Annotated in this window: 206 protein-coding genes, 4 tRNA genes and 3 pseudogenes (2 of these 213 only partly in view); 117 read left to right on the top strand and 96 right to left on the bottom strand. The window is 41.1% G+C overall.

Annotated elements, in window-relative coordinates:
• Positions 1 to 127, bottom strand: the 5' portion of a protein-coding gene (locus tag BuS5_RS17175) for a hypothetical protein (protein ID WP_027352973.1). It extends 62 nt beyond the left edge of the window; only the first 127 of its 189 coding nucleotides appear in the window; it begins with the start codon at positions 125 to 127; its stop codon lies off the left edge, out of view.
• Between the two features lie 313 nt (positions 128 to 440).
• On the opposite strand from BuS5_RS17175, the gene selA reads away from it, so the two are divergent.
• The 12 genes from selA (at position 441) to BuS5_RS17115 (ending at position 9,956) form a co-directional block, all read left to right on the top strand.
• Positions 441 to 1,883 carry an L-seryl-tRNA(Sec) selenium transferase gene (gene selA, locus BuS5_RS17170; RefSeq protein ID WP_232223004.1) on the top strand — a complete coding sequence of 481 codons (1,443 nt, stop codon included), beginning with the start codon at positions 441 to 443 and terminating at the stop codon, positions 1,881 to 1,883.
• Positions 1,884 to 1,887: 4 nt separating this feature from the next.
• A complete protein-coding gene (locus BuS5_RS17165) occupies positions 1,888 to 2,460 on the top strand; it encodes a D-sedoheptulose-7-phosphate isomerase (protein WP_035264376.1) in 573 nt (190 codons plus the stop codon).
• Between the two features lie 12 nt (positions 2,461 to 2,472).
• Positions 2,473 to 3,420, top strand: a complete 948-nt coding sequence (locus BuS5_RS17160) for a hypothetical protein (protein ID WP_027352976.1) — start codon at positions 2,473 to 2,475, stop codon at positions 3,418 to 3,420.
• A 132-nt stretch (positions 3,421 to 3,552) separates the two neighbouring features.
• Positions 3,553 to 3,628, top strand: a tRNA-Arg gene (locus BuS5_RS17155).
• Between the two features lie 254 nt (positions 3,629 to 3,882).
• Positions 3,883 to 4,017 (top strand): 50S ribosomal protein L34, encoded by a 135-nt coding sequence (rpmH, locus tag BuS5_RS17150; protein ID WP_084445598.1) that lies wholly within the window; start codon positions 3,883 to 3,885, stop codon positions 4,015 to 4,017.
• Between the two features lie 28 nt (positions 4,018 to 4,045).
• Complete coding sequence (rnpA, locus tag BuS5_RS17145; protein WP_027352977.1) at positions 4,046 to 4,390, top strand: ribonuclease P protein component; 345 nt, start codon at positions 4,046 to 4,048, stop codon at positions 4,388 to 4,390.
• A gap of 2 nt (positions 4,391 to 4,392) precedes the next feature.
• The gene (gene yidD / locus BuS5_RS17140) at positions 4,393 to 4,641 is read left to right on the top strand and encodes a membrane protein insertion efficiency factor YidD (RefSeq protein ID WP_232223005.1); all 249 of its coding nucleotides are present in this window, start codon (positions 4,393 to 4,395) and stop codon (positions 4,639 to 4,641) included.
• A 198-nt stretch (positions 4,642 to 4,839) separates the two neighbouring features.
• Entirely contained in the window at positions 4,840 to 6,522 is a 1,683-nt protein-coding gene (yidC, locus tag BuS5_RS17135; RefSeq protein ID WP_027352978.1) for a membrane protein insertase YidC, read from the top strand.
• 16 nt (positions 6,523 to 6,538) lie between these two features.
• A complete protein-coding gene (gene jag, locus BuS5_RS17130; protein WP_027352979.1) occupies positions 6,539 to 7,333 on the top strand; it encodes an RNA-binding cell elongation regulator Jag/EloR in 795 nt (264 codons plus the stop codon).
• Positions 7,334 to 7,407: 74 nt separating this feature from the next.
• Complete coding sequence (gene mnmE, locus BuS5_RS17125; protein WP_027352980.1) at positions 7,408 to 8,832, top strand: tRNA uridine-5-carboxymethylaminomethyl(34) synthesis GTPase MnmE; 1,425 nt, start codon at positions 7,408 to 7,410, stop codon at positions 8,830 to 8,832.
• 88 nt (positions 8,833 to 8,920) lie between these two features.
• On the top strand, positions 8,921 to 9,601 hold the full coding sequence (locus BuS5_RS17120) for a YkgJ family cysteine cluster protein (RefSeq protein ID WP_027352981.1): 681 nt from the start codon (positions 8,921 to 8,923) through the stop codon (positions 9,599 to 9,601).
• Positions 9,602 to 9,611: 10 nt separating this feature from the next.
• Entirely contained in the window at positions 9,612 to 9,956 is a 345-nt protein-coding gene (locus BuS5_RS17115; RefSeq protein ID WP_027352982.1) for a hypothetical protein, read from the top strand.
• 233 nt (positions 9,957 to 10,189) lie between these two features.
• Here the strand turns inward: BuS5_RS17115 and BuS5_RS17110 are convergent, their stop codons facing one another.
• Positions 10,190 to 10,879, bottom strand: coding sequence for an AAA family ATPase (locus BuS5_RS17110; RefSeq protein ID WP_027352984.1), 690 nt, complete (start codon positions 10,877 to 10,879; stop codon positions 10,190 to 10,192).
• A gap of 216 nt (positions 10,880 to 11,095) precedes the next feature.
• On the bottom strand, positions 11,096 to 13,168 hold the full coding sequence (fusA, locus tag BuS5_RS17105) for an elongation factor G (protein WP_027352986.1): 2,073 nt from the start codon (positions 13,166 to 13,168) through the stop codon (positions 11,096 to 11,098).
• A 175-nt stretch (positions 13,169 to 13,343) separates the two neighbouring features.
• On the opposite strand from fusA, the gene carA reads away from it, so the two are divergent.
• From carA to BuS5_RS17080, 5 genes are read left to right on the top strand one after another with little or no spacing between them, the layout of a single operon-like run.
• Entirely contained in the window at positions 13,344 to 14,495 is a 1,152-nt protein-coding gene (gene carA / locus BuS5_RS17100; RefSeq protein ID WP_027352987.1) for a glutamine-hydrolyzing carbamoyl-phosphate synthase small subunit, read from the top strand.
• A gap of 12 nt (positions 14,496 to 14,507) precedes the next feature.
• Complete coding sequence (carB, locus tag BuS5_RS17095) at positions 14,508 to 17,741, top strand: carbamoyl-phosphate synthase large subunit (RefSeq protein ID WP_027352988.1); 3,234 nt, start codon at positions 14,508 to 14,510, stop codon at positions 17,739 to 17,741.
• 3 nt (positions 17,742 to 17,744) lie between these two features.
• On the top strand, positions 17,745 to 19,166 hold the full coding sequence (purF, locus tag BuS5_RS17090) for an amidophosphoribosyltransferase (protein WP_027352989.1): 1,422 nt from the start codon (positions 17,745 to 17,747) through the stop codon (positions 19,164 to 19,166).
• A 38-nt stretch (positions 19,167 to 19,204) separates the two neighbouring features.
• Entirely contained in the window at positions 19,205 to 19,717 is a 513-nt protein-coding gene (locus tag BuS5_RS17085; RefSeq protein ID WP_027352990.1) for a cyclic nucleotide-binding domain-containing protein, read from the top strand.
• Complete coding sequence (locus tag BuS5_RS17080) at positions 19,714 to 20,742, top strand: radical SAM protein (protein ID WP_027352991.1); 1,029 nt, start codon at positions 19,714 to 19,716, stop codon at positions 20,740 to 20,742. Before BuS5_RS17085 ends, BuS5_RS17080 begins: the two co-directional genes overlap by 4 nt.
• Here the strand turns inward: BuS5_RS17080 and miaA are convergent.
• On the bottom strand, positions 20,729 to 21,592 hold the full coding sequence (gene miaA / locus BuS5_RS17075) for a tRNA (adenosine(37)-N6)-dimethylallyltransferase MiaA (protein WP_338000276.1): 864 nt from the start codon (positions 21,590 to 21,592) through the stop codon (positions 20,729 to 20,731). The genes BuS5_RS17080 and miaA overlap by 14 nt on opposite strands.
• Between miaA and BuS5_RS17070 the strand changes: the two genes are divergently transcribed.
• The 9 genes from BuS5_RS17070 (at position 21,513) to BuS5_RS17030 (ending at position 33,565) form a co-directional block, all read left to right on the top strand.
• The gene (locus tag BuS5_RS17070) at positions 21,513 to 22,211 is read left to right on the top strand and encodes an iron-sulfur cluster assembly scaffold protein (RefSeq protein ID WP_274427825.1); all 699 of its coding nucleotides are present in this window, start codon (positions 21,513 to 21,515) and stop codon (positions 22,209 to 22,211) included. The genes miaA and BuS5_RS17070 overlap by 80 nt on opposite strands.
• A 304-nt stretch (positions 22,212 to 22,515) precedes the next feature.
• Positions 22,516 to 23,799, top strand: coding sequence for an ATP-binding protein (locus BuS5_RS17065; protein WP_027352993.1), 1,284 nt, complete (start codon positions 22,516 to 22,518; stop codon positions 23,797 to 23,799).
• 421 nt (positions 23,800 to 24,220) lie between these two features.
• The gene (locus tag BuS5_RS17060) at positions 24,221 to 25,207 is read left to right on the top strand and encodes a PstS family phosphate ABC transporter substrate-binding protein (RefSeq protein ID WP_027352994.1); all 987 of its coding nucleotides are present in this window, start codon (positions 24,221 to 24,223) and stop codon (positions 25,205 to 25,207) included.
• 4 nt (positions 25,208 to 25,211) lie between these two features.
• Positions 25,212 to 27,821, top strand: a complete 2,610-nt coding sequence (locus tag BuS5_RS17055; protein ID WP_051374579.1) for an ABC transporter permease subunit — start codon at positions 25,212 to 25,214, stop codon at positions 27,819 to 27,821.
• Positions 27,822 to 27,847: 26 nt separating this feature from the next.
• Complete coding sequence (gene pstA / locus BuS5_RS17050; RefSeq protein WP_051374580.1) at positions 27,848 to 29,509, top strand: phosphate ABC transporter permease PstA; 1,662 nt, start codon at positions 27,848 to 27,850, stop codon at positions 29,507 to 29,509.
• A 59-nt stretch (positions 29,510 to 29,568) separates the two neighbouring features.
• Positions 29,569 to 30,375 carry a phosphate ABC transporter ATP-binding protein PstB gene (gene pstB, locus BuS5_RS17045; RefSeq protein ID WP_035264382.1) on the top strand — a complete coding sequence of 269 codons (807 nt, stop codon included), beginning with the start codon at positions 29,569 to 29,571 and terminating at the stop codon, positions 30,373 to 30,375.
• 14 nt (positions 30,376 to 30,389) lie between these two features.
• Positions 30,390 to 31,067 (top strand): phosphate signaling complex protein PhoU, encoded by a 678-nt coding sequence (gene phoU / locus BuS5_RS17040; protein ID WP_027352997.1) that lies wholly within the window; start codon positions 30,390 to 30,392, stop codon positions 31,065 to 31,067.
• Between the two features lie 24 nt (positions 31,068 to 31,091).
• Positions 31,092 to 31,784 (top strand): response regulator, encoded by a 693-nt coding sequence (locus tag BuS5_RS17035; protein WP_027352998.1) that lies wholly within the window; start codon positions 31,092 to 31,094, stop codon positions 31,782 to 31,784.
• The gene (locus BuS5_RS17030; protein ID WP_027352999.1) at positions 31,781 to 33,565 is read left to right on the top strand and encodes an ATP-binding protein; all 1,785 of its coding nucleotides are present in this window, start codon (positions 31,781 to 31,783) and stop codon (positions 33,563 to 33,565) included. The genes BuS5_RS17035 and BuS5_RS17030 overlap by 4 nt, the downstream gene beginning before the upstream one ends.
• A 146-nt stretch (positions 33,566 to 33,711) precedes the next feature.
• On the opposite strand, the gene BuS5_RS17025 is transcribed toward BuS5_RS17030, so the two are convergent.
• The 7 genes from BuS5_RS17025 to BuS5_RS16995 all read right to left on the bottom strand — a co-directional run bounded on the left by BuS5_RS17025 (position 33,712) and on the right by BuS5_RS16995 (position 40,064).
• Positions 33,712 to 33,888 (bottom strand): alpha-isopropylmalate synthase regulatory domain-containing protein, encoded by a 177-nt coding sequence (locus BuS5_RS17025; RefSeq protein WP_084445601.1) that lies wholly within the window; start codon positions 33,886 to 33,888, stop codon positions 33,712 to 33,714.
• Between the two features lie 213 nt (positions 33,889 to 34,101).
• Entirely contained in the window at positions 34,102 to 34,383 is a 282-nt protein-coding gene (locus tag BuS5_RS17020; RefSeq protein ID WP_027353000.1) for a type II toxin-antitoxin system RelE/ParE family toxin, read from the bottom strand.
• Positions 34,380 to 34,661 carry a type II toxin-antitoxin system Phd/YefM family antitoxin gene (locus tag BuS5_RS17015; protein WP_027353001.1) on the bottom strand — a complete coding sequence of 94 codons (282 nt, stop codon included), beginning with the start codon at positions 34,659 to 34,661 and terminating at the stop codon, positions 34,380 to 34,382. Before BuS5_RS17015 ends, BuS5_RS17020 begins: the two co-directional genes overlap by 4 nt.
• 431 nt (positions 34,662 to 35,092) lie before the next feature.
• The gene (locus BuS5_RS17010; protein WP_027353002.1) at positions 35,093 to 35,734 is read right to left on the bottom strand and encodes a PEP-CTERM sorting domain-containing protein; all 642 of its coding nucleotides are present in this window, start codon (positions 35,732 to 35,734) and stop codon (positions 35,093 to 35,095) included.
• Positions 35,735 to 36,414: 680 nt separating this feature from the next.
• Positions 36,415 to 37,140 (bottom strand): hypothetical protein, encoded by a 726-nt coding sequence (locus BuS5_RS17005; RefSeq protein ID WP_027353003.1) that lies wholly within the window; start codon positions 37,138 to 37,140, stop codon positions 36,415 to 36,417.
• A gap of 128 nt (positions 37,141 to 37,268) precedes the next feature.
• Positions 37,269 to 37,931, bottom strand: a complete 663-nt coding sequence (locus BuS5_RS17000) for a metal-dependent transcriptional regulator (protein ID WP_051374581.1) — start codon at positions 37,929 to 37,931, stop codon at positions 37,269 to 37,271.
• A gap of 144 nt (positions 37,932 to 38,075) precedes the next feature.
• A complete protein-coding gene (locus tag BuS5_RS16995; RefSeq protein ID WP_027353004.1) occupies positions 38,076 to 40,064 on the bottom strand; it encodes a ferrous iron transporter B in 1,989 nt (662 codons plus the stop codon).
• Between the two features lie 319 nt (positions 40,065 to 40,383).
• Here BuS5_RS16995 and BuS5_RS16990 point away from each other — a divergent pair, with 319 nt between their 5' ends.
• Together BuS5_RS16990 and BuS5_RS16985 are read left to right on the top strand one after the other, a co-directional pair.
• Positions 40,384 to 44,004 carry a bifunctional proline dehydrogenase/L-glutamate gamma-semialdehyde dehydrogenase gene (locus BuS5_RS16990; protein ID WP_027353005.1) on the top strand — a complete coding sequence of 1,207 codons (3,621 nt, stop codon included), beginning with the start codon at positions 40,384 to 40,386 and terminating at the stop codon, positions 44,002 to 44,004.
• Positions 43,991 to 45,181 carry a trans-sulfuration enzyme family protein gene (locus BuS5_RS16985; protein WP_027353006.1) on the top strand — a complete coding sequence of 397 codons (1,191 nt, stop codon included), beginning with the start codon at positions 43,991 to 43,993 and terminating at the stop codon, positions 45,179 to 45,181. Before BuS5_RS16990 ends, BuS5_RS16985 begins: the two co-directional genes overlap by 14 nt.
• Positions 45,182 to 45,304: 123 nt before the next feature.
• Here BuS5_RS16985 and BuS5_RS16980 read toward each other — a convergent pair whose 3' ends face one another.
• Both BuS5_RS16980 and BuS5_RS16975 read right to left on the bottom strand, forming a co-directional pair.
• Positions 45,305 to 45,883: a DNA-3-methyladenine glycosylase I gene (locus BuS5_RS16980; protein WP_027353007.1), complete on the bottom strand. Its 579-nt coding sequence runs from the start codon at positions 45,881 to 45,883 to the stop codon at positions 45,305 to 45,307.
• 12 nt (positions 45,884 to 45,895) lie between these two features.
• Entirely contained in the window at positions 45,896 to 46,399 is a 504-nt protein-coding gene (locus BuS5_RS16975; protein ID WP_027353008.1) for a PilZ domain-containing protein, read from the bottom strand.
• Positions 46,400 to 46,550: 151 nt separating this feature from the next.
• On the opposite strand from BuS5_RS16975, the gene BuS5_RS16970 reads away from it, so the two are divergent.
• Positions 46,551 to 47,639 carry a KamA family radical SAM protein gene (locus BuS5_RS16970; protein WP_084445602.1) on the top strand — a complete coding sequence of 363 codons (1,089 nt, stop codon included), beginning with the start codon at positions 46,551 to 46,553 and terminating at the stop codon, positions 47,637 to 47,639.
• Positions 47,640 to 47,643: 4 nt separating this feature from the next.
• On the opposite strand, the gene BuS5_RS16965 is transcribed toward BuS5_RS16970, so the two are convergent.
• Together BuS5_RS16965 and BuS5_RS16960 are read right to left on the bottom strand one after the other, a co-directional pair.
• Entirely contained in the window at positions 47,644 to 48,087 is a 444-nt protein-coding gene (locus BuS5_RS16965) for a SoxR reducing system RseC family protein (protein ID WP_027353010.1), read from the bottom strand.
• Positions 48,088 to 48,422: 335 nt separating this feature from the next.
• The gene (locus BuS5_RS16960) at positions 48,423 to 49,010 is read right to left on the bottom strand and encodes a 5-formyltetrahydrofolate cyclo-ligase (protein WP_027353011.1); all 588 of its coding nucleotides are present in this window, start codon (positions 49,008 to 49,010) and stop codon (positions 48,423 to 48,425) included.
• A gap of 364 nt (positions 49,011 to 49,374) precedes the next feature.
• On the opposite strand from BuS5_RS16960, the gene serS reads away from it, so the two are divergent.
• The 4 genes from serS to BuS5_RS16940 all read left to right on the top strand — a co-directional run bounded on the left by serS (position 49,375) and on the right by BuS5_RS16940 (position 54,734).
• Positions 49,375 to 50,655 carry a serine--tRNA ligase gene (serS, locus tag BuS5_RS16955; RefSeq protein ID WP_027353012.1) on the top strand — a complete coding sequence of 427 codons (1,281 nt, stop codon included), beginning with the start codon at positions 49,375 to 49,377 and terminating at the stop codon, positions 50,653 to 50,655.
• Positions 50,646 to 52,169 (top strand): threonine synthase, encoded by a 1,524-nt coding sequence (thrC, locus tag BuS5_RS16950; protein WP_027353013.1) that lies wholly within the window; start codon positions 50,646 to 50,648, stop codon positions 52,167 to 52,169. The genes serS and thrC overlap by 10 nt, the downstream gene beginning before the upstream one ends.
• Positions 52,151 to 53,938, top strand: a complete 1,788-nt coding sequence (locus BuS5_RS16945; RefSeq protein WP_027353014.1) for a LysM peptidoglycan-binding domain-containing protein — start codon at positions 52,151 to 52,153, stop codon at positions 53,936 to 53,938. The genes thrC and BuS5_RS16945 overlap by 19 nt, the downstream gene beginning before the upstream one ends.
• Before the next feature lie 109 nt (positions 53,939 to 54,047).
• Positions 54,048 to 54,734 (top strand): tetratricopeptide repeat protein, encoded by a 687-nt coding sequence (locus tag BuS5_RS16940; protein ID WP_198012176.1) that lies wholly within the window; start codon positions 54,048 to 54,050, stop codon positions 54,732 to 54,734.
• A gap of 362 nt (positions 54,735 to 55,096) precedes the next feature.
• Here the strand turns inward: BuS5_RS16940 and BuS5_RS16935 are convergent, their stop codons facing one another.
• Positions 55,097 to 56,140 carry a LysM peptidoglycan-binding domain-containing protein gene (locus BuS5_RS16935; RefSeq protein WP_027353015.1) on the bottom strand — a complete coding sequence of 348 codons (1,044 nt, stop codon included), beginning with the start codon at positions 56,138 to 56,140 and terminating at the stop codon, positions 55,097 to 55,099.
• Positions 56,141 to 56,539: 399 nt separating this feature from the next.
• On the bottom strand, positions 56,540 to 56,728 hold the full coding sequence (locus BuS5_RS16930) for an indolepyruvate ferredoxin oxidoreductase subunit alpha (RefSeq protein WP_027353016.1): 189 nt from the start codon (positions 56,726 to 56,728) through the stop codon (positions 56,540 to 56,542).
• Positions 56,729 to 57,126: 398 nt separating this feature from the next.
• Between BuS5_RS16930 and BuS5_RS16925 the strand changes: the two genes are divergently transcribed.
• Both BuS5_RS16925 and BuS5_RS16920 read left to right on the top strand, forming a co-directional pair.
• Entirely contained in the window at positions 57,127 to 58,299 is a 1,173-nt protein-coding gene (locus BuS5_RS16925) for an inorganic phosphate transporter (protein ID WP_232223007.1), read from the top strand.
• Positions 58,300 to 58,309: 10 nt separating this feature from the next.
• On the top strand, positions 58,310 to 58,978 hold the full coding sequence (locus BuS5_RS16920; RefSeq protein WP_027353018.1) for a TIGR00153 family protein: 669 nt from the start codon (positions 58,310 to 58,312) through the stop codon (positions 58,976 to 58,978).
• An 83-nt stretch (positions 58,979 to 59,061) separates the two neighbouring features.
• Here the strand turns inward: BuS5_RS16920 and BuS5_RS16915 are convergent, their stop codons facing one another.
• Positions 59,062 to 59,277, bottom strand: coding sequence for a zinc ribbon domain-containing protein (locus BuS5_RS16915; RefSeq protein ID WP_027353019.1), 216 nt, complete (start codon positions 59,275 to 59,277; stop codon positions 59,062 to 59,064).
• A 9-nt stretch (positions 59,278 to 59,286) separates the two neighbouring features.
• Entirely contained in the window at positions 59,287 to 61,176 is a 1,890-nt protein-coding gene (locus BuS5_RS16910; RefSeq protein ID WP_027353020.1) for a peptidylprolyl isomerase, read from the bottom strand.
• A 275-nt stretch (positions 61,177 to 61,451) separates the two neighbouring features.
• Between BuS5_RS16910 and BuS5_RS16905 the strand changes: the two genes are divergently transcribed.
• Positions 61,452 to 63,479: a tetratricopeptide repeat protein gene (locus tag BuS5_RS16905; protein ID WP_027353021.1), complete on the top strand. Its 2,028-nt coding sequence runs from the start codon at positions 61,452 to 61,454 to the stop codon at positions 63,477 to 63,479.
• On the opposite strand, the gene BuS5_RS16900 is transcribed toward BuS5_RS16905, so the two are convergent.
• The 3 genes from BuS5_RS16900 to BuS5_RS16890 form a co-directional block, all read right to left on the bottom strand.
• Complete coding sequence (locus BuS5_RS16900; protein WP_027353022.1) at positions 63,476 to 64,390, bottom strand: hypothetical protein; 915 nt, start codon at positions 64,388 to 64,390, stop codon at positions 63,476 to 63,478. The genes BuS5_RS16905 and BuS5_RS16900 overlap by 4 nt on opposite strands.
• A gap of 15 nt (positions 64,391 to 64,405) precedes the next feature.
• A complete protein-coding gene (locus BuS5_RS16895) occupies positions 64,406 to 64,882 on the bottom strand; it encodes a flavodoxin family protein (protein WP_027353023.1) in 477 nt (158 codons plus the stop codon).
• A gap of 47 nt (positions 64,883 to 64,929) precedes the next feature.
• Positions 64,930 to 65,016 (bottom strand) — tRNA-Leu (locus BuS5_RS16890).
• A 105-nt stretch (positions 65,017 to 65,121) separates the two neighbouring features.
• On the opposite strand from BuS5_RS16890, the gene BuS5_RS16885 reads away from it, so the two are divergent.
• A complete protein-coding gene (locus BuS5_RS16885) occupies positions 65,122 to 66,060 on the top strand; it encodes a bifunctional riboflavin kinase/FAD synthetase (protein WP_027353024.1) in 939 nt (312 codons plus the stop codon).
• A 216-nt stretch (positions 66,061 to 66,276) separates the two neighbouring features.
• Here the strand turns inward: BuS5_RS16885 and BuS5_RS16880 are convergent, their stop codons facing one another.
• Both BuS5_RS16880 and BuS5_RS16875 read right to left on the bottom strand, forming a co-directional pair.
• Complete coding sequence (locus BuS5_RS16880) at positions 66,277 to 66,435, bottom strand: hypothetical protein (RefSeq protein WP_232223008.1); 159 nt, start codon at positions 66,433 to 66,435, stop codon at positions 66,277 to 66,279.
• On the bottom strand, positions 66,419 to 66,577 hold the full coding sequence (locus BuS5_RS16875; RefSeq protein ID WP_232223010.1) for a C-terminal helicase domain-containing protein: 159 nt from the start codon (positions 66,575 to 66,577) through the stop codon (positions 66,419 to 66,421). Before BuS5_RS16875 ends, BuS5_RS16880 begins: the two co-directional genes overlap by 17 nt.
• Positions 66,578 to 66,977: 400 nt before the next feature.
• Between BuS5_RS16875 and BuS5_RS16870 the strand changes: the two genes are divergently transcribed.
• From BuS5_RS16870 to BuS5_RS16850, 5 genes and pseudogenes are all read left to right on the top strand, one after another.
• Complete coding sequence (locus tag BuS5_RS16870; RefSeq protein WP_036019371.1) at positions 66,978 to 68,132, top strand: IS4 family transposase; 1,155 nt, start codon at positions 66,978 to 66,980, stop codon at positions 68,130 to 68,132.
• Between the two features lie 207 nt (positions 68,133 to 68,339).
• A pseudogene (locus tag BuS5_RS16865) lies at positions 68,340 to 68,564 on the top strand (P-II family nitrogen regulator); the annotation flags it as partial.
• Positions 68,536 to 69,000, top strand: a pseudogene (locus tag BuS5_RS16860) (ammonium transporter); the annotation flags it as partial. The pseudogenes BuS5_RS16865 and BuS5_RS16860, both read left to right, overlap by 29 nt.
• A 191-nt stretch (positions 69,001 to 69,191) precedes the next feature.
• Positions 69,192 to 70,028, top strand: a complete 837-nt coding sequence (locus BuS5_RS16855; RefSeq protein WP_232223111.1) for an ammonium transporter — start codon at positions 69,192 to 69,194, stop codon at positions 70,026 to 70,028.
• A 52-nt stretch (positions 70,029 to 70,080) separates the two neighbouring features.
• On the top strand, positions 70,081 to 70,356 hold the full coding sequence (locus BuS5_RS16850; RefSeq protein ID WP_027354767.1) for a hypothetical protein: 276 nt from the start codon (positions 70,081 to 70,083) through the stop codon (positions 70,354 to 70,356).
• On the opposite strand, the gene BuS5_RS16845 is transcribed toward BuS5_RS16850, so the two are convergent.
• On the bottom strand, positions 70,336 to 70,968 hold the full coding sequence (locus BuS5_RS16845; protein ID WP_027354766.1) for a hypothetical protein: 633 nt from the start codon (positions 70,966 to 70,968) through the stop codon (positions 70,336 to 70,338). The genes BuS5_RS16850 and BuS5_RS16845 overlap by 21 nt on opposite strands.
• Positions 70,952 to 72,745: a hypothetical protein gene (locus BuS5_RS16840; RefSeq protein WP_027354765.1), complete on the bottom strand. Its 1,794-nt coding sequence runs from the start codon at positions 72,743 to 72,745 to the stop codon at positions 70,952 to 70,954. Before BuS5_RS16840 ends, BuS5_RS16845 begins: the two co-directional genes overlap by 17 nt.
• Before the next feature lie 316 nt (positions 72,746 to 73,061).
• Here BuS5_RS16840 and BuS5_RS16835 point away from each other — a divergent pair, with 316 nt between their 5' ends.
• From BuS5_RS16835 to BuS5_RS16820, 4 genes are all read left to right on the top strand, one after another.
• Positions 73,062 to 73,712, top strand: coding sequence for a class I SAM-dependent methyltransferase (locus BuS5_RS16835; protein WP_198012309.1), 651 nt, complete (start codon positions 73,062 to 73,064; stop codon positions 73,710 to 73,712).
• 6 nt (positions 73,713 to 73,718) lie between these two features.
• Positions 73,719 to 74,861 carry a methionine aminotransferase gene (locus tag BuS5_RS16830; RefSeq protein ID WP_027354763.1) on the top strand — a complete coding sequence of 381 codons (1,143 nt, stop codon included), beginning with the start codon at positions 73,719 to 73,721 and terminating at the stop codon, positions 74,859 to 74,861.
• Between the two features lie 21 nt (positions 74,862 to 74,882).
• A complete protein-coding gene (gene pyrR / locus BuS5_RS16825; protein ID WP_027354762.1) occupies positions 74,883 to 75,413 on the top strand; it encodes a bifunctional pyr operon transcriptional regulator/uracil phosphoribosyltransferase PyrR in 531 nt (176 codons plus the stop codon).
• Between the two features lie 171 nt (positions 75,414 to 75,584).
• Positions 75,585 to 76,088, top strand: a complete 504-nt coding sequence (locus tag BuS5_RS16820; protein ID WP_027354761.1) for a MogA/MoaB family molybdenum cofactor biosynthesis protein — start codon at positions 75,585 to 75,587, stop codon at positions 76,086 to 76,088.
• A gap of 3 nt (positions 76,089 to 76,091) precedes the next feature.
• On the opposite strand, the gene BuS5_RS16815 is transcribed toward BuS5_RS16820, so the two are convergent.
• The 9 genes from BuS5_RS16815 to BuS5_RS16775 all read right to left on the bottom strand — a co-directional run bounded on the left by BuS5_RS16815 (position 76,092) and on the right by BuS5_RS16775 (position 84,425).
• The gene (locus BuS5_RS16815; protein WP_051375079.1) at positions 76,092 to 76,496 is read right to left on the bottom strand and encodes an acyl-CoA thioesterase; all 405 of its coding nucleotides are present in this window, start codon (positions 76,494 to 76,496) and stop codon (positions 76,092 to 76,094) included.
• 1 nt (position 76,497) lies between these two features.
• Positions 76,498 to 77,313, bottom strand: coding sequence for an ABC transporter ATP-binding protein (locus BuS5_RS16810; RefSeq protein WP_035266159.1), 816 nt, complete (start codon positions 77,311 to 77,313; stop codon positions 76,498 to 76,500).
• Positions 77,314 to 77,333: 20 nt separating this feature from the next.
• Positions 77,334 to 78,344: a FecCD family ABC transporter permease gene (locus BuS5_RS16805; RefSeq protein ID WP_035266157.1), complete on the bottom strand. Its 1,011-nt coding sequence runs from the start codon at positions 78,342 to 78,344 to the stop codon at positions 77,334 to 77,336.
• Positions 78,335 to 79,246, bottom strand: coding sequence for an ABC transporter substrate-binding protein (locus tag BuS5_RS16800; RefSeq protein ID WP_035266155.1), 912 nt, complete (start codon positions 79,244 to 79,246; stop codon positions 78,335 to 78,337). Before BuS5_RS16800 ends, BuS5_RS16805 begins: the two co-directional genes overlap by 10 nt.
• 155 nt (positions 79,247 to 79,401) lie before the next feature.
• Complete coding sequence (locus BuS5_RS16795; protein ID WP_035266152.1) at positions 79,402 to 79,683, bottom strand: helix-turn-helix domain-containing protein; 282 nt, start codon at positions 79,681 to 79,683, stop codon at positions 79,402 to 79,404.
• A 236-nt stretch (positions 79,684 to 79,919) separates the two neighbouring features.
• Positions 79,920 to 81,236 (bottom strand): transposase, encoded by a 1,317-nt coding sequence (locus tag BuS5_RS16790; protein WP_274427662.1) that lies wholly within the window; start codon positions 81,234 to 81,236, stop codon positions 79,920 to 79,922.
• Between the two features lie 110 nt (positions 81,237 to 81,346).
• On the bottom strand, positions 81,347 to 82,468 hold the full coding sequence (locus tag BuS5_RS16785) for a sigma-54-dependent transcriptional regulator (RefSeq protein ID WP_051374633.1): 1,122 nt from the start codon (positions 82,466 to 82,468) through the stop codon (positions 81,347 to 81,349).
• 9 nt (positions 82,469 to 82,477) lie between these two features.
• Positions 82,478 to 84,118, bottom strand: a complete 1,641-nt coding sequence (locus BuS5_RS16780) for a sensor histidine kinase (protein WP_027353334.1) — start codon at positions 84,116 to 84,118, stop codon at positions 82,478 to 82,480.
• Positions 84,102 to 84,425 carry an Hpt domain-containing protein gene (locus tag BuS5_RS16775; protein ID WP_051374634.1) on the bottom strand — a complete coding sequence of 108 codons (324 nt, stop codon included), beginning with the start codon at positions 84,423 to 84,425 and terminating at the stop codon, positions 84,102 to 84,104. Before BuS5_RS16775 ends, BuS5_RS16780 begins: the two co-directional genes overlap by 17 nt.
• A 174-nt stretch (positions 84,426 to 84,599) precedes the next feature.
• On the opposite strand from BuS5_RS16775, the gene BuS5_RS16770 reads away from it, so the two are divergent.
• From BuS5_RS16770 to dusB, 3 genes are read left to right on the top strand one after another with little or no spacing between them, the layout of a single operon-like run.
• The gene (locus BuS5_RS16770) at positions 84,600 to 84,962 is read left to right on the top strand and encodes a hypothetical protein (RefSeq protein WP_027353335.1); all 363 of its coding nucleotides are present in this window, start codon (positions 84,600 to 84,602) and stop codon (positions 84,960 to 84,962) included.
• A 15-nt stretch (positions 84,963 to 84,977) separates the two neighbouring features.
• A complete protein-coding gene (locus BuS5_RS16765) occupies positions 84,978 to 85,880 on the top strand; it encodes a DUF1848 family protein (protein ID WP_035264686.1) in 903 nt (300 codons plus the stop codon).
• Positions 85,877 to 86,851: a tRNA dihydrouridine synthase DusB gene (gene dusB / locus BuS5_RS16760; protein WP_027353336.1), complete on the top strand. Its 975-nt coding sequence runs from the start codon at positions 85,877 to 85,879 to the stop codon at positions 86,849 to 86,851. The genes BuS5_RS16765 and dusB overlap by 4 nt, the downstream gene beginning before the upstream one ends.
• Before the next feature lie 187 nt (positions 86,852 to 87,038).
• On the opposite strand, the gene queF is transcribed toward dusB, so the two are convergent.
• From queF to BuS5_RS16745, 3 genes are read right to left on the bottom strand one after another with little or no spacing between them, the layout of a single operon-like run.
• Positions 87,039 to 87,455, bottom strand: coding sequence for a preQ(1) synthase (queF, locus tag BuS5_RS16755; RefSeq protein ID WP_027353337.1), 417 nt, complete (start codon positions 87,453 to 87,455; stop codon positions 87,039 to 87,041).
• A complete protein-coding gene (locus BuS5_RS16750; protein WP_051374635.1) occupies positions 87,436 to 89,427 on the bottom strand; it encodes an ATP-binding protein in 1,992 nt (663 codons plus the stop codon). The genes queF and BuS5_RS16750 overlap by 20 nt, the downstream gene beginning before the upstream one ends.
• A complete protein-coding gene (locus BuS5_RS16745; protein WP_198012199.1) occupies positions 89,408 to 90,295 on the bottom strand; it encodes an ABC transporter substrate-binding protein in 888 nt (295 codons plus the stop codon). Before BuS5_RS16745 ends, BuS5_RS16750 begins: the two co-directional genes overlap by 20 nt.
• 336 nt (positions 90,296 to 90,631) lie before the next feature.
• Here BuS5_RS16745 and BuS5_RS16740 point away from each other — a divergent pair, with 336 nt between their 5' ends.
• From BuS5_RS16740 to gptM, 3 genes are all read left to right on the top strand, one after another.
• Positions 90,632 to 92,500, top strand: a complete 1,869-nt coding sequence (locus tag BuS5_RS16740; protein WP_027353338.1) for a TonB-dependent receptor plug domain-containing protein — start codon at positions 90,632 to 90,634, stop codon at positions 92,498 to 92,500.
• A 120-nt stretch (positions 92,501 to 92,620) separates the two neighbouring features.
• Positions 92,621 to 92,752 carry a hypothetical protein gene (locus tag BuS5_RS16735; RefSeq protein WP_255342801.1) on the top strand — a complete coding sequence of 44 codons (132 nt, stop codon included), beginning with the start codon at positions 92,621 to 92,623 and terminating at the stop codon, positions 92,750 to 92,752.
• Positions 92,753 to 92,967: 215 nt separating this feature from the next.
• A complete protein-coding gene (gene gptM / locus BuS5_RS16730; protein ID WP_027353339.1) occupies positions 92,968 to 94,257 on the top strand; it encodes a geopeptide radical SAM maturase in 1,290 nt (429 codons plus the stop codon).
• 72 nt (positions 94,258 to 94,329) lie between these two features.
• On the opposite strand, the gene BuS5_RS16725 is transcribed toward gptM, so the two are convergent.
• Genes BuS5_RS16725 through BuS5_RS16700 form a run of 6 tightly spaced genes read right to left on the bottom strand, consistent with a single transcriptional unit; the run spans position 94,330 to position 100,181 of the window.
• Positions 94,330 to 95,178: a sensor histidine kinase gene (locus tag BuS5_RS16725; protein WP_051374637.1), complete on the bottom strand. Its 849-nt coding sequence runs from the start codon at positions 95,176 to 95,178 to the stop codon at positions 94,330 to 94,332.
• Positions 95,178 to 96,944 (bottom strand): menaquinone biosynthesis decarboxylase, encoded by a 1,767-nt coding sequence (locus tag BuS5_RS16720; RefSeq protein ID WP_084445721.1) that lies wholly within the window; start codon positions 96,942 to 96,944, stop codon positions 95,178 to 95,180. Before BuS5_RS16720 ends, BuS5_RS16725 begins: the two co-directional genes overlap by 1 nt.
• Positions 96,937 to 97,557, bottom strand: a complete 621-nt coding sequence (locus tag BuS5_RS16715; protein WP_027353340.1) for a UbiX family flavin prenyltransferase — start codon at positions 97,555 to 97,557, stop codon at positions 96,937 to 96,939. The genes BuS5_RS16720 and BuS5_RS16715 overlap by 8 nt, the downstream gene beginning before the upstream one ends.
• Positions 97,554 to 98,429 carry a UbiA-like polyprenyltransferase gene (locus BuS5_RS16710; RefSeq protein WP_027353341.1) on the bottom strand — a complete coding sequence of 292 codons (876 nt, stop codon included), beginning with the start codon at positions 98,427 to 98,429 and terminating at the stop codon, positions 97,554 to 97,556. The genes BuS5_RS16715 and BuS5_RS16710 overlap by 4 nt, the downstream gene beginning before the upstream one ends.
• Complete coding sequence (gene amrS, locus BuS5_RS16705) at positions 98,410 to 99,426, bottom strand: AmmeMemoRadiSam system radical SAM enzyme (protein ID WP_198012200.1); 1,017 nt, start codon at positions 99,424 to 99,426, stop codon at positions 98,410 to 98,412. The genes BuS5_RS16710 and amrS overlap by 20 nt, the downstream gene beginning before the upstream one ends.
• A gap of 8 nt (positions 99,427 to 99,434) precedes the next feature.
• Positions 99,435 to 100,181 carry a class I SAM-dependent methyltransferase gene (locus BuS5_RS16700; RefSeq protein ID WP_027353343.1) on the bottom strand — a complete coding sequence of 249 codons (747 nt, stop codon included), beginning with the start codon at positions 100,179 to 100,181 and terminating at the stop codon, positions 99,435 to 99,437.
• Positions 100,182 to 100,425: 244 nt separating this feature from the next.
• Here BuS5_RS16700 and BuS5_RS16695 point away from each other — a divergent pair, with 244 nt between their 5' ends.
• From BuS5_RS16695 to nifJ, 15 genes are all read left to right on the top strand, one after another.
• On the top strand, positions 100,426 to 100,704 hold the full coding sequence (locus BuS5_RS16695) for an integration host factor subunit alpha (RefSeq protein ID WP_027353344.1): 279 nt from the start codon (positions 100,426 to 100,428) through the stop codon (positions 100,702 to 100,704).
• 480 nt (positions 100,705 to 101,184) lie between these two features.
• Positions 101,185 to 102,174, top strand: a complete 990-nt coding sequence (locus BuS5_RS16690) for a beta-ketoacyl-ACP synthase III (protein ID WP_027353345.1) — start codon at positions 101,185 to 101,187, stop codon at positions 102,172 to 102,174.
• Positions 102,175 to 102,234: 60 nt separating this feature from the next.
• Positions 102,235 to 104,691, top strand: coding sequence for a replication restart helicase PriA (gene priA, locus BuS5_RS16685; protein WP_027353346.1), 2,457 nt, complete (start codon positions 102,235 to 102,237; stop codon positions 104,689 to 104,691).
• A 15-nt stretch (positions 104,692 to 104,706) separates the two neighbouring features.
• Positions 104,707 to 105,438 carry a DUF1573 domain-containing protein gene (locus BuS5_RS16680; RefSeq protein ID WP_268815373.1) on the top strand — a complete coding sequence of 244 codons (732 nt, stop codon included), beginning with the start codon at positions 104,707 to 104,709 and terminating at the stop codon, positions 105,436 to 105,438.
• Entirely contained in the window at positions 105,435 to 106,061 is a 627-nt protein-coding gene (locus BuS5_RS16675) for an HAD family hydrolase (RefSeq protein ID WP_051374638.1), read from the top strand. The genes BuS5_RS16680 and BuS5_RS16675 overlap by 4 nt, the downstream gene beginning before the upstream one ends.
• Before the next feature lie 100 nt (positions 106,062 to 106,161).
• Entirely contained in the window at positions 106,162 to 107,616 is a 1,455-nt protein-coding gene (locus BuS5_RS16670; RefSeq protein ID WP_027353350.1) for a sensor histidine kinase, read from the top strand.
• Positions 107,556 to 108,170 (top strand): hypothetical protein, encoded by a 615-nt coding sequence (locus BuS5_RS16665; RefSeq protein ID WP_027353351.1) that lies wholly within the window; start codon positions 107,556 to 107,558, stop codon positions 108,168 to 108,170. The genes BuS5_RS16670 and BuS5_RS16665 overlap by 61 nt, the downstream gene beginning before the upstream one ends.
• A 12-nt stretch (positions 108,171 to 108,182) precedes the next feature.
• Positions 108,183 to 109,532 (top strand): sigma-54-dependent transcriptional regulator, encoded by a 1,350-nt coding sequence (locus BuS5_RS16660; RefSeq protein ID WP_027353352.1) that lies wholly within the window; start codon positions 108,183 to 108,185, stop codon positions 109,530 to 109,532.
• A gap of 52 nt (positions 109,533 to 109,584) precedes the next feature.
• Complete coding sequence (gene murA, locus BuS5_RS16655) at positions 109,585 to 110,838, top strand: UDP-N-acetylglucosamine 1-carboxyvinyltransferase (protein WP_027353353.1); 1,254 nt, start codon at positions 109,585 to 109,587, stop codon at positions 110,836 to 110,838.
• A 1-nt stretch (position 110,839) separates the two neighbouring features.
• Complete coding sequence (locus tag BuS5_RS16650) at positions 110,840 to 113,335, top strand: DNA internalization-related competence protein ComEC/Rec2 (RefSeq protein WP_027353354.1); 2,496 nt, start codon at positions 110,840 to 110,842, stop codon at positions 113,333 to 113,335.
• Positions 113,336 to 113,438: 103 nt separating this feature from the next.
• Positions 113,439 to 114,749 carry a (Fe-S)-binding protein gene (locus tag BuS5_RS16645; protein WP_051374639.1) on the top strand — a complete coding sequence of 437 codons (1,311 nt, stop codon included), beginning with the start codon at positions 113,439 to 113,441 and terminating at the stop codon, positions 114,747 to 114,749.
• 1 nt (position 114,750) lies between these two features.
• Positions 114,751 to 116,031, top strand: coding sequence for a phosphomethylpyrimidine synthase ThiC (thiC, locus tag BuS5_RS16640; protein ID WP_027353355.1), 1,281 nt, complete (start codon positions 114,751 to 114,753; stop codon positions 116,029 to 116,031).
• A gap of 120 nt (positions 116,032 to 116,151) precedes the next feature.
• Positions 116,152 to 117,753, top strand: coding sequence for a fumarate hydratase (locus tag BuS5_RS16635; RefSeq protein ID WP_027353356.1), 1,602 nt, complete (start codon positions 116,152 to 116,154; stop codon positions 117,751 to 117,753).
• 217 nt (positions 117,754 to 117,970) lie between these two features.
• Complete coding sequence (locus tag BuS5_RS16630) at positions 117,971 to 118,462, top strand: response regulator (protein ID WP_027353357.1); 492 nt, start codon at positions 117,971 to 117,973, stop codon at positions 118,460 to 118,462.
• 34 nt (positions 118,463 to 118,496) lie between these two features.
• The gene (gene nifJ, locus BuS5_RS16625; RefSeq protein WP_035264699.1) at positions 118,497 to 122,039 is read left to right on the top strand and encodes a pyruvate:ferredoxin (flavodoxin) oxidoreductase; all 3,543 of its coding nucleotides are present in this window, start codon (positions 118,497 to 118,499) and stop codon (positions 122,037 to 122,039) included.
• A gap of 161 nt (positions 122,040 to 122,200) precedes the next feature.
• Here nifJ and ahbA read toward each other — a convergent pair whose 3' ends face one another.
• From ahbA to BuS5_RS16590, 7 genes are all read right to left on the bottom strand, one after another.
• On the bottom strand, positions 122,201 to 122,656 hold the full coding sequence (ahbA, locus tag BuS5_RS16620; protein ID WP_027353358.1) for a siroheme decarboxylase subunit alpha: 456 nt from the start codon (positions 122,654 to 122,656) through the stop codon (positions 122,201 to 122,203).
• A gap of 193 nt (positions 122,657 to 122,849) precedes the next feature.
• Positions 122,850 to 123,170 (bottom strand): TusE/DsrC/DsvC family sulfur relay protein, encoded by a 321-nt coding sequence (locus BuS5_RS16615; RefSeq protein WP_027353359.1) that lies wholly within the window; start codon positions 123,168 to 123,170, stop codon positions 122,850 to 122,852.
• Positions 123,171 to 123,319: 149 nt separating this feature from the next.
• Complete coding sequence (locus tag BuS5_RS16610) at positions 123,320 to 124,165, bottom strand: FAD/NAD(P)-binding protein (protein ID WP_027353360.1); 846 nt, start codon at positions 124,163 to 124,165, stop codon at positions 123,320 to 123,322.
• A 22-nt stretch (positions 124,166 to 124,187) separates the two neighbouring features.
• Positions 124,188 to 125,231 carry a 4Fe-4S dicluster domain-containing protein gene (locus BuS5_RS16605; RefSeq protein WP_027353361.1) on the bottom strand — a complete coding sequence of 348 codons (1,044 nt, stop codon included), beginning with the start codon at positions 125,229 to 125,231 and terminating at the stop codon, positions 124,188 to 124,190.
• Positions 125,232 to 125,242: 11 nt separating this feature from the next.
• Positions 125,243 to 126,190 carry a 4Fe-4S dicluster domain-containing protein gene (locus BuS5_RS16600; RefSeq protein WP_027353362.1) on the bottom strand — a complete coding sequence of 316 codons (948 nt, stop codon included), beginning with the start codon at positions 126,188 to 126,190 and terminating at the stop codon, positions 125,243 to 125,245.
• A 1-nt stretch (position 126,191) separates the two neighbouring features.
• Positions 126,192 to 126,623, bottom strand: a complete 432-nt coding sequence (locus tag BuS5_RS16595) for a hydrogenase iron-sulfur subunit (RefSeq protein WP_157487336.1) — start codon at positions 126,621 to 126,623, stop codon at positions 126,192 to 126,194.
• Positions 126,624 to 126,653: 30 nt separating this feature from the next.
• Entirely contained in the window at positions 126,654 to 131,111 is a 4,458-nt protein-coding gene (locus BuS5_RS16590) for an NAD(P)-binding protein (protein WP_157487338.1), read from the bottom strand.
• An 836-nt stretch (positions 131,112 to 131,947) separates the two neighbouring features.
• Here BuS5_RS16590 and BuS5_RS16585 point away from each other — a divergent pair.
• The 4 genes from BuS5_RS16585 (at position 131,948) to ald (ending at position 136,145) form a co-directional block, all read left to right on the top strand.
• Entirely contained in the window at positions 131,948 to 133,258 is a 1,311-nt protein-coding gene (locus tag BuS5_RS16585; protein WP_198012201.1) for a 3-deoxy-D-manno-octulosonic acid transferase, read from the top strand.
• Entirely contained in the window at positions 133,255 to 133,992 is a 738-nt protein-coding gene (gene kdsB / locus BuS5_RS16580) for a 3-deoxy-manno-octulosonate cytidylyltransferase (RefSeq protein ID WP_027353367.1), read from the top strand. The genes BuS5_RS16585 and kdsB overlap by 4 nt, the downstream gene beginning before the upstream one ends.
• 486 nt (positions 133,993 to 134,478) lie before the next feature.
• The gene (locus BuS5_RS16575; protein ID WP_027353368.1) at positions 134,479 to 134,844 is read left to right on the top strand and encodes a CGGC domain-containing protein; all 366 of its coding nucleotides are present in this window, start codon (positions 134,479 to 134,481) and stop codon (positions 134,842 to 134,844) included.
• Positions 134,845 to 135,020: 176 nt separating this feature from the next.
• Positions 135,021 to 136,145 carry an alanine dehydrogenase gene (gene ald / locus BuS5_RS16570; RefSeq protein ID WP_027353369.1) on the top strand — a complete coding sequence of 375 codons (1,125 nt, stop codon included), beginning with the start codon at positions 135,021 to 135,023 and terminating at the stop codon, positions 136,143 to 136,145.
• Here the strand turns inward: ald and BuS5_RS16565 are convergent, their stop codons facing one another.
• The 16 genes and pseudogenes from BuS5_RS16565 to BuS5_RS16500 all read right to left on the bottom strand — a co-directional run bounded on the left by BuS5_RS16565 (position 136,146) and on the right by BuS5_RS16500 (position 150,413).
• A complete protein-coding gene (locus BuS5_RS16565) occupies positions 136,146 to 137,090 on the bottom strand; it encodes an ABC-F family ATP-binding cassette domain-containing protein (RefSeq protein ID WP_035264720.1) in 945 nt (314 codons plus the stop codon).
• Between the two features lie 307 nt (positions 137,091 to 137,397).
• Entirely contained in the window at positions 137,398 to 138,552 is a 1,155-nt protein-coding gene (locus BuS5_RS16560) for an IS4 family transposase (protein WP_036019371.1), read from the bottom strand.
• Between the two features lie 384 nt (positions 138,553 to 138,936).
• Positions 138,937 to 139,857 carry a glutamate-cysteine ligase family protein gene (locus BuS5_RS16555; RefSeq protein WP_027354670.1) on the bottom strand — a complete coding sequence of 307 codons (921 nt, stop codon included), beginning with the start codon at positions 139,855 to 139,857 and terminating at the stop codon, positions 138,937 to 138,939.
• A gap of 23 nt (positions 139,858 to 139,880) precedes the next feature.
• Entirely contained in the window at positions 139,881 to 141,767 is a 1,887-nt protein-coding gene (asnB, locus tag BuS5_RS16550; protein WP_035266039.1) for an asparagine synthase (glutamine-hydrolyzing), read from the bottom strand.
• Between the two features lie 60 nt (positions 141,768 to 141,827).
• Positions 141,828 to 142,535, bottom strand: a complete 708-nt coding sequence (locus tag BuS5_RS16545) for a hydroxyacylglutathione hydrolase family protein (RefSeq protein ID WP_027354672.1) — start codon at positions 142,533 to 142,535, stop codon at positions 141,828 to 141,830.
• Positions 142,536 to 142,763: 228 nt separating this feature from the next.
• Positions 142,764 to 145,361, bottom strand: coding sequence for an ATP-dependent chaperone ClpB (gene clpB, locus BuS5_RS16540; protein WP_027354673.1), 2,598 nt, complete (start codon positions 145,359 to 145,361; stop codon positions 142,764 to 142,766).
• 342 nt (positions 145,362 to 145,703) lie between these two features.
• Positions 145,704 to 145,943 (bottom strand): hypothetical protein, encoded by a 240-nt coding sequence (locus BuS5_RS16535; protein ID WP_027354674.1) that lies wholly within the window; start codon positions 145,941 to 145,943, stop codon positions 145,704 to 145,706.
• Between the two features lie 69 nt (positions 145,944 to 146,012).
• A pseudogene (locus tag BuS5_RS20590) lies at positions 146,013 to 146,171 on the bottom strand (cytochrome c3 family protein); the annotation flags it as partial.
• A 15-nt stretch (positions 146,172 to 146,186) separates the two neighbouring features.
• Positions 146,187 to 146,351 carry a hypothetical protein gene (locus tag BuS5_RS16530; protein WP_157487445.1) on the bottom strand — a complete coding sequence of 55 codons (165 nt, stop codon included), beginning with the start codon at positions 146,349 to 146,351 and terminating at the stop codon, positions 146,187 to 146,189.
• Positions 146,352 to 146,397: 46 nt separating this feature from the next.
• Positions 146,398 to 147,120, bottom strand: coding sequence for a thioredoxin-dependent peroxiredoxin (prxU, locus tag BuS5_RS16525; protein WP_084446202.1), 723 nt, complete (start codon positions 147,118 to 147,120; stop codon positions 146,398 to 146,400).
• 22 nt (positions 147,121 to 147,142) lie between these two features.
• Entirely contained in the window at positions 147,143 to 147,355 is a 213-nt protein-coding gene (locus tag BuS5_RS16520; RefSeq protein WP_051375054.1) for a hypothetical protein, read from the bottom strand.
• A 16-nt stretch (positions 147,356 to 147,371) separates the two neighbouring features.
• Positions 147,372 to 147,530 (bottom strand): rubredoxin, encoded by a 159-nt coding sequence (gene rd, locus BuS5_RS16515; protein WP_084446204.1) that lies wholly within the window; start codon positions 147,528 to 147,530, stop codon positions 147,372 to 147,374.
• 67 nt (positions 147,531 to 147,597) lie between these two features.
• On the bottom strand, positions 147,598 to 148,656 hold the full coding sequence (cydB, locus tag BuS5_RS16510; protein WP_027354677.1) for a cytochrome d ubiquinol oxidase subunit II: 1,059 nt from the start codon (positions 148,654 to 148,656) through the stop codon (positions 147,598 to 147,600).
• 15 nt (positions 148,657 to 148,671) lie between these two features.
• Positions 148,672 to 149,256 carry a cytochrome ubiquinol oxidase subunit I gene (locus tag BuS5_RS20265; RefSeq protein ID WP_338000275.1) on the bottom strand — a complete coding sequence of 195 codons (585 nt, stop codon included), beginning with the start codon at positions 149,254 to 149,256 and terminating at the stop codon, positions 148,672 to 148,674.
• Positions 149,195 to 149,848 (bottom strand): cytochrome ubiquinol oxidase subunit I, encoded by a 654-nt coding sequence (locus BuS5_RS20260; protein WP_338000274.1) that lies wholly within the window; start codon positions 149,846 to 149,848, stop codon positions 149,195 to 149,197. The genes BuS5_RS20265 and BuS5_RS20260 overlap by 62 nt, the downstream gene beginning before the upstream one ends.
• 403 nt (positions 149,849 to 150,251) lie before the next feature.
• Positions 150,252 to 150,413, bottom strand: coding sequence for a hypothetical protein (locus BuS5_RS16500; protein WP_198012297.1), 162 nt, complete (start codon positions 150,411 to 150,413; stop codon positions 150,252 to 150,254).
• Positions 150,414 to 150,897: 484 nt separating this feature from the next.
• Here BuS5_RS16500 and BuS5_RS16495 point away from each other — a divergent pair, with 484 nt between their 5' ends.
• The 3 genes from BuS5_RS16495 (at position 150,898) to BuS5_RS16485 (ending at position 152,851) form a co-directional block, all read left to right on the top strand.
• Positions 150,898 to 151,245 (top strand): YajD family HNH nuclease, encoded by a 348-nt coding sequence (locus BuS5_RS16495; RefSeq protein WP_443112713.1) that lies wholly within the window; start codon positions 150,898 to 150,900, stop codon positions 151,243 to 151,245.
• A 212-nt stretch (positions 151,246 to 151,457) separates the two neighbouring features.
• Entirely contained in the window at positions 151,458 to 152,552 is a 1,095-nt protein-coding gene (locus tag BuS5_RS16490) for a radical SAM/SPASM domain-containing protein (RefSeq protein WP_027354680.1), read from the top strand.
• A 167-nt stretch (positions 152,553 to 152,719) separates the two neighbouring features.
• Positions 152,720 to 152,851, top strand: coding sequence for a DUF29 family protein (locus BuS5_RS16485; RefSeq protein ID WP_084446207.1), 132 nt, complete (start codon positions 152,720 to 152,722; stop codon positions 152,849 to 152,851).
• A gap of 33 nt (positions 152,852 to 152,884) precedes the next feature.
• On the opposite strand, the gene BuS5_RS16480 is transcribed toward BuS5_RS16485, so the two are convergent.
• Entirely contained in the window at positions 152,885 to 153,919 is a 1,035-nt protein-coding gene (locus tag BuS5_RS16480; protein WP_274427822.1) for an IS1 family transposase, read from the bottom strand.
• A gap of 168 nt (positions 153,920 to 154,087) precedes the next feature.
• Positions 154,088 to 154,258, bottom strand: a complete 171-nt coding sequence (locus tag BuS5_RS16475; protein WP_157487429.1) for a hypothetical protein — start codon at positions 154,256 to 154,258, stop codon at positions 154,088 to 154,090.
• A gap of 769 nt (positions 154,259 to 155,027) precedes the next feature.
• Between BuS5_RS16475 and BuS5_RS16470 the strand changes: the two genes are divergently transcribed.
• From BuS5_RS16470 to BuS5_RS16435, 8 genes are all read left to right on the top strand, one after another.
• Positions 155,028 to 155,510 carry a Spy/CpxP family protein refolding chaperone gene (locus BuS5_RS16470; protein ID WP_051374952.1) on the top strand — a complete coding sequence of 161 codons (483 nt, stop codon included), beginning with the start codon at positions 155,028 to 155,030 and terminating at the stop codon, positions 155,508 to 155,510.
• Between the two features lie 74 nt (positions 155,511 to 155,584).
• Positions 155,585 to 156,196: an RNA polymerase sigma factor gene (locus BuS5_RS16465; protein ID WP_027354445.1), complete on the top strand. Its 612-nt coding sequence runs from the start codon at positions 155,585 to 155,587 to the stop codon at positions 156,194 to 156,196.
• Positions 156,183 to 156,617, top strand: a complete 435-nt coding sequence (locus BuS5_RS16460; RefSeq protein WP_027354444.1) for a hypothetical protein — start codon at positions 156,183 to 156,185, stop codon at positions 156,615 to 156,617. Before BuS5_RS16465 ends, BuS5_RS16460 begins: the two co-directional genes overlap by 14 nt.
• Positions 156,618 to 156,859: 242 nt before the next feature.
• Positions 156,860 to 157,069: a type II toxin-antitoxin system HicB family antitoxin gene (locus tag BuS5_RS16455; protein ID WP_027354443.1), complete on the top strand. Its 210-nt coding sequence runs from the start codon at positions 156,860 to 156,862 to the stop codon at positions 157,067 to 157,069.
• Positions 157,062 to 157,283, top strand: coding sequence for a type II toxin-antitoxin system HicA family toxin (locus tag BuS5_RS16450; protein WP_027354442.1), 222 nt, complete (start codon positions 157,062 to 157,064; stop codon positions 157,281 to 157,283). Before BuS5_RS16455 ends, BuS5_RS16450 begins: the two co-directional genes overlap by 8 nt.
• Positions 157,284 to 157,448: 165 nt before the next feature.
• Entirely contained in the window at positions 157,449 to 158,243 is a 795-nt protein-coding gene (locus tag BuS5_RS16445) for a rhomboid family intramembrane serine protease (RefSeq protein WP_198012280.1), read from the top strand.
• Positions 158,244 to 158,367: 124 nt separating this feature from the next.
• A complete protein-coding gene (locus BuS5_RS16440) occupies positions 158,368 to 159,840 on the top strand; it encodes an ATP-binding protein (protein WP_027354441.1) in 1,473 nt (490 codons plus the stop codon).
• Positions 159,837 to 161,270, top strand: a complete 1,434-nt coding sequence (locus BuS5_RS16435; protein WP_027354440.1) for a sigma-54-dependent transcriptional regulator — start codon at positions 159,837 to 159,839, stop codon at positions 161,268 to 161,270. Before BuS5_RS16440 ends, BuS5_RS16435 begins: the two co-directional genes overlap by 4 nt.
• A 272-nt stretch (positions 161,271 to 161,542) precedes the next feature.
• On the opposite strand, the gene BuS5_RS16430 is transcribed toward BuS5_RS16435, so the two are convergent.
• The gene (locus BuS5_RS16430; protein ID WP_027354439.1) at positions 161,543 to 162,796 is read right to left on the bottom strand and encodes an ATP-binding protein; all 1,254 of its coding nucleotides are present in this window, start codon (positions 162,794 to 162,796) and stop codon (positions 161,543 to 161,545) included.
• 392 nt (positions 162,797 to 163,188) lie between these two features.
• On the opposite strand from BuS5_RS16430, the gene BuS5_RS16425 reads away from it, so the two are divergent.
• The 9 genes from BuS5_RS16425 (at position 163,189) to BuS5_RS16385 (ending at position 173,972) form a co-directional block, all read left to right on the top strand.
• Positions 163,189 to 164,874 carry a sensor histidine kinase gene (locus BuS5_RS16425; protein ID WP_027354437.1) on the top strand — a complete coding sequence of 562 codons (1,686 nt, stop codon included), beginning with the start codon at positions 163,189 to 163,191 and terminating at the stop codon, positions 164,872 to 164,874.
• A gap of 432 nt (positions 164,875 to 165,306) precedes the next feature.
• Positions 165,307 to 165,759, top strand: a complete 453-nt coding sequence (locus BuS5_RS16420) for a response regulator (protein WP_027354436.1) — start codon at positions 165,307 to 165,309, stop codon at positions 165,757 to 165,759.
• A 14-nt stretch (positions 165,760 to 165,773) separates the two neighbouring features.
• The gene (locus tag BuS5_RS16415; RefSeq protein ID WP_027354435.1) at positions 165,774 to 167,627 is read left to right on the top strand and encodes an SLC13 family permease; all 1,854 of its coding nucleotides are present in this window, start codon (positions 165,774 to 165,776) and stop codon (positions 167,625 to 167,627) included.
• A gap of 268 nt (positions 167,628 to 167,895) precedes the next feature.
• Positions 167,896 to 168,450, top strand: coding sequence for a YIP1 family protein (locus BuS5_RS16410; RefSeq protein ID WP_027354434.1), 555 nt, complete (start codon positions 167,896 to 167,898; stop codon positions 168,448 to 168,450).
• A gap of 77 nt (positions 168,451 to 168,527) precedes the next feature.
• On the top strand, positions 168,528 to 169,430 hold the full coding sequence (locus BuS5_RS16405) for a response regulator (protein WP_027354433.1): 903 nt from the start codon (positions 168,528 to 168,530) through the stop codon (positions 169,428 to 169,430).
• 49 nt (positions 169,431 to 169,479) lie between these two features.
• A complete protein-coding gene (locus tag BuS5_RS16400; protein ID WP_051374948.1) occupies positions 169,480 to 171,141 on the top strand; it encodes an SLC13 family permease in 1,662 nt (553 codons plus the stop codon).
• A gap of 140 nt (positions 171,142 to 171,281) precedes the next feature.
• Complete coding sequence (locus BuS5_RS16395) at positions 171,282 to 172,961, top strand: sensor histidine kinase (protein WP_027354432.1); 1,680 nt, start codon at positions 171,282 to 171,284, stop codon at positions 172,959 to 172,961.
• 21 nt (positions 172,962 to 172,982) lie between these two features.
• The gene (locus BuS5_RS16390; RefSeq protein ID WP_027354431.1) at positions 172,983 to 173,432 is read left to right on the top strand and encodes a response regulator; all 450 of its coding nucleotides are present in this window, start codon (positions 172,983 to 172,985) and stop codon (positions 173,430 to 173,432) included.
• 147 nt (positions 173,433 to 173,579) lie between these two features.
• Entirely contained in the window at positions 173,580 to 173,972 is a 393-nt protein-coding gene (locus tag BuS5_RS16385; RefSeq protein ID WP_051374943.1) for a response regulator, read from the top strand.
• A 635-nt stretch (positions 173,973 to 174,607) separates the two neighbouring features.
• On the opposite strand, the gene BuS5_RS16380 is transcribed toward BuS5_RS16385, so the two are convergent.
• Positions 174,608 to 174,913, bottom strand: a complete 306-nt coding sequence (locus BuS5_RS16380) for a hypothetical protein (RefSeq protein ID WP_274427819.1) — start codon at positions 174,911 to 174,913, stop codon at positions 174,608 to 174,610.
• A 359-nt stretch (positions 174,914 to 175,272) separates the two neighbouring features.
• Here BuS5_RS16380 and BuS5_RS16375 point away from each other — a divergent pair, with 359 nt between their 5' ends.
• On the top strand, positions 175,273 to 175,452 hold the full coding sequence (locus BuS5_RS16375; protein ID WP_274427818.1) for a hypothetical protein: 180 nt from the start codon (positions 175,273 to 175,275) through the stop codon (positions 175,450 to 175,452).
• Between the two features lie 34 nt (positions 175,453 to 175,486).
• On the opposite strand, the gene BuS5_RS16370 is transcribed toward BuS5_RS16375, so the two are convergent.
• Positions 175,487 to 176,848, bottom strand: a complete 1,362-nt coding sequence (locus BuS5_RS16370) for a transposase (RefSeq protein WP_274427817.1) — start codon at positions 176,846 to 176,848, stop codon at positions 175,487 to 175,489.
• Positions 176,849 to 177,052: 204 nt separating this feature from the next.
• Between BuS5_RS16370 and BuS5_RS16365 the strand changes: the two genes are divergently transcribed.
• Both BuS5_RS16365 and BuS5_RS16360 read left to right on the top strand, forming a co-directional pair.
• On the top strand, positions 177,053 to 177,298 hold the full coding sequence (locus BuS5_RS16365; RefSeq protein ID WP_274427816.1) for a peptidylprolyl isomerase: 246 nt from the start codon (positions 177,053 to 177,055) through the stop codon (positions 177,296 to 177,298).
• 422 nt (positions 177,299 to 177,720) lie between these two features.
• Complete coding sequence (locus BuS5_RS16360; protein WP_274427815.1) at positions 177,721 to 177,864, top strand: hypothetical protein; 144 nt, start codon at positions 177,721 to 177,723, stop codon at positions 177,862 to 177,864.
• Positions 177,865 to 178,051: 187 nt separating this feature from the next.
• On the opposite strand, the gene BuS5_RS16355 is transcribed toward BuS5_RS16360, so the two are convergent.
• A complete protein-coding gene (locus tag BuS5_RS16355; RefSeq protein ID WP_274427813.1) occupies positions 178,052 to 179,407 on the bottom strand; it encodes a transposase in 1,356 nt (451 codons plus the stop codon).
• A gap of 427 nt (positions 179,408 to 179,834) precedes the next feature.
• Between BuS5_RS16355 and gspE the strand changes: the two genes are divergently transcribed.
• The 13 genes from gspE (at position 179,835) to gspD (ending at position 191,178) form a co-directional block, all read left to right on the top strand.
• A complete protein-coding gene (gene gspE / locus BuS5_RS16350; protein WP_232223064.1) occupies positions 179,835 to 181,370 on the top strand; it encodes a type II secretion system ATPase GspE in 1,536 nt (511 codons plus the stop codon).
• 14 nt (positions 181,371 to 181,384) lie between these two features.
• On the top strand, positions 181,385 to 182,599 hold the full coding sequence (locus tag BuS5_RS16345; RefSeq protein ID WP_027354089.1) for a type II secretion system F family protein: 1,215 nt from the start codon (positions 181,385 to 181,387) through the stop codon (positions 182,597 to 182,599).
• Positions 182,600 to 182,727: 128 nt separating this feature from the next.
• Complete coding sequence (locus BuS5_RS16340) at positions 182,728 to 182,988, top strand: type II toxin-antitoxin system RelB/DinJ family antitoxin (protein WP_027354090.1); 261 nt, start codon at positions 182,728 to 182,730, stop codon at positions 182,986 to 182,988.
• Complete coding sequence (locus BuS5_RS16335) at positions 182,988 to 183,260, top strand: type II toxin-antitoxin system YafQ family toxin (protein WP_027354091.1); 273 nt, start codon at positions 182,988 to 182,990, stop codon at positions 183,258 to 183,260. The genes BuS5_RS16340 and BuS5_RS16335 overlap by 1 nt, the downstream gene beginning before the upstream one ends.
• Positions 183,261 to 183,417: 157 nt before the next feature.
• Positions 183,418 to 183,852, top strand: a complete 435-nt coding sequence (gene gspG / locus BuS5_RS16330) for a type II secretion system major pseudopilin GspG (protein WP_027354092.1) — start codon at positions 183,418 to 183,420, stop codon at positions 183,850 to 183,852.
• Complete coding sequence (locus BuS5_RS16325; RefSeq protein ID WP_027354093.1) at positions 183,845 to 184,345, top strand: prepilin-type N-terminal cleavage/methylation domain-containing protein; 501 nt, start codon at positions 183,845 to 183,847, stop codon at positions 184,343 to 184,345. Before gspG ends, BuS5_RS16325 begins: the two co-directional genes overlap by 8 nt.
• A 4-nt stretch (positions 184,346 to 184,349) precedes the next feature.
• Positions 184,350 to 184,763 carry a type II secretion system protein gene (locus BuS5_RS16320; protein WP_027354094.1) on the top strand — a complete coding sequence of 138 codons (414 nt, stop codon included), beginning with the start codon at positions 184,350 to 184,352 and terminating at the stop codon, positions 184,761 to 184,763.
• The gene (locus BuS5_RS20255; protein WP_338000292.1) at positions 184,760 to 185,401 is read left to right on the top strand and encodes a type II secretion system protein GspJ; all 642 of its coding nucleotides are present in this window, start codon (positions 184,760 to 184,762) and stop codon (positions 185,399 to 185,401) included. Before BuS5_RS16320 ends, BuS5_RS20255 begins: the two co-directional genes overlap by 4 nt.
• On the top strand, positions 185,398 to 186,381 hold the full coding sequence (locus BuS5_RS16310) for a general secretion pathway protein GspK (protein ID WP_027354096.1): 984 nt from the start codon (positions 185,398 to 185,400) through the stop codon (positions 186,379 to 186,381). Before BuS5_RS20255 ends, BuS5_RS16310 begins: the two co-directional genes overlap by 4 nt.
• Positions 186,371 to 187,786 carry a pilus assembly protein PilM gene (pilM, locus tag BuS5_RS16305; protein WP_027354097.1) on the top strand — a complete coding sequence of 472 codons (1,416 nt, stop codon included), beginning with the start codon at positions 186,371 to 186,373 and terminating at the stop codon, positions 187,784 to 187,786. The genes BuS5_RS16310 and pilM overlap by 11 nt, the downstream gene beginning before the upstream one ends.
• 104 nt (positions 187,787 to 187,890) lie before the next feature.
• Entirely contained in the window at positions 187,891 to 188,469 is a 579-nt protein-coding gene (gspM, locus tag BuS5_RS16300) for a type II secretion system protein GspM (protein ID WP_027354098.1), read from the top strand.
• A gap of 1 nt (position 188,470) precedes the next feature.
• Complete coding sequence (locus BuS5_RS16295; RefSeq protein WP_027354099.1) at positions 188,471 to 189,103, top strand: hypothetical protein; 633 nt, start codon at positions 188,471 to 188,473, stop codon at positions 189,101 to 189,103.
• A 5-nt stretch (positions 189,104 to 189,108) separates the two neighbouring features.
• Entirely contained in the window at positions 189,109 to 191,178 is a 2,070-nt protein-coding gene (gspD, locus tag BuS5_RS16290) for a type II secretion system secretin GspD (protein WP_027354100.1), read from the top strand.
• 79 nt (positions 191,179 to 191,257) lie between these two features.
• Here gspD and recD read toward each other — a convergent pair whose 3' ends face one another.
• From recD to BuS5_RS16260, 6 genes are all read right to left on the bottom strand, one after another.
• Positions 191,258 to 193,087 (bottom strand): exodeoxyribonuclease V subunit alpha, encoded by a 1,830-nt coding sequence (recD, locus tag BuS5_RS16285; RefSeq protein ID WP_027354101.1) that lies wholly within the window; start codon positions 193,085 to 193,087, stop codon positions 191,258 to 191,260.
• Between the two features lie 5 nt (positions 193,088 to 193,092).
• The gene (locus BuS5_RS16280; RefSeq protein WP_084446012.1) at positions 193,093 to 194,016 is read right to left on the bottom strand and encodes a thiamine pyrophosphate-dependent enzyme; all 924 of its coding nucleotides are present in this window, start codon (positions 194,014 to 194,016) and stop codon (positions 193,093 to 193,095) included.
• A gap of 4 nt (positions 194,017 to 194,020) precedes the next feature.
• Entirely contained in the window at positions 194,021 to 195,265 is a 1,245-nt protein-coding gene (locus BuS5_RS16275) for a hypothetical protein (RefSeq protein WP_051374818.1), read from the bottom strand.
• Between the two features lie 212 nt (positions 195,266 to 195,477).
• The gene (locus BuS5_RS16270) at positions 195,478 to 195,789 is read right to left on the bottom strand and encodes a 4Fe-4S binding protein (RefSeq protein WP_198012260.1); all 312 of its coding nucleotides are present in this window, start codon (positions 195,787 to 195,789) and stop codon (positions 195,478 to 195,480) included.
• 159 nt (positions 195,790 to 195,948) lie between these two features.
• Positions 195,949 to 196,536: a 2-oxoacid:acceptor oxidoreductase family protein gene (locus BuS5_RS16265; protein ID WP_035265547.1), complete on the bottom strand. Its 588-nt coding sequence runs from the start codon at positions 196,534 to 196,536 to the stop codon at positions 195,949 to 195,951.
• A 1,139-nt stretch (positions 196,537 to 197,675) separates the two neighbouring features.
• Positions 197,676 to 198,044, bottom strand: coding sequence for a hypothetical protein (locus BuS5_RS16260; RefSeq protein WP_274427812.1), 369 nt, complete (start codon positions 198,042 to 198,044; stop codon positions 197,676 to 197,678).
• A 363-nt stretch (positions 198,045 to 198,407) separates the two neighbouring features.
• Here BuS5_RS16260 and purB point away from each other — a divergent pair, with 363 nt between their 5' ends.
• Entirely contained in the window at positions 198,408 to 199,760 is a 1,353-nt protein-coding gene (gene purB, locus BuS5_RS16255) for an adenylosuccinate lyase (protein ID WP_027354107.1), read from the top strand.
• 91 nt (positions 199,761 to 199,851) lie between these two features.
• Here the strand turns inward: purB and BuS5_RS16250 are convergent, their stop codons facing one another.
• The 4 genes from BuS5_RS16250 to BuS5_RS16235 form a co-directional block, all read right to left on the bottom strand.
• Complete coding sequence (locus tag BuS5_RS16250; RefSeq protein WP_027354108.1) at positions 199,852 to 201,615, bottom strand: formate--tetrahydrofolate ligase; 1,764 nt, start codon at positions 201,613 to 201,615, stop codon at positions 199,852 to 199,854.
• Positions 201,616 to 201,810: 195 nt separating this feature from the next.
• Positions 201,811 to 203,001, bottom strand: a complete 1,191-nt coding sequence (locus BuS5_RS16245; RefSeq protein ID WP_027354109.1) for a vWA domain-containing protein — start codon at positions 202,999 to 203,001, stop codon at positions 201,811 to 201,813.
• 8 nt (positions 203,002 to 203,009) lie between these two features.
• Entirely contained in the window at positions 203,010 to 203,861 is an 852-nt protein-coding gene (locus BuS5_RS16240) for an AAA family ATPase (protein WP_027354110.1), read from the bottom strand.
• Between the two features lie 9 nt (positions 203,862 to 203,870).
• Positions 203,871 to 204,944 (bottom strand): hypothetical protein, encoded by a 1,074-nt coding sequence (locus tag BuS5_RS16235; protein WP_027354111.1) that lies wholly within the window; start codon positions 204,942 to 204,944, stop codon positions 203,871 to 203,873.
• Positions 204,945 to 205,106: 162 nt separating this feature from the next.
• Here BuS5_RS16235 and BuS5_RS16230 point away from each other — a divergent pair, with 162 nt between their 5' ends.
• Positions 205,107 to 206,624 carry a B12-binding domain-containing radical SAM protein gene (locus BuS5_RS16230; protein ID WP_027354112.1) on the top strand — a complete coding sequence of 506 codons (1,518 nt, stop codon included), beginning with the start codon at positions 205,107 to 205,109 and terminating at the stop codon, positions 206,622 to 206,624.
• A 521-nt stretch (positions 206,625 to 207,145) separates the two neighbouring features.
• Here BuS5_RS16230 and BuS5_RS16225 read toward each other — a convergent pair.
• The 13 genes from BuS5_RS16225 to ilvD form a co-directional block, all read right to left on the bottom strand.
• A tRNA-Val gene (locus tag BuS5_RS16225) sits at positions 207,146 to 207,220 on the bottom strand.
• Between the two features lie 66 nt (positions 207,221 to 207,286).
• Positions 207,287 to 207,943: an SMC-Scp complex subunit ScpB gene (gene scpB / locus BuS5_RS16220; RefSeq protein ID WP_198012261.1), complete on the bottom strand. Its 657-nt coding sequence runs from the start codon at positions 207,941 to 207,943 to the stop codon at positions 207,287 to 207,289.
• A gap of 252 nt (positions 207,944 to 208,195) precedes the next feature.
• On the bottom strand, positions 208,196 to 209,512 hold the full coding sequence (locus tag BuS5_RS16215) for a transposase (protein WP_274427662.1): 1,317 nt from the start codon (positions 209,510 to 209,512) through the stop codon (positions 208,196 to 208,198).
• Between the two features lie 110 nt (positions 209,513 to 209,622).
• Positions 209,623 to 210,096, bottom strand: coding sequence for a segregation and condensation protein A (locus BuS5_RS16210; protein ID WP_051374739.1), 474 nt, complete (start codon positions 210,094 to 210,096; stop codon positions 209,623 to 209,625).
• A 19-nt stretch (positions 210,097 to 210,115) separates the two neighbouring features.
• The gene (trpS, locus tag BuS5_RS16205; protein ID WP_027353771.1) at positions 210,116 to 211,108 is read right to left on the bottom strand and encodes a tryptophan--tRNA ligase; all 993 of its coding nucleotides are present in this window, start codon (positions 211,106 to 211,108) and stop codon (positions 210,116 to 210,118) included.
• A 105-nt stretch (positions 211,109 to 211,213) separates the two neighbouring features.
• Positions 211,214 to 211,726, bottom strand: a complete 513-nt coding sequence (gene mobB / locus BuS5_RS16200; protein ID WP_027353770.1) for a molybdopterin-guanine dinucleotide biosynthesis protein B — start codon at positions 211,724 to 211,726, stop codon at positions 211,214 to 211,216.
• An 80-nt stretch (positions 211,727 to 211,806) separates the two neighbouring features.
• Positions 211,807 to 211,894: transfer RNA gene (locus BuS5_RS16195), tRNA-Leu, on the bottom strand.
• Positions 211,895 to 213,134: 1,240 nt separating this feature from the next.
• Positions 213,135 to 214,667 (bottom strand): 2-isopropylmalate synthase, encoded by a 1,533-nt coding sequence (locus tag BuS5_RS16190; RefSeq protein ID WP_027353769.1) that lies wholly within the window; start codon positions 214,665 to 214,667, stop codon positions 213,135 to 213,137.
• A 1-nt stretch (position 214,668) separates the two neighbouring features.
• Positions 214,669 to 216,270, bottom strand: a complete 1,602-nt coding sequence (cimA, locus tag BuS5_RS16185) for a citramalate synthase (RefSeq protein WP_027353768.1) — start codon at positions 216,268 to 216,270, stop codon at positions 214,669 to 214,671.
• Positions 216,271 to 216,283: 13 nt separating this feature from the next.
• Positions 216,284 to 217,351, bottom strand: coding sequence for a ketol-acid reductoisomerase (gene ilvC, locus BuS5_RS16180; protein WP_027353767.1), 1,068 nt, complete (start codon positions 217,349 to 217,351; stop codon positions 216,284 to 216,286).
• Positions 217,352 to 217,370: 19 nt separating this feature from the next.
• Entirely contained in the window at positions 217,371 to 217,868 is a 498-nt protein-coding gene (gene ilvN, locus BuS5_RS16175; protein ID WP_027353766.1) for an acetolactate synthase small subunit, read from the bottom strand.
• Positions 217,869 to 217,929: 61 nt separating this feature from the next.
• Complete coding sequence (gene ilvB, locus BuS5_RS16170; protein WP_027353765.1) at positions 217,930 to 219,615, bottom strand: biosynthetic-type acetolactate synthase large subunit; 1,686 nt, start codon at positions 219,613 to 219,615, stop codon at positions 217,930 to 217,932.
• 191 nt (positions 219,616 to 219,806) lie between these two features.
• The gene (ilvD, locus tag BuS5_RS16165; protein ID WP_027353764.1) at positions 219,807 to 221,471 is read right to left on the bottom strand and encodes a dihydroxy-acid dehydratase; all 1,665 of its coding nucleotides are present in this window, start codon (positions 221,469 to 221,471) and stop codon (positions 219,807 to 219,809) included.
• A gap of 535 nt (positions 221,472 to 222,006) precedes the next feature.
• Between ilvD and BuS5_RS16160 the strand changes: the two genes are divergently transcribed.
• The 8 genes from BuS5_RS16160 to BuS5_RS16125 all read left to right on the top strand — a co-directional run.
• Positions 222,007 to 222,387 (top strand): cytochrome c3 family protein, encoded by a 381-nt coding sequence (locus BuS5_RS16160; RefSeq protein WP_027353763.1) that lies wholly within the window; start codon positions 222,007 to 222,009, stop codon positions 222,385 to 222,387.
• A gap of 58 nt (positions 222,388 to 222,445) precedes the next feature.
• The gene (locus BuS5_RS16155) at positions 222,446 to 223,753 is read left to right on the top strand and encodes a 4Fe-4S dicluster domain-containing protein (RefSeq protein ID WP_027353762.1); all 1,308 of its coding nucleotides are present in this window, start codon (positions 222,446 to 222,448) and stop codon (positions 223,751 to 223,753) included.
• The gene (locus tag BuS5_RS16150) at positions 223,743 to 224,705 is read left to right on the top strand and encodes an RnfABCDGE type electron transport complex subunit D (RefSeq protein ID WP_232223037.1); all 963 of its coding nucleotides are present in this window, start codon (positions 223,743 to 223,745) and stop codon (positions 224,703 to 224,705) included. Before BuS5_RS16155 ends, BuS5_RS16150 begins: the two co-directional genes overlap by 11 nt.
• Position 224,706: 1 nt before the next feature.
• Positions 224,707 to 225,300 carry an RnfABCDGE type electron transport complex subunit G gene (gene rnfG / locus BuS5_RS16145; RefSeq protein ID WP_027353760.1) on the top strand — a complete coding sequence of 198 codons (594 nt, stop codon included), beginning with the start codon at positions 224,707 to 224,709 and terminating at the stop codon, positions 225,298 to 225,300.
• An 11-nt stretch (positions 225,301 to 225,311) separates the two neighbouring features.
• On the top strand, positions 225,312 to 225,905 hold the full coding sequence (gene rsxE, locus BuS5_RS16140; RefSeq protein WP_027353759.1) for an electron transport complex subunit RsxE: 594 nt from the start codon (positions 225,312 to 225,314) through the stop codon (positions 225,903 to 225,905).
• A gap of 12 nt (positions 225,906 to 225,917) precedes the next feature.
• Entirely contained in the window at positions 225,918 to 226,493 is a 576-nt protein-coding gene (gene rsxA / locus BuS5_RS16135; protein WP_027353758.1) for an electron transport complex subunit RsxA, read from the top strand.
• 3 nt (positions 226,494 to 226,496) lie between these two features.
• Positions 226,497 to 228,560, top strand: coding sequence for an FAD-dependent oxidoreductase (locus BuS5_RS16130; RefSeq protein ID WP_027353757.1), 2,064 nt, complete (start codon positions 226,497 to 226,499; stop codon positions 228,558 to 228,560).
• A gap of 581 nt (positions 228,561 to 229,141) precedes the next feature.
• Positions 229,142 to 230,686, top strand: partial view of a beta-phosphoglucomutase family hydrolase gene (locus BuS5_RS16125; protein WP_027353756.1) — the 5' portion only. The gene runs 1,623 nt beyond the window's last position; the window shows 1,545 of its 3,168 coding nt (coding positions 1–1,545); it begins with the start codon at positions 229,142 to 229,144; its stop codon lies beyond the right edge, outside the window.

Raw genomic sequence — 230,686 nt, 5'->3', positions numbered from 1 at the left:
CCGGAATTGTTTTCCAGGCATTATACCATGGTTCACCTTTTGCCAATATGTTGTTACGTTCGTTGTCAAACCATTTCCCGAGCAATAAGGCAGCTATAAGGATAGCCGCGCATTTTATTAGAAACATAAAACCAACCTTACTTTATACTAAAAGACCTCTTAACTGTTCGTCCGAACAATAAATAACCCCCTACCCTTTTGTCAATATTAATATATGTCGAATAATACAGGCAGTGCAAATAAATCTGTTGAAACATCTTTCATTTACATATAGAATCCTGTAAAAGGTGTTTTTTATCTGGAAACTTTTTTCTATTAAATGTCCGTATGGAAGAAGGCGTATTGTAATACTCCGACGACCGATAACGCAGTGAAATTATTTATGTGAACATCTATAGGTTTCGATTGAGCAAAGCACTGAGCCTGGAGCATAATACACTTTGGTAAATAATGAAATAAATGAAAAACAGCGCAAGCATTTAAAGCTGTTGCCTGGTGTTGACCATATACTCGAAAAGGCAAAGACCAACAGCCTTTTTAATGATATCCCAAAGCCTGTTGTTATAAAATCCGTACGTTCTGTTATCGCAAAACGTAGAGAATCGATACTTGGTAATAACAAAATTTTCAGCGATTCAGATTTGACGGATGCTTCAATTTTATTTGATGTTGAAAAACTGGTTCAAGAGGATATGCAGTCGAACCTTAAACGGGTAATTAACGCCACCGGTGTAGTAGTGCATACAAACCTGGGCAGATCTCTATTAGCAAAAGCGGCTCTGGAAAATATGGCTAAGATTGCAGGTGGATATTCCAACCTGGAGTTTGATTTGCTGAATGGAAGGCGCGGTTCAAGGTACAGCCTGGTGGAAGATATTTTATGCGAAATAAGCGGGGCTGAATCTGCCATGGTTGTCAATAATAATGCCGGAGCAGTTTTTTTAAGTCTCGATACTGTTGCGCCACAAAAAGAGGTTATTGTTTCCAGGGGTGAACTCGTGGAAATAGGCGGCTCCTTCCGCATTCCGGATGTTATGGAAAAGAGCGGCGCGATTTTAAAAGAAGTTGGAACAACCAACAGGACTCATTTAAAAGATTATAAAAATGCCCTCTCGGAAAATACCGGCCTGCTTTTAAAAGTACACACCAGCAACTACAGCGTGGTCGGTTTTACAGCCGCCGTCTCCCTGGAGCAAATGGTAGAGCTTGGAAATAAGCACAGGCTGCCGGTAATGGAAGATCTGGGAAGCGGGACTTTTGTCGATTTTTCAAAATATAACATGACCAAAGAACCTACTATCCAGGAATCCGTTGCGTCGGGCGCTGATATAATAACATTTAGCGGAGACAAGCTTCTGGGCGGCCCCCAGGCAGGTATAATAATCGGCAATAAAATTATTATAGATCGAATTAAACAAAACCCTCTTGCCAGGGCATTGAGAATTGATAAACTTACCCTGGCCGCACTTGAAATTACATTGAGACTTTACAGGGAACCGGAAAAAGCTGTTAAAGCAATTCCAACCTTACGGATGCTAACCATTCCACTGAGCGATATAAAAAATAGGGCCGAGAAACTTGCAAAATTGCTGTCAGATATTGAGGAACCTGATTTCAATAAATCAGGCCTTTCCGTAAATGTTGCAAATATGTCCTCCCGCGCAGGTGGAGGCGCGCTGCCTTTGCTCGATCTGCCAAGTAAAGCCGTAAGGATCTCTATTGCCGGTATGTCCGTAAATTCAATCGAAAAAGCAATGCGCCGGAATGATCCTCCGATTATCGGCAGAATTGAAGAGGATCTGTTTGTTCTGGATTTAAGAACAATACACAACGAGGAACTTGCTTTTATAGTCTCTGCAATAAAACAAATTATTAAAAATTAATATTATGGATAAAAAAAACATTATACTGGAGATTCTGAATAAAAGCCTGGAAGCAAAAGAGATCTCAATAAAAAACAATATGGACCGGATAATTCAAGCGGCCGATCTCATTTCCGAAGCAATCAAGAGCGGACATAAAATCCTGTTTTTTGGAAATGGAGGCAGCGCTGCGGACGCCCAGCACCTTGCTGCGGAATTTGTCAACCGCTTTAAAATAGAACGTACTCCTCTGGCGGCGCTTGCATTGACAACCGATTCATCAATTATTACGAGTATAGGCAATGATTATCATTTTGATGAAATTTTTTCCAAACAGATTATGGCACTCGGACAAAAGGGTGACATCGCAATCGGAATAAGCACCAGTGGCAACTCCGGAAATGTACTCAAAGCGGTTAATGCCGCAAAAATCAATGGGATTTTTACAATAGGATTTACAGGAAGAGGCGGTAAACTGGCCGAAATATCCGATCTCACCTTAACGGTCACATCCGATACAACAGCGCGGATTCAGGAAGTCCATATAACCATTGGGCATATAATATGCGACCTCGTAGACAGGATATTATTTTCCTGATAAAATATTATAATGACTGATTTATTTAAACCGATAGACCTGGGTAAAATCACAACATACCCACTTGGCGATAGAAATAGCAAGGTGTCTGATATTGATTTTGCAAAAAAATGGGTCAAAGGATCCTCTTTTGAGGCTTTTTTGGAAGGATTGCCCAACATTTTGGCCGGAAGTCATGTCATGGAGGTCGTATCATCAATTGTTACCGCATATAAAAACCGGAAAACCGTTATGTTCGCAATGGGGGCCCATGTTATTAAAGTGGGGCTTAACCCCGTTGTTATTGATCTTATGGAACGGGGTGTTATTACGTCGATTGCAATGAACGGCGCCGGTATTATCCACGATTTTGAACTCGCCCTGACCGGCAGGACTTCTGAAGATGTGACTGCATCTTTAGGAGACGGAACCTTTGGGATGGCTCATGAAACCTGCTCTTTTCTTGGTGATGCCATTGTAAAAGCAGACCGTGATACAAGCGGACTGGGTGCCGCGGTAGGTGCGTCAATTATTGAGCAAAACCTCCCGTTCTCCGATAACAGCATTCTTGCTGCGGGAGCTCGCCTTGGTATTCCCGTAACAATTCATATAGCGATCGGTACTGACATAATCCACATGCATCCGGAGTTCGACCCTGCCAAAGCGGGTGCGGCAAGCCATCGTGACTTTCGCCTATTTGCATCGGTTGCAGCTTCGCTTGAAGAAGGTGTTTATTTAAATGTAGGTTCAGCCGTAATTCTGCCGGAGGTTTTTTTAAAAGCTATAACAATAGTTCGTAATCTTGGTCATAATTTGAAAAATATTACCACCGTTAACATAGATTTTATTCGGCACTATCGCCCCACAACAAATGTTGTCAACAGACCTACTGCAGCAGGAGGACGGGGATATAACCTTACAGGTCACCACGAAATCCTGTTGCCGCTTATTGCGGCTGGAATTATTGAAAAACTTGATTAATCCTGTTATAGTTTTTTGGATATTAGCTTTTAGCAGTTAATACCTGACAGCTAAGTGCTAATAGCTCTTCATCATGGATTACCGCACTAATCCGTGTTTTAAGTGAACCATTACGGAAAACGATATTTTTATGCGCCCGTAGCCCAGGGGATAGGGCGTCAGCCTCCGGAGCTGAAGATCGCAGGTTCGAATCCTGCCGGGCGTACCAAATAATTACCGAAAGAACCTCAGGGCTCGCTCAAAAATCCCATGGCGCGTTAATAGAGCTTGACATAATAATTTTTTATGATAATTTTAAATATTAACTTTTCAATAGCCATTTGAGCTCTATGGTGATAAAATATAAATTTTCAGATTAGTGAACCTTAAGAAAAAACAGCATCTATAGATTTTCAGATAATTAATTCCATCATATAAAAATCTATAAAAAAAATTTTTTCTATAAATAAAGAGGAAAAAATTATGAAAAGGACATATCAACCTAGCAGAATAAAACGGGCAAGAACACATGGGTTTTTAAAAAGGATGTCAACCAAGCAAGGGCGAAGAATTATTAACAGGCGTAGAGCTAGAGGTAGGGCTCGTTTAACTGTTTAAAATATTTAAAAAAACGAAAATATAAAACTTGCGTAAATTTTCATTTACTGGAGCTGACAAACTATTAAAACGCAAAGACTTTCTTCGGTTATCAAAAACAGGAAGCAAATATTATAATAGTAATTTTTTAGCTATTTTTTCTCCAGGCCGGACAGATAAAACACGAATTGGTATTACTGTAACAAAAAAAATCGGAAAAGCGGTTACGCGCAACAGAATTAAAAGATATGTTCGAGAGTATTATCGGATAAACAGGCAACGAATTGAAAATCATTGGGATATTAATGTTATAGCAAAAAAGGACGCTGCTAGCCTGACTTTCACGCAGGCTTGTTCATCATTACAGAAAATTTTTAACTATATTAATAAATAGCCGTGCCCACTAATTTATTGCAAAAAATTACTTTAGCATTCATTAAAATTTATCAATCCTTATTGTCCCCTTTTTTACCTCCTGTTTGTCGTTTTTATCCTACTTGTTCCGAATATGCTTACCAGGCAATATGCAGGCATGGATTCTTGATTGGATTTTGTCTTTCATGTAAAAGAATTCTGCGATGCCATCCATTTAATCCGGGTGGTTTTGATCCTGTTCCTGACAATATATCTTTAAAAAAAAAATGAATTTTTCAAACATACCCAATTTTTTATTCTGTAATGCCTCCGTTTAATCTCAATGTTTTATCATTTTGGTACCCCTTATTTTTTAGGATTCCTGCGTCATAGGAATGCCTGGTGTGGTTTTGGGTTTAACAAAGTGGTAATGCTCCCATTATTTACATTTTTTATCCGGTTTATAAATTTGCATATCAGGAGTAAACAATGCAACAATCTCGTCTTTTTATTGCAATAGCTCTATCATTTTTAGTTTTTTTAGTATGGGAAGTTTTTTTTGTGGACAGGGACTCCATGGTGCAAAATAATAACACTATTCAATCCAATCGCCTTGATAAAACAGTTGAGAGACCAGCTATAACACCGAGTACAGCAGCAAGCGCTGATAATAAAGAAAAACCTGTGGATTATAATACTCATGGTGCAAAGTATCCCGATCTCCTTCAAAACAAGCCAAGAATTATCACAGTCAATACCCCTTTATATTCTGTTCAGATTTCAGAAAAAGGGGCTGTATTTAAAAGTTTCATTTTAAAAAAATTCAGGGAAAACGGGAATCCGGATTCGCCATATTTGCAATTATGCTCTTCCGCATCAGGGCTTGGAACGGTTCTGACTCAATTGAGAGATGATAATTTTTCATCTCCTGGGGATTCTTTTTTCAAGGTTAATATTCCCGGCGATACAGTTGACATTACTGATGCTTCTTTTGAAATCCCATTTACATGGATATCCCCGGAGGGTCTTATTATTGAAAAAAGATTTCTTTTTTCCCCTGAAACGTACCTGATTGGCCTTGATATATCTATAAAAAACAATTCAACCAGGACCATTAATGGTAATTTAGCACTCTCTTTAGAGGGTGACGCGCCGAAGAAAAATAGTGGATATGCCTTTGAGGGGCCAACCGCTTTCATAAACAACAAATTAGAACAGGTTAAGATAAAGAAGCTAAAGGATAAAAATATTTTTGATGGCACGATTTCATGGATAGCATTGGAGAATCGTTATTTTGCATCTTCCATAATTTCTGATAATTCAGAATCCGCAAGAATGCATATAAATGTTGAGCAGGATGATATTCTGAAATCGACATATGTCCAGACTCTGGGCTCTATCAATTCAGGCGAAAAGCATGTTTCCAATTTTTATCTTTACTTTGGCCCTAAAAAGATCAGCATCCTTTCCGGATTGGGTTACCATCTTGATAAGATTGTAAATTTCGGGATGTTCGATTTTCTTGCCAGACCCTGCCTTTATGTAATGAATTTTTTGCATAAATTTATTCCTAATTACGGTTTTGCAATTATTATTTTAACCATTTTAATAAAGCTGATACTTTGGCCGCTTGGTTCCAAGAGTTATAAATCCATGTCTGAGATGAAAAAGCTCCAGCCTTTAATGACTCAAATCAGGGAGAAATATAAAAATGATAAGCAGAGGATGAATCAGGAAATTATGGGGTTGTATAAAACATATAAGGTAAACCCCCTTGGTGGATGCCTGCCTATGATAGTCCAGATCCCGATCTTTTTTGCCTTTTATCGTATGCTTTATCAGGCCATTGAATTACGGCACGCACCTTTTCTCGGATGGATTAATGATTTGTCAGCTCCGGATCGTCTTTTTCATTTTAATTTTACCATACCATTTATGGAACCGCCTTATGGGGTTCCTGTTCTTACTATTATTATGGGAGGTACTATGTTTTTACAGCAAAAAATGTCACCCCCTATGGGGGATCCGGCGCAAGCAAAAATTATGATGTTGATGCCCATTTTTTTTACTGCGATATTTATAAATTTTTCATCCGGCCTTGTTTTATACTGGCTTGTAAACAATGTTTTATCTATTGCTCAACAGTATTATATTCAAGAGAAACATAGTTAATTGACGGAGGGTATATATGGCGCCTTTTTTGGAATTCGAGGGCAAGAATATTGAGGCAGCAGTAAAAAAAGCTTGCGAAGAGCTTAATCTTTCCGAGTCTCAGCTTAAGCATGATGTGATTTCTTTTGGGGCATCAGGTATCTTTGGGTTGGTAGGTGCAAAAAAAGCACGCATTCGCGTCATGTTACCTGAAATAGCACCTGAACCGGAGCCTGTTATTCAAATCAATGACGATAATGCAAAATCAAAGGATGAGGTTGAGGATGAGGTTGAGGATCAAATAATAGAGACAGAAATGAAATCCTCTAACGATGCTCTCTTACAGGAATCGATTTCAGATGATCTCGTTGCTTTTGGCCAAAACGCTCTTCAAAAAATTGTAGATTTAATTACAACAGATGCTACAATTACAAAGAGCAAGCTATCTGACAGAATTGTATTTACTATTAAAGGCGGAAATTCCGCACTTCTTATAGGAAAGCGCGGTCAAACACTTGAAGCGATTCAGTATATAATTTCCAAGATTGTAAACAAAAACTACGAAAATAGAATACGCATACACATCGATGTTGAAGGATATCTTGAATCAAAACGAGCAAGTCTCACTGATCGTGCTGTTCGGCTTGCGGAGAAGGTTAAACGAACCGGCAAACCAGTGACAATTGGTATTATGAACGGTTATGATCGAAGAGTCGTGCATTTGGCCTTGAAGGAGGATAGAGCTGTAACAACAAAAAGTATTGGCGATGATTTTTACAGAAAGCTTGTTATCTTCCCAAGGCGTTGGAATTCTAACAAAAAAAAGCCGTAACCGTTTGCAGCCTTTACTAAGGAACGGTTGCAAAAAAACATAATAATTTTCAAGATTTTTATCTTTGATTGTTTATGAACTTCGATACAATTGCCGCAATTGCCACTCCTGCCGGGAATGGCGGTATTGGTATAATAAGAATATCAGGAGATAGCTCTGTTTCCATTGTTTCATCAATTTTCCGCCGCTATTCGCCTGAAAAAAATATTCAAAATAGTCATTCCGCAAAAAAATATGGTCATACTGATATTTTTAAATCACATAAAATAAATTACGGTCACATTACTGATCCTGTTGACCAAAGTATTATTGATGAAGTGCTGATTTTAACCATGCTTGCTCCCCGTTCATATACAAAAGAGGATGTTGTGGAAATCCACTCTCACGCCGGCTACATTGTTCTTAATCTTATACTAAATTTATTAATAAAAAAAGGGGCGCGGCTTGCTGAACCTGGTGAGTTTACGAAAAGGGCTTTCCTAAACGGACGGATAGATTTAACCCAAGCAGAATCTGTTATTGACATTGTAAATGCCCGTACAGAACAGGAACTTAAAATTGCGACATCCCATATAAGCGGCGGCATGAAGGACGTCATAAACGACGTAAGGGGCTTTCTTGTTAATTTTCTTTCGTTGATCGATGCCTCCATTGATTTTTCTGATGATGTTGAAGAAATTATTAATATCGATAATATAACATCAGATTTTCAGTGTTATGTTTTTGATAAAATCAACATGCTTGTCAAGCATTATAATGACGGGCATTTTTTCAGAGACGGACTGAAAGCAATCATTCTTGGCCGACCCAACGTTGGTAAATCAAGTCTTATGAATTGCCTTATCGGGAATGATCGTGTTATTGTATCCTCATTACCTGGAACTACAAGAGATTTGGTCTCTGAAACAGTAAATATTAACGATGTTTCTGTGAATCTTTGTGACACAGCCGGATTACATGATTCTTGCGACCCTGTTGAGACTATTGGAATTAAAAAGGTTTATGATCATTTAATTAGTGCGGATTTAGTAATTTTTGTTGTGGATGCAACCTGTCCCTTTACTGATGAAGACTATATGATATTTCGAAAAATCCAAGACAAAAAGGTTATCCTTGTAATCAACAAATCGGATTTAATACAGGGCAATCAATTTGTTTCAATTCCCGACAACTTTAAGGTTGATGGATGTGTAACAACCTCAGCTTTTTTGAATGCAGGGATTGATTCTTTGCGTAAACTTATAGTTAAAATTTTTCTCAATGGTACAAATGTTGGGTTGCCCTCGTATTTAATTCCTAATATGAGACATAAAACGGCTCTTGTGAACGCAAAAGAAAATCTTTTGCTGGCTGTTAATAATATTAAAAACTCTTGTCCTCCGGAGATTATAGCCCTTGATGTAACTTCAGCCATTTATGCCCTGGATTCAATAACCGGACAAAATGTCGGGGATGACATCTTAGACCAAATTTTCAATAGCTTCTGTATCGGAAAATAATCATTTATACAAATTATTTATGTAGAGACGCAAAATTTTGCGTCTCTGCTTGATGTTTCACGTGAAACAATGAATAGGAAACAATTTTATGGATATTGATTTAAAGCCATTTTTTAAAAAATATGAAGACCTGTCCTCTATGGCCGACAAGGTATTTGAAAAGGTAAAAAAAGAATTTCCGGAGTGCGTAAAATGCAAGGCGGAATGTTCAGATTGTTGCCATGCTTTATTCGATCTTACATTGATTGAAGCTCTTTGTATTAGTTTTCATTTTTATAAAAATTATAAAGGGGAAAAAAGAACAAAGCTTATAGATAAGGCTAGCAGGGCAGATCGAAAAATTTACAAGCTAAAGAAAAAGGCGTACAAAGACCTTGAATCCGGTAAAAATGAAACCGAGATTTTAATGGAAATGGCCAAGGAAAAGGTGAGATGCCCGCTTTTGAACAGTAACGATATGTGTGACCTTTATCACAACAGACCCATAACATGCAGGCTTTATGGGATACCTACATCGATAAGAGGAATTGGGCACACTTGCGGGATATCCGGATTTAAAGAAGGTCAATCGTATCCGACTGTAAATCTTGATAAAATCCAGACAAAACTTTATGAAATATCCGATGAACTGGCGCAAGCTCTGAAAACAAAATATTCAAAACTCGGAGAAATGCTTGTACCGTTATCTATGGCAATCCTTACAGAATATAGTGAGGAATATTTAGGCGTCAATACCCAGGAAGATGAAACGGTTGGAGAGAAAAAATAAGGAGATAGGTATGAGTAAAGTTGACGCATGTGAAGCAGAAGCAAGAAAAAAAGCTATTTTTAACAGCATGGCCCCGAGGCGCCAGAAGCATATCCTTAAAAAGGGGTATGATAAATGGGATCCGTTTGAAGAACCTAAAGACCCCATAGATATAAGAAAAGACAAGACCAACCGGACATCTCAAATGCTGGTGAGAGAGTTTCTTCAATCAATAACTTCTGAAAAATATAGCAATGCTTACGGAAGGGGCGTGCTTGATATGTGCATCGGCATCATTAACGATGACGAGAGGTACATAGGGATGTTTGAATTCGCCAATTGGTATAGGGAGTTATTAAAAAGAGAGGGGTTTTGATAACAGGCGCAGCGGAATTTCTTGTATGTTCTATAACGCCTGTTCATTTTAACAGGGCATTTTTTTGTGCTCGCTTTTCTATAGATTTTCATATAATGAATTTCACAAGGTCAGAGGGAAAACCGGCCAGAGGGGAAAACCGGAAAGAGGCGTCCTGTCAGCACGTCGGCAGAAGGTTTTCACCGATAACGCAGTGAAATTATTTATGTGACAATCTATATTTATGTGGAAATCTATAACTCCATAATCAGCAAAGATGAAGGGTCAACGTGTATCATGGGGCTATCGGAATCATTGGTAATGCCCTTGATAAAATCAACACATATTCTTTCTCCTGTGGGTTGTAACTTAATAACAACGTCAAAATTATCTGCAACATGAAAAAAAGGAGCTGGTGTGCCATCCGCACTCGGCTCTTCATCTCTATGTATATGCCCTGCAAACCAGACTGACAATGAATTTTGAACTGCAAAAGCTTTGATCTCTTTAAGCAATTTATCAGTAGTTTCATTTAAAGGCAACCCGTCAATAATTAAAACATCCGGCACAAATATTCCCTGTTTTGTAATATCGGAGAAACGTTCCACAAAACCGGGCAAACTAAACCCATCAACTTTAAAGGTCATAATAAATCTGCATGGTAATAATGAATCCAGGGAACCTACAGGTAAGTCAATAACGTGCTGATCCACCAAATTTGTAAAGATTTCTTTATACCATAATGAAATCTTTTTAACAGAATCGTGCAGGCTCACATGCAGAACTTTTTTTTGCTTCAGCATACAGCTCAAGGCAACCTGAACTAAAAAGGAGGTTTTGCCGACTCCTGCGCGTGCTATAACAGCAGCAAAATCTCCTTTTTTTATAATATTATCAGTTCCAATACTTAAAGGGTTATAATCAATAGACTCATGCTCTGTCATATTAACTCCTTGCCGTGATATTTGTCATTTCAAAAGGGTATACAAAATATGCAAAATCATCGAGATCAACCAAAAATCCCTATAGAATCAATTTTTATCAAAAACGCATATCAAAGTATTTGCAAGATACCAATTTCAAGAATAGAAGTGCTCCAGAGAGTCAGTTTCTTTGGCGTGGGAAAGCTTTTGAAACGTTTAATGAAGCATCATTTAATTTCAACTATTTTTTAATTTTTTTTGTATCTCCTCGGCTACAGATTTAGGCACCTGTTTGTAGGAAAAAAATTCCATTGTAAATTGAGCCTTGCCTTGAGTTGCCGACCTCAAGACAGTTGAAAAACCGAACATTTCAGCCAAAGGAGCTTGAGTCTCAATGGTGCTCATGACGCCGTCTTCCTGGGAGCCTACTATCATACCTCTGCGCTGATTAAGTAATGCCATAACTGCTCCATTAAATTCATTAGGTGTTTCAACCACAACTTTCATTATTGGTTCATGAATAACAGGAGCAGCCCTGCTGTAGCCCTCACGAAAAGCGCCTCTGGCAGCACTTTGAAATGCCATCTCTGAAGAATCTACCGAATGAGAGGCGCCGTCATTAATAACTATCCTGATACCTGAAACCGGAAATTCGAGATAAGGGCCTTTTTTCAAACAACTCAGAAAACCTTTTTCGCATGATGAAATAAACTGGGTTGGGATAGAACCACCTGTAATTTTATTCTCGAAAATGAATTCTTCATCAGTAACAGGCTCCATAAATCCGGCAACCCGCCCGAACTGACCCGCACCGCCAGTCTGCTTTTTATGGGTATAGTTAAATTCAGAGCGTCTGGTTATGGTTTCACGATATGCGACTCCAGGCTGCCCTGTTGTAACATTTACAGCGTACTCCCTTCGCATACGTTCGACATAAACATCCAGGTGCAGTTCTCCCATACCTTGAATAATTGTCTCATTGGTCTCCTCATCGACAAATGTCCTGAAAGTGGGATCCTCCTTGGTAAACCGGTTCAGCGCTTTGGACATATTAACAAGGGATTTGTTATCATCCGCAAGAAGCGCCAGCGAAATAACCGGCTCAGGCACAAACATTGAAGTCATGGATAAATCAAGATGCTTTGAAACAAAGGTATCCCCGGAAGCACAGTCAATACCGAAAAGAGCGCCGATAACACCGGCCTTGATTGAAGAAATCTCTTCCATCTGGTTTGCATGCATACGGACCAGCCGGCCAACCTTGATAGTTTTTCCGGTACGTATATTTTTAACCGTATCACCTTTTGAAACCGTGCCTTGATAAACCCGGATATACGTGAGCTGTCCATACATGCCGTCTTCTAATTTAAAAGCCAGGGCTACGATAGGGTCGGAAAGATTATGACTTAGCGTGACAGGAGCTTCTTCCGCATCCATATCAAGCGCTTCGTTCTCAATATCCTTGGGGGATGGAAGAAAATCCACAACCGCATCCAGAAGCGGTTGAAGGGCTTTATTTTTGTATGCAGACCCCAAAAAGACAGGAGTGATTTTACGCTCAAGGGTTCCGGCCCTTACGGCCCCAATAAGAATTTCAGTTGTAATTTCAGAATCTTCCAGAACAGCTTCGGTAAGCTCATCAGAAAATAGAGATGCCTCATCAATTAATTCTTCCCGCATAGATTCAGCTTTATCAAGCAGGTCTGCAGGGATTTCTTCATATCTGAGAATCTCTCCATTTTCACCATCAAAATATATCGCTTGCATGGAAACAAGATCAACAACACCTTTAAAATCTGCTTCCATCCCAATCGGGATTTGCAAGGCAACAGCATTGTGGCCAAGTTTTTCTTTCAGTTGTTGGATTACCCTGTCAGGATTCGCGCCGCTTCTATCGCATTTGTTGATAAAGGCGATACATGGAATTTTATATCTTCGCATCTGACGGTCAACAGTCATCGATTGGGATTGAACACCACCAACAGAGCATAAAATAAGGATAGCGCCATCCAAAACTCGTAAAGAACGCTCGACCTCAATTGTAAAATCAACATGACCGGGGGTATCGATAAGATTGATCTGATAATCATTCCATTCACAAAAAGTCGCGGCAGAAGCTATTGTGATGCCGCGCTCCTTTTCAAGTTCCATAGAATCCATTGTGGCGCCGACACCATCTTTCCCTTTTACCTCGTGAATTGCATGGATTCGATTAGTATAAAAAAGGAATCTTTCGGTTAATGTCGTTTTCCCTGAATCAATATGAGCGCTGATACCAATATTTCTAATTTTTTCTATATTATATTCCATAGCCGATCCAAACCCTTTTTATGCTGACAGATAGAACAAAATCTCTATCTGTTATGAAATGAAATTTTTGTCAAGAATTTTATTGCACAGGCAGTATTAATTTAATAGAATAGCTAGTTTTCAACATACATGCACAATAAAAAAATAATTTTACAATAACAACGCGAGCTAAATAATGAAAGCTATATTAGCACTTGAGGATGGTCGTACTTTTAAAGGCAAATCCTTTACCGGGGCCGGCGAAGCATCAGGCGAAGTTGTTTTTAATACCGGGATGACGGGATACCAGGAGATATTAACAGATCCCTCCTATAAAAAGCAGATGGTTACCATGACCTATCCTCTAATAGGAAATTATGGTACGAATAATGAAGATGTGGAGTCGGACCGGATTCAGGTATCAGCCTTTTTAACCAGAGAATATCAAAATTATCCGAGTAATTTCAGATCAACAGCATCTTTGTCGGAATATTTAAAAAATTCGGGGAATAATCAACACAGTGTGCTAGGCATAGAAGATCTGGACACACGAGCTCTTACCAGGCATATAAGGAATGCAGGAGCTATGCGGGCTTTTATTTCTACTGAAGACCTTGACCCTGCATCATGCGTTCAAAAAGCAAAAGAGATCCCTGACATGGCAGGACAGGATCTGGTAAAGGAAGTTACAACCGATTCAGCATACCGCTGGGTTGAGGGGGAAAAAGTAGCCGTGCCTGAACAGGATTTAGAGATTAACGGCAAATTGTGGGAAAAAAGTCACGAAAAAAAGAGGATCGTTGTCTTTGATTACGGTGTGAAATTTAATATTTTAAGATGCCTTGAAATTGCAGGATGCGATTTGATAGTGGTGCCGGCTGCAACGACAGCAGATGTTGTGAAAACCATAGGACCTGATGGAATATTTTTATCAAACGGCCCTGGTGATCCTGAACCTGTAAGATATGCAATCAATACCATCAAAGAACTTATAGGGTACAGACCAATATTTGGAATCTGCCTTGGTTTGCAAATACTGGGGCTGGCCCTGGGAGGCAAAACATTTAAATTAAAGTTCGGGCATCGCGGCGCAAACCAGCCTGTTAAGAATCTTATAACAAGAAAAATAGAAATCACGTCCCAAAACCACGGATTTGCACTTAGTCCTGGGAGTCTCAACAATCTGAATATTGAAATTACTCATCTGAATTTAAATGACAATACTGTTGAAGGTTTCAAACATAAAGAGCTTCCCCTGCAGGCGGTGCAATATCACCCCGAAGCCTCTCCAGGGCCCCATGATGCCAGATACTTTTTTAATAATTTTGTAAGAAGAATAAAGGCTTGACTAATATAAACTATGCCGAAACGAACAGATATAAACAAAATTTTGATCATAGGAGCAGGACCGATTATCATCAGCCAGGCTTGCGAATTTGATTATTCAGGCACACAGGCATGTAAAGCCCTGCGTGAAGAAGGATATGAAATTGTCCTGGTTAACAGTAATCCTGCTACTATTATGACTGATCCTGAAATGGCTGATAGAACATATATAGAGCCTGTAACGCCTCGCGCAGTCGTCAAGATTATAGAGCGCGAGAGACCGGACGCGCTTTTGCCTACTCTGGGTGGGCAAACCGGATTGAATACTGCTGTAGAAGTATATAAAATGGGTGTCCTGGAAAAATATGGGGTTGAGATGATAGGGGCATCTTTTGAGGCAATTAATAAAGCTGAAGACAGGGACCTTTTTCGGGAAGCAATGCGGAGAATCGGCCTTAGAATTCCAAAAAGCGGTATAGCTGTGAACATGGAAAATGTCAGCTCGATAGCGGGTCAACTCGGCTTTCCTATTATTGTCCGTCCCAGCTTCACCCTTGGAGGTACAGGCGGAGGGGTGGCATATAATGCAGAAGAACTGGAGGTTCTCAGTAAAGCAGGTCTGGAGGCAAGCCTTATAGGGCAAGTCATGCTGGAAGAGTCTGTCCTTGGATGGAAAGAATATGAACTCGAAGTTATGCGGGATAATAACGATAATGTTGTAATTATATGTTCCATAGAGAATATGGACCCTATGGGCGTTCATACCGGAGACAGCATAACCGTGGCTCCTGCTCAGACCTTAACGGATAAGGAATTTCAGGAAATGCGGAATGCCTCCATTGCGATTATGCGTGAAATGGGGGTCGACACGGGCGGTTCCAATGTACAGTTTGCCGTTAACCCTAAAACAGGCGAAATGATTGTGGTTGAAATGAATCCCAGAGTCTCAAGAAGTTCCGCTTTGGCATCCAAGGCTACAGGATATCCGATTGCCAAGATTGCAGCCAAACTTGCTGTGGGATACACACTTGATGAGATTCCGAATGATATAACCGGCGAGACCTTTGCATCCTTTGAGCCGGTACTTGACTATTGTGTAATCAAAATACCGCGCTGGACATTTGAAAAATTTCCGGAAACTGAAGATTATCTTACGACAGCCATGAAATCAGTAGGGGAAACCATGGCAATCGGCAGAACTTTTAAAGAGGCTTTACAAAAAGGGATCAGGTCGTTGGAGATCGGCAGGTATGGCTTCGGCGCTGATGGGAAAGATAACTCTGAAATGCTGCAAGCGGAAAAAGATAAACATCCGAGCGCTGAAATTAAAAAAAAATTGGCAACACCTAATTCCGAGAGACTTTTTTATCTCCGATATGCTATTCTCAGCGGCATGGATATTGATTTTATTTATAAATTAACCGGTATTGACCCATGGTTTCTGTATCAATTGAAACAGATAACAGAACTCGAAGAAGATTTAAAAAAAACCGGCCCGGAACTGTCAACTGCAAAACTGGAACAGGCCAAGGCTTTTGGCTTTTCCGATGTGCAGATCGCTTGTTTGACTGGAACTGATGAAGAGCAAATTAAAAGGGAACGCACTGAAAAGGGAATTATACCGGTATATAAACTTGTTGATACCTGTTCGGCCGAATTCAAGGCTGCCACTCCTTATTATTATTCCACTTATGAAGAAGAAAATGAGGCCAGGATTTCAGAAAAAAAGAAGGTAATGATTCTCGGCGGCGGTCCTAATAGAATCGGACAGGGCATAGAATTTGATTATTGCTGCGTTCATGCTTCTTTTGCGCTTAAAGAAGAAGCCGTAGAGAGCATAATGGTTAACAGTAACCCTGAAACAGTCAGCACGGATTATGACACCTCGGATAAGCTCTATTTTGAACCGCTAACCAAAGAAGATGTGCTCCATATTGTTGAAATTGAAAAGCCGATGGGCGTGATTGTTCAATTTGGAGGGCAAACCCCGCTTAATCTTTCCTCCGGATTATTTAAAGCCGGGATCAAGATTCTTGGAACCCAGCCGGATAGTATAGACAGGGCGGAAGACAGGGAGCTGTTTCAGTGCATGTTAAACAAATTAGGCCTTGTGCAACCGCCGAACGGCACGGCTATGAGCGTGGAGGGTGCGGAGAAAGCGGCGGAGAAAATAGGATTCCCGGTTATTGTAAGGCCTTCGTATGTGCTTGGCGGAAGAGCCATGAAAATAGTATATGACAGCGCTGAATTGAAAAACTTTACGCTGCTCGCGCTTGACGCTTCTCCTGAACACCCGGTTCTGATTGACAAGTTCCTGGAAGATGCTGTGGAAATTGATGTTGATGCAATTTCAGACGGAAAAAGAACAATTATCGCAGGCATTATGGAGCATATTGAAGAGGCCGGCGTGCACTCTGGTGATTCGGCCTGCGTTCTGCCGCCTTACAGTATTAAAAAAAATATGCTTGCGGAAATATCGCAAGCCACGAGGGCAATGGCTCAGGAATTAAATGTGATCGGCCTTATGAATGTACAGTATGCTATAAAAAACGACAAACTGTTTGTGATTGAGGTGAATCCAAGAGCATCCAGAACCATTCCCTTTGTCAGCAAGGCTACCGGCATTCCATTTGCCAAATTAGCAACTAAAATTATGCTGGGACTTACGCTTGAAGAATTAGGATTAACCCATGAGATAGTCCCGGAGCATATCTCTGTAAAAGAGGCTGTTCTGCCGTTTGACAAGTTCCCTGACGTAGATACCCTGCTTGGTCCGGAAATGAAATCAACCGGTGAAGTTATGGGGATTGATTACGAATTTGGCGCTGCATACGCAAAAGCCCAGGCAGGGGCAGGGATCCATCTTCCTGTAACCGGAACTATATTTATCAGTGTTCAGAAACGTGACAAAAAGGCTATGCTTCCTGCCGCGCATAATTTTGTAAAGCTCGGATTTAAAATCATGGCAACAAGGGGGACATGGTCTTTTTTCAAAGATAACGGCATAGAAAGCAAAGCGATCAACAAGGTTTCGCTTGGAAGACCGCATGTTGTTGATGCCGTTAAAAACGGAGAGATTCAGCTTATAATCAACACCGGGTCGGGAGGCGCCAAAAAGCGCGATGGGTTTGATATACGGCAGGCTGCAATAAAATATAAAATACCCTATGCAACTACTATTGCAGGAGGTATAGCCATGTGTAAAGGTATTGCCGCCCTGAAAAATCAAAAGCTCACAGTAAAAACAATTCAGGAGTATAATAAATAAGGTATGAATTTTTCAGAAAAGCCGCGAGAGGCTTGCGGCCTCTTTGGAATCCATGGGCACCCGGATGCGGCAAAATTAACCTATTTCGGTTTGTACGCCTTGCAACACAGGGGGCAGGAAAGCGCAGGTATTTCAGTAGCGCACAATGATAATATCATCACCCACAAGGGTATGGGGCTCGTGCCTGATATTTTTAAAACGGAATATCTGGAGAAACTTACAGGCAACAGCGCCATCGGGCATGTTCGATATTCAACCACAGGAAATTCGGTAATTTCAAATGCACAACCTTTTTTCATACGTTACAGAAAAAGATCGTATGCAATAGCTCATAACGGCAACCTGGTTAATGCTCATATATTAAAAAATGAGCTTGAGGAAGCAGGTTCCATTTTTCAAACCACAATGGATAGTGAAGTTCTTTTGCACCTTTTTGTTAAAAATTTGGGGTATGGATTTGAAAAAGCGCTTATTGAAACAATTTCCAGGCTAAAAGGAGCATTCTCTTTTGTATGGCTTACAAGCCGGGGAGAACTTATAGGAATCAAAGGCCCCAATGGGTTCAGGCCTTTATGCCTTGGCAAACTAAACGGCCATTATATCCTGGCATCGGAAACATGTGCCCTTGATCTGGTCCAGGCCGATTTTATAAGGGAGCTGGACTCTGGTGAAATAGTAATCATTGGCCAGGACGGGATAAAATCTATAAAACCTTTTAACAGCGTAAAACGGTCATTCTGTATATTCGAGCTTATTTATTTTGCAAGGCCGGATAGTATAATGTTCGGAAAAAGTCTTTATCAAATCAGAAAAGCACACGGAAAACGCCTGGCGCAGGAATCCCATGTGGATGCGGATCTTGTGATGCCGTTTCCGGACTCCGGAACCTATGCTGCTATAGGTTATGCCGAAGAGACAGGTATACCATTTGAAATGGCAATGATACGCAACCATTATGTGGGCAGAACATTCATACAGCCGACACAGAGCATGCGCGATTTTGCAGTAAGGGTAAAGTTGAATCCCGTAAAAGATCTTTTAAAAGGAAAAGATATTATTATAATTGAAGATTCAATAATAAGAGGGACAACCGTGCGAACCAGGGTCAAGGCACTGCGGGAACTTGGAGTAAAAAAAATACATCTCAGAGTCAGCGGACCGCCGCACAGGTTCCCGTGTCATTATGGAATCGATTTTTCCACAAGGGGAGAATTGATTGCTGCAAGCAAGTCAGAGAAAGAGCTGCAAGATTTTCTTGGTTTAGATTCGCTGCATTATCTCAGCCTTGAAGGTCTGCTTGCATCAACCGGAGTCGATCATCCGGAAGATAATTTCTGTAAAGCCTGCTTTGACGGCTGTTATCCGGTAGATTTTGATAATAAGCTGTCCAAAAATTGTCTTGAGGATTATCTTGAAAAAGATTAGGTTGCTTCGTCCTCGTTTCTAACCAAAGGAGACAACATATGCTTGAATCCAAATACCTTAAAGATAATATTCAGAATATTCAAAAACTTTTGACTATTCCGGCTTTAAGACATTTTGAAACTTCCAATCTTGGCAAACTCCTCAGGCTCAGCAAAATCAGGGAATATAAGGATGGTGAGCTTCTTATCGAAGAGGGTGATTTAGACCCGTGGCTATATTTTCTTCTTTCCGGTAAAATAAGGATAGTTAAAGAGGGAAAAAGCATTGCCACAATATCCCAAAAGGGAGAAATCTTCGGGGAAATGAGAATCGTTGACAGTTTAAGCAGGTCAGCGTCAGTTTATGCGGCCGGCAAGACTATTTGCCTGGCAGTGGATACCTCCACCAAAAAAAGACTCTCCACTGAAGGAACGCGGGACGAAAAACTGGATTTTCTGCTGCTTTTATATAGAATTTTTGCTGAATATATGTCGATCCGTTTACGCTTAACCAATGAAGAGCTTGTTAATGCCATGAAGGTAATAGAAACAAATAAGCTGAAAATGTCATGAAAAGGACTGTTTCATTTTCTAAAGAATCTTCAAATATTTTCTTTCACATACTTACAGATTGTAATCTCAGGTGTATTCACTGCTATATAAACAGGGAGCAGCACGGATCAAACAGCCTTTCTTTACCTGAAATAGAAGAATGGCTTGACCTGTTTGCCGAAAAAGACAAAAAAACAAATCTGATTCTTTTAGGCGGCGAACCGACTCTTCATCCAGATCTTCCTTTGGCAATCAAAAAAGCACGCTCGCTGGCCTACAGCTCTATAACCGTTGATACAAACGGATACCTGTTTAATAATATTCTAACTAAAATCGGGCCTGATGAAATAGACTTTTTCAGTTTCAGTATTGATGGCGCAACAAGAACAACAAATGACATGATCAGGGGAAAGGGCTCTTATGACAGATGCATGGCAGGCATCCAGGATGCTGTAAAAAAAGGCTTTAACACCAGCGTTATCTATACGGTAAGCAGTCTTAATATTGATGAACTCAAAATGATGCCGCCTCTTTTAGAAAGACTCGGTGTTGATAGATTTTTCATCCAGGTTATCGGTGTAAGAGGAAATCCGGTTAAAAAGGATTTCCCGGCAACAGACCGGACCAAAATTAATAAGACCGGGATTCAGGTCCCGCGCGCGTTATGGACTGAAATTATACCTGAAGCAGCTGAAAAAACAGCAGACCTCGGAATAACCGTAACCTACCCGAAAGTTTTTTTAAGTCCGGAAGATACTTTTGAATGCGCAGGCCTGGTTGCAGATAATTATTTCATTTTCCCCAACGGCAGGGTCTATAGATGCCCATTGTGCGAAGATTTCCCCATGCACAGCATGATGATCAAGGAGAACAGGCTGATAAAGACCGGCAACATCAACGAAAGCCATTTGTTTAAATTGAATATCCCTGAAGGCTGCGTGATGAACAGGATTATTCAATCCGACAATCTGGAATATAAGACAAACGGCACACCCGAATTCAGGATCGCCTGCTGCATGCTTAAAGAGGAGGTTATACCACAATAAATTTTTTTATTAATTTTGTCGCTTGATCTATTTCAGCAGGATCCAGCCATATAATTTCCGGATCAGCATTAAACCATGTTAACTGACGTTTCGCATATCTCCTGGTATCCCGCTTAAAGAGTCTTACAGTCTTTTCCCACGAACTTTGTCCTTTAATAAATTCAACGAGATGACGATAACCAATCGATTGCATGGCCTTCAGATTTTTATTATACCCTTTCTCAAGCAGGTTTTTGACCTCATCAGCAAAGCCGGATTCCAGCATAAGATCGACTCTTTTGTTGATTCGTTCATAAAGCCGATTTCTATCTACTGCAAGGCCGATTTTCAAAACATCAAACAGGTTATCTCCAAAATTATGTTCTTTTTGATATTCGGATATTTTTTTACCTGTGGACTCAAAGGTCTCAAGCGCCCGTACAATTCTGAAGGTGTCGTTGCAATGAATTTTATGCGCCGCATCCGAATCTATTTCCTCTAACCTTGAATGTAAGGCAGACGAACCAAATTTGATGGCCTCCTCTTTTAACCTTATTAAAATTTTTTGATCCGCAGGCCTGGCCCGGAATAGTCCATGCTGGAGCGCCTTAATATAAAATCCGGTTCCACCCACCACAAAGGGTAAAATATCTTTTTCACACAATTCAGCTATTACATTACGGGCTTTTGCTGCAAAATCAGCCGCATCAAACTGTTCATCAGGATCAATAATATCAATCATATGATGAAAAACAGCGGTTTGTTCAGCAAGGGTCGGTTTAGCAGTACCGATGTTCATATATCTGTATATCTGCATTGAGTCCGCACTGATAATTTCACCGGAGAACAATTTTGCCGTTTTAATTGCCAATGATGTTTTACCGATGCCGGTTGGACCGCAGATTACAACAATTTTTGATTTTTTAATAAAACTCACAGAATATTTATCAGCTCTTTATGTTTTTAAAATAAATTGGTATAAAAAAAATACGCATTTTTTTTATAATTACTATTTAGTCGAGACAAAGCAACTATTTTTAAAAATTTTAATTACATTTATAAATATGAACAACGAGAGTGGAAAAATGAATTTCTGGCAGGATCATTCCTCACATTATTTGGCGATGGCCTTTAAAACGGATAACCGGGAAATATTGGCAAAACCCGATGGATATGGAAAAAAAACCGGGGATTGCGGTGATACCGTAGAATTTTATCTTAGTATCCAAAACGATTTGATCGAATACGTATCTTTCCAGGTTCAAGGGTGCATGAATACAACTGCCTGTGCCAATACCGTGGCTCTCCTGGCAAAAGGTAAAAGCATTGAAGATGCATGGAATATAACACCAGAGGACGTTATAGATTATCTGGAAACATTACCTGAAGATCATATGCATTGCGCTGAACTGACAATAGGTGCTTTTTATCTATCCCTTTCCAGTTGCCAGGAACTAAACAAAAAACACCGTAAAGAAATACATCATTAGTATATAACTGCTTTATTTTTGATGATTTCTTGTCGTTTCGAAGACCAGGTCTTTAATGGCTCGCTCAAAATAATGGGAAATCAAGGGCTGTTTGCTAAAATAATCATTCCCGCTTCGACATTTTTTCCAGAGCCGGCTTCATCCGCCAAAAAATTAGGGCGCAAATTCTGCCAATTTATTTAATCTTCGATCCTAAGCGATCACAGGCCTTCATCTATTGAAGAATTTTGCTGTATATTCTAAAAAGTTTCGACTTAAATCGAAACTAATTGACATAAATTTCGATTTTGTTTAAAAAAATTGGATGGAAGCTACTTATTATGCACTTAATCCCTGGTGGGAAGAAAGAGATTATGATACTGGAATCAATAGACCGGAATACCTAAAGCGCTTTGATATCTTTCTTGGCAGAAAACAGATTGAAGTACTCATAGGGAGCCGTCGTGTCGGTAAAACAACGTTATTCAAACAGTTTGTCAGGAATCTTATAAACAGAGGTGTTTTTCCGGGCGATATATTTTATCTGGCTCTTGACCACCCCTCCTTTGCAGGGATTACCATTTCAGAACACCTTCGGAACTTTAGAAAAATATTCATGCGGGAAAGGGGAAAAAAAGTATTTTTCTTCCTTGATGAAGTCCATGAAAGCAGAAACTGGGAGTTAGAACTCAAATCCATATATGACATGGAAAATATCAAAATATTCTGTACCGGGTCCACCTCTGCCTTGCTTACCCAGCAGGGGAACCGTCTCACAGGGCGACAGATCATAACAACCGTCTATACTCTCAGCTTCAAAGAATTTATGCTGTTTCGAGCGGATAAACCCAGTTTGAGCGAGGATTACAGGTATGAAAAGCGAGTCGAGGAATATCTTCAGACTGGAGGTTATCCGGAAAACGTACTCAACCCGTCAATAGAGTATATGAGCAATCTCCTTGAGGATATCCTTTCAAGGGATCTTATCAGGCTTTATCCGATAAAGAAGGGGTTTGTTCTAAAAGATCTTTTAAAGCTTATCGCGGCTTCGTCCGGGTCGCGTACCAGTTTTAACAAGCTTTGCAAGGTACTCTCAATCTCTGTTGATACCGTAAAAGAATACATACTTCACCTTGAATCAGCTTTCCTCGTATGGCCAATGGCTAAATGGACCACTTCCCATAATGAAAGGGTATACGCTCAAAAAAAAATATATCTTTGGGATACCGGTTTAAAGACATTATTGACAGGTCCGGCTGATGAAGGTGTAAAGGCGGAGAATGCCGTCTTTATGGAATTGAAAAGAAATCAAATTGACTGTGGCTATTTCGCCGAAAGCCAAAAGGAGGTTGATTTTATCACTGGGAATGTTAAAAAACCCATGCCGATTGAAGTAAAATACCTTTCTTCGTTTGACTGGAAAGACAAACGGTTTTCCGGATTTAAGTTATTTTTAAGGCGATTCCCTCAAACCAGTAAAGGGCTTTTAATAACAAGAGGGATAGATACAGTTATAAAATCAAATGATACCGAGATAATAGCTGTCCCCCTGTGGCGTTTTCTACTCTCATCCAACAATTATCTTGATAAACAAAACTTCACATTTTAAATCAAAATAGGGTGTTTGATTTCTCTCCCGCAGTGGGGGAATAGTATTGAGCTTTCTGACTTGAGCAGACTGCTTCCGGAATCTATTTTTATTTTAACACTTGTTTAACATTCTCCTAATATTCCCCTAACATTTACCGAATATATTCTTTAATCAATAAGTACTTGAGTACTTATTCACAAATTGGCTACCCGCTTAAAGCGGGACACTTCCTGTCGTTTTTGCTCTATGGCTGATTGAATTTACAGTTTTCGGTGGATTCGCTTCGCTTAATCCACCCTACAGACTTACGTTGATAGCCGAAAATCGTAGGGTGGATTAAGGAGCGTGCGACGAATCCACCAAAGCAGCTGTCCCGCCTTACGTTGGTAGCCAACAAATTGAAGTAACGGGGACGAAACAACTTATAGGAGGTACAATTATGAAGAAATGGATTGCAAAGCTAATCAACCCAGGTATTGTCATAATGGTAGTCATATTTCCGGTAGTACCATCGCATGCTCTTGAAGTGGATAAAAATCTTCCTACTTACATTAAGGTCAGCGGGGTCTCGGGCAACATAAAGTCTATTGGTTCCGATACGTTGAATAACCTGATGACTCTCTGGTCAGAGGGATTTCACTCCATATACCCGGGTGTAAAAATTGAGATCGAAGGCAAGGGTTCCTCAACTGCGCCGCCTGCCCTGATAGAGGGGGCTTCCCAATTTGGTCCCATGTCCAGGGAAATGAAGCCGAAAGAAAAGGATGCCTTTGAAAAAAAATTCGGGTATAAGCCTTCACATATCAGGGTTGCGGTGGATGCGCTGGCAGTATTTGTTAACAAGGATAACCCGATTAAATCCCTGACACTTAAGCAGTTGGATGCAATTTTTTCAAAGAACCGTAAAGGAGGTTTGTCAGGGGATATCAGGACCTGGGGAGATCTCGGGTTAAAAGGGGATTGGGCTGATAAACCAATATCATTATATGGACGCAACTCGGCCTCCGGCACTTACGGATACTTTAAAAAAGTAGCGCTTTTTAAAGGAGATTATAAGGACTGTGTCAAGGAACAGCCCGGATCTTCGGCAGTTGTGCAGGGTGTTTCATCCGATAAATACGGAGTAGGATACTCCGGCGTTGGATACAAAACAGCCGATGTAAGGACTGTGCCGCTGGCTGTGGAAGATGGTGAAGAGGCTTTTGATGCAAATGCCGAAAATGCATATAGCGGGGATTATCCTCTGGCAAGATTTCTATATGTATATGTTAACAAAAAGCCTAATCATAACCTGGAGCCTTTGCGGGGTGAGTTTATTAAATATATTTTTTCAAAACAGGGTCAGACTGTTGTAATAAAAGATGGATTCTATCCTGTGTCAAATTTTATCGCAGAAAATGATCTCAAAACCATAGGACTGCGTTGATACAATGAATAACAACAGGGTACCTGCCGGAGTTCCGGATAAACGGAATAAAAAAACAAGAAAGATAGTCCTGATTGCCGACCGGATTGCTGACCGGGTTATTACAACCGGAGGTATCCTGGTAATAGCCGTAGTGTTGTGCATTCTTATATTTCTGGTAGTAAAGGTTGTGCCCCTTTTTAAAAGTGGAACAATTGACAAAACCCATAGCTATACAATCGAAAAACAATCCGATGATCTTCTCTTTATGGGTATTGATGAATATAAAACGATATCTGTTTTTATGAAGAAAAACGGAGAAATCAGCATCTTCCATGCTAAATCCGGTTTCAGGCTTAAGTCTTCGGAAGTAACTTTTGATGAAAAGGAGATTACTGCATTTTCAAAAACAACCGATGGGGAATATCTTGCATTCGGTTTTTCAGACGGAAGTGTCAGTCTCGCCAGAACTTTTTTTGATATTAATATTATTACTGAAAAAAATATCCCGAAAAACCTGGAAACCCTGGATGACCGTGACAGTACTGATGGAGCTTTTGTTTATTCAAGGATTCCCGGGGGGCAGTACAGAAAAATCGGCTTCAAAATCGAGCTTGAATCGTCCATAAAGGTGAGCCCTGAAAACAGACCTGTAATTGCCGTGGATTATCATATTACAGGAGAGGCGGAACGTCGGGTCAAGGCCCTTGTCACTGTCGATGCCGGCGGTTCAGCTCTGTTGAGCAAGGTCAAATCAAAAATAAATCTTCTAACCGGCGAGCGGCGCACAAAAATAAGAAAAACCATCCTGCCGCCTTTACCACAAAAGCTTGCTATCCATTCCGTACTTCTCACAGAACAGGCGGACATGGTATTGATCAGCGCTGCCGGCGGAAGAATATATCGATACAATACTAAAGACTTCAATGCTCCGCTCCTGGCTGAAATTTTCCATCTGCTTCCGGACAAGGTGGAATTGACGGTTTTTAATTTTCTGCCTGGAGGCCAGTCGCTTGTGGCCGGAGGCAGCGACGGGTCGCTTGGTATATATTTTATCATCAACAGACCGGAAAGGGGCACTGCTGATGGTAAAGCCATAATCAAGGCCCGGGCTTTAAAAGAAAAAGGTGAACCGGTCGTAATGCTGGCTGCATCAGGCCGTGGAAAAAGCTTTGCAGCAGCCTGCAAATCCGGCGCAACCGAAATACTCCACGCAACAAGTCAAAAAATCATTTGGCGCTTTCCCGGCTACAAAAATGGACAGCTCGCCGGTATTCTGCTTGCTCCAAAACTTGACGGCCTACTGAGTATATCAAAAAACGGCCGGGTTAGGCTTACAGAATTCACAATTGCTCATCCGGAAACAACCTTTTCGACACTTTTTGGAAAAATATGGTACGAAGGTTACACGGAACCGACTTATACATGGCAGTCATCCGCCGGAACAGACGATTTTGAACAAAAATTTTCTCTCATACCCCTTATTTTCGGTTCGGTTAAAGCTGCCTTTTATTCGCTTCTTTTTGCAATTCCCATAGCGATTCTGGGGGCTATATATACTTCCGAGTTTCTCGGTAAACGTACAAGAGATATAATAAAACCTGGCATGGAAATGATGACATCGCTACCTTCCGTAATCCTGGGATTTGTTGCTGCGCTTGTACTTGCTCCGGTAGTGGAAAAAAATTTGTTGGCAATTATACTTTCCGTCCTGATAATCCCCGCGTTTTTGATGCTGTCGGCTCTTTTGTGGCAGCTCATCCCTTTACACATGGCCACCCGCTGGCAGGGCGGCCTTAAATTTACGCTGCTTATTATTGCAATAACAGTCGGTTTTACAGTTTCGGCAGGACTGGGGCCTGTTGCTGAAAAAATTATGTTTCATGGTGATTTTAAAGCATGGTTAAATTTTGATGTATCCGGCGCTGAACCCTTTCTGTTTCTTTTGGCTCTCCCCGTATCCTTTTTGGTAGCGGCAGTATTGCTTTCAAAATTGGCGGGACGCTATATTGCCGAATTTTATGGAAGGATTTCCGTTGTTAATGCGGCAATTTTTGATCTTGCGAGGTGGTTTTGCATATCAATAATTGCCATTATACTTTCTTTTGCGATTGCTAAAATTGCAACATTACTTGGGCTGGATGCCAGGAATTCCATCATAGGCGCTTATGCACAGCGAAATACGCTTATTATCGGTTTTGCTATGGGATTCGCAGTTATTCCAATTATATATACACTGGCAGATGATGCTTTGACTTCCGTCCCGTCTCATCTCCGCGCCGCCAGTCTGGGATGTGGAGCCACACCCTGGCAAACAGCCCTGTATGTTGTTTTGCCGACCGCGCTTAGTGGAGTTTTTTCGGCAATAATGATCGGTATGGGGCGGGCGGTTGGTGAAACCATGATTGTAGTCATGGCCGCCGGCAACACTCCCATAATCGACATGAATATTTTCAACGGACTAAGGGCACTCTCGGCAACCATTGCTGTTGAGCTGCCCGAAGCCGTTAAAGACGGCACATTATACAGAGTCCTGTTCCTGGCCGCACTGGTTCTGTTTGCAATGACCTTTGTAATCAATACCATAGCGGAAATTGTGAGGATCAGGTTTCGCAAAAAAACGCTGCAACTGTAAAATTTTTCAACATAATATGGTGAATTGTGAAAAAAAATAACAAAATAACCGGGCAAAACCTGACTGCCCGGGGTGAGCCTTTTCTATGGACCATGGGCGGTGCCCTGGCGGTGGGAATATTAATGGTGGTCGGTTTTTTATGCCTTGTCATAGTAAACGGACTTACCACATTTTATCCCGGGCCTGTATATAAGTTAAATCTCAATAATTCAAAAATTATTGCAGGGGAACCTGGCCGGAAAGAAACTTTTAAAACGGACTTTGCTCAAGCCGATAATAGTCTTGCTGAACGAACACTTTATAAAACAGGCAATTTCGATCTTTATAATGAAGATTATGTATGGGTTGCAGAGTATGAGATAAACAAGCTGTCAGCGCCACAAGATATATTTTTTATTGAACGTATGGAATGGGGACCTTTTATCGGGTTCATCAAAGCTTTGCAGCTTGACAAAAACAGGGTTGAATTCAACTTCCTGGAAAAAGACATCCGGCTGCTTGAAAAAGAACACCAAAAAGCCCTGCAACGAAGAAAAAAAATTCTGAAAATAGAAAAAAATGGTCTTGGACGGATAAATCATCTTATGGAAGAAAAACGTTTGGATTTGCGAAGGGTTGAGATAAAGCATGGTGATCAAAGCAAGCTATATAAATTAGCGTTGCAGGATTATCGAAAAAGCTTATCAGAGCTCGAAATACGGTATAAAAAGGTTCAAACAAAAGTTGAGGCTGAAAAAAATATCAATGATAAATTTTTGCTTATCCTGGAAGATGTTAACGGAAAAGAAAAAATTATAAAGTTGTCTGAAATAGTCCGGTTTTATCCTGCCAACAGCATTACTCTTTTTGGAAAAATAAAAATATATTTTTCAAGGTGGTATGAATTTCTTGCAACCCGGCCCAGGGAGGCCAATACTGAAGGCGGAGTGATGCCTGCAATTTTCGGCACTGTTGCAATGACACTGTTAATGGTTGTTTTTGTAGCCCCTTTCGGAATTATGGCATCTCTCTACCTGCGTGAATATGCAAAACAGGGACGCATGGTATCCCTGGTTAAAATATGCGTAAACAATCTTGCCGGAGTGCCTTCGATTGTATATGGTGTTTTCGGCCTCGGTTTTTTTGCATATATAATAGGCGGTAGCATAGACAATTTTTTTTTCCAGGAAAGACTTCCAAATCCTGTTTTCGGAACCGGGGGAATTTTATGGGCATCCCTGACCCTGGCGCTGCTTACAGTTCCGGTAGTTATCGTTGCAACCGAAGAAGCGCTCGCCTCGGTTCCCACGTCACTGCGGGAAGGTTCCCTTGCCTGCGGGGCTTCCAAATGGCAGACTATAAAAAATATTGTGCTTCCCAGGGCAATGCCCGGTATTCTTACCGGCATCATACTCGCCATGGCAAGGGGCGCCGGAGAGGTAGCTCCCCTGATGCTTGTCGGAGTAGTAAAACTGGCTCCCGAACTTCCGGTGGACGGCTATTTCCCATTTGTGCATCTTGAAAGAAGCTTCATGCACCTCGGGTTTCATATCTTTGATGTTGGATTCCAGTCCCGTAACGCAGAGGCCGGAAAACCGATGGTCTTTGTAACAACCCTGCTGCTTATTTTTCTTATTGGCGTTATGAATGCTGCAGCAATCTATATTCGCGGCAGGTTAAAGCGCAAGTATCTGACAGGACATTTTTAAACTACTCAGGCTAAAGGTGAAAGAGTCTCGTTCTTAAGCAATTATAACAGAATTATATTATGACCAAAAATTATAACGAAGAAACCGTTTATCATCTTCAAAAGGGACCCGAAGGTTCAATAATCAATATTGACTATTTCTCATTATGGTATGGAGAAAAGCAGGCCCTTTTCAAGAATAAGATTGAAATTGAAAAAGGACTTGTTACTTCGCTGATCGGTCCGTCAGGATGCGGCAAATCGACTCTACTGAGATCCCTGAACCGGATGAATGATCTGATAGAGAATATTAGTTTTACTGGAGAGATTCGTTTTTACGGAAAAAATATTTTTCATCGTGATATTGATGTGATAGGACTTAGAAAAAGAATGGGGATGGTATTCCAGAAACCTAACCCTTTTCCAATGTCGATTGCCGATAATGTGACCTATCCCCTCAAAATCGACGGAATCAGGAATCGCAATATACTGACCAGTACAGTGGAAAAAGCTTTAAAAGGGGCGGCGCTCTGGGATGAGGTAAAGGACCGGCTGGATGACAATGCCCTGAGCCTTTCAGGAGGACAGCAGCAGCGCTTATGCATTGCCCGCGCTATTGCAGCCGAACCTGAGGTCCTGCTGATGGATGAACCCTGCTCAGCCCTCGACCCTCTGGCTACAATTAAAATAGAAGATCTTATCAATGAGCTCAAGGGCAGCTATACTATCGTAATAGTAACGCACAACATGCAGCAGGCTGCAAGAGTGTCAGACAATACCGCGTTTATGTATCTCGGATATATAGTAGAATACGGAGAAACAGGAGTGGTTTTCACAAAACCGAAAAGTGCCAGAACGGAAGATTATGTAACCGGACGTTTCGGTTAAATAAGGAAGGAAAAATGACCAGTCATTTTCACAGAGAACTCGAGAAACTCAAACTCATGATCCTGTCCTTGGGAGCATTGGTTGAAGATCGTGTCCGCAAAGCTAACAGGGCGGTGGAGACAATAGATACTGATTTAGCGCACGAGATCATAGAAACCGATGTTGAAATTGATTGCATGGAAGTCGAGGTTGAGGAGGAATGTTTGAAAGCTCTGGCCCTGTATCAACCGGTTGCGGTTGACCTCAGATTTCTGATTGCGATAATCAAGATTAATAATGAACTCGAAAGAATCGGCGATCAGGCCGTAAATATTGCGGAAAGAATTATGATTATGGCAAAACAGTCCAAGCATAATTTTATGTTCGACTATTCCTCCATGTCACAAAAAGCTGAAAAGATGCTCAAGATGAGTCTCGACGCCCTTGTCAATCTTGATATTAAACTGGCCTTGAAAGTATGCGCCATGGATGATGAGGTGGATAAAATTAAAAAAAAGGCATACGACAAAATTAAACAAGGAATGCATGAATATCCGAAACATCTCGGATACATGATCAATCTGCTGTTGATATCCCGCCACCTTGAGCGTCTTGCGGATCATACCACCAATATTGCGGAAGAAGTAATCTACATGATTGAAGGAGATATTATAAGGCACGGCCGCGTTAAGAACTCGCTCAAAATGCCTTAAAATTAGGAGGCACGGTAAATCATAATGCAGAAAAAAAGAATATTGGTCGTAGATGATGAAGAAGATATCAGGGAACTCGTAAGCTACAACCTGTCAAGAGACGGATATATGGTCGATTCCGCATTTTCCGGAGAAGAGGCTCTGAGGGTTGCAAAAAAAAATATGCCGGATCTCATCCTCCTTGATTTAATGCTTCCCGGAATTGACGGCCTGGAAACTGCCAGGAGATTTAAAAACGATTCTTTAACCAGTTCTGTCCCCATCATAATACTGACGGCCAAAGGAGACGAAGCCGATATTGTAACCGGCCTAGAACTAGGTGCTGATGACTATGTCACAAAACCGTTTTCACCGAGAATACTCAATGCCAGGGTAAAGGCGGTTCTGCGCAGAAAAAAAAAGGTCGGTACGCAACAAGATGATTTTATAAAAATTTTTGATCTGGAACTTGATCCGAGGCGTCGTGAAATCAAGGTTTGCGGCCACATAGTGGATCTTACTTTTTCCCAGTTTCAACTGCTCCATTTTTTGATTAAACGCCCGGGATGGGTTTTTACCCGTACCCAGATCATCGATGCCATCCAGGGAGATGACTACCCGGTTACTGACAGAAGTGTGGATGTGCAGGTTGTATCATTAAGAAAAAAACTTAAAACCTGTGGTAAATACATCGAAACCGTCAGAGGCGTAGGATACAGATTCAGAGAAAAACCATGAAAAAAAATATTAAATTAATTTGGCGCATTTATCCCTCTTATCTGATTTTGACCCTTCTTGTACTTGCAGCCGTTATATGGTTTACGGCTTTTTCGTGGCGCATTTTTTTTCTTGAGCGAACCGAAGCAAACCTTAATGCCCGCGCCCAACTTCTTGAAAGCATGTTTATTAATTCAATTCAATCCCCTGATATAAAAAAAGTAGACCGCCTGTGCAAAGAAATAGCAGGCTCATCCGGAACCAGGATAACAATAACACTGAAAAACGGCAGAGTTATTGGTGACTCAATCAAAGATCCAGCTATTATGGATAATCATATAGGCAGATCTGAGATACAAACGGCTCTCCAGGGGGGAATCGGCTCGTCCATCAGATACAGCGGCACTTTACGCAGAAAAATGATGTATATTGCCAGGCCGCTTATAATAAACCGGGAGATTAAAGCAGTATTAAGAATATCGATTCCCATCGCGTTCATAGATACAGAACTCCGCTCCATGCATTACAGGATAATTATGGGAGGGATTCTTATTGCTGTAATTGTATCCTTTATATCATTCTTTATAGCCCACAGCATAAGCCGACCCATAGAAGAGATGCGAAAAGGTGCGGAGAGATTTGCCTGCGGAGATCTTGATCACAGGCTCTATCTTCCGGAAACACTGGAACTGGCTGGCCTGGCAGACGCTATGAACAGAATGGCGAAACAAATAAAAGAGCGCATGGCAAGCGTAATAAATCAGAGAAATGAATTTAAAGCCGTTTTAGCCAGTATGACAGAAGGGATTATCGCCCTGGATATGGGAGATGTGATCATTGGCATAAATAATGCAGCCGAAAAAATATTTGATCTAAAACAATCAGCCGCAAAAGGAAAAAATCTGCATGAAATAATCAGGAACCGGGAGATGCATTTGCTTATCAGTAAGTCAGCTTTGTTTGACCGTCCCTGTGAAAACGATATATTAGTATCCGATATTCCTGAAAAAATAGTCAATACTAACTGCGCGCCCCTGTTTGATTCGGATCACAAAAGGATAGGAAGTCTGATTGTTTTGCAGGACGTGACCCATGTGAGACATCTTGAAAATATTCGCAAGGATTTTGTGGCCAACGTATCCCATGAAATCAAGACCCCTCTTACGGCAATCAAGGGATTTGTTGAGACCATTCTTTATAACCATGACCATGACAGGGCGGAAACGGAAAAATTTCTGGGCATAATCTCTAAACATGTGAATCGTCTTGAGGCGATAACGGAAGATCTCCTCTCCTTGGCAAGAATAGAAAAAAAAGGTGCCGGGAATGAACCCGGTAATAAACTAAGGCTCGAAAACAGCAAAATAAAAGATATTATTGAAACCGCACTTCAGGTGGTAAAAGATAGGGCCAAAAAGAAGAATATTGATTTTGATATCAGTTGCAGTGATGATATTGTTGCAGAAATAGACATTTCCCTGCTTGAACAGGCTCTTGTCAATCTTATAGACAATGCCGTAAAATACAGCCCAGAGGGAAAAAAAATTCTCATTTGGGCTGATTGCAAGGAAAAGGGAATCCTGATTCACGTTAAAGATAACGGGCCCGGTATTCCTAAAAAGCACCTGTCCAGACTTTTTGAAAGGTTTTACAGGGTAGATAAAGCCAGGAGCAGGAGTTTGGGCGGCACAGGCCTCGGGCTTGCCATAGTAAAACATATTATCCAGGCCCATGGAGGCCATGTAACGGCCGACAGCGCTCCCGGCAAAGGAAGCACTTTTACAATTCATCTCCCATCTTGATTAAATCGGGCATCATAAAATTTATATCTGCCGTATTTTTTGAAATATAGCGGCTTGCAATTCCGTGAGATTTTATCAAATTACATACGCTCGTATTATTGTTATACTATGAGCGTGACAAATCAAATTAACTGCGAGAGAGAACCCTAAACAGATTCCTGATATTTCGAGGATTTAAGGTATTCAATCTTGTTCAGTCCGTTAACATAGGCTTTGGCGCCAGCCACTATAATATCCGGATCAGCTCCCCGGCCGAGGGCTATCAGGCCGTTTTCCTTTAAGCGGACTGTTACCTCCCCCGAGTGTGATCCATAGGCTGACAACTATAAAATAGTATCTTCCCAACAGCTTTGCGCGTACGTTCGAGGACGAAGTCAGCACCGCGATTTTTGGCGGCGCAGCCGCCGAGAACGAAAAGCTAACCAGCGGCGGTTTAATTAGCCGATGCCTCGCGATTAGCCCCAAATTATGCTTAACTGCGATATAGGTCAAAACGTACCGGTTTTAGCCGTCTGAGTTAAGCGCCTAGTTGGCGTTTAATGCCTTGGCTGCTTTGGAAGCTGTGCACCATGCCACACAACAACTATCCAAACGACATCATTTTTGATTTTATAAAAAAATCGGTATGGTGATATGATTACCTCACGGTATGGAAATTTTGGTATGATTCTTCCAGACTCAGGAAAGTCCTCAAGCCTTCGCAAAACTGTTTCGGAATGCTCTCGAAAACTGGTTGCTGCAGAAGGTTTATCCCGCCAAATATATGCGAGAGCAGATAGAAACTGGGATTTGGCAGAAGGCGTAAAGCGGACTTTCACGATGGCTCCTGGGATAGGATTAAATCGGCTTCAGCAAGAACAGTATCAAGATCATAACCCTCTCCTATTTCTATTTCCTTATCTCCCTTAGCCAAAAGCCGAAGGAGCTCTTTATCGTGTTCAGATTTTTCATACGCCTCGATATCGATTATGACGGCAGCTGCCCGACCTCTTTGTGTAATGATAATGGGTTCCTTGTTGTCTCGTAATTTTTTCAGGACCTTGGCAGCGTTCTGCCTCAAATCGCTTATCGGAAGGATATTCATAAGTTTTCCCATTGTGTACCTCCTATTGTATTTTTACATGTATCACCAATTGAGGTATAAGGCAAGAGGGAGTTTAGGGACGCCCTTTACATTTCCATGTTTACAGTTTTAGACTTAAGAATCGATGAGATTATAGCTTTTTTTGTACTATTGTTTCTCCTCGCCTTACTGATTGACTCACCCAGGCCAATGAGAACCGTAAATGTGAACATTTTACCAGCGCCCACCAGTTTCCCCCAATAACCATCATTTCAAAACTGTAAATATAAAGGGCGTCCCCAACCTTCTCCTGGGGCTATTTATGGAGGCTGGGCCGAGAAACGGGGAACCCAAAAGCACAAAAGGGAGAGATTATCTCCCCCCCCCTTCATGACTTTACGCAACATGTTTTTTCTTAACTTCAGGACTTAACAAGGATTTAAAGATTCAATTAAAAAGTATTTTTATGATTTAAAAATCTTTTTCCGGCTTGCGCCTGCCAAACCGATCAGACCAACTCCGAGAAGCAGCATGGTTGTCGGTTCGGGTACGGGGTTTACGCCGTTGTCAAAAGAACCGGTAGCGTTATTTAATGTTATTGTGCTTATCATGGTAAGGGAAAATAGATTACTGGCCAGGATCCCATTATATAATTGAGATGTGTTTATTGCATCAATGTCCGCAATTTGGGTACCCATGCCAAACAGAGTATTGTTTGTATCGTAATAAACATCTAAGGATTGCGTACCACCAAAACCATTCAGGCTTGAGATAAATCCGGTGATTGAGCTATTAAGCGGACCAAAATCAGTTTCACTAAATTTGGCAGTAAAGGTTCCGCTGCCATTTGTGGTCGCATATCCACCTACGTGCATCATTGGGAAAGCAGCGCTGCCATCCTGCGGTTTAGTAGTGCCGGCAGACATATAAAAATTAAAGATACCAATATCTCCAAACGAACCTACAATCCCATCTCCATTTATATCTTGAAATGTTAAAGTATTTGTTCCATCAGTGATCTCAAGTGTCGGGATCGCCCAAGAACTCCAGGCCACCAGAAACATACCAAGAACTGCTCCGATTAAAATTTTTGAAAATTTTTTCATTTTTTTTTCCTTTGTTCAGCAATTCCCGGACGGGTCTTAACTATCTGATATTATTATGTTATCAGACAAGAGTTTTCGCAAACTCTAAAATTGAAAGTTCAATGATTCCAATAAGTTAAGCTATTTATGACCGGGAATTGCTGCCCTTTGTTTTAAAATTTATGACTTCGTTATCGTGTAATGTTGCGGTAAAAATTTTAGTATTGCATTCCTGTTAAAAAAATCATTGGTTTTAAACTCTTTTTTTGAATCATCCCTCCTTTTGATTTTTATCGTTTATAACTTGCAACAGAAATTGAAAACTGTATCTTGCAGTTTGCTCTTGCAAGCCTGGTGCCAAGGAGGATAAAAAAATGAAAAAAATCTAATAACCTTTTATATCAAATGGTTATGCCGATATGAATTTTGTTTGGAATAGTTTGGGGTTGGCTTGTTGTGAAAAGAATACTACATGCTTATGAAATAAATACCATATATTTATAGGATAAATCTTAAAAGTTTTACTGCAATGTCATTAACTTAAGAATTCTTTTTATGTCATTCCCGTGAATACGGGAAGTGACAGTATTAATTGATTCCCGCCTGCGCGGGAATGAGGGTGAAAAAACAGAGTTAAACAAAAATTTCTTAAGTTAACAACATTGAGTGTTGCAGGCTTGAATAGTTTTTTACAGAACGCCTTAATTAGAAGGGATAAAAGCTGTGACAAGGCCGATTAAACCTCCAAAAACTCCGCCCCAGACCACAAGCCATCCGAGATGCCTGCGTATCATATCCTGTATTATCTCTTTGACCATTCGGGGGGTAAGCTCATCAAGCCGTTTCTGCACAATGATTTCTATTTTGCTGATAATTTCATTAATATCAGCCGTTTTTTTTATAATTGTTTGAATACCGTCCTGCATGGAATCATCTTTCGCGATTCCCAGAAAAATTTCCTTTATTTTTACTACAAAGGGCTCCTTCAAAGGCATCAATGCCTCAACGCCTCCCATCATGCCGAGGATGGGCGCAAAAGATGATTCCATAATCACGGTCAGAACTGTATCGAATGAGGGGTCAAAATCGATCCGATCTATAACCGGGGAGAGGTCAATGTTTTCAGATGCGGATTGCTCGAAAAAACGTTCCATATTCTCATGGTTAAAAAATTGGCCCATAACAAGGGCATGAATGCCTTTTTTAAAATCCTCGAACCTGGCCGGTATTACTCCTGAGCCATATAATCCCGGCACTTTTTCAAAAAGCATATGAATCGCCAGCCAGTTTGTTATTGCGCCTGAGAGCGCAAATAAACCGGTATTAAAAATTATATGATTTGATAAGATTGCGCCTGTAATGACACACAAAGATGATAACAGGTTTGTGGTTAAACTCATGTTGGGTTTAAAAATTTTGTTTTCCATATTCTATTTCTCCAGATACAGGTTTCAGGTTTCAGGTTTCGTGGTGCAGGCACGGCCCTGTGTTGGAAATTTTGTAACGCGGACAGCATGTTGCCTTCAGCCTCTCCACCTGAGCATTTACAACTTTTTTATGAAATAGCCGAATCAATTTTCCATATAAATATGTTTTTGGCGATTTCTTTGTCCAGGGCCAATTCGGTGTTATCAAATTTTATGCAAACGGCGGGGGCCGTGCGATGAACCGAAACCACAATTCCGGGATGCAGACCCAGGGAGATCAATTGATGCAAATTGGAATGACTGCCGGGCTCGATATAGGAAATTTTTCCTTTTTCTCTAGGCTTGAGCTTATCCAGCCCCATAACTACACTATTGACCACTTTTAATCTTTTTTTGCAGCAGCGTCCCCTTGGAATAAGTTTGCCGTCGGGACAGACTTCCGGATGCCCTAGCAGGGTGCAGATTGACTCTTCCAGCTCTGGCTCCAGACAGTGTTCCACTTTACACGCCACTTCTTCCATTGCTGAATTTTTCAGTTTTAGAACAGTAGAGATCAATACTTCGGCCAGGCGGTGACATCGCATAATCCTTTCAGCCAGTTGTTTGCCCGTACTTGAAAACAGGATTTTATCAGCATTGGTAACAATTAAGCCCATCTCTTCAAGGACTGCCAGTTCTGATGCAGTAAAATCGATAACACAGTTTTTCCGGACAGCCTCGACGGAGTAATTTCGGTGCTCCCCTGCGCACCAGATTGCCTCCATGATCTCTTCTTGTTTTTCAGTTAGCATAACTTTTCCCTCTATAGATTTTCACATAATTAATTTCACAAGGCTAGAGCGAGGAGATAATACTAATCGTATATCTCCGACCGATAACGCAGTGAAATTATTTATGTGACGGTCTATATTTGTTTGGCCTTTTTGCAAGACCCTTTACGTAAAACTTATTCCAAGCAAGCGACAGAAGTGGCTGACCAGGCTCCCGATCAAAACCGCATAAACCATTACGGTTACCATCATCATCACCGCCGCTTTCCCCCCCCGTTCTTTAAATAGTACAATAATAGCATTCATGCAGGGGGAAAGAAAGGTCATAACCAGCAAATTGACCACCAGCTGTAGATTATCATAAACGGCGCTTAAATGTTCTATTTCGGTGGCGCCGCTTTCGCGTCGAATAATGGTTTTAATAAACACCTGAACGCTTTTTTCGGGCAGCCCCATAAACCCGCCTATAATCGGCTCTGATATACGTTCCAGAACAGCAAGCCCACCCATTCTATCAAATAGAAAAACCACAAAAGAAGCTAAAATAAAGACAGGGATCGCTTCTTTTATAAAAAAATAGGTTTTTAGGGCAGCCATTTTCAGCACCTGGGCCATTTTGGGCAAGCGCATTGTTGGTATCTCCATCAGGAGAGGCGTACGCCGGCCAGGTAATATCTTATTGGCCAAAAAGCCTGCCAGCAGAATCTGGATAAAAATTATACCAAAAACAGTGATAGACGCTGAAACCGGCATTTTTCCCAGCACAACAAACATCACGGCCAGCAGCGGGGCGCAGGGCATACCGAGCAGCAGGAGAAAGGATGCAATATTTTTTTCCTTTTCCGTATCAAGCATGCGGGTGGTTAAAATTGCCATGGTAACACAGGAAAACCCCATAATCAAAGGGATGACGCCTTTACCGTTAAGCCCCATCTTCTGCAGCAGCTTATCCAGCAAAATTGAAATACGCGGCAGATAGCCGGAATCTTCAAGGATTCCAAAGGCGATATAAAAACAGAACAGCACCGGCAATACTAAACCTAGGGCCAGAAAAACACCGGTGGGCAAAATGCCGAAATCCGGGTCCACCAGCATATCCCGGATAAAAGCGCTTGGAATCGGCGCAACTATTTTGGTTGTCCAGGGAATCAAAAGCCCTTCAAAAAGAGTCCCGTTAATGGTGTCCACCATGAAGGTCGCCCCAAAGGTCCCTACAAACAGATACATCAAATATAACATAATTATGGCTATCGGAATACCGGTCGAGGGCCGGATGCACCAGTCACCCACTCTTTCAAAAAAAGGATGGCCATGAGGCGGATTTATTTTCTGAATTTGCTTTACGATTTTTTCCGCCCTTGAGTTATACAGGTTGGAAAAATAGATGCCCAAAGAAAGATTCTCTTCGCGGCGGTACTCTTCGGCCAGATTCTTCACTTGTTCCAGCATACCAGAGCCGTACCGGTCGGACAAAAACTTTTCAACTGCAGGATCTTCGGTCAGGAGCAAAATACCAATTATTCGTGGAGAAATCTCAACCAGCCCCAGCAACTTGGTGAGGATCTTTAAAAACTCCTCTGTCCGATCCGGATAAGTAATCAGGCGCTTTGGGACGCGCATTTTTTTTAGCCGGGAGAGTACTTTTTGAATCCCGATTCCGTCCCGGGCAACTGTCGTACACACAGATATCCCCAGTGCCTCGGTCAGCAGGTCATAATCGATCTCGATGCCCCTTGAAGCTGACTCATCAATCATATTGACTACCAGCAGCATCGGCAACCCGTATTCAGCATATTGCAAAGTCAGAGCAATGGAACGTTTCATGTTTTTGGCATCTGCAACCAGCACGATCCCGGTAATACAATTTTCAGAATATCCCGGCAAAAGAATATCCCGGCAAGCACGTTCATCATCACTGCCGGAAAATATTGAATAAATTCCCGGTGTGTCATAGGCAATTTTTTCAGTTCCCCTGATTTGACCGCTGTGAACGGGAATCAGACTCTCTTCTATATTCAGGTTGGCAGTTTCCCTATCGCAAATTTGGGAAAATAAAGCGCTTTTTCCTACTTTCATACTGCCGATCAAGGCGATGCAGGGTTGGGCGTACTTTGTCCGGAATTGGTTATTCAGGTCTGTTTCTGCAAGATTCACTTTCCCGCTTTCTTTCCTTTTATTTAATGATCTGATAGATGTTTGTATAAACAATCAATATAAGAATATTATACCAGACTTCAACCAGTAATACAATTATTCGACTGAAAAACCTGAACAAACAGGAAACGTATTTTGGCATAATCTGATAATATGTAATCCGGGGGCACCATACTTATTCCTTGACTTAATGAAAATACAAATATAATTTTTTTATAGAAAAATGGCACTATTAAGTGCTCCGGTGATTGCTGTGGAAATCTATAGACCGGGATCAAAGAATGCTCTGCAACCGTGGAAAGTATAAGGCTTAACAAAAATGGAAAATCTGGAAAATATAATAGCGGAATCAACGGAATTGGCAGCAAAATGGCAGCAACGCGCTGATCAAATTTTAAGCTCGAAAGAAAAGACTTATCAAAAAAGATTTCAGCGTCTTCTTAAGCATTCAATCGATAAGGTTGTTCTGACCAAAATAATTGATCAGTGTTTTAGATCCGTAAATACCGGCCGGGTTGCCGGCCGGATCAGAAGCCTGTTTCAAAGATACGGAATTCCGCATTTTTTTTTATGGCGTGAACGACTCTTAATAAGATTTTTTCTATTATTCGGCCGATTTTTTCACAGGATATCGATTCCGGTAATGATAAAGACGATCATAAAGGAATGCGGAAGATTTATTCTCCCTGGAGAAAAAGAAGCGCTGCTCGTTATTCTCCAGGAAAGAAGAACAAGCTCTGTAAAAATGAATATTAATCATATCGGAGAAGCGGTTCTGGGAGAGGACGAGGCCCTGCGCCAACTGAACCGGTATATTGAGGATTTGAAAAAACCGGAGATCGAGCATATTTCCGTAAAAATCTCATCTCTCTATTCCCAAATCCAACCGTTTGCATTTGAAGATAGTGTTGCCGTTATTAAGGATCGTTTGTCCATCCTTTACCGTACAGCCCAGGAGAATCCCTTTGTAGAAAGCAACGGCACCGGCCGGCCTAAATTTGTAAACCTGGATATGGAAGGATCTTCCGACCTGGAAATTACTGTCACGGCTTTTATGCAGGCCCTGGATGAAGCCGGGTTTGAGAGCTGCCAGGCCGGGATCGCCCTGCAGTCATATTTGCCCCAAGGCTTTGAGATTCAACAAAGGCTGACAAAATGGGCCAGGCAGAGGACGGCCAATGGCGGCGGCCCCATAAAGATCCGAATTGTCAAAGGCGCTAACCTGGAAATGGAAAAAATTGAATCGGATATCAGCAACTGGTCTCTGGCGCCTTATGATAAAAAACTCGATGTGGATGCCAATTTTAAAAGAATGCTGGAATTCGGAATGCGGCCTGAAAACATTACTTCGGTTCATTTAGGCATCGCATCTCACAATCTGTTTGAATTGGCTTTTGCATACATTCTTTCCAGCCAAAGGCTGATAGGCGAATATGTTGTCTTTGAAATGCTGGAAGGGATGGCCCCGCATGTGATGAGCGCAATCCAGGAGACCATCGGGAAGATCCTGATGTATGCTCCTGTGGCGTCTAAAGCGAGATTTATAAATGCGGTCGCCTACCTTATTCGCCGCCTTGATGAGAATACGGCGGAAGAGAATTTTTTGCGTTATACCTGCAACCTTAAAACCGATTCGCCGGAATGGTCATTTTTAAAGCAGCAGTTCATCGATTCATGCCACTGGATACATAATCCGGAAATGGTATCCCACAGGTGCCAGGACCGCAGAGATGAGACATCCAACGAAAAAAAAGGGACTTTTTTTGAAAATGAATTTGTAAATGAACCGGACACGGACTGGTCATTGCCCGGCAATCACGAGTGGGCCGGGTCCATAAAAAATAAATGGAGAAAATTTTCGGGTGATGAGCCCCTTGAAATTCCCATCACAGTCGGGGGCATAGATATTTTTGAAAACCGACAAAAGGTTGAATCCATTGATCCGTCCAGCATACGGGCGGATCTGAATGAAAAGGTTTGCGTGGCTGTCTGTGCACTGGCCGGAAAAGAGGATATAGACTCGGCCGCAGCAATTGCCAGGGCAGATCCTGACCAGTGGCGGAATATGAGTCCGGATGAACGGCATGCGATCCTTTCCCGGGTCGCCGTCAACCTGAGACGCTCCAGGGGTGATCTGATAGGCGCTGCAGCTGCAAATACAGGCAAGATTTTCAGTGAAGCCGATGTGGAGGTTTCCGAAGCCATAGATTTTGCTGAATATTATCCATATTCCCTGAAAGCCCTGGCAGGTTTAAATAATATAGAGTGTAGAGGAAAAGGCGTCGGCCTGGTCATCTCCCCCTGGAATTTTCCGATTGCGATTCCCTGCGGAGGCATAACAGCCGCCCTTGCCGCCGGTAATACCGTTATATTTAAACCGGCTTCTGCCGCCATAGTTCCGGCCTGGGAATTGTGCCGATGCTTCTGGGCGGCGGGAGTGTCCAAAAATGTGCTCCAATTTCTCCCATGCCTGGGATCGGCCGCAGGAGCAAAACTTGTTGCGCATCCGGAAATTGATTTTATAATTTTTACCGGTGGAACCGATACGGCTCTGCAAATACTGCGAGACCGGCCGGAAATATATTTTGCCGGTGAAACAGGCGGAAAAAATGCCACGATTGTTACAGCGCTGTCGGACAGGGATCAGGCTATAAAGAATGTGATTCATTCCGCCTTCAGCAACTGCGGACAGAAATGTTCCGCCACATCTCTGCTGATCCTTGAAAAAGAGGTTTATGCTGACAAAAATTTTAAAAAACAGCTTGTGGATGCCGCCCAAAGTTATGCAACCGGGTCGGCCTGGAATTTTAAAAACAGAATGGGGCCTTTGATTCAACCTCCCGCGGGTAAGCTGAAAAAGGGGCTTACCCATTTAAGTAAAGGTGAAGAGTGGGCACTGCAGCCTGAAAACATACATGGTAATCCTAATTTATGGACTCCCGGCATTAAATGGGGTGTTCAGCCGGGTAGCTACGTCCATTTTACTGAATTTTTCGGTCCCTTGCTGGGTGTTATGCGCGCGAAAAATCTGGATAATGCTGTTGATATTACGAATCAGACAGGTTATGGGTTAACCTCAGGGCTTGAAAGCCTGGATTATGAAGAACAGGAATACTGGAAAAAAAGAATAAAAGCAGGCAATCTCTATATCAACCGCGGCACAACCGGAGCAGTTGTGCTCCGGCAGCCCTTCGGCGGGATGGGCAAATCCGCCCTGGGCGCCGGAATCAAGGCCGGCGGCCCAAATTATGTTATGCAGTTTATGGAGATCAGAGATATCAGCCCACCATTAACCGGGGCAGTCGCTGATGATCATCCCTTATTGCAGTTGACAAGAGTCTGGCGCCAAAAGCTTAATCGGGGCGGGCTAAAAGAATATAAGACTGATCTTTATAAAGCATTAAGTGCTGTAAAGAGTTATCGCTATGCCAAAGAAGCTGAATTTTCTGTAGAAAAGGATTACTTTCACCTGAGAGGACAGGATAATCTGCTCCGCTACCTCCCCCTGGGAAAGATGACCGTGCGTTTGCATGGTAAGGACAGCCTTTTTGAAATATTGGCCCGTATTGCTGCTGTGAAGATTTCAGGATGCAGTCTCATTATCAGCATCCCGGAAGGATTAAAGAATGGTTCGGTTGAATTCCTTTCCGGCAAAGATGGAAAGGAGTTCATCGGCAGCCCTGAAATCCTCTATCAGAGCGATAAGGATCTGATCGACATGCTGCCCGAGGTGGATGGTATTCGTTACGCCGCGCCGGAACGGGTACCGCTTCCTCTCCTCAAGGCTGCCGCGGGCCTGGGGTTTTATGTTTCCGGAACAAGAGTAGTTATGGAAGGCCGGATCGAGCTTTTACAGTATCATAAGGAACAGAGCATTTGCTGTAATTATCATAGATACGGTAATCTTGGTGAACGAGGAGTAAATTATGACAAAAAATAAAATGAGCATCGAAACAGAAATTGTCCACGGGCAAGGCTGTGAATATTCGACTCATATGGATCTCGTGCCGCCCATCCATCCCACATCAACATTCATATTTAAAGACGCAGATCATGGTGCCGCTCTATTCAAAGGTACAGAGGAAGGGTATATATATACCAGGATTTCCAATCCCACCATCAATCTGCTGGAGAAAAAGATGGCTTTACTGGAAGGCGGCGAATCCGCCGCTGCTACCTCTTCCGGCATGTCTGCCATTGCTGCGGTTGCGCTCACTTTGGCAAAACCGGGGGATAATTTTATTACATGTAACTCAATTTACGGAGGCACCTTTGCGCTTTTTAACAAACATTTGAGAGATCTTGATATTGAGCCGCTTTTTATATCACCCCCTGATGCCTGCTCAAAAGAGCTCATCAACGATATGATCAATAAAAAAACAAAATTTTTATTCATGGAAACCCCTGCAAATCCGACCTTGGATATTATCGATATTAAGATGTGGAAATCGGTTGCGCGTAAACGGAAACTACCTTTGATTGTAGACAATACTTTTGCAACACCTTATCTTCAGAACCCGTTAAGTTTAGGCGCGGACATCGTTATTCATTCCGCCACAAAATATCTTAGCGGGCACAGTGATGCTCTCGGAGGTATAATTATCGGATCCGGAAATATGATTAATAGAATCAGGGAAGAATATATTTTCCACTATGGCCCCGTTATAAGTCCGTTTAATGCGTGGCTGATCTTAAGGGGTATTAAAACCCTTGCGTTGAGGGTAAAAAGACAGAGTGACAACGCCATGAGTATTGCGCAATGGCTGCAAAAGCATCCTGCCGTAATAAATGTTTATTATCCTGGCATTGAATCAGGGCCCGGGCTCAGGCTGGCTAAAAAGCAGATGAGAGGATTCGGCGGTATGTTGTCATTTGAAGTAAAGGGCGGGGTAGAAGCAGGCCGGAAAATTATGGGCCGAGTTAAACTGGCCCTGCTTGCCGTCTCGCTTGGAAGTTGTGAAACCCTGATCCAGCATCCCGCCTCTATGACCCATTCAACCTATACTAAACAAGAAAGGGCCAAGGCCGGTATTACAGATGGATTAATAAGACTCTCAATCGGCATTGAAGCCGCGGCGGATATTATTTCAGATCTCGAAAACGTTATGCAGGTTTGATCCATGGGATAACGCAGTAAAATTACTTATGTGACAATCTATAGACCGTCAGATAATTCATTTCACAAGGCCAGAGGGAGGAAGGCGTATTGTAATACTTCAACGACCGATAACGCAGTGAAATTATTTATGTGACGGTCTATAGATCTCGTTATATCTGAAGCAATCTACTATATGATCATTTACCATGCCGGTAGCCTGCATAAAGGCATAGCAAATTGTGGGACCGACAAATTTAAACCCTCTTTTTTTTAAATTTCTGCTCATATCCGAGGATTCTTCTGTTGCTCCGGGAATCTCATCCTCATGCCGCCATGCATTCTTTTTCGGTTTTCCACCTGTAAACATCCAGATATAATCGTTGAAGCTGGTGAATTCTTTTTGAATATCAAGAAATAATCTTGCATTACGCACAACAGATTTTATTTTTAAACGGTTTCTGATAATAGATTTGTTTTGCATAAGCTCTTCGATTTTATTCTGATTATATTCCGCTATTATTTCCGGGTTGAATCCTGCGAAGGCCTTGGCAAAATTATCTCTTTTTTTCAGAATGGTTATCCAGCTCAGTCCGGCCTGTGCGCCTTCAAGCACAAGAAATTCAAACAGGGTTCGGTCATCATGCACCGGGACGCCCCATTCCGTGTCATGATATTTTACATAAACCGGATCATAGCCCGGCCATTTACATCGCTGCTTCATTTTACAAGCTGTTTATTTTAAAAGGTAAAACCCTATGGCTTTGTCAGATGGGTCCGATGGGTCAATTGAGAAGAATTCGGCACCTATTTTCAACCCATTGATATTTTTTATTATAACCTCTTTTTTTATCAATGTTTTTTGTTTATCGTCCAGCCGGAATTCCACAAGAATTTTATCATGAAGGCTAAAGTCATGCTGAATATTCAGAGTGAATTGTATTCCTGTGCGGGATATATCGGTTACCTTTAGTGTGCCGCGGCCCACTTCCTCTAAAAAATTGGCACCTATACTGGAAATAATATTAACATATATTCCGGGAAAATTCGTTTTTTTTCTGTAATGTTTTCTTTTTTCCAGGATAGCGTTATATGAATGCCCGCAGGGGCAACTGCATTTAATTTTGGAAGCTTTGTCAAGATTTTTGTATTTTGAAACATCAACATTTCTTGATTTTTTACATTCAGGGCAGATAAAAACAGCTATATTATTTTCGTTTACAAATATTTTTTCCAACATTATGATGCCTCAAAAATTAAATATTATAGAAAATATTATAGAAAATATTATAGAAAAAATTAGATTAATTATAATAAATAATCCTGCAAATAATATTTTGCAAGTTATTTTATTTCAAGGTTGATCGGATATTGATCAAAAAGGATATCTTATGACACACAATAGCCAAACCATCTCGTTAGCAGGAGCAATATGTTGCAAAAAGTATTCCGACTGGCATGATATTTTATCTTCCAGCATAACGACTGCTGATGTGCTGGCAAAATATTTGCCGGTAAAAAAACAAAATATTCGAAAAATAACCGAAAAATTCCCGATGCGTATAAACCCTTACTATTTATCTCTTATTAAGTCTGTGGGTGATCCTGTCTGGAAGCAGTCCATACCGGATATGAAGGAGATAAATCTCCAATTAGGAATGGAAGATCCCCTTGCTGAAGAAGCTCAATCTCCAGTTCCGAATCTGATTCACCGCTATCCTGACAGGGTCCTTTTTATGGTTTCGGACCAGTGTGCCATGTACTGCCGGCACTGCATGCGTAAAAGAAGAGTGGGGACCCGTTTTTCAGTAAATGATGATACCATAAAAGACGGTCTGGCCTATATCCGTTGGAACAGAGCGATACGCGATGTTTTAATTTCAGGCGGCGATCCTTTGCTGCTTGAAAATGAGGTGCTTGACAATATTTTGTTGCGACTACGCGCAATAGATCATGTTGAGATAATTAGAATTCATTCGAGGGTGCCATGTACTCTTCCCCAGAGAATAACCCGGGAGCTTGCCGGGATTTTAAAAAAATATATCCCTCTGTATATTAATATACAATTTAATCTTTATGATGAAATTACCCCTGAGGCAACAAAAGCCTGCTCAATTCTTGCGGATGCCGGCCTGCCCCTTGGATGCCAGTCAGTGCTGCTAAGGGGAGTAAATGACACACCGGCGGCGATAAAAAAGCTTGTGCATGGTCTGCTCAAGATCAGGGTAAAACCATATTATATTCATAATGCCGATTTTGTTGAGGGAACCTGTCATTTTCGTACATCCGTCAAGAAGGGTCTTAAAATTATGCAGGAACTTTATGGTCATACGTCCGGCCTTGCAGTGCCGCATTATATGATCGATTTGCCGGAGGGAGGGGGCAAAGTACCGCTTGTCCCAAAATATATCGTGGGAGCAAATAATGGTAATTTACTTGTAAAAAATTATGAGGGTAAAACCTATAAGTATCCTGTATAAAATTTTACTTACTTTTGGACAGAATTCTGATGATTTTTGGTTTGTAAGCATCCTTTTCGGCCAGTTTGTCAGACGTTAATCTTATTACAATAATCGCGAGGAAAAAAAATAGAAACCCTGAAATTGCAGACATTACCGAATCATTGTAATTGTAGATAATGGCAAATTTATGGCCCACAACGGCGCCTGCAATCATGCAGATAATCGGAAAAACATACAGCAAAAATAAGGCCTTTAATAATGAGGATGTTTCAAAACTGAGCACAACCCGATCTCCTACTTTAGCGCCTGCCGGATTGCGGGCCTCAACAATCATTTCTTTTCCGCCTTCCTCCATGACATTACAGGAATCCCTTGAGGAACAGGACGCGCATGAACTGCTTCTTGTTGTTTTTGCCCAGGCAGTGGCGGCATCAATTTTTGTTATTATGCCTTCTTCAGTAGCCAAATTAAACACCTGACCCGGAAAAGACCGGAAGTATTATCGCGTGTCCCGTAAATCTTGATACTCGTAGAAAGCAACTTGTGACGCATGTTTACTGCTAAAAATTTGCATAAACAGTATCAAGACTTCCGAAATGTGCTATAGGTTTTAACTAAAATAATTAAATGTTTTGTTAAACAATACCTTCGCCAAATTAAAAAAACAGAGAAAATCAGCTTTTTCTGTTTTTGTAACGTGTTGATTTTGTTAATGTTTAAAAAATAATTTTTTGTAAAAACAGATCAAAATACAAATTGGCGAAGGTATTGTTAAAGGCTTAAAACTTAAAACCTAAAATCTTAAATTTTATATATGATTCTTTTTTCAGTAATAATGATATCCACATGCCGGTCATGTGATTCGGTCGGCACCTGTTTTATAATTTGATCCTCAAAAGCAATGCCGACCTTTCTGGCAGTAAGAGGCAGTTTTGGGATAAGCCGGTCGTAGTATCCATCGCCGAACCCTATTCTGCTGCCTTTTTCATCCAGTGCAATTCCGGGGACAATTGCAATATCTATACATTCCACGGGGACAAGTTTACATTTTTCAGCATCAGGCTCTAAAATACCTCGTGAGCCGATTTTTAAATCTGTTTCGACATTATCAATTTTCAGCAATTTTATTTCATGATTTTTTGTGCCAATTGCTGGAAGAATGACGATTTTATTAAGTTTTAAGGACTTTTTAATTATCTGTTCCGTATTTACTTCGTTTACGTTATTTATATATAATAATACAATTTTTGATTCAAAAAAATTGGCAAAATCAAACAACCTGTTTTCTACTGCTTTGGTTTTATCAGCTAACTCACTATCAGAAAATGCGGAAAGTGTTATAGAAATTTTTTCGCGGATGACACGTTTTTTTTCTTTCACTGCCTCCATTTATGTTCTCCTGAACCATTTTTTATATTTATGTTTCATGGTAACATGATTAACTTTTCATATTATTTCAATGAAACCCGACCAGCATTGACAAATCATCCATTTCTAAATTGACTTTGCATATATAAAATTTTGAATAAAGTCAACCTATAATAATCATTGACTAAATAACCTGCAAATTGTATTTTTCCATATTATCCTATAGGATTTCAGATAATAACCCGATTTTAAAATTTGACACAAGGCCAGAGGTGATAGGGGTTCAAAATCTTGAACCCCTACTTCGACGACCGATAACGCAGTGAAATTATTTATGTGAGAATCTATATATGTCTCAGACTTTTTAATGAATACGGGAATTGTTATGCTGGACATAAAATATGTAACCCAAAATTTGCAGAAAGTTCAAAAAGCGCTTTCCACACGCGGGAAAACAGCCGATCTTGAAGACTTGAATTCTTTCAATGAGCAGCGAAAAAAAATTTTACTGGAACTTGAAAATCTCAGGCATCGCCGCAACGTGGTCTCGCAAGAGATTGCGGCAATGAAAAAAAAGGGGGAGGATGCAGAGGGCATTGTCAATGAAATGCGTACAGTTTCATCCAGTGTCAAAAATCTGGCGAACTCCTTATCCGAAGCAGAAGAAAAAATTAACATTATTGTCATGTCATTGCCCAACCTACCCCATGCGTCTGTGCCCCTGGGAGAGGATCCTTCCGACAATCCGGTTCGATATATTAAAGGAAGATTGCCTGATTTCGATTTTAAACCTCTGCCCCACTGGACCTTGGGTGAGCAACTGGGTATCCTTGATTTTAACAGAGCCGCCAGGATTACAGGAGCCCGCTTCCCGCTTTATTTCGGCCCTGGCGCAAGGATGGAAAGAGCCTTGATAAATTTTATGCTTGACCTGCATACTGAACGTCACGGCTATAAGGAGGTTCTCCCTCCCTTTATAGTGAACCGCGGCAGCATGACCAACACCGGGCAGCTTCCCAAGTTTGAGGAGGATCTTTTCAAACTTCAGGGATTGGATTATTATTTAATTCCCACAGCAGAAGTCCCGGTAACCAACATACATCAGGGTGAAATCCTTGAAGAAGAGAACCTTCCCGTTTTTTATGCCGCTTATACTCCCTGTTTCCGTTCAGAGGCGGGATCTTATGGTAAAGATACAAAAGGATTGATACGACAGCACCAGTTTAACAAGGTGGAACTTGTTAAATTTACTACACCTGAAACATCTTATGATGAACTGGAGAATCTGCTTAACAATGCGGAGACTATATTAAAACGACTTGAAATTCCCTATCAGGTTATAGAGCTTTGCACTGGTGATCTTGGTTTTTCAGCAGCAAAAACCTATGATATTGAAGTATGGATGCCCGCTCAGAATGTTTACAGAGAGATTTCTTCCTGCAGTAATTTTGAAGCATTTCAGGCAAGGCGGGGCAATATCAGATTCAGACGAAAGGGTAAAAAAGGGACCGAGCTTGTTCATACTTTAAACGGTTCCGGGCTGGCCGTGGGCCGGACAGTTGCGGCGGTAATTGAAAATTTTCAAAAAGCCGACGGCTCGGTGGCAATACCGGAAGCATTACAGCCCTATATGGAGGGGATGAAAAGGATAGAGCCATGCGGGTAGAAGATTTTCCGGAAGATATCAGACCTTTTATAATACCCGGGCACAAGGGTAAGCTTATATATCGCTGCCTCGATTGTAATCGAAAATTCGGGATCGAGACACTTCTTTATACCTGCCCGGAATGCGGGCAGATCCTGCTGATTTATGATGAAGATTTTGAACATTTGAAACAGATCCCCGGGAAAACATGGCGGCGTATTTTCGATTATCGAAGGATGCTTAACAAACCGGCCTTAAAAGGTATTTACCGTTATCATGAATTTATCGGCCCGGTGTTGCCCCTGGAAACGATTCTCTATCTTGGCGAGGGACATACTCCTGTGATAGAGGCCAATTCTTTTTTGCAGGATAAAGTTGGAGTCAGGTTTTTTTTTAAAAACGACGGCCAGAATCCAAGCGCTTCATTTAAGGACCGGGGCATGGCCAGCGCTTTTAGCTATATAAATTTTTTAATTCAGGGAAAGCATGTTGAAAATGTGCTGGCAGTCTGTGCTTCCACCGGGGATACTTCCGCGGCGGCGGCTCTGTATGCCTCATTTTTGCAGCCCTTGGTAAAATCTGCGGTTCTTCTGCCCCATAAAAAAGTGACTCCCCAGCAGCTTTCACAGCCTTTGGGAAGCGGTGCGGCCGTATTTGAAATACCTGGTGTTTTTGACGACTGCATGAAGGTTGTGGAGAGCTTGTCGGAAAGATACAATGTGGCGCTTTTAAACTCTAAAAATGCGTGGAGAATTTTAGGCCAGGAGTCCTATTCGTACGAGATCGCGCAGGAATTTGAGTATGATATGGATCAAAAAACAGTAATATTGCCTGTGGGTAATGCCGGTAATATTTCTGCAGTTATCAGCGGATTCCTCAAATTTTATGATGCCGGCATTATCGATAAACTTCCAAGAATTATCGGAGTTCAGTCGAAACATGCAGATCCTGTGTATCGATATTATCTTGAACCTGATGCAAAAAAACGTAAATTCGTGCCTGTAAGAGTAAAATCGAGCGTTGCCCAGGCAGCTATGATCGGCAATCCTGTTTCCATGCCCCGGGTCATACATCTTGTTGATCTTTATAACAAAATTTCCGAAAAGGAGAATCTTTTTTTTGTGGAAGTCTCCGAGCAGTCTATTATGGACTGGGAGCTTATTGCAAACCGTAACGGCCATATAGCCTGCACCCAGGGAGGTGAATCACTGGCCGGTCTTGTTGAAGCATCCAAACGCGGATTAATCGGCAAAGATGATGTGGCCATACTCGATTCCACCGCTCATGCCATAAAATTTTCCGGTTTTGCGGATACCTATTTCAACGGCAGCTTTCCAGCTGAATTTAATATTATACCGGATCTCGAGCTTATCAATACTCCCGTACTTATCAAACCTGGAGATTTACAAAAATTTCCAGCCCCGGGAAAACCCCTGGAGGGAGATGATTTTAATATCTTTGTAAAACGCGTATCCGATAACATTGCTGAATATCTGGATCTCAGGCAGGAGACCGCATGCAAAAAAAAAGGCTAAGGAGACTCTGTTTTTTAACGGCCGGGATTATATCAGGATGTCTGCTAATCTCATTTTATGCTTACGGCGCATTACTTTATAAAACCTATATGGTGCGACAAGTCAGCGGCATAGATATTTTGTGCGATCCGTATGTTGTGCAGAAAAATGACTGGATTCTTAAAGTTTTCAAACAAAAAGGCGAGATATCACACAGGGATTTCCCTGAATTCTTAAGCATATTCAAGAGTATAAATCCTCACATAAACAACTTGGACATAATACGCCCCGGCCAGCATATACTCATACCCTTAAGGAAGTTGTTGCCTGGAGCAATGCCGGGGCAGGCTTCAGGAATTATTACCATTCCCTTTGTAACCATAATGAGCGTTTCCGAACTGCTTGCCAGGCATACTACCGGATATAAGGTGAAAAAGGGTGATTGCGTATCAAAACTTATTACTCAAAGATTCGGGGTATACGGCTCGCAATCGTATAAAGACGGCCTTAAACTTTTTAAGCAGGTTAATCCAGAACTATCTGATATTAATCGAATTATAGCCGGCCAAACAATTAAAATTCCGAAAGCATCCGTGCAGAATGAGTCATGGTATGCTTCCATTTTTGACAATTCAAAAGAGTTTATTGCTGGTTATGATAAAAAACCCAAATCAGATATTTCTGATACTTCTAATACTATTGCACTCAGTACTTTTGAATCTAAAGAAAGCAACGATGAACTAAAATCACCTTTGGCAGAGGCTGCGTCTATTCTTGAGGCCAAACTTATTAATAAAGGTATTTACCATTTTCCCAGAAAAAATAAAAAGGATATTGAACTTAATCTGTCACATTTCCCGGTGCTTGAATTTAATGACGGGCAAAGGGTCATCTATACCGGAGAGAAGGGGTTTTCAGAATCTCAAAAAGAGATTATTAAATCACATTGGAAAAACTTGAAGTTTGCAGCGGTTTCTGGAGAAGCCACTTCCGAGCAAGTATTCGATGCGGTATTGGAAGTAATTAAAAAAAACAATTCAAAAACCGTTTTCTCATTTTCAGATAAGGGAGTGAAAGTAATAATACGGGCTAAATGGATAATCGACAAACCGGCCGGACCAAATCAAATACCGGGCCAGGGAATGAATCATGTATGTATCTTCTGGATTGATAGTATTGATCAAAAAATTCCTGATTCAATCCTGCAGTATTTGTTTCAGCATAATATAATAGTTAAAGAGTTGTTTCGCGGCAATAAAGAGATTGAACATCCACCTGAAGACAAGTTGTCCGAGTATGGTGAAAATATTATCACCTTAAGTGTTGCAGATCATAAATCATTTGTGAGTGATTTACTTGCAGCTTTGGATTATAAATATATTCCGAATGTTCATATTACTTTTCCATATGCCGGTGTTCAAGTAAAAACCATATCGAATTTTATATCGACTAATAGTGGGCATCCTCTGCTTGTGGATTACGGAAATTTTTACGGAGATTCAGTTGATGCAATAAAAAAATCGGGTTTTGATATAGTGCAGATATTTAAAAATGATTCTATTGATGCTGTATCGAAAAAAATTTTGAAGGCTGTCGGCATTGTATATAAAAAAAATCCAATATTTCATGCCGCACAAAAACCGGGACAGCACAATATAGATTTAATCATATCCGGTTTTCTTATTAACACCGAAACTGATGAAAAAGTATTGCTTGCCGGCCATTTCCTTGACAATCAAATTGTTCAGTTTTTAAAAGACAAAAAAATCAAACTTATTATTTGGGAATAATATGATTAGAAAATTTTCTTTTATAATATTCACTATTTTTATTTTATTTTTTGTTTCATGTACCTCCTACATAGCAAAGCAAAAAAAACAGGGGGAAGCCATCCGGAATTTGGGCGAAGTATACATGGCAGAGGGGAAATATACTTTAGCCTTAAAAGAATTTTTTCGGGCGGAAGAGATATATCATAACGACCCTTTCCTTCATAATGACTTGGGCGAGGTTTATATGGCAAAAGGGAGGAATGATCTTGCAATAGCCCATTTTAAGGAAGCTGTTAAATTAAAGCACGATTATGCCCCGGCTATGAACAACCTGGGCACGGCATATATGGTAAAAGGTGATTGGGATACGGCTATAGATTATTTTCAAAAAGTTACAAAAGATCTACTCTATGTCACTCCGTATAACCCGCTTTCGAATATGGGATGGGCTTATTACAAGAAAAAAGAATATAAACTTGCAGAAAAATACTATCTTGATGCTCTGGAACTTCAGCCGGAATTTTTAAAAGCCCTGTTGGGCCTTGGCCAAACGTATATTATGCTGAACAGACTGCCGGATGCAGTTTCAACGCTCGAAACGGCTGTTGCAGTTTATGAAAGGGATGTCGAAAAATCAAAAAAAGATGATAAACTTTCTCCTCGGTCCGCTGTGTTATATTTTGAGCTGGCCAGAGCATATCGGCGTTCCCAATCATACACAAAGGCTGTTGATGCATATAACAGGATTATTGAACTTTTCCCGGGCAGCAAGCAGGCAAAAGAGGCTAAAAAAAAGGCTGAAGAAATATATTGAAACTTGGCATCCCTCATTTATCGTTGACACTTTTGAAACAACAGTGGGATACAAATAAACACAGATATAGACCGTCACATAAATAATTTCACTGCGTTATCGGTCGCCGGAGTATTATAATACGCCTTCCTCCCTCTGGCCTTGTGAAATTAATCATCTGACGGTCTATAGGTTTGTTTGGGCTTGGTTTTATCTTGGGCCACTTAGGGTTGAGTTGTGAGTATTGAGAAAAAACTTTACTGTATCTTTATTCTCAATACTCATCCCTCATATCTCAAAATGGCTGAGATTAAAACAAACCTCGTTTATTTTTTAAAAAAAAGTGTAAAGTACTTTTGAAGTGATATGTCAGACTTTTCCCTCTATCCTTCATCCAAAGGATAGCATATCCCTGCGCCGTCGTGAGCGCTTTTTTCCGAATATGTAATCAAAATAGTTGAGGTATCTTTTTCAGTACGCAGAACAAGGAGCATTCCGTATTGAACAGGGGGCAGCAACACGGCTTGGTTTGAATTGGCGCTGATTTTTTCTTTTTCCTGATAAAATATGCTGTACCGCTGGCCTGGTTGTATTCCGTCCTTTGTTCCCTTATCTATAAATGCAATATCATTCTCCCCTATCATAGCTTTATGCTCTTCTGAAAGAATAATTCTTCCCTTGAGTCCTTTTATACTTTCGGTAATGGCAATTTCAGATTTAATAGGTTCATACGGCATAAGCAGATCATAAAGATTGGTGGCCCGGTAAGACTTTATAACCTTGCCGACAGCAAATCCCGCCTCTTTGTTTACGATTTCCGCGATACCTGTAAAATAGTGCTGCACCCCCGGGTAGGGTGTAAGGTTTTGAGCCCGCACCGGTTTCATAGTTCTGTAAATATAATATTTTTTACCTTCTGGGAGGGGAATCCCCCCCTCTTCTCTGATATAAATAATATCCCCTTCATTTATCATTGCCTTTTTATCTTTTACTTTCAAAATGGTGCCGGACGGCTTGGCGGCATCACTTTTTATAAAACCCGCCTGATCGATTTTAGAGTAATAATAATATACCTGCTTTTTTGTTGATTCTATTTGATGTATTTTTTGTTTGATGATTTTATTTTCGGGTATGCTGCCTGTGTCCTCTTTAAGGTATAAGCGTATCCGTTCGCCCGGATAAATCCAGTGCGGATTAGGCAGCTGTTTGTTTTCCCGCCACAAATCAGGCCATTGCCATGGAGAGTCGGAAAATTTTTGGGAAAGATCCCAGAGAGTGTCCCCTTTTTGAATCGTGTAGTAAAAGCCGTTTTCATATTCAATTTCTCCAACCCTTTCTTCAGCGCAAAGGTTTAAAGAAAAATTAAACAATAAAGCGCACATAATCATTGCGCTGACAAATGTCTGAAATTTTAATTTGCAATTCATTCCGGTCTCCCAATTTTGTCTCTTAATTCTGATTACAATTTTTTTTTGCGGGGCTGATTAATCCCAAAGCAAGCATAGTTCCACTAAAATTGAAAGCAAGATTTATTCCATTCAATTAAAAATTAAAAATTAAAAATTAAAAAATTATAGAATTGAGGTACAATTTTGTCGGTGAGGCTATATAGATTTTCAGGTAATTACCCTATCTTGAAATTTAGCATAAGGCCAGAGGGAGGGTTCAAAATCTTGAACCCCTACACCAACGACCGATAACGCAGCCAAATTATTTATGTGACAATCTGTAGTAGGTCGGACCGAAGTGAGTGAACTTGGGGGGGAGTGAGCCCCCCCCCTTATGTGCGCAAGAGGGGCTCATTTGCAAGGGTCTTAGTATATTTCTTAGACCTCTTCAACGGTTATGGCATCTGCTGGACAAACCTCTATACAACTCTCACAACCCAGGCATTCGTCAGCATTAACCGGTGAGGATTTTTCATCTACCATCTCGAATACATCTACTGGACAGACGTCAACACATTCTTCACAACCTTCGCATTTGTCTGCATCTACTGTTGGAATAAAAGCCATTTATCAAATCTCCTTTTGTAAAAAAAAAAAATCAAGGCGGATAGCCTCCATAATTTATCCATAATTGTAAAAAGCCTTATACAAATTATAATCAATAGTCAAGTAAAATTAGGTAAGAACAGCAATTCTAATTTTGGAAGATTGTGGCACATCATATTGTAGCAACGCTATGCTTCATAATCTATATATAGATAAAAATATGCCATAATTAGAATTGCTGAGGTAAGAACTTTGATGGAAAAGCTTAAAAAATATTAGCATTGATTTGCATATTCACACGTGTTACGTACCCGATAAAAAAAGTGAAATCTTTATCAGGGAAAATCTAAAATTGGTATTAATTTAGTATGATTTTAGAATATTATATACTTATCATTGGTTATATTTTCGGTTTTTATATGGCGTGGAATATTGGGGCCAATGACGTTGCAAATTCCATGGCATCCGCTGTCGGTGCCAAAGCGATAACGATCCGGCAGGCAATTTTTATTGCTGGGATTCTGAATATTGTCGGGGCCGCATTTCTTGGCTCACATGTTACTAATACCATCAGAAAAGGTATTGTTTCCACCGAAGTTTTATCTGACCCTCACCTTGCTCTGATAGGCGCCCTCTCCGCCCTTCTTGCCTCTGCCCTGTGGGTTAGTTTTGCCACCTGGAAATCGTTGCCGGTCTCAACAACCCACTCCATAGTCGGCGCAATGATTGGATTCGGAATAATGGCCGGCGGTTTTTCCGTGATCAACTGGGGCAAGCTCGCAGCTGTTATCTTGAGTTGGATTATTTCACCGGTATTCAGTCTTGTGATTGCGTTCATTATGTTTAAAATCATAGTTAAATTTATTCTTTCAAAAAAGGACGCTATGGCCTGGGCCTTCAAGCTGGCGCCTTTTTTTATCGGCCTTGCTTTTTTCGTGATTATTTTATCATTTCTTTTTAAAACGCCTCTTGGTAAAAGATTTGATATAGATACATACTCGGCACTGCTTATAGCATTTATTCTTGCCGTAATAACCGGATATGCAGGTTTAAGGCTTTTACGGCGCTTTCTCGGGGAAAAGTCTAATTGCGTTGAAGAAATTTTCAGGCGGATTCAGATAGGGACCTCCTGCTATGTAGCGCTTGCGCAGGGCGCCAATGATGTAGCCAATGCAATCGGTCCGCTGGCGGTGATCTACTTTCTCGTAAAAACAGGATCAGTCGGCGCAACGGTGCCTGTTCCGCTTTTTTTGCTTTTATTCGGCGGCATTGGCATTGCTTTGGGAATTGCTATGGCGGGCCACAGGGTTATGGGCACTATCGGCACCAAAATCACCACCTTGACCAATACACGCGGTTTTTCGGTCGATTTTGCCGCAGCAACGACAGTGCTGATAGCCTCAAAATTAGGCCTGCCTGTTTCCACTACTCATGCTGCTGTGGGCGGAGTCTTCGGCGTGGGAATTGCGCGGGGGTTTGAGGCAGTCAATTTCAGTATTGTGCTTCAGATAATGCTTTACTGGATATTAACAGTGCCGGCTGCCGCGATTACCAGTATGATAATTTTTAAAATTCTTCAACTTATATTATAAAGGAGGGGCTATGCGTTTACCATTTATATCCATGTTTATGACTTCGCCTTTTGAAGGAATTCAGGAACATGCTGAAAAGGTAAAGGAATGCACATGGGCTTTTCAGCAAGCCCTTGAATGCCACATTACGGATAAATGTCTGACTTTTGAAAAATTCAGGCAGGAGGTCGATCAACTCGAAAGTGAAGCAGATGCCATTAAACGAAGAATTCGTGGTCATCTGCCGAAATGGAGCATGCTGCCGGTGGATAAATTTCAGTTGTTTCGATATTTGAGAGAACAGGACAGCGTACTCGATTCGGTTGAAGATGCACTTGACTGGATCTCATACAGGAATGACCCTGGCATACCGGAAGAGCTTGAAAAGGATTTTTTCCTTTTGGTGGATACAATAATCACCCCTATTGAAGAATTAAGCAAAATGGTATCCGAAGCCAGGAAGTATTTCAGAAATTATTCAGATAAACAAAGAAATGTAGTAAAAAATATTATTGCAACAATACGTCAGCAGGAACATGATGCCGATACAGTCGAAGATGCTGTAAAAAGCAAGGTTTTTAATCTGATCCAGGATCCTGTTACAGTATTTCATATGGTCAGGCTGGCCGAAACAATAGGATCGATAGCCGATCACGCAGAAAATGCCGGAGATATGATGAGAGCTATGATAGCGAGGTAGTCTCCGGCATAGAGTGGGAAAAATCTGAGTTAACAGTAAGGGCGTGATACATCGAGCTCTTACTGTGGAAACCTATATAAACGCTAAAAAAATGCCCACCAAATATATAGGCACAGCGCTACCCATGCAAGCACGCTGATAATATAAGATAGCCAGTTGACAGGCCTTTTTGCAAATCCGGTCTTATCTACCTCACCAATTTTTTTTCCACAGTCAGGGCATTTTTCGGCGTTAAGTGGCAAGTTGGTTAAACATTCCGGACATTTTTTTGTTGTAAAACAATGATTCTTTTCATCCATAAAGATATCCTATTCCAGAAAATGATTTTCTATGGAAATCTCACTTTCGTTTCTCAACTGCGACAGCCACGCTTCAAAAGTTTTAATTTTTTTTTCCTGTAATAATTTATTGATTACAGACTTTTTTTCATCTTCAAATTCATCCGGATCGGGCTTTTTGCTTTCATTGAAACTGATTAAATAAAATCCATTCATTCCTGGAATTACCTGTTCATACAATTTATGTTTTTCCGACAGATTAAACGAAGCTTTAATAATGGTTTTTTCCAGACCGGTATTGCCTGGCGAAGCATCTCTCTTAAAAAAATCGGAAGTTGAGGCTTTCAGGTTGTACTTTTCAGCTCCCAAGCTCATGGAAACACCATTTTTTAAATCACCAAGGAGCGCCTTGGCATCGTGCTCTGCTTTTTCTCTCTGTTTAAACTTTATTAAATCAGTCCTGACCTTTTCCCGGACAGCGGTGAATTCCGGTATTTCAGGGGGGAGTTTATCTATAAGCTGCAAAATATAATAACCATCTTTAAAATCAAGTATATCGCTAAGTTCCATATCCCCAAGGGAAAAACCTGCGGATGCAAATTTTAAGCGATCCAATATACCGTTTTCAGGGCCCTGTTTTGTAAAAAATTCGGTTGTCTCAACTTTCAGATTGTGTTCCCGGGCGGCGGTTACAAGGTCGTCTCCTGCAAATGAAGCGTCATACACCTTTTCAGCTTCATCATAAGCCAGGTTCACCGCGCGCTCTTTAGTAATTTTTTCTCGTATTTTTACTGCAGCCTCCTTAAACGGAATTGTCGATTCTTCGTTAATTTTTTCAAGCTTGATGATGTGCCAGCCGAACCTTGTCCTCACAGGATCGCTTATCTCATCTATTTTCATGGAGAATGCCTTGTCCGCAAAGGGTTTAACCATATCCTTTTGTGTAAATGCTCCCAGGAAACCACCGTTATCCCTGCTGGGGCCTTCTGAATATTTCCGGGCAAGTTCGGCAAAATCATCTTTTTCTGCCATTTTTTGAATCTCAAGGGCCCTTGTTCTCTTTTCTTCAATTTTTTCAGGGCTGTCATTTTGATCTGTTTTTATCAGTATGTGCCTTGCCTCTACTGTTTTTGGCTTTATAAATTCTTCAGGGTTCATTTCATAATAATTTCGCAGTTCATCCTCAGAAATAGTTACCACTGGTTTGTAATTTTCAGGATCAAAATGTATATATCTTACCTTGACCATAGGTTCCGTCTTATACTCTTCCTTATGGATTTCAAAATATTCGGCAGCTTCTTTATCTGAAGGGTCTATGTCTTTGTATGATTCAGGATCAAATATAACGTAATCGATCTTTACTGATGAATTATTCCAAACAAACCATTCTCTCGCCTCTTGCTCGGAAACCTTGACGCAATCCGTTATAAATAATCTTAACTTGTTCAAAAGTAAGACCACACCCTGTTCCGCTTCAAACTCATCAGGAGTTGTTCTTATACGATTTAAAATATTTGCGTAAAGACGTTTATCAAATGTTCCGGCTGTCTGAAAAGCCTCAAAATTTTTAATTGCAGACACAACCTCATCCTGGGAAACACGTAGTTTTAATTTTTTGGCCGCATTAATCATCAGCTTCCTGTCTATGAGCATATTTAAAGCCTGATGTTTAATCCGGAACATTTTTATCATTTCATCATTCAGGTTATTTCCAAATCTTTTACGAAACTGTTCCAGGAGATTCTCGTATGCATCTCTGTATTCGTCTATTGTAATGTTTTCTCCGTTTACAACAGCAACCATGTTGCCTTGTTTCTCGCCGTAGTTGCCCACACCCCAGAAAATAAATACAATGATAATTGCGCCCAGGATGGCCTTAACCATCCACGAGCCAGCCTTTTTTCTAAAAACATTCAGCATTTCAGTTCACCTTATATTTAAATTGGTTGAAAAAAAAGAAAATCTCAGATCCAGGTACAGTTGTCAATTTAAAATTATTTCGTCCTTGTTCTTAAGGGTTCGCGCAAAAATAAGTTCGCAATTTATAACCTTCCAGAGTATAGATTCTCAAATTTTAAAAAAAGAAAAAAATTTTAAGTTTTTCCAAGTTACTGCCGATAATATACAAAGATTTACATCCTGTATATTATATAATTAAATTGAATTATTCAAAGATTTGATACAAGGAGAATGAAATGTTCTTAAAGCCCTCTAAGATGGAATTGTCTCCCATAATTTTTATTATAACACTGCTAATAATCACAAATTGTTCTGTTAACGCCAAAAATACCATCCCTGATTCATTGGATATTATAATTAAAATAAGCAGAATAGACGAAACGTTAAACATAATTGAAGAGCTTATAAAAGCAGACCCACATACGAATACTCCATCACCTGCCCATATGCTTAGAGGTATGCTCCAGGGAACCGACTGGATAGATCATAACCGTCCTATTGTATTAGGCGTTGTATTAAAAAATACCACCAAACCTGAAATATCGGCGCTTATCCCTTTTAAAGAGCCGAACAACAATTTTCAGGCTGCTTTCAATGCAAGTTCCGGTTCTGATTACTATATCATATCGGTGCCGCCCATTACTAACGGAAATATTTCAGAGTCGCTAAAAAATGCGCTGGTCAATGTATCAGGGGCTAAATCCGACGATTCATTTTCAATAACAATGAATGTAAGCAAAATAATGTCAATATATCATGATAAAATAAAGGAATCCATGGTTCAACTTGAAAATATGCCTGCTAACCAAGAGCTTAACCAACTTAATATATCGCCGGCTGAAATCAAGGAAATGCTCCAAAAAAGTCTAGACACTTTATCAGAAATTGAAACAGTCTCCACAGGTCTTAATCTAAACAAATCGATTTTCCAGGCTTTTTTTGAAGCGGATACTGTTCGGGGCAGTAGACTGGAAAAACTTTTCACTTCAACCGGAGATACTGTGATGCTTGACAATTATTCACCTCAGTATCAAATCAATTTCAGATCTCACAGCTATGACATCATGGGGATGCTCGATATAATAAATAATTGTTTCGGAGAGTTTTACAAAAAAATAGGAATCGACCTTTCCAGTATAGAATCGGTTTGCACTAACTTTACCGGAGAAATGGCCGGAGGTGTAAATTTTCAAAACGGCAGAATGGTTTTCGAAAGCATCAGTGTTTTGAAAAAAGGGAGAAATTATGCTGATTTCATAGAGAAAACCTATCTCCCATGGCTGGAAAAATATAGCACCGATATCAATAAAATGTTGAGCAAGCAGATGCTTTCTGCCAAACAGCAAAATTTTACACGCACTCAGGACAGCATTGTAAAAGGGCATAAAGTATATGGACTGAAAGTGGGCGTTCCTTTTTTTCCTGTACCGGGACCGGATGCTATGAACTGTATAGCAAAAAATAAACAGATGCTTGAATATGACATGCGAATGACTGCTTTGGATAATTTATTCATCACGGCTCCAAATGATAAGAGGATTGATGAATTAATTAAAATATCGGGTAATTTTAAAGAAAAAAAATCTGCTGCACCTTTAATGACGATGAATATTGATATGGCCGGTTACATAAAAATGATTATGGGAATGGCGCCTGCGCAGGGTTTGAGGATGGGGAAGCTACCTGAAATGGAGAAAATTACCTTGGAATGTAACGCCAGTAAGGGTACAATATATACAAGATCATCAATCATGATGGATGATCTTAAAAAGATGATAGCATGGGTTAAGGAGCTTGACTTTTCCAATGTCCGTTCCGCACCATGCCAAACAGGGTCAAGTTATATGGAAACAGATACGGGCCCGCTTAATCAAGCCGGTAATCATGAAAAAGCAAGTGGTATTAATGAGAATGATGCACAATACTGGTGGAAAAAAGGGGCCATCTGTTCCACATACGGGAACGACAGGGCTGCTATAAGATATTATAAAAAAGCAATCGAAATCGATCCCAATAGAATCGACGCATACTTCCAACTCGGCATATCCTACGGAGAAACCGGTGATTACCAGAAGGCAATATCATTAATAACCAAATCCCTGGAAATAGACCCTCAAAACGGTCTGTACTTTTATGGCAGGGGAAGAGTCTATCTTCTATCCGGTGATGAAGAAAAAGGTATTGATGATTTAAAGCTTGCAGCAGCCCTTGGCAGCCGGGATGCACAGGATTATCTCCAAAGCAGGGAGATGCTTCAAAATTAATTTATCCTGATCCGCAGCAGATCAATCAGGTCGTTCAAATCATTGAGCCACAGGAAATTGGCCAAAGGAACAGGCTTTTCAGGATAGGCGGTTATTTTTATTTTGTCGGGATTATTAATAAATTCTATCAATGCTTGCAATTGTATGCGTGTAAACTCGTTGCTATCGCCTATCTTTTTTTGTAACTCCTCGGAAATATCGTGGATAAGGTATTCGACCGGTCGGTTACCCTGCCTGGCCAGACGCTCCAAAAACCTTAATACAAAGGAATCATCCGCATAATTAAGTGATGCTTCAGAAATTGAAACAAACGGCAGAGTCCTGGAAAGGTTCCCTGCGCTGTCTGATGGGTTTAATAGCCTGGTAAGGTTAAATCTATTTAATTTCAGATAAAATTCAGCTCGTCCCACATTTTCAGCGTCTATTACCATCTTGTTGATAACAAGGGAATCATCTTTGTTTTCAACACGATACTCCAGGTCAAAATCAACTTTCAGTTCGCTGTAGCGCAATTCATCAAAATATGGCCTCAATTTCAACAGGGTGCTATTATCTTGACAGATCTCAAAATCTTTGATTGCAAAATGTAATGTATGGGGGATTTTATTTTTTACATCGCATTGATAAAGTATTAATTCACCAATGTTTAAACTTTCCAGACTATTTTTGGGAGTGATTGTTATATGTTTGATATAAACTTTGCGGCTGATGGGATCAACGAAAATATCATTGTAATGAATATCAGCGTATGATTTGATTCCGGCTATGGTATGATTAAAATTTTTTTCAGCCTTTATATTAATATGTTTTTGCAGGGCAACATAACCAAGACAGAGAACGACCATCCCTATCAGGATTATCATTCTTCTGTCATTAATTATTTGTTTGAAATCTGTTTTACGCCATTGCATTATATAGCAAAAATCTTATTGCAACTTTTTGCAAAGCTCTGCAACACGGGCTCCCAGCTTAAAAGCATCGGATGCAGCCGTTTCATCCGGGGCCTGCAGACAGGCAACGCCATAATGACCTGAAGCATCCATCGGATCACCAACAATAATCATACCATATATCAGCATGCACTGAAGGATTGAGAGCATAGTTGTCTCTTTGCCTCCTGTATGATGCGCGCCTGTGGCAAATGCAGCGCCTATCTTATTCTCCATTTTCTTGCGCACACCCACAAACTCATCGAATACGCGCTTAAGATCAGCAGCCATGCCGCCAAAATAGACAGGCGAACCTGCGATAATGCCGGAACTTTCCTGGAAATCCTCTTTGGTAACCTCATTGGTACTCTTGATTACCGCCTTTATGTTCGTAGACTCAACCCCTTTCGCAATCTCCTCGCCAAGTTGCCTGGTATTACCTCCCTTGGAATAATAAAGAACAAGAACCTGCATAATATCCTCCTTTTTTTGATTGAAAATTCTGGGACCACTAAAAAGAATGGTGCCGAAGGGGAGACTCGAACTCCCATGGAAATTCATCCACTAGACCCTGAACCTAGCGCGTCTACCAGTTCCGCCACTTCGGCATATTGAAATTTGTAAAAAAGGATTTATTAATGTATAAAAATATATTAATTATTTTTTTTTCTTTTTTTTGTCAAGCCTATTATTTATTCGGCCCGGGGAGTATTATGCAACTTATTAATAATATAGATAACTTTAAAATCAAATATAAAAACCCAGTAATTACCATAGGCAATTTTGACGGCGTCCATTTAGGCCATCAGGCACTTCTGCATGAAGTGATTGAAAAGGCGGAGGAACTTAACGGGACTTCCATGGTCATGACTTTTGAACCTCATCCCACGCGAGTATTAAAACCTGACTATTATCTACCCCTTATAACTCTGTATGAACAAAAAGTTGAGCTGATTGAAAAATCGGGAATAGATGTGCTTGTTTGCTTGCCTTTTAACAGGAAGTTTGCCTCCATCACTGCAGATGACTTTATTGATAACCTTCTGCTTGAAACTATAGCCATAAAAGCCATTGTCGTTGGCAAGGACTATTCTTTCGGCAAGAACCGTGAGGGCAACATAAGTTTATTAAAAAAACATGCTTCGCAAAAAGGTTTTGAAGTAATTGTCAGTAACTGGATACCGGTATCGGGCAATTGCCCTGTAAGAATAAGCAGTACAAAAATCAGAGAGCTTGTTCTTGACGGTAAGGTCGAAGAAGTGCCGCAATTATTGGGACGTTTTTATCAAATCAGAGGAATGGTAGTACCGGGGCGCAACAGAGGTGGAAGGCTACTCGGTTGTCCGACTGCAAATATCAACTTAAAAGATGAGCTTTGCCCCAAAAGGGGAGTTTATGCCGTTATTGTAGAATGTCTGAATTGTAAATACAAAGGAGTCGCTAATATTGGTTACAGCCCGACTTTTACTGATCAACAGTTTACTGTTGAAGTCCACATTCTTAACTTTAATAAGGATATATACGAACATCAGATTCGGGTAAATTTTATCACACGTATCAGGGATGAAAAAAAATTTTCCAACATCAACGAATTAGCAGAACAGATTAAAAAAGATATTAAAAAAGCAGACGCAATATTGCCTGATCCATGATGATATATAACTTCTCAATGGCCCCGAACATCACAATAGCTGCGTTACTCAGGCTCGCTTTTGATGCTCATTGCTCATCGAAAAAAACGCAATTTATAACATTCCGAGGTATACAGATTAGTATATTAATGCATTATTCAAAACGAGCCAACCATTAAATACGGGTTTTTGGTGGGACGGCAAATCAGGATCGTCTATGGATCAAGGCTTGAACTGCTAGAAACCGGGCAGTTTAAATTTTAATGTAACTTCACCCGTTGTCTTGTCAAGACTCACAATTTTACCGTCTCCCTCAACCGGTTTTATCTTGCTGCCGGTTGCCATTTCCAGAAGGCCGCCAATAAACTCCATTCCGGAATTAAGAACATGCTCCATTTATGCATTTATTTTTTTGAGCGTTTTTGATCCCCCTCCCTATGCGCTGGTTTATACGGGCCGGGTTCCAGGGGAGCTCAAAATTGACAACACAATCAGCGGTCTGGAGGTTGAGGTCTGTTCCACCTGCATCCGTTGACAGGATGCTTTACAGCCCCCATTTTTTGTAAATTCCTCTATCAGCGCCTGACGTTTATTCACAGAGATTTTTCTTGAAAGTTCTACAAATGATATCCCTGCTTCGGAACAATGAGTGTATTTTTTACCATCAATTACACAAAATTGTTTTTTTTAAATATTTTTTTTAAAAAAAGGGAAAAATAAGCTTATTTTTTACAGAAGTGTAATTTTTTTCAGTAGTGTCCGGTTAGGTTTTTGCATGTTATATGGGATAAAAAAATTCAGTAGTGTCCGGTTAGGTTTTTGCATGTTATATGGGATAAAAAAATTAGAAAAATGTTCATTTTTTACTTGACAAACCAAATAAAAATTTTTTATCGTTTTGTTATAAAATATAATTATAACAAGGAGTTAAGACAAAAATGGACATATTCAATATCCCAAAAAAGAATTTTAATCCCCAATCTCATGCTCGATTTCTCAAACCTTTGCAAAAGATTTTTCCTGACACGCCACAGCTTAAATCCCGAGGTCACAGGCCATTGAAAATGACTTTTGAAGATCAGCTTCACGCACTGATATTTTTCCATCTACAAGAACATGAATCAGCTCGTGATCTTATTCAACACCTTAAAGAAGACGATTTTGCCAAAGAATGTGTCGCTCCAGATGGAGGGATCAGTCGTAGCAGTTTTTCCGAAATTATCAATTCTCGAGGGCTTGAACAGCTTGAATATGTTTTTCAAGCTCTTTGCAGCCAGGCACAAAATGCTTTACCATCAAATTATTCAGATCTCGGTGAACTCGTTTCCATTGATGGATCTTTAATTGATGCAGTTCTGTCCATGTACTGGGCTGATTACAGAAAAGGCGCTAAAAAAGCAAAAGGCCATTTCGGCTTTGATGTCAATCGCAAGATTCCTATAAAAATTCATCTGACAAATGGAAATGGCGCTGAACGCCCCTTTGTCAGGTCTATCCTTACAAAAGGCCAAACAGGAATCATGGATCGGGGGTATCAATCACATAAGGATTTTGATCTTCTTCAGGATGAAAAAAAACATTTTGTTTGCCGCATCAAAGCGAAAACAACAAGAACTATTATCAAAGAGCAGCCTGTTGATCCCGACAGCTATATTTTTTATGATGCTGTGGTTCTTCTTGGCACTCCTGGGGTAAACCAGACCAGAAAGCCGGTTCGACTGGTTGGTTATAAAATTGCCGGTGTCAAATATTTTGTGGCAACTGATCGTTATGATCTTACAGCCGAGCAGGTTGCAACCGTTTATAAGCTTAGATGGGATATCGAAACTTTTTTCAAATGGTGGAAGAAACATTTAAAAGTGTACCACTTGATTGCTCACAGTAGATATGGCCTGATGGTTCAAATCCTTGCGGGGTTAATAACCTACCTGCTTATGGCCATATACTGCCATGAACAGTTTAATGAACCTGTATCAATAAAGAGGATTCGTCAGCTTAGAAATACCATCCAGAACGAATTACGTACTGACGAAAAAAACGTATGGTCTAATAATCTGATTATCAAAGAGCAAATGCTATATGCAAAAACTTAACCGGACACTACTGAATTTTTTTTAAAAAAATATACAAATTTGTATCCATGCTGAATCGTGCCAGGAAGGTCATTAGTTTTATATCAAGTTATTTCCAATGGTTATGCTAAAAAAAAATCGTTGATATATGGCACAGTGATTGCTCTGTTATGATGATAAATATTCCATGGAAGAAAAATTGAGACTGATTTTAAAGGAGAGGGAAAAGTGAAAAAAATTGAAGCTATTATCAAGCCTTTAAAACTGGATGAGGTAAAAGATGCCCTAAATGAGATTGGCGTCACTGGAATGACAATCACCGAGGTAAAAGGCTTCGGTCGCCAGCGCGGTCATACCGAGATTTATCGTGGAGCTGAATATCAGGTCGATTTCATACCAAAGGTTAAAATGGAAATCGTACTTGATGCTGAACTTGTCGATAAGGTTGTCGACTTTTGGGGTGGCGTTTGCTGAAGAGAAGGCGCCAACAATAATGAGCAACAAAGAGGCGATAGATCTGGTTCAGACCCATGCAAATTATGTCTGGACATTGGTTGCAGCGGTATTGGTCTTTTTTATGCAGGCAGGTTTTGCTCTTGTTGAGACCGGTTTTACGCGGGCAAAAAATGCCGTCAACATATTAATGAAAAATCTGATGGATTTTTCAATAGGTTCCATTGCTTACTGGGCGCTCGGCTTCGGCCTTATGTTTGGAGTAAGCAAGTCGGGCTGGTTCGGAACATCCGGTTTCTTTTTAAGTGATTTCAAGGTCGGCGGCGATCCATGGGTTCTGGCCTTCTGGATGTTCCAGGTGGTTTTTGCGGCAACTGCGGCGACTATAGTATCCGGCGCCATGGCGGAATTTACCGGGTACCTGGTATACAGTATATTTACTCAACTTTCGGGGTTGAAATGTGCTTCAATAATTTCAATATGTTAGATAGCTAAAATCGCAAATTTTATAGCATTAAAAAGAGTTTTTATAAACTATATTTTGGAAATATTTCTACATAACGTCTTGAAATTATATAAATTTATATATCTACATCAAGTCCGAAAGTTGAGATATTTATAAGCGGATTGATCTACCCTATTTTCAGAAGCTGGGCGTGGGGCAGTCTTTTTAACGGCAGTGGATGGCTGGAAGGGCTTGGTTTTATAGATTTTGCCGGTTCAACAGTGGTACATTCCGTAGGTGGCTGGGCAGCATTGGCGGGAGCCATAGTTCTAGGTCCCAGGATTGGGAAATTCACCAAAGAAGGTAAAGTAAAGCCGATCCTGGGTCATAATATACCCCTGGCGGCACTCGGCGTATTTATTCTCTGGGTCGGGGGGTGGTTCGGATTTAATCCCGGTTCAACCACAACCGCGGATACGAGTATCGCCATGATTTTTGTCAATACCAATCTTTCCGCAGCCGCCGGGGCGGTTTTGGCAATGATTACATCCTGGATAAAATTCGGCAAGCCCGAGGCAAGTATGAGCCTTAACGGAGCTTTGGCAGGCCTGGTTGCAATAACAGCCGGATGTGCAAACGTAACCCCGGGTTCTTCTATTATAATCGGAGCGATAGCAGGAGTTGTAGTGGTTTTTGCGGTGCTCTTTTTTGATAAAATCAAGGTCGACGATCCTGTGGGCGCTATATCGGTGCATGGTGTCAACGGCGCCTGGGGAACACTGGCAGCCGGACTTTTCAATATAGAAGGCGTGACTGCCGGGATAATCGGGGTTCAGGTATTGGGAATTGTTTCATGCTTTGTATGGACTTTTGTCACGGCCTTTATTCTTTTTAAAATAATTGACGTTACCATGGGGCTAAGAGTTTCTCCGGAAAAAGAAGCGGAAGGTCTTGACTCATCAGAACACGGCGGCAATGCATATCCTGACTTTGCGACTTCGGCATATGCACAGAAATAAGGGCAAGTAAGATATATTGTTAATTTATAATAATAAAAGGAATGTTAAGCAAATGGGGATTCGAGTGTGGAAACTGGTGGCAATTATAATATCAATGGCACTATTTACAGGTAATACTTATCTGTGGGCAGAGGAAGAGGAACCAAAGGGGCTGATCAGTGCCATGTCGAACATGGAGAAAAGACCGACTGCATCAGCAGATGTCAGCGTATTGAGTAAATATGTATGGAGAGGTTATGAATTAAGTGATGACAGCATAGTTCTTGCGCTTTGCCAGCCAGGCGCCTCAACACTTAAAATTGCAAATTTATTTTTGCAAGAATCTTAAGGACAATATCTCTTTTTCAATTAAGTTTTGATTTGTTTCGAGGGTTTTATCTATTTTTAGTATCAATTCATTTATTTGAAGGTTTTTAATCGTTTTGTTTATCATTAAACTATCTTCAGCCTGGTTATATAAAAAATCAAGCTGGGTATTACAGTTTTTTAAAAGAATGATTTTTTGGGAAAGTTCCGCAATATAAGTACGAAGTAGTTGAATTAATGTTAGATCGAATTGCATTAACGGCAATTGATCAGCAGTTTGACAATTATTAATATTTAAAGATTTTTTTTTGTCTGTTATTTTCTGAATAATTTTTGTTTCATTATTAATTAGGTTATCTTTTATTTTTACAGATAACTTGATTTTTTTTGCAATGATTTCCTGAGTATATGTAATATCCGATAATTTTTGCCGTAGAATATTATTAATATCATTATTAGCAAATACAAAATCATAAGCTATAAATAAATATAGAGGGAGGATATAAAAGATTTTAAATTTTATAAAAAATTTAATCACTTGTTGTCCGTTCGTGAGGATCGGTTTCTCCTCGCAAGGAGAATTAAAATGGGCAAAATATTCTTTTTTCAGTCGGGTTTTATCGATATTTATCATTAATATAAATTTTTCCTCCCGCTTCGAGCCATTTCGTTAAATATTGGGCAGTCGTGGGAGAAAAACTGTTAAGATTAATCATTTCAAGATGATTACCCTGCCAACCGGATATATATTCTGCTTCCTTAGGTGAAAGTTGTTTTATTGCATTAAGAGAAATCCGTTTGCCGTCCCATTTAAAAAGATATTTTGCTGTTTCAGGAGAAAGGGTAGAGAGACCGTTAAGACATAGCCATTCTCCTTTCCATTCAATAAGTTTTTTTGTTATTTGTGGTGTAAGAGTTGTAATATTGTTTAAATAAAGATCTTTTCCTTTCCATTTTGACAGACATTCTGCGGAAGCGATTGATAATTTAGTAAGTTTATTTACGTTATCGAAATTTCCATTAGATAATTCTTCCCATATTTCTATGTTGGTTAAATTATTTTTTTTTTTTATACTATCTTTTGTTTTTTCATAAAAGGGCAATGCGGCCCATATAGATTCAAAAGATTCTAATTTATTTGTAGAATTATTATCAACAAACAGTTTATCGGTAACTGAAATATGTTTTATAAGAGCAGTTTCTATATCTTTTTGAAAATTCGCAATTTCTGTTTCATTTATAAGAGGCATAATTTGTATAGCTATTTTAATTTTGCGTTTTAAAAATATTAGCTCTTCAATATCATAATTAAGTTGATTGAATGGTTTTTCAAGTTTATTAAAATAGAATAATCTCCTTTGAATAGTTTCTATACCGAGTTTTATTCTCATATTTTTTATTGCATCTTTAAATGTATGTATATTTTTTTTTTTTATTTCTTTGGTAATAGCTAATTCCACATTTTTTATTCCATCTTTGTAATAGCGTATAATATTATCAAGCTCATTTTTGGTTGATTGCAATTCATCTATAATAATATCTATTTTTTTCAGAAGATCCTCTAATTGAGATTGAGTAATTTTTTTTTCTTCAAATTCAGGTTCTTTTATTTTAGTGGTCGTTAAAGGTTTATTGTTTTTATACTGGTTATTTGAGGATTGATGTTCAGATATTAAAGAATGATTTTTTCCAGTTTTATATTTATATATAAGAAACACTGAAGAAAATAAAATCAATAATAAAAACAAAGAGATAAGCAGTTTTATATATTTTTTTATTCTAATTTGTTTTTTCAATTTATTAATTGTTGGTTTTTTTGCAGTATTTTCCTTTTCAGTCGAAATATTTAAATCAACATTTTCAGTTTTTTTTGTTATTTTTTTATCCGATATTTTAGTTGAGATAGCAGCATCAAAATGTTCTATTTCATCATCATCGAGAGAATTAAAATCATCAGGTTCATTTTTATTACTAAAATTTTCCTGTTCGGAAAGGTTTTTTATATTCGAGTCGGCGCTATCAGCGTTTTGTGAGGTCTCCTCAAATTTATTATTTTTGATATTCTCGATTGGTTCTGATTTGTTTTCATCATCATTGTTATTATTATTTTTAAGATCGTTTTTAGCCGGATCATTTGACTCACCAGCAAGTTCGGCAACAAGTGCATCCATTTTTTCCTGTTCGGAAAGATTATTTATATCCGGGTCGGCGCTATCAGCGTTTTGAGCGGTCTCCTCAAATTCATTATTTTTGATATTTTCGACAGTTTCTGAGTTGTTTTCATCATCATTGTTATTATTATTTTTAAGATCGTTTTTAGCCGGATCATTTGATTCACCAGCAAGTTCGGCAACAAGTGCATCCATTTTTTCCTGTTCGGAAAGATTATTATTTTGAGATTCATTTTCCATTATTTAATAATTTTATATATTACGGGATTAAATATCATCTTTGAGTTTTTAAAGAAGTTATAAAAATGTTTTTCTCTATAAAATATATCGTATTTATTAAAATAAACTTAAATTTAAATTGTATTATTTTGTAAGAGATTGATACAAATCAATTCCAACCAATGAAAAGTTAAGATAAGGGATATGCCTTCACTCTTGATAAGTTTTTGTCAAGAATGAAGGCATGACCCTGTCAATACTATTTTTGACAAATTTATATGCGCCATATATATATACAGATATGATAAACATAATAAAAAAACCTGCAGAATTTGATTTGGATCAGTTTTATAGCGATTATGAAACCGAACAAATACCTATGGTTGTAAATGGAAAAAAATTCAGCTTTCTTATACCAAAAACTATTGATCGTTTTATAAATAAAGATAATCTGTTTGATGAATTTCCGCTTTGGGCCAAGATATGGGAAGCAGCGACTGTTCTATCGGCTTATATGGCGGATCTACCGGTGAACCCTGCAAAGAGATTTCTTGAAATAGGTGCGGGTATTGGTGTTGTTGAAATTGTGGCTGCGAGTTTCGGGCACAGGGTATTGATGTCGGAACATAATCCTGATGCCTTGAAATTTGCCAGGGCCAATACGGCGATAAACAACTGTGATAATTTGGAAATTAAAGATCTTGATTGGAATAAACCGGTATGTGATGGACGTTTTGATCAAATAATAGGCTCAGAGGTAGTCTATAAAAAAAGTGATATTAAAAGTTTGTTAATGCTTTTTAATAAATGTTTAAAACCAGGCGGTAACATAACTCTGGCAGAAGGAATGCGTAAGACAGGTTTAATTTTTCTGGAAGAAATGGGGCAGTACTTTCATATCAAAGCAGGAAAAAGAATACTCCGCACAGATGACAGCGCTAAAGAGTTTGTTCTTTTCCAGATGAAAAGCAAGATAAATCCGACTTAAAAAAATATGAAAATAAAGTCAAAACTACCTGATGTCGGCATTACTATTTTTACTATCATGTCGAAACTGGCGGCTGAACATAATGCCATTAATCTTTCACAGGGTTTTCCTGATTTTGATGCTCCCGACAGGCTGATAGAACTTGTCGTTAAGTATATGCGCTCTGGTTTTAATCAGTATGCCCCCATGGAGGGAATTCCCGAGTTGAGATCACAGATAGCAGCCAAAGTCAAAAAAATATATGGAGCTGATGTAGATCCTGATAAAGAAATTACAGTTACTTCCGGCGCCACAGAAGCTTTGTATGCATCCATTAGCGCTGTTGTAAATCCAGGTGATGAAGTTGTTATTTTTGAACCTGCTTATGACTCGTATAAGCCGGCTGTTAAGCTGAACGGCGGTATACCTGTTTTTATACAGCTTAAGTTTCCGGAATATAGAATAGACTGGAATGAGGTGACGGAGGCTGTATCATCAAGAACAAAGCTTATAATATTAAATTCGCCGCACAACCCTACAGGAACAGTCCTGTCCGGGAAGGATATTAACAGTTTGCGGGAGTTAACCCATAATACTGATATTTTAATTATCAGCGATGAAGTTTATGAACATATTATATTTGATGGTCTCACCCATGCGAGTATGCTGCGCTTTCCCGAACTGGCTGAAAAAAGTTTTGTTATCAGTTCTTTTGGTAAAACATATCATACAACCGGCTGGAAAATTGGTTATTGTATTGCGCCTGAAATTTTATCAACTGAGTTTCGCAAGATCCATCAGTTTCTTACTTTTGCTTCCAACACGCCGGTGCAGTATGCTTATGCAGACATGATGAAAGAAAAAAGTTATTATAATAATCTGGCTATTTTTTATCAAAAGAAGCGGGACAAATTTATTTCATGTTTGGAGGCATCCGGATTAAGGGTCTTGCCTTGTTCCGGAACCTATTTTCTGATGGTGGATTATTCGGCTGTTTCAGATGAATCTGATTATACATTTGCAGAACGTATCACAACAGAATACGGAGTTGCCGCCATTCCTCCATCCGCTTTTTATAACAAAAAGCAGGATGATAAAGTATTGAGATTCTGTTTTGCAAAAAAAGATGAAACATTGGAAAAAGCAGCTGAAATACTTTGCCGTCTTTAAAGATTAAATCAGGAAAGAATTATGGATTTAAAAAATATAATTCTCGACAAAGGTGATATAAAAAGAATACTTACAAGGATTACCTGTGAGATAATTGAAAGACACAAAGGTGTCGGCAATCTGGTTTTAATCGGCATTCATACCAGGGGCGTTTATTTAGCGCAAAGAATAGGGAAAGGAATTGTTGATATTGAGGGGATTGTTGTCGAGTCCGGCACAATAGATATTACCATGTATCGTGATGACTGGACAAAGATAAGCAACCATCCGGTAGTAAAGACTACTAAAATACCATTTTCCGTTGACGGAAAACATATTATTCTTGTTGATGATGTCCTTTTTACAGGCCGCACTGTCAGGGCGGCCATGGATGCTGTTATCGATTTTGGCAGGCCTGATCGTATTGAACTTGCCGTTCTGGTGGACAGGGGATACAGGGAATTACCGATACAGGCTGATTATGTGGGTAAGTTTATAGAAACAAGGCAGCACGAAACAGTTAATGTGCTCTTTCAGGAGCATGATGACATAGATGCTGTTCTGATTGAGTAAGGGCTCGCGCAAAAATAACTTTACATTTTAAACGTCGATACATCCTGCCTGGCTGCGTTACGAAAGCGTAGAAATATCTTGATATTCCTACGCTTTCGCGCCTTGCCAGCCAGGCGCCTCAACACTTAAAATTGCTAACTTATTTTTGTGCGAACCCTAAGGATTATTTTTTTGAGTACACAGAAACATAAAAAAACAGCTCCGAAAAAAACCAGGATCGGGATAATAACTGTTTCTACTACAAGAACCATTGCCAATGACAAAAGCGGAGTCTGGATCAGTAAACAAGCCAAAAAAGAGGGGCATACTGTAGTTTTTCATCAGGTAATTCCTGATGAATCAGCCACCATTACAAAAACCGTCCTGGATCTGATCCAGGATCTGAAACCTGACGTTATAATAGTAACCGGGGGGACGGGAATAAGCAGCACGGATGTTACCATCGAGGCTGTCCGGCCCTTGTTTATAAAAGAACTTACCGGGTTTGGTGCTGTTTTTGCGCAACTGAGTTTTGAAGAGATAGATTCCGCGGCAATTTTATCCCGCGCCACAGCCGGAATTACAGGTAAGTCTGTTCTTTTTGCAATTCCCGGCAGCCTGAAAGCCTGTAAATTAGCCTGTAAGGCTCTTATTTTTCTTGAAATTGGGCATATTGTAAAACATATAGCAGAGTAAATGCTATTTTGAATTAAGTGCTTGTTTAAAAGCCTCAGGTAGAGTTGTCGCCCGGCCTTTATTATTTATGCATACCAGACTTAAACCAATGGTAGTTGCCGGTTTGTCGATATCAAGATTCCATATTTCCTGGTTGATTTTGAGACTTCTGCTTGAAATTTTGGTAAATTTGCTGCGAATTTCTATAGGATCATTATATCGCAGCGGAATGCGATATATGCATTTTGCTTCTGCCACAGCAAGGTGATTCCCAAGTTCCATCATTTTTGTGTATGGAAACCCTATTTCTTCGAGCATAGCTTCTCTTGCTGATTCAAAAAAATGATAATAATTGCCGTGATAAACCCCACCGCCCAAGTCTACTTCATATAGCGGTACCTTTGTTTGATATAAAAAAATTTTTTCCATTTTATTTCCTAATAATATTGTTTTGATCAAAAAGCCTTTGGGGCACAAGATTAACCCGTGGGTACTTGCCTACAGGATTTTTGTCAATCAATAATTTGCATCCATAAGCTTCCTCAAGATTTTTAAAGGTAATCACATCAGCAGGGCTTCCCAGGCCGGCTATTTTTCCGTTGTTAAGGAGCAGCAACCTGTTTCCATACATGGCGGCAAGATTAAGGTCGTGTGATATCATGATTATTGTTACATTTCTTTCGTGCTGAAGCTGTTCCATTAAATCCATTATTCGGATCTGATGAGCGATATCCAGGGCCGCCGTAGGTTCATCCAAAAGAATTATTTCAGTTTCCTGGCAGATTGCCTTGGCAATAAATATGCGCTGCCGTTCACCTCCGCTCAGATGCTCTATTCTGCGATCAATTAATTCCTCAACACCGGTAAAATCTAAAGCCTGTTTTGCTATTTCAAGATCTTCTTGCTTATCAAGTCCCAGCAGGCCAAGATATGGTGAGCGACCCATTAGAACCAGTTCCATTACCGTAAAAGGGAAATCCGCTGTAACCATTTGCGGAACAAGGGCGATTTTTTGGGCCAGTTTCTTACGTGAATATTTTTCCAGCTTTTTATCAAAAACAATTATTTCTCCTTGTTGCTGTTTAAAAATACCGGCTATGATCTTGATCAAGGTTGTTTTACCTGATCCATTCGGGCCTATGATAATAAAAAAATCTCCCTTTTGAACAGTAAAATCTATATTCTTCAATACTTGATAATCGTCATAATAATAATTCAGATTTTTTATTTCTATTGCCGCAGTCATAGCCCTGTTTATAATTTAGATTATATTTTAGTTTTTTTTAAAAGAAATATAAAGATCGGAGCGCCGATCATGGCTGTAATAACCCCTGCCGGCATCTCACCTTGATCAGGAAGTGTTCTTGCCATTAGATCGCAGACAACCATATATGTCCCACCCCCCAGGATGCAGGCGGGAACAAGCACCCTGTGATCTGATCCGAGGATGAGGCGTAAAATATGTGGAATCACAAGCCCCACAAAACCAATCAGTCCGCAATTACTTACTGTTGCGCTGACCATTAATGATGTTGTAATCAAAAGTGTCAGGGTAATCGCCTTTACACTTATTCCCATTGTAATCGCCATCTCTTTTCCAAGCAGGAGAATATTCATTGAATTTGAAAGCAGAAATATTAGAATAAAACAGGGGCAGAGTATTGCTGCAAGTATGCCGGCCTTATTGAGATCCGCAAGTGAAAGATCACCCATAAGCCAGAACATTATGTTATGCAGCCTGGAATCCTGGGTCATGGAGATTAGAAACATAATAACAGCGGAACAAAAAGAATTAACCATAACGCCGGCCAGCAAAAGGGAATCTTTTTTTAAAATTGAATGGCCGGATGAAATTATGATAATCAAAAACAGGATGATGATACTCCCGGTAAAGGATAGAAGGCTTACTCCGGGGAAACGCGACAGTCCCATTAATATTCCAAGAATGGCTCCTATGGCGGAACCTCCTGAAATGCCTAAAATATACGGTTCGGCCAGAGGATTTCTTAAAATAGCCTGAAAAACAAGGCCGCCCAAAGAAAGGGCTGCACCTACAAGCGCAGCCAGCACGGCTCTGGGTAAACGAAGGTGCAATATTATAGCTCTTGTCATGGAATCAGCATCTTCATGACCAAAGAATGCCTGGTAAACAGCCTTAATCCCTGTGCTTGTCGATCCGATTGCAAGCGCCGCCAGGATCACTATAAGAAGGATTATAAATAAAATTAAAGAAATAAGCGTAATCCGTTTTATAATGGAAGATCTGTTTACAGGCACTTGTTTGCCTCATTAATAAGTTCCGGGTGAATCAGCTTGAGTAGAAGTTCAAGGCCGTCCACAAGGCGGGGCGTTGGGCGGTCAAACAGGTTGGAATCTTCGAGAAAAATCCTTCCGGTTTTTACAGCCGGCATATTCGGCCATTTGTTCCATTCCGCTTTAACCTGTTCAAAAACAACTGATCGGGCCATTGATGTAATAATTATGATGTCGGGAGCCAGAGCCAAAACCTGTTCCCTGCTGAAACGCGGATAAGAAACCGGACCTTCCGCAAGATTCCTGCCTCCTGCCTTAATAATAAGTTCATGAATAAAGGTATCGGTTCCAACAGATACTATGGGAGCTATTCCTATTTGAAAAAAAATACCCGGTCGAAGATCTGTTTTTGCTATTAGAGCTTCAACCCTTTTTATTCTATGCCGCATATTTTTTGCCAGGGCATCCGCTTTTTTGGAGGCATTGAGTAACCCGCCTATTTCAACAACTGTATTTATTACTGTTTCAATGTTTTTCGGATTTACAGCATACACAGGTATGCCAATAGATTCAAGCTTGTCAACAGCTTCTTTCGGGTTGCCGTCCTTGATGGCGATGCAGAGATCCGGTTTCAGAGAGACTATCCTTTCCAGATCAAGGTATACATAAGAACCAACTTTTGGAAGTTTAAGGGCTTTTTTGGGAAAATCGCTGTAGGCTGTTACGCCCTTTAAGCGATTTTCCTGCTCAAGTGCAAAAATAATTTCCGTGATGCTTGGTGCAAGGGCAATCACCCGTTGCGGGGCGGCAGGCACAACAACCTGACGGCTAACCTGGTCGATTACGGTTTTCAGTTCAAACCCAGCGCCTGACAAAGGAAATATAGCTAAAAAAAAGATAAACCCGCAAAAAACAAGAATTTTCATATTCAATCCCCAAGCGTAATCAATCACCAACATTCTATAGCTTTTCAGACAATTAATCTCACAAGGATAAAGGGAAACCCTGAGTAGTGGCACGATGTATCGTGCCACTACTCAGGGTTTGACCGATAACTCAGTGAAATTATTTATTTGAAAAGCTATATTTTGTATGTTTTTATTTTACTTAACAGAGAAGGGTGGCTGATTTCAAGAAGTTTGGCTGATTTTGTACGGTTGCCGCCGGTAGATTCCAGAGCTCTTAGTATAAGCCTTTTTTCCATAATTTTTTGAGCTTTTTTTATCGAGAAACCCTTAAAAAAATCATCAATTCTGGCGGCGCCTGCTTTGATACCAAATTCCCGGGGAAGATTTTCCGGAAGAATAATTTTTTTTTCTGAAAAAATTACAGCCCGTTCAATGATATTTTCAAGTTCTCTCACATTTCCAGGCCACGAGTGCTTTATAAGTAGTATCCGCTGAATTTCGATAATAACATAGTATATCAGCATTGTTCATATATTAATCATAGAGAATTTTAATCTAAAATTTTAAGCTCATTTGTGGTATTTTAATTGAATTTTGGTAAAAAACGGCAAATTGTTAACACCTATAGACGCACCTCTCCTATCCGCATATTTTTTAAAATCAACTATTTTTGATAAAATCCTTGTTCGGCTTATGCCAGCCCGAGTTTCATCAGTTTTTTTTCTTCAATCTTTTCTCCCATTAGAAGCTGAATAAACTTTTTAAGATTATAAGCGGTTTGACAAAGCAATGACCATATACGGTCTCCTTCAAATCCTCTATAAAGACTGCATCCAAAACCTCTAATATTTTTTGCAATAGCTATGAAACCTTCTGTTGCTGAACGGGCTTTACAGCAAAAACTCTGTTTTTCTTCGGATACATCTTTTTTACGCCCCAAAAAAACGTTACTGATATTGTCTGCAATTTTAAAATTACCATTGCTTCTGTAACCAAGGTCGGTAATAATATTTTCCGGTTCGCCTTTCATCCGTTTTTTGAACTGTTCGAGTGTTCCAGCAAAAAGCGTTTTATCATTTGGATTACCGATAAAATTTTCAATGGTAATCATGAATCCTTCCCTATTGAAAGTCATTTCCATTGTTGTGCCGAATTCACACTTCGGATGCTCTTTTCCTTTTACAATCGGGCGGGCATCCGGTTCATCAATGGATACAATCCGGTTTTTTATCTGTTTTTTACCTTCGAGTTTTTCTAAGGTTTGTGCTTCAAGAATAGTAAGAATAGCAAACATATTGTCAGCTTTTATTTGTTTTTTCTTTGTGGTCTTTAATGATTCAACTTTTTTATCAAATATTTTTAGAGCAGGAATAAATAATATATTAAATTTGAGTAACCATTCCAAACGGTTTTGTTTTTTGTTCAAAAAAAATTCTCGCCATAATTTTTTTACTTCATTATTGTCCCACCACAAGGAGATTTGATGCAAAACGGCAAATTGTTTCATTTTGTCAAAAGCTTTAAAAATTAAATGTACATCATTTGGATAGATAACGTTATTTTTCAATACGCTTGAATCTATCATAGCATTATCACCCTGTATTATCCCAGCTTTGCGTAGAACCTCAAAAACTTCTTTTTCTATAATTTCAACACCTTCTTCACCTATACGTTTTCGAAATACACATATAGAACTCGGATCCAGGCATGTTTGCAATTCCTCATTTGTGATGTTACAAAAATATTGAATATAGTGGTTTTCTTTTATATGCTTAACCATTTGCCTATCACTTAATTGATAGTATTTTATACAAATCAAAATCGCTGTCATCATCCTGAGAGATTTTCCAAAAGCACCCTGACTGGTGTTATAAAATTTACACAACTTTGTAATCATTTTTTGCCATGGAATTATCCCACGGATAATAACCAATTCCTGAACTGGATTGGTTATATTTGCTTTCACCCATTCATCAGAAAGAACTTCTTCAAAAGTATTTTTTATCATCAGAATACCTCCTATCCTTTTTAGAGTGCTTAAAATACCATTTAGCTGCAATTTAAAAAATGGCATATACTGCTATGGATAGCAAAGCATTTCTTTCATAAAAAAGAAATTCAGCAGATACTAAGTATAGATAATGCTCCGGGCGATATTTCCGATATGTTTTTGTTGAATTTTTTATTGAACTTTTCAAGGAAATGGTTGCTTAAAATCGGTATATCTTCAATACGATCCCTCAATGGAGGAATATTTATCGGTAAAACATTAAGCCTGTAAAATAGATCCTCACGGAAGGCTCCTTTTTTTACTTCATATTCGAGTTTTTTTGATGTGGCGGCAATAACACGGACATCTATTTTCCTTGTTTGCGAATCACCTAAAGGTCTAATTTCGTTTTCCTGTAAAGTACGGAGAAGCTTTACCTGCAAATTTAAGGAAAGCTCTCCGATTTCATCAAGAAAAATAGAGCCCATGCCCGCTTCTTCAAAAAACCCTTTTTTGTCTCTATCCGCGCCGGTAAAAGCGCCTTTTTTATAACCAAAAAATTCACTCTCAAGCAGATTATCCGGGATTCCTCCACAATTAACAGGAACAAAAGCTTTCTTTGTTCTAATACCGTTGAAATGCAGAGCTTTTGCAATCAGCTCTTTGCCTGTTCCGCTTTCTCCCTGGATTAAAACGGTTGAATCGTATTCGGAAGCTTTTTTGGCAAGCCTGAAAACAGATTCCATTTTGGCGCTTCCGGCAATCATGCTGCCGAAGCTATAACTATCTTCAATCTTCCGGAGCCGTTCTTTAAGTTTAAAGTTTTCATGTTTAAGGTTTTCCCGTTCCTCGGCTTTTTTCAGAGCCAGCAGAACCTCATCAATATTAAACGGTTTTGATATATAGTCGTATGCGCCCTGCTGCATGGCTTTGATGGCGGTATCGATTGTGCCATAGGCGGACATCATTATAACGGTTGTCTCCTTGATTTTGTCCCGGACCGAATCAAGGAATTCCATTCCGCTCATATTGGGCATTTTAAGATCACAAAGAATAAAGGCGTATGGTTTTAATTTTTGGATGGAGTTATTTACTTTCTGCAAGCCTGCTTGACCGTCGGGAGCGGTATCAACCATATACCCTGACCGTGCAAGCATAGCAGAGAGCATGTGACGCATATTTTTTTCGTCATCAATTACCAATAGTTTCTTCTTAAAAGGTTTGGTCTTTACGGTTTTTTTTTCATTCATGGCGTCGCCTCAGAAGTGATGATTTAATAAAGGCAGGGTAATCGATATTGTTGTATTATATTCGCTGCTTTTAACTTCTATCTTTCCACTCATTTTATCGATTATCATAAAACAAACATAAAGACCCAAACCGGTTCCTTTGCCAGGCTCTTTAGTTGTATAAAAGGGATCGAAAATATTTTCAATATCAGCTTCGGAAATTCCCGGGCCATTATCCGTAAACATGATTTTCAGCATTTGAACCGGCTCGGCTGCTCCAAAGAATATTTTTTCAATATTTTCAGTGGTTATATATATTTTTCCTTTTATCTTTTCAGGAGAAGAGGCTATGGAATCAGAGGCATTGATAATCAGATTCATAAAGACCTGTCTTAATTGATTTGAATCTGCATTAATAGTATCTTTTGCGGCAGCTAAACGGAGTTCTATTGTTATACCCGACAACCATGGTTGTATCTTAGAGATTTGTGATATGTCATTTATAATTTCATGCACGGAAATGTTTTTGATATTTTCCTCTGAAGTTCTTGAAAAATCAAGAAGCTGCCGGATTATTGTATTAATCCTGTTTATTTCATCTTTTGCTCGATGTAGAAAATCGTTTTTTTCATTATTGCTGATGTTCTGCTGCTTGAGCAGTTCCAGATAACCGATAATTATGCTGATCGGATTCCCGATTTCATGGGCAATACCGGCTGACAAGCGGCCTACGGAAGCCAGCTTTTCCGCCTTAACGAGTTCCTTTTGAGCCTCCTTGAGTTTTAGATTTGTTTTTTCAAGAGACCTTACAGTAACCCTGAGCTTCTCCTTGTCATTGGCAATCCGTTGTAACATGCGGTTTAAGGAAGAAGAAAGCCGGCTGAACTCATCACTCTCTTTTGCATGTATTAAAAACATGTCCCCATCTTCCCTGAATTCTTCAGCATTGTTCAGCAGTCTTTTGAGTGGCGTTACTGTTGCCCGGGAGATTCGTTTGACACTGATAAATGTTAATATGGCTGTGTTTATTAACAGGTAGATAAAAATGATCTTTTGGGTCTGCCCGGTCTGATTATATATTTTAACAAGATCGAGGACTATACTGACGCTTGCCGATGAATCTTTATTTATGGATAGAGGAGAGAAAATAATTAGATATCGCTGTTCTTTCCATAAAACACCCCAAATCGAACCGGATCGGATTGAATCAGAAAATGAAATTATTCTTTTTTCAGTCAATCCGGCTTTTTTGCTTAGAACCACAAGCTTGTTCCGATTGATTTCACACTTTCCGAAAAAATATTTTCTTTTTTGCATATCTATAAACAATGCAAAGTTAAAGCCTGATTCTTTTAAAAAAGTACGGAATAAACATTTGGTTTTAATACTAAAAAAACTATTTTCTTCTTCTGCAGACTGCTGCAGACTGCTCTCAAAGGCGGAAAGAAGGAAAAACCCTTTTAAAATTTCTGATTTTAAAAGAACTTTTTGATCCAATTTTACAATAACCAGATCTATCAGGAGCATTCCGATAAATAAAAAAAAAGCCGTATTGATTGTAAAGTATGTTTTTAATCGTCCGGCAAACAATTTGACATCCTTTTGCTTCTTGCCGGAGAGCCGCCCCCCATATTCTTTGGGTGTAATGAGATAATCAACAACTGTTTTCAATCTCCTGAACCAGTTGCTGAAACTTGCCGGCAAACTCATTGCATATTGTTTCCAGGCCATTCAGCTTGTTTGTACGCGCCTGATCATCAATCTCTTTAGCCAATTCATAGAAATCAGTAAGCCCAAGATTGCCGGACGCGCCTTTTATGGAATGAGCTCTTTCATGAATTATATCCGCATCATTATTATCGATGGCTTCCTGCATAGCCTTAAGATCAGATGAGGTTGCGCCTACATATAATTCCAGCAACTCTTTTACATCTTCAAGATCCAAACCGAGGTTAGCGACCAAATCTTCAGTTTTCATAAGTCCTCCTGAAAAAATTATACATTAATTTGTCATTTCCAACTTATTATCTGCTAATAAAAAAATAACTTTAATTTTTTATTCTCTTAAATACTATATTTTGAATCTTAAAAATGTTATAAATTAAAAGTATATAAAGTATGAAAATCCTTCCTAAGGGAGCTATTAATATAAATGTCACAAGAAAATGATATTGTTTTGATATATTGCGAAGATAAGCCTTTGACCTTCGCCAGAATAGAAGAAATTTTACCTGATCATAAAAAAGACTGGTATCATGTTAAGATGCTGATACTGCAAATACCGGTTCAAACCGTAACATGGATTTTGCGAAGCGCTTATATTGACGGCGCAGAATTTACAATGAACGGCAAAAGTATGCGTCTGAAACCTGTGATCTCTCCTGAAGAGGACCAAAAAAAAGAGGACAAAAAAACAAAAACCCAGGTAAAAATGAAAAAAAATGCAACAAAAGCAGGTAGTTCCAGGGTAATTTCCCTGCCAAATAGAAGAAAACCAAACAGAAAAAAGCATTAATACCTAAATATTCAGATGCAGCCTGCAAAAAAGATAGTAATATCCGCCTCAAGAAGAACAGATATCCCCGCCTTTTATTTGAAATGGTTTGCTGAACAGATCAAAAAAGGTTTTTTCAAAACAACCAATCCCTACAACGGGCATATTTCTATAGTTCGGGCCACTCCCGACAAAGTACATACGATAGTTTTCTGGTCAAAGAATTTCAGACCGTTTATTAAAAGCGGTTTCGGCGCAATGCTGCAAAAAAAAGGATATAACCTTTTTTTTAACTTTACTATAAATTCCTGCGTTCCCTTACTTGAACCTCACGTGCCTCCATTAAATGATCGTCTTGATCAACTATCATATCTTAGCTCTCATTTTAATCCTGAATCGATAAACTGGCGGTTTGACCCTATATGCTTTTATAAAACAGGCAGCTGTGAAACAGAAAACAATATGCATGATTTTAACCGCATCGCAAAATACGCCTCAGAGTGCGGCGTAAAAAGATGTATCACCAGCTTCATGGATCATTATACAAAAATCAAAAAAAGAGCGGCATCCATAAAGGGCTTTTCATTTGTTGAGCCGCATTTTGACAAGAAGGTAAAGATCCTTCTGAATATGGAACAGGAACTTAAAGCACTTGATATAAGACTGTTCATCTGCTGTGAAAAAGAACTTCTTGACGGACTGCCCAAGGATTCAAACATCAATGCAAGTTCATGCATACCTAATGATCTGCTTATGAGATTATACGGAGGGGGGCTTTCCCTGAGAAAAGATACAGGACAAAGAATAAAACAAGGCTGCGGGTGCAAAATTTCAGTCGATGTAGGATCATACAGCATGCATCCGTGCTATCACAACTGCCTTTTTTGTTATGCAAATCCCTCTTCCAGGAAAAACTGTAAATCGGAGGCGCTGGAATGAAAATCGGTTCCGTTAAACTTGATAATATAACAATTATGGCTCCTCTGGCAGGAATTACCAATCTCCCTTTTCGGCTGCTTGCCAAAGAAGCCGGAGCGGCTCTTGTCTGCTCAGAGATGGTCAGCGCTAATGGTCTGGTCTATAAATCCCAAAAAACGGAACAACTCCTTGACAGCCTTCCCGCCGAAAAGCCTCTTTCGGTTCAGATCTTCGGCTCTGATCCGGCCATTATGGCTGAAGCAGCCCGCATGGTCGAGTCCGTGGGAGCCGACATGATTGACATAAATTTTGGATGTTCAGTTAAAAAGGTACTTAAAACAGGATCAGGCGCAGCCTTGATGAAAGACCCTGATAAAGCGGCTGCGGTTATAACGGCTCTACGCCAGGCCGTAAAGATCCCTGTTACCATAAAAATCAGATCAGGGTGGAACAAATCAGGAAAAGATGCTATGAAGATTGCCGAAATAGCTCAGGAAAGGGGTGCGGATGCCATTACCGTACATCCTCGAATGGCGACACAGGGTTTCAGAGGTAATGCAGACTGGCAGGTTATTGCAGACGTTAAAAAGAATATTTCAATTCCGGTAATCGGAAATGGGGATATTGCTCATCCTGACGATGCTTTGCAAATGCTTAAAGAGACTGGCTGTGACGCGGTTATGATAGGCAGGGCAGCAATCGGGCACCCATTAATTTTTAAACAAATCCTGGCGCTGCTAAGGGGAGACCGGTGTGATATAAATCTTGTCCACCGCTTTGCAGTTATGGTAAAATATCTTAAAAATTCAGTGGAATATTTTGGAGAAAAGCATGCCTGCCGCATGATGCGCAGCCGGCTTTGCTGGTTTGTCAAAGGTTTGCCCGGCAGCGGCAGATTTCGCAAATCAATTAACAGGATATCGTCCGAGGGTGAAGCTTTAGGCTTGATTAAATCCTATATGAAGGTATTACAAGATGATCGATCTATATAGATTGTCACATAAATAATTTCACTGCGTTATCGGTCGTTGGAGTATTACAATACGCCTTCCTCCCTCTGGCCTTGTGAAATTTATTATCTGACAATCTATAGATTGTCAGATAATAAATTTCAATGCGTTATCGGTCAAAATCTTCGATCAACGTACTACAGGTACGAATATTTAAGATTTTTCCTTATTAGTCAATTTCATCTTCCCGGTTGTATGCTGCTCTAACTCTGGTTGTGATTCCGCCCCGGGCTGTAAAATCACCTTCAATCTGCATATCAAACGGTGCAAGGACCTTAACCAGATCATCCAGAATACGATTCACCAGATGTTCGTAAAAAACTCCTGCATTCCTGTACTGCAGCAGATAAAATTTTAGTGATTTCAATTCTACGATTTTAGCATAAGGTTTATAATTGATTGTTATGCATCCGAAATCCGGGAGTCCGGTCATGGGACAAACAGATGTAAATTCCGGTTGCTTAATGGTAATGTCGATATTTCTTTTGCCGTGATATTTATATTCTATAACCTCAAGGATATCGGTTTTGATGTTCTCCATGGCGCCAATATTTTTTTTTGAATTATTATGCATCATATTTTTCATTATTATCCAGAACATCCCTGATAGCACAGGCTATTTCATTTATAGCGAATGGTTTCATTATAATCTCTCTTATGCCTGCCTCACGAGCCTTTTCCTTGGTGATATTTGCATTATAGCCTGAACAAAGAATAATCGGGATCCCCGGTCTTATAATGCTTATCTGCACTGCAAGCTCTATACCCGTCATCTTGGGCATTGTCATATCCGTAATAACTATATCGAAGCTGTCAGGATCCGCCCTGAATATTTCAAGGGCATCCGTTGGTGTGGTTTTTGCGACAACTTTGTAACCTAATCCTTCCAGGATTTCCTGGCCAAAATCTATTATCTGTTTTTCATCATCTATGTAAAGGATTTTTTCATTACCATTGGGAATATTTTTATGAATTTCGAGTTTTTCATGTATGTTGGAATCAACTGTGGGAAAAAAAATCTGAAATATTGTTCCTTTGCCAGGTTCACTATCAAAGATTATGGCTCCCTTACATCTTTTTACTATCCCGTGGATAACCGCCAGGCCCATGCCCGTACCTTTCCCCGGGCCCTTTGTTGTAAAAAACGGATCAAAAATTCGATCCATGATTTCAGGCTTGATCCCTTCGCCATTATCACGAACAGTAAGTTTTTGATAACGGCCGGCCTGCAGGTCGGTATGTCCCGCCGCTCTATCCTGATCAATATCCACTTCAGCCAGGCTGACCTCCAACAACCCTTTATTATCAGGCAGGGCATGGGCCGCATTTGTACAAAGGTTCATCAGGATTTGATGTATTTGAGAAGGATCTGATAAAATTGAAGAATTGATCTTTTTTATGTCCGTACGAATTTCAATGGTTGTCGGCAGAGATGATCGCAGCATCTTGAGGGCTTCTTTAACTATTGGGTATATTCTGGTCAGGGTAAGCTTCTGTTTATCCTTGCGGCTAAAAGCGAGAATCTGTTTTACAAGATCGGTCGCCCGTCCGCTGGCCTTAAGCACCTGATCAAGTTTGCCGCGCAGCGGATCTGTCTCTGGCATATCCAGCAACGATAGCTCCGTATAGCCCACAATAACACCCAGGATATTATTAAAGTCATGTGCTATACCGCCTGCCAAAGTGCCTATTGCCTCCATTTTCTGGGAATGCAGAAGTTGTTCTTCCAACTGTTTTTTTTCAGAATCTCTTTTCCTTAATGATTCGTACATATTATTAAAAGCATCGGCCAGTTTGCCTATTTCATCCTTTGTATGAATCGGAATTTTGTCTATTACCCCATGTTCACCAAAGGCATTAACTCCCCTGGTTAACTGGTTTAAAGGTTTAATAATCGACTTAAGGATAAAAAAACCAACAATGGAACCTGCCATCCAAAAGAAAAGTGCTATATAGATACTTCGTATGCAAAGAGATAGAAGCCGGCCATGCAGAATTCGCTTGCTAAGCAGAACCCTTACAAAACCGATGGTTCTGACATTATTCAAAGGCATGTCCTGATCAAAAAACAAGGATTCATCATTTGTGGAAGTCTCCACCGAAACCACTTTGGACCAGAATCCTACACTATCCTTATGATCTGAAAAAAATGCAGTATTATACGCCTCTATATTTTTAAAAATTTTATCAGATATATTCTCATAGATATTGATAGTTTTGTTATACTTGTCATAATTGGATTTTTTATTGTTTATTAAGATTTCTCCTGCCTTATTATAAACAGTCACCATGAATACTTCCTCTTGCTGAAAAATACCGTCAACAGGATTTTTTAAAAGGTCGATATTTTCCGAAAAAACCCCTATTTTAGCATTATACGCAAGAATATTTGCCAGTATTTTACCGTTGTTTTTCAAAGCCTGCTCCATGGCTTTGCTCTGGAAATGCATAAAAAATCCGGTAAACCCGATAGAAACAAGGAATGTAAAAACGGTAAAGAGGATAAAAATTCTTATACCGAAGCCTTCCTTAAATGTTTTAATTAAATTCAGGTTCATCTATGTCCCAAAAAGCATTAAAATTATGCTTGTTAACCTTTATTTCCAACTTATCAGCTATTTTTTTATTCAACGATATAACCGGCTTCCTGACGTCAATATGTTTATTCAATGATTTTTTATGACTCTTTAAAATTTTCTTTGCCAATTCACCGGCCTGACGTCCGATATCGTAAGAATCAATTCCGATTGACAGCAAGGCTCCCATTCCCAGATAATTTTTAGAAAATGCAATTACAGGTATTTTATTATTCATGGAAAAAAGGAATAAAAATTTAATTGTCTCAGGCATTAGCACAGAGGTATCAGGAAACAGCCAGAACAGATCGATTTTTCCCTGCATCTCCATTATTCGTGAAGCTGCGTCTTTAGGGTCGTTAATAGTTTTTTTAATCAGATTTATGCCCGCATCCCAGGCTGCCGCTTCGGCTCTTTTAATCATAAAACCTGTTTTTTCAGGGTTATATATAACTCCAATATCTTTAGCGTCAGGAAAAATTTTGACAATTATAGAAAGTTGATCTTTCTGCGGGATATTCATGCTTATACCGGAAATATTCTTTGCATCGGAAGAAATTACAGATTTTGGATCAAGTACCATGAAATATACGACAGGGATGTCCCTGGTCTGCTTTACTTTAGAAAGTGCAGTTGCTCCTATTGCAAGGATCATATCCGGGCGTAGCGATTTTATTTTATGCGTAATATCAACGCCTTTGTAATCAGAAAGGACAAAGCGTCGAATATTTAATTTGCATATCGATTCAAACCCCTTTAAAGCTTGCTCATAAGGGGCGATCCTGATGCTTTGGACTGCCAGGATTTTTTCGGCTGAAGCAGCAGGCACAGAAAAAAAAAGTATTGACATTGTTACAATGAACACGTAATTTTTCATTTAAATGTATATTTTGCAGTACCCTGTAGGTTTTTTAAATAAAAATTCAAAATATAAATTTGCAAATAATAATATTGCAACTAATTTAAAAGATTGTTATTAATAACTTAACAAGTCGCAAAATATATTCCTATTCTATATAATAAACAAATAATTTAGTACTTACATATATCTAATATCTCTTTTCCATTCCTTTTAAAAGAGTTTTTAGGAATTTTCTCAAAAAACAGAAGACGCAATATTTTTTTTTACCACTCTATCAATCAGCGAAAAAAAACATTTCTCTATTTAGTAAATACGAGATTAAAATTGTTTAATATTAAAGTTTATACTTTAAGCCTATTTTTTTTAATCACCACAGCTTTTATCTGTGATGCCAATCTCTCCACCATCGAAGATGAAATGCAGATTCTCCGGATGTTTTACCAGGAAAAAGAGCTGGTAATTTCAGCCACGAGACATCCCAAGTCTGTTTCACAAGTCGCTGAAAATATAACCGTAATAACAGCAAAAGAGATTGAAAGGATGAATGCCCATACAATCTCGGAAGTTTTAGACAGGGTGCCCGGCATATTTTTACGTGGTTTTAATCATGATTTCGGCAGCCCTGCTTTAATGACAATACAGGGTTCCAATGAAAGAAATATTCGGGTTCTGCTGGATGGAATAACCTGGAACCAGCTTGCAAACAACTCCCCTGAAACAATTTCAATTCCGGTAGGAATTGTCAGGCGGATAGAAATCATAAAAGGACCTGCCTCGTCAGCCTGGGGATCATCCCTCGGGGGGGTGGTTAATATCATAACCAAGTCCGCCGGAGATACAAAAATACCGTCAGGTACTGTTCAGGCTTCATTCGGAGAGCGTGATACCCGGGATTACAGGGCCGAGGTTTCAGGGCTGGCAGGGCCGGTGGGGTGTTATTTGTTTGGCGCGCGCCAAAAATCTGACGGTTTAAGAAACTCGAGGCATTTCGACAATAACAGTTTTTTTTCCAAGTTCAGGATTCCGGTATCGAAAAAAATTAATGCAATTATCAGTATGGGATACACTGAGCCTGAAACAGATTTCGGAGAAAATTTTTCAGGTAAGATGAATACCAGAACATTCCATTCTAAAGCATTAATAGAAGCCAGGCTTAACGACAATCTTGACTTCAGCATTGCAGCGTACCATTTTAAGCAGAAATCCGTTCTCTCGTTCCACAATACAGAGTCGCGTTATAAATATGATGATCAAACTATAGGAGGCAATGCAACAATAGTATGGTCAAACCAGTACCATACTGCTGTATTAGGTTTTGATATTGACCATGGCGAACTTGGCCAGACCGAAAAATATAGTGTGCCAAATTTTTCCCAAACCAGCAAAACGGATCCTGATATCAAAAAATGGGCGCTTTACGCCAATGATACCATAATTATAAAAGATTTGTCGATCACACCCGGCTTTAGATATGATTATAACAGCCTCACAGGATCGTTTATAAGTCCGAGCATAGGAGCAACATATCAAATCGGAAAAGAATCGATTTTAAGAGGATCTGTGGCAAGAGGCTTTACTATTCCGCCCTTGCCGTATGTATCGGGTGGCAGCTTAACTTATGAACAGAACAGATCGCTTGATTCCGAAGAGATCTGGTCATACCAGGGAGGTTTTGAAACTGCGGCTGCCAAATATTTATGGATAAAAACGACATACTTTTTTCATAATCTTCATAAAGAGTTAAGGCCACCCACTATAGGTCAACCAAGATTTACTAATCATGGTAAAACCAGGCGACAGGGGATTGAAATTGAGGTACAGACCATACCTTTTTATAATTTTACCTGTTTTGCAGGCTTTTCATATGCTCATATCAATTCATCTGAAGAATCCGGTTCACCCAATATGTATACTTATGATCTAAGCATAAAATACGATGATAAAAAAACATTTCATGCGGAGCTTTTTGGACAATATACCTGGTGGAATATTGAGGATAGAGCGTCTTTAGATTCACACTATAATACATTTATTTGGGATCTTAATATTACTAAAAAATTAGATTTTAAAACAAAAGTATCTTCCGAAATATTTTTCACAGCCCACAATATCTTCAATGGATCACAATATGTTCAGATGGATAGGGAAAATCCGCAAAGATGGGTGGAAGCCGGATTGAGAATTCATTTTTGATTTTTTCAATCTTTTTTTCTCCATAAGTTATTTTTAATTTATGCTGGCACAATAAGTGCTTATTATAGTAGCATAAAGTTACAGTAACATAAATTATAAAATTTATTTAAGGAGATCATCATGAAGGAAAACAAAAGAAACCGTAAAGAAAAAAATGGAATCGTTGTTTTTGATAAAGGTATAAAAAATGGAGATGGATGGCTTTCATTTTGCTGCTTTGGGCCATACATGCCGTCAAGCGGCGGATGGTAGTAATAAACGAAATCTGATGCTGCATTTTTGTTATAAATTGCCCGTTTTGCTTGATTGATTAAGGCAGTTTTAAACTATTTAATTTTTACACTGCCTCAACCCCATCTCTCCTGAATTGCAACTTGCAACTTGCAAATAGCAATTAGTTCTTGCGGTGATTTCATAGATATGATTTAAATCCATGAAACATCGCAAGAAATGAGGATCAAATAAATATGCAGCTTTCCCATTACCTGAAAAGTTATCCTTTCAAAGATCAACCCGGCAGCCTCCTGTTATTTTCCACCAAACATGCCTCAAAAATTCTTATATCCGAAGAAACATTCCAGGCCATTGAAAAAGGAACAATTTCCGATTCTGATGCATCCCTGCTAAAAGAATTAGGCATGATAGTACCTGATGCCGCAGATGAAAAGCAGTCCATGCTCCATTATATGGATGATATTAACAAAAACAACTCTTTGCTCAAGCTTACGGTTGTCTTGAATCTGGACTGCAACTTTGCCTGCCCGTACTGTTTTGAAGAAGGGATGAAAGGTAAGTTATACCTGTTAGACAGTACCGAAAAGCTTCTCATAGAATTCATTAAAAAAAGACTTGCCAATAATAAAGAAAGGCTTCTCATAGATTTTTACGGTGGAGAGCCGATGCTGAGTTTTGACAGGATGAAATCAATTTCAGAAGCTCTGGTATCTTATTCTGAACAACAGGGTGTATCCTTTTGTTCAGGAATGGTAACCAATGGTTCTCTTTTTACCCGTAAAAAGGCTGAAGAACTTGTCAAACTCGGGCTCCAAAATATAAAAATTACAATAGACGGACCCCCGGAAATCCACAATAAATCACGGCCATTTAAATCCGGCGCAAAGAGCTTTGATATAATAATAGATAATATTAAAAAAACCTGTGATATAGTAAAAATCAGCATAGGTGGTAATTACCGCCAGGATAATTATAAAAAATTCGTCATGCTCCTAGACTATCTTCTTGAAGAGGGGCTTGGGCCTGACAAAATACATTCCGTCAAGTTTGATCCGATAATGGATCTTCCGTCTGATTCCGGCCGGAGGATAGGGTTAAAGAATGAATGCGGATCGTGTAATGAACCATGGGTGATTAATGCCGACAGTTTTTTAAGGGAGGAGATATTAAAAAGAGGCTGGTTTACCCCCAAGCCTGCTCCCATGGCCTGCATGATCGAATCAAAGGATTCTTATGTGGTTAACTTTGACGGTAAAATTTATAAATGCCCCACCTTGAATGGTAAAAAGGAGTTTGAGGTCGGAGACCTTGAAAACGGCATCAAGGATTATACAGATTCTTATAACCTTGGCTTATGGAAAGACAGCGAATGCCTGGAATGCAGGTATCTTCCATTATGCTTCGGAGGATGCCGGTACATGACATTTTTAAAAGATGGGAATGTAAAAAATAAAGATTGCAAAAAAAAGTTTTTTGATGCTGCCCTGGAGACTATGTTGTTACAGGACATAAAGTACAGTTAGCGATCGTCACATAAATAAATTCAATGCGTTATCAATTGTTTCTATGTAGGGGTTCAAAATCTTGAACCCCTACTATTTCAACGCTGGCAGGCAAAATACAACTGTAGTCCCCTTGGCCTTCTCACTCTCCACCTCAATCATACCGCCATGCCCTTTTATTATACCGAAAGCAGCGGCCAGGCCCAGTCCGGTGCCTCTGCCCCTCTCTTTTGTTGTGAAATATGGTTCAAATACTCTCTGCCTTGTGGCGTTATCCATACCGGCTCCGTTATCTTTTACTGTGATCTGGGCGTATCTTCCTGCAGGAACACCGAGCGGTCTGATGTTATTGTTATTAAGAACAATATCCCTGGTCTTAATGTAAATATTACCTCCATCAGGCATAGCCTCCCAGGCGTTTGTAAAAAGACTGAAGAGAACCTGTTCTATCTGTATCTGATCAGCCCTGACTCTATATAAATTTTCCTGGTATTCGTCTTTTATCCTGATTTCGCGCCTTGAACCTCCAAACATGATAACGGTTTTTTTTACAATTTCATTAAGGTTGACAGGTTTGAAATGGTATTTACCACCTCTTGCAAAACCTAAAATTTGCCTGGTAATCTCGGCCCCGCTTTCGATATTCTCCTCAATGCTCTGCAATTTCTTATAGTTGGGATGATCCGGCTTTGTATTTAAATACATCAATGAAACATTACCCTGTATCCCCATAAGCAAATTATTAAAATCATGCGCAATACCTCCAGCAAGGGTACTGACCACATCCAGCCTCATAGCTTGATGGCGTCGGTCATCTATTATTTTACTGTTACAATCTGTCTGTTCGCCCCTGGGTTTACAGGATTCCAGCTCTGCCATCCGCGTGCGGAGTTTTTTCAGTTCAGCTATTAACTGTTCTTTGTTTTTTTCGATATCTTTCATTATAATATCAACTCTTCAGGCCATTCCCTGGCATGCCCGTCAACAGGCAATTTTTTGCAGGCATCTATTACCACCCGTTTGCCTTTAAAAATTAAATCCCGACCTGGGTCAACATTATTGAAGAGCTTCCAGAGCAGCGTGGAATTATCTGATAAATCGATACTATTATCAAACAAAATTAAAATATTGAAACTCTCCAAATTAGTTGCAGATAGCAGGATATCCGCAAAATGTTTTCCTCCTCTATATTCATCTTTTTCAACTGAAAAAGCAATAATCCGATTTGCAATAGTATTATTTTTGAATGAGTCCTGAAACAACTGCCTGGAATTATTAATTTCTACCGGTTCGTTTGGAATTCCGGGTTCTTTGGTATACAAGGCATCGCCGGATCTTGGCGGCTCCCCACTGAATCTTTCTGTAAGATCTATACCAATTTTGTTGCCGAAATTTGTAAAAGGAGAAGAGTGGTCGAGAACATCAAGTACGCCTTTTGTTATTGTTATATCAGAGGTAATATCAAATTTTGTCAATAGCTCTTTCAATACCATTTCAGGATCAGCGGGATTAATGTTTTTATCAACTATAATAATAGCCTTGCAGAAACTCATCTGGCCCTGCCCCCAAAGGCCGCTCATGATTTTCTGGGCGTGGCCGGGAAATTCTTTGTCAATTGCAACTATTACTATGTTGTGAAATACTCCCTCCCAGGGAAACCAGTAATCGCATATTTCAGGCATTACCGTTTGAAGCATAGGCAAAAAAAGACGTTCAGTCGCTTTTGCCAGGTAACAATCCTCCATGGGAGGTCGCCCCACAAGAGTTGCATTGTATACAGGATTTTTTCGGTGAGTAACTGCAGTTACATGAAAAACGGGATAATCGTCCGCCAATGAATAGTATCCGGTATGATCCCCAAAAGGGCCTTCCCTCCTGAATTCTCCGGGATCCACATATCCTTCTAAAATAAATTCAGCTTCAGCCGGCACTTCCATGTCAATGGTTAAACACCTGACCATTCTGACAGGTTTTTTTTTTATAAAACCTGCCAGGATCATCTCATCAATACCCCTGGGCATGGGTGCGGTGGCAGCATATGTTACGGCAGGGTCCGCGCCGATGGCAACTGCCACAGGCATTCTTTTTGCGGCCTTGCAATATTCATTATAGTAATGAGATCCATCTTTGTGGATATGCCAGTGCATACCCGTTGTATTTTTATCGAATATCTGCAAGCGGTACATCCCTGCGTTACGCCTGCCCGTGACAAGACTTTTGGTAAAAACAAGAGGAAGGGTCACAAAAGGTCCGGCATCTCCCGGCCAGCACCATAAAACAGGCAGTTTTGAAAGATCAACCTCGGCGCCTCTTAAAACGATCTCCTGGCATGGAGCACTTTTGCCTTTAAAAGCACGTGGAAAAAAATTTGAAGCATTAATTGCCAAAGGTATAATATTTAGTGCTTCCTTAAAATTTTTGGGCGGGTTCAGCTCTGTGAATTCCCGTATTCTTGCACCCAGGCTGTCGAGGTTGTCCACACCCAGCGCCATGCATATTCGGCGGGTACTGCCAAAAATGTTAGTCACAACAGGGAATGGAGATTCTTTAACATTCTTAAAAAAAAGTGCCTTACCACCTTCCGGTCTTTTGGATTCCCGGTCTGTAAATCTGCTTATTTCAAGACGAACGGATACAGGTTCGGAAATATAATTAATCTCGCCTGCCCTATCGAGAGCTTCAAGAAATCCTTTTAAGTTTTTATACAAAATCGTTTATCCCCCACTCTTTAACAAGAGTCTGTTTGATATTCAAATGATCCAGGACGCGGGCGATAACAGAATCTATCAATTCTTCCACACTGCCCGGTTTGAAATAGAATCCCGGGCAGGGGGGCATTATTATGGCGCCTGATTCAGCGGCCTTGTACATATTTTTTATATGGATCAGGCTTAAGGGTGTTTCTCTTGTTAAAAGGATCAGTGGCCTTTTTTCTTTCAGACAAACATCCGCTGCTCTCTTTATAAGATTATCCGAAATCCCTGATGCTATTGAACCCAGGGTGCCCATGGAACAGGGAGCTATAACCATTCCGTCATGAACAAATGATCCGCTGGCCGGAGGTGTGAAAAAATCCTCCTGCTCATAAACATTAAGCACGGCATCTTTATGAAAACAGATCCCTTCTTTTTTAAGAAAACTGATAAAAGAGGCAAGGTTGCAGCCGGCATTATAACCGGCCTCATGTTCCAGAACCCTGTAGCCTGATGCTGAAATGACAAGATATATGTTTAAAGGGATTTTCAGAAGAGCCTTTAAAAGTCTTATTCCGTAGATGGAACCGGAAGCGCCGCAAATTGCGACAATAATACGTTTTTTCATATCCACCGCCGGGCCAGTTCATCAAGAAGGATTCCTGCAAAGAGTGTTACGGAAATAATACTGTTTACATGAAAAAATGCTATATTAATTTTTCTAAGATCATCAGATTTTATAAGCCGGTGCTCAATGATAAGCAAAATTCCGATAATACAAAGCGCTATCAGATAAATCGAATGCATATCAAAAGCATGATAGATTAAGTAAAAGAAAAAAAAAGAAAAAAAATGAATAATTTTAGAGAACATAAGAGCTTTTTTTATACCAACCCCGGCAGGAATAGAATGAAGGCCTTCTTTTTTATCAAAATCAATATCCTGGCATGCATATATAATATCAAAACCTGCAATATAAAACATAAGAGCAAGGGAGAGTAGGAGAATAGCAGGTGAAAAAGTATCGGTCAGGGCGATCCAGGCGCCGATAGGAGCAATGGAGATTGCAAATCCGAGATATATATGTGAAAGGAGAGTGATTCTTTTGGTGTATGAATAGGCAAAAAGTATAATTAGAACAGGAATGGATAGATAAAAACAGATTCGGCCCAGCATTGCAGACGCAAAGACAAAAATAAGGGCAAAAACAAACACAAACAGAGCTGCTGCTGCGAGTGAAATAGTTTTGGCAGGAATTGCGCGATTTGCAGTACGAAGATTTTTTGCATCAAATTCAGCATCTGCGATCCTGTTAAAACCCATGGCCGCAGAACGAGCGCCGGTCATGGCAAGCAATATCCAGAATATATCAATCAATTCAACATGATACTGTTTGCAGGCGAGTATTGCTGCTGCAAGAGCAAACGGAAGCGCAAAAATGGTATGGGAAAACTTGATCATTCTGAAATATGGTAGAATATTATTCAGTCCAAACACCATCTATCTCAGCTCCACAGGCATGGCACAGCCCTTGTACAATCAGATTTTGTTTCATATTCAACCCCCACCGCTTCACAAGAATTTTTCCACAATTATAGCAGAACGTATTCTCTCCATTTTCGCCGGGAACATTGCCGGTATAAACATATCTGAGCCCCGCCTCCATACCGGTTTTTCGAGCTTTTACAAGCGTTGCCAGGGGAGTGGATGGTCGGTCTGTCAACCTGTATGTGGGATGGAACCTGCTTACGTGCCATGGGGTTTCCGTTCCAAGGGATTCGGTTATGAAAGAAGCAAGATTGGAGATTTCATCCATATCATCATTAAGCCCTGGTATGAGAAGAGTTGTTACCTCAACAAAAATACCTGCTGATTTCATCAATTTCAAAGTATCTTTTACATGTTCCAGTTTGGCGCCGCAGTATCTTTTGTAAAATTCCGGATTAAAGGCTTTTAAATCGATATTAGCTGCATCTATATACTGCCCGATGATTTCCAGCGCCTGGGCTGTCATATAGCCGTTTGTCACTAAAATATTACTAATCCCTTCAGCATGGGCAAGCTTTGCTGTTTCCAGGATAAATTCAAAATTTACTGTCGGCTCAGTATATGTATATGAAATACTTTTACAACCTGTTTTTTTTGCTCTTTCCACAACAGATACAGGACTGCAATATTCACCTGCTATCATCCCATCTCTGTCGGACGGCATCTGCGCTATATCCGCGTTCTGGCAGAAAAGACATTTGAAATTGCAGCCAACAGTAGCAATGGAAAAAGATAAAGAGCCGGGCATGAAATGAAAAAGTGGCTTTTTTTCTATAGGATCAACATGCTGTGCAATAAGCCGCCCGTAAATCAGGGATATCAAGATTCCGTCTCTATTTTCTCTAACATTGCATATTCCGCGTTCGCTGTTTTTAATAATACAGCGATGATTGCAAAGATTGCAAAGGACCTTTTTGTCTTTAAGGGAATCATATAGAATCGCTTTCATTATTCACACTATCCTCTTGCTACGCCTGTTGAATGATTGACGCAGCACTTAACTGAAAGTAACGTTGTTTTATAAAATGGGACAGGAACCACCATCATTCCGACAAAAGTACCAAATGGACATTTCTGTATTATACGGTTCCTTTCGAGCATGGATACGAAACGGTATGATGAAAACGGAAATTGACATACCGTACCCCATGATAGGGGGATATCCCCCAAAATTGTTTTTATTATCTGCTTAAGCTCCCATATGCTGAAGAATTGGGCATGGTTAAAAATAGTACTTGTGAATATACCTTTTATCCGCCTATGGAAACTTTTAAGGGCATATCGGTTTAAAACCCCTATAAAAACCCTGTCTTTTGTTACCCTGAAAGCCTCTTCCAGAGCTTTTTCCGGATCTTCGACGAATTCCAGGGTTGTGATCAAAGATGCATAATGGAAAGAATTGTCATCAAAGGGAAGCCGCTCAGCAAAGCCTCGATGTAAATCTGCACGGTTTTTTACTTTGCTTGCTGCAATATCAAGCATATATGGAGATGGATCAATTCCTGTAACCTGTAAGCCCATTTCGAGATATTTGAGCAGGCCTGCGCCGGTGCCGCAGCCAATGTCGAGCACCATTCTGCCTTGCTCTGGCTTGAGCATATTTATCATTAGATTAGTTTCCAGGGAAAAGGCAAATTTGTTCGCAGGCTTTTGAAGCCATTTATCGTAAGACGCAGCATCATGAAAATCAAATACGTAACCCATAAATTATTCTTTAAAATAAACGGTATTTTTTATCAACATTTTCCGCTAAATATTTATTGACAGATATCAATTTTTTGAATTAAAATAATATTATATAAAGTCAGAAAGTTATTGTAGTCATAAAAAATGTTGACTTCATTCTGAACTTAATCGATAAGCATAAAATTCTATTATAGCTTTTCAATTTGGTTGTCTGGATTTGGCTGTCCGGTTTTTTGGGGAGCAGGTTTTTTCAGGAGGTAATATGGCATTGACAAAAAATGATATTGTTACAAAAGTTCATCAACTTGGTTTTACCAAGAATAAATCTGTTGAAATTGTCGAAATTCTGCTGGAACTTATAAAGAGTACCCTGGAAAAAGGTGATGATGTGTTGATTTCGGGGTTTGGAAAGTTTTGTGTTAAAAAAAAGAACAAAAGGAGGGGGCGTAACCCTGCAACAGGCGCTGATTTGATGCTTAGGGAAAGACAAGTAGTTACTTTCAAGTGTTCAGGGAAATTAAGAGAAAGGCTCAACTCCTGAACCATCCCGGTTTCTTGGTTCTTGTCCATTTCTATCATATGCTTTTAAGGTACGTTATCTTTAGAAGTTTTTTACTTCACCTTGGAGGCGCTTGCCCCTATCTTATTATAACCTACAACAACAGTCAGTTAACTGTCATTCCTTTGAAATAACTATCTTATTTAAACCTGCCTAAGTGTGTATAAGGGAACTTACAGAAAATAATCTACGCATCCTGCTTGCCCTTTTGTCCGTCTTCTACGTTGCGGTAACAGTTGTATAGTTCACTATGCAACTGTTACCACGCCTTGAAGATGAACAAAAATTCTGCCCAGTTCCCTAAGGACTCATAGAGTCTCACCTTATTCAAACGAGGCGGAGTTCCTGGTCGTGTATACCTTTAATGTTTTCTTCCGAACATGAAAAATGTTGCAACATAGGGGTGCCTTATGGTAGTTGGTCATTTTTTCTAAACAGATGTATTATCAAGGAGGTTCTTTAATGCGCGCAAGAATAACCGGTATAGATCATTTTGTACCTGAGGATAAACTTACAAATTACGACCTGGAGCAGATGGTTGATACAGACGATGAATGGATCTATACACGTACCGGCATTAGAGAGAGAAGAGTTCTGGACAAGGATAAAGGTGTGTCGTACATGGCTGTCAAAGCAGCAAAAAAAGTCCTTGAACAGACAGATACTCACCCCGATGAACTTGATCTTATCATAATGGCCACAACAACATTCGATATGATGTTTCCTTCCACGGCTACAATAGTACAGAATGAACTCAATGCCAAAAATTGCTGGGGATATGATCTGGTGGCAGGTTGTTCCGGATTTCTGTTTGCTATATCCACTGCCTCTCAGTTTATTGAAACCGGAAAACATAAAAAGGTTATGGTTATAGGCGCTGATAAAATGAGCTCAATAATGAATTATAAAGACCGCAATACGTGTATTATTTTTGGCGATGGTGCGGGAGCCGTGCTCCTTGAGCCATCCGGTGAAGACGGTTACGGAATTGAAGACTATCTCAACCACATAGATGGTTCCGGCGGTCAGTATCTATATATGCCGGGAGGAGGCAGTCTGCATCCCCCTACGCACGAAACAATCGATAAGGGGATGCATTTTGTCCACCAGGATGGAAGGACATTATTTAAAAATGCAGTAATAGAAATGACAAAAACCTTTAGAGATATAATTGAAAAAAATAATCTCAAAACAGATGATATAAAATTTTTTATACCTCACCAGGCTAATGCCAGAATAATAACCGCTGTAGCGGAAAAGCTTGGGCTGACAGAAGACCAGGCAATTATAAATATTGAAAAATATGGGAATACCACAGCTGGCACAATTCCTATTGCAATGTCGGAAGTTTATCAGGATGGGAAACTGCAAAAAGGCGACCGGATAATTCTATCTGCATTCGGCACCGGCTTTGCGTGGGGAAGTCTGCTGCTTAGATGGTCTATGGACTGATTTTTCCCAATGAACATTCAAATTTGAGCCTGGCGCAAAAACCGGACGAAGGGGAACGTTTTGCAAAGGTCTCATATTGAAGTAGCTATAGCCCTGCCTGTATTTAATACATATACATATGGAGTGCCTGAGCACTTTTATCATCAAGTCTCCCCTGGTAAACGGGTACTTGTTCCATTTGGTCGGCGCAAAGTAACCGGATACATACTCGGACGTCCTAAAGATACTTATCATGATTCAATAAAATTCATCATAGATATTCTCGATGAATCCCCAATTTTCCCATCTTCCATGATACCCTTTTTCAAATGGACAGCAGATTATTATATGCACCCATTGGGTGAAGTCATCAAATCCGCTCTGCCGAAAGGTTTAAACATATATGACACGGTTTGCCTTGCTATAACAGAAAAAGGGAAAAAAGCTATTATTGAAAAATCAGTTACATCTGTGGAGACAACTGTTCTGCATTTTTTGAGGCATGGATCCTGCAGTCAGAAAAAAATCATAAACAAATTAACTATAACTGTTACAGATTCTTTAATAAACAGGATGGCAAGGCAAGGGCTGCTCACCAAACAAAGGGCATTTAATAGTGGTGGCCGTACAAAGCCTAAATTAGAGCGTTATGTATCATTTATTGATTCGGGAACAGGTCGGCATAATAATGATTATTCAGAAAAAAAACTATCAGAGCCAAGAAAAAAAATAATTAATCTTTTAAAATCTAAAGGCGACCTCTCTGTAAAAGAATTAAAAAAAATTATACCGCCGTCTATTAATCTTGTCAGGTCCATGCAGAAGGCCGGTCAGGTTACAATTTATAAAAAAAAAATATACAGGAATCCTTTCGGAGAATCGATAATACCGGATATCCCACCGCAGTTGACAAAAGAACAAATGGATGTGGTTGCCTTTATACAAAATCTGTTCGGAAAAGGATATTCCACATGTCTTCTTAAAGGAGTAACGGGCAGCGGAAAGACGGAAGTCTATCTTCACCTTACGGAAATAGTAATAAAAAAAGGATGTTCTGTAGTTATTCTTGTACCTGAAATAGCCCTGATAACCCAGATAGAGCAAAGGTTCCGTTCCCGCTTCGGAGATACGGTTGCCCTGTTGCACAGCGGGCTTTCTGCTGGTGAACTATATGATCAGTGGACCCGCATATTAGCCGGTGAGGCTTCAATAGCTATAGGCGCCCGGTCTGCAATTTTTGCTCCTTTTAAAGATATTGGCCTGATTGTAGTTGATGAAGAACACGATGCTTCATACAAACAGGATGGCACATTCTGTTATAATGCAAGGGATCTCGCAGTTGTAAGGGCAAAACATTCAAACGGAATTGCTTTGTTAGGTTCGGCAACTCCGTCCGTGAATTCATACCATAATACTTTTACAGGAAAATATTTTAAGGCCTCCCTTACCAGGCGTGTCGGAAAAAGCTCCCTTCCTGATATTACCATCGTTGATTTACGTAAAAACAGGGATGCAAGGGGTGCAAAGAGATTCCTTTCACCTGAACTGCGCTTTGCAATGAAAGAGACCCTTGAGCGAGGCGAACAGATTTTGCTTTTTCTTAATCAGCGGGGTTTTGCCACTCATCCTGTATGCGCTGCCTGCGGAGAGTCTTTAAGGTGTAAAAACTGTTCAATTACCTTGACTCTGCACAAAAAAACAAATGCGTATAGGTGTCATTATTGTGGATATTCGCGGCCATCTGTGTCCCATTGCGATATATGCGGTTCCCATGACATAAAGTTGCTTGGGTTCGGCACTGAAAAGGTTGAAGAAGGTGTGAAAACATTTTTTCCGGATGCCAGGGTATCGAGAATGGATCGCGACACAACTCTCCGAAAAGGATCATTGTTAAGAATATTGCAAGGTTTAAAAAAACAGAGTATAGATATCCTGATAGGAACCCAGATGATTGCTAAAGGCCATGATTTTCCTAAAATTACTCTTGTGGGAATAATTTGTGCAGATTTGTCGTTGAACTTTCCGGATTTTAGAGCTTGTGAAAACACATATCAACTTATATCCCAGGTATCAGGCAGGGCAGGGAGGGGTGATGCGCCGGGAAAAGTTATTTTGCAAACTTATAATCCGAATCATTTCAGCATAGTGGCAGCTCAAAATCATGATTTTAACAGTTTTTATGATCAGGAAATTCAATTTCGCAGCAAACTTGATTATCCGCCTTTTACCAGGATGATCAGGCTGCAAATTTTCGGCCGGAGCAAGGCGAAAACCGGTGAGCATGCGTTTAAAGTTACGAATATCTGTAAAAAACTAAAAACAGGCAGTCCTTTTTTTAAACAGGTTCAGGTGCTGGGACCGATTGAAGCTCCTGTCCCGAAGATCGCAAATAAATACAGGTGGCATCTTTTGTTAAAAAGTCCGCAAATAAAGCCTCTTCATAGAATGGTCCAGAGACTTTTTTTTGATAATAAGTCTGATGTCAGAGGCAGAGATGTTAAAGTAATATCGGACATTGATCCTTTTTTTATGATGTAAACAGGAGGTTGAATTATGATGAAAAAATTGTATGTTTTTCCCCTATTAATCTTTTCTGTTTTTTTTGTTTTTTCTTTATCCTCGGGTGAAGTAAAAGAGGATTTAAAGACGCCGGACAGTTTTTTTCCGGAAGAGAGTTTTGATTTTGGCAAAGTTGTTGATGGAACGCAAATAACACATGATTTCAAAGTGTTAAATAGGGGCAACGCTCCCCTGGTAGTTAAAAGGGTAAAAACCGGGTGAGGGTGCACGGCTGTCTCTTTTTCGAGACAAATCTCTCCGGGCGGAGAGGGTAAAATTACAATCAGGATCAAGACAAAAGGATATGGCGGCAGAAGACTGAAAAAAAACATTGTAGTGCAAACAAATGATGAAAAGAGTAAAAAAGTTACTCTTGTTGTTTCGGGAGAAGTTGAAAGATTTGTCTCCATTTTCCCCAGGCGGGTTAACCTGCGCGGTAAAATAGGCACAGAGATCAAGAGAAGCGTAAAAATTACCCCGGAAAAGAAATATCCATTTAAGATAACCGGGTTAAGAGCGGAAAAAGGCGATTTTATTGAGTATCGGCTGGAAGAGTCCAGGAAATCTGATGTGACTTTTTATATATTGAAAATCAAGAACAAGAAAACGACCAAAGGCGGTTATCACGATTCCATATATTTAAAAACAGATAGTGAAATACAGCCGGAGATTAGAATCGGCGTTTACGGCAATATTCTCAGTAAATCCCCGGAAGGCGGTGCATGAAAAAAATGAGAAACATTAAAGTGGTAGCTTTCGACTGTGACGGAGTCATGTTCGATACAATAAATACAAATCGGGCCTATTATAATCATATTCTTGAAAATTTCGGCAGGCCCGAAATGACTCTGGAAGAGTTGGAATACGTACATATTCATACTGCAGATAAGTCTATAGCCCGTCTTTTTGACGATACTGAAAGTTTCAAAGCGGCCATTAACTATTGCAAGCAATTAAGTTACATACCATTTCTGAAATACATGGATATCGAGCCGCATCTCAAGATACTTCTTGAAAAGCTTAGAAAAAATTACAAAACTGCTATAGCTACAAACAGAACAACAACCATGGATGCCGTCTTGTCGGAAAATAATTTGGAAGACCTGTTCGATCTTGTTGTTACAGCGCTTGACGTGGAACATCCCAAACCATATCCCGATTCTCTTATAAGCATACTCAATTATTTTAATTTAAAACCTGAAAATTTGATATATATTGGTGATTCAACCCTGGATGAACAGGCGGCAAAAGCTGCGGGTGTATTTTTTGTTGCATACGACAATACTTCAATACCCGCTGATTTTCATATTAAAAGTTTAAAGGATATGGAAAGCATAATCGAAATTTAAGTAGGGGCACGATGCATCGTGCCCCTACAATCGGCAATATTATTAATCCGTGTTAATTTAAAATCGTTTCACCGCTTTCAATATAGATACGCATGCTTTAATGAAAATCACAATATTTAAACGACTTGCATTCGGCTATGCAGCGATAATGCTGATGATTATTTTTATAGGTATATATCTGCCGTTTAAGCTTAAGCAGATCAATGATCTTACTCGTTCTATAGCTGAAATAGATGGGGCCGGCATAAGGATTGCCAAGCATCTGCAGGAGACTATTTATGCCCAGGTGGGCTTTGGCAATAAATTTCTGGTTTCAAAGGACAGGGATTTTTTAAATGAGTTTAAAAAGATCCATGATTATGCCAGGGAAGAGATGACCAAACTTGAGTCTCTTATAGATAACAGTGAAAAGAAAGGGGCTTTTGAAAAGGCAAGAAACTTATATCTCGTTTATCTTTCTAAATTCGAGGTTGATATAAAGAGACTGGGAAAAAATTCCGACTATCCAGTCCAAAAATATATTGAGGAGAATATTCGATTAGGAGACAAAATTAACAAAAAGCTGGAGCAGCTCATAAAGATCGCCGGATCTGATGGAGAAAAAAAAATAGAATTGTCCAACAGGATCAGTTCACATGTTTTCAGAGTTGCTTCTTTTATAGCAGTTTTGTCGGTTTTTATGGGCGTTCTGATATCATTCTTTAACACAAAGAGTATAACCCGTCCCATACTGCTTTTACAGAAACAAACAGAGGAAATAGCAAGAGGAAAATTTTATAAAATTTCAAACATCAATTCTCCACCTGAAATAAAAGAGCTCTCAGATCATTTTAACCGTATGTGTGAGCGGCTGAAAGAACTGGATAATATGAAAACAGATTTCATCAGCTATGTATCACATGAATTGAGAACACCTTTAACAGCCATTAAAACAGCCACAAGTATGCTTCGTGATGGATCTTATGCAGGCAGAAAGGGCAAGCAGGATGAACTGTTAGATATTGTCAATGAAGAGTGCGCGCGATTAATAAAATCCGTTAACCGAATCCTGGATCTGTCCCGTATGGAGGTCGATATGATGGATTATCGTTTTAGTAAATGCTCCATTATACCGGTAATTCAGAAAAGTATCTTAAAAGTAGCTCCTGTTGCCGAACTGAATAGAATAAATCTTGAATTAAAACCCTATCCTGATTTGCCCCTTGTTATTATAGATGAAGAGATGATAGCCCAGGTTATGGATAATCTTATAGGCAATGCGTTAAAATTTACATCTGAACGGGATTCTGTAATCGTTAATTTAAATATTTCACAAGTTAAAAAGGGATTTGTCGAGGTATCGGTCTCCGACACCGGGATAGGTATTGATAAAAAACATCTTAATTTAATTTTCGAAAAATTTAAACGTATTGATGAAAAAATTGAGACAGCTAGGGGAAGCGGGCTGGGGTTATCAATAACCAAGTATATTATTACCGCTCATGGAGGAAAAATATGGGTTCAAAGCGAACCTGGAAAGGGCAGCACGTTTTTTTTCACATTGCCTGTTGCCTGATATTAATATTTGTTTTTACCGGATGCGCCCTTTTTTCCAGCTTTTATCCAAATAAGGCGGGCCAGCGTGAAAAATATCTTGCCAATGCAGCGAAACTAATGGAAAAAGGAGACTATAAAGCATCTATAGATGAAACTGAAAAAGCATTATCGCTTTTTCCCAAAAGTCTGCCCAAAAGTCTTGAAAACAAGGCATTGTTCCAGTTGGGGTTACTCTATATACACCCGGAAAACCAGCAGCGGAATTATAAAAAAGCATTAGAGTATTTCATAGCAATTGAAGATGATAAGAAATTTGTAAAAAGGCGTTTAAAAACCGAAGCATTATTTTATAGTAATTTACTTAAGGAAATTATATATAGAAACAAAGAAATCAAAAAGCTTGAGTCTGGATTGAATGCAGAACGTATTGCACGAAAAAAAGATACGGACGAATTGCGGACCAGGCTTATAAAATTTAAAGACCGTATAGATGGCCTTCAAAATCAGATTAAAAATTTTAAAGAGATAGATCTGGGCATTGAAGAAAAAAAAAGGGAGTCCCTGGATAAGTAAACAGGTAAAATCATGAAAAAGATTTTAGTAGTAGATGATGACAAGAATATACTTAAAGTAATCAAAATGAAGCTTGAATCTGAAGCTTTCCAAGTCTCTTCAGCTCTTACAGCACAAGCTGCTCTGAAACTGGCAAAAGACGAGATTTTTGATTTAGCCCTGGTCGACCTTAAGCTTAATGGCAAGAACGGTATTGAGCTCATGGGAGATTTTCATCATATCAATCCGGAACTGCCTGTTATTATTCTGACAGCATATGGCGCAATCGATACTGCTGTTGAGGCTATGAGAAAAGGAGCTTACAGTTATTTAACCAAACCATTTGACGACAACGAACTCTTGCTGCAGATTGATCAGTGTCTAGAAAAAGCCAGAACTTCATATGAAGTAAAGAATCTGAAGGATGTGTTAAAGAAGAAGTATGGATTCGATAATATTATAGGCCAGAATGGCAAGATGAAAAAAGTAATGGAAAAAGTAGCTCAGGCTGCCGTCACAGATTCGATCGTTCATATTGAAGGAGGAAGCGGAACCGGCAAGGAGCTTATTGCCAAAACACTGCATGCAGCCAGTTTCAGAAAGGACGGTCCGTTTGTGGCCATCAATTGTGCCGCCATACCCGACAATCTGATGGAGAGTGAACTATTCGGGTATGAAAAAGGAGCTTTTACGGGCGCAACAAAACGTAAAAAAGGTTTTTTTACTCAAGCCGCCGGAGGCTCGATCTTTTTAGATGAAATATCAGAAATGCCTTTTCCCATGCAGGCAAAGCTTCTTCGGGTTATAGAAGAGAGAGAATATTATCCTTTAGGAAGCGAAAAAACTGTGCAAGTCGATGCAAGGATAATAATAGCATCCAACAAAGATCTGGCCAAAGAGGTGGAAAATAAAACTTTTCGAGAAGATCTTTACTACCGTATTCACGTTATTCCGATAAAGCTCCCACCGCTTAAAGACAGGAAAGAGAGCATACCCCTGCTTGCAAAACATTTCCTGAAAAAATATGCAACCAAGATAAACAAGGAGATGAACGGTTTTTCAAAATCCGCCATGCAGAAACTCCTGCTTCACACCTGGCCGGGCAATGTCAGGGAACTTGAGAATACTATTGAGTGTGCTGTAGCCCTTTCCACAAAGAATGTTATTCATGAAGACTTGATCCTGCCGGCTAGAAATATAAAGACAAACAGCCCACAACCCTTAAAAACCGCTAAAGAGGATTTTGAAAAACATTATATTATCCAGCTTTTTGAATTCACCCAAGGCAATGTAAGCAAGGCTGCAAAACTGGCAGGAAGATACAGAGCAGATCTGTACGATCTTTTGAAAAAATATGATATGAAACCTGCGGATTTCAGATAGTTCAATTTACGAATGGCCAAAATATTACGACTTTTGATGGGTTGATTTTAATATGGATAGAATAGTAACAGAAGGTGGCATACAGCTTAAGGGTGAAGTAAAAATCAGCGGCGCTAAAAATGCCGCCTTACCGATACTTGTATCCTCCCTGCTGACAGATGGCCGGAGTACTTACTCTAATGTTCCTGATTTAAAAGATATTGACAGCATTAAACTTTTGTTGTCAACATTGGGCGCTGAAATCGATACTGGGGGAGACGTTGTAAGGATAGATGCAGGCGGCCTCAATAACTATAAGGCTCCATATGATCTGGTGAGAAAAATGAGAGCCTCAATACTGGTGCTTGGACCTCTTTTGGCAAGATTAAAAAAGGCAAGGGTCTCCCTGCCCGGAGGCTGCGCTATCGGCGCGCGGCCCATCAATCTGCATTTAAAAGGTTTGGCAGACCTTGGCGCTTCAATAGAGCTGAAACATGGTTATGTTGAAGCCAGGGCAGATAAACTCAAAGGCGCTGAAATATATTTGGATCTACCTACTGTTACCGGTACTGAAAACCTTATGATGGCCGCGGCCCTGGCTGAAGGAACTACCCATATCAAAAATGCTGCCTGTGAACCGGAAATTGAAGCCCTGGCCCATGCCATGAATGGAATGGGAGCCGATATACAAGGGGCCGGTACCTCTTGTATCAAAATCAACGGTGTTTCCTCCATGAATCCTGCATCTGTTTCCATAATACCCGACCGAATCGAGGCCGGCACGTTTATGACTGCCGCCGCACTGACGGGTGGTGACGTCAGGGTTAGCGATTGTGAACCTGATCATCTTGGTTCTGTAATAAACAAATTAAGGCTTGCCGGCGCAAAAATCAAGATCAATAAAAAAAGCATACATGTCACGGGACCTGACGAAATTATAAGTGTCGATATAAAGACCAGAACATATCCAGGATTCCCGACAGACATGCAGGCTCAATTCATGGTGTTGATGTCGGTGGCCAAAGGAGTCAGCACCATATCTGAAACAATCTTTGAAAATCGTTTTATACATATCAGCGAAATAAAGCGTATGGGCGCCGACATAACAGTATCCGGTAATTCCGCTATTGTGAAAGGCGTTCCCATGCTTTTCGGCGCTCCTGTTATGGCAAGTGATTTAAGGGCAAGCGCCTCTCTTATTTTGGCCGGTCTTGCGGCAAAAGGCAAAACAGAAGTCAACCGCATATACCATCTTGACAGGGGGTATGAATCAATTGAGAAAAAATTTAAATTGTTAGGAGCGGCAATCAAGAGAGTATCATCATGATATGTTGAACAAAATTTTTGTCCGTCCCATGATTCCCCTGCTGATATCCATGATATCGGGCATACTCTCTTGCTCACAATTCTCCGGCTATATTGAAATTGCATATATTCTTTTTTTTATAAGTGTTATCTTCATATTCTTCGGCATTTTAAAAAATAGACCTCCTTTTTTACCACTTTTATTTATTTTTTTTCTTATCGGATATATCTTAATCCATTCTTTTGTCGCTCCGGCATTCCCTTCAAACCATATTACCCGGTTTACAGCTAATAACAAATGGCACATTCAAGGCACCATAGATACAAAACCGGTTTTTTACGGAAAAAGATTAAAATTTAACCTGAGAACCGAGCATCTTGAGAATAAACACAAATCTTTTCCCGTAAAAGGGAAAATTCGTATTTCAGTATCAGGGCCTTCTCCTGAACTCAGTATCGGAGACAAAATATTTTTTACCGGTAAAATCAGAGCTTTCAGAAATTTCATGAATCCGGGCGGATTCGACTATAAAAGATACATGTCGTCTAAAGGTATATGGGGCAGCGCCTATACCCGGGGGGACAGAATCAGGATTATAAAAAAGCTGAATTCCCGAGGTTTCACAGGGGAGCTTGCAAAGACCCGGCATAAAATTTCAGCTCTGATAGAACAGATAGGCGACAATGAACAAGAGGCTGTATTGAAAGCCCTTATAATAGGAGATCGGCATGAGATATCGCCCGCCCTCAGGGAAGCTTTCAGCCGGGCTGGGGTCAGCCATTTACTTGCAATCTCAGGACTTCATATAGGCATTGTAGCTGGAGTTTCATTTTTCTTTTTTTCGCGGTTTTTATCCTTTTTTAAAATTTTTCTATGGCATGCATGGACAAAAAAAGGCGCTGCTATCCTGTCAATAATTCCTGTTGTTATATATGGTATTATTGCGGGTATGTCGCCATCCACCCAGCGGGCTGTTATTATGGTTTCTGTTTTTCTTATGACATTTATTTTTGAAAAACAGCATGAACCGTTCAATACCCTGGCAATCGCGGCTATGCTTATTCTTATTATCCACCCACCCTCTATTTATTCGGTTTCATTTCAACTATCCTTTGCCTCTGCCTTTTCGATAATATACGGTCTATCGTCGATTCATAAAAAAGCAGATAATCAACTTGTGGTCAACAAAACAAGCTTTGCCATTATCAAGAGAAAATTGTACCCGTTTTTTTTTGTTTCTGTTTTTGCCATTATCGGTACTATTCCTCTGGTAATGTACTATTTTAATCAGGTATCTTTTATCGGAATAATAACAAATTTATTTGCTGTCCCTGTAACAGGCTTTATAGTTGTCCCTTTAGGCCTTTTTTCTTTGCCGGCTTATCCTTTCAGCGTAAACCTGGCATCACTATGCATCAATATATCAGGCTATATATTAGGATACGTTCTTGAAGCGGTTAAGTTTATTTCTCACCTGCCATGTGCCGCATATAAAACTTTAACGCCTTCCTGTTTTGAAATATGCTTATATTATTTAATGTTTCTGACGGCTTTGCGAATTATAAACAACATCATTAATAATAACAGTACGACCTCGGCAAAAACAAATATTAATTACAGAATTTCCATATTGGCTATATCTGTTCTTATTGTAGCAGGCGCCTGCGATGTGTTATATTGGTTGCATCACAGGCTGTTGCATGATGATTTGAGAATAACCATTCTTGATGTGGGGCAGGGCAGCGCTGCGCTGGTTGAACTGCCAAAAGGTTCATGCATGCTTATTGATGGCGGCGGATTCTCGGATAATACAATTTTTGATGTCGGAGCAAAAATTGTCGCACCTTTTTTATGGCAAAATAAAATCCTGACAATAAATACAATTATTCTTTCACACCCGAACAGCGATCATCTTAATGGATTAATATATATCGCCAAACATTTTAATGTCAAAACCGTGTTATCCAACGGCGAAGGAGCTGACACCCTTGGATATAAAGAGTTTATTACGGCAATTAATAAAAACAAAATAGAGCTGACTCAATTCAGTACATTAAAGCGCAGACAGAATATCAGCAATGCAATCCTTGAAATACTCTATCCACCGACTGATTATTTAAAAAAAAAGTATAAAGAGAAGTGGAGGGATTTGAACAATAACTCGGTAGTCGCAAAAATCAGTTATGGCGCTGTATCTTTTCTTTTTCCCGGAGACATTGAAGCCCGCGCGGAAGAGGAGCTTGTTACGATCAAGGGCGGCAGGTTGCACAGCACAGTGTTGGTTGCCCCTCATCACGGCAGCAAATCCTCCAGCACGCCCGCATTCCTTAAAATCGTACAGCCTGAATTGATTATAATATCATCCGGTTTCAACAATCGCTTCGGATTCCCGGCCCCCGAAGTTCTTAAAAGGTACAAATTGCTGGGAAGCCGCATCCTTGGAACCTCGCAAAATGGAGCTGTAACCCTGGTAACCGATGGGCAATCTTTATCGGTTACTCCGTTTCACCCTTTATGAAACAACAATGGGACACAGATGTACGCAGATAAACACAGATGGGTTTGTTTTTTAAAAAAGTGTAAAGTGCTTTTGAAGTGATATGAAGGATGCCGATTTTTGAATGCATAGATTAGCCATACATATCAGGGAACTGGGTGATCAGCTTGCGCTCTGCAAACGATGTGGAATGTGCCATGCGGTTTGTCCTGTTTTCGCTGAAACCGGTCGTGAAGCGGACGTTGCACGGGGAAAACTTGCTTTGCTCGATGGACTGGTTGATGAGATGTTTACAAATCCTGGGGGTGTTTTTGAAAGGCTTAATCGCTGCCTTTTGTGCGGATCATGTGCCGCTATTTGCCCCAGGGGTGTGAATGTTCTTGAAATTTTTATTAAAGCCCGCATTATTCTTGTCGATTTTATGGGACTCTCCTGGAGGAAAAAAATTATTTTACGAGGAATGCTTGCCAGGCCCGGCTCATTTGACCGCAAAATCAGGTGGATGGCGGCAGCCCAGAAAATTTTTAACAAACCGGCCGAAGAGCATTCAGGGACATCGTGTGCGAGATATTTTTCTCCTTTACTAAGGAGCAGGCATTTTGTCCCTTTAGCCAGTGCCCCCTTCCACAGTATTCAGTCCTCTTTAAATTCTCCGGCAGGAAGTTCGGGCATAAGAGCAGCCTTTTTTACAGGTTGCCTGATTGATAAAATTTTCCCGAATATTGCCCGGGCAACTGTAGATTCTTTAAAATATCATGAAGTTGGAATATTTTTACCTGAATCGCAGGGATGTTGCGGGATGCCTGCGATTGCTGCAGGTGACATGAAAACATTCATTCAGCTTGTCAGGTATAATATTGAACAATTCAGTGAACAAGACTTTGATTATCTGCTGACTGCATGCGCTACGTGTACTTTTGCCATAAAGAGGATATGGCCGATGATGTTTCCTGAAGATTCGGACATCAAAACCAAAATTGATAGTATTGCTGAAAAAACTATGGATATCAACCAGTTCCTTGTTTCCAAAACAGGCGTTAAACCATCTGTTTCTCAATCGAACGATGCTGTTTCAGTAACTTACCATGACCCCTGCCATCTGAAAAAATCTTTAGGAATATCAGATGAACCCAGAATAATGATTCAGGCAAATCCTGATTACAGTTTTAAGGAAATGCTTGAACCTGATCGATGTTGCGGTCTGGGAGGAAGTTTTAATTTGCAGTATTACGAAATTTCGGCTAAAATCGGGCAAAGAAAAATTGAAAATATTAAAGTCTCAGAAGCATCAGTGGTAACTTCAGGATGTCCGGCGTGCATGCTGCAACTCTCCACGATGCTTTCACAAGCAGGATCCGGGGTTGTTGTTAAACACCCTGTGGAGATATATGCTGAATCTATAACAAAATGGTGTAACAAGCCAGAAGGATTATAAAATGACTCAACTTGAAGATGCAAGACATGGTAAAATCACTGATGCAATGAAGTGGGTTGCAAAAGAAGAAAACGTCTCTTCCGAGAAGGTAAGGGAGCTGGTTTCTTGTGGTTTTGTTGTAATACCGAAAAATAAGAATCGGGAATTTAATGTAAAAGGAGTCGGCAGCGAATTGAAAACAAAGGTGAATGCCAATATCGGAACTTCACCAAGCCATTTTGATATAAATGAAGAGATGAAAAAACTTGCCGTAGCTATTGAAGCCGGCGCGGATGCTGTTATGGATCTTTCCACAGGTGGAGACCTTGCGCTTATTTTAAACAAAATTATCGAAAACTCGTCTGTTATGGTGGGTACTGTCCCCATATATAAATCAGTAGGCAGGCTTTTTTCAGTAGGCAAGGAGACTGCAGATTTAACCTCTGAAGATATTTTTGCCGATATAGAAGAACACGCAAAAGCCGGTGTCGATTTTGTTACAGTGCACTGCGGAATAAATCGCAATACGCTTAAGGTGTTGGAAAATTGTGATCGTTTGATTGGTATTGTATCAAGAGGCGGGAGTCTTATGGCTGAATGGATCAGCAAGACGCATAAAGAAAACCCTCTTTATGAAAAGTATGACCGGCTGCTCGAGATTGCACGGGAATTTGATGTTACTCTTTCACTGGGTGACGGCCTGCGGCCGGGAACAATTTGCGATGCCGAGGACAGGGCACAGGCCTCCGAACTGGTAGTACTTGGCGAGCTTGCCAAAAGAGCCGGAAAAGCAGGGGTGCAGGTGATGATAGAAGGCCCGGGGCATGTCCCTTTAAACAGGATTGCCGGGGATATGAAAATGCAGAAAAGGTTGTGTGGCGGCGCGCCTTATTATGTGCTTGGTCCCCTGCCTACTGATGTTGCGCCGGGATATGACCACATTGTCGGGGCTATCGGAGGCGCCATTGCCGCTGCAAACGGAGCCGATTTTCTCTGTTATGTCACCCCGGCCGAGCATCTCTGCCTGCCTGGAATTGATGATGTTCGTGAGGGTGTTGTAGCTTCAAAAATTGCCGCTCATATCGGAGATATTGAAAAGGGGATCAACGGAGCCTGGGAAAGAAACAGGGACATGTCCGCTGCACGGCAGAGCTTTGACTGGGAGACAATGTTTAAACTTGCGATTGACCCTGCCAGGGCAAAAGCCAGGCGAGTCTGCAGTGAGGACGGGAAGAGGGATGTCTGCACAATGTGCGGTGACTTATGCGCAATGAAAACTTACGAGCGGATAACCGATCTGTGAAATAATTTGCTTTTTATCAAAATTTATGTTACTTAACAAGCTTATTTAAAATTTAACCCCTTCCCAGCCTGCTTACAATCACCACATTATGCTATAATGTAGGGATAAAGGAGATTATAGATGGTAGATTTTACATATCAGGAAATGTTTCCTGTTGGACAGGATGATACGAATTATGATTGCCTGACTAAAGAACATGTTACATCAACCACATTTGAAGGCAAGGATATATTAAAAATTGCCGGTGAAGGTCTCACACTTCTTGCGGAGCGTGCCTTTAGAGATGTTTCTCATTTATTAAGGCCGTCCCATCTGAAGCTGGTTGCCAAAATTCTGGATGACCCTGAGAGTTCGGATAATGACAAATATGTTGCAACCGAAATGCTTAAAAATGCGGTTATATCGGCAGAGGGCGTTTTTCCGTTATGCCAGGATACAGGTACTGCAGTAGTAATGGGGAAAAAAGGTGAGCAGGTCTGGACAGGTTCTTCCGATGAAGAAGCTTTATCAAAAGGAATATTCAATGCCTATTTAAACAATAACCTCCGTTATTCCCAGAATGCTCCCATTACCATGTTTGATGAAAAGAATACCGGATGCAACCTGCCTGCGCAGATTGAATTATACGCCGTAAAAGGTGATGCCTACAATTTCCTGTTTATTGCAAAAGGAGGGGGCTCTGCAAACAAGACCTATCTTTACCAGGAAACAAAGGCGATTCTTGACCCTGACAAGCTGGTTGACTTTCTTACTGAAAAAATGAGGTCACTCGGAACAGCGGCCTGCCCGCCCTATCATCTTGCCGTCACTATCGGCGGGACCTCGGCAGAGTTTAATTTAAAAACAGTAAAACTGGCATCAGCAGGTTATCTTGACAAACTTCCGACAAAAGGGAGCGAGTCAGGTCATGCCTTCAGAGATTTGGAGATTGAAGCTCAGTTGTTAAAAAGATCAAGGGAGCTTGGGCTTGGGGCCCAGTTTGGCGGCAAATATTTTTGCCTTGACGTCAGGGTGATACGTCTTCCAAGGCATGGCGCATCATGTCCGATAGGAATAGGGGTAAGTTGCAGCGCAGACAGAAATATAAAGGCCAAAATTACTAAAGAGGGAATTTTTCTGGAACAGCTCGAAACCAATCCTGCAAAATATTTACCCGCAACAGAATCTTCGGATGATGCGATTCGGATTGATTTAAATAAACCGATGGATGAGATCAGGGCCGTCCTTGCTAAATATCCGGTTTCAACCATGTTGCTTCTTTCAGGTAAAATAGTGGTGGGCAGGGATATTGCCCATGCAAAACTCAAAGAACGTTTGGACAGAGGAGAGGGGTTACCGCAATATCTGAAAGATCACATTATATATTATGCCGGTCCCGCAAAAACACCCCCTGGATATGCTTCAGGTTCATTCGGTCCCACAACTGCCGGGCGGATGGATCCTTATGTGCCCCTTTTTCAGGCGCAAGGCGGCTCCATGGTTATGCTGGCAAAAGGTAATCGCTCAAAGGAAGTAACGGAATCGTGTAAAAAATACGGGGGGTTCTATTTAGGTTCCATAGGAGGGCCCGCGGCCAGACTGGGGAAAGAGTGCATAACGCATATAGAAACTATCGAATATCCCGAACTTGGAATGGAGGCTATCTATATGATTACAGTAAAGGATTTTCCTGCATTTATTATTGTTGACGATAAGGGTAATGATTTTTTTGAGACCCTATAGATAGACCGTCACATAAATAATTTCACTGCGTTATCGGTCGTCGGAGTAGGGGGTCAAGATTTTGAACCCCTACCCTTCTGGCCTTGTGCCAAATTTTAAAATCGGGTAAGTATCTGACGGTTTATATAACCTAATTGTAGTGTTTGAACAGAAACCGGTTAACTTAGACTTTTAAGGTTTGCGTTCAGGCATTAAATAAATAAAAAGGTAATCAACCATGAAGGTCAAAGTCCTTTTATTAGACGATATTTTCAGTAGTCTTTTCAGAGACAAATTTTCGGCCAATCAACTTGTATGGGATGATAACTGGGTGGCATCCATAGAAGATGCCTTTATCGCTTCAGAGAAGAGTACGGGAATTTCGTTTGAACTTATTAAAAGCGGCAAGATCGAATCATGGCAGGAGATAATTGAAAATGAAAAACCCGATATTCTTATTCTCGATATTTCCTGGCCTGAACAAGCTATGGAAAAATATGGAGACAGGTTGCGCGCTACTGAGATCTCGTTAAATATTCTTCCGGAAATACGAACTGCTTATCCCTCCCTACCTGTTATTTGCCATACAGCAAAGCCGGATAAGGAGTTGATTGAAAAGGCTTACAAAGCAGGGGCAACATTTTTTGTAGAAAAAGTCGGTATGTCAATGCCCGAGGTTCAGGTTTCCTTAGTATATATTATTATTTATCTTTTAAGGCGGGTTCAATAAATTTTAACCGAGTACGAAGCAAAGGAGTTTTTTGATGGCAAAAACTATGAAAACAATCGACGGAGTTGCAGCATCGGCACATGTAGCATATGCCATGAGCGATGTATCTAATATCTATCCAATCACTCCATCATCGGGCATTGGTGAATTGTGTGATGAATGGGCGGCCAATGGACTTAAAAATATATTCGGGCAGACCCTGCTGGTACGCCAGCTTCAGTCCGAAGCCGGCGCATCAGCGGCACTGCATGGCGCCTTAGCTGCCGGAGCCTTGACCTCTACGTTTACTGCTTCCCAGGGACTGCTCCTGATGATTCCAAGTATGTATAAAATCTCAGGCGAGCTTCTCCCAGGAGTTTTTCATGTTACTGCCAGGGCAATTTCCACGCATGCGCTTTCCATTTTTGGAGATCACCAGGATGTTATGGCGGTCAGGCAGACCGGTTTCGGCCTTTTATCTTCCGCATCGGTTCAGGAAGTAATAGATCTGGGGCTGGTTGCTCATTTATCCTCAATTGAATCTTCGGTTCCTTTTGTGCATTTTTTTGACGGGTTCCGCACATCCCATGAGATTCAAAAGGTGGAAATGATAGATTATGATGATATGGCCAGGCTGACCAATATGGACGCGGTTGAAAAATTTCGTCAAAGGGCCGTAAACCCGGAAAGGCCGCAGATAAGGGGGACAGCACAAAATCCGGACATATATTTTCAGGGCAGAGAGACTGTTAACCCGTATTATGATAAGATTCCCGCCATTGTATCGGAAGAGATGAGAAAGGTCGGTGAGCTTACCGGCCGCAAATATAAGCTGTTCGATTATGTGGGTGATCCTGATGCGGAAAGAGTTATAATTTCAATGGGCTCTTCCTGTGAAACAATCGAAGAGGTTGTAAATTATATGACCGACAAGGGAGAGAGCGTCGGGCTTGTCAAGGTTCGTCTTTATCGTCCTTTCTCAACAGAACACCTTTTTGCAGCTATTCCTGCAACTGCCACAAGCCTCACCGTTTTAGACCGGACCAAAGAACCCGGAGCTCTTGGCGATCCCTTATATACGGATGTTTGTACTGCCTATATGGAACGTGGTGAAATGCCGACAATTGTTAGCGGCCGGTATGGGCTTGGATCCAAGGAATTCAACCCGGGCATGGTAAAAGCTGTTTTTGATAACATGAAATCTGCAGGCCCCAAAAATCATTTTACAGTAGGTATTATTGATGATGTTTCTAATACTTCTCTTGATGTGGAAGAAGGTTTTAATGTTGCGCCGGAAGGTACAATCCAGTGCAAATTCTGGGGCCTGGGGGCTGATGGAACAGTAGGCGCTAATAAGAGCGCTATTAAAATTATCGGCGATTATACAGATATGTATGCCCAGGGTTTTTTTGCATATGATTCCAAGAAATCGGGCGGTGTTACCATGTCGCATTTACGTTTTGGCAAAACCCCGATTCAATCTACTTATCTTATAAATTCCGCAGATTACATAGCCTGCCATAATCCAAGCTATGTTAATGTTTATGATCTTCTGGAGGGGATCAAAGATGGAGGAATTTTTTTGCTCAACTCTTCATGGACGGCAGATGATATGGAGACCAGGCTGCCTTCCGGGATGCGGCAGGAAATTGCAAGAAAAAAACTTAAATTTTATAATATTGATGCTGTAAAAATCGCAGCCGAAATCGGTCTTGGAGGCAGGATCAATATGATCATGCAGACCGTCTTTTTTAAACTTGCAAATGTTATTCCTGTTGACGATGCCATCGATTATTTAAAAGATCAGATCAAGAAGATGTTCGGGAAAAAGGGTGACAAGATCGTTAATATGAACTTTGCAGCCGTAGATAATGCCCTGGATAATCTTGTTGAAATTAATTATCCTGAATCATGGGCGGAAGCTGCTTTGACACAAGAGCCTTCTGCAGAGGTGCCGGAGTTTGTAAGCAAAGTAATGAATCCGATGCTGGCTCAACAGGGCGACAAGCTTCCTGTAAGCTGCTTTTCAGACGATGGCCTTTTCCCTGTGGCTACATCACAGTATGAAAAACGCGGTGTATCAATTAATGTTCCCGAATGGGTTCCGGATAACTGTATTCAGTGCAACCAGTGCGCAATGGTTTGTCCCCACGCAGCCATACGTCCGGTTCTTCTTACCGAAGATGAACTGTCTGATGTTCCTTCCGGTTTTGAAACAGTCAAGGCGCTCGGCAAGGATCTCAAGGGCTATTACTTCCGCATGCAGGTAAATGCTCTTGATTGCCTGGGCTGCGGGAATTGCGCTGATATCTGTCCTGCAAAAAAACCGGCTCTGGTTATGAAACCACTCGATACCCAGACGGAAATTCAGGTGCCGAATCATCAATATTCACTTAAACTGCCCGTGCGTGATAATCTTGTCAAGCGGAACTCTGTCAAGGGAAGCCAGTTTCAGCAGCCCTTACTCGAATTCTCAGGTGCCTGCGCAGGATGCGGCGAAACGCCATATACAAAGCTTTTAACCCAGCTTTTTGGGGAACGAATGGTAATAGGGAATGCCACCGGATGTACTTCAATCTGGGGCGGAAGCGCTCCGGCTATTCCGTATTGCGTTAATAAAGATGGTCACGGTCCTAGCTGGGGGAGTTCTCTGTTTGAAGACCCCGCTGAATTTACCTATGGTATGCTTTTGGGTGATCTGCAGCTCCGAAGAAAACTTGCTGATATGATAGGTGAAGCTTTAAATTCTGAAATTTCCCAAAATATTAAGGATGCCATGCAGGGCTGGCTGGATAACATGAAGGATCCGGCAGGTTCAAAAAAATATGGGGATCAGCTCAAAGAGCTTTTGCCTTCCGCTAAGGGTAATGGCCTGTTGAGTGAAATATTGAGCATGTCCAGACTCTTTACCAAAAGGTCATACTGGGTCTTTTTAGGGGATGGTTCCGCCTATGACATCGCTTTTGGCGGTATTGATCATGTGCTTGCCGCCGGAGAAGATATTAATATAATGATTTATGATACCGAGGTTTATTCCAATACCGGCGGTCAATCTTCAAAGGCAACTCCCACCGGGTCGGTAGCCAAATTTGCGGCTTCAGGAAAAAAGACCTGTAAAAAAGATATGGGCGCCATGGCAATGACCTATGGTTATGTTTATGTTGCAAATGTTGCCATGGGCGCAAACAAACAACAGCTAGTAAAAGCATTTGTTGAGGCTGAAAGCTATGACGGGCCGTCTATTATCATGGGTTACGCTCCATGTATAAACCATGGAATCAAAAAAGGTATGGGTAAAAGCCAGGAAGAAGAAAAACTCGCTGTTCAGTGCGGGTACTGGCCGTTGTATCGTTATAATCCTGTTCTTAAAGCTGAGGGCAAGAATCCTTTTATACTCGATTCAAAAGCGCCTGACGGCACACTTCAGGAATTTCTGGCGGGAGAGGTGAGGTATGCATCATTACAAAAATCCTTTCCGGAGGAATCAAAGAGACTCACAGCAAAGCTGGAGGAAGAGTATAACGAACGGTATGAAGCCTTAAAGCTGCTTGCTGACCCAATGTCTATTAGTAAGACGAACGAGGGGGAGGGGGAGTAGTTTAGGTTAAAATTTACAAAAAAGGCCGGATCTTGTTATGAGATCCGGCCTTTTTTTTGGAAACAGCAAATCATTGACAGCTTGTAAACTTTTAACAAAGTTCAGGTCTTATGTTAAAGATACAAGCTTCTCACTGGGATCGGGTTATCCTGATCGGATTGCTACAAATCAAAATGCGCCTTTATCTTAAAAACTTTTGTAGCAGGCAGGTTGATTATTTCCTTAATTCCTGTTTCTTTGGATATTGCCTTAAGTTTGTTTTTTATTTCATCCATAGTTGGGGCTATAAATGTAAACCATATATTATAATCATTATCCCGCTGATAGTTGTGCGTTACTCCAGGATACTTATTGACATGCATGCTGAATGATTCTATCCTCTCATCAGGAACCTTTGCAGCACACAAAGTACTAATAAACCCCAATTTTTCAGGAACAAAGTTGCCTCCAATGCGCCGTATTGTTCCGTTTGACATCATTTGTCTGATTCTTTTCAGCACAAGCTCTTCCGTAAGATCCAGTTCTGTGGCAATATCCTGATAGGGCTGTGTGGTAATAGGAAAATCTGACTGAATGCGATTGAGGATTTTTCTGTCTATATCATCCAATTCGGCCATTAGGCGCTTTTTTCCCTCCTATAGAGCTTAACATAATTCATTTCACAAGGATAGAGTGAGGAGATAATACAAAAAAGTATATCTCCGACCGATAACCCAGTGAAATTATTTATGTGACGCTCTATATATACAAAAAAAGCCCTGTTAATAGTAACAGGGCTTTTTTAAAATTATAAACTTAAAATTTTACAAATTATACACATCCGGTCGGTTTTGGCAGACCAGCCATTTTACATGCCCCTTTACCGGGTCCTGACGGGAAGAGCTCGTAAATATGTTTCAGCTTAAATTTGGTAACTTTGGAAAGAACTCTAACCATGGGAGCAATTCCGTTTTTTTCATAATAATCCTGCAACATATTTATTACTTTACGATGCTCATCGTTCAGTTCATCAATTCCTTCCTGCTGTTTTACGTACTGAATCCATTCTTCACATTTTCCCTCTTCATAGCTCTCTATGAATCCGTCTTCATCTATTGTGAAGGTTTTACCCATAAATTCTGCCTGTGCCATATAAATAGCCTCCTTGTTAATGATAGTATAATAATTGTTGGCCAACAGCCTAATTTTTTTATGAAAGTATAAAAATATAGCATTGTGTTGTTTCTGTCAAGTTACAAATTGAAATGAATCTTTTAAATTTAAAATTGAAGGCACTTCTCCTAATATTCCTTTGGGGTTTTATTAATCTGAGCAAGGGTAAAGACAGGCCCATCCTTGCACACAAGCTCTTTTCCGATATTACACCTGCCGCACATCCCTATACCGCACTTCATACGGTTTTCAAGGGACATGATTATATGATCATGTTCATAACCAAGTTTTTCCAGAACAGGCTGGGTAAATTTGATCATAATCGGAGGGCCGCAAATAATGGCATAAGAATCGGCATTGCCGGACGGAGCTTTTTGTTCAACAATTGTGGGAACAAAGCCGACGTTATATTTCCAGTCAGGATCATCCGTGCCGTCAACTGTTATATGCATCTTGATATCATCACGTTTCTCCCATTCCGCCAATTCTTCCCTGTAAAGCAGCATCCCCGGGCTTCTGGCGCCGTAAACAACATCGACATCCCCAAATTTATGTCTATTATCAGGGTGAAGCAGGTATATAATTGATGAGCGTAAAGTAGTGAATGCAAATCCACCACCGATTATTAAAATATTTTTACCCTCCAGTCGGTCCCAGGGATACCAGTTTCCTAATGGACCTCGGATACCCATAATGTCTCCCACTTTCATATTGTGAAGATGGGTGGTTACCAGGCCGGCCCGGTTGACCGTAAATGTGACGAAACCTTTTTCAACGGGAGATGAAGCAATTCCTATAGGTATTTCACCCTTTCCTGGAATGGAAAGTTCTGCAAATTGACCGGCTTCATACGTGAACTTTTCTTCATCTTCTTTATTTAAAAAAACAAATCTAAATGTTTTAAGGCTCTTATCTTCAGTTGCAATATCAATATCATCAATGCGAACCGGATAAGGCAGATATGGATTTATCATGGTTTTTCCTCTTTTGTTCGGCTTACACGGCAGGTTCGTAACTGTTCATCTTTTCACAGATGCTGCGTATGTCAATATTTACCGGACATTGGCGAACACACCTTCCGCATCCGACACACATTATTCCCTTTTCATATTTATCCACAAAATATTTCAGCTTGTGCATAAAACGCTGACGTACTCTCTGAACCTTTTCACCCCTCGGGTTATGTCCGGTTGTATGAAGTGTAAACAAGGGAAACATGCAACTGTCCCAATTTCGCATGCGAATACCGTCATTGCCGTGAACTTCATCCTGTATGTCAAAGCACCAGCATGTGGGGCATACAAAAGTGCATGTTCCACAGTTTAAACATGCAAAAGAAACATCCTCCCAAAAAGGCGCCGAATAAATTTCAAGGGTATCTTTTCCTTTTAGTTTATCAGTTCTGATTTTAGAGGTAATTTTGGCTTCAGCATCGCTTTTTTTTGATTCAAGATTTGATATATCACCTGCTTCTGTTTTCCAGCCGGCGGATTCTAAAAGAGCCCCCCCTTTTTCCGTTATCACTTTCGCAAGATAATGATCATCAAAGTCGATTAGAAGCAGATCAAGCCCTTCCTCGTTATAAGGGCCGCTGCCGGCAGTGGTACAAAAACACGTGCTGCAGGGATCATCACATGCCAGACCAACAAATGTCGTGGACTCATAGGCTTTAAGCCAGTAAGGGTCTTTATAATCGGGAGTATCAAAATTTAGTTTGACCAGTGTTAATGCTTTGGCGTCACAAGGCCTTAAACCTATTAAAGCCCGTGGTGAATAATCAGTATCAATCTCATTCATTATGTGGTGATCATCTTTTGACTCGTCAATTGTATATTTTAACATCACCTCCGAATGAGGGAAAACAATTGATTTCGCCGAAAGACGTGTGTTTGAATAACTCAGATCAGGCACTTCATCATTATCTAGCTCCTTAAAGCTATAAAATTTTTCCCCTTTGGCCGGTCCTGTCAACTTATAGGAGTCTCTAAGGTTTTCTAAACCTTCGGCCCAATCTGTTTTGTCAATCTTTATGACCTTCATAATATCTGCCCTTATTTTATAAAATCTTCCGGATCATCAGGTTTAAAGGTATCAAGCGGAGGCCGCTTATCAATGGTCAAGCCTGCTTCCCAGCCGTATAGATCAAAACAATCTTTTTCAAGCTTTTTAGTGAATTGCCTTACATCAATACCCATGGGGCAAGCGCTGACACATGCGCCGCAATCAGTACATCTGCCGGCGCAATGATACGCTCTTAATAAATGGAATGTCTTTATATCCGTTGGGTCCTGGCTTTTGCCTACCCACTGGGGCCTTGACTCATCCACGAAACATGTGGGGCAATAACATAGCGGGCACGCATTTCTACAGGCATAACAGCGGATACATTCAGCTAAAAGGTTGTCGAAAAAATTCCACTTTTCATCAGAACCCATTGCTTCTATTTTGCGGACATCCTCGTATCTATCCACATCTTTTTGCTCTTCAACTTTATCTGAAACAAGTTCATCATATATAACCGGGTTGCGATGTATGCAAATAGCACAATTATCTCTCAGCACGTCTGATTTATTAATTGTTTTTTCAAAATCCCGGCCTTTAACCAGAATATTATCATCTTCCTCTTTAACCTCGATAATATCCTTACCGATCGTTGAATACACCTTATTTTTATCTATCATTCCAGTACAAGGGACGCCGATAATTGTAAGCTGATCACGCTCGATTTTATTTTCAATAATATGATTAACGATATTTCGTGAATCACAACCCTTGGCCACTATACCAATTTTTTCTTTTCTGTTGGTCAAGTAGTTGGCAAGATTCATTACACAAAAACTATCCCAGACAAATTTGCCGACATCATCCGGTTCTTTTGCGGTGCAGGGCTCGTTAATCATCGGCATGGTACCTTTTCTAAAGCCTATAACCATGTCGACTTTTTTATCTGCTAAAAGCTGAGCCGATATTTTTTGTATCTTATCGATATATCCTGACATGTTAAGCTACCTTGGCATTGTCAATTACAAAACGTTTATTCGGTCCCAGAGCCTTAACCTCTTTGGTAACCTCATTTACGACTTCTACAAACTTTGTAGATTCAGCCGAAGAGATCCATGAAAAATGTAGGCGACCGGGTTCAATACCCATATGTTCCATCAGATTCGTAAAAAGTGAAAATTTTCTGCGAGCATAGTAATTACCTTCCAGGTAATGGCATTCACCAGGATGTCACCCGGACACCCAGACCCCGTCAGCGCCTTCCCGCAAAGCAGCAAGAGCAAACTTGGGGCTCATCCTCCCGGTGCATGGGATTCTGATTATGCGTATGTTCGGAGGATACTGCATCCTCCCGACACCTGCCAGGTCTGCAGCTCCATAACTGCACCAGTTACAAAGAAAACTGACTATTTTTGGTTCCCAATCAGACATTATTATATCTCCTTTTATTAAAAAACTTTGCTAAGCTGCCTCATTCAGAGCAAAGATCTGCGCAAAAATCTGATCATTATCAAAGCCTTTCAGATGAATGGCACCTGATCTGCAAGATGCTACACATAGACCACAGCCTTTACATAAAACCGGATTTATTTCAGCTTTTCCGGCAAAGGGGCCTGCCTCGGTAATTAAAGGCGCTGAATAAGGGCAGATGGAAATACAGACCCCGCAGGAGCTGCATTTAAAAGGCTCTGTTTTTGCAACCGTCCCGCTGGTATTAACTATTTCCTTTGAAAGTAAGGTTACCGCGCGTGATGCAGCAGCCTTGCCCTGCGCTATTGATTCATCTATCGGTTTAGGATAGTGTGCCATTCCGCAGAGAAAGACTCCGTCGGTTGCAAATTCCGATGGACCGAGTTTGGCATGTCTTTCAATAAAAAAACCGTCCTCATTCATTGCAACCTTGAAAAAATTAGCCAGAGTTTCATCCCTGTTCGGAATAATAGCTGTAGCAAGAGTAAGAAGGTCGGCTTCAATTATTAAGGGAATATCAAGCACGTGATCAGTAACTTTCAGGAAAATTTTATTATCTTGGACGTCAACTTCAGGCTTCGCATTGATATTATATCTTATAAATATAATTCCGGCTTCACGAGCCTTTTTGTAAAGATATTCCCGCTCACCATATGTTCTTATATCCCGGTAGAGTATATATATATTCATATCAGGATTAATTTTTTTCAATTCCAGAGCATTAGAGATCGAATGGGTACAGCAAACCCTGGAACAGTATGGCCGGCCGGGCTCACGTGAACCGACGCACTGAATGAATACAGCAGAATTTATATCTTTTAAGGAGGGATCCTGATCAATAAATTTTCTATCAAGTTCAAGACTTGTGAGAATCCGCGGGTCTTTACCATAACTATACTCATCCGGCATAAATGGAACCGCTCCGGTTGCAAGAACTGCAATTCCGTGATCAAGAATTTGAGCCTGTGCGTCCCTGTCGCTAGTTGTAATTGTGGATTTGAAATTTCCTACAAAGCCTTCGACTTCGGTAAGCGTGGAATTTAGATGCAGGTTTATTTTATCATTATTATTAATTTCATCAATAAGCGCTAACAGGTTTTCCTGCACATTTTCTTCATTGATTGTTTTATAAAGATTAAGCGCCTGTCCTCCCAGTTGTGAGCTCTGTTCGACAAGATGAGTCTCGTATCCCTGATCCGCAAGGCTTTTGGCTGAATTCATTCCGGCAATACCTCCGCCCAGAACCAAAGCTGTATGAGTGACCTGAAGCTCGGCTTCTTCCAGGGGTTCCATCAGGGCAACCTTGGTAACTGCCATCCTTACAAGATCTTTGGCTTTTTGCGTTGCAAGCTCCGGACAATTTTTATGCACCCAGGAAGCCTGGTTCCTTATGTTTGTCATTTCAAAGAGATATTTGTTAAGACCGGCGTTGACCAAGGTCTCCTGGAACAGCGGTTCATGTGTTTTGGGTGTGCAGGCCGCTACTACAACACGATTAAGATTTTTAGTTTTGATGATTTCGGTCATCGCATCCTGGGTATCCTGCGAACATGTATAAAGATTGTCATCAACATATTCAACATACGGCAAAGTAGCCGCATAATCCCTGACTCCGGGCACATCAATAACTCCGGCTATATTAATACCGCATTTACAGACAAACACGCCTATCCTGGGCCGATCGCCGGTTACATTTATTTCAGGAACTTCTTCTCTGATTTTTGTCAAACTGTTTCGTGACGCGTTCAGTATCTCCCCGGCAGCAGATGCGGCCGCACTTGCATCAACAACAGATTGAGGAATATCTTTAGGCCCTTGAAAAGCCCCACATACAAAAATTCCGTCTCTTGATGTTGAAACAGGGGCAAAAGGAGAGGTTTTTGCAAAATTACCAGGTGTTAACTCTACCTCAAGAGTAGATGCAAGTTCGGCAACTTCAGGTGATATTTCCAGACCAACGGATAGGACAACCAGGTCAAACCGCTCTACAATAATTTTTCCCTTTTCATCCGTATAACGAAGGGAAAGATTATTTGTATCAGGATCTTCCTCGACGGTATGTATTCTGGAGCGTATAAACCTAACACCCTCTTTTTCCCTGGCATTGTCATAATACCGCTCAAATTCTTTGCCGAATGTGCGCATGTCCATAAAAAATATAGCGGCATCCAGTTCATAATCAGCATGTTCTTTTGCTATTACCGCTTCTTTAACCGCATACATGCAGCAGACCGATGAGCAGTAACCGTTGTCGCATCGGTTATTATCCCTGGAACCGATACATTGCAGCCAGGCGATTTTTTTGGGCTCTTTACGGTCTGACGGGCGGAGAAGGTGCCCCTGGTAGGGGCCTGTAGCGCTTAGAATCCGCTCCATCTCCATAGAGGTAATAACATTCGCAAAATTTGAGTATCCATAAATGTCAAACTTTGAAGGATCAAAAGGCTTGAATCCGGGACTTAGAATAACGGAACCGACATCAATTTCTTTATCATGGGGTTGATCATTATGTATAATGGCGTCAGCGAGGCAGGCATCCACGCATTGAAAGCATTCCGAACAATAACCACAATTCAGGCAGCGATCAGCTTCTGCTTTACCGGATTCTTCATCATAGCCTAGTTCTACTTCATCAAAATTCCGGGCTCGTTTTTCAATTGCCAGTTCAGGCATATGTTTTCTTGGATTTACAGGTTCATTTACAGGTATAGCCTGATAATCAGAATTTTCAATGGTAATAGGGCCGACGGGATTGCGACCTGCAGAGAGATCCTGACCGTCAAGATAACGAATAATAGATTCAGCAGCTTCCCGCCCTGCCGCAATAGCGGCAATGGCAATCGAAGGGCCGGTCTGCATGTCTCCGCCTGCGAACAGGCCGTCACGATCTGTTGCAAATGTAAGCGGATCCACCTGAATTGTACCCCACCTGGTAAAATTCAAGTCTGTAACATTTTTGATAGTGGAGTCATCAAGCCTTTGGCCAATGGCAGGAATCAGTTGATCGATATCTATTAGATATTCGCTGTCTTTAATGGGCACCGGCCTGCGCCGTCCGGATGCATCAGGTTCGCCAAGTTCCATTTTGATGCACTTCAGCCCGCAGACCAAGCCGTCTTTGGCAAGCGCCTCCTCCGGCGCAGCAAGGTAGGCAATCTTTACGCCCTCATCCTCTGCGGCTTGAATCTCTTCTTCCCAGGCAGGCATTTCATTACGTGTACGACGGTAAATAATTTGAACTTCATCCGCGCCAAGTCTTACAGCGCAACGCGCTACGTCAATGGCAACATTTCCGCCGCCTATGATGGCAACTTTTCGCCCGATATCAGTTTTGCCTGTCAGGTTTACTTCTCTTAAAAAATCTACTCCCTGACGAACGCCGTTTGTTTCTTCTCCGGGGATACCGAGTTTTATACCCTTATGCGCGCCAAGAGCAAGATATACAGCTTTATAACCCTGGTTAAAAAGATCATCTACACTCAAATCCGGGCCCAACGGGCTGTTGGTTTTAATTTCTACACCCAGATTGGTAATGATTTCAATTTCATTATCAAGAATCTGCCTGGGCAGACGATGATCGGGGATCCCGACCCGCAACATGCCGCCCGCTTCCGGCAGGGCTTCATAAATGGTGGCTTGAATACCTTTGCGTGCCAGATGATAAGCACTGGAAAGTCCGGCGGGACCGGAACCGATAATGGCTACTTTTTCATCTCTTGCAGGGGCGCATTGAATCTCAATCCCGCGCGGATCAAATTGATCGGCTGCCAGCCTTTTAAGATTACGGATTGCAACAGGTTCATCAACATCACACCTGCGGCAGGCATCTTCACATTCGTGCGGACAGATACGTCCAAGCACTCCCGGCAATGGAAGATCTTCCATTATTATTTTCAAGGCTGCCTCATATTTGCCCTGCTTTACCATCTGAACATAGCCTTGAACATTCAGACCGGCCGGGCATGCAAGACGGCAGGGCGCCTTGTCGGCTTTTTTTATGGAATAAGCACCCGGAATAGCCTGGGCATATTGTTTATAAATTGCTTTCCATGATGTAAGCCCTTCATCATAATCATTCGGAATATCAACAGGGCATACCGTTTCGCATTCACCGCAGCTTGTACACTTGTTAATATCTATGTACCGGGCCTTTTGCTTGATTTTTACCTTGAAATGCCCGGCGCTCCCTTTGATGGATTCAAGATCTGAATATGTGATAAGCTCTATATTTAAATGCCGGCCGACCTCGACCAGTACTGGAGAAATAATTCACATGGCACAGTCATTGGTGGGAAAAGTCTTGTCCAGCTGGGCCATTACTCCTCCAACAGAAGGTGTCTTTTCCAGAAGATATACATAGTATCCTGAATTAGCCAAATCCAGTGCGGATTGCATACCCGCAATTCCTCCGCCTACAACCAAAACCGAACCAATAATATTTTCAGACATCATTTTTCTCCTAATTGAGCATAACCCTTTCTAAAGTATAGCTTTCAAATCTATTGACAGATCATTGTTCGTTCCATGAAAGATTGCTTAATATTAACAAATTATGCCATTTTGTGCAATAAAGTGACCTAATAAAAATTCTAAATTTTTTCAAGTTCAAGAAAGGCGACTAAATTTCAAATCAGGTTCAACCATATGAATATATTAAATATTTTAAGTGTTAAAAATTTGAGACTGACGCAGAAGCTGGGAAGCTTAACAGTTCTCATCCAGAGACCAAATATCAATATTTTATTTGGCCCATAATGTATCAGATTGAAAACAATATCACAAAATTAATTTTAAATGTTATCATTATAAATATAAAAATGTCAACTGAAATGTATTGTTAATCCGGCAAACGTATTTGACAAACTGCAGCAAAGTGGAATGAAATTATTTTAGAGCGTGTGCTTTAATATACGACGAGTTCGCATGATTTATATATTTTCAGATTATATTTGATCACCAGTGAGCTCCATTAGTTATTGAAAAGGTACCCTTGATTTTGCAAATTGTACGCTTGGGCTACAATTTCCTGGAAAATCCTTAAAAACATTCTTGAACTGAAATCGATATAGATGTAATCTCTTTTTAGAAATATAGATTGTCAGATAATTACCCGATTTTAAAATTGGGCACAATAATATGGGAAGGTAGGAGTTCAAAATCTTGAACCCCTACTCCGATGACCGATAACGCAGTGAAATTATTTATGTGATAATCTATATATAATTTCTGAAGGGATATAAGGTTACAGCGGGACCAATAAAAAATAATCTGTTATCCGGATGGATGTGCGCAAATTAAACCCAAAAAAGATACCTGCAATTTCTGCGGCTGAAAAATTCGCCTTCCTGCTTTATAATATGGGGTGGAATTTGGCCATACCTTTACTCCGGATAAACAGCAGGATTAAAGACGGATTTGAGCAGCGGATTCTAAAAAAAGGATTGCCTGGGGTAGATCTATGGATACAGGCTGCGTCGGCCGGGGAGGCCTATCTTGCCTGGAATTTTGTAAAAAATTTGAGATTCGTCCCTTATTTAAGAATATTGATAACATCCAATACCAGGCAGGGGATTGAAATACTTGCCCGGGCGGCTGATGATATTATGCGATCTGAAAAAGGGAAAAAAATATTTATATCTTATTTTCCCTTTGACAAGCCTGCCATAATGAAAAAGGCCGTTAAGGAGGTTCGTCCGAAATTAATGATCCTGCTGGAGACGGAAATCTGGCCGGGCCTTATGATGGCTTTAAAAAAGACAGGCTGCAGGATTGTTATCATAAACGGCAGGATAACCTTGAAAAGTTTTAACAGGTATATACTTTGGCATTCTCTATTCAGCAGATTGAGCCCGGACAAAATTTTTGCCGTTTCTGCTCCTGATGCAGAACGGTTCACCCTGCTGTTCGGCAAAGAGCTTGTCGCAACTATGCCGAATATGAAATTCGACCGGCTTAACAGCCCATTATCCGATGATGAAAACAGGGATTTAAATAATTTATTGCCATCAAACACTCCTTTTATTGTACTTGGTTCAGTAAGAAGCGAGGAAGAAGATCAGGTTCAGGAAATTATCCTGCATCTGCTCAAAAGACGGCCGGATATAATTATCGGGCTCTTTCCCAGGCATATGCATAGAATCGGAACCTGGGAGGAAAGGTTGAATCATATATCTGCAACATCGGTACTGCGATCTAAAATAGATAAAACAGTATCTTCCGGCACGGTAATTTTATGGGACGTTTTCGGAGAACTGGGGGCGGCATATGGAATATCAACGGCAGCATTTGTCGGCGGTAGTCTTGCCCCCCTTGGCGGGCAAAATTTTCTGGAAGCGGTTGTATCCGGTGTGGTTCCTGTAGTAGGCCCTTATTGGGATAATTTTGCCTGGATCGGTGACGAGATTTTTGAGCAGGGGCTTGTTACAAGCGCAGCTAACCCGATTAATGTCATCGATATGTTAGAAAAAAATATTAATAAACCGGAACAGCGCGATAAAGTGCGCGACTCGATAGGCAAATATATTAAAGAGCGTCAAGGTGGAACTGAAATTGTATGTTCTTATGTAGAAAAATTTTTGAAGGAGAAAAATTTTTGAAAAATATTCCGGAATGCTATGGGATCATACCAGCCCGATACGCTTCTACAAGATTTCCTGCCAAGCCTCTGGCCGACATTCTCGGCAAACCGATGTTCTGGCATGTTTTTAAACGCGCCGCCCAATGTCCCGAGCTGTTAAAAACAGTTCTGGCAACAGATGACACAAGGATATATTCTGCTGCGGAAGAACTTGATGTGCCCGTTGTAATGACCAGGCCGGATCATCCCAGCGGCACCGATAGGGTAATGGAGGCGGCTGATATTCTTGATCTTCCTGGGGATGCCGTTGTTGTAAACATACAGGGAGACGAACCTGCGATGAAACCGAAAATGTTGACGGAGCTTGTTGAGCCTTTTGTAGATTCCGAGATACTTGTAACAACAATGGCAAAAAAAATACGCGCAGAGGATGCTGAAAACCCTGATCAGGTTAAAGTTGTTTTCGGAGAGAATAACAGAGCGCTTTATTTTTCCAGATCGATTATTCCTTATGCACGGGATGACGAAAAGCCTGAGCTTTACGGACATATAGGATTATATGCTTTTCGTATGAAAACTCTTAAAAGATTTGTTTCTATGCCAGCCGGCAGGCTTGAAAATACGGAAAAGCTGGAGCAATTGCGTTTACTGGAGAACAATATACCGATCCACATTGTTGTTACAGATTATCAAAGTATCGGGGTGGACCGGCCGGAAGATATTAAAAAGGTCATAAAAGCCGTTTCTTTATGAAGGAACTGAAATATAGATTTTCAGATAATTACCAGATTTTAAAATTGGGCACAAGGCCAGGGGGGTAGGGGTTCAAAATTTTGAACCCCTACTTAGACGACCGATAACGCAGTGAAATTATTTATGTGAAAACCTATAAACGGTGCATAATAATGATTCGGAGTTGGAAGCAAGGGTGGTGGCAGCCCCTTTTAACAAAACTCATGCGTCAGGGATGTGAGCCGTATCCTAATAACCAAAAAAATGGAGCAGAACAATATGGCGGACAAAAAAGCAGATTTGACCGGATCAAATTTGGCAGGAGCTGATCAGTATCGGAGGAGGTATCGGACAGTCCAGAACTTTTATGTATCTGTTACGCGCGGCTCATATCGGAGAGGTTAGCGTCTCTGTATGGCCAAAGGTCCTAAAGGATATGTGCGCGAAGAAAAACATACATGTGTTGGAATAAGGCTAAAAAATTATACATATGAAAGGAGATTTACAATGGAAAAAATTTTGATCGTTGGCTGTAAAAAAGCTATGGATAATGTTTGTATCGCATGTTCAAGGTGTCTGGTCGCTTTTAATCGAAGAGAGGGTGAGTTCAGCCGTTATAAAGATGATGACGTCGAACTTGTCGGCCTGCTGAATTGTGGCGATTGCCCAGGCGCGACAATCGTAACAAGATTAGCTCAAATCAATCTTTGGAATAAACCGATGGGAGAAAAAATAACCAAAATACATGTTGCCGCTTGTATAGAAGACCACTGTCCTTATAATGAGATGATTATAAACAAGATAAAAGCTAAATCAGGCGTGGAGGTGATTATAGGTGCGCATCCCTACAAGCCGAATGATATTTTTGCATAGATATATAGATTTCCACATAAATAATTTCACTGCGTTATCGGTCGTCGGGGTAGGGGTTCAAAATTTTGAACCCCTACCCCCTCTGGCCTTCCCAAAACCATTATCTTAAAGCATATAGCGCCTGAATGATCAAGATAGGGATAGCTTAAAAAACATGCAAATTAGGGAGGTGTGTGATGATTGTCGGCATACTTAAGGAGATAAAGTCGGCGGAGAATCGTGTTTCCATGACTCCTGCGGGAGTTGAGACGCTTGTTCAAAACAGCCATGCGGTTCTTGTGGAAAAAGACGCCGGCAAAGGCACCGGTTTTACCGATAACGATTACGTTAAAGTCGGCGGAGAAATTGTAGCTTCTCCCGGGGAAATCTATAAGCGGGCGGATATGGTTATGCATGTCAAGGAACCTTTGCCTTCGGAATATGATCTTATCAGAAAAGATCAGATTATATTCACTTTTCTTCATCTTGCAGCCAATGAAAAATTGACCCGGGCGCTGATAAAGAGCCGGTCGGTATGTATCGCCTATGAAACAATTCAGAAACCGGACGGGTCTCTGCCGCTTCTGACCCCCATGAGTGAAATCGCCGGCCGGCTTGCAGTTCAGCAGGGAGCCGGATTTCTGGAAATGACTCATGGCGGTCGCGGCGTGCTTCTAGGGGGCGTGCCCGGAGTTAATCCGGGCACAGTTGTTGTTATAGGCGGCGGGACAGCCGGCATCAATGCAGCCAAAATGGCCTGCGGTTTGGGTGCCAAAGTATATCTGCTTGAAATCAACCTGGCCAGGCTTCGCTACTTAAGCGATGTAATGCCGAAAAATTGTTTTCTTATAATGTCCGGTCCGGCAGCTATTCGCAAGTTTGTCAAAAAAGCCGATCTTGTGGTTGGCGCTGTGCTTAGCCCGGGAGCCAAGTCCCCCCTGCTGGTCACTCGGCCGATGCTTAAAACAATGAAAAAAGGCTCGGTAATAGTTGATATCGCTATTGACCAGGGCGGCTGCTTTGAAACTTCAAAGCCCACCACCCATATAGATCCTGTTTATACTATCAACGGTGTGCTGCATTACTGTGTCGCCAACATACCCGGTGCCGTTCCCATAACATCTACAATCGCTTTGACCAACGCAACGCTGCCATATGTAGTTGAGATCGCCGACAAGGGCTGGAAAAGGGCGGCGCGGGAAAATCCTTCGATAGGTTCAGGCCTAAACGTGGTTGACGGAAAGGTTACATGCAGGGGAGTTTCCGATGCTTTTGGCCTGGAATATATTTACTTTGAAAGCATGATTGAAAGCAGTCTTTAATTAGGGTCGTTCCGGCTTGAAGCAAATAAACGGGTATTTTCTTGACGACACCGGCATGTCCTTAATGGTGAGTTTTTCTAAAAGTTTTTTTCGGGAGGTGGCCTGCTTCGACTTGGAGGCGTTGAAACTGAACCGCTGTATAAAAGCCTTCAGTTCATTGGCCCGGTCAGTGGTTTTCTTGTTTCCCTCCTGTTTCTGTTTCAGATTTAGTTGGCTGGCCTGGTACCAGAAATCGTAGTTCCCCATGTACACCGAGATCTTACCAAAATCGATATCTGCAATGTGTGTGCAGACCTGGTTCATGAAATGACGGTCATGTGACACTACGATTACCGTGTTCTGGAACCTGTAGAGAAACTCCTCAAGCCAGGCAATGGACTTTATGCCCAGGTTGTTGGTGGGTTCGTCCAGAAGGAGGACGTCCGGGTTTCCGAACAGGGCCTGGGCAAGAAGCACTCGCACCTTTTCCCCGCCCTCGAGTTCCTTCATCTTTTTCTGATGCATCTCTTCGATAATGCTCAGATTGTTTAAGAAAACCGCCGCTTCAGACTCTGCCTCATAGCCGCCCATCTCTGCGAATTCAATCTCAAGCTCACCTGCTCTGATTCCGTCCTCTTCGGAAAAATCTGGTTTATTATAAAGAGCTTCCCTATCTGTCATAATTCTGTACAGCTTTTCATGGCCCATTATTACAGTGTTTAAAACAATCTCCTCGTCAAAGGCAAAGTGCTCCTGTTTTAAAACCGCGATTCTCTCCCTGGATCCCACGGAGACGGTTCCCGAGTCCGGTTCTATATCCCCAGAAAGAATTTTCAAAAATGTGGATTTTCCTGCTCCGTTGGCGCCGATGAGTCCGTAACAGTTGCCTGGTGCAAATTTGATATTAACGTCTTTGAACAGAACCCTCTTGCCGTAGGCGAGGGTAACATTGGTGGTGCAAATCATTGTTGTTTTGTTTCCTTTTCGTTAAATATTAAAAACCACAGGAACGGATCCTGTGGCTCAAAAAACATAGGTACGGATTGCGCAACTCTTGGTTGCCATTTTTCCCAAGTAGGTTGAAGGTTCAGAGGTATCAGCCTGACACAAACTTTTTGAGAGAACTTTAGGAATGTTAAGGAATGTTAAGAGGGATATATTTTTTAGTAAAAAATAATTAAAATAACAAGTCTATTTTGATATTTTGCCGGGAAATGAACATATCAATAGTATAAAATGTATGCGACATACAATATTTATCAGTAGTGTCCGGTTAAGTTTTTGCATATAGCATTTGCTCTTTGATAATCAGATTATTAGACCATACGTTTTTTTCGTCAGTACGTAATTCGTTCTGGATGGTATTTCTAAGCTGACGAATCCTCTTTATTGATACAGGTTCATTAAACTGTTCATGGCAGTATATGGCCATAAGCAGGTAGGTTATTAACCCCGCAAGGATTTGAACCATCAGGCCATATCTACTGTGAGCAATCAAGTGGTACACTTTTAAATGTTTCTTCCACCATTTGAAAAAAGTTTCGATATCCCATCTAAGCTTATAAACGGTTGCAACCTGCTCGGCTGTAAGATCATAACGATCAGTTGCCACAAAATATTTGACACCGGCAATTTTATAACCAACCAGTCGAACCGGCTTTCTGGTCTGGTTTACCCCAGGAGTGCCAAGAAGAACCACAGCATCATAAAAAATATAGCTGTCGGGATCAACAGGCTGCTCTTTGATAATAGTTCTTGTTGTTTTCGCTTTGATGCGGCAAACAAAATGTTTTTTTTCATCCTGAAGAAGATCAAAATCCTTATGTGATTGATACCCCCGATCCATGATTCCTGTTTGGCCTTTTGTAAGGATAGACCTGACAAAGGGGCGTTCAGCGCCATTTCCATTTGTCAGATGAATTTTTATAGGAATCTTGCGATTGACATCAAAGCCGAAATGGCCTTTTGCTTTTTTAGCGCCTTTTCTGTAATCAGCCCAGTACATGGACAGAACTGCATCAATTAAAGATCCATCAATGGAAACGAGTTCACCGAGATCTGAATAATTTGATGGTAAAGCATTTTGTGCCTGGCTGCAAAGAGCTTGAAAAACATATTCAAGCTGTTCAAGCCCTCGAGAATTGATAATTTCGGAAAAACTGCTACGACTGATCCCTCCATCTGGAGCGACACATTCTTTGGCAAAATCGTCTTCTTTAAGGTGTTGAATAAGATCACGAGCTGATTCATGTTCTTGTAGATGGAAAAATATCAGTGCGTGAAGCTGATCTTCAAAAGTCATTTTCAATGGCCTGTGACCTCGGGATTTAAGCTGTGGCGTGTCAGGAAAAATCTTTTGCAAAGGTTTGAGAAATCGAGCATGAGATTGGGGATTAAAATTCTTTTTTGGGATATTGAATATGTCCATTTTTGTCTTAACTCCTTGTTATAATTATATTTTATAACAAAACGATAAAAAATTTTTATTTGGTTTGTCAAGTAAAAAATGAACATTTTTCTAATTTTTTTATCCCATATAACATGCAAAAACCTAACCGGACACTACTGAATATTTATAGTTACTTGGAGTCAGGTTTGTTTTTAAATAGGATGTAACTTGATTCACATTGTATACAATAACAGGAACGTATAACCAATCATCGGACTGGAAGAGGCGCAGTGGCCTTACTGGCAAGGCTTTAGGCAAGCCGCACGAATATAAATTATCCGTCAATCTATAGATTGTCAGATAATTAATTTCACAAGGGTAGAGGAAAAAAATCTTAGGGAGGGCGTTGTAAGATTGCGATCGTCAAATCTGTTCATTTATGTTGATGAATTCTGTCCATAATTTTTTAAACCCGATTATGCTAGTACTGTCCGTAGTCCTTATCTCAAATGTGGGGCCCTTGATATTAAGACGCACGTTAGTGAATATTGTGGTCAGATGATACAGGAATTTATCAAAACCAGTCTCCTGATTTTTAAAAAAAGGAATTTTTTCATCAAGAAGATCGGCAGATACGGTGACCCTGACTATTTCCCGGATTACCTGTTCAGGTGAAGAGTTTTTATCTATGCCCTTAAAAGGAAGGCCGCATCGGCAGGGATCGGTATTGTTCCATATCTCCCTACGTTTTGCCTTCATTTTAAAATCATCTAGTTTAGTCATTGCGCATAGATTTAAGAAAAGAGGGACGATTTCCTCTGCAAAGCGAATGAGCACATGGAAGTGTATGGAAGCTGTACCTTTCATCATTTCACGGCCGCGGGTTCCGCTTTCAGAGAGCCGTTGGTGGAGTTCGATGTAGCGTTGTTCTGTAAGGCACAGGGGTGAATCCTCCCGGTTCGGTATATATCCTGTAGTTATATAATCTATCCCGAACTTCTGTTTGATATTAAAATTAGTCTGCTCAATCATAAAAAGTATCCGGTTTAATTTGTCATGCTCATCAGGCAGAAGTGGGCTGCTGTGGTATTCTATCTGACCGCCCGGTTCAAATGCAATATAAACGCCGGATGAATTTATGAAGCTGCCATTCTTCCTTGAAAAGCCGCATTCAGGCAGAAAAGAGTAAAGTTTCTCCATAAATTCAAGGTTCAAAGGAGCGGATGGTATAAATTCATACTCAAAGCCGTATGTTCTTGGGCCTGAAGGCGCTTTATTCAAAATGAGGGTCAGCAGCTTATCGGCATGTGCATGTATAAGTTTGTTCAGTGTGTCAGGGGTCATTATAAATCCAACTTTATTTATTTTTAACAGAAAAATTCATTGTACCATAAAGTAAAAATAATAATGGAAAATATTCTGTCTGCCTCGGAAACAAGGGTCTGGGGTCCTATTCCGCACGCAGTAATTTTGCTCATATGTTCCCGCGTAATCTCTTGATTCAGGATACCTTGCTGCTTTATAATACTGCCAAGCATTATCTCTTGCAGGAAATCAGGGAGAGTGTCGGGTTTCGCGAACCAGTCTGCGAGCGGGATCGTAAAAGGCTGTTTTTTTCTGAAAGCTGTTTCATGATCCAGCACGGAGAAGTCGGTATACGCGTGACTGCAAATAAATTTTTCACGGCATTCGTCAATGTTGACTTTGAATCCGACCGGGAGCGTCGCCGCGAATTCTGCGAGTCGGTAATCAAGAAAAGGAGTCCTTGTCTCAAGCGAATGTCTCATGGAAAGCTTGTCAAGACGTAGTATAACATAGTCAGGAAGCCTTGCGCGAATCTCGAAAGCGATGGCCGTATTTAATGGATGCTCCCTGCCGCTAAGGCGCGGAAGTGCGTCCCCAGGAAAAGAGTTGTCGGCAGTATCCCGTCCAATCAGTTGCTTTAGTTCATCATTGCTGTAAAGTATTTCACTTTGTATGTAACGCCTTGCCGGGTCTTTGTGCCGCACCGCAAGATACGGCTTAAGTTCAGGAAAAGTGTAATCAAGCTCCTTTTGCCGGCTGGATGAAAGCGTGTGGTATCGGCATGCTGCCGCTTCGATAAGAAATTTTCGGTATCCGCCAAAAATCTCATCTGCGCCTTCGCCGGTAAGTACCACCTTTAGCCTGTCTCCTGCCAACCTGCAAACCTGGTCTGTTGGAAGAATGGTTCCCAGTGAAATCGGTTCTTCTATAGACCGTACAATTTCAGGAAGTTGGTCAAGGGCCCGGCGGCTGCAGAGTTCCATGTACAGTCTTGCTGAAGAAAAGCGGCTGTTGTTAGCTTTTAAAAATTTTTTTACATTAAGGAGCTCATTATATTTTTCCTCTTCAAAAGAAATAGTGAAAAGGCTTATGTTCGGCTTCCGGTCGGCGGCCATTGAAGCAACCGCGGAAGAATCAATGCCGCCACTCACAAGGGCCCCTACTTCAACATCCGAGCGGAGTCTTATATTTACAGCGTCTGAAAGAAGAGTATGAAATTTTTCCTTTGCATCGGTAAAAGAGATTTCAGGAACATCTATGTCAAATTTATATTCCCAGTAACGTTTTATGGCATATGCACCTGAGTTAAGATCAAATGCGAGATATGAGCCGGGCGGCAGCTTTTTTATATTTTTAAACATCGTCTGTTCACCCGGGAGATACCGGTAGGTGAAATACGCAGCCAGGCCGGCCTGGTTAAGTTCCAGCGGAAGACGGCTACCGGCAATTAGGGGCTTTATTTCAGATGAAAAAGCGAAACAATCGTCTGTTTCCGTGTAATATAAGGGCTTTATGCCGAAGCGGTCCCGAAAAAGTATGAATCTGTTTCTTGGTTGGTCAAATATAGCGCCGGCATACATGCCGTTGAGCTCCTGCAGAAAATCAATACCTTTTCTTCGGTACAGGTGCAGAGCGACTTCTATATCTCCTTTAGATATAAAATCTTCGCCGGACACCCCGGGTTTAAGCTCAATGTAGTTGTATATCTGTCCGTTGCAAATAATAGTGGAACCGTCTTTTGGGCAGGTAATAGGCTGCATGCCGGTTTCAAGGTCAAGAATGGAGAGCCGGACAAAACCGAAACCGAGCCAGCCGCGGTTTACCTGAAAGATATTCTCTTTTTTGTCGTCAGGTCCCCTGTGGCGCAGAAGCCCGCCCATTTTTTCGAGTCGCCGCAGAATTTTTCCCTTTGAAAGGGAAGTTGAAACAATTCCGTATATTCCGCACATATGAAAAATCTCTTTCTGCGAATTTATTTTTGCGCGAGCCCTAAGAGCAGGTATCACAGGTTATGTATTTTGTGTGATCGACAATAGTGATTTCCAGCAGTCAAGTTCGGTGTTATGGGGAAGCCCTCTTTTATGCAGAATGGAAATAATTTTTTTATCGCTGAATCTTAAAGTCGGATTTATTTTTAATTCATCTTCAAGTGTCGAAAAAACATATTTTGGGTCATACTTTTTAAGAAATCCGTCAATATGGATATTATCCGGCTCTATCGATTTTGCAGTTTCCAGGTATTCCTTCACGTAGTCGTGCCCCGCATAAATCCTGGTGTCGTGGGGTAGGGGTAGTATGAGTTTAATAGACCGTAAAAAACCTTCCTGGTCACCAGTAAAGCATCTCCCTACCTTTCCGGTAAACAGGGTATCTCCGGAAAGAAGTATGTTTTTAAAATAATAGACTACTGAATCATGTGTATGGCCTGGAGTGTGGTAAACATGGATTTGATTACCTTCAAGTTCGAATTCTCCCTTTTTTATAAGATCAGAGATTTTAAGATGTTCCGCTGCAGTTGAACCCAAAAGCGCCCTGTTGCCGGAAGTATGGTCAGGATGGGTATGCGTGTTCAAAACATATTTAAGTTCAATGTTGTGATGTTTTAAAAAAGAAAGTATCTTCTCGACGGCACCACCATCTATGGCTGCTGCAAATTTTTCTCCATAAATAAGATAGCCCAAATTATCTTCTGAATAACGGAATTGTTTTAGTTTCATATTATGAGACGGGTCAGGTCTTCCTCCTTGCCGGATTTACACTTTCACAGGGGGGTCTTATACATAAAATGAGCTTATCTGTCAAGAATGAAGACCATGACCCAATGCCCCTTGGGGTTGTTTGGTTCATCAATAATCCGAACTTATAGATTTCCACATAAATAATTTCACTGCATTATCGGTCGTCGGAGTATTACAATACGCCTTCCTCCCTCTGGCCTTGTGTAATTAATTATCTGAAAATCTATAGCCACTAAAAAATATAAGATTATCTTTCACATCAGCCTTTATGCTGCTTCCTTTTTGGATATTCCCTTTGAGTATCTCCATTGAAAGCGGATTTTCCAGATGTCTCTGTATGGCTCGCTTTAATGGACGTGCGCCGTAAGAGGGGTCGTATCCTTCTTTGGCAAGCAGCGACCTTGCGGAATTCGAAAGAACAAGGTTAATATTCATATCGGCAAGCTTGGCACCGAGTTTTTCGACTTGAATCTCGACTATCTCCCCGATCTGTTCAATAGTCAGATTATGGAATATGATCGTTTCATCTATCCTGTTAAGAAATTCCGGCTTGAAATTTGCGCGTAACGCTTCCGTGATTTTTTGCTCCATTTCTTCCCGTTTTTGTCCCGTCAACTCCTGTATCCAACGGCTGCCTATGTTTGAGGTCATGATTATTAGAGTATTTTTAAAATCTACGGTTCTCGCATGTCCATCTGTCATGCGTCCGTCATCCAGTATTTGCAGCAGAATATTGAATACATCCGGGTGGGCTTTTTCAATCTCGTCAAAGAGTATCACCGAGTATGGCCGCCTGCGGACCGCCTCGGTTAAATAGCCGCCTTTTTCATATCCCACATAACCGGGCGGGGCTCCTATAAGTCTTGAAACAGAATGTTTTTCCATATATTCGGACATATCTATTCTCACCATGGCCCGTTCGCTGTCAAAAATAAATTCAGCCAGGGCTTTGGCAAGCTCGGTTTTGCCGACACCGGTCGGGCCCAGGAAAATGAATGATCCGATGGGCCGGTTGGGATCCTGCAGACCTGAACGTGAACGGCGAACGGAATTTGAAACTGCTGTAATGGCCTCGCTTTGGCCAATCACCCGCAGGCCCAGCAGCTCTTCCATATTAATCAACTTTTCCCTTTCACCTTCAAGCATCTTGCTTACAGGAATACCTGTCCATCTTGAAATGACTTCGGCAATATCCTCTTCCTCGACCTCCTCCTTTAACATTTTACGATTTTTCTGTAACTCAGACAACTTGAGATTGATTTCGTTAAGTCCGTTTTGAAGCTCCCCAGCCTTTCCATACCTGATTTCGGCCACCCTGGATAGATTCCCATCCCTTTCGGCCTGCTGCTCTTCAATGCTTAACTGTTCACGCTCCTCTTTAATTTTTCTAATTTCCTGAATCAAATCTTTTTCATTCTGCCAATGGGCCTTCATCCCGGTTATCTCTTCCTGCATGGCTCCTAAATTTTCTTCCAGCTTTAAGAGGCGTTCCCGGGATGCCTCGTCGGTCTCTTTTTTTAAGGCCTCCTTTTCTATTTCAGCCTGGGTGATCTTTCGCCGGATTTCATCTATCTCAACCGGCATACTGTCGATCTCGATCCTCAGCTTGGAGGCGCATTCATCTATCAGATCGATAGCTTTGTCCGGCAAAAAACGATCTGCAATATACCTGTTTGACAACGTGGCAGCTGAAACAATTGCAGAATCTTTAATTCTGACACCGTGATGCACCTCATATTTTTCTTTTAAACCTCTCAAAATAGAAATGGTATCTTCAACCGTAGGCTCTTTAACCAGCACAGGCTGGAATCTCCTTTCAAGGGCGGCGTCTTTTTCAATATATTTTCTATATTCGTTTAGTGTTGTGGCGCCGATACACCTGAGCGTTCCCCTTGCAAGGGCCGGTTTCAGCATGTTGGATGCATCCATGGATCCTTCGCTGGCGCCTGCTCCAACAAGTGTATGCAGCTCATCGATAAAAAGAACCACTTCGCCTTCGGCATTTTCCACTTCTTTTAAAACAGCTTTCAGGCGATCTTCAAATTCGCCCCTGTATTTGGCTCCGGCTATCAAAGCTCCCATATCCAATGAAACCAGCCTTCTGTTTTTGAGAGTGCCTGAAACATCACAGTCAACAATGCGCTGGGCCAGCCCTTCAACAATTGCCGTCTTTCCCACCCCCGGCTCTCCGATTAGGACAGGGTTATTTTTTGTCCTCCTGGAAAGAACCTGGACAATACGCCTGATCTCTTCATCGCGACCTATGACAGGGTCGAGTTTTCCAAGAGAAGCGAGATCCGTCAGATCCCGGCTGAATTTATCCAGAGCCTGGTATTTTTCTTCGGGATTCGGGTCTGTTATACGTTGTGAGCCTCTAATGTCCATGAGCACGGTCAGAATAGATTCCCTGGTAACACCAAAACCGGCAAGCAGATTGGCCGCTTTGCCGTTTTTTTGGTCTGAAACAGCCAGCAGGATATGTTCAATGCTAACATACTGGTCTTTCATCTGCGTGGCTTCCGCAAAAGCCGCGTCCAGAATTTTTTTGGTTTCGCCGGAAATATAGGTATCGCTTATTCCGTTAATTTTCGGGAGGTTATTTATTATATCCCTCAATTTGCCGGTAATCTCTTCAATCGGAACCCCAAGTTTTAGGAGTATGGAATTAGTTATCCCGTCTTTTTCCTTGAGCATTGCTGCAAGAAGATGCTCCGGTTCAATAAGCTGATTTTTCAATTCCGAAGCCAAAGCCTGGGCATTCTGAATTAATTCCTGCGATTTTATGGTAAATTTATCAAAACGCATAAAGACCTCCTTTAATGTTTGTCTGTTCTGGTAAACTGTAGTGTTATAATAAGCATTTATGCGTATGCTGCAAGTTGCGGGAGCTTGTAATTTTGGAATATATTGACAAAATGGCCGATTTTTTGTCTTGATTGTAGGCGAAAATATGGGGAAATACTGGGTGGAAAAAGGTTAATATATAGATTGTCAGATAATAAATTTCACAAGGCCAGAGGGAGGAAGGCGTATTGTAATACTCCAACGACCGATAACGCAGTGAAATTATTTATGTGACAATCTATAAAAGCCCGGAGGGTTGCCCCGGGCTTCTATTTGAAAACGGCAAGGCTTCTTAATATATGATTAAAAAATCCTGCAGATTTCCGACACTACGTCTAATGTTGGATTATCAGCGTTTCCTCCTTCAGTCATTCGCCAATATACTCGTTCAGCCGAACCATGGAATAGAAGAGGAAAGCTTTCATCTGTTACAATGGTAACATTATCGTTTTCGTCATGATGGTGAATAGTGTCCGCCGCTGTTGTTCCTGCAACTCCTTTTTGGGTAATTAAAAATTTTTCCATATTAGTTTTTATTCGCATTATTTTTTTATCCTTTATATTTTGTCGATTACCGGTCTATAGAAACAAAAATTAACACACGCTGCATATTTATTGACTGTGGCAGGCTTTACACCCTGTTGGTCCGGTCTTTTCATCGGTTTTCTTTTTCGACTTGTGGCAATTTCTGCACTCTTTCATGACCTGTTTTTTTTCAAGTCTTTTATTCGCTTTTAATTCCTCAATTGATCCTTTTGTTTGTGGAAAAAGATTATGACATTGATCTCAATCTCCAATAGCTGCCTGGTGTATGCGATGGGGAAACGTCACATCCCCTTTGTTGCCTCCGAAAAGGAGTATCTCGTCGGCGCCTCTGTTCTGAGCCGCAATTAATAGTAAAGGAGCAAGAATTGTTCCAATGATAAAAATCACTGATAGTTTGATCGTCATTATACCACCTTGATTCAAGAATTTTTAATTCATCATTATAGGATCATCAGTCAGAAGCCATATCAGTCTTCCATACTTCCCAGACCCTTCCCACAAGGTCAGGACCCGGTTTAAGTGTGGGCTTGCCTGGCTGCCAGCCGGATGGCGCGGCCTCCTTTCCATTGGTCTTTCGAACATATTGGAATGCCTGGATCTGGCGTATAAGTTCATCCACATTTCGACCCACCGGAGGAGTCAGTATCTCAATGGTCTGGATTACTCCATCAGGATCAATAATAAAGCGACCACGCATCTCAACACCCGAATTCTCCTCATAGACCCCGTAAACCTTGCCGATATTTCCAGAGCTGTCGGACAGCATCGGAAAAGGTACGCCTCCTTCCACCATTTTGGCAAGCTCATTATCCTGCCACATTTTGTGGACAAAATGGCTGTCTACACTTACAGAAAGCAACTCAACGCCCAACTCCTGGATATCTTTATATTTGGCGGCAACTGCAGCCAGTTCAGTGGCTCATACAAATGTAAAATCACCCGGGTAAAAACAAAGAACGACCCATTTGCCAAGATAATCCGAAAGTTTGACTTGTCCGAATTTTCCATTCTGATAGGCAGGAGCCTCAAAATCGGGCGCCTTGCCTCCAACCTTAGCTATAGACATAACTGTCTCCTTTATGCTTTCAGGTTCCTCTATTGATTTGTTTTCCTTCGCAAACTCACCAATCTTTGAACCGGTGGGCTTACCACAACCTATCTTCAAATCTTTCATATATTCTGTTTCCTTTATTTTCTCAAAACGTGATCACTTCATAAGCTTGTTTCATGTAGTGAGCCATCCCCGGATGTCCGTTCATATCGTCTAAAAGTCCTAAGCCCTCCGCCTTGATCTCCTCCAGGATACCCATTTTATTGGAACACGCCCTGCAAGCGCCATCAATTAAATCAAGGCCTTTAGCTTTATTATAAAATGGCGTATTTTTTGTTAAAAAGCAAAACTGCTTCAAAACAGCCTTTCAGATTTTATTCTTTTGAAAAATCATCCTTGCCCGCTCCACATACGGGGCATACCCAATCATCCGGAATATCTTCAAATTTTGTTCCGGGATCTATTCCACTATCAGGATCACCTTCTGCCGGGTCATAAACATAGCCACATACTTCGCATACATATTTATCCATAATAAATCTCCTTAATATAAATGTTATTTTTTTTCTGCAGAGAATTTTTCAGTCAAACTAACCACATTTATCTGTACCCTGCTTGTTGCACATAAAAGGCCTTCCTGTGATAGTATTCCAACTCTTCAGTCGTTACTTTCCCTTTAAACAGATTATAAGCCCAAATTTGATATCCGATTACAATCGGTATAAAGATCACCACTACCGTAAGCATTATCTTCAGGGTAAGAGGGCTTGAAGATGCATTATGGGCGGTAATGTTAAAATCCGGATTAATGTTTGAAGGAAACATGTTTGGATACAGACCTATAATACCGAAAAAAGTGGCGCCGACAATCGTAATCGCCGAAGCTAACCAGGCCTTAAAAAAAGTTTTCTTTGTCAGGAAAATTTTTATCCCCACAAGAGCCAGTACTGTGATCACTATAACGAGAAACAGGACAGGATGGGCAAAATAATTAATATATAGGCTGGTGGCAAATTTGCTGTAAACAAGAAAGAGAACAGCCAGGATTAATACCGCCGGCCATAATTTATCTGCCGTACCGATTGCTCTTTGCTGCAGGTCGCCATTGGTTTTAATGGCAAGCCAGATAGCCCCGTGGAGCATAAAAAATGTTAGATAAAGCAGACCGCCCAAAAGGCCGTAAGGGTTTAAAAGGGTAAAGAGTGTTCCGTGGTACACACCATCGACATCGATAGGGATTCCCTGATAAATGTTTGCAAAGGCCACGCCGAATAATAATGCCGGTGCAATGCTGCCGACAAATATGCATATATCCCATATTTTACGCCAGCGGGGATTGTCAATCTGTCCCCTGAATTCAAAGGAAACACCTCTCAGAATCAGGGCAAACAGTATAAGCATCAATGCCGAATATAATGAAGAAAACATTACTGCATAGAGAATCGGAAATGCAGCAAAGGTGACGCCTCCGGCAGTAATTAACCATACCTCGTTGCCGTCCCAGAGAGGGCCTATTGAGTTAATCATGATACGCTTGTCTTCATCATTCTTGCCGAGAAAAGGATAAAGAGTCCCTACTCCGAAATCAAAACCGTCTGTAATAAAAAATATAGCCCATAAAAGGCCCCACAGAAAAAACCATATTGTCTCTAAAACCATTTTTACCGCCCCCTATTACATAAAATTTTTGTTAAGCGTAAAGTGTCGATCGTTATTTGCAACCGGTCCTTTTACGGCATTTTTTGCTATCAGATAGAATCCGACAGCTCCCAAAAGTCCATAAAGCAGGATAAAGGCTATAAGAGATACCCATACCTGGGACGCGGCAACGGGCGAGGATGCCCCCGATGTTTTCATGAGGCCATAAACAATCCAGGGCTGACGGCCTACTTCAGCGAGGATCCATCCAAGTTCCATGGCTATGTACGGCAACGGTATCGAATATAGCATTACCTTTAAATAAAATGGATTTTCAACAAGCCTGTTTCGCAAAAATACCCCTATAATAGTTATCAGGATAAAGTAGGTACCCAGGCCAACCATGCCCCGGAAGGCAATAAATGTAAGAAGAACAGGGGGGCGTTCATCCACAGGGAAATCCTTGAGCCCTCTTACTTCGGCGCTGAGATCATGATAGCCCAAAAAACTGAGCATGCCCGGTATTGAGCCGATTTCAATTACATTTTTTTCATTCTTTTCATCCGGAATTGCAAAAAGATGAATGGTAGCTTTTGTGGTTGTCTCCCAGTGGGCTTCCATAGCTGCAAGTTTTTCCGGATAGAACATAAGCTCCGGGCACGGTATGAAAAAATTCGAGTACGGCAAATTTATTAAAGACCACAGCCGCAAAATCAACAACTTCGGCTCTGCCGTCTCTTATGGTATACCCAACCGGATGCTGCATCCAGCCGTTGGCAGCTAAAATCCAGAAAGCCGAAATCGTTCCGGCAGAAGCTATCAGCCACATTACAAATGCATGGGCTTTTTTTGAGAGTTTTTTCCATCCGAAAACCCATACCCCTATCAGGGTCGATTCAAGAAAAAAGGCAACCGTTGCCTCAATGGCCAGAAGAGAACCAAAAATATCGCCCATAAATTTAGAATAACGCGACCAGTTGGTTCCGAACTGAAATTCCAGTGTAATTCCTGTAACTACACCAAGTGCAAAATTTATAAGAAAAAGTTTTCCCCAAAATTTTGTCATGGAAAGATATATTTCTTCCCCAGTCCTGACATACTTTGTTTCCATATATGCCACTAAAAAAGAGAGCCCCAGCGTCAGGGGAACAAACAGGAAGTGAAACATTGTAGCGGCTGCAAACTGCAGCCTTGAAAGCATAACAACATTCATAAAGACCTCCACTTACACCTTTAAAAGTTGGCGCCAATCCAGATTTTAAAGAACCAGTTATTTATGAATAGACGCTATAGATTATCAGATAATTACTCTATTTTAAAATTTGGCACAAGATCATAGGGAGGTAGGGGTTCAAAATCTTGAACCCCTACCTCCAACGAACGATAACGCAGTGAAATTGTTTATGTGAACATCTATATAAAACATTGTGTTGCATCAAAATGGTACAGGAAGGAGCAAGTTTTTCAAGCATACTTAGGGCTCGCGCAAAAATAACTTTACATTTTAAGCGTCGATACATCCTGCCTGGCTGCGTTACGAAAGCGTAGAAATATCTTGATATTCCTACGCTTTCTCGCCTTGCCAGCCAGGCGCCTCAACACTTAAAATTGCTGACTTATTCAGCGATTTTTTTTATTTTGTATGCTGAATTAAGAATAAGTCCGTAAAGAATACCGCAGCCGGTGTCTTCTCTCTCTGCGTCCCCCTGCACGGCCAGTTTGATAAGATCATCAGCAAACTCTAATGGTTTTTTAATATTCCTATCACACGGTTTCATAACATTAATATCTCCATGGTATTTAATTTTTCAATTTATACTTGTTTATTACAACTTGCATACCAAGGGATTAATGAATATAGTTATTTAATCATAACATTATGAATAATCAATAAATTATAATAGGCAGGTCTGCAAACAATATCTCTTATATTTTTTCAATAAATGCGTGCCATACATATTAAACATGGAATTGTCTGATGCAGCATTACATTACTTAACAACTTAATATTATTATTTTTAATTTCAATAACAATATGTACCACTTTATTGATGATACACAATTGTATCATGTTACGATAAAAATTATAATTTAAATAAAATTAAATAATTTCAATATATTATTTTGTGTAAAATGTCTCTTTTGCCAAGGCATAATTGCTTCTGGTCCAGATGATATTTACCAATTAGTCGTTTGCTTTAAACAACGCGACTTGAAGGAGGGCACATACCTTTGGAAAAAACACGATCAAACAAAGACAGGCTGGAGATTGTCGCTGCCGAGATCCGGCGCGACCGGCAGCAGCGGGAAAAGGGTTATAGGGAGCAAGCGCTCAAAATTTACCCATGGATTTGTGCTCGATGCGGGCGCGAATTCACAGGCAAAAAACTGCGAGAGCTCACAGTTCATCACAAGGATCATAACCACGATAACAATCCGCCTGACGGCAAAAACTGGGAACTACTGTGTCTCTATTGTCACGACAATGAGCATTCGCGGTATCTTGAGCAGGAATGGCACGACGGGGCGACGTCCCATGGCGAGGAAGAGCCAACTTCTACCTACAGACCGTTCGCTGACCTGGAGGCCTTGCTTAAGAATAAAAAGTAGCTGCTATGCTATATATTGTCAGATAATTACCCTATTTTAAAATTTGGCACAAATGACAAGTTTGTCAAGCCTTACCTTTTCAAGGGGAAAACCGTATATCGCCGGCAAAGGGGCAAAAAGGGCAAATGCAGGCATCCTGGCAGGGGGAATTCGGATCATCTGCCTGTTTTTAAATATTTTTCTAAAAAACAATTTAAGGGATTTGGGGAAAAATGAACTTTTTAGAAACAACAAAAAAAAAGTATTACGATGCTGTCAAGAATCCGGTTCCCATAATGGCAGGTTTGAGAATAACCCAGGCCTGCAATCTTAACTGCAATCTGTGCGGGGTTGGCGCTGGTAAGCATTTTAGTGGAGAAATGACAACAGGAGAGGCTAAAAAGGTTATCAACAATATTTCCAGGGCAGGTGTTAGCCATCTATCCTTTGGAGGCGGGGAACCGCTTGTTCGCGAGGATATTATTGAGCTGGCCGGTTATGCTGTTCATCGGATAGATAGTGTCGGAATAGTTTCCAACGGGCTGGCGCTGGATAAAAGCATGGCCTTGCAGATTGCAGGGGCCGGTGTCAATCAGGTCATGGTAAGCCTTGACGGGGTGGATCCTGAGACCCACGATGCTAACCGGGGCGCCGGGAGTTATGATCGGGTGATAAAGGCTATTAAGAATCTACGGGATGCACGTGTTACGGCGCGGATTTCCTTTACCATCTCTCACACAAATTGTCATCAGCTTCCTGGAGTGATCGATCTTGCGGCTAAGTATGGAGTTAATCTGCATGTACAGGAATTTTTTGCAAGAGGCCGGGCATCCGGTCATGACTCTCTGATCCTCACCAAGAGAGAACGGCGTGATATGCAGCGACTCCTCCATAAAACCCAGATTGAAAGGGGGGCGGGTTCCATAAGCTTTGAGAACCGTTATATCGTTTCCGAGGATGAACGGTTGAAACAGATTTGCATGGATCCAAGCTTAGGTTCGGGCTTTTATGATTTTTGTGTGGGCTCTCTTACAGGAATATATTCCCTGTTTGTATCTTCCACAGGTGACGTCAGCCTCTGTGGTGGATATGGAGCAGGCCGGCTGGGAAATCTAAAGAATACCTCCCTTTCTGAAATTTGGAAAAATTCCGAATTAATAAAAGAGATCAGGAACCGGGAAAAGTTTACCGGAAAGTGCGGTGAATGCACCTACCTGTATATTTGCGGGGGTACCCGTAGCAATGCCGATCATATCCTTAAAGATATCTTTGCAGAAGACCCCCTTTGCTGGGTTGACTGTTCAGAAAAGGAATTGGACGCTATCTGACAATTGTTGCTTTTTCTCCAGTCGTTTTTTTTGACTTTTGTGTTTCTCGCCTTTTATTTATAAAGTATGCTGAAAGCAATGCCTCTCAGACAGCCTGGGAGGTCCCGGGATAGACTTTGTTTTGACAGAAAACATTGCGGGATTCCGTACTCTAAAGGAAAAACTATATGAGCGAATACAACTTGGATTTTTTCCATTGGACAGAACAGCAGGCCAAATATCTCAAATCCGGAAAGTTCGATCTGCTAGATATAGAAAATTCAGCCGAGGAAATTGAAAGTATGGGAAGACGCGGGTAGTCCCTACAAAACAATGCAGGTTCGAAAAATCAGCTACTTACAAGGTATTGGGACTGTAATGAGATATCTCCAGTTTAGTGGAGAATTCGTAAGTCCCATCTGCATTGCCGGTGTATTATGGTTATACTTTTTTATAAATTTCTCGTTTTCATTGTTAATTCGTATTCGTAAACTCTTATGTAATTGTATGTAATTATAGTTGAATAAGTTAATCCACATTACATTACTAAAATTCAGCTTGTTCTTGCAATACCCCAGAGTTTTTCTCTGAAGATAGGAGATATGTTGCCTTAGGGTAAGGTTCAGACTCTCAATAAATGAGGTGTTTTGGCTTTTTCCGGGGAAATCTTTTACAGTACCTTTTACAAAATATTTTTTAACTGTTACAAGCCGACGCTTTATTCGGCGCTTAACAATTTGCAGGTAAGCATAAGGAATTTCAGACATAATGTTTTCGAGCGCATTTTTGTAAGCCGCTAATTTATCTGTCGCGACCTTTAATATATTATCCTTTCCCCATTTGCCCAACTTTTTAATGCCCTTTACTAAACGGTTTGCAGTGTAAGTTGTTCTTGAACCCAACTCGAAACCGATCCAGAATTTTGTTGTGGATTCAAGAGCGATAAAAACCCATAATTGTTGACTTTTATTTTTAAGGTAAGACCATAGTTCATCCATCTGGAGAAATATAATGGTAAGTCCGATAGTAAAACAAAAAAATAGGTGAAATTGCTGGCCTTTTTGCCCAATAGCTTTTTGCCGTTGTTCAATTGTCCTTCGATCTTTTTGAAGTACATCGGCAATTGCATCAGTGCCAAGGCCGTAAGAGTTTAGCTTTGCCGTTTGCTCATATTCTTTAAAACTGCCATGCTTTCCAAAAAGATCGGAATATCCTGTTTCTGAGAATCTATGTTTGCCACCATTGCAGTAAAACATTTGTCTTGGCTCAAAATCGGATTTTGTTATGTAAACTCCATCCTTGGTGATTTTGTTCTCGGTTGATTGATAACATTTGCAGCTTTTCCTGGGACAAAAAAGTGTTAGGGCTGTATTTGCTGTATTTTGCATGGTTGCGATCCTTTGAATAGAGTTTTAACCGTGCTTTACAAAATATATTGCTTTTAGTCTATAGCAATCTTAATTTTTAGTAAAAATCTTTTTTTATTCATGTTTTCAGAGACACTTTTTAATCACCTGCATTGTTTTGTAGGGACTACCGGAATTTGAGCTATTTATCTAGGTATTCTTATTATGATCCCATATTTGATTGCGGAAAGATAATTCTTCCAGCCAGGTAAGTTGAAATAGTTCTTCCGGGATCTCTTGTAACCCGCAATTTCCTAAATCTAATTTTCCTGTTTTTTCCTGTTTTTCTTTTTCTATTAATTGTAAAGATAGTTGAGACATAATTTATGTTCCCCCTAAGGGCCAGCCGGTTTGTTCATGTTTTCTTGATAACTCTATTTTCTGCTTCTTGACATCAAAATCTAAAAAATTTCCCGGAAGTTTATTATAGCCGGGAAAAGTTTACCGGAAAGTGCGGTGAATGCACCTATAAACCGTCATATAAATAATTCCACCGCGTATCGGTCGTAGGAGTATCACAATACGCCTTCCTCACCCTGGCCTTGTGCCGAATTTTAAAATGGAGTAATTATCTGACAATCTATAGTATCGGCAGTGGCTGATGTTTTTTACAACCCAATTTTGAAGAGAACCAATTTTATTTGGTATCACTTTCTTTATGACAAATGCAGTCCCTTTCCCCGCATTCAGCACATATATATGTCACGGATTTATTAATAGATTTCTTTTTTCTGTAAAAAACAAACTGGAAAAATAAAAACAGGACAATGATTGCAAGTAGGGCCCAAAAAATTAATCTCATTTTCTCTCCCGTATAATTTAGTCTTTGTTAACCAATCTCCTTTTGTGGATTTTGCATCTGCGGTCAACCCGTTTCATATTATCTAAATAACTGCATCACGACCGGCACGGCGGCCGAGTGCGGGACTATAAAAGACAGGTGCAACTCAAGAAATAATTAAGATATAAACAGAAATATGCGCGTTGCTTTTAAAAAAAATGTTACCATTTTAGGAAGCAAGAGGTCTATATATTTAAGAAGTAATTTTGAAGAAATTTTGATGAACATTTAACTCAAGGAGGCAGTAAAATGAAAAAAAGAACCACATTATTCATTTTTGGAATCGTTGTTTTTGTTTTTTTCTCAGCACAGGCTTTTGCCTACGGACCGCACGAAAAAGGGATGGGCAAGGGCGGGTTTCATCATAATGCCCGGGAGGTCATGGAAGCGCTTCAGCTTACTGATGCTCAACAGGATGAGCTTCATGCCATGTGCAAAGTCTCCAGGGAAAAAGTTGCCGCTAACTGGAAAAAGTTTGAAAAATTACAGGCAAGCTTAAGTGAAAGAGTTTTGACCACTCCGAAGACATCGGAAGCCGGGTGTGAAGAGATTATCAATCAAATTGCCGAGTTGAAATCCCAGATGGTCAAAAACAGACTGGAACACTGGGTAAAGTTTATTAAAATTCTTGACTCAGACCAAAAAGAAATTTTATCAGGCAGGCTGAAAGAGTTTAGAACAAAACGTTCAAAACAAAAAATGCATATGAAAAGATATTTTCCATTTCCATAATTATTTATTATTCGGATAAACCGAAATCTTCAATCAGGAATGACGGATTACGAATTATAGATAGAAGTCTGAAAGTGGAAGGTGATCAAATTACATCGGTTTTAACAGCAGATGAATCGAAATGGCGTGAAATTGTCCAACTCCATGCCCCATACCTGTTCAGGTTGATCGGGAGATTTTTTCGGAATCGGCAGATGGTGGAAGATCTGGCACAGGAAACCTTTTTTCGTGCCTTTCGATATAGAAAAAGTTATCGCAGTAAAGTACCGTTAAAATACTGGCTGTCCCGGATAGCCGTCCGGCTCTGCTATGATGCATTAAGAAAAAAAAAGAATCTTGCAGAAATTTCCGTTTCAGATATTAACCCGGATGCCGTCGATGAACTGAAGGCAAAATTATTTTGCGGGAATCAGAAACAAAATGCCGATCCGGAAACAGGCTTGATAACCAGGGAGCTTTTGGAAATAATTTTGGCGCATCTTTCGGAAAAAGACCGGATGATACTTATTTTAACAGCGGTCGAGGGCATGACAACGAAAGAAACCGCCGGGCTTATGGGGCTGACCACGGCCGGAGTCAAGATGCGGATTTACAGAGCTCGGAGGTCAGTGCTTCAGAAGATAGATGAAACCTTGAAGATCAAACCGGAAAAAATGGGGCAGGAGGTACAAGATGAAGCGATATAGAGATTTTTGGAAGGATATTAAGTCCTGTATGGGAAAGAAAGAGAGTGAAAATAGGGTTCGACTAAGACGCTTTTTTCAATTCCTGAAGGTAGAGCAGGACAAAATGCAACCTGTGCCTTTGCCTGATTTTTGCAGCCGGGTGGCCGGTGGTTTACAGGAAATCGAAGGGAGCGCTAAAGACAGATCTCCTTATTTTTCTTGCCCTCGGCGAACTTTTCCCTGGGCCCTGGTTACTGCTGGAGTTGTATCTGTTATTATCGCTGTCTATTCGCTGCGCGCCCCTTTTTCTCCAAAACTTGGCGTAGAGGAAGCGCTTTTTGTTCTTACTCCGGAAGTTATTATTTTTGAAAGTCTCTCAGAAATAGAGGATTTGGATTCAAACGGCGCATCATTAATTCCACATTCAAAATCCGGCGCATGACCCTTGCAATCTTTATATCAGGTATAGATTGTCAGATAATAACCCGATTTTAAAATTTGGCACAAGGCCGCGCCATAGGACCCACTCAAAAATAACTTCACATTTTGGCATCTCATTTTTAGGCTGTCTTTGTATGTTCGTATGTCCCCCCCGTTCCTTCTAATAAAAATAAAATTTATATTGAAATCTCAGTAAATAATGAATAATGAATAATGAATAAAATATACTTTAAGAGGTGAGATATGAATAAATTATTTACTGCAATAATACATAAAGAAAACAATTTATATGTTGCAGAATGCCCGGAAACCGGCACTGCAAGTCAAGGCACAACCGTTGAAGAAGCTGTAATAAATTTACAAGAAGCTACTGAATTATATCTTGAAGAGTTCCCGTTAAAAGAAACTCGACACCCTTTCCTTACAACTTTTGAGGTAGCTGTTAATGCCTGAACTTCCGCATATTTCAGGTAATAACGCTATTAAAGTATTCAAAAGTTTAGGATTTGAAATTGTCAGGCAAAAAGGCAGCCATGTGATTTTACGAAAAGAAGATAAGGGTTGCGTTATTCCACTCCATAAAGAACTTGCAACAGGAACTCTCCGAAGTGCAATTAAACAAGCCCAAATTACTGCTGAAATATTTATAGATGCATATAAAAAATAGAGCATCCTCCATTTGTCAGTTGACACTTTTTAAACATTGATTTTTGCCTGGTTCCCATGCTTCAGTGTGTGGGGAAAAAATAATTTTGTCCTCTCATTTTCCTAAGGATTCAATCAAAAATAAGTTTACAGAATTGGGGCTCAGATTTTAGAGGTATGCACCTTGGTGGTTTTATTCAATGGCCTTTTGAATGAAGAGGTAGAAACGTATGGATTGGTTCTATCTTCATCCGGTATTTTATACCACGCGCGGAAAAGGCACGGTGGTTGGAATCTTTTGGTGGAATCATCGAAATATGAATGCGCCCTTGAGGCCATAGAACAATACCTTCTGGAGAACAAGGAAAGCCAGCCGGACCCTGGACACCGTGAGCAAGTTTACCAAAAGGGTTTTTCAGGAATATGGGCCGGAATTATTTTGCTGATTTTCCATGTAGTAATTACCACAAGCTGCGACAGTCAAAAAGTTATCCGGGAATACGGATCATCTGCCCGGCATATTTTGCAGGGCGAAGTGTACCGATGTGCAACCTCGCTTATGATACATGGCGATACCGAGCATCTGGTTAGCAATATGCTGGGCATTGCTGTATTTGGTACGGCGGTTTGCTCCATCACCGGTCTGGGAGCTGGGTGGTTCATGATTCTGGTGGCCGGTATGGCCGGCAACATGTTGAATGCCGTTTTATATGGAACTGATCATCTTTCCATTGGCGCATCAACGGCCATTTTCGGAGCCATCGGCATTATGGCAGCCTGCCAGAGCATGTTAAAAATTCTACTGGCCGGGCCGCGCATAAAAACTTTTATACCTTTTGGGGCAGGTCTGGCTTTGCTGGGCTTTCTTGGTTCGAGTTCACATACGGATTTAACGGCACACCTATTTGGATTTTTAGCAGGGGCTGTTCTGGGAGTGATATATGGAATATTTACAGGACAGTCGTTGAAGAAAAATAAATAGGCCTCCCTGGTTTTAGCCGTTTTGGCCATACTGACCATGTCCTGGCTCCAGGCCCTAACTGCCCAGTCTGACTAAAAGAATTGTTTTTGTTGTGCCAGCCGGAGCATGAGTGTTAGTATAAATAATGTGGACTAAAATAAATCTTCGCAACAGAATATATCTTATTTTAACAAGCCTTGTTTTAATCACATTTGCCGGCGGCTTGGTAATGGTCTGGTATACCTATAAGATTGAAGGACTTTTAACTTCCATTATTGATAGAAATCTGGCCGCTTATCAAGCGGCCCAGGAACTGGAAACAGCTCTTGTAAATCAAAAGGGCTTTGTTTCTTACTATTTTCTTGATTCTGATCCCGAATGGCTCAGGAAACTGGGAGAGTACCGACAAATTTTCAAAGAACGGCTCAAGCAGGTTCGTCGGCTCGTAAACAGCGAACAACAAAAAAAAACCGTTGATCGGATTTCCTTGGAATATGGGCAATACATCATTGCCAAGGACAGGGTCATAGCCCTTTATAAAGCAGGTGAATATAAAACAGGGGCAAAACTCCACCAAAAGGTACGCAAACGCTTCTTTACGATTCTCGATTTATGCAGACAGTATAAAAATATCCACACAAAAAGCATTATTATTGCAAGAAAAGAAAGTTCCGCCCGAGCCGGGAACCTCAGAATCGTCGCCGCTTCCGCCATGTTCATAGATTTTTTCCTGGCTCTCTTTTTGGTTATTGTTTTTGCAAAATATATATTGGGACCGGTTCGGAGCTTAACAAAAGAGCTTAACAAAACCGGGGGGTTTGATATGCCCGTAAACGAAATAAAAGCTCTCCGCAGCAGCGTAAGAGGCCTTATTGATGATGTTGATCAAACCCACTGGGAGCTTGAAAAAAGCCGGGAACACCTTCAGCAGGCGGAAAAGATGGCTATGGTGGGCAAGCTGGCCGCAGGTATGGCGCATAGCATCCGTAATCCTTTTACTTCAGTAAAAATGCGAATGTTTTCCCTGGGTCGTTACCTTGATTTATCCTCCAATCAAAAAGAAGATTTTGAAGTTATATCGGAAGAGATACGCCATATCGATACTATTTTACAAAATTTTCTTGAATTTTCCCGTCCCCCCAAACTTAAGATACAGCAGGTTAGTCCTTCGGTGATTGTGGATCTTGTTATTCAGTTGCTGGAACATCGTTTAAAATCGTATGATGTAAAAATCAAGCTTCTCCGCAAAGATCTGCTTCCGGAAATCGAGGCTGATCCCGAGCAGCTCAAGGAGGTTATTGTCAATATAGTTATAAATGCCTGTGAGTCCATGGACGGAGGCGGTATTATTGAAATAGATGAAAAGGAGGGATTCATAAAATCCCTTGGCAATGTCGTAATCCTTACAATAAACGATAACGGCCCGGGCATGCCTGAATCGATTCAGGATAAAATTTTCCAGCCTTTTTTTACTACCAAAGAGGAAGGCACCGGCCTTGGATTGAGTATTGTCGAACGTATTATCAAAGAACATGGCGGCACAATAGAGCTTTCATCAAAAGAAGGCCGGGGCTCTACTTTTATCATTACTCTTTTGAACAAAGGACTCAAATCTTGAGTACAATTTTAATCATTGACGACGACGATCAGCTTAGAAAAAGCTTTAACAAGCTTTTGATTGAAGAGGGATATGATATTGAAACCGCTCCTTCCGGTGAGATGGGCCTGGAAATGGTTAATACAAATCCGCCGGATCTGGTTATACTTGACATGAAGCTGCCGGGAATGAACGGGCTGGAAACATTTAAGGCGATACACGATATAGAATCGAAATTGCCTGTGATTATCATGACGGCATACGGTACTACTGAAACCGCCATAGAAGCCACCAAAATGGGAGCTTTCGATTATCTCCTCAAGCCGTTTGATATACCGGACATGTTGACTATAATAAAGCAAGCCTTGGAAGCAGGCCGTTTCATGCGTTCCCCGGTGGAGATGAACGTAGCTCCTGATAAAACGTCCCGGGAAGCCATCATAGGCCGAAGCGGTTTAATGCAGGAAGTATACAAGGCGATCGGACGGGTATCCTCAACAGATGTTTCGGTGCTGATCCGGGGAGATTCCGGAACCGGAAAAGAACTTGTTGCAAGAGCCGTATACCAACACAGCCTGCGGCTGGACAAGCCGTTTCTTATAATAAACTGCGTGGCGATCCCGGAAAACCTCCTTGAAAGCGAACTGTTCGGATACGAAAAAGGAGCTTTTACCGGAGCCGTCCATCGCCGTGTAGGGAAGATCGAGCAGGCTCACGGCGGAACAATTTTTCTTGATGAAATTGGTGACATGCCCATGAGTCTCCAGGCCAAGATATTGAGATTGCTCCAGGAAAAAAGCATAGAAAGGCTTGGAGGGCGTGAAACTATTCCTGTCGATGTGCGGATTATCGCCGCAACCAACAGGGATTTGGAAGCAGCCCTGGCCGGCGGTAGGTTTCGTGAAGATCTATATTATCGTCTAAAGGTTGTTACCATCTGGCTTCCCCCGCTTTGTGAAAGGCCGGACGATATTTCCCTTTTGGCTGAATATTTTCTTTCCAGATATGCTGCCGAAATGGGGATAGAAAATCCCGGGATTACCAAAAAAGCAATTGCCGCGCTAAACAGTTACTCCTGGCCGGGCAATGTTAGAGAACTTGCCAATATCATTCAAAAAACATTGATATTTAATCGTGGCACTCCGCTTTCCCAGGATGATATTACCCAGGCGATAAGCGAAAAAAATCCTGATCAAAACGGCGGCATAAAAAATGCGGATCAAATCATTAAACAATTCATACGTCGTGAATTAACCGCCATGCCCATGGAGAAAATGTTTGATGCCTGCATGGATCGTTTTGCAAGCATTCTAATAAAAGAAGCGCTCAATATGGCCGGGGGGAACCGTTCCCGCGCGGCTAAACTGCTCGGCCTTTCCAGGCCCACCTTACATTCCAGGATCGAAAAGTATAATCTTAAATTCGAAACCTCGGTAACTAAAGCATCATAATCTGCGCTTTTATATAGACTTTTACAGGTTACACCCCGAAGGAATAGTTCCAGGGAAGCGAGGATTCCACAGGACAAGCTCTGATGAACACAGATTAATAAATAAGATATAAATGGTAATAATGGAAGGAGAAAAATAAAAATACTTATAACAGGTCACAGGGGACAGCGTAGTCATATATAGTGCTATATTAATGATGGCATCATTAAAAATCAAGTTTTTTTGAAAGGCCGGCATATAGTGGAGGTGTTAAGTTCAGCGCCACTGCCCTTTTAATGGGTGACCCCTTTTTTCCTTTTTCCTAATAAAACAGATAAAGGGATACTGGATGCGTTTTCAGATATTGGTAAAACCTGTTCACATAAGCATATCACACCACCATGGCCAATTGTCATATTTAATTTTTCCAGAATTTTGAAATGCCTTGCCATCTTTTTTTGGGGGGATGCAGTTTTCTTTATTTCAATTGGATATACGGTTCCATCTTTTACAATCAGCAGGTCAATCTCCTTCTTGTTTTTATCGCGATAAAAATAAAAGGGGGCCTTTTTTCCATTATGCCAATAAGTTTTTAACAATTCGATAATCGCAAAGGTCTCAAGGATAGCTCCTGACATTGCCCCGGCTTCAAGGGTTTCAGGGCTTGACCATTCTGTTAGATAAGCGCATAAACCGGTATCCAGGAAATATAACTTTGGTGTTTTTATCAACCTTTTTGTAAGGTTCGTGTAATAAGGCTCAAGCAAATAAACAAGTCCGGAAGACTGTAATACAGACAACCAGCTTTTAGCCGTGTTGGTCGCAACATCAGCGTCTCTTGCCAGCTCTGATAAATTCAGCAATTGACTCGTTCTGGCTGCTGATGCCCTTAAAAAGCGGAGAAATGCCAGCTCATCACCAACTTTTGCAAGATCACGTAAGTCACGTTGAAGATACGTCTGAACATAAGAACTGTAAAAAAGATCCCTGTCCATATTTTCCATTGTGAGTATTGCTGGAAAGGATCCACGGAAAATCGTTAAAAACACCTCCTTAAGAAGAATTGGTGTTAATTTATTGATGCAGGCAAATAGTTTTTCCGGATCCGGAATAAAGGGGTTAACATTGTGGCCGTTACCAAACATTTCCATTCCGGACAAACCAAGCAGTTGCATAACAGCAACTCTTCCAGCAAGTGATTCGGAAACACCTTTCATTAGATGAAAAGGCTGCGAACCGGTTAGCCAGAACATTCCTTTTTTTAAATCCCTGTCAACAGCCATTTTAATATATGGCAATAGTTCCGGAGCATATTGAATTTCATCAATCAATAGAGGGCCGTTGAAGCGTTGCATGAAAAGAGCAGGATCACCTTTTGCGAGGCTCAAAACCAGTGGATCATCAAGGCTGACATATGTTCGTTTGTTTTCACAAATATGTTTTAAAAGCGTCGTTTTACCAACCTGCCTGGCACCTGTAACCATCAATACAGGGAATTGCTTGCTTGCCTGGATTATAAATTTTTCAAGTGTTCTTTCAATATACATGGAAACTCCATTTTTCGTCTATATTGCATTTTAATTGCAATATAGACGAAAAAATTAAAAAAGTAAATTTTTTATTGCCGGGGCAATTATGTTGCCAGTTTAATTATGTTGTGAGAATTATTCCAATTTATTTTTTTATTCAAAAAAATCTATACATCCCGCATTTTACAGTCTGTAAAAAAAACCGACATAAATTTTCCGGAATATCATTATACAAAAAATATTATTTTAAAATAAATAATGTTATTTTAGAAACTTAGCCAAACCTCTCTCTCTTTTCTTTTTGGCACATAGATTGCCATTACTTTTCTATAGCTATAGGTTTTCACCTAAATAATTTCACTTCGTTATAAATACGAATAAAATTTTCAAGCATAAAGGGAAAGCGAAAATTGGAACAAAATATATATTCAACCATGCGAAGAATTCTTTTAGCCCGGATGATCACGGTTCCTTTTATCCCGTTTATCCTGGTGTTGATCATCGGATATTATTTTTTAACAACATCCCTTGAGACTAGCACGGTTTCAGCAATGAAAAGAATCGCGGGAGATCACCGCCATATGATTGAGTCTTTTTTAGAGGAGCGCAAAAAGAATCTGGAATTTATCGGCAATTTATTTACGTTCCAGGAGCTGAGCCGTCCAGCAGAGCTCCACAAGGTCTTTGAAAATCTATTTAAGGAATCGAATGCTTTTGTTGATCTGGGAGTTTTTAATGAAGAGGGGGTGCATGTGGCCTATCATGGGCCTTATAAGTTAACAGGGAAAATATACAAAAATGAAGACTGGTTTAAAGCGGTTATGGAGCGCGGATATTATATCAGCGATATTTTTTTGGGATACAGGCAGGTGCCCCATTTTGTCATTGCGGTCGCGCGGGAAGAAAAAGAACAAAAATGGGTAATCCGCGCAACCATCGATACGTTTATGTTCAGCGATTTTGTAAAAAAGGTGCGTATCGGAAAAACCGGGGAAGCTTATCTTGTTAACTCGGACGGTCTGCTTCAAACCGAGCGGCGTTCAGGCGGAAATTTTATGGATAAGCTTGAAGAAAACATTAAATATCCGGAATCCCCGGGCGATATTTCTATCTCTGCCACTGCTTATTCAAAAGGAGATCAATATCTTTATATGACAACATGGCTTAAAGATAAAAAGTGGTTGCTGATAGTCCGGCAGGAAAAATCGGATGCGTTTAAAGCCCTTCGTTCAGCTGCTTATTTGACTGTTTTGATAATAATTATCGGGGGAGGAATAATTATAGGGGTTGCTTTTAATTTGACCGGGCGGGTTGTAAGCCGAATGGAGAGAATGGATGTTGAAAAGAATAAATTAAGCCAGCAGCTAATCGGTGCCAGCCGGTTGGCCGAAATTGGTGAAATGTCCACAGGTTTTGCGCATGAAATTAATAATCCGCTTCAGATTATGAAAAGCGAGCAGGCCATGATAGAGATGATTTTATCGGAATTAAAAGAAAGCGGCAAGCTGGAAGAATCCGATTCTTTAAAGGAACTGGAAGACTCCATAAATCAAATCACCCTTCAAATCTCACGTTGCGCTAAAATTACCCAGGCAATTCTAAAATTCGGCCGCCAGAGCGAACCCGTGCCCAAAGATATCAATCTTCAAAAATTTATTCCGGAAGTTGTCGGTATGGTGGCAAAAAAGGCAAGTGTACACGGCATTTCAATCAAACAGACTGTATCAGATACGATATCTATGATTCATTGTGATCCTTCGCAGCTTCAGCAGGTTTTGATAAATCTGTTTAATAATGCCATGGATGCCATTTTAGAGCGGTATGGGACTTCCGGCGGTGAACTTGCAGTTGAAGCCGGACAAAAAGAGAGCAACACTGTGGAAATACTGGTCAGAGATAACGGTGATGGCATTAGTCCTGAAAATTTGAAAAAGATTTTCTCACCTTTTTTTACAACCAAACCTGTAGGAAAAGGCACTGGGCTTGGACTTTCGGTATGTTACGGCATTATAGACAGTATGGGCGGCACAATGGCTGCTGTCAGTGAAAAAGGCACGGGCGCCACATTTATTATACATCTGCCTGTTGCAGCTTAATTAGTGTCTGAACGAAAAGCTAAAAATATTATATTTCCGGTAGGTTAAGGGTGTTTTTTAAATTGAAGTTTTTGAGCCATTAGCTTTTAGCTGTTAGCCTTTAAAATCAAACAGATAGTTCTCTGGCCAATAGCTAACGGCTAAATGCTAACAGCTTTTCGAAAATCTTCGTTTCTTGAATAATGCTTAACTACCTGAAATAGTATCTGTTTTTAGTTTTCGTTCAAGCACTAATTATAAATTTTCACCTCAGAGGACGCAGAAAGCGCAAAGGAACTGCTTAAATTTTAATGCAATCTCAATCTCAATCTCAATCTCAGCGGTTTCTGCGTTCTCCGCGGTGAAATCCAGTTTTTTTGTAGAAAGTAAATGTGAGTTGAAAAATGAAGGATACTAAAAAAAAATTTTAACAAAAATCAGGGGGAATCAAATATGAAAATGAAAATGATGCTGGTAGATGATGAAGAGCGGTTTTTGTCTACCACCCAAAAGTTACTTTCAAAAAAAGGGTATGATGTTTTGACGGCAACAAGCGGTGGTGAGGCGCTGGAAAAACTGAGAACCGGTAATGTTCACGTAGTTATTCTGGACGTTAAAATGCCCGGCATGGACGGCATTGCTGCATTAAGGGAGATAAAAAGGCAATTTCCTACAATAGAAGTTATTATGCTGACCGGACATGCTACTGTGGAATCGGCCATAGACGGATTAAAAACAGGCGCCACCGATTATTTAATGAAGCCTACCGATATTGATGAGATTATCGAAAAGGCGGAAGAGGCCTTTATGAAAAGACAAAATCTGGAAGAAAAGATACGCGTGGCCAGGATGAGAAAAATAGTAAAGTCTCCAAGAGAAATTATCAATGAGATGGATAAAACGTAATAAAGGAGGAAAAAATGGCTAAAGAGAAAAAGAAAAAGGCTGCAGGATATGACAAGTATGTGGACTGGAAACTTTTTATCTTTCCGGTAGTGCTTTTATTCTTGATACTGCTTTTGCCGACGCCATATGGAATGAAGGATGTTGGTACTGAATACGAGGTGGGGCCGAAATTTGTTGTAAATTTTTTAACCCAGGAACTTTTCAATATAAAAAGTTCGGAGGCGCCACAATGGAAGATTCTGTGCGCCCGGATGATGGAAAAAAGTATGCGGATTGGGTCTTTAAATAAGGACCGCTTTATTAAAAGGGATATAAAATGGTGTAAAAAATATAAAATACCGGTTGATGAAAATAATTTTAAAAAAGTGCAAAATTATATCACGGAAAATGTCACACCTGAAGCCTTTAATAAAATTATGAAACAATCCGTGAGTTATAGAAAAGATAAACTCAAATATGAAGATTTGACCGGCAAGGATAAAAAAGCGGCCGACAAAGGCGCCTGGCATATAAAGGTGGCCATTGCCATGGGTGTTTTTGTTGTTTTTTGCTTTATCACCGAGTGTATCCCCCTGCCGGGAGTCGCTTTTTGTATCGGATTGATTCTTGTTTTTACAGGCGTGGTTTCAAGAAAACAGGTTGCAATGCTCTATTGGAGTGACGCTTGCTGGTTTATTATGGGAAGTTTGATGTTTGCCGCCGCTTTTGTGAGAACAGGTGTTGACAAGAGGGTTTGCCTGGCCATATTCAGAAAGCTGGCTGTTCCCAATGTCAGATGGATTACCCTGATATTTTTTGTCATAATATCGCCTTTGGCGGCTTTTATTTCCGACCATGCCCTGGCCGCCATGTTTCTTCCTATCGGCATGCTTCTTTATCAAAACAGCCTGACAAAAGATGTGCCGGAAGATCCCGAACTGGCAAAAATGCTGATGATTGCTATTGCCATGGCATGTAACATCGGAGGACCCGGCGCTCCGTCCGGAGGGGCCAGAAATGTTATTATGATGACCTACCTTACCGATATGTTCGGTTTTGATATAGGATATTTTCAGTGGGTAACATACTGTTTCCCTTTGGTTATTATTATGATCCCGATTACCTGGTTAATAGTGAACTGGCGCTTTAAACCACAAATTACCTCCCTTGCTCCGGCCATGCAGCATCTGAAGGGTGAAATAGGCAAGATGGGGGGGTGGAACAAAAAGCAAATCTGGGCGCTGATTATATTCATTATTATGGTATACGGCTGGTTCACTGAAAAAATCTTTTATCAGATAGGTATCTATCCGGTCCGCCTCGGGATCGGCGTAATTGCAGTGGCAGGCGCTGTGGCCTATCTTCTTGCCGGAGTGGTTAACTGGAGAGATTACCAGGAAAAGGTTGACTGGGGTGTAGTCTGGCTTTATGCCGGAGCAATTATTTTCGGAAGAGTTTTAGACAGTACCGGAGCCGCGTATTGGCTGGCAAGAACGGTTATTGATTTCCTTGCTCCGCTGGGAATGGATTCGGGACTTCCCCTTATGGCGATTTCAAACGGCCTGACATCAGTGCTTACCAACCTGATGGCGGACGGTCCCGCAGCGGCAGCGGTTGGTCCCATTGCACTTAACATGGCCGGTCTGGTTCATCCCGGTTCCACCTATCTGCCCTTTATGGCCATGTCCACAGCCATAGCCTCTTCTTTTGCCTATTGTTTGATTATCGGCACACCGCCAAACGCGATTGTATATGCCAGCGGCTATCTTGAGCCTAAGGATTACTTAAGGGTGGGAATTCCCATATGGTTTGTTGTCAATATACTGCTTCTCCTTCTCACCGGAATTTACTGGACTTTCAGAGGGTTCGGAGGTTTGCCGGGTTTTTAATGCCGGGCAGTCAAGTGAAGGGCAGGATTTTTTTAAGCCCTTCACTTTTTAACCGTTTAGTTTAACAGGAGTTTTTAACCATGGAAGATAGCTGCACGGAAAATATTTGCAAAAGAAACAAGGTAGTCTTGTACAAGGACGGAAAAATATATTTCAGCAAAAAAACAGAGCGAAAGATTTTTTTTGTATTAACAATCATTATGCTTATATCGGGCATTTTTGCGAAATTGGACTTATTTTAGACTTATTTTAAACAAAGGTTAAACCTATGCCGGGAACAGAAAAATTCACCTTTCGATTTTATTTTTCGACTTTGAATCAAGTGCTGGAAAAGCCCAAAAAATTTTTCAGTACGCTTCCGCAGGAATCGGGATTTAAAAAACCACTTGCTTTTCTGTCTGTTTCAAGCCTTTTTTTTGCAGTAGCCTGTACAGTTAGCGGCATGTGCCAAAATCCTTTTTTGACAGGCTCAATATTCTTGATAAACGCTATCGGTATGGTCTTTATTTCAGCGGGCATCGGCTACATGGCGATGACCATGATTATGGAAAGAAATGTTACATTTACGAGGTTTTTCAGTATTTACGCGTTCTCTGCCGGAGTTACTCTTCTTGCTTCATGGATTCCTTTTTTTATCTGGCTGACAGAACCCTGGAAATGGTGGCTCATAGGAACCGGCCTGACAAAAGCTTGCGGGTTTAGCTGGAAACAGGCTTGCCTTGTCATAGGAGTTTCCATAGTTATTCTGGTTTTATTTTTCAAGTCGCTGATTCCTGTAATATTTTATGTTCGTTCGCTTTATCTTGATTTTAATAGTTTTTAATGCTTTATGCGGCCCATCTTTTGTGTAACTTATTATAAATAATAATAAATTTAGACTCTTATAAGGAGGCTGAAAAAATGATAAAAAAAATAAAAGTTTTAATGGTTGATGACGAAGAGCAATTTCGAGCAACCACCAAAAAAATTCTCAATAAAAAAGGTTTTGAAACCGTTCTGGCTGACAGTGGAGAGGAAGCCATTGATAAACTTAAAGAAAATCCCGATGTGGTGATCCTTGACATTAAGATGCCGGGAATGGACGGTCACCAGGCCTTAAAAAAAATTAAAAAAATTTCCCCGAACCTTCCGGTAATCATGCTCACCGGACACGGTGCGCTGCCTTCGGCCGAAGAAGCTCTTACCAAAGGGGCGTTCGACTATCTTACAAAGCCTTGCGATATAAATCTGCTTGCGGCAAAGATAACCGATGCCTGCCATCTGTCCAGAACTGATGCGCCTTTGGAAGAAAAAAAGGTCATGGATGTCATGCTCTTGATTGAAGATTATTCAACACTGACTGAAGAGAGCACAGTTAAAGACGCCATTGAGAAATTAGAGGAATCTTTTTCCTCCAAAATTTCAACAAGCCGGCTTATGGAAACGGGGCACCGGTCCCTGTTTGTGCTTGATAATAACGGCGCTTTAACCGGCATCGTAACCATAAAGGACATGCTGAAAAGTATAATGCCGGCATACCTTTCAGCTCCCAAGCCGTCTATGGCGGACAGCATCCAGTATTCACCCATGTTTTGGACAGGTATGTTTTACAAAGAAGTCAAGCAACTGGCCAAAATGAAAGCGGTAGATATAATGTCTCCGGCGCCGCTAACTATTGAAGCTGATGCCAATCTTATGGAAACCGCTTATATGATGGTTGATAATAAGGTACGGAGACTGGCGGTTATGAAATCAGGCAAGTTGGCCGGCACTGTGCGGGAACAGGAACTGTTTTTTGAAATAGCAAAGATATTAGGTGAATGAATCAAAAACGGTTCGATTTATATGAATTGCAAAAACCAGAGGAGGATATATGGCTCATAATACTTTTACAGATGATAGTTATAATAATGGCTGGACATGGAAAAACAGGCCGGGCTATAAGCCTATCCTGTTTACTGTTGCAGCCATACTTTTTGTTGCAATAGTTTTTGCGCCTCCTCCGCAAGGCATGATTGATATGGTAAGCAAGATCAATCCTTCAGGATATAAGCTGGAAAAGGGCTGCGCAACTATTACCGACACGGTTAACAAGAAATTAAGACCCGAATCATTTAAAGAAACAAAGAATCAGGTAAAGCAAGGGGAATCTGCTTCATCGAATAAAAAAAAGCCTCTTTTAAGTAACAGGGAAGTGGCTCAGATGGCCAAGGTTATGGTGGCCATACTCTTTCTGGCCGCCTTTTTATGGGGCACTGAAGCGCTTCCCCTTGGCGCCACGGACATTATGGTCGGAGTTATGCTTTACCTTTTTGTTATTTTGCCGATTAATGAAATATCCAAAGCATATATGAAAGATGCGGTCTTTTTTATCTTTGGAATTCTGGCGGTTGCGGTGGGGGTAGCCAAAACCGGCCTTGATAAAAGAATCGGCCTGATACTTTTAAGCCGGATTAAAAGCGCCAAAGGTTTTTCTTTTTTATTTCTGCCGATGCTGGCAATAGCTGCCAGTTTTTTATCCGAACATGCGTTGGTAGCTCTTCTTATCCCGGTGCTTATGGGTGTTTATAAGGTAACATGTAAAATGTACGGCGTAAAAAAAGACAGGTCGCTTGCTGTTTTTCTTTTATTAGGCGTCTGCTTTGCCGCGAATCACGGTGGGCCCGGTTCTCCGGCGGCAGGGGGGCGAAACGCCATTATGGTCGGTTATTTTATGGAATACGGCGCCAGTATATCATTTTTGGAATGGATGAAATACGGCCTGCCTTTTGTTCCGCTTATGGCGGTTGTTATCGGGGCTTATATGTATATCCGCTGCAAGCCTAAATTCATGGTTAAAGATGTTAATCCCGGCGAGGTAGTCAAGGCCGAAGTGGAAAATATGCCTAAATTCGGCGGAAAAGAAGCTGCAATGGCGGTTATTTTAGTTCTTTTGATCGCGGCCTGGATTCTAATAGGCGAACACGCAGGTCTCGGAGGCCCGACTCTTTACGCGGTGATGGCCATGTTTGTATGCCGGATTGTGGAGTGGGAAGATCTTCAGCAGGGCGTGGCCTTTGATGTGGTCGGCCTTTATGCGGCTGCATGCGCCATGGGTGTAGGCTTGAAATTTACCGGAGGAGCCTTGTGGCTGGCCAACACTTTTGTAAGTCTTCTGCCCGATTTTATGTCTCATGGTGACGGACTGGTTGTGGGTGTCAGCCTTTTGACGGGCACTATGACAAATTTTATGAGTGACGGCGCTACAGTTGCGGCGCTTGGGCCGATAGTTCTTCCGATGGCCACACTTGCCGGAGTTAGTGTCTGGAAAGTAGGACTGGCATGCGCTTATTCCTCTTCTTTTGCAAATTTTCTTGTGGTGGGCACGCCTAATAATGCTATTGCGTTCGGTATGGGGAGGGATCCGGAAACCGGTGAAAGGCTGCTTGATGTACTTGATTTTGTAAAATTCGGTCTTCCGGTAACCATCCTGGCCTGGCTTGTGCTCTGGTTTTGGGCTATATTCGGTTACTGGCAATTTTTGTCATGGTCATGAATAGAATAAAAGGGTTTGGTTATAATTTCGGCCATACGCTGAAGTAGGGGCACGATGCATCGTGCCCCTACCATAAACCATGATCTGATGGCCGATGTTATAACCGAGTCCAAATAAAAGGATAAAAAAGGCTGTTTTCAATGGAAATCTATGTGAGAAAATCTTTATACAGAAAACTTCAAAAAAGGATCATTATGATAACGCTGCTGGTCTGTTTTATTCCCTTGATCCTGCTCGGCGGAATAATCTATTATCAATTTGCAAATGTGTATAAGGAAAAAATCGAAGACCAGATAAAATATCGAGCCAAAGCTCAATCCGATACCGTGAAAATATTCTTAAAGGAAAGAACAAGCATACTCACCACTATCGTAGATACCAATAAATTTGATTTTTTAAAACAACAGCCTAACCTTTCCCATGTGTTTGAAGTGATAAACCGTCGCGCGGGTAATCTCGGCATAGTTGACTTGGGAATTATCAATAGTTCCGGTCAACATCTTGCTTATGCCGGACCATATAATCTGAAAGGCTTAAATTATGCGGAGCAACCATGGTTTAATGAGGTAATGACAAAAGGGACTTATATCAGCGATGTATTTATGGGGTTTCGGAAAATGCCTCATTTTATCATTGCCGTCAGGGGATATGACAAAAACGATAACTGGATATTAAGGGCCACAATCGATTCTGATATTTTTAACCAGCTTGTCAAAATCGCACAAACAGGAAGATCAGGCGATGCCTATATTATAAACAAAAAAGGAATTTATCAAACAGTTCCACGCTTTACCGGTAAAATTTTAGAAAATTCCGGGTTGGATATAACCACCCTGGGAGAAGAAGCCTCTTTTGCAGAAAATAAAAATACCGATGGCAAAGCAAAATATTATGCCGGCGCATGGTTGAAAAATAATGAATGGCTGCTTGTGATAAGCCAGGAAATCGGCAAAGAGATGAGCGGGTTGCTTGCAACCCGGAATTTAGTAGTATGTATTATCGTTTTTGGTTGTTTGGCAATAGTAATAACCACTGTTTTTACAACCCGGATAACGTTAAATCGTCTGGCGGAAGCGGATAAGGGGATAAGCGAACTGAATGCCCAACTTGTTCAGTCGGACAAACTGGCGGCGCTTGGAAAAATGGCAGCCGGAATTGCCCATGAGGTTAATAATCCACTTGCGGTTATAGGCGAAAAAGCAGGATGGATGAAGGATTTGCTGGAAGATGAAGAATTTCAGGAAAGTGAGAGTTTTAAAGAGTATTTGACTTCAATTGAAAAAATTGAGCATCATGTGGAAAGGGCCAGAAAGATAACCCATAATATGCTTGGTTTTGCAAGAAGGATGGAACCACACCTGGACGACGTTGATGTGAATGAAGTTTTAATTCAAACAGTAGAACTACTGGAAAGCCATGCCCGGGTAAACAATATTGACATTCAAAAAGACTTGCAGGAAGATTTGCCTGTTATCGCAAGTGATCAATCCCAGCTTCAGCAGGTCTTTATGAATTTGATCAATAATGCTATAGATGCGATAGGTTCAAACGGAATGATTGAGATGAAAACCAGGGCGGTAGATTCTAAAATCAAAATCAGCATAAAGGATAACGGAGAGGGTATCCCGGCAGAACAGCAAAAAAAAATTTTTGATCCGTTTTTCACGACCAAAGCAGCAGGCAAGGGAACCGGTCTCGGTTTGTCCGTCAGTTTCAGTATCATAGAAAAGCTGGGCGGCTCAATAACGTTGGAAAGCAAAAAATCGGAAGGAACTACTTTTCATGTAACACTGCCGGTTGTTATTCCGGAAAAAAAGTAATTTAAAGGAGGGAATATTGCGATGAATACATTCAGAGTATTAGCTATTGATGATGAGGTTGATTTTCTGGAAACAATTGTGAATCGACTGAAAAAAAGAAAACTGGATGCAGTCGGTGTTACAAGTGGCGAGGAGGGATTAAAACTTCTTGATGAGCAATTATTTGATGTGATTTTACTTGATATTAAAATGCCGGGCGGAATTGACGGGATTGAAGCGCTAAGAGAGATAAAAAAAATTCAGCCCATAGCAGAAGTAATTTTATTTACCGGACATGCTTCAGTGGAGACCAGCATTGAAGGAATGCGGCTTGGAGCTTTTGACTACCTGCTTAAGCCTGTAAAATTTGAAGATCTTTTGCAGAAAATGGCGTCGGCATTTGAAAAAAAGGACTCCCATGAACAAAAAATACGCAACGCCAAAATCAAAGACCTGATCCGCCATCCCGGCAGGGTTTTTGACCAGGATTGATTGTCAAATATAATAAAATAGTCGTGGCTATATACAATAGATAACCATTTAAAACTTCTGTCCGGCAACTTTGCGGTGATGCTTTACTTATGGTTGGGACCCACTCAAAAATAATTTTTTTGAGTGGGCCCCAAGTGGGGAACCCCTGTGAAGGAACAGTACAAAATTTTAATAGCAGACCGTAACCCGCATGTTCGTGAGTTTTTAAAACGCGAAATGGAGGCTGAGGGGTATGATGTTCGCCTGGCAAAAAACGGCCGAGAGGTTTTAACGTGGGCATATCATCAAGAGCAGATAGATCTGTTGATATTGGATTTGAACTTGCCGGATGAGAACGAATTGCGCATACCGGAAAAGCTTCAGGATCGTATTCCTGCATTGCCTGTGGTTGTCCACGGTTTTTTTTCGGATTATGCCGATCAACCGGATATTTTCAATAAAACATCGGTGTTTTTTGTTGAAAAAAAGGGGAATAGTGTTGAACGTTTGAAGCAGTTAGTTTCTGATATTCTTCAAGACAGTGATCAAGTCTGCTTGTAACTTTTGGCTACTCTGCATCCAGACCCGCCGACACTATGAACACGCCGATGAGTTGTCAGAATATATTCAAGAAAGGAAGCAACGTTTTTGGCAACATAATGTACGCCGGCCCGCCGGGCAAGACATGGATCTGCTTTAAACTGAAGTTTCTGACGAAATTAAGCCTTGAGCCAGTCCTAACATTAAGATAATATAGGTAATACTGAGTAATTGATTGGATTTAAGGTGTGAAAACGTAGGCATGTAAAAAAGCAGATAGATATAAAAATATCTTGACATAAGTGCAAATATGCGCTAAGTAAAGCGATGCATATCGCCACAATACCAAATCGCAACTCGCCACAGGCCATTTTGCTCCGCGAAAGTAAAGTGGACCCGATGTCAAGGGCAGCTTTTATGTTTTTTTAAGGTGTGTCCATCTTTAAGATATTCTCATTCTAATACTTTAATTATATTTTAGATATAAGGCTATTGAACAATGAGTTTTTATTATTTGTATAACATTTTTAAATAATAATATATTTTTTGGTTAGTTTTTTATGTGGTGAATCAAGGGAGGATTAACCTGGGGTGTCCAAAAACTCAGTTTTGTGGCTACTTTTTTTGCTCAACTTTTGGCCCTATCATGAGTGCGATTAATATCTTGGCACATTGTTGGGGTCATGAAATGCAGCATTAAAATTATCTTCCCCAACCAAATCCCGGCATTCTTTGCACTCCTGCCATATCCCTGAATGGCTGTTATTGTAATGAAAATGGCAGAGACCCTCGTGTTCGTGATGGTATTGGCAATAATCTCCACCTTTTATAGATGCAAAAGAAGTGTCACAGCAAATCCATTGGTCACAACATTTTGTTTTTATTAAAGGAACAGAATCGTTTCCACAAAAGCTACAATGTTTGCCAGGGATTATTTTTACTTGCAATCTATCATATGTCATTCAGGCATCTTCAATCTTATGGGCCCAATAATGCCGAATATAATAACCGTGCCGCAGCTTAATAAGCATTTGTTTAACCACATTCAAATATAAATAATGGGTATTATCAACATGTTAATGCTTTGTTTATAAATGGAGCAAATTGACATACATAACTTATATTCTGAAAGGGGGGGGGAAATCCTGAGCAAGCTAATTATGGGGATTTAGACACCCCAGTTCTGGCGACCGTAAACGGAGTCGACATAAAAAAGGCACAACTTGATCGAACAGTAACAGAATATAAAAAAAGGGCAAAACAAAACAATGTTTCAAACAAAGAAAAGGAAAAACTGCTTAAAAATCTTATTCGCCGCCAGTTGATACTGACTAATAAAGCCGCTCAAGCGCTGAAAAAAGAGCCACAGATAGTTGAACTGCTTAAAAGGTTTGAAGATGACCTGATTGTCACTCGTTTCCTTAAAATTAATATGGGAAAACGGCTCAAGGTGAGTGATGATGAGATAAAAGAATATTATACTCAAGTTTTCGAAAAATAGTTCCTGTAAAAATTGACATCTGGCATATTTTTTGCTATGCGGCCTTTTTTATAGGAGCAGTAACATCCCCATTAATAACAACTAACTCTTTGTATTTCTTACGATTGCGGTTCATGTTAGCCCTGCTGAATTCAACCAGTTTGTTAACGAAATCCTCATTGGATTGTACTCGCAAGACAAACGCTTCCAAATTTTCGTTTTGCGCTCGGCGAACTATTGAAGGAATCGTTAATGGTTCCTTTGGCAGTTTTCCAACAGTGCATTGCTTGTAATTCTCCAAATGGAGGAGGAAGTCAATCCAGGACACCAGGTACAACGCTAGTGTTGCGCCTTGTTCACTCCTGATAGTGGCTCCCTCCATATCGGACAACTGCTTTGCATTCTTGAAAAACTCCTCAATAACCCAGCGGTGGCTATAAACAGAAATGATTTTGGTGGCTTCCCAGGTGAGACAATTGGTGAGGAGATACTTGATGGTTTGAGTGGCAGGGTCGTGACTTTCAACTATTCGATGTTTGCCAGGTATGGCATTCAAGCGAACTGTTGAAGCCTTGGTTATGTAAAGTGCTTTTTCCTTTTGACCTGTTTCCGGGTCGGCAGGAAATCCACAACGAACAAAGGTTGTTATTTTTTCAAAATATTTTGCTAATCCAACAAGATCGTATTGATATTTTGCTAATCGTCCCTTTGGAGTTAACTTTGGTTCTTTGCATGATTCTCTTATCTTGAGATTAGCTTTTATCTCAAGCACATAGTCAAGATTAAGCCGATTAAGCTCCTTGATAAATGGCGATATTCCAAACCAGGAGTCGGCAAGAACAATACACTTTGGAAACCCTTTTAATATGGCCCACTCCATCATTTCTACTGCAAGATCATATTTGGTTATGCAGTCACACCGTTTACCGCGTTGCCAAGGCATAAGAGTACCGGTTCCCTTGTGATATACTCGAAAAGCAATGGGGAATTTGATAAGTGCCCCATCACTATAATAGAGGAAAACAATGCAAGTTGCTTTTAAATTGGTTCCAAGTGCATGATCGAACAATATGAAAACACCATGAATCCATTTACAAAATTTGGTATGATGTTTCATGGTATCATCTATGATGAAATAGCCATGAGAAATTTTGTATGTGTTGAGTGTCTGAAGCAAATAGAGCATTTGCAATTCATCTGTACAAATTTTTGCATTCGAAAAAAGATAGGAAAGTGTGCTCACTGCTTTCTCTTTCAGCAACATACAGCTAATTTCAGTAAGATGTAGACGTGACCCTAATATTAATGCTGTAGCAACCAAGGTAAAGTCATACATCTGGGCATTCGTCAGTGCGGGTTGAAGAAAAGAGAGACCACTTACAACAAAACCAAGCCGTTTGGCACATGGAATTTTCATTTGTTCTCCTTGATGTATATGTGAGAAAAAAAATGAACCAAACTATTTTGACACGTTTTGTTAATTTTGTCTACTATTATTTTTCGAAAACTTGAGATTATAATAAAAATCGTCATAACTTTGAAATCCCGCCCAAAGTGGAGGCGCGGCATATTTTGCTAAGATCCAAAAAAGAGGCTGAAAAGACTCTTGCAGATCTGAAAAATGGAGCTGATTTCATTGCAACTTGCAAAGGAACGTTCCATAGATCTGCCCATGGCTCTTGAAGGGGGACAAATGGGCACTATTGAGAGGGGTAAATCCCTGCCTGAGATAGAGGATATTCTCTTTACACTTGAACCGGGTAAATTCAGTCAAATAGTAACAACCAGGTTTGGTTTCCATATCCTCAGGGTGGATAAAATAATACCCCAGAATTTTAAACCGCTTGCTAAGATTCAAATAGTGTAACGCCTTACCCCCGAATCAATGACAAAATAATGTAACGCCTTGGCTGGATTTTATCCCGCCGCTTATCCAGCTGAAATTTAAAAAAGTACCCAGCTTATCCCGCCGCATTACCCGGCTTTTGAAATTATACTTGCAACGATCAAAATAACATGTTATCTGTCGAAAAAATTCGAAAAAGCTAAATTTACAGGATTTGCACTTTGTCTCCAATTGGAGACATTTTCTTTTTGTAGCCGCATTAATTACTCCTAAGTATTTTATTTCATTGGATAAATATTAACTGCCTTATGTTTTTCATTTTAGCGCTCTATGGCTAAAAATGAAATTTTATTTGATCGTTACAATATTTTTCTAACCGACTGATTTCACAAAAGATAAAGATCCTACCTTGAAAAGGACCTCGAAAAAAAGCGTTACAGTATTTGAATACTTATCAACCGCTTGAAAAAGTTAAAAAAGAAATTAAAAGAACACTCTTGAGAAAAAAAGAAATAAAAGCCTTTAATGAAATGACATCCAGGCTTAAGAAGGAAGCAGATATTCAAATTCATAAAGAACGTTTATAAAAACCCGGCAAATCCTTCCCGATTATATTTCAACTCAGGAATGGCCTTGAAATGTGAGGGAAAAAAATCATGAAAAAAAGAATAACATATCATTGTTTTTATTTACCTTTGTTTTGCGTCATATTTAAAACTCCGATATAAGGAATATGGCGAAGACATGTTGGCTGCAAAAAATTTTGTTTTTTTTTTAGGATTTTTTATCGTGCACCAGTTCAGTATACTTGGCGTAGATTTGGTCTCGAGTGATATTGAGTTCTTTTTCCGTATCGCGCACAGAAACATTTGCCAGCATGAAAACTTCATGTGACGGGAAGATGCCAAAGTAGTCGTCTGCAAAGACAATCAATTTGTTCCGATTGATGACCTTAAGCTTTCGGCGGTACATCTGCCAGGTCCCTGGTTTGCCCAAGGCTTCCAATTTAAGTTGATCTTGCTGCCATTTCAGGAAAGCAGTAGTGAGAGCTTTCATGGCCATGGTCATATATGCTTGAACATAAACCCCTTCCTTTGTTTTTTTAGGCGGGTGTTCAAAGTGCCAGTTTTGTTTAACCTCACGGAAGAGTCTATTTTCCATGAGGCTTCGGTCGTCATAGCGGTCAAAAGTTATGAAGGGATCTTTTACGTCGATGTTGGTTATGAAAACGACCTGCTTATCGGGCGGGGGAACCTGGTTGTCCCACTTTTTGACAACGACTGCATTGAGAGGAATGGGTTCATAGTTTTTTTTAGTAGTATTGGCTTTGGAGCCTTTTGGGTTGAACCAGTCACACGTCATAAGGTCAGGTATTGCCATCAAAGTGGTTTGTACTTTTTCAATATAGCGTTTTTTGCCGTAACCACGAGGCACTGAAATCTCACGGGTTACAGGAGGAAGGCTGGCATGATCTAACGCCAACTGACGAGCATCCTTGGCGGCTTCCATATTTCTTTTCAAAGGAATAGCAAACTCAATGCCCTGCAGATCAATTTCGTAGAGAACCTTCCCGTCGAGGAATCCGCGGTCGAGCACCAGCGAGTCAATTATGCTGAACGGTTTTACATTTGTTTTGGCCTGTTCTAACACTGCAAGGACATGGCGATTGTCCGGTTTTTCAATAGTATCGATCTTGATAGCCAGAGGTATGCCGGTTTCTATTTCATAAATGGCCCATACCTTCCAGCCATAAAGTGAAATTTTGACCTCTTTGAGTTCACCATTGTTCCGGCGGCCGCGGGCTTTGACCTTGCGTTTAAGACTGACTTTACCACAGCCCTCGAACTTGGCGGTGGTTTCATACAAAGTGCAATCACAGGAACCTTTTATGATTTTCGGGAAAAGTCCCTGTTTGGCCAATTGTTGAATGCAGCGATTGAAAAAATTTTCAATAATGTCCTGCAGATAATTGAAGAAGGAATCAAACAAGGTAGCCTCATCCATGGCATAGACCACGTTCATTTCGTGGCGATGAAAAAGGTAGTCTGCAACCTTGCCGTCATTCCGCTCTGCGGTGTGCCAAAAAAGTCGTTTACAGAGTGTGTCTTGTAATTGTTCCCTCGAAGCCATGCAAAATATTAAGTACAAATCGGAGGGCATGTCAAATGGGAGGTCGTCAAATCCTCAATAATTTCAAGTAGTTATGGACAATTTTCATTTGACGCATACCCCTCCCTGGTTTGTATATGATTGTGCACTCACGCCCTCCTGAGCGCCTGAGAACAGCATTGTATGGCAAATTAAAAAACGCGGTGCAAAATCAATATGTTGAATTTTTTTTAAAAAAATGCAATTTTTTTCGATCCTTATATCGGAGTTTTAGAATCCATTATTCATATTGGCATAATTGTTGCCGTTATGATACTTACAAAGCTTATACCGCTTTAAATTCAAAATAATAAATATAACCCTTGACAACAATCATGTAAATTTGCAGAAAAATTAAAAAAACCTCAAGTTTAAACTTGTCGCTCCAAAAAAACATATGCCTGAAATCATGCAAAAAGAAATACCGCGGCTGGCGCTGGAAGATTATCATAAAGAGCAGGCGATCCTGGATAAAAACCTGTCGGTTGAGTTCATGAAGCAGTCCAGGTTCTATCCTTTTGAGCTGAAAGATAACAGATTGCGAATCGTAATGGCCGATCCGTATGATTTTTACACCATAGATGCCATCCAGCTAGCTTTTGGATTTGAGCTGGATATCTTTATCGGCCAGGAGGATGAGATCCTGGAGGCCATAGAAACCGGGTATGGTGCCGGAGCCCAGTCCGTGGAAAAGATAATCGAAGAGATGGACAAAACTAATGGCGGAGATTTCTCTGCAATGGATGAGGATATCAACCATCTCAAGGACCTGGCTTCCGAGGCTCCGATAATAAAACTGGTCAACAAAATCATTACCAGGGCCGTGGAAATGATGGCCAGCGATATTCATTTTGAGCCCTTTGAAAAGGATTTCAAGATAAGATACAGGATTGACGGCGTGCTGCTTGACGCCGAGTTTCCACCCAAACGTCTTCAGGCTGCAATAATATCAAGGGTTAAAATCATTGCCAAAATGAATATTGCGGAAAGACGTCTGCCCCAGGACGGAAGAATCAAACTTAGAATTGCGGGCAAGGAGATCGACTTCCGGGTATCGACGGTGCCGACGCTCTTTGGTGAAAGCCTGGTGATGAGAATCCTGGACCGGGAGTCGCTGGTGCTCGACTTTGTGGAACTCGGCTTTCCCGATGCTGTCTTGACCAGCTACAACAAGCTGATAGAACAGCCTTACGGCATCATCCTCGTTACCGGCCCTACCGGCAGCGGAAAAACCACCACCCTGTATGCTTCGCTTTCAAAATTGAATTCCGCTGAAAAAAAAATCATCACCGTTGAAGATCCTGTCGAATATCAGCTTAAGGGGATAAACCAGATCCAGATAAATCCAAAAATCGGTTTAACCTTTGCGAGCGGTCTCAGGTCTATTGTGCGCCAGGATCCCGACATTATCCTGATCGGGGAGATAAGGGATATTGAAACCGCTGAAATCGCAATCCAGTCCGCTTTGACCGGCCATCTTGTTTTCAGCACCCTGCATACCAATGATGCCACCGGCGCAATCGCACGAATGGCCGAAATGGGGGTCGAGAATTACCTGCTTACATCAGCCCTGTCAGGCGTTCTGGCCCAAAGACTGGTCAGGAGAATTTGTCCCCATTGCAAAGAGGCCTATCATCCGGCGGAAAGTATGCTGGCTGAGATAGGGATCAATAAAAACAAAGCCGATGATATTATTTTTTTCCGCGGCCGGGGATGTGAGCAATGCCGGCATACCGGTTATATCGGGAGAGTGGCGATCCTGGAATATCTGGCAGTTGATGATGATATCAAGAAAGAGATCATGTTAAAATCGAATCTGGACAAAATCAGGGCGATAGCGATCGATAAAGGGATGACAACCCTTAGAAAACAGGGTCTGGAAAAAGTGAAAGCCGGATTGACCACCATCCCCGAAGTATTGAAGGCAACCCTGAAAGAGAGTTGAAAAAGGAAGCTATTGTGCCTATTTATTCATACCGGGCCACAAACAGCGCTGGAGAAATTATTGAAGGATCGATGGATGCCGGCAGCGAAAAGGATCTTGTCGGACGTCTTCATAAACTGGGATATATTCCCATAAGAATAAAACATTTTGAAGAGGGCAAGGCCGAAATAAACAGCTTTATGGCTCTCTTTAACCGGGTCTCCAGTCAGGACGTAATGTACTTTACCCAGGACATCTCCACTCTATTGAATGCCGGGCTTCCGATAGACAAAAGTCTTGCAATACTCGTTGATATTACAGAAAATAAAAAATTTCAGGGTATTATCAAAGATATCCTGAAAAATGTGCAGGGAGGAAGTTATTTATCGGATGCCCTGGGAAAATATCCGGATATTTATTCTCCGCTTTATGTTAATATGGTCAGAGCCGGAGAAGCAGGGGGCGTGCTGGAACTGATATTAGGAAAACTGGCCGAGTTTTTAAAAAATTCCCAGGAGCTGCTGGATTATATCAAATCCGCGATGGTCTATCCTCTTTTGCTGTTTTTTGTCGGCGGCATCTCCATGATTATCCTCCTCACTTTTGTAATACCAAGGTTTTCGGTTATTTTTGCCGATATGGGCCAGGCCATCCCTGCGTCGGCAGCCCTGCTGCTTGGTTTAAGCGCTATATTAAGGATATATTGGTGGCTTATCATATTGCTCCTGGGCGCAGCCTTTTTCCTGTTCAAAAGATATATCAACACCACTGAAGGGAGGCTGAATTTTCATACGACTCTTTTTAAACTGCCTATGGCAGGAAAAATCATCAAAGACCTGGAAGTGGCCAGGTTTTCAAGAACGCTAGGAACCCTGATCAAAAGCGGAGTGCCGATTCTTGAGGCCCTCAGGCTGGTTAAAGATATTATCGGCAACAGATTTATTGCAGGCTCCATGGATAAAATTTATGAGCAGGTAAAAGAAGGAGAAAGGTTATCCAAACCGCTGAAAGAGAGCAATATTTTCCCAACCCTGGCCGTGCAGATGGTAACAGTCGGGGAAGAGACCGGCCGGCTCGATGAACTTCTGCTCAAGATAGCGAATAATTATGACGGCGTAGTCAGAAATATGGTACAAAGGTTGATCAGCCTCCTGGAACCGGCTATGATTCTTGTCATGGGCCTGGCAATCGGTTTTATCGTGATCTCCATGCTTATGGCGATCTTCAGCGTAAATGATATGCCGTTTTGAATTACGAATCACCGCCCGGAGTCAACGTATGCAAAGGGATAACCTTTTTTTCCTGTACAGAGCATTACAGGTTTATTGACAAAGTACCCCGTTTGTGCCACACTATTAAGTATAAATGGAGGTGAATTATGAGCAAAACAGCAACCATAAGAGCACGGATACAACCCGAGCTTAAAGACAAGGCAGAGTATATATTTCGCAGACTTGGATTGTCCACAACTCAAGCGATTACACTTTTCTATAAGCAGGTCGAGTTGCGGGGTGGGCTTCCTTTTGAAGTCGCAATTCCCAATAAGACCACACGCCGGACATTTGCAAACACCGATGCTGGACGTGATCTGATTCTTTGCGAAGACACTGATGACATGTTTAGAAAACTCGGTATTTGATGCCTGCTCCAGTATTTACTCGCCAGTTTGATAAAGATGTAAAACGGATGCAGAAACGAGGAAAAAAACTTGAAAAAATTAAATTAATCATCCGCTTCTTGATCGAAGAAGAAAGCCTTGATCCTATTCATAGAGACCATAAGTTAATCGGTAACTGGCAAGGGCGTAAAGAGTGCCACATTGAATCCGATTGGCTCCTGATTTACAAGAAAGAGGAAGGCCGCGTCATATTCGAACGTACGGGAACACACTCTGACCTATTCCAGAAATAAAAAGTCAAGGTAAGACGGTGAATGAATTAGAAGGAAATTTAATAGAAATTTATAATGATATTTACCTTCGTTCCCAGGCTCTGCCTGGGAACGAGAGTTTACGTAGGGCACGATGCATCGTACCCTTTCTATAGCGTAAAAAGTTCAGGAGTTATATATGCAAAAAGTATTATACAATAAAAAAGGTTTTACATTAATCGAGATTCTGATTGTAATGGTTATTCTCGGGCTTCTGGCCGCGCTGGTCGGCCCAAAGATGTTCGGCAAGGTAGGTAAATCGAAACAAAAAGCCGCCAAGGCCCAGATCTCACTCCTGGAAACTGCGCTGGATACCTTCCGGCTAGATATGGGCCGCTATCCCACCAGCGAGGAGGGGCTTGAAGCACTAAGGACCAAACCGGCCGATTCCGAAAAATGGGACGGACCTTATATTCCCAAAAAAGTTCCCCTCGATCCCTGGAGTAATCCTTACGAGTATCAATCACCTGGAGAAAATGGCGATTACGATATTATATCTTTCGGAGCCGACGGGACCGCCGACGGCGAGGGTGAAAACAAGGATATTGTCAACTGGAAAAACATCGATGAATGATAAAGGAAAAATATCTTCTCCAGGGTTTACGCTGCTTGAGCTTATTATTGTAATGATAATTATCGGGCTTATGTCGGTTCTGGTGGTTCCGGTAATCGGCGGCAGCCTTTCGAACATGGAATTAAAAACCGCTGCCAAAAAAACCGCATCCGCTCTCAGGTACTGCCGGAACAAGGCTGCAACCCAGAAAACAACTTATATTGCGGGCATAGATTTTGCTGCAAATATTATTTCCGTAGAAAACAAAAAAAAGGCCCCTGAAAAACCGGGAGAAACGGATGAGCCTGATTTAAAAACATATAAACTTCCCGATGGGGTACACATGGAAAAAATCGTATCCGGGGATCAGGAAATCGACAGCGGCAGATTCAAAATTACTTTTTTCCCCAATGGCAGCTGCAGCGGAGGGCTGATTACATTGGCCGGAACCAGGGAAAAGCAATATAATATTAATCTGGATTCCATCACCGGAATTGTTACAATAGTGAATTGACAATATGCATCGCATATTACGGAAATGCAGAGCAGCCGCAGGATTTACATTAATAGAAATCCTTGTCGCCCTGGTTATTCTTTCGATCTCCCTGGTAACTATAATGCAGCTCTTTTCAGGCGGACTGAAAGCCAGCAGAATAGCAGGCGATTATACCCAGGCCATATTTCTGGCCCGGGAAAAAATGGAGGAGCTGCTGCTGGATAAAGAGGACTCAACAGAGATAACAGAAGGAGATTTTAATAATGATTACAAATGGCAGGCCGAGATTACGCCTTTCAGCCTGACTGCCGGCGACGACAACAAGGTTCCGGTTGAGGTTTACGAAATTCAGGTATCGGTAAGCAGAAAGGATGATACAGGAAAGCAGGTTCTTCTGCAAACGTTGAAAACAGTCAAAAAAGAGGATGAAAGCTGACAAACCCGCTTAAAAATGAAAACGGTTTTACCCTTATAGAACTTCTTATCACCATTACTATTTTTGCAGTCAGTATCGCAATTGTATTCGGCGGGTTAAGAGTCGGGATCCGGGCCTGGGAAAAAGGGGAAGCCGATATTGATTATCGCCAGAGAAACCGGATTGTACTCGACCTGTTAAAACGCCAGATAAAATCAACCCATCTCTTCGAGATCCAAAAGGACGGGGAAAAATCGATACTCTTTAACGGAAAAAACAACTCCCTGGAGTTTGTCTCAGGAATAGCTTTAATGCCGGGAAGCCGGAAAGGGCTTGTGCATGTAAAATACACAGTGCAAAACAACCCAAAAACCGAAAAAAAGGAGCTTCAATTCTTTGAGGAAGTCAATCCTGTGCTTGCGCAGGATTCGGAAATCGATGATGAAGCAGAGTTTACACCCCTTCTGCCTGGGATTGAAGAACTTGATTTTGAGTATTTCGGTTCAACCGAAGATGATGAGCCCGGGGCATGGCATCCTGAATGGGACGCCGAACAGACAGGGGCATTGCCGGACGCTGTAAAATTGATACTGAAAACAGGCCCTGAAAAAGAAGCGATCAAAATAATTGCTCCTGTTTTAGCAGAAGCGGCCAAATGACCGAATTTAAAATTTTAAATAATAAAAACGGCATTGCGCTTTTTGTCGTATTATGGCTGGTTGCTCTGCTGGCGGTCATTGTGGGAGAGTTCTGCCATGCCATGCGAACCGAGATTAATATTACCCGTAACTTTAAAGAGAGCGCCGAAAGTTACTACATTGCGCTTGCAGGCATAAACAGGGCTGTGGCTGAATTATTAATCAGAAAACATTCCCGGCCTGAGGTTTTGCCGCCAGAGGAAGAAAGCGATGAAACTAATGAAACCGAATGGAGGGTCGGGGCTGATATTGCTCCTGTAGATTTTGGAACCGGAGCGTATAAAGTTACCATAACAAATGAAAGCGGGAAGATAAATATAAACAAAGCCGCTAAAAGCATGCTTATGATGCTCCTGAACACCTTTGATATTGATGAAAATGAAAAAGATGTCATAACCGACTCGATTCTTGACTGGCGGGACAAGGATAATCTTCACCATTTAAACGGCGCCGAAGATGACTATTACCAGTCCCTGGATAATCCCTATGAATGCAAAGACGCTGATTTTGATTCTGTCGAAGAACTTCTGCTGGTAAAGGGCATCACCAAGGCAATTTTTTACGGCGGACTTGAGAGTATGGTGACTATCTATTCCGAAACCGGCAAGATCAATATAAATGCCGCCTCCGAAAAGATGCTGCTCTCAATTCCGGGAATGACTGGACCTGCCGCGAAGGAAATAATAAAATATAGAGGCGAACAAAAGATTAAAAGTATAGCCGAATTAAACGATATCATAGATCCTGATATTTATTTAAGCATAAAATCATACATTGCACTCAATCTGTCACCCTTTTATACGATAGAATCTTTTGGCGGGATTGCAGGCAGCAGTATTAAGGAGGGAATAGGCGCTTTGATAAAAATAGATGCAGCCTCTGATAAGGGGTACCGTATTATTCGATGGACAGACTTTGTGGAGGATCAATTTGTTTTTTGAATCGAGTCTGGGAATAGATATCAGGGATAACTGCCTGGTTTTTGTGCATCTGAAAAAATCATTTAAAAAAATTGTCTTTGCAGAGCACGAAATATTTCCTGTGGAAACAGGTAAAAACGAAGATGAAAGCGGTAAAATTTATCCGGAGCTGATTCAAAATTTCATCAACAAAAACAGCATTAAACCTGATACCATTTTTCTGGGTCTGCCACGCAATACCGTTTTGCTGAAATATATTGAACTTCCTCTGGCGGTGAAAGAAAACCTTGAAAACACGCTGAAATATGAAATTGAAAAATATTTTCCTTTTGCTTCCGATGATATCTATTTCGATTTTCAGGTTATAGAAACAGACAACAGGAATAATAAAATTAATATTCTTGTTGTAGCCGTCAAAAAGAATATAGTCGACACCATTCTCGAAACCTGCCGCCAAGCAGGCTTGTATTTTTCCGGCATAGAGATAAGTTCAACAGCCCTGGTCAACTCATTATCTTATGACCGGCCCGCCGGCCATGATCATCCATATCTTGCCATTGCGGATATCCGCAGCGACCATATTGAACTTAACATAAAAAAAAGGGATATGCTTATATATTCCAAATATATTGAAGCAGATACAAAAAATCAGGATTTAACCGCGGAAATACTCATTAATGAACTGCATGCCGCAACCCTGATACTCCTCCCCAAAACAGATGAAACCGATAACAGGACGGACGAATTAAGCCTGACACTAACCGGGTCAGGCGCGGATGAGTACCTTTACAAATTAATCAAGGCAAAAGGAGCGGTGGATACGGTTTCCTATAACTCTCTAAGTGCTCATACGCTTCCGGCCGGGTTTGAAACAGCTTATGGACTTACAGTAAAAGGGGTTGCCGAAGCAGCCATTGATATCAACCTGGCTCCTGCAGGTTTTTTAAAAAAACCGGGCCGGGCCGGACGTAATATTTTCCTTATCCTCTTTATTTTATCCATTATATCCGCCGTTGGATGGTCGGGAAGTTCCCTTGTTAAAGCGAAGATTATAATTAACAGCCTGAATGCTGAAATCGCAGCTCTTAAACCAGAATTTAAACAAGTGGAGCATCTCCGGACAGAATTGAATGAGATCGAGAACAACCTGCAACACCTTAACAGGCTAAGCCATAATAACAGATCAATGCTTAAAATTATCAATACCCTTGCTACGCTTATACCCAAAACCGCATGGGTAAAAAATATTACATGCAAAAACGGAACAGTGGAGATAGAAGGTTATGCCGATACAGCATCAGGGCTTATTCCGGTTCTTGAGCAGTCTCCCATGTTTAGCGATGTAAGTTTTAAATCTACAATTGTTAAGGATAGAAGCGGTAAGGAAAGATTCAAAATAGGTATGTCTCTATCGATTTTCAAATAATTAATTTTACAAGGCCGGAGGGAGGAAGGCGTATTATAATACTCCGACGACCGATAACGCAGTGAAATTATTTTTATATGGAAATTGATAACTGAAACTGAATAATGAAACTGAAAATTAAAGCAGACAAAAAACGTAAATATCTTATCCTTTGCGGGATACTGCTCCTTATAATGACAATATACAAATATATTGTTCATCCGGCCTTTCTCTATGTGGACCGGTTAGGAGAAGAGATCGTATTAAAGCATAAAATGCTGTCAGGGTACAAGAAAGTAATATATGGGAAAACCGATCTGACTTATAAGCTGTCGTTCATCAAGAAAGAGCTTACCAGGGCCTGCGCAGGTCTGTTGAGCGGAAATACGCCGGCCCTGGCCTCGGTTGAAATTCAAAACAGGCTCAAAAAAATAGTTACAGAGAGCGGGGTCGAGCTTAAGAGCATGAAAATTCTTGATCCGGTTGTTACTGATTATTACACCATGCTGCCGGTTCAATATAATATTGTTTCAGACACCAGATCATTAAGGGATATGCTTTACAGGATCGAAAGTTCCCCCACTTACCTGATAATCAAGGAGCTTCGAGTAAGGGTGAGAAAAAAAAGAACACGCTTCCGGGATAAGCAGAATAATTATGAAATCAACTCAACCCTGACGATTACAGGATATATGAAAAAATAAAATGAAAACAAAATTTCTTCCTGTAAATATACTCCTGGCAATTATTGTAATCTTCATTTCGGTAAAAATAAGTGAAGTATGGCTGGGGACGGAAAAGGATACCTTTAAAATTGAACCTGCCAAAAAAACAAGTGGATATAGTAAAAGGCTAATAAAAAGAAAAAAAGCCTCCCTTAATTATTATCAAGCTTTTGTAGACCAGGACATTTTTAACCCGGACAGAAGAGCCGCCGCTTCAGGAGAAGCCGAAGCTAAAGAATATAAACCGAACACTAAATGTATTCTCTACGGAATACTTATATCCAATAACGACAAATCAGCATTAATTCTGGAAAAAAGGACTAAAGGGTTAAGAACCCGCAAAACGGCTGGACAAAAGCCGGAATGGGTTAAAACGGGTGAAAAGATAGGATCATATACCGTGGAGAAAATATTTCCGGATCGTGTAATTTTAACAGATCACAGCGTAAAGACGGAAATTCTTCTCAATGACCCGGACAACCCGAAACTAAGGAAAAAACCTCCGAAAAAATACAGAAAGATTAAAGGGAGAAAACCTGCGTATAAAAGGGCAAAGCTGCTGAATAGGCTCCCAAAACTGAAAAAAAGTGCTATCCGAAAAAAAGGTGCTTAATCTGTATGAATAATTATTCAAAAAAAAACAGAATATTCAAATTGATTTTTTTGCTTGCAGCCGTTGCTGTCGTTATACTCTGCCAGGCCTTAACAACATTCGCCGAACCGGCCGAAAGCCTGCAGAATCATCCTGCTTTAAAACTTATCCGTGGAAAAGGCGAGCCTATTCTGTCTAATGATGCAGACGATGCTGTTACGGCAGCAGAAAATGATTCACCCGGCAATGATAAAGGGATTGTATTTAACTTTGACGATGCTGATATTTTCGAGGTTATAAAGTCTTTTGGAGAGCTTTTGGGAATCAACTATGTTGTGGATCCTTCGATCAGCGGCACGGTTACAATCCATATATCCGAAAAACTGAATAAAAAAGATCTCTTGCCTGTTTTTTTTAAAATCCTGGAAATAAACGGACTGGCCGCTGTTAAAGAGAGCGGCATATACCAGATCACCACGGCCGATAATATCCCGCGCAAGTTAATCTCAAAAGAAAAAGGGATTAAAAAGCAGGATATTCTATTAAAAGGAGACATGTTGATTCAGGTCATACCTGTTAAATATGTTACTGCGGCCGAGGTGGAAAAAATAGTTCAGCCCTTCCTTTCCGCAGCCGGGTCAATATTTTCCCACGATCCGACCAACATCCTGCTTGTAGTCGACCGACTGGCTAATATCAAAAAAATCCTCATGATAACAGACGTTTTTGATGTGGACGTCTTTAAAAAATTGAATTTCAAATTATACCCCATAAAGAATGTGGACGCAAAAGATCTGAGTAAAAATCTTGACGATGCTTTTTCGGCAAGTTACATGAAAAGCAAAGATACCGGGATTAAATTTATTGTAATAGATCATCTTAATGCGATCCTGGCGGTAAGCTCCAAGCCGGACGTTTTTGCAACCGTTGACGAATTCATTAATGCAATCGATACGGATAGCCCGGATGTTGAACCAAGAATCTACGTTTATGCAGTCCAGAACGGTGCAGCCGAAAATCTCCATGACCTGCTGGAAGAAATTTTTAATAAAAAAGAACGTACCAAAACAGAAAAAAACGGCGCTGATAATGAGCCGGAAAAGAAAACCGCTCCCAGAAAACCGCTTAAAACCAACATTGAAAAAACAGGTTCCGGTTCGTTAAAGGGAGAGATCTATATTACAGCGGATGAAACAAGGAATGCTTTGATTATAGAAGCAATCCCCTCGGATTACAAAATTATAAAAAATCTGCTTGAGAAACTGGATGTGCTGCCCAGACAGGTCCTGATCGAATGCATGGTTGCGGAAGTGCAATTGGGCGACGGGTTGGAACTCGGCATTGATTGGAGTTACTCAACCTTACGTTCTGAATCATCAAAAGGGATGGGAGGAACCGAGACAGCCATAGATGTCGCCGCCGGCGCCGCCGGTATTAAGCAGGGACTTAAATATGTAATCGAAAAAAGCGATAAGCTGGTGATGACCCTGCATACCCTCGCAGAAGACAACAAAGTGAATGTACTCTCGACCCCCTCGGTTTTAGCTTCCGATAATAAAGAAGCGAAAATCGAAATTACTACGGAACAGCCTATTTCCACGGCAGAATACACCCATACCGGGGACTCGGACGTGATAGAGACCTCGATAGAATACCGTGACACCGGCATTATCCTTACAGTTATGCCGCACATCAATGAACGCGGGCTGGTGACCATGGATGTAAAGCAGGAGGTAAGTGAAGTCATGGAGGACTATGTTACCGTTGGAAGTGGGGGATCGTATCCTGTTTTTTTTAAAAGAGCGGCGGAAACGACCTTGACCGTGCAGAACAAGCAGACTATCGTCATCGGAGGGCTGATAAGACAAAAAAGAGATCGTGTAAGAAGAGGGATCCCTTTTCTGGTCAATATACCTGTTTTAGGTTTTATTTTCGGATATACCAAGGATGAAATCTCGAAAACAGAGCTTATGATAGTCCTTACACCCACAGTTATTATCAATTCGGACGATGTGGATCATGTAACCAAAGAATTCAAGCAAAAGCTCGGCAAACTGAAAGAGGAGTTGAAAGGGACGGAGCAGTTCCAGGAATGACAGGTGTCAAGGTTTTACCTTCGTTCCCAAACAGAGCCTGGGAACGAAGGTAAACTTGTTGAATAACAGGTTTCGGGTGTCAGGTTTCAGGATAGAGGTAGTCGCGCAGTCCGGATGCGCGCTCGATTCTACGTGAAATTGCGGCTTTCAGGACTGCCTCCGTTCCAAGTATCGTCAGGCTCTGCCTGGCCCTTGTAATCCCGGTGTATATCAGCTCCCTGGTCAGCACAGGCGTATCCTTTTCAGGCAGGATCATAAGGACATCGTCAAATTCGGAGCCCTGACTCTTGTGAACCGTCATGGCAAAGACCGTTTCATGCTCCGGCAGGATCCATGGTAAAAACCGCCGTGCGCCCCCTGAATGATCCGAAAAAAAGGCATACAGCCGATCAGTTTTTGAGCCGTAGGCTGGCATGATGATCCCGATGTCGCCGTTGAAAAGCTGAAGGTTATAGTCATTCCTGGTGATTAAAACAGGCCGGCCAGGGTACCATGGGTCCGATGATCTATTATTCGGTTTAATAAGACCCTCATCAAACAGAATCTGCTCCGCAATCCGGTTTAAAAAGAAAACACCAAAAGGACCTTGTTTAACCGGAGATAAAATTTTAAACGCTTTTAGCTTTGCTATGGCTTCATCCGGATCATCAGTTTCCAGGAAACCGGAAAAGCCCTTAACAACAGATTCTTTTAAATTATCATGAAGCTCTAAAATATCATAAGGGCCCTGGGCCGGGGCCTGATTTATCTTTTTCCATATAACACCCTCCCCTTTTTTTAATGCCGCCAGAGCTCCGGCTGCATCGCCGTTCTTGACACAGCGGCTCAATTTTCCGATTCCGCTATTTTCCGAAAACCGATAATTCTTCTTTAAATCGATAATCGCATTACGAATGGGAGAAGCGCCGGTATCGCCGTGGCTGCTAATATCGCCCAGCACGGAGCCGGACTCCACGGAAGCAAGCTGGTCCTTGTCTCCCACAAGCACGAGCCTTGCCTTGTCCGGCACAGCCTGCACAAGTTTGGACATCAGTGCCAGATCGACCATTGAAGCTTCATCAATAATAACAAGATCGGCTAAAAGGGGGTTATCGGAATTATGCCGGAAATAAGGGGAATTAGGAATGGTACCCAGCATCCTGTGGATGGTGAATGTTTCCGTGGGGATGGCGTCCCTGATATGCCTGATAGAATCGGGATAGTCGATTTGTTCTTTAAAAGCTGTTATCGATTCGGAGAGCCTGGCCGCGGCTTTTCCGGTAGGCGCGGCCATCAAAATTTTAAACCGCCCGCCTTTTGCAAGCGCAAGGAGGATGGCTATAATCTTTGTAATAACAGTGGTTTTACCTGTTCCAGGGCCTCCTGTTATGACGGTAAAATTGTTAAAAACAACATTAATCAAAGCCGCCCGCTGCCGGTCACCTGCCTGTTCCTGCCCAGGGAACAACCAGGCGAGAGTCTTGTTTAAAAAATCAAAATTTATCCTGTCACAAATTTTATTGCAGGATTGCGGAAGAACTCTACTCCTGATGGAATCCGCCAGCTTTTTCTCATACTCCCAGTAACGATAGAGATAGAGCCTGTCATCGTCCATGATAAGCGGGCAATAATCACCGGGACGGCCTACAGCGGAAATGGAAAGAAGCTTTTTGCGCCAGGTTGAAATTTCAGGGCAAACAACCGGGGGAGCTTTTTCTGCACTTTCGGCCTGATACATTTCAGTAAGCGCCCGGCCGGCAAATGATGCCAGATCCAGGCAAACGTTCCCGTCTCCCGTGACATTGCTGACAAGCGCTGCCCCCAGTAAGATATCCGGATCATTATTTTCGGAAATTCGCGCAATAAAATTTGCGAACCTTATATCTATTGAATTAAATAATCCGGAATACTCAAATACGCCCGCACCCATGGCGCTTACAAATCTGATTCACTCTTAAAACGCCGGGCCATCCGGTCACAACGCCTGTCGACCCAGTCCTGCATTTCCGAGATCTGCTCCTCAGTCAGTTTACGAAATCTTCCCTGGGGCTTAAGATAATCTTTCACCGGAACACGCTTATCCTTATTAAGCAGCACCCTGAGACTCTTTTTCTTGACCTCCATGCGGCCGTTCACCTGTTTCCACAAAATAAAAAAACCTGATTTAACAGCCAGATTTCCAATTTTTACGGTCTCGGAAACATCAAAACGCCATCCGGGCGCGCACGGTGAAAGTATATGAATATACTTGGGGCCGTGAATCGCTTTAGCCTCCATAAATGTATTGTATACATCAACAGGATCGGTTGCAAGACAGGTTGCCGCATAAGGTATATCATGTGCCGCAATTATCTGGGCGACATCCTTTTTATGCATATGTTTGCCCAGGGGAGTTGTCGTTGTCATCGTGTACTTCGGCGTCGAAGAACTGCGCTGGGTGCCCGTGTTCATATAGCCTTCATTATCATAGCAGGCATAGATAAAATTAGTATTACGCTCTATGGCGCCGCTCAGGGCCTGGATGCCGATATCCACGGTACCGCCGTCACCGGCCCATGTTAAAACGTTGATATCCTTTTTGCCGAGGGATTCATACCCTGCGACTATGCCGGCTGCTGCGGAAGCGCCGGCCGCAAAGGCCATATTAATATAAGGCACTGCCGGTGATGTTTTAGGCCACAGGCCGATATATACATTGGCGCAGCATGCCGGAGATACAATAACAGTCCTCGCACCCAGAGCCTTCAATGCCCATCTCAAAGCCAGGACAGAGGAACAGCCTGCGCATGCCGAACTGCCTGCCAAAAATAATTCCGGCTTTGTGCTTTCGATTTTTATCAATTCCTTAACTGAAACCATACTCCTATGCTCCAATCTTCAGCCCCATCCATACAGTGCCGTGCTGACATGTTTCATCGGTGGGATATTCATTCTTGTTTTTAATACGCAACAATTTTTCATAGAGTCCGATCTGATCTTCAACCGTAACATTACGTCCGCCAATTCCCCAAATGCACGGAAGGGCATTTACCTTTCGCCTGGCTCGACACAATAAGGACATTACTTCGGTCGATATCGGACCACCCGTGGGATTACCAAAGGCCGTACCCCGGTCTGCTACTCCTATCACCTCAACCACGCCATTAAAAAGCTCAAGCAACTCATCAGTTGGAAACGGCCTGATGTATCTAAGTTTTAATGATCCGACCTTTTGCCCTTTAGCACGCAACTGATCCACTGCAATCTTGTTCTGCTCTGCCAGCGCGCCGTAAGCAATCACCACCACATCTGCGTCTTCACAGCAATATAGTTCCACAAGGCCATTGTAATCTCTGGCAAACTCCGTATTAAAATCCTGAATTGTCTTTTTTATTTTTTCTTTCGATTTAACCATGGCATCCTGAATCAAAAAGCGGAAATCAAGATACTCTTGTTCCGGCATGACTAGATTACCATGGGTGATAGGATTGTCAGGGTCCAGATTAAGATGACCCCACCCGGCTTTTGGCGGCGGAGGCAAAAAATCATCAATCAGTTTCTGGGAAGGAATTCGCACCGGTTTGCTGGTATGACTCTGAACAAACCCCCCATAAACAATAAAATAAGGCAAATTAATTTCAGGATTTTCCGCTATTTTATAAGCCATCAGAATCGAATCGAATATCTCCTGATGGGTCGAGGCGAACTGTATAATCCAGCCGCAATCCCGAATTGAAAGAATATCGGTATAATCAGCCCAAATATTCCACGGAGGGGCAATTCCACGACTGGCAATAGTAGCCACAATCGGAAGCCTCGAAGAAGAGACCCAGTGAAGCATCTCTGTCATGTAGAGCAAGCCCTGGCCGGAAGTAGCGGAAAACGACCTGGCGCCTGTCATGGAACTTCCCACCAGCGCCGCCATAACCGAGTGTTCAGACTCCACCCGGATATAATTGGCATCCAGCTCCTTCTTATCAACAAATTCAGACAGTTTTTCAACAACAGTTGTTTGAGGTGTAATCGGGTACGCGCTTACAACATTAACCTTGGAACATTTAGCTCCCCAGGCAGCCGCGTAATTGCCCGACATAATAATTGTCTGTTCTTTTTCCTGTTCATTATTCATTTTTTTTTCATCCTAACTCTATCTGGGTCTCAATTTTTTATACGCTTTTTTAAAAATTTATTTATCAGAAATATAGATTTTCAGATAATTACCTGATTTTAAAATTTGGCACAAGGATAGAAGGAAAAACCTGGGGGGAGGCGTACTGGTAGTACGTTGACCGAAGATTTTGACCGATAACCAAGTAAAATTATTTATGTGAAAATCGATAATTATTCCTGCTCCCGAACCATACCCAATGCCTTTTTAGGACACACCGTGACACAGATTCCGCACCCTTTACAATAGGTATAATCAATTTCGGGAATCGACTCCTCTTTATATATAATAACCCCATCCGGACAATATAAATAACAGATCCCGCATTTTATGCATACTTCAGCATCCAGTACCGGACGAAAGGTTCTCCATTCGCCGGTTGCGCCTATGCTCCCTTTACACGGAACAGAAACCGGAACAGCCGGCATTTCCCTCCATGAAGAATAACCGGAAGATGCTGCCGGTTTATTATCTGGTTTTCCCATTTCTCAAATATTCCTCCCTGCTATAGATTTTCAGATAATTACCCGATTTTAAAATTTGGCACAAAGATAGAGGTTGTAGAGACGCAAAATTTTGCGTCTCTACTCCGACGACCGATAACGCATTGAAATTATTTATTTGAAAATCTATAGATACAGTTTTTAATATACCCTTACGGTTTTTTCATATGCCAACTTAATAGATTCAATATTCTTTTCAGCTTTGGCTTTCCACTTGTTTTTCAGGACTGTTTCTATTGAATCCATCGATACAAGATTAGTGGCCCCGGAAAAGGCGCCCAGAATAGGCACATTTACCAGCGGGAAACCCTCAAGTGTCAAATCAAGCCTCATTGCGATGCTGGTTCCGGGAAACGTATAAAGTTCTATATTTTTGGAAAGACCGCTATTTTCATTTAAACTTTCAGCATTCACAATTACTTTACAATTTTTTTTTGGAATCGCACTTATAATAGGCGGCAATTTTAACATTGCTTCGTCAAAAACCAGCACCACATCAGGATTTGTGACAGCGGAAATGGTGCGAATATCGTCCTGTGAAATTATTAAAAAGGCCCGGATAGGCGCCCCGCGCCGTTCAGCTCCAATCTGCGGGACAGACATGACGTCCTTGTATCCGTCTTCGAAAGCCGCTTCAGCAAGGAGCTGACAGGCGGTGATGCCCCCCTGGCCTCCCCGGCTGAAAAAAGTGACCTCATTATTGGGCAGTTTAGTTTTTTCAATAACCATATAACCTCTCCTATGATATGATATGAGACCCTCTTTGGTATGTGTATCATCGCATACCGCAAGAGAATAAACATAACATATCACTCATAATATGTCAAAATAATATTTGCTTCTCTAAAACAGCGAAGTAGGGATAATGTAACTTATCATAACACATGGATAACCGATTTTACCTTGACCAGGAAAAATGTATATATAATCATGCGTGGCGGTCGGGCTTGCTGGAAAATAGAAAATGAGACCTTCAACACCCTTAAAAATCAGGGCTATAATCTTGAACACAATTACGGGCTTGGGGAAAAATATTTAGCTCCAGTTTTTACAATGCTAATGATGCTGGCTTTTCTTGTCGATCAAACTCAGCAACTGTGCTGCCCTTTATTTCAGTCCGTATGGAAAAAAACAGGAAACAAAAGTTCCTTATGGGAAAAGATAAGATCTTATTTTAAATGCTTCATAGTTAAATCAATGGAGGCTGTTTTTAGGGCATTACTCTATGGCATATAAACTCAACTCCTGGAACAACTGATTGATATGCATAACACTTCCTAATGCATCTGCTGCAGTTTGTGGCTGCAAAGCATTATTTTCAATTACTTCTAATAGGCCAAAAAATATTAATGTGAGGGCTGATGGATAGCTATGTGCTTGAATTGACAATTTTGGTCTAAGCTCATGTGTATAGCGAAATTTTATATGGCATTTATGGTTTATTGTTGTTTTTTAGAGTATTATATTACATAAATTCCCGACAATTTGGATGCTGATGAGGATATCCTCTAAAGAACGCTTTACGTCGGGAATTGCGGCCAATTGTTCAATGCAGCGATTGAAAAAAAAATCAATTTTTCTGGGAGAAATGCTGACAATGTATTTGGCAACGGTATTGACATAAAGTACCTTTGAATTCAGGCGCATAAGTCTCGCGGAGTTTTTCGCCTCGCTTACAGCTTGGTAAGATTCAAATAGTGTAACGCCCATGCTGTCAAAATATTGTAACGGTTTTAGGGAAGGTATTCCGCGGCCGTACCCCGTCCTGAAAATCTTATGAATACCCCGCCTTTGGGACAAAATTTGGTTGCTGAATTCAGTCCGAATGAGCGTTACAGTATTTTGCAACTTTTCGCTGAAAAGACCCGTTACACTATTTGAATCGTATCACAGCTACCATTTTTTACCTGATATGCATTGAAGCCACACATGCTCATAAGGAGTTCATCAGTGAGCAATAAATCGGTCATTTGATCCATTTTTTTGATTGACCCGACGACTTTCATTAAGTAAACGAGAAGTATCTGCGCAAAAGGGATATTTTTTCTTCGTTGATTTTTTGGATCAAGATGTTCCAGAAAAGGAAATACTTGAATGCCCTGCAGATAATTGAAGAAGGAATCAAACAAGGTAGCCTCATCCATTGGGATAGACCACGTCCATTTCGTGGCGATGAAAAAGATGGCCTGCAATCTTGCCGTCATCCCGCTCTGCGGTGTGCCAAAAAAGTTGTTCATAGAGTATGTTTTGTAATTGTTCCCTCGAAGCCATGCAAAATATTAATCACAAATTGGAGAGCATGCCAAACAAGAGGTCGCCAAATTTTTAATGATTTCAAGTAGTTATTGTCGCCTCCCGTTGGACATAGAAGCGCTTTTATTATTTGATGCATACCCCTCTTCCATGGTTTGCGTGTGATTGTGCACTCACGCCCTCCTGGACAACTGAGAACCGTCTTGCAGGACAGAATTAAAAAATACGATGCAAAATCAACATGTTGATTTTTTTTAAAAAATGAGTTTTTTTTCGATCCTTATATCGGAGTTTTAGAAACCAATATATCATTTAATAACCTTTTAACCCCTATGGAATATATTTATATGGAATTTACATCATTAATCGCAATCAGTCCGGTGGACGGGCGATATCGCCGGGTAACCGAAAAGCTGGCGGATTATTTTTCCGAAAGCGCTGTTATAAAGTACAGGCTTATGGTGGAGGTGGAATATTTTATCGCCCTGTGCGATCTGCCGCTGCCGCAGTTAGCGGATTTTGATCAGGGCATGACAGAATCCCTGCGCCAAATTTACAAAAATTTTACCATTGATGATGCTCAAAAGATTAAAAATATTGAAAAGATCACAAATCATGACGTCAAAGCGGTGGAATATTTTTTAAAGGAGAGATTTGACAGACTCGGGCTGGAACATTTTAAGGAATTTATCCATTTTGGACTTACCTCACAGGACATCAACAACACAGCCCTCCCCTGCTTCGTGCGAGATGCCTGGCAGGAAGTGCTTGAACCGGCGCTTGATGAAAATATTAACTTGCTTAAAAGCATGGCAAATAAATGGGAAGATGTGCCCATGCTGGCCCGAACACATGGACAGCCGGCATCACCCACGAGTCTTGGAAAGGAGTTTTACGTATTTGTCGAACGGCTTCTTAACCAGAAAAAATTAATAGCAACTATTCCGTTTTCAGGCAAGTTCGGTGGGGCAACGGGTAATTTTAATGCTCATCATGCGGCTTATCCGTATATTGATTGGATATCATTCGGGAATACGCTGGTTGAGCAGACCCTGGGTCTTGACAGGCTGAGAGTTACAACCCAAATAGAGCATTATGACAATCTTGCTGCTTTTTTTGATAACCTGAAGCGTATCAATACAATACTGCTCGATCTTGACCGGGATATCTGGGCATATATATCAATGGAGTATTTCAAGCAAAAAATAAAGGCAGGAGAGGTTGGATCCTCAGCCATGCCTCATAAGGTGAATCCTATCGATTTTGAGAATTCAGAGGGAAATTTAGGCATTGCAAACGCCGTTTTCGATCATCTTGCAATGAAACTGCCTGTGTCACGGCTCCAGAGGGATCTTACCGATTCCACAGTTACCAGGAATATCGGGGTCCCTTTTGGACATACTCTGATTGCTTTAAAGTCACTCTCCAAGGGTCTGAACAAGCTGATTTTAAACCGGGATGCGATAAAAAACGATCTTGAAAAAAACTGGGCCGTTATAGCAGAGGCAATCCAGACGATTTTAAGGCGGGAAGGATATCCAAAACCCTATGAAGCGCTCAAGGAGCTGACAAGAACCAACGCCGTCATTGACAAAGTGAGTATTTCCGAATTTATTGAATCTTTGAATGTTGCAGATGCCGTCAAGGAAGAATTGCGTAAAATAAGACCGGACAACTATACCGGCGTTTATGATTTTTAGAAAAACAGATTGAGATAAAAAAAAGGGTTCGAAATAATTCGAACCCTTTTCAATTTTAAAACAGGTCAAACTTTACAAAAAGCAGATTTGTTTAGAATAATCCACTTACTTTGCCTGTATCGGTGTCAACGTCGATTCTTCTAAAAGCCGGGTTGGAACCTGTACCAGGCATCAGGCTGATAGTTCCTGCACAGGGGCAGAGGAACTTGGCGCCGGAATAAATCAGAACGTCACGAATCGGGAGAGTCCAGCCCTTGGGAACGCCCTTGACCACCGGATCGTGTGTCAGGCTGAGATGTGTTTTAACCATCATGGTGGCATAATCGTCATATTTTGAGTCGCCTTCCAGCATCTTTGCCTTGGCTTCAGCTTCCGGTGACCAGGAAACTCCATCTGCTCCATAAACTTCCGTAGCAATCTTTTCAACGCGATCACGGAGTTTCATTTCAAGCGGATAGAGGAACTGGAAATCATTACCTTCCTCGCAGGCCTCAATTACCGCATCTGCGAATTCAAGAGCACCTTCACCGCCAAGCTCCCAGTGTCTGGACTCAGCGCAGCGGGCGCCGGCGGCCTCGGCTGCTTTTCTTACAACAGCAACTTCAGCGTCAGTATCCGTGTAAAAACGGTTGATACATACAACAGGATTGATGCCAGATTTGCGGATGGTTTTAATATGGTGAACCATATTTTCGCATCCTTGTTCAAGCAGGCCGATGTTTTCCTTGGTATATTCATCAGCCAAAGCTTTCCCTGCTACAACTTTGGGTCCGCCGCCGTGCATTTTCAGTGCCCTGATTGTGCTTGTAAGAACTGATACATGGGGTTTCAGACCGCTGAATCTGCATTTTACATTCCAGAATTTCTCAAAACCGATATCAGCCGCAAAACCACTTTCGGTTACATGGTAATCAAAAAGTTTCAGCCCGACGCGATCTGCAATAATAGATGATTGACCAACAGCGATGTTTGCAAAAGGACCGGCATGAACCATGCATGGCTGATATTCTGCGGTACACATAAGGGTCGGGTTAATGGTGTTGCGCATAAATGCGGTCATTGCGCCGCCGACCTCAAGGTCGCCGGTTGTTACAGGATTGCCGCTTTTGTCGAATGCAACCGTAATTTCATCCAGACGTTTTCTCAAATCAGCCAGATCCCTGATAACAGCCAGGATGGCCATACATTCGGAACCAACAGCAATACCGAACTTGGACTGCATTGTAAATCCGTCAAAACGACCGCCCATGCCGATTACTATATTTCTCAGGGACTGGGCGCAGAAATCTATGATCCAGCCCAACTCAACCCGGGTCGGATCAATATTGAGACGACGCATGCCGGTCAGTCTTTTAAGCTGCTCATCATTATAGTTGCGCTCGTGCTGCATACGGGATGTCATGGCAACCATGGCCAGATTGTGGGCATTCATGATATCATTGATGTCACCGGTCAGTCCGAGGGAAAATTCAGTCATGGGAATGAGAAGAGAATTTCCTCCTCCGGCTGCGGTACCTTTAACGTTCATTGTCGGGCCGCCTGAAGGCTGGCGAAGAGCGCCCCCGGCATTTTTGCCGCGCATTCCAAGACCTTCCATGAGGCCTAAAGAAGTTGTGCTTTTACCTTCTCCAAGTGGAGTAGGGGTAATAGCTGTAACTTCAATATATTTTCCGTCCGGTTTATCATTCAGGCGGTTCATAATTTTCAGGAAATCGAGTTTTGCCAGCCTGCCCATGGGAAGCATTTCTTCCTTTTCAAGACCTAACTTTTCCAACCATTCGTCCGGCATCGGCATGTTTTTTTCTGCTTCTTCAGAAATCTGCCAGTCAGCCATTTCTACTGCATTATAAGCCATTTACTCAATCCTCCTTAATCGTTTTTAATAAAAGTTTAACAACCCGATGAAACTTATTTTCTATTTTTTTGGCTCTGTTTTCAAATAATTTTACGTTCAAAATAAATTTTTTCATTAATAGCAAATATTATAACACTTGGCAAGCAATTTGTGAGATCATGGGATGCTTTAGTGCATGCTTCTATTTCATCATTTCTATTTCATCATCAAATGTGCAATTGCTTTCTCCAGGCCGTCGATGGTTAGCTCAAACATAGGGAAGATACCGTATATTACCGAAATTGTTTGCGTATAACCCCACATGCTTTGAGGCACAGGATTAAGCCATGCCGAATGAGGAAAACTTTCGGCAAGAAATTTTAAATGCCCAACACTCGGCTTGCCGCTTCGTTCAGTAACATAGATGGATCCGTCGGTGGCCATCAGTTCATACGGTGCCATGCTCGCGTCACCAATAAATATCAGACGCGTTTCAGGATCGATCCTGGCGAATTCTTCTACTTTTTTAGGCTTCCTGGTCCTGGGAGGATCTTCCCAGACAGTGCCGTAAATGGTATTATGAAAAAAAAAGGTTTTAACCTCCTTGAACTGGGTCCTTGCATAATCGAAAATAGTTTGAACCACTGCAATATAAGGATCCATCGACCATCCTCCATTGTCTATCAGCAAGATAATCTTGAGGCGGTCTTTCAGGCTCCTGGTAAATACTATATCTATATCCCCTCCATTTTTCATGGTTTGATAGAGGGTTTCGTCTATATCAATCTGATCTTTGGGACCGGCCGGCACCATATGCCTGAGTCTTTTCAAAGCCTCGCCCACCATCTCCTGGGTTAAGGGTCCGCTTAGCGAATAATCTTTGTATCTCCTTTCAAGAGCGACTTTGATAGCGGATTTATTTCTTGAGACACCGCCGACTCGCATGCCTCCGGGATGGTAGCCTGAATGCCCCACAGGAGAAGTGCCGCCTGTGCCGATCCACTTGTTTCCGCCGGCATGACGGCCGGTCTGCTCTTTTAATCTTTCCTTGAAGTATTCCAGCAGCTCTTCCGGCGTAAGCTTGCTTATTTCCGACTCGTCAATTCCAAGGGCATCCACCAGGATTTGGGGATCCTGGAGCCATTCGTCAAGCAGAGCCCTTGTCATCTCATCTAGTTCAATTGCATCCAAATCAGGCATTTCAGCGCCCTCAAAACAGTGCGCAAAGACCTGATCGAAAAGATCGAAATAGCGTTCGCTTTTGACCAGGATTGTTCTGGAGCAGGTGTAGACATCGTTGAGGGAATTAATCAGCCCGCTGTCAAGCGCCTTGTGAAGGGTCAAAAAAGATGTCGGGCTTACGGGAATTCCGGCTTCTTTTAATGTATAAAAAAATTTGATAAACATAACTGTCCCTACAGTCTGCGCCTGCTGGTAAGGTTAACAGCCCTTTCATAATCCTGACTTTTTTTAAAAAGCGTTCCCATATAAGGTATATCCCCTTTGACCAGTTGTTTGGGTTTAAAATCAGGGTCCATTCTCAAGGCTCTGATCCAGTTGAGTAGTTCCCTGGTGGCCGGTTTTTTTTCAATTGAATCGATTTCCCGGAGTTTGTAAAACGCAGCTACAGCATTCTCCATAAGGTTTGAATCAATATCAGAAAAATGAACCTTGATAATTTTGCGCATCATTTTGGGATCCGGAAATGCTATATGATGAAAATTGCACCTTCCCAGGAAAGGATCGGAAAGATCCTTTTTGGCATTGGATGTGATTATGAAAACAGGCCGCTGCCTGCTTTTGACAGTCTTGTCTATCTCCATTATATCAAATTCCATCTGATCAAGGACATCCAGCATGTCATCCTGAAAATCAGTATCGGCCTTGTCTATTTCATCGATCAAGAGGATTGTTCTAACATCAGCGACAAAGGCCTGACCTATTTTGCCCATCTTTATATACTCTTCGATATTGCTCACATCCCTCGTGGAATCACCGAAGCGGCTGTCATTCAGCCGGGTGAGGGTATCGTACTGATAAAGGGCTTCAACCAGCTTCATGCTCGATTTAACATTAAGCACAATCAGCGGCATTTCCAGGCTCTCTGCAATTGCATGGGCAAGCATGGTTTTGCCTGTGCCAGGCTCCCCTTTAAGCAGCAGGGGCATCTCAAGCGCCATGGAAATATTCACAATTTTGGCCAGTTCTTCATCCAGAACATATCTTGTCGCGCCTTTAAAATTTTCATCCGTGTTGTCGCTTTTCATAAAAAAACCTCAAATTTTATATTTTTCCTTTAATATATCTGAAACTTCTTTGGTCATTCGCAGTACTTTTTTTGCGTGCTCCAGGCTTAGGGAACCTGTTCCGCAGCTTGGCGTTATGAGTGACTGGGTTACAATTTTTGCCCTGCTGATTCCGAGTTTTTCCAGTTGAGAGACTTTTTCATCCCAATTGGCAACAATGGAATCGACATTCTCCTTTTCAATATCTTCCGCTCGCAAGGTCGGGATGATGCCCCAGGCCAGAATACGGCCGGAAGCAAGAAAATTTTTGATCTGTTCCGGATAGAGAAGAAATTTTTCAAAAAAGGAATAGGCATCAAAGCTCACAATATCGGCGGCCGATTCGAGTATCAGTGACCAGTCGGCGTTTGCGCAGACATGTACTCCGGCAAACCCGCCTTCAGCATGCACGGCTTCAATAACCTCTTCAAAACAGGCTGCGACTTCCTCCCGGGTAATACTGATAAAAGCAGATGAACCGAAACCTGTCAAACCGGGCTCATCAAAAAAAAGAATAACCGGACACCCAAATTCAGCCATCTTTTTTGCCTGCCAGCCTGCTTTTTGGGCAATCAATTTAACTGCCGCATCCCTGATCTGTTCATTATAGAAGATCGCCATTCCATTCTCGTCATTGACGCTGGCGCAGAAAGTAAAAGGCCCTGTGCTCTGCCCCTTTACTGCAACAGGAGGCTCGGAAAGTCGCTTTACCCGCTCCATGAATGTAAAAAAACCCCCGGCAACAGTTTCATCCAGCACAAAGCGTGACTTATCCCTATCAGCAGCGCCATCTGTAACAGCCATATATTCCTCATAGAATTGAAGCAGTTCCGTTTCAAAATTATCACCTGCCGAGTTTATGAAGGTTTTATCCTTTAAAGATGCAATGCCTGGCATTCCCGGCATAAACTGATCTATCATTCTTTCTTCCTTGTGTACAGGAAGCTGAACCCAAAGTGGAATTTGTGGTGTACATTCAAGAACAAGTTCTATCGCTTCGGAATGATCATCAACAGGAAGGCTCCCTATCAGCAAAGGAAGCAGATTGGCCTGGAATTTTTTCATGATTTTATCCTTATAAAGTTAAATTGGCTTACTGTTTTTACAAGAAGTCTCTTTACGAAAGGCTTGTTTTCAACTATCATAGATAATGTATATTTACAAGTAGAGTGCTGATCAATTGAAATAAATTTCAAGACATTTTACATGGATTATTAAAGCTGTATAATGAAAATACTTTTTATTTACCCTAATGAGGGATCGCAATTAGGTTTTAACTACGGGGTTGCGCATATTGCCGCCATACTTAAAAAAGCGGGCCACAAAGTGGAGTTGGTGCAATTCTCCGGGGAGATGGGCAATCTGCCTTCAAAAGATGAGTTTTGCAAGGAAATAAAGCAGTCTGCCCCTGATATTGTGGGCTTTTCCGTTGTAACCAACCAATGGCCATATGCAAAAAAACTTGCCGCATGGGTGCGGGACGCAACCGATGCTCCGATAGTTTGCGGCGGGATTCATGCCATGGCATCCGCCCGTGAGATCCTTCAAAGCGGTCTGTTTGACTACATTGTCCGCGGTGAGGCCGAGGAAGCTTTTCTTGAGTTTGTTGAAAAGTTTGCCGGAGCGGAAAATGTTCAAACAGTCAGGAACCTGGGCTTGATAAAAGACGGTGAAATCCTGATTAACCCGATGCGGCCATTACCGGATGTAAAAAAACTGCCTCCCAAAGATTATAATATATTCGATTTTCAAAAAATTATTGACGCCAAAAACGGGTGGGTTGGATTAATGGGCTCACGAGGATGCCCGTTCTCATGCACCTACTGTTTTAATCATCAGGTGGTAGCGCAATACAGAAAAGATCTGAATTGCAGCTTTAAGCAGTTAAACTACATAAGACATTTTGATGTGAAAGATGTGATCAATGAGATAAAATATCTTGTTAAAAATTATAAAAATATCAAAATGTTTATTTTTGACGACGACCTTTTCACTTTTTACAAGGATTATGTTAAAGATTTTTGTCGTGAATATAAAAAAACCAGTGATATCCCTTTTGTGGTAAATGCCCATGTGGGATTTTTTGATAAAGACCGGGCTCGTTTTTTGTCGGAGGCGAATTGTAAAATCGTAAAATTCGGGGTAGAAAGCGGAAGCGAAAGGATCAGGGAAAAAGTCCTGCACCGCCGCATGAAAAATGCGAAGATTATAAATGCAATTGAAACCGCTCACAGCTACGGATTACATACTTCGATTTTTTTGATGATCGGGCTTCCTGATGAAACCTATGATGATCTTATGGCAACCATAACGCTCATGAGCAAAACTGTTCCGGGGCGTTACAGGTGGTCTTTTTTTTATCCGTTTCCAGGAACCAAAGCCTATGATTTCAGTTTTAAGTTAAAAACCATAAATTCCGACAAAATGGCGAAAATGTCCAATTTTACCCAGGGGTCATGCCTTGACTTTGGTCATGAACATAATCTTTTGCTTAAAAAAGTGGGACTGCTTATGCCCTGGTTTGTGAATGCATACTCCAGCCTTCCGGTTGCAGATTTTTACAGAAACAAAATCGAAACAATTTTACAATACGATGCATCGAAGTGGGAAGCTGAATCTGAAAATTTATTCAATGAAGATAAGGCCTTATCGAATAATTTTGTAAAAAAGGGCTTGAGACACTACGCCATAAAATATAACCCGTTTATGGGTGTTATATCGGATTATTTTGTTTCAGAAAATTGAAAAAGATACTCGCCTCGACTTTTTCGGTTTCTATGCCGGGATACTCGCCATGAAAAGATATTTGTAAAAATATATTCTTAATAAGGGTGTTGAAAAGTAGGCTGCTGTCGCCTGATTAAGGTTCCCCATCAATATTTTGAATTTTATAATTTTGAACGGCCTCATCAATCGCTGAATAGAAACACTCCCGCAGAAATATATTTTGGTGAATTCGCCATTCAACATGCGGCATAAGTTATGAACATATTAATATTGAATTTTAACAGTAGGTTAACGATATATGGAAAAGTTATCAACATTTTATCAACAAGTTATGAATATTTTAAGCTAATATTATTATGCATTAAATCAATAAGTTAAACTACTTATGAACATTTTTATGGCGTATATAACCATATTTCATTTTTTTGTTGATATCAATAATGGCACACCTTAACAAAACATAAAATCTGTCCTTGACTTTGGGTCCACTTTACTTTAGCTGACAAAGCCCCTCTTAATTCTATACCCCTTAACTTTATTGGTGGGCGGTACTGGGTTTGAACCAGTGACTTCTACCGTGTGAAGGTAGCACTCTCCCGCTGAGTTAACCGCCCGGATCACAATCTAAAGTCGAGATACTGATTTTATGTAATAATTTTTAATGGCTCCGGCCTTTTGAGTCAAGAATTTTTATCCGGGACTTTATCCGAGTCTGGGGCGCGTTTTTCCTGTATCTCCTCGGGTACCGGCAAATCTTTTAAAGTCGCCAGATCAAAAACCTCAAGAAACTCTTTGGTGGTTCCGTATATTAAGGGCCTGCCTGGGATCTCTTTACGCCCTAAAACCCGGGCTAATTTTTTTTCAATTAGAATGCGCAGCAAGCCGCCGCAATCCACACCCCGGATATGTTCTATCTCGCTCCGTATAATCGGCTGCTTATATGCGATAATCGCCAGGGTTTCAAGAGCAGCTCTGCTTATGCTGGATGAATGGTTTTGCGCTAAACGTTTAACCCATTCAGTGTATTCGGGCCTTGTTCTAACCTGATATCCGCCGGCTACTGCACGTAAAAAAAAGCCTCCTTTACGTGCATCATATTCTTCTCCAAGAACTGAGAGCGCTTCTTTTATATCCCTGGCCCCGGTTTTTGGTATAATGCTTTTAAAACGATCTATTGAAAGCGGCTCCCCCGCGACAAACAACAGGCTCTCTACGATATTTTTTAAATCCTTTATCATAAAAGAAAAGAATAAAAGATGTTCCTTGTTACGACTGCGGCACGCTTTATTGATAACATATTCGAATAATTCCTGTTTGAAGATGCTGAATAATGGCAATCAAGCTTAGCTTGACCATTTCCAGGATTGCCAGAAAAGTAACTAGTATCCGCTGAATTTCGATAATAACATAGTATATCAGCATTGTTCATATATTAATCATAGAGAATTTTAATCTAAAATTTTAAGCTCATTTGTGGTATTTTAATTGAATTTTGGTAAAAAACGGCAAATTGTTAACACCTATAGACGCACCTCTCCTATCCGCATATTTTTTAAAATCAACTATTTTTGATAAAATCCTTGTTCGGCTTATGCCAGCCCGAGTTTCATCAGTTTTTTTTCTTCAATCTTTTCTCCCATTAGAAGCTGAATAAACTTTTTAAGATTATAAGCGGTTTGACAAAGCAATGACCATATACGGTCTCCTTCAAATCCTCTATAAAGACTGCATCCAAAACCTCTAATATTTTTTGCAATAGCTATGAAACCTTCTGTTGCTGAACGGGCTTTACAGCAAAAACTCTGTTTTTCTTCGGATACATCTTTTTTACGCCCCAAAAAAACGTTACTGATATTGTCTGCAATTTTAAAATTACCATTGCTTCTGTAACCAAGGTCGGTAATAATATTTTCCGGTTCGCCTTTCATCCGTTTTTTGAACTGTTCGAGTGTTCCAGCAAAAAGCGTTTTATCATTTGGATTACCGATAAAATTTTCAATGGTAATCATGAATCCTTCCCTATTGAAAGTCATTTCCATTGTTGTGCCGAATTCACACTTCGGATGCTCTTTTCCTTTTACAATCGGGCGGGCATCCGGTTCATCAATGGATACAATCCGGTTTTTTATCTGTTTTTTACCTTCGAGTTTTTCTAAGGTTTGTGCTTCAAGAATAGTAAGAATAGCAAACATATTGTCAGCTTTTATTTGTTTTTTCTTTGTGGTCTTTAATGATTCAACTTTTTTATCAAATATTTTTAGAGCAGGAATAAATAATATATTAAATTTGAGTAACCATTCCAAACGGTTTTGTTTTTTGTTCAAAAAAAATTCTCGCCATAATTTTTTTACTTCATTATTGTCCCACCACAAGGAGATTTGATGCAAAACGGCAAATTGTTTCATTTTGTCAAAAGCTTTAAAAATTAAATGTACATCATTTGGATAGATAACGTTATTTTTCAATACGCTTGAATCTATCATAGCATTATCACCCTGTATTATCCCAGCTTTGCGTAGAACCTCAAAAACTTCTTTTTCTATAATTTCAACACCTTCTTCACCTATACGTTTTCGAAATACACATATAGAACTCGGATCCAGGCATGTTTGCAATTCCTCATTTGTGATGTTACAAAAATATTGAATATAGTGGTTTTCTTTTATATGCTTAACCATTTGCCTATCACTTAATTGATAGTATTTTATACAAATCAAAATCGCTGTCATCATCCTGAGAGATTTTCCAAAAGCACCCTGACTGGTGTTATAAAATTTACACAACTTTGTAATCATTTTTTGCCATGGAATTATCCCACGGATAATAACCAATTCCTGAACTGGATTGGTTATATTTGCTTTCACCCATTCATCAGAAAGAACTTCTTCAAAAGTATTTTTTATCATCAGAATACCTCCTATCCTTTTTAGAGTGCTTAAAATACCATTTAGCTGCAATTTAAAAAATGGCATATACTGCTATGGATAGCAAAGCATTTCTTTCATAAAAAAGAAATTCAGCAGATACTAACTAGCACTTCGCTTTTATTATTACTTTCGCTAAATAGCTCGCCAAAAGGTATTGAATTCTGTTTTTCAGGAATTTCCATGATATCTGCAATTTTACGTTTTACGGATATACGCTCGGCGGTAAATTCGATCCTTTTCTCAGGGACTATCCTGGCGAATATTTTTCCGAAAGCATCTATAAGTTCAAAAAGACCAATTTGGATTGAATCATCGTCCCCATGAATCGGCAGCAGCATCCTTGATTTTATTTTGATAAGAGTAGCAGCCATAAGAAGAAACTCACCTGCGAAATCGATCTTCATCGATCTCATCAATTCCATATATTTAAGATATCGATCTGTTATTTTAGCTATTGGAATATTGTATATGTCCACCTCATTTTTTCTTATCAGGTAAACCAGAAGATCCATGGGCCCTTCAAAAACTTTATCGAGTCGCATCTTGTAAATATCTTCGGGCATTAAGGAAGATCCTGCATTTTTACGCCTGTATTTTTACGGCAGCCCTGACCTCGGCCATGGTCTGTTGGGCGACTCCCCTTGCTTTTTCAGTTCCGTCCGCAAAAATACTATCTACAAGATCGGGCTTTGACTTATAATACTCCCTTTTTTCATGGATCGGTTCTAAAAAAACGATCAGATTTTTTGCCATGATTTTTTTGCATTCTACACATCCTATACCGGCTTTTCGACATTCTTCGTTGATCGTGGCGATTGTATCAGGATCACTGTAGCGCTTATGAAAATCGAAAACATTACATATATCGGGATCACCTGGGTCGCTTTTACGCGCTCTATTCGGATCGGTTATCATTCCGGCAACTTTTTTTGCAACTTCATCCCCACTATCCGATAAATAGATGGCATTGTTATAACTTTTGCTCATTTTTCTGCGGTCTATCCCCAATATTTTCGGGGTTTCGGCAAGAATGGCTTTTGGCTCAGGAAAGACTTCACCGTAAAGATAGTTGAATCGTCTGGCGATTTCCCTTGTTATTTCCACATGGGGAACCTGATCCACACCTACCGGAACTCCATCAGCCTTATAAATGATAATGTCGGCAGCTTGAAGAACAGGATAGCCTAAAAAACCAAAGGTTGAGAGGTCCTTGTTGCTGAGCTGAACTATCTGATCCTTGTAAGTAGGGTTACGTTCCAGCCAGGGAACAGGGGTTATCATGGAAAGGATAAGAAAGAGTTCGGCATGTTCTTTAATTTTCGACTGAAGAAAGAGGCTGCTTTTTTCAGGTGCGAGACCAGCGCTGAGCCAGTCTATCATCATTTCTTCGGCATATTGTGAAATACTACCTGTCTCTTCATAGTCACTGGTAAGTGCATGCCAGTCGGCAATAAAGAAAAAGCATTCATATTCTTCCTGCATTTTTATCCAATTTGAAAGAGCCCCATGCAGATTTCCGAGATGCAGAGGCCCCGTCGGACGCATTCCGCTTAGTATACGTTTTTTTTTAGTCATCTAAAACTCCAGTATAACACCCGCATCAGCGACAGAAAAAAGCTGGTGGGATTGTTTGGTTGATTTATGATCAAGTTACATTGTTTAGTTTAGTGTACTGTGGTTTCAAAGAGTGAAGTAGGCTATTAAAAATTCGACAAGATCTTCTAAATCGTTCAGCCGAAACCTGGGAACGTCAAAATCCAGATGAACATCACTGATAACTGCAATCAGATCTTCATCTCCTTGAGATACAGGTTCTTTACATATCTCAGGTCTGAATACTTCAATTTTAGGCTGATTTCCTCGTTTATAACCTTCTGTAAGGATTAGATCTGTTCCTAAAAAAAATGGCAGTAACTCTTCAGGGCTATGGTCATGATCTGCGTCTTTGACTATACCAATTTTTGAGTATGAAGAGATAACGGTTGTGACAGCACCTGCTTGTTTATGCCTCCAGCTGTCCTTGCCCGGTTTATCGATTTCAAAACCATGAACATCGTGCTTGATGGTGCCGACTTTCAGCCCGCGCTGTTTGAACCTTGAAATCAGCTTTACCAGAAGAGTAGTCTTTCCTGATCCGGAATTGCCTATGACTGAAAGAATTGGTGGGGACGAGCTTTTAGATTTGTTATTCAAAATTATATCGGAGTTCTAAATAAGGGGTCAGAAATTTTTTCAGAAAAAAATTGGTAAAACAGGTGACCGTCCGAAGAAACTGGTGCCTGGGGCGAGAATCGAACTCGCACAGCCATAATGACCGAGGGATTTTAAGTCCCTTGCGTCTACCTATTCCGCCACCCAGGCATTATTGATTGCATCCGAATTCTTTTTTAAATGTTATCTGCTTGATTGTCAAGAAGCGCTGAGGCGATTTTTTTAAGATGATCATACTTTTTACATCGGCGGGAACTATAGACCGTCAGATAATTACCCTATTTTGAAATTTGGCACAAGGCCAGAGGGGGTAAGGGTTCAAAAAATTGAACCCCTACCCCGACGACCGATAACGCAGTGAAATTATTTATGTGACGGTCTATCGATATATACGTCAGACATAGGTAAACAGGCTAAAACTCCGATATAAGGATCGAAAAAAAATGCATTTTGTAAAAAAAATTCAACATATTGATTTTGCATCATATTTTCTAATTTGCCCTGCAAGACGGTTTTAAGTCACCCAAGAGAGCGTGAGTGCACAATCACACGCAAACCAGGGGGGGTATGCATAAAACAATAAAAGCGTTTTTATGTCCAATAAAAAAACGACTATAACTACTTAAAATCATTGATAATTTGACGACCTCCTATTTAACATACCCTCCAATTTGTGATTAATATTGTAACCGTTCACGGGCAATAATCGTTTTGAGTTTAAAATTTAATATCTAACCGCAAATTTTTTTAAGAAAAATTTTACGTTCCAGTGCCCGATGGTTTATAGTGTCAGGAATGGAATCAGTCTATTAAAAAACTTGGAGTTGATTTGACATTCCGCCACTGCGTGATCGACTGGCCACTGAATTCAAATATTTCGTGTGTATTTCGCAGAGGACATAGGTGATGCGCTTATTCTTACACTGATCATGAAATGAGAACGCGATTTCCTAAGTAGTGATCAAATCCAAGAATTTTTTTTGTCTCCTTATAATCCAACATCCTCATTAAAGATGAATCGGTAGGCATAGTAGTATATCTCTAAGATTTTTTCATCCTTGAAGACAGCGATACGATATACCGTTTATTTATAGGCTCGACCATTTTCTGCCATTCCAATATTTAAAGGGGCATTTATGCCAGTGTGATAAGATTTAAATAATGTAACGCCCATGCTGACAAAATATCGTAACGGTTTTAGGGAAGGTATTTCGCAGCCGTACCCCGCTCTGAAAATCTTATGAATACCCCGGCCTTTGGGACAAAATTTGGTTGCTGAATTCAGTCCGAATGAGCGTTACAGTATTTTGCAACTTTTCACTGAAAAGATCCGTTACACTATTTGAATCTTATCACCCGTGAACGGTTACAATTTATTTAATCTCCGATCCTAAACAGATTCCTGGTATTTCGAGGATTTAAGGTATTCAATCTTGTTCAGTCCGTTAACATAGGCTTTGGCGCTGGCCACTATAATATCCGGATCAGCTCCCCGGCCGAGGGCTATCAGGCCGTTTTCCTTTAAGCGGACTGTTACCTCACCCTGGGCATCGCTGCCTCCGGTTAAAGCGCTTATCGAGAACCTTAATAGCTCGGGGCTGATATCAGCAAGTTGCGCGATAGTATTAAATGCGGCATCTATCGGCCCGTTTCCGTAACCGGACCCTTTTACAGTCCGGCCGTTGATGCTGAGCTTGATACTTGCCATGGGGAAAACGGTTGTTCCGCTGGCCACATGCAGATATTCAAGTAAAAATACGTCCTTGGTTCTCAGGATACCTTCGGTAACGATTGCTTCAAGATCTTCATCTTCTATGCTTTTTTTCTTGTCCGCAATTTCTTTAAATTTGGTAAATACTATTTTCATGTCTTCATCCGAAAGCTCGTATCCCATCTCCTGGAGGTGTGAGCGAAGAGCATGTCTTCCCGAGTGCTTCCCTAAGACAAGTTTGTTGCTTACCAGACCTACTGTTTCAGGTTTCATAATCTCATAGGTCATGGGATTTTTCAAGACTCCGTCCTGGTGAATGCCGGCTTCGTGGGCAAAGGCGTTGGCTCCGACAATAGCCTTGTTGGGCTGTACAATGATACCGGTTATCATACTCACCAGCTTGCTGGTTGGACAAATAAGCTCAGTATTAATGTCGGTTGATACCGGGTAAAAATTGGGCCTGGTAGTCAGGGCCATAACAACTTCTTCCAGGGCGGTATTTCCGGCTCTTTCCCCGATTCCGTTGATAGTTACTTCGGCCTGGCCGGCGCCCGCACTAATCGCCGCCAGGGTATTGGCCGTGGCCAGACCCAGGTCGTTGTGGCAGTGAACGCTTAATACCGCCTTGTGCATGTTTTCAGTATTGTCCATAACATATTTGATCAACTCGGCATATTCATGGGGAACAGCATACCCTACTGTATCGGGCAGATTAACCGTTGTTGCTCCGGCTGCAATGGCTGCTCCAAAAACCCGGCATAGAAAATCCCGGTCACTGCGTGACCCGTCTTCGGCTGAAAATTCAATATTATCAGTCAATTTTTTGGCATATGTTATTGAATCAACAGTTGCTTGAACCACTTCATCGCTGGTCATGTTCAACTTGTGAGCCATATGCAGATCCGAGGTGGCTATAAATATATGTATTCTCGGCTTGGCCGCTTTGCAAACAGAACCCCAGGCCTGGTCAATATCCCCCTTGCCGGTACGCGTTAAAGCGGCAATTTCAATGTTTTTTACCTTCTTTGAAATTTCGGAAACCGCTTCAAAATCTCCTTCCGACGCCGCCGGAAAACCGGCTTCGATAACATCCACACCGAGTTTTTCCAGTTGCACCGCCAGCCTCATCTTTTCTGCAGTATTCATGCTTGCGCCTGGAGACTGCTCGCCATCCCTTAATGTGGTATCAAAAAAAATTATTCTATCTTTCACCTTACTCTCCTTCTTTTGACAGTTTATACTGCAAACTATCTGCCAGCGCCTGCCAGCTTGCCTCTATTATGTCTTCGGAAACACCTATGGTGCTCCATATATTATTTTTGTCTCTGGATTCTATAATAACTCTGACCTTTGCCTTTGTTCCTTCACGACCATCTATTACTCTTACCTTGAAATCTACAAGCTGGGTTGATGAGAGGACATCCGGGTAAAATTTATTCAGAGCCTTACGAATTGCATTGTCCAAAGCGCTTACAGGGCCATCTCCTTCGGCAACCGTAATTTTTTCGACTCCCTTGGCTGAAATTTTAATCGAAGCCTGAGCAGTGCATGGTTTGTCCTTTTCCTTTATAATTGTCACCATAAAGGATTTTAACTCAAACATCGGCTTAAACCGATCTTTAAATCTTTCCATCAATAACTTTAAGGAGCCATCCGCAGTCTCAAATTGATAACCCTGCTGCTCCAGCTCTTTGATTCGTGCTACCAGGCGGCTGCTGTCAACCCCTTCTGCATCCAGATCTATCCCGAGTTCTTTGGCCTTATACTCCACATTACTCTTTCCGGAAAGATCCGACATTAAGACACGGCGTTTGTTTCCCACCAGCTCCGGCTGCATATGTTCGTAAGCCATGGGATTTTTCATAATAGCGCTGACATGAATTCCGCCTTTGTGCGCAAAAGCACTTTTCCCGACAAAGGGTCTGTTGCTAAGGGGCGTCATATTCGCTGTATCACTGATAAATCGCGATATATTCTTTAGTTTTTTAATATTTTCTTTGGAAAGGCCGGGCAGTCCCATCTTTAATGCCAGAATCGGGATAATTGATGTAAGATCCGCATTGCCGCATCTTTCTCCGTAGCCGTTAATGGTGCCCTGTACCATATCAGCTCCTGCCCGAACTGCGGTTATGGAATTAGCCACAGCAAGTCCGCTGTCGTTATGCGTATGTATGCCGATCTTGACCGGAAGCGACCCATCCACTTGATTATATTTTTTTTTCAACCTGTTTATCAGGCAGGCAATGATAGTTTCAATGTCAAAGGGAAGCGTACCTCCGTTTGTATCGCATAATACCAGTATATCCGCTCCGCCGTCTGCAGCCGCAAATAGAGATTGCAATGCGTACTCTTTGTTGGCCTTATATCCGTCAAAAAAATGTTCGGCATCAAAAATTACTTCACGTCCCTTTTCTTTTAAAAAAGCAACGGAATCATTGATCATTGCAAGGTTCTCTTTAAGGCTGTTCTGCATGATCTGCTCAACATGCAGATCCCATGTTTTTCCAAAAATCGTAACCGTGTCCGTGCCGCTGTTGAGAAGCGCTTTCAGGTTATTATCATTTCCAGGAATAATGCCCGGCTTCCTTGTTGCGCCAAATGCAGTTAACCTGGAATTTTTAAAATTTATATCCTTTGCCAGGTCAAAAAAAACCATATCTCTTGGATTGGAACCGGGCCATCCGCCCTCAATATAATGGATACCCATATCATCAAGCCTTCGCGCTATGACGATTTTTTCCTTGGCTGTAAAACTGATATATTCACCCTGTGTACCATCACGCAGGGTGGTATCATACAAGAGGACTGGATCCATGCTTTTCTTCTCCCTAAATTGAAAGATGTCGAATTTTTCTATTTTCCGGCCTTAATGAGCGGACTGCTGCTCCTGCCTGCCACATCTCGGAATTTTTTATCTCATTTAATTCTGCTGTAAGTTTTTCCTGATAATCAGGAGCGCTGTTTACTTCCAGGACGCGTTTTGTTTCTTTGCCGGTTTTAACACGGTCGTATAAATCTTCAAAAACAGGAGTAACCGCATCCCTGAATTTCGGCGCCCAGTCCAATGCGCCCCTCTGTGCTGTAGCGCTGCAATTTGAAAACATCCAGTCCATGCCGTTTTCACCGACCAGTCTTATGAGGCTTTGGGTCAGTTCTTCAACGGTTTCATTAAATGCTTCACTGGGGGAGTGCCCGTTTTTTCTCAATATATTATACTGGGCCTCCATTGTGCCGGCCAGGCAGCCCATAAGAACGCCGCGTTCGCCGGTCAGGTCGCTGTAAACCTCATTTTCAAAGGTAGTCGGGAAAAGATATCCTGAGCCTATGGCTATTCCAAGCGCAAGGGTTCTCTCCTTAGCTCTTCCAGTATAATCCTGAAAAACCGCATAGCTTGAATTGATACCGCTGCCGTCAAGAAAATTTCTGCGCACATTGGTTCCGGATCCTTTGGGAGCCACTAGGATAACATCGATATTGTCAGGAGGTATAATCCTGGTTTGATCTTTATAAACAATTGAAAAACCATGTGAAAAATATAAGGCATCACCCTCATTAAGGCATTTTTTAACTACAGGCCAGGTGGCAGTCTGGCCGGCGTCGGAAAGAAGTTCTTTAATGATTGTTCCCTGTTTTGCGGCTTCTTCAAGAGGAAAAAGAGTTTTGCCTGGAACAAAACCATCCTTAACCGCTTTTTCCCAGTAGGCGTCCCCTTCAAGCTGCCCTATGATAACATTAAAGCCGTTATCTTTAAGATTCAAAGCCTGCGCAGGACCCTGAACACCGTACCCGAGCACAACTATTGTTTCATCTTTAAGTACTTCCCTGGCTTTATCCAGGGAAAACTCTTCCCTGGTAACAACATCTTCTACTACTCCTCCAAAGTCTATCTTGCCCATTTTATTCTCCTTGTTTTTTTTATTTTTTGGTATATTGATCGCGCAGCAGCGCAATAATACCGGTCTTGACTATCTCCTTAATGCCGATGGGCTTAAGAAGGTTTAAAATAGCATTGATTTTACCCTGATCTCCGGTTGTCTCTATGGTGTAATGTTCCATTCCCACATCAACAACTTTACACCTGAAGATATCGACCATTCTTAAAATTTCAGCACGATGTTCCGGTTTTGCAGTTACCTTGATTAGAACCATTTCCCGCTGCACATATTCTGCGCCTGTAAAATCATGCACCTTAATCACATTGATCAGTTTATTAAGCTGCTTTTCTATCTGTTCTATAACAGGTGCATCGGCTTTTGTAACAAGCGTAACCCGTGAAACCAGGGGATCCATGGTCTCGGCAACAGAGAGGCTTTCAATATTATATCCCCTGCCGCTGAAAAGACCTGCTATTCTTGAAAGTACGCCCGGCTTGTTATCCACCAGAATCGAGAGAACATGTTTTTCTGCTGTCATGGTAAAATTCCTTCCTGTCTAGTGCCCGAATGAAAAATAGCCGTTTTCGTTCGGGCACTATCTATACTAAAAGCATTTCTGTTATGGAAGCGCCCGCAGGAACCATGGGATAAACCGATTCTTCCCGCGCCACAACAAATTCCATTATTACGGTCTTGGGGGAAGATAGACCTTCTGACAGCACAGGCTCAACCTCTTCCGGTCTTACGGCTCTTAAACCGACCGCGCCATAGGCTTCGGCAAGTTTGACAAAATCCGGGGCATGTTCCATGCTGGTACTTGAATAACGTTTGCCGTAAAATAATTCCTGCCACTGTCGCACCATGCCGAGATATTGGTTGTTCAGGATAACAATATTTATCGGAAGTCCATATTGAACGGCAGTCGCCATTTCCTGAATATTCATCTGGATGCTGCCGTCGCCGGCTACATCGACCACAATTTTATCCGGGCATGCGACCTGTGCCCCTATGGCCGCAGGCAGGCCGAAACCCATACAGCCCAAGCCGCCTGAGGTAATAAAATGATTAGGCTCATCAAAATGGTAATACTGGGCTGCCCACATCTGGTTCTGCCCCACTTCCGTAGTTATAATAGCCTTTCCTTTGGTTAATTCATAAAGTTTGTCAATTACATATTGAGGTTTGATAATATCACTTTGGGTATAAGCCAGCGGCCGGGTGCTTTTCCACTCATTAATTTTATCTAACCAGCCTTTGCACTTCTGACCGATATCACCAAAATCTTCTTTTTTTATCAGCTTGTTAAGATGCTCAAGTGTGGTTTTGCAGTCTCCCACAACAGGCACCGAAACGGAAATATTCTTCTGAATGGATGTGGGATCAATATCTATATGGACAATCTCCGCATTTGAAGCGAACGTATCCGTTCTTCCCGCAACACGGTCGTCGAAACGGACACCAACGGCAATCAGCAGATCACATTCTCCTATGGCCATGTTGGATCTGTATGTACCATGCATACCGATCATTCCCAGCCATAAAGGATCAGATGCAGGAAATGCCCCCAGGCCCATTAAAGAGGCAGTTACGGGTATCCGTGTTTTACGCGCAAATTGAGTCAATTCTGCATGCGCCTTGGAAAGAATAATGCCGCCGCCTGCAAAAATAACGGGCTTTACGGCTTTGTGAATCAGTTTTACAACCTTGTTGATCTGTTTAATGTTCGGGTTGTAGGTGGGGTTGTAAGATCTCAAACTTACTTTTTCTGGTGATACATATTCAGCGAGGTCATTAACAATATCCTTGGGTATGTCAATCAACACCGGCCCGGGACGACCTGAACCTGCTATATAAAAAGCCTCTTTGATTGTTGTTGCAAGATTCGCTACATTCTTGACAAGATAATTATGCTTTGTGCAAGGTCTTGTAATGCCGACTATATCGACTTCCTGAAAGGCATCATTCCCGATAAGTTTAGTGGGAACCTGACCTGTTATAATAACTATGGGGATCGAATCCATATATGCTGATGCTATGCCGGTAACAGTATTGGTGGCACCGGGCCCTGATGTTACCAGGCAGACTCCGGTTTTGCCGGCCGCCCTGGCATAACCGTCTGCAGCATGAACAGCTCCCTGCTCGTGACGCACAAGTATATGACGCATTTCCGTTTTGGAAAGTTCATCGTATATATCCAGCACTGCCCCGCCTGGATACCCGAAAATTGTATCAACTCCCTCTTCCTTGAGAGCCTTCATAAGGATCTGCGCACCTGTAAGTTTCATAGGCATTCCTTCCGTAAAATTAATTACAAACTGAGACCTTTACAAAATGTTCAATTTCGTTCGAGTTCAAGAAAGGCGAAAATTTTAACCGCAGGAATACATTGAGTATTTTGAGGATTAAAACCCTTTTTAAGATCAGGTTGCCTGACGCCGAAATCGGGCGAAAGGGGGCGTTTTGCAAAGGTCTCAAACTATTGAACAATCGCTCCCTTGCTGGCGGATGAAACCATTTTTGCATATCTTGCCATATATCCCTCTTTTATCTTGGGTTCAGGAGCCGACCAGGCTGAGAGTCTTTTTTTTATCTCATCTTCCGAAACCTTTAAAGTAATCTTTTTTCCCGGGATATCAATAGCAATAATATCTCCTTCCTCAACAATAGCAACAGGTCCCCCCTGCATCGCTTCGGGTGAAATATGCCCTATGGATGCTCCTTTTGTTCCTCCTGAAAAACGTCCGTCCGTGAGGAGCGCCACATGCGCGTCAAGTTTCATTCCCGCGATTGAGGATGTCGGCGTTAGCATTTCTCGCATGCCGGGCCCGCCCATCGGCCCTTCGTATCGGATTAAAATCACATCACCTTTTTTTATAATGCCGTTCATAATGGCATCTGTTGCATCTTCTTCCGACTCATATACCCTGGCCGGACCTTCATGACATAACATTTTATCGAGCACTGCGGACTGCTTTACAACACATCCATCAGGAGCAAGATTTCCGAATAGAACGGCAAGTCCACCTTCTTTATGATATGGATTATCAAGCGGCCTGATAATATTTTCATCTTTAATGACTTGCTCTTTAATATTTTCACCCACGGTCTTTCCAGTGACGGTTATAGATTGCTCATTAATCAAGCCGGTTTTTGTAATTTCCTTTATGACCGCTTGAATACCTCCTGCAAGATTCAGATCCTCCATATGGTGTATTCCTCCCGGGCTTAATGAACAGATATGGGGCACTTGCTCGCTGATTTCATTGATCATGTTAAGATCTATACCTACTTTCGCTTCTTTGGCAATTGCCGGTAAATGAAGAATAGTATTTGTCGAGCATCCCAGCGCCATATCTACAACCAGGGCATTTTTAAAAGCCTCTTTGGTCATAATCTGCCTGGCGGTTATATTTTTTTCAAAAAGGCTTACAATTTTCATCCCCGCCTCTTTTGCCAAACGGACCCTGGCAGACATGACAGCCGGGATAGTGCCGTTGCCAGGCAAGCCCATACCTATTACTTCAGTCAGGCAGTTCATGGAATTGGCCGTAAACATACCGGCGCATGATCCGCATGTGGGACAAGCTGTATCCTCAATTTCATTCAATCGTTCTTTGCTCATTCTGCCTGACTTAAAAGCGCCCACCGATTCAAAAACAGTCACCAGATCTATTGCCCCGGTGCCTGAGGGATCTTTGCCGGCCAGCATGGGGCCGCCGCTGATAAAAATTGCAGGAATATTAAGGCGGGCAGCAGCCATAAGCATGCCCGGTACAATTTTATCACAATTTGTTACCATTACTATAGCATCTAATGCATGGGCTATTGCCATTACTTCAACGGAATCTGCGATAATCTCCCTGCTTGCCAGGGAATATTTCATCCCGATATGATTCATGGCGATACCATCACAAACACCAATTACGCCGAATTCACAAGGCGTACCTCCGGCCATGTAAATACCTGCCTTGACCGCCCCTGCGATCCTGTTCAAATGAACATGACCGGGAATTAGGCTATTGGCTGAATTGGCAATCCCTATAAGAGGTCTTCGAAGCTCTTCATCAGTATATCCGATAGCCTTAAAAAGACTGCGATGAGGCGCTCTTTCAATACCCTTTTTAACGCTGTCACTTTTCATTATTTTCAATCTCCCAAAAAAAAATCCGTTATCAGTTTTTTACGCTGATAACGGATTTTATAAATTACATATAAAATTAAGTCATTATCAGCCATCATCCTGAAGGCAGGTAATTATCTCCACCGATAGGACGAGAATACTAATGATAATGACTAAAATTTTATTCATTTTATAAACCTTATACAAAGGAGTTGCTACGCACATCAACAACATATTGAATTATTCTCTAACAACCATGGAAATTATTGTCAAACTTTTTTTGTTTACCGGCATTTATAAGTAAATATATTGTTTCGCCCTTTTCTCTGATGTTGTTTATGATAACTCAAGTCTAAACTCGGTATTATTTGGTATGGAATTTTCAGTTTAATGTAAAAAAACTTGAAAAAGTTTTTACGCCATGATAAATGTTTCAACATTTTATTAAGATAAACGTATTTTTTCAAGTCCATTTAATTTTTTCACCAAATTCTTAAATGTAGCGCTTTGAAAATTTCAATGATCAAAGGGCTCATAATGAAAGGTATAAGCAAGTATGACTTCCAAAAAAGAATTGTTGCCGGCTTTAAGCCTGACCTTGGTTCTACTGGTTGTCGGCGTTATAAGCTACGCCGCCTTTCCTGCAAAATCTCCTGACCAGCCGGTAAGGCTAATGTTCAAGGGCGTTGCCGGGAAAGTCTTATTTACCCACAAAATGCATACATCTGAATCCGGTTACGATGTTGCCTGCAGTGACTGCCATCATAATCTCGAAGAAGGTGAAACCGATCCTCAAGCCTGCGGTGAATGCCATGAGATCGAATCGGATGATGAAGACGTTCCCGCAAGAACCGATGCATTTCATTCCCAGTGTATCGGCTGCCATCAGGAAAACGAAGCCGGGCCTGAAAAATGCGCATCCTGCCATGTTATGTAATTTTTTTTATTTTTATATTTTTTAATTCAACGCGGTAGAAACAGTAAAAGGTTGAACTATGATAAAAAAATCATTTATCGGTTTAGCAAAGCCGAGGCTTATGTATGAAACCCTTGAGAGTTTGCTGCCGGAACCTCGGAACATCGAACTGCCGGAAAAGGTTACTCTACTTTTGGAGACAGTCTCAGAAAAATCAAGCGCCAATGGACAGTTTTCAATTAAAGAGGGGGACAAGGTTAAAACCGGACAGAAGCTGACTCTTTCCGGGGAGAACGGTATATATGTAACCGCAACTGTTACCGGCAGAATCTCGTCCGTCACACCGTTTAGCGGTAATTTCGGCAAAAAGTATATGGCAATTTCGATTGAAACCGCTCCGGATGAAGAGATAGATGCCGATTTCGGCAAAATTGCAGTAAAAGATCCTTTTAACGGTATCAGGGATTTTCTTTTATCATGCCCGGGAGGTATTCCTCCGCACCTGTTTTCAGACAATAACGGGGCTGTAAAAACACTTGTTATATGCGGTATTGATAATGACCTGCTGATTTCAACAAATCAGTATATGGTCAAAGCGGACATGAACAGCATAAAAGATGGAATTGATATTCTTAAAAAAGCCATCGCCGCGGAAAAAATTATTTTTGCGGTTCCAAGGCACCTCAAACACGAGGCTTCAGCCGCGGATGCCGTCACAAAGATTATTGCCCCCCAGTATCCGGCAGCCTCACCACGGATGATTATGAAGGATGTTTTGGGTCTTGTTGTTCCGGCCGGCAAAACCTGTGAAGATATGGGAGTAACCTTTATAAACGCCGAGGCCGCAGCTTCCATAGGCAGCGCTTTTAAAGACGGCGTGATTCCGGTTAATAAGAAAATCACGGTGATAAAAAAGGACGGAACGGCTGCTTTTGTGTCCGCCCGTATCGGCACCCCTTTAAGCAACATTTTCAATGCCCTGGATATTCATCTAAACGAAAAGGACCGGATAGTTCTCGGCGGTCCGATGACCGGTTCAGCGGTATATTCAGCAGACCTTCCGGTCTTGCCGGATACTGATGCCGTTATTATCCAGGATTTTTCGGTAATACCGCTTGTTTCCGATTGCCCCTGCATTAATTGCGGGGAATGTATCAGAATGTGTCCCGCAAATATTCCGATTAATATGCTTGTCAGACTTCTTGAAGCAGGTCTTTATGAGCAAGCGGAGGATGAATATGACCTCCAGTCATGCATTGAATGCGGTCTTTGTTCATATGTCTGTCCTGCAAAAATACCGATTTTTCAGTATATAAGACTGGCCAAACATGAACTGTTCCGTTTGCAAACTGGGGAGGAGATTACAGAGGAGGCAAATGATGATTAGCACAAAAAAACTTACGGTTTCCCATGCTCCATTCTGGCACGACGGGAGCGGAATCTCCTCTCGAAGTTATAATACGATGCTTGCGGCTTTGCCGGCAATAATTGCAGGTCTGTTATTATACGGCATACCCGCTCTTGCGGTTGTCTGTTTGTCCGTATCTTCTGCCATGATCTGGGAACTTTTGATGAATCTTGTTACAAAGCGGCCATTATCAATCGGAGACGGCAACGCAGGTGTAATAGGCATCCTTTTGGCCATGCTTTTGCCTGCGGGAATACCCTGGTGGGTTGTCATAACCGGAACTTTTATTGCGGTTGTGCTTGGCAAGCAAATTTATGGCGGTATCGGGAGCAATCCTTTTAACCCGGTGGTTGTTGCAATTGCCATCCTGATGGTCTCGTGGAAGGATTTCTTCGACTTTAATGAAGCTCTCTTAAACTATGATCTGAATTTTATTATGGTATATCCCCTGGCGGCGCTTAAACATTTCGGAACATCGGCCATTGACGGCTTTAGCATTTGCGATCTCCTGCTGGGCAAACAGCCGGGCGGGATCGGTTCTACATTCGGTATCGGCATAATTATCGGGGGAATCTACCTTATTATAAGAGGTATCATAAGATGGGAAATTTCCGTCTCATTCCTGGCGGGAATTTTTATAACCGCCCTGATTTTTCACATTAACGATTCGGCCCGCTTTGCAGGACCTTTTTTCCATTTGCTGACAGGTTATACGTTAATAGGCGCTTTTTTTCTTGCAACCGAGGATTCATCTTCCCCGGTTAATTTTATTCCAATGCTGATTTACGGAGCCGGTGCAGGTGTTATGACCGTGCTGATCAGGAATATAGGGGTTTATGTGGACGGCGTAATTTTTGCGATTCTGGTTATGAATCTTGTTAATCCGATGCTGGATAAGATCAGACCAAGAGCGATCGGAAAGGTTGGGTAATATGAATGAAATGATAAAAATGGTTGTCGTGCTTACAATTTTAAGCGCTTTTTCAGGAGGCCTGCTGGCCGCTGTTCGCAACGGAACCAGGGAAACAATCGAAAATCAGGAGCTGCAATTCGTCAAAGGCCCGGCTATAGAAAAAATCCTTGCCGGCACCTCTAATGATCCGATTAAGGATCGTTTTAAAATAAAGGACGGAGATGTTGAAAGAATTTTTTTTGTCGGAGCATTTGACGGCAAGCCTTCTACGGTTGTTTTTGAGGTTTCAGGCAAAGGCTTTGCCGACGCCTTCGGGCTTATGGTCGGAATAAACGTGGAAACCGACAAAGTAGCCTCTATCAGCGTTACAACCCATAAAGAAACCCCGGGCCTGGGCGAAAAGGCTAAGAGTGATCCCTCATTTGCGGCACAGTTTCATGGAGTCTCTACGAAAAAAGAGATAAAAGTCACAAACGATGGAGGGGCGATAAACGCTATCAGCGGCGCTACCATTACATCACGGGGTGTCTGTCTGGCAGCCACTGATGCCTGCGGCATTTATAGAAAATTGAAACCACAAATCCAGGAAAAACTAAAGGGATTTTCTAAATAGGGAGATGACGGATGGCTAAATCAATTGCTAAAGAATTTACCAAGGGACTGTGGGACGAAATACCGCCTTTCAGACTGGTACTCGGGCTATGCCCCGTTCTTGGCGTAACAACAACAATGCAAAACGGCATAGGTATGGGGCTGGCCACTACGTTTGTCTTGATATGTTCGAATATACTGGTTTCGGCATTACGCACTATAATACCCGCCAAGGTCAGAATCGCCTGTTTTATCATTATTATTGCAACCTTTGTTACAGTTGTGGAACTTCTCATGCAGGCCTTTACCTACAAGCTTTTTATGCAGCTCGGCATGTTTATACCCTTAATAGTTGTAAATTGTATTGTTTTGGGACGGGCTGAGGCATTTGCTTCTAAAAACAATATGTTATTATCCATGGTGGATGGACTCGGGATGGGTTTGGGTTTTACAATTTCTCTGGGTGCCCTGGGCGGAATCCGGGAAATTCTTGGCACCGGTACATTCTACGGGCATGCCCTGTTCGGTGCTTCATTTCATCCTTTTGCTTTCATGGTTCAGGCCCCTGGCGCTTTTGTCTGCCTCGGGCTGATGCTGTGCATCATGAATATGTTTGGTGAGAAATAGGAGATATAAAAAATGGGCGATTACCTGATCCTGATAATAAGCTGTATCTTTGTAAATAACATACTTCTGGCGCAGTTTCTTGGAAACTGCCCCTTTTTCGGCACATCCAAAAAAATGGAGACTGCAATCGGCATGGGGATGGCCGTTATTTTTGTTCTTGTAATGGCCGGTATTATTACATGGATGACTGAAACATTTATTTTAAAACCCTATGGTCTTGAATATCTTAGAACCATCTCCTTTATTCTTGTTATAGCCTCGCTGGTTCAGTTTGTGGAGATGTTTCTTAAAAAGAGTATACCGGGGCTTTATGCAGGCCTTGGTATCTTTTTACCTCTTATTACAACAAATTGTGCTGTAATGGGCGTATGCTTGATAAATATTAAAGAAGAATATTCTTTTCTGCCGGCTCTGGTTGCGTCCTTTGCTTATGCGGTAGGTTTCGGTCTGGCGCTGGTTCTTTTTGCCGGTATCAGAGAGCGAATCCTCCTTGCAAGGGTGCCGAAACCTTTGATGGACACTTCCATAGCGCTTGTTACCGCCGGCATCCTTTCCCTGACCTTTTTTGCTTTTAAAGGAATGGTGTAAAGAATGATAGAACCTGTACTGATAATGCTTGGGATAGGTGTGACCTGCGGACTTGTGCTGAGTATAGCATCCAAGGTTTTTTATGTTTATGAAGATCCCAGGATTGCGGAAGTGGAAAATTGCCTTGCCGGCGCAAACTGCGGGGGATGTGGCTTTGCAGGATGCTCCGCTGCCGCCGTGGCGGTGGTTAACGGCGAAGCTTCTCCAAGTGTATGTGTTATTTCCGGGCCGGATGTTGCAGCCAATGTTGCCGCTGTCATGGGAATGGAAGCAGGAAGTGCAGAGCCATTGATTTCAAAAAATACATGTTCAGGAGGAGACCGGGCGGAAAATAAATTTCATTATATGGGTATAGATTCATGCTCTGCTCTATCAGCTTTTTACGGCGGTAAAAGAGTTTGCCATATTGGCTGCCTGGGTATGGGAGACTGCATCAAGGCCTGCGCCTTTGATGCAATACATATGGGAGCTAAAGGATTCCCGGTTGTCGATGAAGCCAAATGTGTCGGGTGCGGTGCATGTAAAAAAGCCTGCCCCAAGAATATTCTGACAATTACTACCATGTCGGAAAGGCTTCTTTCCTTTAATCAGGATAACACTGCACTTGCGCCATGCAGACAGGAATGTCCGGCTGAAATTGATATCCCCCGCTATATTTCTCAAATAAGAGAAGGAAAATACGAAGACGCGGTCAATACCATCAAGGAACGTAACCCCCTGTTGCTTTCATGCGGACGGGTCTGCCCGCATCCGTGTGAAAATTACTGCCGCCGCGGAATTGAAGACGAACCTGTTTCAATTAACCAGCTAAAACGCTTTGTCGCTGATTATGAAATGAACTCCGGAATACGTGTACCGATATCCTGCGCTCACCCTACAGGCAAATCTGCTGCGGTTATCGGCGGCGGTCCGGCAGGATTGAGCTGTGCTTTTTTCCTCAGACGATTGGGGCATGATGTCACTATATTTGAGGCTATGCCCAAACTTGGCGGAATCATTCGTTACGGAATTCCGGAATACAGGCTTCCCAAGAAAGTTCTGGACTGGGAAATCGAAGGGATACTTAATCTTGGCATAAAATTCCATACAGGAGTTAGATTCGGTCGGGATTTTGATATCGGGTCGATTGTGGCCGCAGGATATGATTCGATCTTTCTTGGAATCGGGGCATGGGAAGATTACAATCTTGGTATTAAAGGCGAAGATTTTAAGGGATGCTATAAAGGTATTGAGTTTCTTTCAAGCGTAGCATCCGGCAATCCTCCCCCTATAGGAAAAAAAGCCGCTGTAGTTGGCGGTGGAAATTCCGCAATAGATTGTGTTCGTTCCCTGATAAGACTTGGTGCTGAAGAAGTTTATATTGTCTACCGCCGAACGCGCAATGAAATGCCGGCCAATGAGGTCGAAATAGTGGCGGCAGAACTTGAAGGCGTCAAGTTTCAGTTCCTGGCAGCGCCCGAATCCGTAAAAGCGGACGCGGCAGGTAATGTAACCCACCTTGAATATCTCGAAATGGAACTGGGCGAACCTGATGCCAGCGGCAGAAGACGCCCTGTGCCAATAGAGGGCTCTGAAACACTGCTTGAAATAGATATGCTGATAACCGCAATTGGACAGAGGCCGGATGTATCCTTTACGGAAAGCGGAAAAAGGCTCGAAGAACTTAATATAACAAGATGGAAAACTATCGATGCTGATCCGTTAACCCTACAGACTAGTATTCCATATGTTTTTACGGCCGGAGATTCCGCTACCGGAGCCTCTCTTGTAGTCGAAGCAATCGGCGGGGGACGACGTGCCGCCAGATCCATGCATCAATATATGACAGGTCAGGAAGTAAAAGCAGTTGCAAACTCTTTATTTAAAAACCATATAAAAGAATCGATATTTAAATCTCTTAAAGGAATAACAAAAAAACCGAGGGTTACGATGCCTGAGCTTCCGGTAAAAGAACGAATTTCAACAATGGAAGAAGTGGATCTTGTAATCAGCGAAAAAGATGCATTGCGTGAATCGAATCGCTGCCTCTCTTGTTGCATCATATGTTATGATAAAGACGCTGCTTAAAAAAAGTTTATATGGATTCCGGTTTGGTGAAGGCCTTGACGTACTCTGAGCCTTTCCCTTAAGAAGTATGGAGTATAAAACTTAAACAATTCAATCTATTACATGCCATCATTCCAACTGATTACAAAGCTGCTGGAATCCATATATAGATTTCCAATAGCCAAGCATTATAATCAAGAAAAAAGTCGCCACTTTTACAACCATCCAATGATTTTATCCAATATTGAGAAGAATCCTCAAAGCTGGCCCTAAAATAAACCCAACTTGCCTACAACTTGCAAGTACTGAAAGCAGGCAGGAATGTTCTGAGATTATATCTCATATTATATTATATATTTGAGTTTTTGAAAAATAAATTCTACAGTCCCTATGGGTTTGGCATGATTTTTGTTTGTTAAATTAATATTTCTGTATCTTCCAAGTGATTACAGTAAAATTTAGAAAACGCAAGCAACTAATTATTATAGAAAAAGCAGTTGACGAACAATTGGATCGAGCAGAATGACACAATAAAAGTACCAAAACTCTATTTATCAAAGAACTATTTTTCGAAAACTCAAGTATATATTAGGGGAATAAATATGGCTTCAAAAAAATTCAAAGGTGCAATTTTTGATCTGGATGGTGTTATCACCGGAACAGCGCGCGTACATGCTTTGGCCTGGGAAAGCATGTTTAATCTTTTTCTCAAGCAGATTGCGGAAAGAGACAAGAAGCCGTTTGTGCCTTTTGATAAAGAAAGGGATTATATAGAATATGTAGACGGAAAACCAAGGCCAAAAGGCGTGCAGAGTTTTTTAGAGTCAAGGAATATTGAGGTTCCTTATGGGGAAATTGATGATTCTCCTGACACAGAAACGATTTGCGGAATGGGTAATAAAAAAAATATTGATTTCCAGGATGTACTTCGCCGTGAGGGGCCGGATTTGTATGAAACTTCAATTAAATTGATAAAAAAGCTTAAAAGAAGGGGAATCAAGGTAGGAGTAGCCTCCTCAAGCAGAAACTGCCAGATTATTCTTCAACTGGCGGGGATTGAAGATCTTTTTGATACTCGTGTTGATGGGGAAGTGTCGCTGGAACTAGGTTTGAAAGGTAAGCCGGATCCTGACATTTTTGTTGTAGCTGCAAAAAATATCGGCCTAAAACCAGGAGAATGTATGGTGGTGGAAGATGCCATTTCCGGAGTACAGGCCGGAAGAAACGGTAACTTCGGTTTGACCCTGGGGGTGGCAAGGGATATTGACGGATCGGTACTCAACCAGAACGGGGCAGATATTGTAGTACAGGATCTTGGTGATATCAGCGTTAACGATATAATCGACTGGTTTGAAATCGGTATTCAGGCTGACGGCTGGAACCTGAACTATAATTTTTTTGACAAAGAGAATGAGAAATTAAGAGAAACCCTTACAACGGTGGGCAACGGATATTTCGGCTCAAGAGGCTGTTTTGAAGGCGCGCAAGCTTCCGAAATACATTATCCAGGAACTTATATCGCCGGCATATACAATAAGCTTTCGACAAAAATTCAGGGTAAAAATATTTATAATAACGACTTTGTCAATTGCCCGAACTGGATCCTGATAGAATTCAAGATAGGCACCCAGGATTTCAAGAATCCGCTTGAGATGGAACTTATTGATTATAAACAGACCTTGTGCGTCCAGGACGGCGTAATGATGCGGTCGATAATATGCAGGGACAAACTCGGAAGGCTTACAAAAATCAGAACAAAACGGATTGCAAGCATGGAGGAACCGCACCTTGCCGCCATAGAATATAACTTGACCCCATTAAATTATTCAGAAAAAATCACAATAAGATCCTCACTGGACGGAACTGTGATAAATGATGGCGTTGCCAGATACCGAGACTTGAAATCAAAGCACCTCTCTCCCATAGCACAGGGCAAGACAAGAAACGGAATCTTTCTTCATGTTCAGACCAACAGTTCAAAATACCAGATAATTATGAATGCCAGAACAGGTGTAAATGTAAACGGAAAGCCGCTACCGTTTACAAAAACCCTTTATCAAAAAAAAGGTTTGATCGGAGAAAAAATTGAACTATCTGCAGATGAAGGCACAACTTATTCCCTGTCAAAAATTGTCAGCATTTATACT

Source organism: Desulfosarcina sp. BuS5, assembly GCF_028752835.1.
Classification (GTDB): Bacteria; Desulfobacterota; Desulfobacteria; order Desulfobacterales; family BuS5; genus BuS5.
Note: the sequence above shows the minus strand (reverse complement) of the source record. Positions and strands in the feature narration are given on the sequence as shown.

Bases quoted from the DNA above. Each gene is read 5' to 3' on its own strand.
- BuS5_RS17165 (WP_035264376.1), top strand. From the start codon at position 1,888: ATGGATAAAAAAAACATTATACTGGAGATTCTGAATAAAAGCCTGGAA.
- BuS5_RS17160 (WP_027352976.1), top strand. From the start codon at position 2,473: ATGACTGATTTATTTAAACCGATAGACCTGGGTAAAATCACAACATAC.
- rpmH (WP_084445598.1), top strand. From the start codon at position 3,883: ATGAAAAGGACATATCAACCTAGCAGAATAAAACGGGCAAGAACACAT.
- yidC (WP_027352978.1), top strand. From the start codon at position 4,840: ATGCAACAATCTCGTCTTTTTATTGCAATAGCTCTATCATTTTTAGTT.
- jag (WP_027352979.1), top strand. From the start codon at position 6,539: ATGGCGCCTTTTTTGGAATTCGAGGGCAAGAATATTGAGGCAGCAGTA.
- mnmE (WP_027352980.1), top strand. From the start codon at position 7,408: ATGAACTTCGATACAATTGCCGCAATTGCCACTCCTGCCGGGAATGGC.
- BuS5_RS17120 (WP_027352981.1), top strand. From the start codon at position 8,921: ATGGATATTGATTTAAAGCCATTTTTTAAAAAATATGAAGACCTGTCC.
- BuS5_RS17115 (WP_027352982.1), top strand. From the start codon at position 9,612: ATGAGTAAAGTTGACGCATGTGAAGCAGAAGCAAGAAAAAAAGCTATT.
- BuS5_RS17110 (WP_027352984.1), bottom strand. From the start codon at position 10,879: ATGACAGAGCATGAGTCTATTGATTATAACCCTTTAAGTATTGGAACT.
- fusA (WP_027352986.1), bottom strand. From the start codon at position 13,168: ATGGAATATAATATAGAAAAAATTAGAAATATTGGTATCAGCGCTCAT.
- carA (WP_027352987.1), top strand. From the start codon at position 13,344: ATGAAAGCTATATTAGCACTTGAGGATGGTCGTACTTTTAAAGGCAAA.
- carB (WP_027352988.1), top strand. From the start codon at position 14,508: ATGCCGAAACGAACAGATATAAACAAAATTTTGATCATAGGAGCAGGA.
- purF (WP_027352989.1), top strand. From the start codon at position 17,745: ATGAATTTTTCAGAAAAGCCGCGAGAGGCTTGCGGCCTCTTTGGAATC.
- BuS5_RS17085 (WP_027352990.1), top strand. From the start codon at position 19,205: ATGCTTGAATCCAAATACCTTAAAGATAATATTCAGAATATTCAAAAA.
- BuS5_RS17080 (WP_027352991.1), top strand. From the start codon at position 19,714: ATGAAAAGGACTGTTTCATTTTCTAAAGAATCTTCAAATATTTTCTTT.
- BuS5_RS17070 (WP_274427825.1), top strand. From the start codon at position 21,513: ATGTTCATATATCTGTATATCTGCATTGAGTCCGCACTGATAATTTCA.
- BuS5_RS17065 (WP_027352993.1), top strand. From the start codon at position 22,516: ATGGAAGCTACTTATTATGCACTTAATCCCTGGTGGGAAGAAAGAGAT.
- BuS5_RS17060 (WP_027352994.1), top strand. From the start codon at position 24,221: ATGAAGAAATGGATTGCAAAGCTAATCAACCCAGGTATTGTCATAATG.
- BuS5_RS17055 (WP_051374579.1), top strand. From the start codon at position 25,212: ATGAATAACAACAGGGTACCTGCCGGAGTTCCGGATAAACGGAATAAA.
- pstB (WP_035264382.1), top strand. From the start codon at position 29,569: ATGACCAAAAATTATAACGAAGAAACCGTTTATCATCTTCAAAAGGGA.
- phoU (WP_027352997.1), top strand. From the start codon at position 30,390: ATGACCAGTCATTTTCACAGAGAACTCGAGAAACTCAAACTCATGATC.
- BuS5_RS17035 (WP_027352998.1), top strand. From the start codon at position 31,092: ATGCAGAAAAAAAGAATATTGGTCGTAGATGATGAAGAAGATATCAGG.
- BuS5_RS17030 (WP_027352999.1), top strand. From the start codon at position 31,781: ATGAAAAAAAATATTAAATTAATTTGGCGCATTTATCCCTCTTATCTG.
- BuS5_RS17015 (WP_027353001.1), bottom strand. From the start codon at position 34,661: ATGGGAAAACTTATGAATATCCTTCCGATAAGCGATTTGAGGCAGAAC.
- BuS5_RS17010 (WP_027353002.1), bottom strand. From the start codon at position 35,734: ATGAAAAAATTTTCAAAAATTTTAATCGGAGCAGTTCTTGGTATGTTT.
- BuS5_RS17005 (WP_027353003.1), bottom strand. From the start codon at position 37,140: ATGGAAAACAAAATTTTTAAACCCAACATGAGTTTAACCACAAACCTG.
- BuS5_RS17000 (WP_051374581.1), bottom strand. From the start codon at position 37,931: ATGCTAACTGAAAAACAAGAAGAGATCATGGAGGCAATCTGGTGCGCA.
- BuS5_RS16990 (WP_027353005.1), top strand. From the start codon at position 40,384: ATGGAAAATCTGGAAAATATAATAGCGGAATCAACGGAATTGGCAGCA.
- BuS5_RS16985 (WP_027353006.1), top strand. From the start codon at position 43,991: ATGACAAAAAATAAAATGAGCATCGAAACAGAAATTGTCCACGGGCAA.
- BuS5_RS16980 (WP_027353007.1), bottom strand. From the start codon at position 45,883: ATGAAGCAGCGATGTAAATGGCCGGGCTATGATCCGGTTTATGTAAAA.
- BuS5_RS16975 (WP_027353008.1), bottom strand. From the start codon at position 46,399: ATGTTGGAAAAAATATTTGTAAACGAAAATAATATAGCTGTTTTTATC.
- BuS5_RS16970 (WP_084445602.1), top strand. From the start codon at position 46,551: ATGACACACAATAGCCAAACCATCTCGTTAGCAGGAGCAATATGTTGC.
- BuS5_RS16960 (WP_027353011.1), bottom strand. From the start codon at position 49,010: ATGGAGGCAGTGAAAGAAAAAAAACGTGTCATCCGCGAAAAAATTTCT.
- serS (WP_027353012.1), top strand. From the start codon at position 49,375: ATGCTGGACATAAAATATGTAACCCAAAATTTGCAGAAAGTTCAAAAA.
- thrC (WP_027353013.1), top strand. From the start codon at position 50,646: ATGCGGGTAGAAGATTTTCCGGAAGATATCAGACCTTTTATAATACCC.
- BuS5_RS16945 (WP_027353014.1), top strand. From the start codon at position 52,151: ATGCAAAAAAAAAGGCTAAGGAGACTCTGTTTTTTAACGGCCGGGATT.
- BuS5_RS16935 (WP_027353015.1), bottom strand. From the start codon at position 56,140: ATGAATTGCAAATTAAAATTTCAGACATTTGTCAGCGCAATGATTATG.
- BuS5_RS16930 (WP_027353016.1), bottom strand. From the start codon at position 56,728: ATGGCTTTTATTCCAACAGTAGATGCAGACAAATGCGAAGGTTGTGAA.
- BuS5_RS16925 (WP_232223007.1), top strand. From the start codon at position 57,127: ATGGCGTGGAATATTGGGGCCAATGACGTTGCAAATTCCATGGCATCC.
- BuS5_RS16920 (WP_027353018.1), top strand. From the start codon at position 58,310: ATGCGTTTACCATTTATATCCATGTTTATGACTTCGCCTTTTGAAGGA.
- BuS5_RS16915 (WP_027353019.1), bottom strand. From the start codon at position 59,277: ATGGATGAAAAGAATCATTGTTTTACAACAAAAAAATGTCCGGAATGT.
- BuS5_RS16910 (WP_027353020.1), bottom strand. From the start codon at position 61,176: ATGCTGAATGTTTTTAGAAAAAAGGCTGGCTCGTGGATGGTTAAGGCC.
- BuS5_RS16905 (WP_027353021.1), top strand. From the start codon at position 61,452: ATGTTCTTAAAGCCCTCTAAGATGGAATTGTCTCCCATAATTTTTATT.
- BuS5_RS16900 (WP_027353022.1), bottom strand. From the start codon at position 64,390: ATGCAATGGCGTAAAACAGATTTCAAACAAATAATTAATGACAGAAGA.
- BuS5_RS16895 (WP_027353023.1), bottom strand. From the start codon at position 64,882: ATGCAGGTTCTTGTTCTTTATTATTCCAAGGGAGGTAATACCAGGCAA.
- BuS5_RS16885 (WP_027353024.1), top strand. From the start codon at position 65,122: ATGCAACTTATTAATAATATAGATAACTTTAAAATCAAATATAAAAAC.
- BuS5_RS16880 (WP_232223008.1), bottom strand. From the start codon at position 66,435: ATGGAGCATGTTCTTAATTCCGGAATGGAGTTTATTGGCGGCCTTCTG.
- BuS5_RS16870 (WP_036019371.1), top strand. From the start codon at position 66,978: ATGGACATATTCAATATCCCAAAAAAGAATTTTAATCCCCAATCTCAT.
- BuS5_RS16850 (WP_027354767.1), top strand. From the start codon at position 70,081: ATGGGGATTCGAGTGTGGAAACTGGTGGCAATTATAATATCAATGGCA.
- BuS5_RS16845 (WP_027354766.1), bottom strand. From the start codon at position 70,968: ATGATAAATATCGATAAAACCCGACTGAAAAAAGAATATTTTGCCCAT.
- BuS5_RS16840 (WP_027354765.1), bottom strand. From the start codon at position 72,745: ATGGAAAATGAATCTCAAAATAATAATCTTTCCGAACAGGAAAAAATG.
- BuS5_RS16830 (WP_027354763.1), top strand. From the start codon at position 73,719: ATGAAAATAAAGTCAAAACTACCTGATGTCGGCATTACTATTTTTACT.
- pyrR (WP_027354762.1), top strand. From the start codon at position 74,883: ATGGATTTAAAAAATATAATTCTCGACAAAGGTGATATAAAAAGAATA.
- BuS5_RS16815 (WP_051375079.1), bottom strand. From the start codon at position 76,496: ATGGAAAAAATTTTTTTATATCAAACAAAGGTACCGCTATATGAAGTA.
- BuS5_RS16810 (WP_035266159.1), bottom strand. From the start codon at position 77,313: ATGACTGCGGCAATAGAAATAAAAAATCTGAATTATTATTATGACGAT.
- BuS5_RS16800 (WP_035266155.1), bottom strand. From the start codon at position 79,246: ATGAAAATTCTTGTTTTTTGCGGGTTTATCTTTTTTTTAGCTATATTT.
- BuS5_RS16790 (WP_274427662.1), bottom strand. From the start codon at position 81,236: ATGATAAAAAATACTTTTGAAGAAGTTCTTTCTGATGAATGGGTGAAA.
- BuS5_RS16785 (WP_051374633.1), bottom strand. From the start codon at position 82,468: ATGAATGAAAAAAAAACCGTAAAGACCAAACCTTTTAAGAAGAAACTA.
- BuS5_RS16775 (WP_051374634.1), bottom strand. From the start codon at position 84,425: ATGAAAACTGAAGATTTGGTCGCTAACCTCGGTTTGGATCTTGAAGAT.
- BuS5_RS16770 (WP_027353335.1), top strand. From the start codon at position 84,600: ATGTCACAAGAAAATGATATTGTTTTGATATATTGCGAAGATAAGCCT.
- BuS5_RS16765 (WP_035264686.1), top strand. From the start codon at position 84,978: ATGCAGCCTGCAAAAAAGATAGTAATATCCGCCTCAAGAAGAACAGAT.
- dusB (WP_027353336.1), top strand. From the start codon at position 85,877: ATGAAAATCGGTTCCGTTAAACTTGATAATATAACAATTATGGCTCCT.
- queF (WP_027353337.1), bottom strand. From the start codon at position 87,455: ATGAAAAATATGATGCATAATAATTCAAAAAAAAATATTGGCGCCATG.
- BuS5_RS16750 (WP_051374635.1), bottom strand. From the start codon at position 89,427: ATGAACCTGAATTTAATTAAAACATTTAAGGAAGGCTTCGGTATAAGA.
- BuS5_RS16745 (WP_198012199.1), bottom strand. From the start codon at position 90,295: ATGTCAATACTTTTTTTTTCTGTGCCTGCTGCTTCAGCCGAAAAAATC.
- BuS5_RS16735 (WP_255342801.1), top strand. From the start codon at position 92,621: ATGAAGGAAAACAAAAGAAACCGTAAAGAAAAAAATGGAATCGTTGTT.
- gptM (WP_027353339.1), top strand. From the start codon at position 92,968: ATGCAGCTTTCCCATTACCTGAAAAGTTATCCTTTCAAAGATCAACCC.
- BuS5_RS16725 (WP_051374637.1), bottom strand. From the start codon at position 95,178: ATGAAAGATATCGAAAAAAACAAAGAACAGTTAATAGCTGAACTGAAA.
- BuS5_RS16715 (WP_027353340.1), bottom strand. From the start codon at position 97,557: ATGAAAAAACGTATTATTGTCGCAATTTGCGGCGCTTCCGGTTCCATC.
- BuS5_RS16710 (WP_027353341.1), bottom strand. From the start codon at position 98,429: ATGGTGTTTGGACTGAATAATATTCTACCATATTTCAGAATGATCAAG.
- amrS (WP_198012200.1), bottom strand. From the start codon at position 99,426: ATGAAAGCGATTCTATATGATTCCCTTAAAGACAAAAAGGTCCTTTGC.
- BuS5_RS16700 (WP_027353343.1), bottom strand. From the start codon at position 100,181: ATGGGTTACGTATTTGATTTTCATGATGCTGCGTCTTACGATAAATGG.
- BuS5_RS16695 (WP_027353344.1), top strand. From the start codon at position 100,426: ATGGCATTGACAAAAAATGATATTGTTACAAAAGTTCATCAACTTGGT.
- BuS5_RS16690 (WP_027353345.1), top strand. From the start codon at position 101,185: ATGCGCGCAAGAATAACCGGTATAGATCATTTTGTACCTGAGGATAAA.
- BuS5_RS16675 (WP_051374638.1), top strand. From the start codon at position 105,435: ATGAAAAAAATGAGAAACATTAAAGTGGTAGCTTTCGACTGTGACGGA.
- BuS5_RS16670 (WP_027353350.1), top strand. From the start codon at position 106,162: ATGAAAATCACAATATTTAAACGACTTGCATTCGGCTATGCAGCGATA.
- BuS5_RS16665 (WP_027353351.1), top strand. From the start codon at position 107,556: ATGGGTTCAAAGCGAACCTGGAAAGGGCAGCACGTTTTTTTTCACATT.
- BuS5_RS16660 (WP_027353352.1), top strand. From the start codon at position 108,183: ATGAAAAAGATTTTAGTAGTAGATGATGACAAGAATATACTTAAAGTA.
- murA (WP_027353353.1), top strand. From the start codon at position 109,585: ATGGATAGAATAGTAACAGAAGGTGGCATACAGCTTAAGGGTGAAGTA.
- BuS5_RS16650 (WP_027353354.1), top strand. From the start codon at position 110,840: ATGTTGAACAAAATTTTTGTCCGTCCCATGATTCCCCTGCTGATATCC.
- BuS5_RS16645 (WP_051374639.1), top strand. From the start codon at position 113,439: ATGCATAGATTAGCCATACATATCAGGGAACTGGGTGATCAGCTTGCG.
- thiC (WP_027353355.1), top strand. From the start codon at position 114,751: ATGACTCAACTTGAAGATGCAAGACATGGTAAAATCACTGATGCAATG.
- BuS5_RS16635 (WP_027353356.1), top strand. From the start codon at position 116,152: ATGGTAGATTTTACATATCAGGAAATGTTTCCTGTTGGACAGGATGAT.
- BuS5_RS16630 (WP_027353357.1), top strand. From the start codon at position 117,971: ATGAAGGTCAAAGTCCTTTTATTAGACGATATTTTCAGTAGTCTTTTC.
- nifJ (WP_035264699.1), top strand. From the start codon at position 118,497: ATGGCAAAAACTATGAAAACAATCGACGGAGTTGCAGCATCGGCACAT.
- ahbA (WP_027353358.1), bottom strand. From the start codon at position 122,656: ATGGCCGAATTGGATGATATAGACAGAAAAATCCTCAATCGCATTCAG.
- BuS5_RS16615 (WP_027353359.1), bottom strand. From the start codon at position 123,170: ATGGCACAGGCAGAATTTATGGGTAAAACCTTCACAATAGATGAAGAC.
- BuS5_RS16610 (WP_027353360.1), bottom strand. From the start codon at position 124,165: ATGATAAATCCATATCTGCCTTATCCGGTTCGCATTGATGATATTGAT.
- BuS5_RS16605 (WP_027353361.1), bottom strand. From the start codon at position 125,231: ATGAAGGTCATAAAGATTGACAAAACAGATTGGGCCGAAGGTTTAGAA.
- BuS5_RS16600 (WP_027353362.1), bottom strand. From the start codon at position 126,190: ATGTCAGGATATATCGATAAGATACAAAAAATATCGGCTCAGCTTTTA.
- BuS5_RS16575 (WP_027353368.1), top strand. From the start codon at position 134,479: ATGGAAAAAATTTTGATCGTTGGCTGTAAAAAAGCTATGGATAATGTT.
- ald (WP_027353369.1), top strand. From the start codon at position 135,021: ATGATTGTCGGCATACTTAAGGAGATAAAGTCGGCGGAGAATCGTGTT.
- BuS5_RS16565 (WP_035264720.1), bottom strand. From the start codon at position 137,090: ATGATTTGCACCACCAATGTTACCCTCGCCTACGGCAAGAGGGTTCTG.
- BuS5_RS16560 (WP_036019371.1), bottom strand. From the start codon at position 138,552: ATGGACATATTCAATATCCCAAAAAAGAATTTTAATCCCCAATCTCAT.
- BuS5_RS16555 (WP_027354670.1), bottom strand. From the start codon at position 139,857: ATGACCCCTGACACACTGAACAAACTTATACATGCACATGCCGATAAG.
- asnB (WP_035266039.1), bottom strand. From the start codon at position 141,767: ATGTGCGGAATATACGGAATTGTTTCAACTTCCCTTTCAAAGGGAAAA.
- BuS5_RS16545 (WP_027354672.1), bottom strand. From the start codon at position 142,535: ATGAAACTAAAACAATTCCGTTATTCAGAAGATAATTTGGGCTATCTT.
- clpB (WP_027354673.1), bottom strand. From the start codon at position 145,361: ATGCGTTTTGATAAATTTACCATAAAATCGCAGGAATTAATTCAGAAT.
- BuS5_RS16535 (WP_027354674.1), bottom strand. From the start codon at position 145,943: ATGCGAATAAAAACTAATATGGAAAAATTTTTAATTACCCAAAAAGGA.
- BuS5_RS16530 (WP_157487445.1), bottom strand. From the start codon at position 146,351: ATGACGATCAAACTATCAGTGATTTTTATCATTGGAACAATTCTTGCT.
- rd (WP_084446204.1), bottom strand. From the start codon at position 147,530: ATGGATAAATATGTATGCGAAGTATGTGGCTATGTTTATGACCCGGCA.
- cydB (WP_027354677.1), bottom strand. From the start codon at position 148,656: ATGGTTTTAGAGACAATATGGTTTTTTCTGTGGGGCCTTTTATGGGCT.
- BuS5_RS20265 (WP_338000275.1), bottom strand. From the start codon at position 149,256: ATGGAAGCCCACTGGGAGACAACCACAAAAGCTACCATTCATCTTTTT.
- BuS5_RS20260 (WP_338000274.1), bottom strand. From the start codon at position 149,848: ATGAATGTTGTTATGCTTTCAAGGCTGCAGTTTGCAGCCGCTACAATG.
- BuS5_RS16500 (WP_198012297.1), bottom strand. From the start codon at position 150,413: ATGAAACCGTGTGATAGGAATATTAAAAAACCATTAGAGTTTGCTGAT.
- BuS5_RS16490 (WP_027354680.1), top strand. From the start codon at position 151,458: ATGAACTTTTTAGAAACAACAAAAAAAAAGTATTACGATGCTGTCAAG.
- BuS5_RS16485 (WP_084446207.1), top strand. From the start codon at position 152,720: ATGAGCGAATACAACTTGGATTTTTTCCATTGGACAGAACAGCAGGCC.
- BuS5_RS16480 (WP_274427822.1), bottom strand. From the start codon at position 153,919: ATGCAAAATACAGCAAATACAGCCCTAACACTTTTTTGTCCCAGGAAA.
- BuS5_RS16475 (WP_157487429.1), bottom strand. From the start codon at position 154,258: ATGTCTCAACTATCTTTACAATTAATAGAAAAAGAAAAACAGGAAAAA.
- BuS5_RS16470 (WP_051374952.1), top strand. From the start codon at position 155,028: ATGAAAAAAAGAACCACATTATTCATTTTTGGAATCGTTGTTTTTGTT.
- BuS5_RS16460 (WP_027354444.1), top strand. From the start codon at position 156,183: ATGAAGCGATATAGAGATTTTTGGAAGGATATTAAGTCCTGTATGGGA.
- BuS5_RS16455 (WP_027354443.1), top strand. From the start codon at position 156,860: ATGAATAAATTATTTACTGCAATAATACATAAAGAAAACAATTTATAT.
- BuS5_RS16450 (WP_027354442.1), top strand. From the start codon at position 157,062: ATGCCTGAACTTCCGCATATTTCAGGTAATAACGCTATTAAAGTATTC.
- BuS5_RS16440 (WP_027354441.1), top strand. From the start codon at position 158,368: ATGTGGACTAAAATAAATCTTCGCAACAGAATATATCTTATTTTAACA.
- BuS5_RS16430 (WP_027354439.1), bottom strand. From the start codon at position 162,796: ATGTATATTGAAAGAACACTTGAAAAATTTATAATCCAGGCAAGCAAG.
- BuS5_RS16420 (WP_027354436.1), top strand. From the start codon at position 165,307: ATGAAAATGAAAATGATGCTGGTAGATGATGAAGAGCGGTTTTTGTCT.
- BuS5_RS16415 (WP_027354435.1), top strand. From the start codon at position 165,774: ATGGCTAAAGAGAAAAAGAAAAAGGCTGCAGGATATGACAAGTATGTG.
- BuS5_RS16410 (WP_027354434.1), top strand. From the start codon at position 167,896: ATGCCGGGAACAGAAAAATTCACCTTTCGATTTTATTTTTCGACTTTG.
- BuS5_RS16405 (WP_027354433.1), top strand. From the start codon at position 168,528: ATGATAAAAAAAATAAAAGTTTTAATGGTTGATGACGAAGAGCAATTT.
- BuS5_RS16400 (WP_051374948.1), top strand. From the start codon at position 169,480: ATGGCTCATAATACTTTTACAGATGATAGTTATAATAATGGCTGGACA.
- BuS5_RS16395 (WP_027354432.1), top strand. From the start codon at position 171,282: ATGGAAATCTATGTGAGAAAATCTTTATACAGAAAACTTCAAAAAAGG.
- BuS5_RS16390 (WP_027354431.1), top strand. From the start codon at position 172,983: ATGAATACATTCAGAGTATTAGCTATTGATGATGAGGTTGATTTTCTG.
- BuS5_RS16380 (WP_274427819.1), bottom strand. From the start codon at position 174,913: ATGACATATGATAGATTGCAAGTAAAAATAATCCCTGGCAAACATTGT.
- BuS5_RS16370 (WP_274427817.1), bottom strand. From the start codon at position 176,848: ATGAAAATTCCATGTGCCAAACGGCTTGGTTTTGTTGTAAGTGGTCTC.
- BuS5_RS16365 (WP_274427816.1), top strand. From the start codon at position 177,053: ATGGAGCTGATTTCATTGCAACTTGCAAAGGAACGTTCCATAGATCTG.
- BuS5_RS16355 (WP_274427813.1), bottom strand. From the start codon at position 179,407: ATGGCTTCGAGGGAACAATTACAAGACACACTCTGTAAACGACTTTTT.
- gspE (WP_232223064.1), top strand. From the start codon at position 179,835: ATGCAAAAAGAAATACCGCGGCTGGCGCTGGAAGATTATCATAAAGAG.
- BuS5_RS16340 (WP_027354090.1), top strand. From the start codon at position 182,728: ATGAGCAAAACAGCAACCATAAGAGCACGGATACAACCCGAGCTTAAA.
- BuS5_RS16335 (WP_027354091.1), top strand. From the start codon at position 182,988: ATGCCTGCTCCAGTATTTACTCGCCAGTTTGATAAAGATGTAAAACGG.
- gspG (WP_027354092.1), top strand. From the start codon at position 183,418: ATGCAAAAAGTATTATACAATAAAAAAGGTTTTACATTAATCGAGATT.
- BuS5_RS16325 (WP_027354093.1), top strand. From the start codon at position 183,845: ATGAATGATAAAGGAAAAATATCTTCTCCAGGGTTTACGCTGCTTGAG.
- BuS5_RS16320 (WP_027354094.1), top strand. From the start codon at position 184,350: ATGCATCGCATATTACGGAAATGCAGAGCAGCCGCAGGATTTACATTA.
- BuS5_RS16310 (WP_027354096.1), top strand. From the start codon at position 185,398: ATGACCGAATTTAAAATTTTAAATAATAAAAACGGCATTGCGCTTTTT.
- gspM (WP_027354098.1), top strand. From the start codon at position 187,891: ATGAAACTGAAAATTAAAGCAGACAAAAAACGTAAATATCTTATCCTT.
- BuS5_RS16295 (WP_027354099.1), top strand. From the start codon at position 188,471: ATGAAAACAAAATTTCTTCCTGTAAATATACTCCTGGCAATTATTGTA.
- gspD (WP_027354100.1), top strand. From the start codon at position 189,109: ATGAATAATTATTCAAAAAAAAACAGAATATTCAAATTGATTTTTTTG.
- recD (WP_027354101.1), bottom strand. From the start codon at position 193,087: ATGGGTGCGGGCGTATTTGAGTATTCCGGATTATTTAATTCAATAGAT.
- BuS5_RS16280 (WP_084446012.1), bottom strand. From the start codon at position 194,016: ATGGTTTCAGTTAAGGAATTGATAAAAATCGAAAGCACAAAGCCGGAA.
- BuS5_RS16275 (WP_051374818.1), bottom strand. From the start codon at position 195,265: ATGAATAATGAACAGGAAAAAGAACAGACAATTATTATGTCGGGCAAT.
- BuS5_RS16270 (WP_198012260.1), bottom strand. From the start codon at position 195,789: ATGGGAAAACCAGATAATAAACCGGCAGCATCTTCCGGTTATTCTTCA.
- BuS5_RS16265 (WP_035265547.1), bottom strand. From the start codon at position 196,536: ATGGTTATTGAAAAAACTAAACTGCCCAATAATGAGGTCACTTTTTTC.
- BuS5_RS16260 (WP_274427812.1), bottom strand. From the start codon at position 198,044: ATGAACAACTTTTTTGGCACACCGCAGAGCGGGATGACGGCAAGATTG.
- purB (WP_027354107.1), top strand. From the start codon at position 198,408: ATGGAATTTACATCATTAATCGCAATCAGTCCGGTGGACGGGCGATAT.
- BuS5_RS16250 (WP_027354108.1), bottom strand. From the start codon at position 201,615: ATGGCTTATAATGCAGTAGAAATGGCTGACTGGCAGATTTCTGAAGAA.
- BuS5_RS16245 (WP_027354109.1), bottom strand. From the start codon at position 203,001: ATGTTTATCAAATTTTTTTATACATTAAAAGAAGCCGGAATTCCCGTA.
- BuS5_RS16240 (WP_027354110.1), bottom strand. From the start codon at position 203,861: ATGAAAAGCGACAACACGGATGAAAATTTTAAAGGCGCGACAAGATAT.
- BuS5_RS16235 (WP_027354111.1), bottom strand. From the start codon at position 204,944: ATGAAAAAATTCCAGGCCAATCTGCTTCCTTTGCTGATAGGGAGCCTT.
- BuS5_RS16230 (WP_027354112.1), top strand. From the start codon at position 205,107: ATGAAAATACTTTTTATTTACCCTAATGAGGGATCGCAATTAGGTTTT.
- BuS5_RS16215 (WP_274427662.1), bottom strand. From the start codon at position 209,512: ATGATAAAAAATACTTTTGAAGAAGTTCTTTCTGATGAATGGGTGAAA.
- BuS5_RS16210 (WP_051374739.1), bottom strand. From the start codon at position 210,096: ATGCCCGAAGATATTTACAAGATGCGACTCGATAAAGTTTTTGAAGGG.
- trpS (WP_027353771.1), bottom strand. From the start codon at position 211,108: ATGACTAAAAAAAAACGTATACTAAGCGGAATGCGTCCGACGGGGCCT.
- cimA (WP_027353768.1), bottom strand. From the start codon at position 216,270: ATGGATCCAGTCCTCTTGTATGATACCACCCTGCGTGATGGTACACAG.
- ilvC (WP_027353767.1), bottom strand. From the start codon at position 217,351: ATGGGCAAGATAGACTTTGGAGGAGTAGTAGAAGATGTTGTTACCAGG.
- ilvN (WP_027353766.1), bottom strand. From the start codon at position 217,868: ATGACAGCAGAAAAACATGTTCTCTCGATTCTGGTGGATAACAAGCCG.
- ilvB (WP_027353765.1), bottom strand. From the start codon at position 219,615: ATGAAACTTACAGGTGCGCAGATCCTTATGAAGGCTCTCAAGGAAGAG.
- ilvD (WP_027353764.1), bottom strand. From the start codon at position 221,471: ATGAAAAGTGACAGCGTTAAAAAGGGTATTGAAAGAGCGCCTCATCGC.
- BuS5_RS16160 (WP_027353763.1), top strand. From the start codon at position 222,007: ATGACTTCCAAAAAAGAATTGTTGCCGGCTTTAAGCCTGACCTTGGTT.
- BuS5_RS16155 (WP_027353762.1), top strand. From the start codon at position 222,446: ATGATAAAAAAATCATTTATCGGTTTAGCAAAGCCGAGGCTTATGTAT.
- BuS5_RS16150 (WP_232223037.1), top strand. From the start codon at position 223,743: ATGATGATTAGCACAAAAAAACTTACGGTTTCCCATGCTCCATTCTGG.
- rnfG (WP_027353760.1), top strand. From the start codon at position 224,707: ATGAATGAAATGATAAAAATGGTTGTCGTGCTTACAATTTTAAGCGCT.
- rsxE (WP_027353759.1), top strand. From the start codon at position 225,312: ATGGCTAAATCAATTGCTAAAGAATTTACCAAGGGACTGTGGGACGAA.
- rsxA (WP_027353758.1), top strand. From the start codon at position 225,918: ATGGGCGATTACCTGATCCTGATAATAAGCTGTATCTTTGTAAATAAC.
- BuS5_RS16130 (WP_027353757.1), top strand. From the start codon at position 226,497: ATGATAGAACCTGTACTGATAATGCTTGGGATAGGTGTGACCTGCGGA.